Origin of the sequence: Jezberella montanilacus (assembly GCF_003003055.1) — a bacterium.
GTDB classification, from domain to species: Bacteria; Pseudomonadota; Gammaproteobacteria; order Burkholderiales; family Burkholderiaceae_B; genus Zwartia; species Zwartia montanilacus.
Window position 1 is genome coordinate 1 of the sequence record NZ_PVTV01000013.1, and the last position, 229,507, is coordinate 229,507.

Genomic DNA, 229,507 nt, shown 5'->3' on the forward strand with positions numbered 1-229,507 from the left:
AAGGAAGTGAGGTTGTTTGTCTATCCAGGTTCATCACAAACCTGAACAGCTTTACTTCCAAACTTCTTTGTGAGCACTTGATTTCGTTAAGCAGCTCAAGAACCTGTTACGGCCCTCGCGCCTGCGCACTCATTCCAAGCGCCCACACTTATCGGTTGTCTAGTTTTTAAAGAACAAGGTATTCGGGACTTATTTACTACCAAAACATCGCACTGAGTGCGTTTGCTTTGTTAAGAGAATTTTAACATACTTCTTTAATCTTCGCTTAACTTGCTTTTATCGTCTGGCAAAACCGCTTTATCAGCTTGTTTCGCAACTGGACTTTCGTTGCAACCGGCTGTTGTTTCATCAGCACAGAAACGAGATTATGAACGGATTTATTTGTCCTGTCAAATCAAACACAAAAATATCGTCAAAAATATGTAAATTTGATGACAGATCCGTGAATTGTTCAGCGCTATTTCAATTTCGCCGCAAATTGCTGCTTAAATTTGGCGACCTTGGGTGCAATCACGAACTCGCAGTAGCCTTGTTTTGGATGCAAGGCAAAATAATTATCATGCATCGCTTCGGCGGGCCAGAACTTGGCGCTGGCGCGAAGCTCAGTGCAAACCTTAGCTGCGTATTTACCCGAGGCGTCGACAGTCGCGATAGCTTCTTGGGCCAATCGGTGCTGCTCATCGTCTTGAACAAAAACAGCGGATTGGTATTGCGGCCCGATATCATTGCCTTGCTGACCGGGGGTAGTAGGGTTGTGGGTTGCAAAGAAAACTTCTAATAAGACACGATAAGTAACGACGTTCGGATCGTACTTTATCTCAATGACTTCTATGTGGCCGGTGGTTTTTGTACAGACCTGTTCATAGGTCGGATTATCAACGGTGCCCCCGCAATAGCCCGACTTGACTGAATGCACCCCCTCAAGCGCAGCAAAAACAGCCTCGGTACACCAGAAGCAACCGCCTCCAAAGACTGCGACCTCGACCGACTGAGTATCTGAACTCATCTTTAACCTCTTGTAAGTTTTCAAGTAATTATTGTTTAGGCAGCGACAAGATCCACGCCGCAATTTGCCGTGCATCTGCATCGCTGACGTGAGGCTGGGCAGGCATGGGTACCGCCCCCCATCGCCCTGCCCCGCCTCGCTGCAAAGATCCAGAAAGGTAATCAAGCGGTGCGTCTACTGACGAATACCGCTTAGCGACGGCTACAAAACCTGGACCAACTCGTTTGGCATCAATCTGATGGCAGCCCAAACAGTTTTTACTTTTGGCCAATGCGGCCCCTTCTTCGACGGATTCGTGAACCGATAACTTAGTATTGGTTGCCACACTTTTGGTGTGATCTTGAGCCTGAACGAGACTCACCCAACCTAGGCTAATCAAACCAGTCAGCAAGCTCGAGAAGACGAGCAAGCCAGCCGCCCCGCAATGCTTAACGATCAAATGCATCAGTAACAGCCCCGCGGCTTGCTGTACTCGCAAGGGCTCCAAACTTAGCCAGGACGCCTCGCGTATAGCGAGGCTTACGTGGTTTCCAGGCGGCACGACGGCGTTCGATTTCGGTTTCAGCGACATTCAGTTGCAGCAACAGTTGTTTCGAATCAATCGTGACTGAATCACCCTCTTCGATCAAGCCGATTAAGCCGCCCACAAAAGCCTCAGGTGAAACGTGACCAACAACCATGCCCCAGGTACCGCCCGAAAAACGTCCATCAGTGATTAATCCAACCGATTCGCCGAGACCTTGACCAATCAGCGCAGCGGTAGGCGCCAGCATTTCGCGCATACCAGGACCGCCTTGTGGACCCTCATAGCGAATCACAACCACGTCACCGTGGGTGATTTTTCGATCCATGATGGCTTTCATTGCGTCATCTTCAGAATCAAAGACGCGTGCTGGCCCAGTCATGACCGGGTTTTTCAAACCGGTGATTTTGGCTACACAACCTTCTGGCGACAAATTACCTTTCAAAATCGCCAGGTGACCTTCAGCGTACATCGGACTTTCCATGCGATGAATGATACTTTGTCCAACAGGAGGTTGATCAGGGACATCTTTCAAATTCTCGGCAATGGTCTTGCCGGTAATCGTGAGGCAATCACCGTGAAGTAAGCCGGCATTCAGCAACATCTTCATGACCTGGGGGATGCCGCCAACGCGATGAAATTCAACAATCAAATGCTTCCCGGACGGCTTCAGGTCACACAAGACCGGCACGCGCTTACGCACAGCCTCGAAATCGTCGATCGTCCATGGCACCTCTGCGGCATGAGCAATCGCTAAGAAATGGAGCACTGCATTCGTCGAACCGCCCGTTGCCATAATGACCGCGACTGCATTCTCGATCGATTTGCGTGTGATGATGTCACGCGGGCGCAGATTTTTGCGTACAGCCTCGACCACTGTTCGTGCGGCAGCCGCTGCGTTTTCGATGGCTTCGCCATCTTCATTGGCAATGGTGCTTGAATACGGCATCGCCATGCCCATGGCTTCAAAGGCAGAACTCATCGTGTTAGCAGAATACATACCGCCACATGAACCGGTACCAGGGATTGCATTCTGTTCAATCCCCTTGAAATCCTCGGTACTCATACGCCCCATCGTGTACTCGCCTACCGCTTCAAAAACGGACACGATGTTCAGATCTTTGCCTTTATAAGATCCTGGCTTAATAGTCCCGCCATATACATAGATGCCGGGTACGTTCATCCGTGCAAGCGCGATCATGCCACCTGGCATATTTTTGTCGCAACCGCCGATGACGACAACGCCGTCCATCCATTGACCCTGAACACAGGTCTCGACGCAATCGGCAATCACCTCGCGTGAGACAAGCGAATACTTCATGCCTTCAGTACCCATCGACATACCGTCTGAAATAGTCGGGGTACCAAATACCTGCGGATTGGCGTTGGACTCGCGAATTGCTTTGATCGCGGCATCGGTCAACGGCTGCAGCCCACTGTTGCAGGGTGTGATGGTTGAGAAACCGTTAGCCACGCCAATCATTGGGTTGGCAAAATCGCTTTCCTTGTATCCCATACCGTAATACATCGAGCGATTCGGTGCGCGTGTCACGCCTTCGGTAACGTGTTTGGAACGTTCGTTATTTGCCATGATTAATTATCCATAAATGAACTGTCAACGTAGAGTGCAGACAATCCTGAAGATTACACCGCCCCTACAGTTTAATTTGATGCAGACGGTTATTATCGGACATCTTTCAGATGAGGGTATCCGATGCTTGCATTTCCCCAAATTGATCCGGTTGCGGTACGTATCGGCCCACTCGCTGTCCATTGGTACGGCTTGATGTACCTGCTTGGTTTTGCCTCAGTATGGTTTTTAGGCAACTGGCGAATCAAAATGGGGAAAACTCGATTGAACCAAAAGGATCTCGAGGATTTAATTTTCTATGCAGTACTTGGGGTCGTGCTAGGCGGGCGCCTGGGGTATGTGCTGTTTTACAAACCTGCTTACTACTTTAGTCATCCCCAGGAGATCTTCTTTCTGTGGCAAGGCGGGATGTCTTTTCACGGTGGGCTGCTCGGTGTCATAGCAGTGATTTTATTGCTCGCCCGGCTACGTAAATACCGCTGGATGGAGGTCAGCGATTTTGTAGCGCCTCTTTGCCCACTGGCGCTGGCGGCTGGCAGGCTGGGTAACTTTATCAACGGCGAACTTTGGGGCCGTATCACTGATGTCCCTTGGGCGATGGTTTTCCCCGGCAGTGGTGATGGACTGCCGCGCCACCCGTCACAGCTTTACAACCTCAGTCTTGAAGGTATTTGCCTCTTCGTGTTGCTTTGGTGGTTCTCAAATAAGCCTCGGCCACTTGGTCAGACCAGTGCGGTATTTCTGATCGGCTACGGCTGCCTGAGATTCATTGAAGAGTTTGCACGTGAACCGGATGATTTTCTTGGATTTCTCGTGGCTGGCTCTACCATGGGACAATTGCTTTCTTTACCAATGGTTGCGACGGGCATCATCATGTTTATTGTTTGCGGGCGGCAAGCGAGCAAAGCCTCTTGACCGCTCTGTCGTACCCCAAAACCAGCAACTGCGAATTAAAAAAGAGCCCGACTTCTTTTGAAATCAGGCTCTTTCAATAAATGCCCCGCTCGTGCCGTCCAGACCGGCATCTCGAACCGTTGGTTCAAGGTGGTCACCTCTGACCTGACTTTGAGCGCATCTAACTAGAGATGTGCACACCCATCAGGACATTCGGCAACGCGGTATGCCATAAGCATGGGTAAGAGAATATATGGTCTATTCGCGGACACAGCAGGGACAAAACTTCGGCGCTACTGTTGTTGCAAGGCGCCGTCAATCAATCCATTCATGTAATCTATTTTACGCTTAAATTCGCCAACCGCCATTCCACCGGTTCCACCTGCCCCGTGGTCAGCTACTTTCATGCCCAATAGCTCGCTGGCTAGCTGAATAGCTACCATCACGGCGATTCGTTCATTACCCGAAATTTTGCTCGAACCTTGAATTCGACCTGCTAACTGTGCGACATGGGCAGTCGCTGCCACCAAATCAGCTTTTTCTTCTGGCTCACAGGCTAAAGAGTAATCCCGACCCAATATAGAGATATCGACGCGTTCCATTATTCAATGTCCTCGATCAGCACACCAGGCAGTCGCTCAAGCACCGAATCAATTCGGTCCCGCGCTGATTCAGTTGCTTGTCTTAGCGCAGAAACTTCTTGGCTGCGACTAATTAATTGAGCTTGCATGGTTGTGTGCTCTTGCTTAAATAAATCAAGCGAGCCTTGCAAAGCAGCCTGTTTTTCATGTGATTGAACGCGTAAGCCCTCAATTTCAGCCTGGCAGGCTGAGACCTCGGCGCTGAGCGCCTTGGTTTGCTCGCCCTGCCCGGCCAACTTGGCAGCCAAATCATCTCGCTCTCTTTCTACCTTAGCTAGTCGCGCCTGCAGAAACAGACGCTCGGCGTCAAGCGTCTGGGCATGTTTAGCAAGCAGGGAAATGCGAGTGCTGAGGTGAACAAGGTCTTCTAACATACCCATATCGTAAAAGAAAAACGCGGCCAAGGGTTCAAACCATGGCACTGGCTCGCCATTTTAAACGCAACTCTAGGGAAAACCCCAACCGCCTAAACACAAATCTAGGGTTACACAAGCTTGTTCGTCCATTACCATGCTGAACTGACAATAATTATTTGCTCACTTTCTTTAAGCAAATAGAGATTCTGTTTCAAAAATTCACTTTTTATTTAAAAGTTAGCAGCGCAGTAAAGGAGCTTCAAACCATGCAGCTAAGAAATAAGCAGGACTTCTGGTCCGGTGTCATGTTTGTTACTTTGGGAGCGGGTTTTGCTCTTAAAGCAACCTCATACTCAATGGGGACCGCTGCACGCATGGGCCCCGGCTACTTCCCTTTTTGGCTCGGCATTTTGATGGCTATTTTGGGCGCGGTTATTTTGCTGACAGCGTTACGCCCTAAGGCAGACGAAACCGAAGTGGCCAGTTTCAGTTTTAGAATTCTGGCCATCATCATCGGCGCAGTCGTGATTTTCGGCTTCTGCCTGAAACCACTGGGCTTGATTATCTCGCTGTTTCTGCTTGTCATCATCAGCAGTCTAGCTAGCCACGAGCATAGCTGGAAAGTCTCGCTAATTAATGCAGCCTTCTTGGTCTTGCTTTGCTGGCTGTCTTTTGTAAAAGGTCTTGGGTTGATTTTCCCCATTTGGCCCGCCTTCCTCGGTTTGAATTAAGGGGTCTATGCAAATGGAATTACTACATAATCTGTACATCGGTTTTGGCGTGGCATTCACGCCTGAGAACCTGTTTTATGCGTTTCTGGGCTGTTTGCTCGGCACTCTGGTTGGCGTCTTGCCTGGCTTGGGGCCCGTACCGACGATCGCGATGCTGTTACCCATTACGTACGTGCTGCCACCGATTGCCGGCCTGATCATGCTGGCTGGTATTTACTACGGCGCGCAATACGGTGGTTCAACGACCGCTATTCTGGTCAATTTACCGGGCGAGACGTCCTCTGTGGTGACCACCCTCGATGGCCATGCGATGGCCAAAAATGGTCGAGCGGGGGCCGCTTTAGCAATTGCTGCTCTGGCGTCATTTTTTGCCGGTAGCGTTGCGACCCTCCTGCTTGCTGCGTTTGCGGCACCATTGGCAGAGGTTGCTTTTAAATTTGGCCCAGCAGAGTACTTTTCGCTCATGGTTCTGGGCCTGGTCGGCGCGGTGGTCCTGGCATCAGGCTCGTTGATCAAAGCCATTTGCATGATCTTGCTCGGTCTGCTGCTCGGTATGGTTGGTACCGACGTGAACTCAGGTGTTGCGCGTTTTGATTTTGGCGTCCCTGAACTGCAAGACGGCATTGACTTTGCCATCGTGGCAATGGGTGTGTTCGGTTTCGCTGAAATCATGAGCAATCTTGAAGACAGCGGTGAGCAAGGTGACGTCGCAGTCGCTGTGGGTTCACTTTATCCAAACAAACAAGAGTTCAAAGAAGCGTGGCCCGCAGCTGTCCGTGGCACTGCACTGGGATCTCTGTTGGGTATCTTGCCGGGTGGTGGTGCCGTGTTGTCCTCGTTTGCGTCTTACACGCTCGAAAAGAAAATATCCAAACACCCTGAACGTTTCGGCAAAGGTCATCCAGCTGGGGTGGCAGGCCCCGAAGCCGCGAACAATGCAGGTGCTCAGACCTCATTCATCCCGTTGCTGACTCTGGGTATCCCCGGTAATGCGGTGATGGCGCTGATGGTCGGTGCAATGACCATTCACAACATTCAGCCAGGCCCTCAGGTGATGGCAAGCCACCCTGATTTATTCTGGGGTCTGATTGCGTCGATGTGGATCGGTAATTTGATGCTCGTGGTCCTGAACCTGCCTCTGATCGGTATTTGGGTGAAGTTACTCAAAGTACCGTACCGCATTTTGTTTCCCGCAATTTTGGTGTTTTGTACCATTGGCGTGTATTCACTGAATTACAACTCCTTTGATATCTTTACGACGGCCTGCTTTGGCATCGTGGGGTACATCTGGAGCAAGCTCAAGTGCGAAGGTGCGCCGCTGCTGTTGGGTCTTGTGCTGGGGCCAATGATGGAAGAAAATTTCCGTCGCGCCTTGTTGCTTTCTCGCGGTAGCTACTTCACTTTCCTGGAGCGACCACTGTCCGCCTCGTTACTAGGTGCCGCCCTGATCTTGGTCTTGATTGTGGCTTCACCATCAATTCGCAAAAAACGCGAAGAAACCTTCGTAGAGGAATAATTCATGGCCAGCAGCATCAATGCCAGAAGTTACGAGCCAACTACGCCTGTCAAGGTGGCGTTTATCGGTCTTGGTGTTATGGGACTGCCAATGGCGGGCCATCTTGCCCAGGCTGGTCATGACGTGACGGTCTACAACCGGAGTGCGCAAAAGGCGCAAGCGTGGGTTGCCGAGTTCGGTGGCCGTTCGGTCGCAACGCCGCGCGAAGCGGCAGCAGGCGCGCAAATCATCCTCGCATGTGTAGGTAACGATGAGGATCTGCGCAGTATCGTTTTGGGTGACGACGGTGCCTTCGCGGGCATGACTGCGGGTGCAACGTTTATCGATCACACGACTGCATCAGCGTCGGTTGCTCGTGAACTCAATGCAATCGCAAAGAGCAAAGGCCTGAAGTTTATTGACGCCCCAGTATCGGGGGGTCAAGCCGGCGCAGTGAACGGCATGCTAACCGTCATGTGCGGCGGTGACTCAGCTGATTTCGCGGCGGTCAAAGATGTTATGGCTGTTTTTGCACGCGCTGTAACCTTGGTTGGTGAAAGCGGTGCCGGCCAGTTGGCAAAAATGGTCAACCAGATTTGTATTGCCGGACTTGTGCAAGGGCTCTCTGAAGGCGTTGCTTTCGGTCAAGCCGCCGGTTTAGATATGAAGCTAGTCTTGGATGTGATTAGCAAGGGCGCTGCACAAAGCTGGCAAATGGAAAATCGCGGACACACCATGGTTGACGATAAGTTCGACTTTGGGTTTGCGGTTGACTGGATGCGCAAAGACCTGAGCTTGGTGATGGATGAGTCGCGCCGTAATGGTGCCCGAGTCCCCGTTACCGCGCTGGTAGATCAGTTCTATGCTGACGTTCAGAAAATGGGCGGGTCACGCTGGGACACATCGAGTCTGATTAAGCGCCTGAGATAAGCCGCAGGCGTCCAATGACGCGCAGCCAGCTCAACCAGCCGAGCAGCTGCGCGTTGATTAGCTCAATCCCCTGTCATCTGCGACGTATCAACTACCGGTCGCTCTTCACCGGTTTTTTTAAAAATCAAACCTGATAACTCGTTGAGCGCCAATGAATACACTTCGCGCTTAAATTCGATAACGGTATCAAGGGGAATCCAATATTCGCACCAACGCCAGGCGTCAAACTCAGGCGAGTCGGTCGCTCGGAGACAAACATCGTTGTCGCGGCCAAGCATACGCAACAGAAACCAGATCTGTTTTTGTCCTTTGTAATGGCCTCGCGACTCGCGTCGGATGAACACATCCGGCACGTCGTAACGCAACCAATCTCTCGTACGGCCCAAGATACGAACGTGATCCGGCATCAACCCGACTTCTTCGTGAAGCTCGCGAAACATAGCCTGCACCGGGCTTTCGCCGTATTTGATGCCACCCTGCGGGAACTGCCAGGCATGTTCCCTTATCCGCTTACCCCAGAAGACCTCGTTTTTTTGGTTGACGAGGATAATGCCCACATTTGGACGGTAGCCCTCGCGATCAAGCATGGCCAGTCCCTGCGAATTCAATACAATTGCACCTGATTATACGTATCCGTCGACTTTTTGCATTTTCATTTTTCGCACACTCTTCTTACTAGCCAACTCATGCGCGCATCCGCCTTTCACATCACCACTCTCAAAGAAGCCCCTAACGACGCTGAGATCGCCAGTCATCGCTTGATGATGCGTTCGGGCATGATCCGCAAGCTTGCTGGCGGTATCTACAACTATATGCCGCTGGGATTGCGAGTCATCCGAAAAATCGAAAACATTATCAGACAAGAAATGGACGCGGCCGGTGCCCTCGAATTATTGATGCCCGTGGTTCAACCTGCCGAGCTCTGGATCGAGTCGGGTCGCTGGGAACAATACGGCCCCGAACTACTGCGCATGAAAGATAGGCACGGGCGCGACTTCGTGTTGCAGCCCACATCCGAAGAGGTCATCACCGATATCGCACGCAACGAAATCCAGAGCTGGCGTCAGTTGCCAGTCAATTTTTATCATATCCAAACCAAGTTTCGCGATGAAAGGCGCCCCCGTTTTGGTGTGATGCGCGGTCGCGAATTCACCATGAAAGACGCCTACTCGTTTGATCGCGATGTTGCTGGTGCACAGAAAAGCTATCAGGTGATGTTCGATGCCTATATGAAGATTTTCAATCGCCTGGGCTTGAAATTCAGAGCAGTATCCGCCGACACGGGTTCGATCGGTGGCTCACAAAGCCACGAGTTTCAAGTTATCGCAGATATCGGCGAAGACCTGATTGTGTATGACCCAGCGACGGACTTTGCAGCCAATATTGAACTGGCTGCTGCACCGTGCCTGATCGCGCAGCGTGCGGCACCGAGCGAACATGTCGCAGAAGTCTCTACCCCCGGGGCATCAAAGTGTAGTGCTGTGGCTGAAATGCTGAAAGTCCCCCTGTCATCAACTATCAAGTCGATTGTTCTGACAACCGAGCCAAAGGATAAGCCTGCCGTTATCTGGTTGTTGTTGCTTCGTGGTGATCACGACATGAACGAGATCAAGGTAGGCAAAATCCCCGGCCTGAAAGATGGTTTCAGAATGGCAACAGACGAAGAGATCATCGAACACTTTGGCTGCAAGCCCGGATATCTCGGGCCTGTAAAAACCATCAAACCAGTAAAAGTGATTGCCGACCTGACGGTGGCCAACATGAGCGACTTTGTTTGTGGCGCCAACCGCGAAGATTTCCATATTCAGGGTGTGAACTGGGGCCGTGATTTGCCCGAGCCCGAGCTCGTTACTGATCTTCGCAATGTTGTTGAAGGCGACCCCGCACCCTCCGGCGTGGGCTCCCTCGCTATACAGCGGGGCATCGAGGTCGGCCACGTGTTTTATCTCGGCACCAAGTACTCTGAGGCACTAAAAGCCACTTTTCTCGACGAAGGTGGTCGTCCAGCGCTCATGGAAATGGGTTGTTACGGCATTGGCGTGACCCGAATTGTGGGGGCAGCGATCGAGCAGAATCACGACGACAAGGGCATCATCTGGACCAAAACGATTGCGCCGTTTGAGGTGGTGGTCTGCGGGTTGGGCTGGGGCAAGAGCGAAGCAGTCCGGGAGCAGGCGGAAACGATCTACACAGCGCTCAAACAGCGTGGAATTGACGTCATCCTAGATGATCGAGACCTTCGCCCAGGTATCATGTTTGCTGAATGGGAGCTAATCGGCGTGCCATTGCGGGTGACCGTTGGGGATCGAGGCCTCGCCGAGGGCATCGTCGAGTTGCTCTCTCGCAAAAATCCGGATCCCACTAAAATTCCGGTGCAAGATTGCGTCGATCAAATCATTGACGCACTCAAGCAATATTGAGCCGTCAAATTGACCGTGGCGACCAACTAATGAACCGAGCAACCAGCCCAGCTTATTGCCATGCAATTGATATCCGCGTCTATTACGAAGATACGGATGCTGGTGGCGTCGTTTTTTACGCAAATTACCTTAAGTTTATGGAACGAGGTCGAACCGAATGGCTTAGGGCACTCGGGGTTGACCAATTCGATATGGCTCGTGACCTTCAAAGGTGCTTCATGGTCACAGAGCTGGACGTTAAGTACCAAAAACCCGCACGTTTGGATGATTTACTGCATGTAGAGAGCAGAATCACGCGACTGGGGCGAGCTTCGCTTAATTTTGACCAGAAAATTTTTCGCCAGACGGAACTGCTTGTCCAAAGCGCGATCCAAATATGCTGCGTAGATACCGTTAATATGCGACCTGCGGCTTTGCCGACGCTTGTCAGCAAGAAACTTCAGGCAATTACTCAGGATTAATCCATGCAACCAACCTCAGACATGTCAATGATCACGCTCGTTACCAACGCGAGCATCCCCGTACAGCTCATCATGCTGCTGTTAGTGGTGATCTCTGTTTTGTCGTGGACATTCATTTTCTCAAAGCGCTCAGCCATCCAGACTGCCCTGAAACAAACCAAGCGTTTTGAAAATGATTTCTGGAGCAGCGATGACTTGGTTCGGTTGGCTAAATCAGTGTCGAATGCCGAGGGTGCTCAAGGGGCTCTGGCGCGAATCTTTGAAGCCGGCACAATCGAATTTCAGAAAGTTCGTCGCACCAGCCCAACGGCTGACACGAATGTGACGCTCGACGGGGCTCGGCGTGCAATGAGAGCAGCATATCAACGCGAGATGGATGACTTGGATTCACATCTGAACTTCCTCGCATCAGCTGGTTCCGTCAGTCCTTATATCGGTTTGTTGGGGACGGTGTGGGGCATTATGCATGCCTTCGTTGGTTTAGCCAACGTTCAACAAGCTACCCTTGCTTCCGTGGCACCAGGGATTGCAGAGGCATTGATTGCTACTGCCATTGGCCTGTTCGCGGCGATCCCAGCTGTCGTTGCCTACAACCGCTTCACTCATGACATTGATCGTCTGTCTATTCGGTTCGAGACGTTTGTGGATGAATTCCTCAACGTGCTGCAGCGGCAGGTTCGCTGATGTCATCCGTCAGATCAAACTATGGTCGTGGTGGCCGCAAACTCAAGAATGAGATCAATGTAGTCCCCTACATTGATGTCATGCTGGTGCTGCTCGTGATTTTTATGGTTACTGCCCCACTCATCACACCTGGTGTCATTGAACTACCGTCAGTTGGGCAAGCATCCAACATCCCGACAACGCCGATTGAAATTGAGATTGATGAAAAAGGCGCGATTAAGTGGCGTAAGCGCGACCCCGGTGCAGTGGGTCAAGCGGTTGAGCGTAGCGCTTTGGCTCAAACGCTGCTGAATCAATTAAAACCTGATCAGGCAGTCGTCATCGCCGCGGATGGCAAAGTGTCTTATGACACTGTCATGAAAGTCATGGACGATCTGAGAGCAAATGGCATTACCAAGCTGGGCCTGCTCGTCGATCAAAAAGGTAAAACTGATAGCAAAACATCCAAATCGTCGAAACGATAACGCCGTGTCGATCAATTACCTTGAATGTTGAAGCAAGATAACAAACTTATGCCTGAACGCGCAGCTACCACTCGCCGCACGCCCAGACGACTCAGGCGACGCCAGCGGGACTGGAAGTCGCTGTGGTTTGCAATAGGGATGCACAGCCTTCTGGTGTTGGTACTGGTGCTTGAGCTGAACTGGAAAACCGAAAAGGCGGGTCCTTTGCAAGTTGAGCTGATCATGCTCGGCAATAACGGCACGCCGCCACCCATACCGAAAGTCGAACCGACAGCAGAGCCGAAGCCGGAGCCAAAACCCGAGCCTGAGCCCGAAGTGACACCTCCTCCGCCACCACCGCCACCACCGCCCCCTCCGCCTCCACCCGCACCGCCGGAGGTAGCGCCCAAGCAAGAGGTGGATCCTCAGATTGCGATCGAAGAGGAGCGCAAACGGAAACTCGAAAAAGAAAAGCTCGAGAGTGAGTTGGCTGAAAAGAAAGCCAAAGAAGAAGCTCGCAAAGAAGAGCTGCGACTCAAACACGAGCGCGAGTTAGCCGAGAAAAAAGAACGCGACAAAATAGAGCAAGAACGTAAAGAGAAAGAAAAGAAAGAGCAGGAGAAAAAAGCAAAAGAAGACGCCGATAAAAAAGCGGCAGAAGAGAAAAAGTTGAAGGAAGCTGCAGAGAAAAAAGCTGAAGCGGACAAAAAGGCTAAAGAAGAGGCGGACAAAAAAGCCAAAGCCGAGGCAGCCAAGAAAGCAGCAGCCGACAAGGCCTTGAAAGACGCGATGCGTAGCGATATCCTCGGTGATCCCGGTGTGGCGAGCGGCACAGCCGATAAAAATCAGGCTGGCGGCGGTAATAGCAATGGCTATGCAGCAGCTATCCTCGCCTGCGTCAAACCAGGCGTGAATTATCCGACGCCACCACAGTCAGGTAGTACAAACCCGACAGCAGTTTTCCGAGTACAGGTAAAATCAGACAATACGGTCGGAACGATCAAATTAGTGTCGTCCTCTGGTAATAGCCGCTTTGACGATGCGGTTGAGACTGGGATCTCGAGATGCTCACCCTTGCCGAAACGTCCAACAGGCCTGATCTTGCAGTATTTAGACTTGAAGTACCAAATGTACGACTAACAGGAGATTTCTATCCATGAAGTTTGGCCAACACAGTACTGCGTCAGACCCTGGTCAAGGCTTTTGGCAACGGTTGCCCGCCAGCTTGGCGGCAGTGTTGCTCGTCCTGATGGCAATGATTTCACCCTCGCGCAGTGACGCGCAGCTCAAGGTTGATATTTCGGGCGTCGGTGCGCGGCAATACCCCATTGCTATTGCTGACTTCAATGGCGACCCAGCAGGTGCACTGATTGCGGACGTCATTCGGGCAGATTTGACCCGTTCGGGCCAGTTTCGTCTCGTGAACGCCACCGGTGCCGGGCTGGGCGTTGAATCAGTGATCGCTTCGGAAGAATGGCGCGCGAAAGGTGCCGATTACATCGCTTACGGATCGGTCGGGCGACTTGCCGATGGACGTTATGACGTCAAATATCGTTTAGGGGACACAGTCAAAAAGACCAACCTGGACGGGATAGCGTTCTCGGGAACAGAAAAAGAACTGCGTCGCATTGCTCACCAGATCGCTGATCGCATTTACGAAAAAATCACAGGGATACCTGGCGTGTTTGCAACCCGCATCGCCTATGTTTTAAAACAGGGCAGCACTTATGAGCTACAGATCGCAGATGCTGATGGCCAAAATCCACAAGTCGCTCTCAGATCAAGAGAACCTGTCATTTCACCGGCTTGGTCGCCCGACGGCTCTCGCCTGGCTTATGTCAGCTTCGAATCAGGCAAGCCTGTGGTTTATGTGCATACCCTCGCTACAAGCAAACGGGTACCCGTTGCCAATTACAAAGGTAATAACTCTGCCCCAGCTTGGTCACCAGACGGTAATACGCTTGCTGTAGTATTGACGCGTGATGGACTCTCTCAGATATATGTTGTGAACGCTAGCGATGGTGGTGGTTTGCGTAGGATCACTCGATCGCCTTTGATCGACACCGAACCATTTTTTAGCCCTGATGGTCGTTCACTTTTCTTCACCAGTGACCGTAGTGGCAGCCCCCAAGTCTATCAAGTCGGACTGGACGGCGGAGAACCAAAACGGGTGTCTTTTAACGGTGGGTATAATATATCTCCAAGAGTTTCTCCAGATGGGAAAACCCTACTCACTGTAACAAGACGTGACGGCGCGTATCGAATTGCATCGCTGAATCTGGCGACTGGCTCTGAAACCCTTCTAACAGAGGGATCTGACGATCAATCGCCAAGTTTTGCGCCAAACGGGATGCAAGTCCTGTATGCCGCAGTGCAAGGGGGTCGCAGTGTGTTGGCTGGTGTTTCAAGTGATGGTCGGGTTCGCCAAACACTTTCAGTTTTGAATGGTGAAATACGTGAGCCTACCTGGGGTCCGTTTTTGCATTAAGTATTTAATCTCCTAAGAAAGGAAAAGTAATGTCGCGTATCGCTAAAAGTCTCACTATCGTCGCTTTGGCTGCCAGTTTGGCTGCTTGTAGCTCTGTTGACCTGAACAAGGACGCCAACGGCGCAAATTCAGCTGATGCCAATGGCATCATGGATCCGTTTAACCCAAATAGCCCACTGGCTCAACGCAAGTCGGTCTACTTCGAGTTCAACGACTATAGCGTGAGCGAGCAATATCGCGGCGTCGTTGAGATGCATGGCAAATACCTTGTGTCCAAGCCAGCGCAACGTGTCGTCATCGAAGGCAATACTGATGCTCGTGGCGGCGCAGAATATAACTTGGCACTCGGCCAACGTCGTGCAGACGCTGTCCGTCGTATGCTTACCTTGATTGGCGTGCCTGATACACAGGTTGAAACCATCAGCTTAGGTAAAGAGAAGCCAAAGGCAATGGGTAATACCGACGCCGACTTCGCTGAAAACCGTCGTGCCGATTTCGCTTACAAGCGTTAATCCACTGGGTCTAGTGTAGGTATGTCAAAATAGGGCGGCTTTATGCCGCTCTATTGCTTTTTATAAGGATGTTTCATGCGATCTTTTGCACTAGTTGCTCGATCACTCAGCGCGACCGCTGTCGTGCTCGGTGCAGTCTGCTTGCCTGTCGTCGCGCACGCGTTTGCCGATGATGACGCTCGCAAGGCCATCCTCGAGTTACGCCAACAAATTCAAGCCATGACTGATGCCAATCAACGAGCCCGACTCCAGTTGGCGGACCAAGTTGATACGCTACAACAAGAAGTTATCAGCCTGCGCGCTCAAATTGAGCAAATGGGTCGCCCCTCGGGTTCGACGGGTCCGGCCACTGAACCCACCGCCAATAGCCAGGCTGCTGGCGTACAAGATCCAGCTGAACAATCAGCCTACGATGGTGCTATTGATCTGTTTCGTAAAGCTCAGTACAAGGATTCAGCCGAGTCGCTTGCAGCGTTTCTTGCCCTGTTCCCAGAAAGTGCTTTGGCACCATCAGCGAGCTTCTATCTGGGTAGCAGCCGTTATGGCATGAAGGACTATAAAGGGGCAATCGACCAATTAACCACAACGGTTCAAAAGTACCCGAGTCTGCCTCGCGTACCCGATGCATTGTTGGTGATAGCTGGTTGCCAGATTGAGTTGAACAATCGCGCGGCAGCTAAGGCGACTTTCCAGAAAATCGTCAAAGAGTACAAAGGGACCCCTGCGGCCGAGACAGCAGCAAAACGTTTGCAGTTATTGCAGTAACTGGTTAGCTTGATGGCGGTGATCGGTCAGCGCAATAAAAGCGCGACGCCGATCACCACTAATATCATCCCTATCGTTTCGTTTCGGCTACTTTTAGTCAGAAACACTCGCCACGTGAATAGCTGTGCGAACAGGACTTCTACCAGACCAAGCGTTCTGACGTTGGCTGCCGCAGTTAAAGCAAAACCAAGAAACCATCCTTGCGACGCCGATGCACCGAGCAGGCCACCCCAAATGGATACCCGCCAAGCCTTCAAGCATCTCTGCCATCCGGCTTGATCAAACAAGCTCATCCATCCAGCAAGCAGAAGGGTCTGAACGCCAAGGCCACAAGCCAGCGACCAAGAGGCGTGAGCCAGGAAGTGCCCATCACCTAAAGACAAAATTGCCCCACGAAATGAAACAGCCGCGACCGCAAACGCCCCACCCGCCAACAAACCCATTGCCACAGGTTGCCACCCGCCTTTCGAATCGTCAGCCGTTTTGTTTGGCTTGCGTGCCATGAGGACCACCCCAGCTGTCGCGACGGCGATCGCAATCATTGCCATCCAGGTCAAGTGATCGCCCAGAACGAAGAGGCCAAATAGAGCCACCTGAATCGGTTCAGTTTTGGTCCAGGCTGTCACTACAACAAAAGCCCGTTTGCGCATCGCACCCAGCATCAGCGCAGTCGCAGCAATCTGCGACACGGCACCGGCGATAATGAAGCCAGCAAAGCCCCAACTCATGAGGGGGATCTGAGAGCCTGTCACCCACAAGGCCAGGGCGGCAAAAAGCACAGCAAAAGGAAAACCATATAAAAAGCGAACTTGCGTCGCACCGATGGTACCGAGCTGCTCTGTCAAACCCCGTTGAATCGCATTGCGGCCCACTTGAAAAGCCGCGGCCGTGATAGTGGCTGGTATCCAAATCCAAGCCCATTCTGTCGTCATTTTTTTTCTGCCCTGTTTCTATTTGAAGGCGCTGATGCCGACCAAGATAATAACGGCTAAGAGTAACGCCAGAGAAACTGACTTCCAGAAGGCGACCGGGTTTCGATCAATGAGTGGCTGCATGCGTTGCGTTTGAAACGACGGATTAGGACGATGGAGGTCTTGAACAAACTCTGAAATCTCCTGGTATCGATCAAAAGGGTCGATTGCCAGCGCTTTGCGAACAGCTTCGTCTACCCAGACGGGGATTTTGCTTGAATGAAATAATAATGACCGGTATTGAAGCTTCTTCTGCGCCTTTTTAGTCGTTGTTTTAGCTACTGCAATGCCATACGGTAGTTCACCTGACAACATTTGATAAACGATCACGCCAAGAGAAAACAGGTCAGAGCGAGATGAGCCTGTCGCCCCGAGGAAATACTCAGGGGCTGCATATTGAGCCGAACCGAGTAAGGTGATTTGCTCGATCGGTGTGTCGACTTCCGCGATGCCGGCTACCCGGGTCGCACCGAAGTCGATAATTTTCACTGTGCCGCTTTTATCGATCATGATGTTGTCAGGTTTGATATCCTGATGCAGCATTTCAAGCCGATGAAACGCGCGCAGTCCTTTGGCAATCTGCTCAATGATATTGCGAACGCTGGTGAGATCAGGATTAGGATGGTCGACCATCCACTGAGCCAGACTTTGTCCTTCGATATATTCTGTCGCGACGTAGAGGTAGCTTCGCTTACGATTCATCGCACAAGGTTTGAGCACATGTGGATTGTTGATGCGACGGGCGATCCACTCTTCCATTAAGAATCGTTCGAGATACGCAGGATCATCGCGCATGCCGAGCGACGGCAACTTAAGCACAATTTGCTGGTTCGTCTCTTCATCAACAGCCAAATAAATGTGACTGCGGCTACTGATCTTGAGCTCACGCTGGATCGCATAACCGTCGAAACGGGTCCGCGCATCAGGAGCAGGGGCAAAGGGTAAGGTACAGATTTGCCGAAACATCTCGTTTGACTCGGGTGCAGGCAGCTCATCAATCCGAATAATTTGCAGCGTCAAATTATCAGTACTGCCACGCTCGTACGCCATTTCAACAAGAGATTGAGCGACTGCATCCCAATCACAAACAAGATCCTGAGACGCTGTAGCGATCTGAGTTGATATTGTTTTGGCGTCAACATATTCGTAGACCCCATCTGTTGCCAAGATGAAGATATCACCTGAACTTAAGGGTACAGAGCAGTAGTCGATACTCAAACGACTATCGATACCCAGTGCGCGTGCGAGATAGCTTTGCTCAGAAGATATCCAAACACGGTGATCGTCAGTGAGCTGCTCGAGCTGATCACCACTGACCCGATACACACGCGTATCGCCAACATGAAAAACATGTGCAGTCGTTGATTTGAATATGACCGAGCTTAATGTGCAAACGTAGCCACGGTCTTTTTCGTAACGATGAGCACCCTGTTGAGTTTGCGCAAACAACCACGAATTGATCGCGCCCAGGACTCGCTCTGCAGAGGTCTTGACCGACCAGGTTTCAGACGTTGAGTAATAGTCTTCTAGAAAGCCTGTCACCGCGGCTTCGCTGGCGACGTGACTGACGTCGCTTGAACTGATCCCATCGGCCAGAGCGATGGCGATGCCTTTGGCGCTTAACTGAGGCTCTTGTGGTGCACAAAAGCCGTAAAAATCCTGATTGATCTCCTTGCGGCCTGGGCTTGAATACTGACCGACGGATACCTTCAGTGTTTGGATCATCTAGTAGCTCAACTCGCCTGCAGGCCCAATCGCCTGCGGCGAGCCGAACCTGCAAAGATTATTTGAAAGAACGCTTGGCACCTGTCATGACGTGCGTCGTATAGAGCGTCAAGCCAGTGAACAAGAGTCCACCGACCAGGTTACCCAGCACGGTGGGGATTTCGTTCCAGAGGAAATAATCGGCGATCGAGAACTTACCGCCCATCATCAAGCCCGCTGGGAACAAAAACATGTTAACGACAGAGTGCTCGAATGTCATGTAAAAGAACACCATAATTGGCATCCACATTGCCATGACTTTGCCGCTGACTGTTGTAGAAATCATTGCACCGACGACACCGGTAGACACCATCCAATTGCACAGCATGCCGCGGATAAAGATGGTAATCCAGCCCATCAGGCCATATTGTGCGTAACCAACCGTTCTGGCGGCGCCAATACCACCGAGTCTCACACCGATATCGTTCGGTGCGGTTGTGAAACCGTAGGTGAAGATAAAAGAAATGAGAAAAGCGACGGTGAGTGCACCTAGAAAATTGCCGATGAAGACCACACCCCAGTTTTTTAAAACAGCCCCGACCGTGACACCTGGGCGCTTATTTAGTAACGCCAAGGGTGTCAAGACGAACACACCGGTCAATAAATCAAAGCCCAACAAATAAAGCATGCAAAATCCAACTGGGAACAACACGGCGCCAGCCAGTGGGGAACCCGTTTGAACCGTAATCGACACAGCAAAAGCTGCAGCCAGCGCGAGGATCGCCCCGGCCATGTAAGCGCGAATAAGAGAATCGCGCGTTGCCATATAGATTTTTGATTCGCCAGCATCAACCATTTTGACGACGAATTCTGAAGGTAAGAGATAGGACATCAAGGACTCCTGGGGTTAAAAATAAGTTGTTATGGGTAAGCGCTTCAAGCCGCGTCGGTAAGCAGATTCGAATTGGGCTGACTGAGCGCCTGCAACCCAGCCGTTACATTGCCAACAATCATGATCGCTGGACTCGTCAGGCCCTCGCTCGCAAACGCCGTAGAGAGGTCTTTGAGTTTGCACACCACGTCGCGTTGAGTCGGCAAACTTGCGTTTTGAATGACGGCTACAGGGGTATCTGAGGGCAGGCCTTGCAGCAGACCTTTTGTGATGAAGCCGACATTTGATACACCCATGTATATAACCAGCGTCAATTTGCTGCTATGGCAGGTCGCAGCGATCTGCTGCCAGTTGACAGCCTGATCGCCCGGTTTACTGTGACCAGTCATGAAGAGTACGCCGTGCGCCACATCACGATGCGTGAGCGAAATATTCAGTGACGTCGCCCCAGCAAGGCCAGCGGTAATCCCATTGACCGCCGTAACGGCGACACCAGCCGCCTCAAGATAGGCAAGCTCTTCGCCGCCTCGACCAAAGATAAAGGGGTCACCTCCTTTGAGGCGCACGACTGACTCACCATTACTGGCCTCTTGTACCAGCATTTTTAAAATCAGACGCTGGGGCGTTGATGCACACCCACCCCGTTTACCCACGTGAATCACTCTGGCAGCTCGAGACGCGTATTGCAAAACCTCATCGTTTACCAAATCGTCAACCATGATGACACTAGCCTGCTGGATCGCGCGAACCGCTTTCAGTGTCAACAGTTCTGGATCGCCTGGACCTGCGCCAACCAGCGTGACGAAACCGACCTGTTTGGTCGGCTCGCATACGGAATTCGACTTGGTAAAAATGTTCATACTCAGCAAACAGCAAGTTATGTGCCAGAGTCTGCCATATGCCTCGCGACGATTTGGTTTCTTTCTCTTGCTTGCTAGCGCGCCTTATTTTGGTGCATGGTCGCGAAGTACTATTGAAATCATGCACTTTTACCGCTGTCAGATCATTTTGCAATCGAAAGCAAAGCTAGGATTTTCGTCATGAAGCAGGTCATTGATTTCAAGCGTTTACCTGACCGGTTCCGGTCTTTTGCCGCCCGAGTGATCCCCGTATTAATCCTGTTGCACACCTACATCGGCTGGCAGCTTTTACCGGTCATGCCCTTGCCGTCCTACAGTATGCCGCTCGGCATTATTCTGCTCGCCAGCTCCTGTTTTTTAACGCCTTTAGGGCTTTTCGCGCGCTTTGTCGTGGTGGATGAGGATCTGGCCGATCGCACGAGTCTGGTTGGCTACATCGCGATGGGTTTGTTCTCAAGCTTATTAAGCCTGACGGCGTTGCGCAATCTGCTCTTGCTATTTGTAAGTGATACTTCAACGCAAAGTACCTCTGCCTTAATGGTTGTGGCAATCACACTTTTCGTTAGCTTAATTGGGTTTGTTAACGCTCGAAAAATCGCTCGCGTCAAACACGTCACGATTAGGCTGGACAATCTGCCTGCCGCGCTTCACGGATTCAGGATCGTGCAGCTCAGCGATATTCATGTGGGATCGACAATTAAGTCAGCCTATGTCAAAGCCATCGTCGAGCGTGTCAACTTACTCACCCCGGACCAGATTGCGATCACGGGCGATATCGTGGATGGTTCGGTAGCAAGACTTGGCATCCACACTGCTCATTTGGGACAACTCCAATCCCGCCACGGTACCTACCTGGTCACCGGGAACCACGAGTATTACTCGGGTGCTGAAGAATGGATCACGGAGTTCAACCGCCTTGGGATCAAATGTCTGATCAATGAGCACGCAGTAATTAACCACGAGGGAGCGCGACTGCTTGTTGCCGGAGTGACCGATTTCACTGCGCATCAATTCATACCTGCACATCGAAGCGATCCTGAGCAAGCCATTGCAAATAGCCCTTCAGGTTTGGTGAGTATTTTACTGGCGCATCAGCCTAGATCAGCTGCTGCTGCCGAGAAAGCAGGCTTTCATCTCCAACTCTCAGGCCACACCCACGGGGGTCAGTTCTGGCCTTGGAATCTATTTGTGCCGATGCAACAACCCTTTGTCGCTGGCCTGAACCGTCTCGGCAAAATGTGGGTCTACACTAGCCGGGGAACAGGCTACTGGGGGCCACCTAAACGCTTTGGGGCGCAATCCGAAATCACACTGATTACCCTAGTGGGAAAGCTAGGCAGTTAATTTAAAATTCAGCGACACGGTCAAAGAACCGTCGGCAAAAAGAAGAACAAGGCGGGGACATCGAATGAAGGGACCACTCAAGGGTATCAAAGTACTCGAAATGGCTGGCATAGGACCTGGGCCCTTCTGCGCCATGATGCTGGCAGATATGGGCGCAGACGTAATCCGTGTTGATCGACTTCATCCTGGTTTTCTCGGCGGTGGCGGCACGACGATCGACCGAGGACGACGCAGCATCGCGCTAGACATCAAAAAGCCCGGCGCCGTAGAAATCATCCTTCGTCTGGTACAAGACGTTGATGCCTTAATCGAAGGATTTAGACCAGGTGTGATGGAGCGCCTGGGCTTGGGTCCCGAGGTTTGTCTCAACAAAAACCCGCGCCTGATCTATGGCCGCATGACAGGGTGGGGGCAGACTGGCCCCCTGTCGCAAGCGGCTGGACATGATGTCAACTATCTTTCGATTACAGGTGCTTTGCATGCGATGGGATATGCCGATCGCCCGCCAACGCCTCCGCTTCATCTAGTGGGAGATTTGGGTGGAGGTGGCATGATGCTGGCCTATGGCATCGTTTGCGGTTTGCTCGAGGCTAGCCGCAGCGGCAAAGGCCAGGTAATAGATGCCGCGGTTGTTGACGGGGTCGCCACCCTTGCATCGGCGTACTTTGGCATGATTGCCCACGGCAAGTGGACTACTCAACGTGAAGCCAATACGCTCGATGGTGGCGCGCCGTTTTACGGCTGCTACACATGTTCAGACGGTCGGTTCGTGTCGATCGGTCCAATTGAACCTCAGTTTTACGAGCGCTTGTTGGGCCTGTGCCAAATTGAGGATCCCGCTTTCAAGGATCAGTGGAACAAGCAGCAATGGCCGATCCTGAAACAAGCCTTGGCCAAGATATTCGCTTCTAAAACACGCGATGAATGGTGTCAGTTGCTCGAAGGCACTGACGCCTGTTTTGCACCTGTGTTGGATTTTGATGAAGCACTGACCTATCCCCACAATGTTGAACGCCAATCTTTCGTGACGACCGACGGTTTGACTCACCCCGCACCAACACCCCGTTTGAGCAGAACGCCAGGAGTCGCCGGAGCGATTCCTGAAACAGGCAGCGATACGGTCTCGTTGTTGCGAGCTCTCGGGTATTCGGCAGATGACATTACTCGGCTGCGCGCGGCAGGCACGATCGGGTAATCAGGGGCATAGCTAGCAGACTATTCAACTAACCGAAAAATAAAGGAACAACATGTCGATAAAAGGTAAAGCATATATTGTCGGTGCCTTCGAGCATCCAACCCGTAACGCGCCAGACAAATCGGTTACTCAATTGCATGCTGAGTGTGCTCTGGGTGCTCTGCGTGATGCGGGCTTGAGCATCAAAGACGTTGATGGCTATTTTTGCGCGGGCGACGCACCGGGTGCCACAGCGCTATCTATGGTTGAATATCTGAATCTGAACCTGAAGTGGGTGGATGGCTCAGACCTCGGTGGTTGCTCGTATATGGTTCACGTCCGCCATGCAGCCCACGCAATCGCCGCAGGTAAATGCTCGATCGCACTTATCACGCTGGCGGGCAAACCAAAGAGCAGCGGCATGGCAACAGGCACCGTACCAAGAGCCCTTGGCCCTGAACGTCCAGAAACACCCTGGGATCTTCCCTACCGTTCAACCATCACTGGCGTCTACGGCATGCTTGCCAATCGCCATATGCATGAATACGGCACGACCTCAGCACAACTCGCTGCAATCAAAGTCGCCGCTTCAACCCATGCGCAGTACAACGAGCATGCGGCGCTGAGAAAAGTCGTCACGGTGGATGATGTCTTGAACTCGCCGATGATCGCTAGCCCCCTACGCCGGCTTGATTGCTGTGTCATTACGGACGGCGGCGGTGCAATCGTCGTGACCACACCCGAGATCGCAAAGTCCTTGAATCGACCGCGCGTCAAAATAATTGGAACCGGTGAGACAATCAATACCAGTAGAGGCGGATATCTGGATGCCACGACGACTGGCGCAGCGGTGAGCGGAAAGCAGGCTTTTTCAGAGGCAGGCGTCGGCATCGAGGCAATTAAGTATGCCTCGCTCTACGACAACTTCACCATCATGGTTTTAATGCAAATTGAAGACTTGGGCTTTTGTAAAAAAGGCCAGGGCGGTGCCTTCGTGGCTGAGGGAAATTTGATTTCTGGCAAAGGCAAGCTGCCCTTCAATACTGACGGTGGCGGACTTTGCAACAACCACCCAGCCAACCGGGGCGGTATGACTAAACTGATTGAAGCGGTTAGGCAGTTGCGCGGTGAAGCACACCCTGCTGTGCAGGTAAAGCATTGTGACGTGGCGTTAGCGACCGGCCCTGGTTACGTACTGGGGGTTGGGCACGCTCATTCAACCATCATTCTGGAAAGAGAATAATCATGAGCGAGACAAGCATGCAAAAAAACTACCAAGACGACCCTTACGCGCTGACCTATCCCGAGACAATGCCGTTTTGGCAAGCAGCAGAAGCTAACCAGTTTTTGGTCAAAGGTTGTAACAACTGCAATAAAGCGCATTGGTATCCGAGAGTAGTCTGCCCTTTCTGTGGCAGTGATCAAACCAATTGGACTGAGGCCTCAGGTCAAGGAACGATCTATTCCTTCAGCCTGATCGAACGTGCTGATCCGCCCTACGTACTCGCTTGGGTGACGCTAGATGAAGGCCCTGTCATCACCACCAATATCGTTGATTGTGAACTAGCTTCAGTCAAAATCGGAGATAAAGTAAAAGTAAAGTTTAGACCGACGACAGAAGGCAGGCTGATGCCGGTGTTTGTGCCGATTTAATTGAGGTCAGTTGAAGCCCTAGAGATAACTTGTTCACGCAATCGAAAACCCATCGGAGACAAATAACATGGCCTACTTAACGCGAGCAGTTGTTGCCGCAAGTGCTTTACTACTAATGTTTTCGGGCAACTTTGCTTTTTCACAGCAATATCCCAGCAAACCAATTGAATGGGTCGTGCCCTACCCAGCAGGCGGCGGCACAGACACAGTCGCTAGAACTTTTGCCCAAGTCATGGGCGAAGCACTTGGCCAGCCCATCATCATTTTTAACAAACCCGGGGCAGCAACCAATATTGCAGCTGACTACGTTGCTAAAGCCAAGAACGACGGGTACGTGATCATGTCGGCAGATACGGGTACCCTAGCTGCCAATCCATTTCTGTACAACAACCTTACGTTCAATGTCGAGCGAGATTTCACGACGATTGGATTGACTGTCAGATTCCCCATGATTCTGGTAGTAAATCCCAATGTGCCTGCTCACGACCTGAGAGAACTGCTCGACTGGATAAAGAAGCAAGCTAACCCAGTGGCTTACGCCACGCCTGGCGCGGGTACCCCCCACCACCTGACCAGCGAGCTATTTAGAGAGGTCACCCAGGTGAAACTCACACACATCCCTTACAAGGGCGCCGCCCCTGCGGTGCAGGATGTGGTCAGCGGTCAGGTGCCGATGATGTTCGTCGATACAGCGGCAGGCTATCAGTTCATCACCTCAGGCAAGCTCCGACCTATTGGAGTAGCCAGCCTTAACCGGGTAAAGGGGTTCGAGCAAATCCCTACACTTGAAGAACAAGGCCTCAAGAATTTCGAGGCCTATGCGTGGCAGGGATTGATTGCGCCAGCAGGAACAGCTGCTGAGACCATCAATACGCTGAATAAAGCTCTCTTAAAAGCAATCGATTCAGATCCTGTCAAAGCTCAACTAAAAGCGTTGGGCTTGGAGGCCACGCCGAGCTCACCCGCAGCCATGACTGAATTTGCTGCGAAGGAAAGAAGCAAATGGAGCGCCGTGATTAAAGAGGCAGGGATTAAAGCAGACTAAAAAAGAAGCACAGCCGTCTGTTTTATTACTCGCTTTACTTAACGTACAGGGCCGGAAACTGCTGTTTCAAAGCCTCTATTTTGGGTAAGTCGTTGTAAACGATGTAGGGTTGTGACAGATGGCCAGCCAGATAATTCTGGTGGTAATCCTCGGCCTCGTAAAACTTGCTCAATGGTGCGACTTCAGTCACGATCGGTTTGGCAAAAGTGTGGGCTTTAGTTAATACTTGGATTTCGTCCTCGATCACTTTCTTTTGCGCAGCGTCTCGATAAAAAACGGCAGAGCGGTACTGAGTACCTGTGTCAGGTCCTTGACGGTTCAACTCGGTGGGATTGTGTGCCACCTTAAAAAAGACCTCAAGCAACGTGCTGTAAGACACCTGCTCGGGATTGAACTTCACCATTACGCTTTCAGCATGGCCTGTTGTGCCACTGTTCACTGCCCTGTAACTTGGGTTCTCGGTCTTGCCACCTGCGTAACCAGAAACCACTGCTTCAACGCCTTTAACGTGTTTGAACACCGCGTCGACCCCCCAAAAACAGCCACCAGCGAAGACAGCGGTTTCGGTTGCAGCTTGAGCCATACTCGTTGCGCCTAAAAGCGCGGCAATGACAAGCAGTTTGCGGGTATTTTTCATGACAATCCTTTGCGTTGTTACTTGTCTGTTCGTATGACACTTTATTTTGGTTACAACCGATCAAACTATTTTTGAACGTAACGATTACGAACCATCATGCAGAGGCAAATCAATCACTTGAAAAATCTCACGGCCATCTTGGCTTTGTACAAAGGCAACTAGGCCAAGCTTTTTATTCTTATGACTTTGAGGAACGTTGAACTCAATACTGGTTCGATTGGGCCACCCTTCAATCTGTCGTTCATCCCATTTTCTAACCACGTGATCGTGCCGCAGGACATCCCCTTTTTGTCGAGTCCAGTTACACTCATATTCGCGAATTTTCGGGGTTTGGTTACAAATAGAAAATTTATGTAACCGAATGACTTCTTCAGACGAAGTAACAATAGTTAGAACTGCGCTGTGGTGAATGGACAATCCAAATCACGAAAAATTTAGTGCATTTCAGATGCAACTGAGAGACTGGTTTATCAGCGCGTTAGGCGGTGATAGTCAGGCCTATTCTAAGTTTCTGGTTAGCTTGACCCCCTATTTACGAGGATTTTTTAGAAAACGTATGCAGATGTATCCGGATCTTGTCGAGGATCTAACGCAAGAGGTGCTGCTTGCGATTCACGCTAAGCGGCACACCTACGACGTGAGTTTGCCCATCTCGGCTTGGATACACGCAATCGCTAAATATAAATTCGTTGATCTGGTCAGAGCGCAAAAGCATTTAGCGCAGCATGATAGCCTTGACGAAGATTCGGATGTTTTTGCAACGAGTGATGAGGTGGCACAAGATTCACGGCGAGACTTGGATAAATTACTACAGAGTCTGCCTGAATCTTCTCGCGTTGCGATTCAGTTAACCAAACTGGATGGACACTCTGTTAAAGAGGCATCAGAGATAACAGGCATGACTGAGTCCGCTATCAAAATAGGTGTGCACCGTGGGCTTAAGAAGCTAGCAGCAGCACTGGGGTACAAATATGAACACTGACACACTTATCCAATTACTTGCTCGCGAGCCAGCGCAGGCGCGTGGAATGCCGTTTGGTTTGAGGTTGGCGGGCTCGGTATTGCTTGCCACCTTGATATCGTTGTCCTATGTCGTTTTCAAAATGGGGGTTCAGCCTGATCTTCTGACCAAAATAACTGGCTTTGCTTTCTGGGTGAAGCTTGGCTTTGCGATGTCTTTATTGTTTGTTGGATTGGCTATCACAGTCAAATTAGCCAAGCCCGGCAAGGCCAGGTCAAATTTCGTCCTCGCAATGGCTGCGCCAGTTGTTGCCATTTGGACAGTCGCTCTCTGGACCATCAGTCAGCCCTCGACAAGCTCACTGAATGAGATGATCGAGGGTAGCTCGTGGCAGGTCTGCTCGATGCGGATTGCATCACTATCGGTGCCTTTATTTATTGCGGTATTCTGGTCGTTGAGACACATGGCGCCGACTCGGCCACGATTTGCAGGCTTCACAGCTGGCTTGTTTGCGGGGGGACTGGCGGCATGTATTTATGCCCTGTTCTGCGGAGAGTACTCACCTGTCTTTATCGGTATCTGGTATTTGCTGGGGATACTGGCGCCGGCTGTCGTGGGCGCAGTGCTTGGGAAATGGCTATTGAAGTGGTAAAGGCACCTGGGCTTAGTGATATAGCGACCGCTCAAACTCGCACAATCTTTTATAGATCGACCTGAGCTCTGTGATGTCCGTCCATCGATCAATCAGATATGAGAACGACTCGTTGACCTTGCCGAAGGCATTACCCACCTGTTGTATTACCCCGAGCGTAATCAAGCCTGAAAATAGCGATGGCGCCATCAGCAGATACGGAAAGATAATCATCGCTTGCTGGTACAAATTAGCCCAGAGATTAAAGTAAGCGTAGTGATTGAATAATCTGAAATTATTAGCCTTGACGGCTCTGAATAAAGACATGACATCACTTAACACCAAGCAATCGCGCTGATCCTCTGCGTACACGAGCTTCTTGCGGAACGCCGCTTCGACTTTTTGGTTGTTGTATTCAAGTTCGGGCAGTAACCTGCCCACAACCCAGGAAATCACCGTGCCGCCAATGGCAGCCAGCAAGGCAAGCCACAGAAGCGACCCATCAAAATGCAACCATGTGATGGTCATGTCTGTCGATAATCCCCAAAGGATAGGTATAAAAGACAAAAGCGTGATGACAGCACGGATTAAACCCAAGCCTAAGCTTTCCGTCTGTCTGGCAAACCTCATACAGTCTTCTTGAATACGCTGCGACGCACCCTCAATTTCAGTTGGGGTGTTTTTCCAACGCGGTAGATATTCAGTAGTCAGCGCTTGACGCCAGCGAAACACATAATGTGAAGCCAAGAGGTTCTCGAGACTTCGTAAAAAAATGTAGGGGAACGCAATCCATGCAAAAGTCTGCGCGAACCCCCAAAACTGTCGCAAGCCATCCTGCTGCGCGGGTTTTTGCAACAGGTCAAAAAATCCGCGAAACCATTCATTGAGCCGAACCGTCTGCCAGACCGTGAGTAAAACGAGGCCCACCATGAAGGACAAACCTCCCCAGGCCCATATCAGCCACTCGCGTTTCATAAAAAAACAGCTGAACATGCGATCTTCCTCTTGAAATGATGGGAAGACTGCTTCATCGACCACACTTTGAGACTAGCTCAAATCGACGGCAATGTCTGTTTGCTGCAGCACATTTCTGGCCACAGTGTGTTTATCATACGCCAGCGTCGCTGAAAATTTTTTTAGAATAATTGCGATTTTTTAGTTGTAGACAACTTCCAGCACCTGACTCAGTGTTGTGCCTTCGAAATTTGGTTTTTCACCAATTTCTTCATAGGGATGCCCAAGCCTGTTAACCCAGAACACATCAAAGCCGAACCATTTGGCTCCCACAGCGTCCCAGGCATTGCTTGAAACAAAGAGGATTTCATCCTTTCTGAGGCCAAACGCATCCAAGAGCAACTGATAGGATTGAGGGGCGGTCTTAAATAATCGAACCTCTTCGACGGTAACGACTTTATCCAAGTAGGGTTTGAGTCCATTACTTTCAACTACTGTGGCTAGCATCTCTCGACTACCGTTGGATAAAATCGCAGTGGCCCGCCCTTGTTCTTTTAAGCTTTTTAAAACACTTAAGCTGTCGGCAAAACCAGTGAGCTTGGCGTACTGATCCATCAGACGTTTTTCGTTTTCTGAAGACCACTGCAAGCCCAATCGCTTGCAGACATAGCGCTGCGACAGCACAGTAAGATCCCAGAAAGGTAAGTAGTATTTGCTTCCCTGGGTATCAGGATCACTCATCGTGACTAAGCGTGTGTATTCTATTTGTCGGTCACGCCACATCAAGGCAAAAGCCTGACCATTACCTGGGTAAAGCTCTTCAGCCAGTTGCCCCATTGAATAGACGTCAAAAAGCGTACCGTAGGCATCGAACGCCACTAGCTTGTACATATTGACTCCTTTTTTATCGTCGATTTTTTTTGTTATCCGTTGCGATCAAAAGGTTTCGTTTTTACTTCTGATCTCGAGTTCCCATGTCCAGGCGGCTTTGGGTTGATTCAGAATTGCCATATACGTTTGGGCAATCGCGTCGGCCGTCATCGCGTCATGCGCCGGATCGGACTTAACGGAACCATCAATGACAAAATGGGCAACGTGAATACCCTGTGGCGATAATTCACGTGCCAAGCTTTGAGCTAAACCGCGAACAGCAAACTTGCCCATAGCAAAAGCAGCCGACCCCGCAAACCCCTTCACACTGGCAGTCGCGCCTGTGAAGAAAATTGCGCCATGGTTTTTTGGGATCATGCGCTTGCTTGCCGCTTGCGCAGTGGCAAACGCTCCGATCGCAGTAATGTGAACCGCATCAGACACTTTTTGTGGGTCGAGTGACAGGATGTCGCCTTTCACCCGTGCACTGGGATTAAAGAGGACAACCTCTGGTTCACCCAGTGCTTGATCCACACGAGTGAACAATGTTTGGATGTCATCAACTGCGCTTGCGTCCACGCTAAACGCATGAGCGCCGATGCTGTCCGCCAGGGGCTTAAGTTTTGTGACATCACGTGAAGCAACGGCAACTGCATAGCCTGCAGCGATCAATGCTTTGGCGAAACTCAAACTAATACCGGGCCCTGTGCCAATTATTAATGCGACTTTGATTGTCATCGTTGATATCCGATCAAAAATTGCAAAGTTATTTCAAAATCCTGCATGGTCAATGAATAGTATCCGAAAGACGTTATGTTTTATTTTTGGCCTGTTCCACCTACGTAATTTGCAATTAGTCTGAATGCGTACTAATATAGTTTGAATACGTACTAATTTCACGTACAGGCTTAACAACTAGGGCTGAGTCGATATGAACTACTTGTCATTGATCAGAGAACTGGTCACTACCTACCAAGCTTTTGAGCATTACTCAACAAGCCACATCAAGACGATGGGACTAACCATGACCCAATTCGACATCTTGGCAACCTTGGGCAATCAGCCCCCCATGACTTGTAAAGAACTGGGCGAGAAGACACTCATCTTGAAAGGCACGATGACAGGCGTTCTAGAGAGGCTTGAGTTAAAAAAATTGATAAAAAAAATACCCAACGAGTGCGACGGTCGCAGTTACAAAATTGGTTTGACACCAGCAGGCGACAAGATGTTTCAGCAGGCTTTCCCGACTCATCTCAAATACCTTGAAGAAGCATTCAGCAAATTAGGCGAAAAAAACTTACAGCAAACCGTTGACGGACTAAAAGAAGTAAAGGCACTTTTTAACTAACCAATCGATCTTTACACCACAAACTGGACTCATCAAATGAAAAACTACCAAAATACCTTGAACCTTGTTGGCCGTTTACTTATCGCGGCGATGTTTCTGCCTGCTGGGTTGTCCAAACTGAACGCATTTGACGGAACCGCCGGCTATTTTGCCTCTTTAGGTTTACCGGTGCCAACCCTTGCCCTGGTAATTGCGATTGCAGTTGAAGTATTGGGCTCAATTGCTCTCATTGTGGGCTACCAGACACGCGTTATTGCAATTGTTATGGCAATCTTCACTTTGGCAGCCTCTTTTGCTGGCCACGCATTCTGGAACGTTCCGGCGGATCAAATGCGTGTCATGCAATTGATGTTTTTTAAGAACCTCGCTGTTATCGGTGGTTTCCTGATTTTGGCATCTAACGGTGCTGGCAAATTCAGTATTGATGGCCGTAAAGAAGCCAACTAGTCAGCTAAGTCCTTAAAGGCCTTCCGTCCTTTCACAGAAGTATTCGACTCATCGTTTTTATCAAAGGTATACATCATGTTGAACACAATCGACGCAATTAAACAAAGAACTTCTGCTAATAATTTTGATCCGACCCATGTCATGAGCAAGGCTGAGATCGAAGATCTGGTGAGTCTCGCTATCGAGTCACCCACTTCTTTCAATATGCAAAACTGGCGTGTGATCGCTATCACTAGCCCCGAAGCAAAAGAGCAATTCAAGGCGTTAGCGTACGGTCAAGCAAAAGTCAAAGACGCAGCCGTAACCTTTGTTTTTGTGGGCAAAATGAAAGGTCACGAGGCCCTACCGGCTCTTGTTAAACCGTTACTGGACGCAAAAGTGATCGATCAAGCGGCCTACGACGGTTGGATCAACATGGCTAACGGCATGTATGCTGGCAAAGATCAGATCCAGCGCGACGAGGCCATCCGCTCAGCTTCATTTGCAGCTATGACATTAATGTATGCCGCGCAAGCTAAAGGGTTGGTATCTGGCGCAATGATTGGTTTCGATCCAGTCGGTGTTGCAGCAGCGTGCAGCTTGAGTGATCAGGAATTTCCGGTCATGATGCTTGCTGTGGGTAAAGCAGCACCAGGTAACTGGCCGCGTAAGCCACGTCTGACAGTGGATAAAGTTTTGTCCGTAAAGTAATTTAACCAACAACTAAGAGAGATAGCATGACTGATTCCAACGCATACATGCCGCCCAAAGTCTGGACATGGTCCCAACCGAGCGGCGGCACTTTTGCCAATATCAACCGCCCAGTAGCAGGCGCGACCCACGATAAAGCCCTACCCGTCGGCCGCCATCCGTTGCAGTTGTATTCGTTGGGCACTCCGAACGGCGTAAAAATCACCATCATGCTCGAAGAGTTGCTTGCGCTTGGTCACACTGGCGCCGAATATGACGCTTGGTTGGTCAATATCCGCGAGGGCGATCAATTTGGCTCTGGCTTTGTTGATGTCAATCCAAACTCAAAGATCCCCGCATTGATGGATCATAGCGGGGCTCAACCACAGCGAGTTTTTGAGTCTGGTTCAATCTTGCTGTATCTTGCAGAGAAGTTCGACGCCTTCTTGCCAAAAGAGCCAGGTGCACGCACAGAGGCCCTGAGCTGGTTGTTCTGGCAAATGGGTAGCGCACCTTATCTAGGCGGCGGTTTTGGTCACTTCTATGCCTATGCACCCACTAAGATTGAATACGCGATCGATCGCTTTGCAATGGAAGTCAAACGAGAGCTTGACGTTCTTGATCGACGCCTGGCGAGTAATGAATACCTTGCCGGCAGCGAATACTCCATCGCCGACATCGCGGTGTTCCCTTGGTACGGTGGGCTGGTCAAAGGCTGGTCGTATGGTGCCGCAGAGTTTCTGAGTGTTCAGGACTACAAACATGTTCAGCGCTGGGCAGAACTCATCTATAGCCGTCCAGCGGTCAAACGCGGCCGTATGGTCAATCGCATGACTGGTGAGCCGCACGAGCAATTGCTTGAGCGTCATGACGCCAGCGATTTCGAAACCAAAACTCAAGATAAGATCGGCACGACGAAATAGCAATTCGATTTAAGTGGGCTAGACAGTCGACCAATCGGCTCTCTAGCCCTTAGCTAATCGGGATAAGTTTACTGACCCCTTCGCGAAATATTGGTTGCAAATTAGGCAGACTCTGGTCTGCGCAGCTTCACGAGCTGCTCTTTACCGACCGTGAAGTAATCTGCTGGGCCACCAGCCCTGAGAACATGACCGGCCTCTGCGGTTTCATAAACACCATCTTTTAGTAACGACTTACTGATGTGTACCTCGACCACTTCACCCAGCACCAACCAAGTGGGCACTCTTTCGCCCGAAATCCTTTTAAGTTGAATGATCTCGGTGCATTTACATTCAAAGGCAACTTTGGCCTCTGCCACTCTGGGTGGTGTCACCAGCGATGACTGCGCTTTTGTCAGGCCTGCCGCATCGAACTCGCTCACTTCTGGTGGGTACGAAAAACAAGACTGATTCATCTGCCCGAGCAAATCAAAGGTGACTAAGTTCCAGACAAACTCGCCAGTTTCTTCAACGTTTTTAATGGTGTCCTTATAGCCGACACTTGAGAAACCAATGATGGGTGGCACATAATTAAACGCGTTGAAAAAGCTATAAGGAGCCAAATTGACAACGCCTGTCTTGCTCTGCGTTGAAATCCAACCAATAGGTCGAGGACCTACTATTGCGTTGAAGGGATCATGCGGCAAACCATGGCCGTTTTTCGGCTCGTAAGAATAGAAATCAGTCATCAAAAAACCCTTAAAAAGTTGGCTGCGGATGCCGCTTGATTTGAACGACAAGAACAGCTGCCACGATACAGGCCAGCCCCGCAGCAAACAAGGCCGGGTTATAGGTCAGCATGAGTGTGCGGGTCAGACCAGCACCGTATGCTGCGGTGGCCGCACCCAGCTGATGTGCAGCAAACACCCAGCCAAAAATTGCGCCAGCACGCTCTTTACCGAAGGTTTGGGCAGCGAGCTTGACGGTGGGGGGCACGGTCGCAATCCAGTCAAGGCCGTAGAACATGGCAAACACTGACAAACCGTAAAGCGAGAAGGTCGAGAACGGCAACCAGAACAGAGACAAACCGCGTAGTCCGTAATACCAGAAGAGAAGTTTACGATTGTCGTAGCGATCCGACAGATAGCCCGACCAAGTCGTACCGACAAGGTCAAAGGCGCCCATCAGAGCCAAAACCGACGCTGCAGGCACTGCCTCGAGACCATTGTCGGCGCACAGCGAGATGAAATGCGTTTGCAGCAAACCATTTGTACTCAAACCGCAAATAAAAAAGCTTCCAGCAAGAATCCAGAAAACCTTGTTGCGCGAGACTTCAGCAAGTAAGGTGAAAGGTCCCCAGAAATTCAGCGGCACTTTAACGGGAGACGGTTCTTCAGACTGACCTTCAGGCTCACCAAAGGCGCGCAAGCCCACATCTTGGGGATGATCACGCATAAACATGATTGCCAATAAACCTACGCATGCACAGGCGAACACCACAGGTAGAACGGCATAGCGCCAACCGAGGTGCTCAATGATCCAGGCCGCAGCGGGCAGAAATAAAAGCTGGCCTGTAGCGGTGCTCGCAGCAAACAACCCCACCACCAGTCCACGATTAGTCGTGAACCACCTATTTGCCACGATGGCGCCAAGGACGAGCGCTGTCAACCCGGTTCCGCAGCCCAAGACGAGGCCCCAGAGCAAAAACAATTGCCATAATTGCGTCACAGTTGGGGCCAATGCCATAGCGATCGATATAAAACAAGCTGCCGTCACCATGATCCTGCGCAAGCCGAATCTTGCAATAAAAATTGCAGCAAAAGGCCCAAGCAAACCAAACAGTGCGAAGCGCACAGCGAATACGGACGACAACTGATCTGTGGTCCATCCGAACTCTTTGCTCAGTGGCTGCAACATTGCACCCGGCAGTCCTAGCGCCGCTGACGTCGTCAGCATGGCAAGAAACGTCACTAAAGCAATCACCCATGCGTAATGAATGTCGCGGCGTTGAAGAAACATACTAGTGAACCGAGCAAGCATTAGCGCTATCCTTGACTTCACGGCATCGCCGTGCCATTGAACCGACAGGTCATTAATCGACAACTTTGTACCAAAATATTAACCTTTGTTAGCGCTTGTGGCGCATCAACGCCGAAGTAAAAGATGGATAAACTAATGATGCGCGGATATGACCATCACCAACTAGGACAATGCCTCATGCTGAAACTCTACTTCCATCCTTCTCCAAATCCCATCAAGGTAGCGCTATACCTCGAAGAAACAAATACTCCGTATGAGATTGTCGTGACGGACACGCGCAAAGGGGACCAGCACAAGCCTGAGTTTCGCCTGATCAATCCAAATGGCAAAACACCCGCACTCGTTGATGGTGATATTCAAGTTTTCGACAGTACTGCCATCATGCTCTACCTGGGCGAAAAAATTGGCAAGTTCATGCCTCCCAAGCATCCAGCAGCACATGCTGAGTTCTACTCTTGGTTAATGTTTCTGGCGACAGGCATCGGCCCTTACTGTGGTCAGCTTGTTCACTTTAAACACTTCGCGCCCGAGAAGCTCGAATACGCGCTCAATCGTTATGACTTTGAAGCTTGGCGTCATTGGGATATTTTAGAAGCTCGTCTTGCCAAACAGCCTTATATGCTTGACGAATACGGCATTTTAGATATGTCAGTCTGGGCGTGGGCAAGAATGATTCCGTTTTTCTTTGGTACCGATGCTTGGGAAAAACTCCCAAGTGTTAAGCGGCTCTTGGATGAAATCAATGCAAAGCCAACTGCTCAAGCTGTAGAAGCCATCAAAACTCAATACACCTTTAAAATGGAAGTCGACGAGGATTCGAGAAAAAATCTGTTTCCCAGTAACGAACGTTTAAAAAAATGAAACCGTTCTAGGAGCCTGTCTGGTCAATGTGCTTTACCAGACAGAGTAAATATCCCAGCAGATCTACGCTCTAGTGACCAACTTCCATTTTCGGATTTCGGTACTGGAGCCAATATGAAGATCATCAGAGTACTTCTCATTAATTTAGGATTATTAGTTGCCTTGGGCGGTTGCTCAGGGATGTCACGCCAAGGTCAGGATACGGCAGTTGGCGCAGGTGTCGGGGCGATCGGCGGAGCGGTCTTGACGGGCGGTAGCGTTCTTGGCACGCTCGGTGGAGCAGCAGTTGGGGGTGTCGTTGGTCATGAAGCGGGTCGATAACGATTACCTGTTTAATGTTCTGGGCAGTTCAGCAAGAAACTAACCCAAACTCATCCTTACATTGCGAAACTGTCGTTTTTACGTCGGCAAGTTCTGCGCATACGTGATTTTCAAATCTGATTAGCCTTGCCTCGACTTGGTTTACCTTTTCATCGACTCGCATAACCTTGGATTCGACATACAGGACTTTAGATTCGACTTGGTTGCATATTTATCGTGCTCTTCGTCATAGACACTCTGAAGCACTTGAGCGTGAGCTTCAGCCTGATCGCCATGGTTTTAAATAATCAGATAGATTGCCTTCCAGATGCTTGCCGTGGCATAGAATGGCTTACCTGATCCTCTGAGCTATCATCTCTCAAAAGCAATCGCTAAATTGTGGTTCAAAGAGCAATGCAAGCGCCACAGATCGCGCATCTAAACCGGAAATCCAAATGACGTTAATTGAGCATTTACAGTGGCGCTACGCAACCAAAAAGTTTGATTCAACACGAGTGGTTGCAGCAGACAAAATTGACAGGATCCTTGAGGCTGTGCGTTTGTCTGCCAGTTCAAGCGGTTTGCAGCCTTATGAATTATTTGTCATCACGAACAAAGACCTTCGCGAACAAATCAAGCCCATTGCGATGAATCAGACACAAGTGACGGACTGTTCTCATTTGATCGTATTTGCGGCTTGGGATAATTACACAGCTGAGCGCATTAATGAAAACTTCGACAGAACTGAGACGATCCGCAATGTAAGAAGTGAATCGGGAACCGCCTATCGCCAAATGTTGCTGAATCTCTATCCCGCAAGAGACCCTGAAGTGAATTTCACCCATGCAGCAAAACAGGCTTATATTGCCTTGGGTACCGCCTTGATTGCCGCGGCAGATGAAGGTGTCGACGCGACCCCAATGGAAGGCTTCAATCCTCAAGGTCTAGACGAACTCTTAAATCTGAAGGAAAAAGGATTGCGTAGCGTCGTCATTTTACCGTTGGGATATAGAAAAGCTGACGAAGATTGGTTGGCGAGCCTGCAAAAGGTTCGCACACCGAGCGAGCGCTTCATTAACTGGCTGCGGTAGAAGGAGTCGAATCCATCATGTCAAAAGAAAACCGATTGTTAGAAATCCGCATTCTTTTTGTGGATGACATGGGCATCATGCGCCGCGCCATGGAAAATTCGCTTAAAGAGATCGGTTATGTCCGGTTAACAGAGGCGAGAGACGGACAGGCCGCCCTAGCTTTGCTTAACCAGCAAGCGTTTGATTTAGTCATTACAGATCTGGACATGCCTGTGCTTGACGGCATAGGGCTGTTGAAGGCCATAAAAGCAAACGAACGTCTGGCCAAGATACCTGTCTTAATCGTTTCTGCTGAAACCGAACGGCACAAGATTGTCAGCGCAATCACGAACGGAGCTCACGGCTATATTATTAAGCCCTTCGCCATCGCCAAGTTAAAGGGCAAAATAGACGAGATTTTGGACAAAGCTGAACTTCAAGCCACGCCGCCTAAGACCAACAAGTAATAAGCAACAAGCGTTTAACAACCAAGTCAAAATCAGGTCGAAGTTCGATGACCGGGTATTGTGCAACCGGCTAAGCACATCCTTTTGATTCTGAGGATACGCTTGTCTGTGGAACGGCCCGCTTACTTTCGGTTCAACCTAGCAGCACCATAAAACCTCGCGGCGTTGCGATGCGGGCCTGAAAACCTGGCTTCGGTGCTGCCACGACTGGGATATCGATTTCCAATTGCTTATAGATATCCTGTAAGGCCTCAGCCTGGGGATGCAACACCTCAAAACTAACCCACTCGCAGCCCGAGGGCGAACTGACAGAGGGGTGCGGGGCATGCCGCCAATCAATGAAGAATGGGATCTGAGGTCCAAAAGAGCTGTCGATCAGCAAGCTTGTCCATTCCAATTTAGTCCCATCTGGTTTTTTGCGACTACCAGGGTCAAGCTTGCTGCGAAGGTCTGCGAGGCCTTGCGTTGCGTCCAGTTTTTTCTGGATAGTATCGGTCTGCATGGCATAGGTAAGAATGGTTGGACCAGACAGTGACCTGATACGATCGGTTCTTGCATTATGAAGATCCATTCTGGCTGGATCAAGCGCCAAGATTTCGAGATAACTATTGCTGCCTAAAGAAATCAAGGCATTACTCGTACCGTAGATTGGATGTACGCCACCAAATACCGCATCCAAACCGGTCAGCTTCTGGATTAAGGCTACACCCTCATTGAGATCGGCGATACCGAGCTGGATGTGATCAGGTCTCATACGCATTTCACTGGATTCCTAGGTTTGTTTTGGTTTTGTCGGTTTGATTCTACCGTGCGCTTGGTCGCTGAGCGTTGAAAGTTGAAAGCAATTGTTTCCGTAATATTGCTGATGGATAAACACCCGCGGTAACGTGTTAGTGAAGGGGGCAGCGTCGCTATCATCACCGCCACTTTCAGGCCCTTGGAACCCTGCATGGAAACCAGAATGACAGCACTTGAAAACCGCTTCGATACTATCCTACCAACTTTAGCCACCAAAGCAGATGTCAAAGCCCTTGAGCTCAAACTTGCTGAGTCGTCAGCTCAACTTGAGCTCAAACTGGCAGAGTCGTCGGCTCAACTTGAACTCAAACTGGCAGAGTCGTCAGCTCAACATCAGACGAGTCTCAATAGGTTAGAGATAAAGTTACTCGATATCATTCATCGAGAAATCAAGACCGTTAAACAAGAGTTGCAGCAAGAGATAAAGGCCGTTTGTCAGAAGATAGATTCGAACAACTGGCGGATGATCGTCTGGATGACGACCGTCGTGATGACTGGGTTTGCTGGTGTGTTCTACATCGCGCGGTACGTGCCGGCGGGCTGAGCGACCGAGTTGGATCAGCAACTTGCAAAACCACAAGGCCAATGATTTCGTCCTAGACAATATTTGCGAGATACGTTGTACGCTGTACGCTGTTTACCGCAGCTCTCGGCATTTTTCGTCAATTGACTGCCGCATCCCTTTATATCGCTATGGCTCAAGCGATGCAGCATAGGCAACAACTGCTGTCATATCATCCAAAGACAGATTGGCGACGACGTCACGCATCGCCACCGCGCCAGCCCCCGAGCGACTGCCGTTTCGCATGTCATACAGTTGACGAAACAGGTACTGTGTTGAACGCCCTGCCAAGGGCGGGATGGCATCGGTGCCCCTTAAATCAGCACCGTGACAAGCGATACAGGCATTTGTCTTGCCGTTGCCTATCGTTGCAATTTTTTGTCCGCGATTAATACTGCCTATCGGTACATAGGCGGTAAAACCAGAACGGGGATCGCGCAATTCAGTTAGCGAATAATCATTGGGTACTTCAACAATTCTGTTGCCGATGGGCTCCTTTGCATCACCGGGGATTGCTGCCCACATCGAACCCGTCGCGACGCGAGTCAACGGCACTTGATCAGTCTCAATCACCTTAATCCATGGCTTGTATTTCTGCGATGAAAAATATTCTGCCGCAGCTTTCAGCTCATCTTCTGAAAGATTTACCGCTGCAGCGAGCATTCTTAAATGCGGACCAGTTTGTGCCTCAGAGCTTCTTCGATGTCCCGCTTGGTAATCATGTACCTGCTGCACAATGTAGCTAGCTGGCAAGCCGGCGAGCGCAGCGTTTTCTGGCCTCCCTTGTCCATTTGGATAGTGGCACATCCCGCAAGCTCTCACCTCTGGCTTGCGCCCGTGCACAACGACTTCTGGCATCTCAGGATGTGCGCCGGGGAACCAATCGTGCGCGGTGAACAAATCGATTAGCTCAGTCCTGGTGAACGAATATTTGCTGCCATCAAGCTGATGCTTAATACCGTCATCAACGAAAGCAGGTGGCGCCGTAGAAGGCAGCACGGGATAAGCCCACGGTGTCGTCTTTTGTAAGGGTGCACCTTCAGACGCCCCATTTCTACCTTGCTGACCGCTCGCAGGCCCAAATATCAAAGCCAACAGTAAGACTAACAATAAGCGATAAGCACTCGACTTCGCTGGTGTAGCAAGGCCAAACCATGAATCAAACTGATACCTCGTCGTTGCGGCGATTGTTATATTCATTGGCAGGATGGAAACCCAAAAAATGCACTTAAGGACAATCAGGCCCTTAGAATACCGAAAAAAGCCTAAGCCCGCGGCACAACCGTTAATTTTCGAGATGCCTATGATCCGCACAAACGACAGCCAACAGGAAAGGCATATGCGCCCCGACCGTTAAAAGTTGAAAGCAATTGTTTCCGTAATATTGCTGATGGATAAACACCTGCGGTAATGTGTTAGTGAGGTGGGCGTCGTCGCTATCATCAACGCCACCTTCAGACCCTTGGAACCCTGCATGGAAAACAGAATGACAGCACTTGAAGACCGCTTCGATACTATCCTACCAACTTTAGCCACCAAAGCAGATGTCAAAGCCCTTGAGCTCAAACTTGCTGAGTCGTCAGCTCAACTTGAGCTCAAACTGGCAGAATCGTCAGCTCAACTTGAACTCAAACTGGCAGAGTCGTCGGCTCAACAGCAGAACAGTCTCAATAAGTTAGAGATTAAGTTGCTCGACATCATTCATCAAGAGATAAAGGCCGTTTGTCAGAAAATTGATTCGAACAACTGGCGGATGATCGTCTGGATGACAAGCGTCGTGATGACGGGGTTTGCAGGTGTGTTCTATATCGCTAGGTACGTACCACTAGCCTAAGTGTGACCGCATCGCTCTGCTTCTGACTGGCCTGTCGAACGTCGGATAGCGAGGAAATTCAACTGTGAGCTGAATTACCAGGGGGCGATGAATCCCCTGAAATGTGGGATGTCGGAATTAAACATTTCCGACTAAATTTCATAATTGGATTCAAAAAATAGGACTGGTCGCCTTGATTACTATTACGAGTTTCAATTATCTGAGCAATGGTAAAGAGTATTCAGCAAAACTTGCGACCGCTGAACAACTGGCAAATTTTTTAGCAGCGGATCCTAAGCGTGGTATCAATGGGAACTGCAAATGTGGAACAGAACCGCAATGCTTTGAAGGAAATGTCTGGCGTTGCGAAGCAAGCGGTCAAGTGGGTTGTTTTTGGTATGTCACAAACGAGCTATGTTGAAATGGCGACCATTTGACAGGAACATAACTAAAGCACCTGCTCAAGAAAGTCTCGGGTGCGTTGAGCCTGCGGTTGATCAAACAGTTGGTCCGTATTCAACCGGCGCGCACAAATATGGTCATCAAACAGCGCATGATTCGATTCCCGTTGGCGAACTCAAACCCGCGTCCGCAATCTTGGTGTGCGGAGATTAGTTGCCTTAAACGCCGCACATATTGCGGTGATTGATTTGCGCTCACGGCGAATAAGTCTCGTAATCGCCGCATGAAACGCAGAGATTACCTCTACATCTGGCAAGCCCCTAACTGGCCGAACTGGCGCTACGACCTGTCGACCTTGGCACTCAAGGGCTGATGGGCTTTACTTGTGACTTCTTCATCTGTAGAACACCTCATAATGAGAAAATTCTACCTCTAACCTCGGTTAACCTAGGGGACGATTACCTCTGGAGTTTCCGATTTTCTGGCAAACGATGTCTGGAGTTTCAGAAAAACCGCTGAGCCGATGCGTGATTAAGTCCTGGTTAACCGCGAACACATCGAATAAGATAAGAAAAAAGTTTGAGGTATTACTGAAGGTGTTCATGGCTCGATTCAAGCCGCCCTTTCACCGAAATGGCGTACCGTCGCCTAAACAACATGCGCCGTAGACCTAGTCCTGGAATGTTCCACGAATTATCGGATATTGTGGCTCCTAACATTGATGAAACGGCTATTTAGTAGTCAGCCTGTCTTTAGTGGGCGCCACGAACATCTAAGCTGGCTGCCCATCAAACGGTGGTTTTCTAGACAACCGGCGATGTCCTTTTTTTGGGGGGCATCCAAGCCGCCGTGGGTGTCCACACCACGTAACGCGGCGTCAGATTGAAACGTCTTGAAAATTCGCCACGACGCTCCATGTCGTAGATCTGCGTATCGGCAAGCGGGATCAACTGGTGCAGTTCGGGGCAGCGGATGATGCGTCGGAAGGTAAGGGGCGCGCAACGACAAGTTGGTGGCGTTCTTCGTATCCGTCGACGTCGCGAGGCGGTTTGGCCGATGTGCAGCGAACGTCGATGCGGTCGAGTGGGCTGGAATCCTGGTTATTCATCTTTTGCTCCTCGAAGGGGCAATGCTTGATCAGTCATCGTTCGGAATTGGCCATGTAGAGCAATGGTGACTATCGGCAGTCTTATAGGCAACTGGCTACGGCGTACGTGGGCGGGGCTCTGCTAAGTCATTCGTCAGCCAACTTGACAAGTGTCAGAAGTTTTTGCATAATTCTACCAAATAGGGGCGTTTCGTTATGCAAACCATTGCCAAACAAGTACTGGAATACGCATCTGGGTTGCCGGAAGGCACCCCTTTGGTCGCGAAGGAGCTTCTGCATTTGGGGGGCAGGGCTGCTGTAGATCAAGTGCTCTCTCGCCTGGTGAAGCGCGGTGCCTTGTTGCGGGCTGGGCGAGGTATTTACGTCTTGCCCGTGGAGAGTCGTTTCGGGATGCATGCACCGTCCACCAGTAAAATGGTCGAAGGACTGGCTAGTCAGCGTGGGGAAGCGATCGTGCTCCATGGGGCAGCTGCGGCCAATGCGCTTGGCCTCACCACCCAAGTGCCAATGAAGGCCATCTATCTGACATCCGGGCGAAATCGGCGTCTGAAGGTCGGCGCGCAAACGGTCGAATTCCGGCACGCGCCCATCTGGCAACTGATCTTTCCTGGCCGTCCAGCGGGAGAGGTAGTGCGGGCGCTCGCTTGGCTGGGACCTGAGAAGGCTGGCGAAGCACTGCGCAAGCTTCGGTCCAAACTGCAACCGTCCGAACTCGAAGAAGTCGCATCGGCGCGTGCGCGCCTGCCGACCTGGATGGCGCAAGAAGTTAGTGCTTTGCTGGCGCATGGCTGAGTTTTTCGAACTCTCTAATGTTGAGCGCCTGGAGGCGCTCAACGCGGCTGCCAGCAGTTCCGGCCGCCTACCTCATCTGCTTGAAAAAGATATCTGGGTCGTCTGGTCGCTACGACACCTGTTCGATGGCCCCCATGCCGGTCATCTGGTCTTCAAGGGTGGAACATCTTTGTCCAAGGCTTATGGTGTCATCCGCCGGTTTTCGGAGGATGTCGATCTGACCTACGATATCCGCGCGATCGCAGGTGATTTAGTCGGAGAAGCCGACGCACCGCTGCCAGCCAGCAAGAGCCAAGAAAAGAAATGGAGCAAAGAGATCCGGGCGCGCTTGGCTGAATGGGTTTCCAGCGAAATCGCGCCAAGGCTCAAGCAGGACCTTGAGCGGCAATCTCTACCTGCATCGGTACGCGCCGAAGATGACAAGGTTTTTATCGACTACGTTCCGTTGGCAGCAGGTACGGGCTACGTTGCCCCGGCTGTCATGCTGGAATTCGGTGCCCGCTCTACCGGCGAGCCCAGCGAACCACGCCTTATTCAGTGCGATGCGGCTGCATACCTGCCGATGCTCCTATTCCCGACGGCCACGCCCCAGGTGATGCGCGCCGAGCGCACCTTTTGGGAGAAGGCCACGGCGATCCATGTCTTCTGTGCCCAGGGGACTTTCCGTGGGGGTGAACGTTTTGCCCGTCATTGGCATGACGTGGCTCGGCTGGATGCGGCCGGTTTCGTGGATGCGGCTATCGCAGACACGGCGCTCGGTAAAGCAGTTGCCGATCATAAGAGCATGTTCTTCGCCGAGAAATCCCCGCAGGGCGAACTGATCGACTACCACGCGGCAGTTTCTGGCGGCCTGCAACTTGTACCAGATGACGGTGCGCTGGTCACGCTTGCTTCTGACTATCAGCACATGGTCGAGGACGGCTTGTTCCTTGATGATGCCGAGCCTTTTGACGTTCTGCTGGAACGATGCCGAATTATTCAGCAAAAGGCAAATACAAAACCGTCTCAGGACGCGATTTTTCTAGGCGTAGCCGTGTAGGCATCTATCCTCACTTAACCGGAACTGGCGATGTACCTCTCAGAAATCCAGATCAAGAATTTTCGCCAGTTCGGGGCAGAAGAACCGATTTTCTGTGTGCAGTTCCACGAGGGCGTGACCGCGCTTGTCGGTGAAAATGATGCCGGAAAGACTGCTGTCGTCGATGCGATTCGCCACGTGCTTTTGACCCGTGATATGGAGTTCATGCGGCTGCAGCCTGATGATTTTCATATTCGTCTGGATGGGCAGCAAGCTGCAGATATCACCATCTGCTGCAAGTTCTCGAAGCTACGCTAACGGATCTAACAGTTTAATCACAGATCACATCCTAAAACTGATTCAGCTGCGACTGCGCCTTTTCAATTAACTGTATTGCCTGGGGCATACAAACTTTTTCCACCACTTTGTGGCTCGGCATACTATCTATTGCATGTCGCGTATGCTGGCACATTTCACGAGAGTGTGGATGTATCCAATATTTTTTTTATTAATATCGACACTTTATCATTTACATCGAGTCATGTACACGGCATGACAAATGTGAGATTACCCGTTGCGGCCTAGCTAAAAAAACTACTACTCGACTTCGGTCTTCGTATGAGTACATGAACCACCTTCAAGTAGTCCAACTTTTCCGCCGCACCCCCTTTGGGGGTGCGGCGGAAAAGTTGGACTGGTTTATGCCGTAAGTCCTCGTCGCAGGAATTATTGGAAATGATTAAGAGTAATCGTAAGTTTCCTATCGCTGTGTCAAACGCTTTTAAGGCCGCTGGCGTGTCGTGCGCAACTACGCTGATGGTCGCATTCTTGTTTGGGTAGCTGCGAAATGAAGCTAACCTGGAGCAGCATCGCTGTTATTTGTTATGTTGGTTTTTCAGTTAGCACGCAAAGCTTTGATATATTTGAAAAAAATCGATACTTTTTTGAAAAAAGATTAACGTTTTAGCAATAGAAGTCTGGACTATGAAATCTAACAAAAAACAATAACTTATACAGAATCTGGCAACCGATTTTTCGGGGCAACATAATTCTCAAATTACGAAACTCTTTTGCGTTGGCGAAGTTCAACAATAGTGATCTTAAGCCCTTTGAGAGTAAGTGCTTCCCCTAAAAGTGTTGCCAGCTATAAATATTGACTTTGAACTTGGACGGCCAACGACACAAGGACGCATAAGGATTTGCAAGTTAAGTGTAGTTGGCAATCCAAGTCTGGAGTCCATTGTTGAATAAAAACGATGAGTTACTACAACTCTGGCAAAGTCGCATTTTTTTGAACTGGCAATCGTTCTCTGGAGTTTCCGATTTTCTGGCAAACGATGTCTGGAGTTTTAGAAAAACCCAAGAGCAGAAGCCTTGAGCACGACAAACTGGTCACCGAAGTCAACGGTTTAATGCTCAGCAACTTCTATTGTGATCGGGTAATCATGTCCTTGCGACAATATCATTACTATCTTTAAAGGCAACCCATCTGCGCCTCTAAGAATACGTCTTTCATAGATTCTTTTCATTGTGTCCAGTTGACCAAAAAAATCGTCGATCTGTAGCTTATTTCCTGCAATATCCAACCAATAACTCTTATGGATGCGTTCGTCACTATTGCACTTGGCAAATACAGCGATCGCGACCAATCCCCAAAACACCTGAAATGGTAGCTCCAAGTATTCACGGCCCACGTTTTTCACATGCACGCTTTCAACCCATTTAATATTTGTAGCGATCCCATCACCGTGTGACAGTTCGCATCGTATAGCGTGATAAATAATTTCCGAAAAACTCGGTGTATGGTACGTCTTATGCTTCCCGTTAATCGGATAGTTTCCAAATTTCGACTCTAACAAATCCCATCCTGGGAAGGCCATCAATTCGACAATCCAAATGTGTTCATCAAGGAATTGTTTATATGCGTTCCCCTCACCAAATTCTTTTCCTAAATGTTTTTTTGCACTTTGGTCAATAGCGGTGCAAAGATCTCGAAAACCAAGTTCGAAGTTTCCTCGTCCAGCATCATCTATTGCACCAGCTATATTTTGAGCAATCGAAAGTGTCATAAAGCACCCACAGAAAACGCAGTAACCCTCAAACGAAAAACCCCAGGGCGAACGCTAGTTGATGGCCTCTCGCAATAACAAGATATCAGTATCTTTAGTGGCAACACCAAACTGAGTAAGTAAGCAATGAACTTGCCCGCGATGATGAGTTTGATGGTTAAAGATATGAGCAACCAGTAGGTCGACAGGTTTTGTAACCTCTATGCCACGGGCGGTTGTGTAAGTGAGCGTTTCATTTAACCAATCGTCCGTAACTGTTTTAGCCCAGCAAATAAACTTTTGATCCATTCCTTTGCGGGCGATCTTGTATTCTTCCCAATTCGCCCAAGCTGAGCCAGATTCATCGATAGGAGATGCTTTGTATTGAGTATGAGTCAATCGGTCAAGCCAGATCGAATCACCCCAAAGCAGATGGCTTAACGTCCCCTGTATTGAGCCAAAAAACGCACCCACATCTTGCTTTCGTTGTTCTTCATTCAGTTCATCTGCTGCTTCAATGGTATTGATGTTTTGCCATTGGTTGTAGTTGGCAAATGAAATGACATATTTTGCTGAGATCATTGCGTTCTCCCACTAGATGATCCGTAGAACTGGTTTCGAACTGTCGAAACTGGTCACGATAAGGCAGAATCGGCGGTCACGTTAGCCAGAATACGCAGTGTCACACACGGAATCAGTCAACCCTTGGACGTCTGCTGGAGTCCGAGTTCTTGGAACTTCAGTCGTTGCGAAAGGCATTTGTAGATCTCTAATCTAGATTACTAATCAACTTGTGGGCATTCACCACCTTCAGGCCCATAAAAAAACACCCAAGTGGCAAAGTCATCAGAAAACTGACTGAAACGATGTTCAATACCCGCCGCCACAAATAGGACATCGCCAACAACAGCGTCATATTCTTTAGCACCCACGGTGAAATGGGACGAACCCGATGCCACGACGTAAATTTCATCACGATCATGCGGTTTTTGAAGGTCGACCCCCTCGGGTTTGTATAGCTCTATCTCTAGTAATCCGTGCGAAAAGAATTTACGGAATAGTGAGTGGTCGTCAGAAAGACTTTTGAGTGAATCCACCAAACTTATCTTTGACACTTAGGCACCATCGTTTTAGACCGCAGGTCGTTTTAAAAAGAGTGAAAAAATATCAAACTATTGTGATGATTTTCCGACGCACTGCGATTAAATGTCAATCCCCTAAACATAGGATTGTAAAAATTGCACTATCTAAATAAAGTTGGCATGCACATGCGGTAGTCCCTTTTCAACTGAGGTCTGAGGTATAGCTATGCGACGCACGAATACCCCCTAAAATTGAGAGATTGATTCATCAAAATTACTTGTGATACACCTCTGGTGAAAATCATCAATCATCACAGTTAATGTCGAAAAAGGGGTATGGTGAACCAAAAGTGATGATCAAGGAACCTCGGTATATCCAGCTACCTCGCATAACAGCTAGAAAGTCTCGGACTAAGACATAAATCAGCCCGCGTGTTTATCGCGTAACCCTGCTAAAAATCAATATTAATCCCGTGCAACTGAGTGATCTCTTTTCAAAATAAGAAAATAACATCATGTTAAAAAAATCAATACTGGCATTACCTTTTCTGCTGCCCATTTTATGTAACGCAGCACCCAATCCCTACGACGGGGAGTGGGATATGAGCATTGTCTGCGAAACTGTCCGTCCTCATCCTTCTGGCCACCACGAAGTTGCTTTTCATCAAGCAAAAATCGTGGATGGCAAAGGTGAGTTCACTGAAAGAGGCAATATTGGCCCCAATCAATTATCTGTTGAGTTTGAAGGCGGTGAGGTTCATCTCAAAATATTTGCTTATAAATACGATAAGCCAGCCTGGTTTTCACAACTCAATGAGCGGGGTCAGGTGGCTGAGCATGAATCATTCCATTTCTTTGGTAAGCTCTGGCCTGGTGGTCGCGATACAGGCGTGGTGTCAAACTGCGTGATCGATGGCGTTAATTTGAGCCGTCGTAATTGATTTACTGGACGCGGAGAGATTATCGCAGTCATAGACTAAATGCTCTCGCGTTTTTTTACTGGTGCTTACATACCTTTGCGTGTTGTGACCTCGTGCGTAGAAGCGATAAGCGTCGAACTTTTCGACCGCATCTCCGAACAGCTTACTTTGCATCTCTTTAGACAATCAAGCTACCTCATAAAACAAGATGAAAAAACTCATACTTGCCCTACTTTTACTCGTCTCAAGTAATGCTATGGGAACGCCTAAGGATGACGTCTTAATGTCGGCTGATCGGGGCGACTATGCGACGGCGTTAACAATTGCAAAGTCCGAGGCGGATAAAGGCGAATCATGGGCGCAGTACACCCTTGGCGTGATGTATTACAACGGGCAAGGTGTAGCCCAAAACTACGCTGAAGCTATGAAATGGTTCAAGCTCGCTGCTGCGCAGGGGGATGCAAGCGCGCAGTACTCCCTTGGCGTGATGTATGAATCCGGGCAAGGTGTAGCCCAAAACTACGCTGAAGCTATGAAATGGTACAAGCTCGCTGCTGCGCTAGGGTCTGCACAAGCGCAGTCAAACCTTGGCGTGATGTATGACTTCGGGCACGGTGTAGCCCAAAACTACGCTGAAGCTATGAAATGGTACAAGCTCGCTGCTGCGCAAGGGTCTGCGCAAGGGTCTGCACAAGCGCAGTTAAAAATTGGCGGGATGTATTACTTCGGGCGCGGTGTAACCCAAAACTACGCTGAAGCTATGAAATGGTTCAAGCTCGCTGCTGCGCAGGGGGATGCAAGCGCGCAGTACTCCCTTGGCGTGATGTATGAATCCGGGCAAGGTGTAGCCCAAAACTACGCTGAAGCTGTGAAATGGTACAAACTCGCCGCTAAGCAAGGGTATGCAGAAGCGCAGCACAACCTTGGCGTGATGTATGACTTCGGGCACGGTGTAACCCAAAACTACGCTGAAGCTATGAAATGGTACAAGCTCGCTGCTGAGCAAGGGGAAGCACGAGCGCAGCACAACCTTGGCGTGATGTATGACTTCGGGCACGGTGTAACCCAAAACTACGCTGAAGCTATGAAATGGTACAAGCTCGCTGCTGCGCAAGGGTCTGCGCAAGGGTCTGCACAAGCGCAGTTAAAAATTGGCGGGATGTATTACTTCGGGCGCGGTGTAACCCAAAACTACGCTGAAGCTATGAAATGGTACAAGCTCGCTGCTGCGCAGGGGGATGCACAAGCGCAGTCAAACCTTGGCATGATGTATGACTTCGGGCACGGTGTAGCCCAAAACTACGCTGAAGCTATGAAATGGTACAGGCTCGCTGCTGAGCAAGGGGATGCACAAGCGCAGTCAAACCTTGGCCTGATGTATGACTTCGGGCACGGTGTAGCCCAAAACTACGCTGAAGCTATGAAATGGTACAGGCTCGCTGCTGAGCAAGGGGATGCAAAAGCGCAAGGCAACCTTGGCTTGATGTATTACAAGGGGCAAGGTGTCCCTCAAGACTTTGTACTAGCCCACATGTGGACAAATCTAGCTGCGGCTCAAGCACTTAAAGGCGCGGAAGAAATTCGCAATATAGCTGCCAAACGAATGACGACTGCACAAATTGAAAAGGCTCAACAGATGGCGCGAGATTGCCTCGGCAAACACTATAAAAATTGTCGATGACCTTTTCGCGTCGAAGTTTATCGTGCCTATAAGCTGTCTGATAACAAGGGTCGGCATTGGTAAAATATGCACGCCGGAATGACTTTAATTGCGTGACTCGTCAAAGCAATTTCAATCACAACACGACAAATAAGAAAAGATCATGCATATTCTTAAAATTACATTAGTTGTCACCCTGCTGGGAGTGGTGACGGCCTGCGCCAGACCGCCGCAACCGGAGCCTCAGTTGATCCGATATAGCGGCGGTTGCGCGACCGTTCTGAGCGCTGAGGACGTTTCTGAAGCTCCCGATTTCATCGATCCAACGAAGCGGAAGTCCTACGTCGAGTCCGGGCAGATTGGACAGGTGCTTGGCGCAACGGTTCCTGGACTTGGGCTTGTTGCGAATGCGGTAATATCAGTTGGAGCAGCCATGACGGCCGGAGCTGTTGTTGATGAAGCAACGAAAAAAGGCAATGTCGGCGACGCGAACAACCCTCAGTGGAAGGGCGTCAAAAAACTCACCATCAAACCTGATTACGGCGACCCTTTCACCATCAAATTTCTTGGGTTATCGGTCGACAAAGGTGATCACATTGCAATGAGCGCAGACTACGATCCAGATTCAAAACATTTGTATGTTTTCAATTCTGTTTATTTGTCAAAAGAAGTTCCAACTGATGCGCCCAGTTCATTTTACGTGGGAGCCTGTTATGGGCATGGCGCGTCTGGCTATCATCAGGCGGTTTATAAAGATGGCAAATTTGTTGAAGGCCCCTTGCCTGCGCCAATCCGGTCTTATATTGAATCGCAAGCTAAAAAATAACGCTCGTCTGGAGTGAAGTATGAAAAAAATCGGCACTACTTTTCTTTGTGCGAGTGCCTTGAGCTTGCCGTTGACCGCTTTTGCAATTGAGCCTAGAGTGAGATGCGGCGGAAAAGTTGGACGAGGATATTCCGCGCCTCTCTCATGCCCCCCAAACGGTTTCAGACACGAGCCGAGATGCGCGATATGAGCTTCGAGTATATCGAGGTGTTTTACAATCGGAAGAGACAATATTCAACTCTCGGATATGTATCACCGTACAACTTCCTGCACAGCTGGCTCAGTCAGCAAGATAAGGAAAAACTGGTAGCATGAAACGAACCCTTTGGTAGACGAAATACAGAGGGAACCTCATACTAACTGCTTTTTGACTGGCAAGCTACCCAGTCCAGCCAGCAAATTTTTACGCTGCTTGTAGGGCTGATTTGACCCGTTTGCACGTTAGCAAGTTGCTAGCTTGTTGAGGGTTTGTGCGATGGGCAGCTGGCGTACTTCAGATAACGTGATTTAACTCAGCACTGTAAGATTTCACCAGCCAAATTATTTAAGCCCAAACGACAGGAAAGCCATGTCAGACGTTAAATCAGAAAAATTTATTGATCACTTGAAGCTGAAATGGCGTAGTCAAAAGTGCCCTATGTGCGGTACTGGTAATTGGAACGTTTCCGACAAAGTATTTGAGCTACGAGAGTTTCATGATGGGAACCTCGTTATTGGTAGCGGCCCAATCGTGCCAATAGTGCCTGTAACTTGTGACAACTGCGGAAACACTGTCCTAGTTAACGCAATCGTTTCAGGCGCAGTAGATAGGGAGACCAAAAATGGGTGAAGAAAGCAACTTCAAGGTCTCCCAAGATTACGAGATCATCCCACCGCAAAAAAAGAGGGCGTACGTGATACTGGTTGAAGAGTGGGACCACATCAAAGGGCAAGTGTCAGCTTTGAAAGACGACACCAATTTTTGGCACACACTGGGTTCTGTGCTGCTAGGCATAGCTGGCTCAGGGCTTCTATCGGCAATCACATTAGATATTCCGGTTCCTGAAGGTGACAAACGGATGCCAATGCCAATCCTGATTTCATGGGGTGCATTTGTAGCTACAGGATTAACTGGTTGTCTTTGCATGTACTTCGCCAAGGCGCAGCGAAAGGTGGATGCACAAACAGCAGGAAATGCAGTGGCGCAGATGGAATTAATCGAAAAAAAATTTCAAGCAGAAGATCATAACGTTTAATAAGCAGAAACGAATGTACATGGAATCCACCAAGCAAGTTAGATCTCGCTTGGTGTCGGATGCCTTAAATTTCAACCCGCGTAATTACTTCCAACTTCTGTTCAAGCGTATAGCCCACAGTTCCGTAACTGTTGAACTCTGAGCTGGCCATTCGGTGTTGGTGTGGCGTCTAACTACACTATCGAGGGCATTAAACGAGATACACAGCCTTAGTTAGATTTTTAAAAACGGATTTTTATGCAAAACAAACTTATCTTAAAACTTTTAATCACCGTTCTATCATTTCATTTCATTGATGCTCATGGTTATAAAAGCAAAATGGTTGAAATACCTGATGAATTTGTACGCCAAAGAGGAAATATTGTTTTTTTTAACTGGGCGAAATTTTTGATATATCCAGGCAATATCAATTTTGAGAGTAAAACCAAAGGCCCCGATGGCCGCATCATTTTCAGTCTGACCGAACCAGCAAAACACACTTGGGGGCTTGCGGACCCGCCGCTGGGTAATGTTAAGCCCTGGACAAGTGCGGAGGCGATAAAGAGGGGAGCTAATATTAAGGCTACCATTGATTGCAAAACTAGGTCTGTTGGAAAAATCGATTTAGATTTTCCAGAATTGTCAGTCAGCGACATAGTTATACTTAATTCGCATGGCAATTTGCCAGGTGAAATTAATTTTAATGAACTAAAACAATTATCCGATCGTCTGATATCGCGGGTATGTAACAAATAGAGCTGGTCTGGCCAAACTAGACAGCCCGGCAAGTGATAAAAAGTCATTGGTCTTTTTGGCAGCTTGAGGTGAAACACCAACTAGCGGGACGCAGCGAATGCTGGACTTGGTTTTGCGGTCAGATAGTGCGTTCTTGAGAACCCATACGTGCGGGATCTCGTGATCAAGTACGCAGTCCTCAAGCCTTACAAAGATAGGCTCTGACAAGCGTAGTCCAGTGTTGAGTTGAATCAAGCCCACAAGTCTGTATGACGCATCGTGGCTAAGCAAGCGACGTTTGACTGATTGAAGAAGCTCAGGTGTGATGGTTACCCGAGCGGTTAATGTTTGTGTTGACGCCGGATGAAAATTAACCGTGCGACACGATTATGATCAAAGGTCAGTAAGTCGGGGATTTATTCAGCGCGACATTGTCAGAGTCCTTGCAATTCGACAGTTGAATACCAAACCATCAGGCGATAAGTTTTTATTAGTGTCAAATTGAGTGACTTAAAAGCAGGAAAGATCAGTTCAACAAATATTAAGAATATTCGCCATAAAATCGCCCAAATCTGGTGAAAGCGCTTGGAAACCCTTGTGGGTTATGCCTCTCTGTTTTTCCGACGAGTGCCAACTTCGTGACTTGAGTGCCACATTCGCTGATTTTCGTGTCGAAAATCAGCGAATATGGCACTCGGCACTATATAAAAATCAAGCACTTACAAAAAAATAAATCAACGAATTTGACATCTTTGCTTCAGCGAATTTGACACTTTCGAGGTTTTGGGTCAACGAATTTGACACCAATAAAGCCTTACCCAAATCGCTATAAGCTCCATCATTGATCTGCCTCTACTTCTCACCCCTATTAAAACGGTGAGGATTACCAGTCAAAGTTTTCAGCCGCACCCCCATCGGCAGGCAGAAACGCCTCTGCTCAACAGAAGCTAGCAAAAGCACATCGGAAGCTTGCAAAAGCGAGCAGTACCGAGCCGACAACAGCGTCACCGACAGCTTAGATTCGACGAGGGACAACAACATATTGTTTTCTCCTGATCGCAGATTAGTTCATTCAATTTAGTTTGAATCGCGATCGGTGTCTTCGGTCGATTTAGCGCCAAAGTAATAGCCAGTAACGACGAAAATAATATTACTTAAAGTAGGCGCAACATCTTTATTACCGGTAAAAGCAAGCCAGCTCTGACTATTGAATGGCTGGCTTCATGCCCGTCATGTAAATCCCTCAACAAAAAAATTTGACTGATCTGTCGATTCTAATAGCCGCCTCTATTGCTATCTGGACGTACCTTTTCTTTAAAACTGAGCCATTAAGCCTACGTTCACGACGCCAAGGCTTTGACCGGTTCGTGTTTCACCCGTGATACCCGCATACGCGTATGCACTGTTTGCAACTTTCGCGGTACCCCTCAGGCCTGCTTGCACAAAGACACTGCCCACATTTGCTGTATAGATGTTGGTACCAAAGCCTGCAAGGTTTGCTGTCAAGGTCGGATTGATGAGCGTGTTGGTATCAGCACCCACAGCAAGGTTTACGCTGTAGGTGTAATCATCGACCATTGGATCTTTGTTTAGAGATCCAGCCGAGAGACCAATAACGCCCCTGACGCCATTACCCGAGTAGCCGTTCACGCTCAGGGCCGCTACACTCGCCGTGCCCTCATCAAACGGGGATTGGTTGACCATCTGCCAAGTTACCCGTGCATAGGGCGTAAAAATCAGGTTGTAGTCGCTAACCTCAACCGGTCTGCTGATGCCAAGGCTTAACAAGGTATCGTTACCTAGTATATTTTTCCCTTTGAGACTTGCACTGGACGTGGGATCGTTGCGGGTGACGCTCGTGTTGCTCATACCGAAGCTTGCCATGCCATCAAGCACATAGTTCTCGAACACGGGTAGCTTGCCGTAGACAAAGATAGACTCTTGCCCAACCGTGCCGCTCCCGTTGTTATTGGTTAATCCTGTGGTCGATAGCGTAAAGCCCACACCCGCTTTGATGCCATTCTCTTGGTAGAGATCTGTCCCAAACACGGCCTGATAAAGACTGCTGTTATAGCCACTGGCGTTTGAGTCTGAGGATCTGCTTCCGTACTGGTAAGCAATCTCCCCCCAGACGTTCGGACGATAGGGAATGGCCAAGTCCTCTGTCGGGTTCACGGTGGGATTAGTGCTCACGCTCGCGTTAGGCTCGCCCATTGGGTTCTGGGCAGTAACCCCAGTTGGATTGATAATTGGGGAATTCATCCCAGGTGCTGCACCAAGCGACTTGTCACCGAGCCTTGCCATGACGGCACTTTGCGCACGCAAGGTTGCTTGAGGCACAGTCACCAACGCGGCGCCATAGACTTCACCAGCCAGAGCTTGACTAAAGCTCGGCAGTGACGACAAGGTTTGGGTGGCTGTTGCGTACATTAGATTGCTCTGAGTCGTCGTGGCTGTTCCTGCAAACTGCGCTGCACTGAGTCGATCAAGTGCGGATGCCACAGACAGGCTATTGCGGCTGGAATTGGCCAAGGTAGACGAGTAAGACGTTGGGATCACCGCCAAATCTATACTGTTACTCCCCGCATAGTTATAGAACGGGATGAACTGTGTGCCAGACGCCAACCCAGCCGGTTGAGAAACAGATGTGAAAGCGCCAGAAATACCACCCAGCGCCGTGACGATCCGAAATGTATCACCCAAGTTGGGCACATACGATGCACTTCCATAGCCTGATTCTGTTGTCTGGAATAGGCTCTGCAATGTGGGGGTGAGCGTGGCACCAGAGTTGATGGTGAGCTGACCACCAACATTCATAAATGAGTAATACCCTGTGGCTCCAACGGGCGAGGTGCTAGAAGCCTGCGTCGTGCCCGCAATGTCTTGCTGGTAAACAGACCCCGAGTTAAGTGTCAGATTGTTGGTCGCTGCTAGGTAACCCGGTGAGTTACCGGGCTTGAGTAAACCGTAGACGAGGACGTTACCGGGAATCGTACCAGTCCCCATTAAGCCTGCCGCAGACGCCACAACAACATCACCGGTGCCAGTAGGCGATGATCCGGCCACCGACAAGGTTCCGCTCGAAACGGTCGTGCCACCAGTGTAAGTATTTACCGCGGTCAGACTCAGGGTGCCAGAGCCAGTGACCGTTAAAGGACCAACCCCTGTCAGTGGCCCTGAGAGGGTTGCTTTACCAGAAGTCGGGGCAGCGATCGTGCCGCCGACGTTTGCCAGCACGATGGACTGGGTAGCACGATCTTCCGCATCCAGCGCTAAGACGCCTCCAGAGAGTGAAATGCTTAAGAGGGACTTCACGCTACTGAGGCTGACCCTTGCGCCCTTTGAAACACTGGTAGGGACGCTACTAGCGCTGCTGCTTTGAATGTTGCCACTACTGCTACTACTGCTGCTACTACTGCTGCTGCTACTACTGCTGCTACTACTACCACTGCTGCTGCCACTGCTGGTGTCACATCCAGAACAAGCAGCGATGAGCAAGTTCCAAATGTTCGTACTCGATCCCGTTTCACTCAGGGTATAGGTGTAACCGTTGGAAATAGCACTCGTGCTCGTTGCTGTCCCCGAGAGGCCCAGTTGTGTGGGCGTAATGCCACTCAGCACCGAAGTAAGTGGCGTATTTAAAATAGCACCAGGTGTCGACAGCGATGAAATACCAAATAACGTTGAACCTGTCACAGCTGTCACCGCGAGTCGTCCGAAGTTCGTCGCGCTGTTGATAATAATGTTGTAGTTCGTTGGCAACTTACCCGAATAGGTCAGCGCACCATTCGCGTTACCAGCACCCTGACTATTGTTCAGCGTGCCAATAGTCCCCAGGTTATAAATCCCGTATCTGCTGCTACCCGTTGCAGCAATACTGCCTGTATTGGTGAGTGTTGTAATATTTCCTGGCGTATCGTTATAGATCCCATAGCCAACAGCAGTTGAGATCGTGCCTGAGTTGGAAACAGTCGTCGCAGCAAAGCCAGTGTAAATACCGGATCCGTTGTCGGCTCCGCTATTAAGTGCATTGTCGTGCCCACCAGCGGTAGCGATTGAGAGAATACTTCCGCTGTTGGTGACAGAAGAAATTGTTCCGAGCTTCGTCGCTGACGCACTGTATAAAGCTATCCCGTCACCAGAAGCTTTGATTAGACCAGTGTTAGTGACGCTACCATACGTCAAACTTTTGGATGCGGTATGGGCATTAATTCCGTCTGCAGTATTTAAGGACGATGTTAAGGTACCACTATTAGAGACCGTGCCAAAGTAGCCGTCGCTAACAAATTTAATTGAACTACCGGTGGTCGATATGGTGCCACTGTTATTAACCGTACCAATATAGCCACCGTAACTGCCCATACCTGCGACAAACTTCGACGAGATGCTATTGATCGTTCCATAGTTAGTGGCCGAAGCGACTGTGCCGGTTCCGCCAAATACGGAAAACGCATCCCCTCCGCTATAGTTAAAGGTAATGGTGCCGTAGTTTGTAAATGCGTAGGGTACATTGTTACTGCCAAAGTTAATTAAGTTACCGCCATTCGCAACTGTTGAACTAAAGTTGGTGTAGCTACCAAAAGTTAAATTTCCTCCTGTCCAGAGGTAACAATTGTTTGACCCAGGGTTTGAACTGGCGGTACCGCCATAGGTTGTGGTTGTGGCGACCGTCGTGATGGCCGTCGTACTGGTCAAGCATGTTTGCGCCAAAACGGCCTGATTAAAAGCAGCACCGCAAAATGCGATGGCAATGCTTAAACTAATTAAGAGTCGCTTACTTATGTTCTGCGCAGATAAAGCACTAAACAATCGCACCTTGAAATTTAAATTAATGCTTGAGTTCATGTCGTTATTTACTTTGGTTGATAGTTTTTAATTGCCAGTGGCAATCAATTGCCCTCGCCAAGGCGATCAAACGCCTTAGACATTACGTATTCATTTACGTATCTAAAATGTCTGATTTACTCAATATGAAATACGGTTTGTTGCGCAGCCGCTTCAAGCAACCAAATCGATAATTGATTGTGACTGATGCTTATGCTCATTGAGTAAAGTATCGACAACGAAATCACACATGACTTCTACGAATAAATATGACATGCCATATTTATGACGCAATTAGAAGGATTTAGAATTATTGTTGGTCTCATGCTTGAAGCGTCTGAGGCCTATTGACGGTTGTGAAATTTGACCTATTCATGTCAAAAAAATTAAGAGCGAGAGTAAAAAAAGTATGTCAGATAAAGTGCAGGTCCATAAAATAGAATGGCTCCTTGATTCATCAGAGGTTGAAGATGCTGCTAGTGAAGTCGGTGCAGTAATTGAAACAAAAGAAGTAAGTTATCCATACCCCGAAGGGTGGGCTGAGGGATATTCGTCGCACACACAAACATCCGATGGCATGGAGCTCGTGAGAAGCTCACACCGATTTTTTCGTAACGTATGTCCACCAGAAATAAATGTGGGCAAATTCAGTGTCAAGCTCGCTGAACCTGTTTTTGCCGTAACTATCGTTCACCGTGGATCGCTTGCGATCTCGGATCCTTCACTCTTGCCTAAAAAGACTCTAAGAATGCCAGGTTTGGATCTGTTTGCGCACATCGAACAATACTCACTGGAACAATCTTTTAATACAAAAACCGATCTTGAACTGAGTGCGTTGATGATCCCGATGAGTCAATTAAATATTTTGATGGGAGAAGAGCTCGCCTCCTCAATGCTGAACACGATTGGGATCGAAAAATTTAATTCCTTCAATCCATCACTAAAGGTACCCCCATCCATTTCAAATATTCTTGATGACTGTCTCGATAACAGACTCACCGATAAATTGAAAGCATTACGATTGCATTCGGGCGTGTTGGAATACCTGTGCAGCCTATCTCTGTACCTGGATTCAAAAGTAGTGACACTGCACAACAAACCGTCACGATCGCGAGCTAAGGCAGTGCACGACCATCTGATCACGATTGACGGCAAGACTCCAACACTTGCAGGTCTAAGTAAACGTTTTGGTGCATCACCAAATCAACTCAACAAAGAGTTCATGGATGAATATCATGAGTCCATTTTTTCGTTCCTAACCAATCATCGCCTTGAACAAGCTAAGTACGCACTTGAGCTGGGACATCAACCGATAAAGGTTATTTCGCATACGATCGGGTACTCGCACGTAAATCACTTTATTACTGCGTTTAAGCGTAAATTTGGCCTACCCCCTGGCGCATTTCGATCCGGTTTGAGCATCGACAAAACCGATCAAGAGATAGATGCATGGGTAGTCCGCGGAAAATGGACTCTCGTTCCACAGCAAACCGATCAGTGATTCGTCCTGAGCGTTTTGAATTCCAGGCAGTAGTATTCAACCGGCGTCGGCAATTAAAATCTATATCGGACTGGACCGGATATTTTTTGGTTGCAAAGTGTTGGATTGCCGACTACAACTTACAACTAGGAGAGAGGTAATCCTCCCCTTTTTAACTGAGGTCAGAGGTAGAGCTGTGCGGCCGTTGCCTGCCGCTGTTTTGGTGTGAAACCACCCAATGCCATGTTTGAGCGTTCGTTATTGTAAAACCAAGACCATTTCGCTGCGAAGTCTCGCACCTCATCCAGATCAACCTAGTAGTATTGGCTTACCAGTCCATGTGCTGCCTCATGTGAAATCCAAACGTCCAGCGACTGCTCAACACCATATTGACTGGTGGTTTGATCGGCTGTTCGCGCAACTCCCAACGGACAAAAGCACAGGTCACGACGATCTGGCATAACGATCCTCAATTTAAATAGTCTAGGGCAAGATTTCAATGAGGAAAGCGACTTTGTTCATACGGTTTGCAACGTATTTAGCCATAACTTATTGATAAATAATATAAATTTATAATTCCTATAGATATTTTTTGAATTTCTGGCAACTTTTGTCTGGACTATCTTAGTCAATCAAAACAATCACTTACATAAACTCTGGCAACTGTTATTTTCGTAGTACCGTAACCCGCAGGTTATGAAACTATTTTAAGTTGCGCGAACTTCAAAAACCTCTTTTCTAGGTCATTGCTAGTGATCACTTACTGAGAATGTACGGCCAGCTATAGATATCGACTCCAGACTTAGTTTGCAAAACTCTGGACATGGATTGCCAACGACATTCGCTGATTTTCGACAAGAAAATCGACAACCGGTCTCAACACCCCCCTTGCAATCCTCAAAACCGACCTTATAATTAGCACTCGTGGTAGATGAGTGCTAGCAATCTAAGTACGGCTCTCGACACTAACTTTACCTTTAACTTTTAACAGGAGTTCAATATGGCCCTGCGTCCCCTGCACGATCGCGTGATCGTCAAACGCCTGGATAACGAGCGTAAGACTGCGTCCGGCATCGTCATCCCAGAAAGCGCTGCTGAAAAGCCTGATCAAGGCGAAATTCTCGCTGTCGGTCCTGGCAAACAAACCGAAGATGGCAAAGTTTTGCCAATGGACGTCAAAGTTGGCGACAAAGTATTGTTCGGTAAATATGCTGGTCAGACTGTAAAAGTCGACGGCGAAGAAGTACTCGTGATCCGCGAAGAAGAAATTCTCGCCGTGGTCCTGTAATACACCTCAGACACGAAGGAAATTAAATGGCTGCTAAACAAGTCTTATTCGGTGATGACGCACGCGTGCGTATCGTCCGTGGCGTAAACATCCTCGCCAACGCAGTAAAAACAACTCTTGGCCCAAAAGGCCGTAACGTTGTGCTTGAGCGTTCTTTTGGCGCCCCAACCGTCACCAAAGACGGCGTATCGGTTGCTAAAGAAATCGAACTCAAAGACAAATTCGAAAACATCGGTGCACAGTTGGTCAAAGAAGTTGCTTCCAAGACTTCTGACAACGCTGGTGACGGTACAACGACAGCAACAGTTTTGGCACAATCGATCGTTGTCGAAGGTCTGAAATACGTTGCCGCTGGTATCAATCCAATGGATCTTAAGCGCGGTATCGACAAAGCTGTCATCTGCGCAGTTGAAGAGCTCAAGAAGCTTTCAAAGCCTTGCACAACCAGCAAAGAAATCGCTCAAGTCGGTTCGATCTCGGCAAACAGCGACGCGTCAATCGGCCAGATCATTGCTGACGCAATGGAAAAAGTCGGTAAAGAAGGCGTCATCACTGTTGAAGACGGCAAGTCGCTCGAAAACGAGCTCGACGTCGTTGAAGGCATGCAGTTTGACCGTGGCTACCTGTCACCTTACTTCATCAACAATCCTGACAAGCAAGTGTCAGCGATGGAAGATCCTTTCATCCTGATTTACGACAAAAAGATCAGCAACATTCGCGATCTGCTGCCCGTACTCGAGCAAGTTGCTAAGTCAAGCCGTCCTTTGTTGATCGTTGCTGAAGATGTCGAAGGCGAAGCACTGGCAACTTTGGTTGTGAACAACATCCGTGGCATTCTCAAGACCACCGCTGTTAAAGCGCCTGGTTTTGGTGATCGCCGCAAAGCAATGCTCGAAGACATCGCTATCCTGACTGGTGGTACCGTGATCTCTGAAGAGACCGGTATGTCGCTCGAAAAAGCAACCTTGGCTGAACTTGGTCAAGCCAAGCGCATCGAAGTGGGTAAAGAAAACACCACTATCATCGACGGCGCAGGCGACGCAAAATCAATCGAAGCACGCGTCAAGCAAGTTCGTGTCCAGATCGAAGAAGCAAGCTCAGACTACGATCGTGAAAAACTGCAAGAACGCGTGGCTAAATTAGCTGGTGGTGTTGCCGTGATTCGCGTCGGCGCTGCGACCGAAGTCGAGATGAAAGAAAAGAAAGCACGTGTCGAAGATGCCCTGCACGCGACTCGCGCTGCTGTGGAAGAAGGCATTGTTCCTGGCGGTGGCGTTGCATTGATCCGTACACGCGCTGCCGTGTCACAAGTCAAAGGCGACAACGCCGACCAGGACGCTGGTATCAAACTGGTTCTGCGCGCAATCGAAGAGCCACTGCGCACCATCGTTGCTAACGCTGGTGACGAGCCAAGCGTTGTGGTTAACAACGTTGCAAACGGCAAAGGAAACTACGGCTTTAACGCAGCCACCGGTGAGTACGGTGATCTGGTTGAGCAAGGCGTTCTGGATCCAACTAAAGTGACCCGCACAGCACTGCAAAACGCAGCATCAGTCGCCAGCTTGTTGCTGACAACAGAAGCCGCTGTTTGCGAAGCGCCTGAAGACAAGCCAGCTGGTGGCGGTATGCCTGGTGGTGATATGGGCGGCATGGGTGGTATGGGTGGCATGGGCGGTATGGGCTTCTAAGAACTCACCACTGCTCGAGATCCCGGCTCGCCGGGGTTGTCAGCCCAGCATTAAAAAAGACCTCGGACAGTGTTCGAGGTCTTTTTATTGTTTGCAGTCGCCGTGATGCAGTAGCATCAGGTTAAGACCACCCGAAGGATACAACCATGCACTTATCCGACTTGAAGTTCCTGGCTTGGATGCCAATGGATGGTATTCAGATCTTTGCAGTCTTGTTTCTGACGTTTTTGATTGGTCTGCAACGAGAAGGTCACAAAGGTAGTGCCCAGCCTTTTTCATTTGGCGGCGTGAGAACTTATCCCATCATCGGCTTGGTTGGCTTTGCTGCATCGGTACTGGCGGGACAGAACTTGGCGCTCGTATTCATCGGCTTTGGGATTGTCGCTGCGTTTCTACTCATGGCTTACTGGCGCAAGGTGTCGGCCTCTGAGTACACGGGTGCAACGTCTGAGCTGATTGGCTTGGCTACCTATTTGATTGGGCCGCTTGTATATCACGATCAACTCTGGATCGCCACTGCCATCACAGTAGCCAGCGTGCTGCTACTCGAACTCAAAGAGTTTCTCGAAGGCCTGGCAAAGAAAATAGAAGCCGCCGATATTCTGGCTTTCACAAAGTTCCTGCTCCTATCCGCCGTCATTCTTCCGGTCCTACCCAATCATGCCTATACCGATTTTCAGATCAATCCGTTTGCGACCTGGCTAGTTGTTGTGGCGGTCAGTGGCGTGTCTTACGCGAGTTACGTGCTGCAGCGAGTCGCCAAAGGCCATGGGGGCATCTTGCTGACCGCGCTTCTGGGTGGCGCCTACTCATCCACCATTACCACCGTCGTGCTTGCCAGACGATCCCGCACCACCATGCAAGACAGAGTTTTCTCTGGGGGTGTGCTGATGGCCTCAGGGATGATGTATGGGCGAGTGGCGATTTTACTCGCCATCTTCAATCACGATTTGATGATGCGTCTGGCTGGCCCATTTGTCGCCTTGGCTGGTATTGCGATTGCAGGTGGCTTTATCTGGGCACGCACCGATTCAAGCCAAAACATCGAAACCCCCGAGACCAGCTCTGTCAAGAATCCGCTTGAAACACAAACAGCTTTTATTTTTGCCGGTCTTTTTATTGTCATGATCGTCGCCACCTACTTCGCAGTGCGCTATCTGGGAGCAGCCGGGATGTATGCGCTTGCTGCGGTCATGGGGGTAACCGATGTGGATCCTTTCATCATGAGCCTGACTCAAACTGCCTCAAATCTCGCCCCGACAGTGGTCACAGCCAATGCCATTTTGATCGCCACCGCCAGTAACAATTTAGTCAAAGGGGTCTATGCCTACACACTTGCGTCGCGTAAAACGGCTAGCCAGAGCCTCATATTTTTAATCGCACTTGCACTCTTGGGTCTGTTACCCTTGCTATTTAGCTAAGCAAACGATACGCTATGCTTTGCGCCGAGCGGGTGATGATATTTACAAACCTCCCTCAACAGAATTTAAGTTAGGGGCATCACGATGAACACGATACTAGTTATTGAAGATAACGAGCTCAACCTCAAGCTGATGGTTGATATTTTGACGATCAATGGATATCAGACCTTGGTTGCTCGGTCAGGTGAAGAGGGCATGAGTTTGCTCGCTACACAAACTCCCGACCTGATTCTGATGGATATCCGAATGCCAAGTATTAGCGGTATCGAAGCGCTTAGGCGGATTAAGGCAAACACGAACCTCAACAGCATACCGGTCATTGCCGTCACGGCATCAGTCATGAATCACGATAAACAGTTGATCTTTGCAGCAGGATTTAACGATTTTTTGCAAAAGCCAATCGAAATCCCTGTGTTTCTTGAGACCATTCGCAAGCACCTAGCTGCTTAGCAGAGCCCTATATCTGAGGTTCAAAAACAGGGATTGAGAAGTAAAACCGCGATCCGTAACCTACCTCGGATTCCACTTTAAGCTGGCCGCCGTGCAGTTCAACCAGGCGTCTCGAAATCGATAGGCCCAGACCTGTGCCTTGATTAATTCGGTTGTGGAAATTGTCGATTTGCTTGAACTGCTCGAATACTTCTTCCAGCTCGGCTTCACTCATCCCGATACCGGTATCAATCACCGCGAACTCCATCCATAAATCCGTCGCGGTGACCTCAACGGTCACTCGTCCGCCTGCTGGGGTGTATTTGATTGCATTCGCCAAAAGATTGATTAAGACCTGTCGTAACTTTGTTTTATCTGCGTGACACAAGATCTCGGTTTGGATATTGACCGTTAGTTCAACCTGCTCTTTCTCAGCTCTATCTTGCACCATCACCATGGTGTTCGCGATGAAATCATCCAACTCGAAATCAGTCACGACCAACTCGAGTTGGCCCGATTCAATTTTCGCTAAATCGAGGATATCGTTAATCAAAGTGAGCAAATGTTTGCCAGACAGATGGATATCACCAATGTATTCAGCCTGTTTCTCATTGAGACTACCAAATACTTTTTGTTGCAAGAGCTCTGAAAACCCGATGATGGCATTGAGTGGTGTGCGCAATTCATGCGACATGTTGGCCAGAAACTCAGACTTCGATCGATTGGCTAGCTCGAGTTGTTGGTGGCTCCAGAGCAACTGCTCGTGCTTGACGGCAATCTCACTTGTCCTTTTGGCTACCTTTATCTCAAGATCTTTATTTTGTTTTTCGATTTGCTCTTTTGTCTGTAGCAATTCATATTGAATTAAAGCCCGGTGGTAATAGTTATTCGTGATTTGAGCGTCTTTTTTCAGAAAGACCTTAATTGTAAAAAACAACAGGCAGTTCGCAAAGAACGCAATCGCAAAAATGGGCGTAAGTAATCGGTAGTAAGCATCCAAATAGATATCACTGCCAAACGACACTTCAATATAAAAGGGGTAATCGCTGACTTTAGATAGGGCAATCATCCTTCTCTTGGTAGCGCTAGAACGTATTGAGTCATCAGGAGAGGTAATAAATACCGAGGAGTCGCTGAAACCTCGAATACTGGCGTCATTGTCCGTTTCGCTGGCTTTGAATCTGCCAGTGAGTGCTTCACTTTCTGGCCAGGCTGCGACAATTAACCCGTTGCGTCTGTACAAAATAATTGAGGCAGACCTGCCAATATTTGAAAAGATTGTTTTGTAAAATTTTGAGAAATTATCAATCGACATACCGATCAACACCACACCTAAAAATCGACCGGATGTGTCGTTGATACGCTGGCTCATGTAGAAAGACCATTTGCCAAAGTTATTAAACACTGGTTCACCGTAAAACACAGAGTCATCGTTGTGCGACTTCCACCAATCGTATTGAAGTTTACCGTCAAGATTTATCTTGATCGGTGGATAGAATCTCGAAAAATTAATGACCTCACCATTTTTGTCTGTCACGATTGCAACATCAATCAGCGGGTTACTGTTGATTTTTTTTTGTAGATTTTCGTGAAAACTACGCTCAGCCATAGACGCTTTAAAACCAGCCTCGTCGGCGAAACGATTGCCATTAATTTCGTCTGTTATCGATTGCAGCAGCACAGTTGACGAAAAGAATGACTGGTTCGCGTGCGCAGAGATCGACAGAGATAAATTCTTGATGTTTTTCTTCCACTCGTTCTCTGCTTGAGTGTGTTCAAAATAAGCGAGCGTAAACGCCAGCAGCACGATAAACACAGCAAACACGACACCGCCGGTCAGAATCATGCCTCGATTACTAATCGATATCGGCTTTTCTTCCAAGGCGGTGGTCTGCATGGATTATTTCCTGTCAGCTTGCCGTGCCGCTTTCTTTGCCATGAAGTCATTTACAATCGCGGCGTGCTCTTCAGTTTTGTGGACAATGGCTTGATAGGCGGCAGACAACTCAAGCAAATTAGCCAGCGAGCTGGTTTGACCTTCGCGCAACAAGCGCTTAGTCATGCGTACAGCGTGAGGTGAGTTCACCGCCATCTTTCTGGCCAAGGTCTGCGCAGTCACAAGCAAATCTTCAGGTGCAACGACCCGAGACACCATGCCCCAATCAAGCGCAGTTTGGGCATCAATGGGTTCACCGGTAAATGACATCTCTGCTGCACGTGCCATACCAATGACTCTAGGCAAAAACCACGCCCCGCCATCACCTGGCACAATCCCCACTTTGACAAAACTTTCAGCAAAAGTGGCTTTATCTGAAGCAACCCGCACATCGCACATGCAAGCCAAATCACAACCCGCGCCAACGGCCGGGCCGTTGACAGCCGCGATCACTGGCACCTCGATTTGATGAACAGCCAGTGGCAAACGCTGGATTCCGTGTCGGTACTCCTGACGCAAGACGGCGCTACTGAAACCATCACCGATTTGACGCTTCATTTCATCGATCTTACCGCCCGACGAAAACACAGTACCTGTTGCAGTAATAATGACGGCGCGCACAGTTGGATCATGCTCTATACGGTCGCAGGCCGCCAAAATACCTTCTGTGATGCCAGTACCAGTGAGTGCATTGCGGGTTTCAGGATGATTCAAAGTCAAGGTCACAACACCTAATTCATCCTGCTCATACTTAACCACTTCGTTCATCTTTTGTCATCCTAAGAAATTATTGTTTTGTCCGTCAGTGCTCATTCAATACAAGCTTGCCACGTCGACGTTTACAATACCGATCATATGGTAGCTTGCAGGTGCGTTGTGGTCATTTAACCCTGTTAATGCTCAGAATCCAAGTTCTATCTGGTGTCAAACTAAATACTCATGTCATTCATTCAAAAACTCAATCGTGCGTGGTGCGAATCGAACTCTCTGTTAATGGTGGGTTTGGATCCTGATACGACGCGACTACCTGTCGAGCTGAAGGACAGACCTGACGCCATCTTCGAATTCTGCCGGCGAATCGTTGATGCGACGGCGCCTTACGTCTGCGGGTTCAAGCCCCAGATCGCCTACTTTGCCGCCGCAAGAGCCGAAGGTCAGCTCGAAGATATCTGCGCTTATATCCGTGAAAATCACCCAGAATTGCCAGTTGTACTGGATGCCAAGCGAGGCGATATTGGTGCAACGGCTGTGCAATATGCAAAAGAGGTGTTTGGTCGCTACGGTGCCGACGCAGTGACGGTCAGCCCCTACTTGGGATCAGACTCGGTCGAACCTTATTTAGACTGGGAAGGCAAAGGGGTAATCGTGCTGTGCAGAACCTCTAACGCTGGGGGTTCGGATCTTCAGTTTCTTGAAACGGACGGGATTCCGCTTTATATGCGGGTGGCTGACTTGGTGGCAAACAAATGGAACCGTAACGGCCAATGCGGCTTAGTCGTGGGTGCAACTTACCCAAATGAATTGGCTGCCGTGCGCAAAGCGATTGGTGACGACGTGCCGCTCTTGGTGCCGGGCATTGGTGCGCAGGGTGGTGATGTCGCAGCGACTTGCGCCGCAGGCTGTAACTCGAAAAAACAAGGGATGATGATTAATTCGTCACGCGCCATTCTCTATGCACAAGGGCCTGGTGACTGGACAGAAGCCGCGGGCCAGGCCGCGCTTGAAACACGTGATTCAATCAACGCACATCGATGATCCAAGGGGCATTCTTAACCGGGATGCTGTTGGGTTGCTTCACTAAAACAGTCGTATGCGGTGTCAAGTGCAAACTTTACTGAGGCTTCACGAACGGCGGACCGATCACCGTCAAAGACCTTTGAAACAGTTCTGATGCTCAGTGCGCCGTCAGTCTTTCGTAAGCCAAAACCGAAGCAGACAAACCCCACTGGCTTACCGGGTGAGCCGCCGCCGGGCCCAGCTATCCCTGTAATCGCAATGGCCAAACTGGCTTTTGGTGCTTTAGTGAGAACACCTGTTGCCATCTCGCCGGCAGTTTGCTCGCTCACCGCACCATAGGCTTTTAAGGTTTCGGTCGTTACACCCAGCTGTGCTTGTTTGGCCGCATTACTATAAGTGATCCATCCTTGATCAAACCAGCTACTTGATCCCGCAATGGCTGTGGCAGAGCCAGCTACCAGGCCGCCTGTGCAGGATTCTGCTGTGGCGAGCAAGCTTTTTCGGGCAATTAACGCTTGGCTTAAGCGAATCACTGACTGCTCGATCATTTCATTCACATTCGTTCTCCAAGCGCTACCAAGATAGCTATCACCACCAAGGTATAAGCTGCGGCCGCGATATCGTCAAGCATGACTCCCAGGCCGCCTTTGATCTTGGCATCAATTTTTTTAATACCGCCAGGCTTCACAATATCAAAGAAACGAAACAAGCCGAGCGCAATTAACTGCCAGAACCAGTGTGAAGGCGTCAGCCACAACACCAACCAGAAAGCGACGATTTCATCCCAGACTATGCCCACATGGTCATGTACACCTAAGGATCTGCACACTCGGCCACAAGCCCAACTACCGTAAGCAAAACCAACCACCAGAACAATCGCGATGCGTAAATCAGTCTGGTAGCTGGCAGTCACGATCCAAAGCAACCAAGCAACCAAGCTACCCCAAGTGCCCGCGCCAGGGCGAAGCAAACCAGAGCCAAAACCAAATGCCAACAATCGATTAGGTGAACTAAGCACCCATTTCAAGCTAGGCCAGACAGTACGATGTCGTGCTGACACCTTGAGAGGCGAATGCTCGTTCGAGTCAGGATTCATGCAGGCTCTTTAAAATGATCGTAACTGTCGGGCAATGCCTTGATTTCGTTCCGTGCGGCATCCAGCACAGTTAGACCAGAACGCTCAACGATCTGACCGATGCGAGTTAGACGAACATTAAGCGTGCGCCCAATGTGCTCAATAGCCATACGCTTCGATACCGCAGCAGTGAAGCACAGCTCATATAAATCCCCGCCCCCCAAAGTCGTTTGACGGCGAGTTTCTATCGGTAGCTTTTGGATCACAGCATGCATTGGCAGCAAGGTCTCTTCAATCACTGCGCCAACCTGACTTTGGGTCAAAATATGCCCCAGATCTTGCAGCAATCCATCTGACACGTCGATAGCACTGTGCGCATGGCCTAGCAGTGCGAGGCCGAGATCCAGTCGAGGGATGGGTTGCTCAAGGGCGCCTCGAGTGGCTGCCAACCAATCAGCTTGTAGCGCCAACTCACCACTGAGCATACGACAAGCTAGATCTGCTGCGCCCAATTCACCTGATATCCATATATCGTCGTCAACCGTTGCAGCGTTTCGTTTCAGGGCAAGCGCATCGTCGACTTCGCCAAATACCGTCACACTGAGCACAATATCTCGTTGGCTACGAGTCGTGTCGCCGCCGATTAAGGGGCACTGATAACGATCCACCAGACTATAAAATCCATCTGCAAAGGCTCGGATCCAAACATCCGACCAGGTTGGCAGACCCAAGCCAAGCATGCATGCGACTGGCCTGGCACCCATCGCCGCCAGATCGGACAGGTTGACTGCAAGCGCCTTGTGACCCAACAGATAAGGATCAACATCAGAGAAGAAATGTCTGCCCTCGAGAAGCAAATCTTTGCTGACGGCCAAGCGTTTACCGGGTGAGACGGATAGCAGGGCACAGTCATCCCCACCCCCTAATAACGAGGGGTCGACTGGACGCTTGAAATACCGCTCAATGAGATCGAATTCTGAGGCCATCTCGAAGCCGCTCTGCAGCTATCGGCGCGCCGCGTAGGCCGCCACCTCAACTGCGCGAACCTGTGCCGCCAACTTATCAAGCACACCGTTGACAAATTTGAAGCCGTCGGTGCCACCGAAGGATTTTGCCAGTTCGACGGCCTCATTGATCGCAACCTTATAGGGCACATCAATCTGATGAACGAGCTCAAAGCTGCCAATCAGCAAAATGCCGTGCTCAATGGGCGAGAGTTCATCAAGCGGTCTGTCAATAAACGGGACAAATTGCTCGCGCAGGGCTGTCGCGTCTTTCATGACACCCATCAACAGCGTTCGAAACCATTTGGCATCCGCCTGATCGAACTCTTCTTCGTCGCGCATGTGGGCTTCGATTTCACCTGCGTTGCTGAGGCTATCTGTCTTACTTAGTAACCAAGCGTAAACACCCTGCAGGGCAAGCTCACGCGAGCGCCGGCGGGCGCTGCGGGGCGGCGTGCTGGCTGATTGCTCTTCACTCATTCTTCGTCTTCTTCGTCTTCGTCTGCCTCAGGCTCAAGTGCAGATATTAAATTCGCCATCTCAACCGCGCAGCGGGCACAATCGCGACCTTTGTCAGATGCACGCTCTTCAGCCTGCTCGTCTGTGTCAGTGGTCAATACACCGTTCGCAATCGGGATGCTGGTCTCAAGCGCAATACGGCTAATTGCAGCGGCGCTTTCGTTACTGACGATTTCAAAATGATAGGTCTCACCACGGATCACGGCGCCAAGGGCAATCAATGCGTCGAACTCGAGTGTTTCGGCCATTCTTGCCAAGGTAACGCCGAGCTCAAGCGCGCCGGGCACGCTAATGACCATAATGTCGCGCTCGTCAACACCGAGGTCTGCGAGTTCTTGGAGGCAAGCGTCTAGCTCCATCATGCCGATGTCTTCGTTAAAACGGGCACGAACGATGCCGATGTGCAGACCTTCGCCGTTCATGTCGATAGGAAGCGTAAATGGGCTCATGAGGCTTGTCCTTTGGGATGTTGGATGAATGTGTATTGGTTAATACTGATCGGGTGAAGCGTAACCGTTAATCGTCAGGCCAAAGCCTGGCAAAATGCTGGGGATCTTGCGTGGACGGGCTAGCAAGCGCATCTGCCCAACATTGAGATCCCTAAGTATCTGTGCGCCAATGCCGTATGTGCGCAAATCCATGCGTCCCGGTTGCTTGCGTCCTTGGGGCATATTACTCGCATCCCAGGCGCTGATCTGATCTAGCAGGCGATCAGCAGGGCTATTGCAGTTCAGAAAAACCATGACGCCTGAGGGTGCAGCTTTGATCGTCGTGAGCGCACGTCCTACTCCCCAGGTGTGACCAGGGCCTTCAAGATCAAACAAATCAAGAACAGTGGTGGGCTCGTGAACCCTAACCAAGGTCTCGTGTTGAGGGTCTATTTGGCCAGAGATTAACGCCAAGTGGGGATGCCCCGTGACGGTATCCTGATAGGCGATCATCTCGAATTCGCCCCAAGCGGTTTGGATAGAGCGCTGACCCAAGCGGGTCAGGATCGATTCGTGCTGACTACGGTAATGGATCAGATCGGCAATGGTACCGATCTTGAGTTGGTGAGTTTTGGCGTATTCGACAAGATCCGGCAGACGGGCCATGGTGCCGTCGGCTTTGAGAATCTCGCAAATCACTGCTGCTGGGGTAAGGCCCGCCATAGCGGTGAGATCGCAACCCGCCTCAGTATGCCCTGCCCTAACCAGCACCCCGCCAGGTACCGCACGTAACGGGAAGATATGGCCAGGTTGCACTAAATCGCTCGGCTTGGCATTTTTAGCCACAGCTACTTGAATGGTGCGCGCCCGGTCAGCGACTGAAATGCCCGTTTCGACCCCTTCTGCAGCTTCGATCGTGACGGTAAAGTTAGTGCCGAATTGGGTGCCATTTCGCTCTGCCATCAAAGGCAAATTCAGTTGACGGCAACGGTCTTCGGTCAAGGTCAGGCAAACCAAGCCACGACCGTGGGTAACCATAAAATTGATTGCTTCCGGTGTGACGAACTCAGCCGCCATGACCAAATCGCCCTCATTTTCGCGATCCTCTTCGTCGACCAGCACAACCATTCGACCGGCCTTGAGTTCTTCGACGATCTCGGCGACAGGGGATATAGCAGAAATTGCTTGACCAGCGTTATCAACAGGCATGGGAATGTTGTTTTCGGTTCTTAAAAACCTATTATAGGTTCGAAGCTACTGCGCTCACAGACTGAGCCTCTCGCCTTGCAATCAGGCTGTCACTCGTGAATTGTTAACGATTTATGACATGTCATCAAATTTCCTTAGGAAAGCCACTACACTGAGCTCTGGTTAGTTAAATAGTCAGGAGGGATGATGGCAGAACAAGAGCTAAAACTCGCCGTGCCCAAACATTGTCGACGCGCCGTTGCAAAAGAGCTCGCTCGCGGCACGGTTACTCAGATCGCGCTTCGCGCGATGTATTTCGACACGATAAACCGCTCTTTGGTCAGCAAAAAAATTAGCTTGCGACTCAGACAAGAGGGACGGCAGTGGGTACAAACGCTTAAGATGCTTGGCGAACACGTACTATCGCGCCTTGAACTTAATCACGACAGGCCTGGCCCCATTCTGGATTTGAGCGTTTACGTGGGGACGCCTGCCGAGCCTGCCTTAGCCAGCCTGACGGAGCCTTTACAGGTTTGCTACGAGACCGTTGTCAAACGCGCCTTACGAAAAATCCGCACAAAACAGGGCACGGTTGAGGTCGCGTATGACTTGGGTTATCTCAACGCGGGTCAGTTAAGTCTGCCAATATCAGAGGTTGAGTTCGAGTTAGTGTCCGGCGACTTATCCGCAATTTTTCACTTGGGTAAAAAGTGGCAGCGGTCATTCGGTCTCATCTATGATGCCCGCAGCAAGGCAGAACGCGGTGATCGACTCATGACGCTAGCGACCAAACTGAGTGTGGCAAACAGTGGCACTGTGGCTTCTGACTCGATCGATTCAAGCAAAGACATCGCCTGGTTCTGGGCGCAGCGCGGCATCGGTCCCGTGCTGCTTAAGCCCGAAATGGATATTGCGGCGGCCCTTTCGCGAGTCACAGCAGAGTGCCTGGATCAAATTGCGCGCAACGCAGCGATACTGGCTGAAGTCGATACGGCTAACATTTGTCGCGCCGGCACGCCAGATCACGTCCATCAATTGCGCGTGGGGATCAGAAGGCTTCGCTCTGCCTGGTCAATGTTTAACGGGTTGACTGCCCTGCCACCAATGGCTTTACGCGAAGAAATCAAAACGCATTTCTCGCAATTGGGGGGCACTCGCGACGACGATGTTCTGCGCGAGACTTGGCTACCCGTGCTTGAAGCCAGTGGTCAACCGCCCATTAAACTCGAGAGCGAAATGACGGCCGATAACGCGGGCGAACTGTGCGCAGGCCGAGAATTTCAAAGTTGGCTGCTTGATATGCTGGCTTGGTCAATCGGGGTGGACTTGTCGCCACCATCGCCACCAGTCAGCATCGCACTTGAAGCCGCGCCATTAAACGAGTCTGCTCCTGGCGCTGCGGATCCTGCTGTTGGGTCTGCGAGCTCGCAGAACACCCCTTTCGATGACAGGGCGACCGGCAACCTGCAGGCTCAGATTATCCCGCTGACACCCAAGGCAATCGTCGAGTTGACGCTGACGCAGACGCTATCGACCAAACTAAAAAAATGGCACAAAAGAGTAATCAGCGAGGGTTTGCATTTTGACAAGCTTGACATCGAAGCGCGTCACGAATTACGCAAACGAGCCAAGCGACTTCGTTACTGCTTGCAGTTCTGCGAGCCTCTCTTACCCGAAAACCGCCTGAAACAATACCGCAAGAGTCTGGCCGTGGTTCAAGATGTGTTGGGCGAAATGAATGATCTATCGGTAGCAAGCGAGCGTTTTGAGGGCTTGAAAACCACTCAGCCGCATGCCTGGTTTGCTGTGGGCTGGATTGCGTCCCGACTTGAGGTGTTGACTCAGGATGCAATGAAGGCGTTTAAAGACTTGTCCGGAGCTGAGCGATTCTGGCGCTAGCGACTCAGTCCGCAACCAGCGCCCGGGCAAATTCATCAGCAACAAAAGGCTGCAAGTCTTCAATGCCTTCGCCCACCCCTATCCAGTAAACAGGGATAGGGCGGACGCCCCGGCTCGCTGCGGCCACTGCTGCCAATGTGCCGCCTTTAGCTGTCCCATCCAGTTTGGTGACAATCAGTCCGGTTAGCCCGATTGCTTCGTCAAAAGCCTTGATCTGCGACAGCACGTTTTGGCCAGTATTGCCATCCACTACCAGCAACACTTCGTGTGGCGCTTGCGGATCCGCCTTGGCGATCACTCTGCGGATTTTTTTTAGTTCATCCATCAGATGCAACTGAGTAGGCAGACGTCCCGCGGTATCCACCATTACGACGTCCATACCCCGTGCGCGACCCGCATTGACTGCATCAAACGCTACTGCAGCAGAGTCACCACCGTCTTGGGCGATGACGGTCACGTTATTTCGATCGCCCCACTCAACCAGCTGTTGCCTGGCGGCCGCCCGAAACGTATCACCCGCAGCCAATAGCACTTTGGCACCCTGTTTTTGCAAGGTGAAGGCCAATTTGCCAATTGAAGTCGTTTTACCGGCGCCGTTAACCCCTGCGATCATCACGACCAAAGGCGTGACTTGACCCACTACAAAGGGTTTTTCAAGCACGCGCAGGTGATCACCAAGAATTTGCACCAATGCCTGCCTGACTGCTTCGGCATCTTCTATTTTGTCTTGTTTGACCCGGGTGCGCAGGGCGTCAAGCAACATACTCGTTGCAGCCACACCAGTGTCGGCCACTATCAGCGCGCTTTCAAGCTCTTCGAACAGGGCCTCATCAACACGCACCCCGACAAATAGACCGCCAATCGTCTGACCAGTTCGGGACAAGCCCTTGCGTAAACGACCGAGCCAGGACGAGGGTGATACAGAAGCGGCAGGCTCTGGTGGAGCTTCGAGCGGCAAAGGGCTATCATCCAACCGTTCTTGAGTTGGTTGATCGACGCTGGTTTGAGATTTTTTCTTAAAGAAACTAAACATGGGTAAGAAGTATATTCGCATCGTGGCGGGACAATATCGACGCGCACAGATTGAAGTGATCGAAGCAACCGGATTGCGCCCCACCCCTGATCGTGTACGGGAGACACTCTTTAATTGGCTGACCCATTTTTGGGGAGGTGAGTTTGACGATAAGCAGGTGCTGGACTTATTTGCAGGCAGCGGTGCACTGGGCTTTGAGGCAGCCTCCCGAGGGGTAAGGCAGGTGCAAATCGTCGAGCAAGACCGTCAGGCTCTGGCAGCACTGCGCACGTTAAAAACCAAATTAAATGCAACTCAGGTAGACATCTATGCTGGCGATGCGCTTGCGTATGTCCAGAAAGCGACTCATCCAGACTTTGATCTGGTGCTGTTGGATCCCCCTTTTTCGGGAGAATGGCTAGAAAAACTGTGGCCCCAGTTGCCAAAGTTGCTTGCAACAGACGCTTTGGTCTATGTTGAATCGGGAAAACCCTTGGAAATCCCTGACAACTTCAAGATATTGCGCCAAGACCGCGCCGGAGTCGTACACTACTCACTCATCCAGTTTGTTGCACTGCAAAAATGATCACTGCTATTTACCCTGGTACGTTTGACCCTCTCACCCGCGGCCACGAAGATCTTGTTCGGCGAGCGGCTGGTTTATTCGACCAAGTCGTCGTGGGGATTGCCCACAGTCGCAACAAAAAACCCTTCTTCTCGGTTGATGAACGCGTCGAAATCGCGTCAGAGGTCCTCGGCCACTACCCCAATGTTCGGGTAGCCAGCTTTGCCGGATTACTGAAAGATTTTGTCCGTGAGCAGGACGGCCGAGTCATTGTTCGCGGTTTGCGCGCTGTGTCAGATTTTGAGTTCGAATTTCAAATGGCTGGCATGAATCGTCACTTGTTGCCTGAAGTCGAAACCCTATTTATGACTCCGTCCGATCAGTATCAATTTATCTCGGGCACCATCGTGCGTGAGATAGCAATGCTGGGTGGGGACGTTGGCAAGTTCGTGTTTCCATCGGTAGAGCGTTGGTTGCAAGAAAAAGCCAAAGAACGCAAAGAGCAAAGCTGGCCGCAATAGCGCTGTCACAGCTTAAACAGAGGCACTCATGGCCTTACGCATCACCGACGAATGCATCAACTGCGACGTCTGCGAACCGCCTTGTCCCAATCAGGCAATTTCAATGGGTGAATCAATCTATGTGATCGATCCACTCAAGTGCACGGAATGCGTTGGGCACTTTGACGAACCGCAATGCAAAGTTGTGTGTCCAGTTGATTGCATCGAAATTCATCCTGACTGGAAGGAAGGCCAAGATGTGCTCATGGCCCGCTATAAGCAACTGACTGGCAAAACTTAAACAGCGACATCCAGGCGTTTGACAAAACGGCAGGGTTCCCCGATGACGTTTTCAAACCAGGTCGCAGCCAAGTCGCCTTCGTCGACGACTTTGATGGCAGAGCCATCAAGATAAGCGGTGCTTTGCACGCTCTCGTCGTCCTCGATCACATCGAGCACGATATCGAGGCGCAACATACCGGTCGCCGTCAATGCAAGATAGCCAAACTTAACGTCGGCAACAACCTGCTGCAACGAAGGATAATCCTTGGCAGACAGGGAGTTACCCTCAAGATCCGTCAAAAACCAGCGACCCTGATAGTCACTGGCTGCTTCGCGAGTCGTGCCCTGGCACTCAAGAACGGGGTAATAGGTTGCAGTGGTCATAATCGAGATGGTTTGGGTGTTGCGATAAACATGATGACAAGCTGCTCAGGATAACGCACAATCAGGCTCGTTGACTTATTGTTGGGTGCAACGATAAGATTCTGCAAGAAAAAACTAAATAACTATAAAGTTATCAACACAGGAGACATCGCATGACCCTCAATAGAAAAAGTACGCCTGCACTACCCACTCGTCGAAAAATCATCCAAAGTGCAGGCGCGGCAGCAGGTTTGTCAGCCATCGGATTGCCAGCGATTTCGTTTGCTGACGACAAGCCAATCAAAATCGGTATGCCCACTATCTTGTCAGGTCGCGTTGCCACACTCGGTATTTCGTCACGAAACGCTGTCATGATGGAAATTGAAAAGTTCAATGCCGCTGGCGGTTTTGGCGGTCGCAAAATCGAGGTGATTGTGCGCGACTCAAAAGGTGCTCCACAAGAGTCAGCGCGTATTGCGCGTGAACTCGTTAACAGCGAAGGTTGCGAACTGCTCATCGATGGTGAAGCGTCAACAGGCTCATTTGCGGTGCAAGAAGTTGCTCGAGATCTAGGTGTGTTCTGTATCCATACATGCTCAGAGACCTCGTCACTGAGTGCTGACCCTAAATTGCGCTCACCTTATAGCTTCAGATGCGCTCGCCAGGGGATTCATGACGCCATCATTGGTGGCTCTTATGCCGCTACGGTTGCTAAAGAGAAAGGCTTGAAGCGCTGGATGACGATTTCGCCTGATTACGCGTATGGCCGCGACACCACGGCTGAGTTCATGGAATACCTCAAACACTTCAATAAAGACATTGAAGTCATTGGTGAAGTCTGGCCCAAGATTTTTCAGCCCGACTACACCGAGTCGATCACCCGTCTGCAGCAAGGCAAACCTCAAGCCGTCTATTCGGCTTTGTGGGGTGGAGACTTGAGCTCTTTCATCGACCAGGCAAGTATTTATGCTTTGTTTAAAGATATGCCCTTCTTTGCAGTAAGCATGGCTGACTACACGGTACTGACAGCAATTAAAGCAGTCCCGCCCAATCTGTATTCATGCAATCGTTACCTGAAGAGTTTCCCTAACACGGCAGCCAATACTGCCTGGGGCGACGCGTATTTTGCTAAATTCAAAGAGTACCCAACCAACTGGGCCTGGCAAAACGCGGCTGCAGTCAGCTTCATCACCACCGCCATGAAAAAGACCAACAGCATCGACAGCAAAAAACTATCCGAGGCCTTGCGGGGCATGACGATCGACTCCCCTTTCGGTGCAAACGGCAAAATCACCATGCGTGCTGAGGATCAAACCATTGTTGAATACGCTGATGGTTGGGGTGCCCTGATCAACAAAGAGCCCTACATGCCAACTCCGCAGGCTGGTGACTGGAAGGTTGTCTACGAACTCGAAGCCGAATGGAAAAAGCGCAAGGGCTATCTCTGATCGCTTTTGATTTTTCTTGATGTCTGCTTGAACAGAATGCCGGATCGAAAAGATCCGGCACGGAGATTTGCTTGGAACCAAACGCTTTATTTGAATGCTTCAGTGCGATGTCGTGCATCGTCACTCAAACCAGCGCGGGCCTTATCGTGGGTGCGCTACTATTTTTGGTTGCTGGCGGTTTGACCTTGATTTTTGGGGTGCTGAAGATAGTCAATTTTGCCCATGGCTCGCTTTATATGCTGGGCGCCTACCTGGCATTAAGCGCGTTTAGACTGACCGATAATTTTTTTATAGCCGTGATCATCGCTGGCTTAGGGGTTGCACTGTTCGGCGTGCTATTCGAGCGGTTTCTCATGCGCCGCGTATATAACGCAGATGTGTTGATGCAATTACTGGTTTGCTACGCCGTCGTCTTAATTATGGATGATGCCGTCAAAATCATCTGGGGTGCTGAGTTTCAGTCAATGGGCATGCCTACCGAGTTTCAGCTTGCACCGCTCTTTATCGCAGGTGGAGTAGTACCCGTTTTTTACCTGTTCTTGATTTCTGCCGCAGGGGTCATTGCCGTTGCGCTTTGGTATGTGCTGACCCGTACCCGCATGGGTAAGATTGTCCGTGCCGCCGCACACAATCCGTCGATGACCTCAGTGCTTGGATTGAACACCAGCTTAATTTACGCCGGCGTCTTCGCGATTGGTGGTTTGTTGGCTGGACTGGCTGGTGGGTTGGCGGCGCCTGTGCGATCCATGTCTTCTGGCATGGGATTCTCGATTCTGATCGAATCTTTTATCGTCACCGTCATTGGTGGCATGGGCTCTGTCATGGGTGCGCTGGTCGGTGCGCTGTTGATCGGGCTGGTGCGGTCTTTCGGCTCAATTGGGTTTCCGCTCTTTGTCGAAGGGCTCATGTTTTTGGCGATGGTGTTGATTCTGGTATTTAAACCAAGCGGACTGCTTGGCAAGGAGACTCGGATATGACATCGCCAGCTTTTTTCAAGCGAGAATGGCTTTGGGCTGTCGCGATCATCCTGCTCTTGTTCGCACTACCGTCGCTCACGTCGTCCCGGACAGCTCAGGACTTTGTGGTTCGACTGGCCGCCTACGGCATCTTCGCTTCATCCTTAAACATCCTGGTAGGTTACGGTGGCATGGTGTCTTTTGGTCACGCCATGTTTTTTGGCGGTGGATCTTACGCCTTTGCACTGTTAATGCAAAAGGCTGGCACCTCAATCCCTGTCGGGATAGTGGGTGGCATAGTGTTCTGTGCGGCTCTGGGTTTCGTGATCGGGGCTATCTGTGTGCGTTTAAAAGAAATCTATTTTTCTTTCATCACGTTGGCTTTTCAAATGCTGGTGCACAGCGTGATCCTGACGTGGACTTCACTGACAGGTGGTGACCAGGGCTTGATGGGCGGTATCCCTCGTCGAGAGTTTTGGGGTATCAATCTCGCCAATAACACCACGTTGTATTTTTTTGCAGTGACTGTGGCTGTGATCTGTCTGTTGCTCATGCGATACATTCTTCAATCGCCTTATGGCTATACCTTGCGTATGGTGCGTGATAACGCCGATCGGGCAAGATTTCTGGGCATAGATGTCTGGCGAGTCAAGTTATACGCCTTCATCCTGGCTGCTTGTTTCGCGGGGATAGGGGGCATCATCATGGCTTTGTTTGTCTCTGGCGCCTATCCTGAGTTCAGTTACTGGACCACCTCAGGTGAAGCGGTCTTCATGATCATGATGGGTGGCTTGCATGTGTTTATCGGGCCTGTCGTCGGGGCCGCACTATTACTGATGTTCAATGATGTGATCTCGCGCAACACGGAGTTTCACGGCTTAGCGCTTGGCATCATCGTGCTGGTGTTTGCACTCGGTTTTAAACGTGGCATCACTGATTTTGTCTTGCAAGCTTTTGCCAAACTTAAACATAAACGGACAACATCACATGCTAAGGGTTGAGAATCTCTGCAAATCCTTCGGTGGCGTTGTCGCCACATCAGACGTGACGATTGAATTCCCCACGGGATCCTTAAGCGCAGTTATCGGGCCAAACGGTGCTGGCAAGACGACTTTTTTCAATTTGATCTCGGGTGCGCTGCCTCCAAGCTCAGGACGCATTCTGCTGGATGGTGTGAACATCGTCGGTCAATCCAGTAGTGACATTGTGCGTTTAGGTATCGGTCGGGCGTTTCAAGTTGCCAAACTGTTTAAGACTTTGACGGTTGAGCAATCACTGCGAGGCGCCTTGATGTCGCCGCTTGGTAAATCGCTGCAATTACACGGCAGTTTTCCGTTGAGCGCCACCAGAGACCGCGCCCATCAAGTGATGGAGCAGCTTGGCCTGCAATCGAAAGCAGATGTAGTCAGCGGCAATCTATCCCATGGGGACCAAAAATTATTGGATATTGCGCTGGCCTTGGTGCTGGATCCTAAAGTGCTCCTCCTGGACGAACCCGTAGCTGGGATGGGACCTGAGGAACGCGAGCAGATGATTGAGACCGTCTATGACCTCTGGCAAAAAGGCGGTTTGACGGTTGTACTGATCGAGCATGATATGGAGATCGTTTTCAGAATATCGCAACACATACATGTGTTGTCCTACGGCAAAGTGCTGGCGCAAGGTAGTGCCGAAGAGATACGCAATAACCCAGCGGTCATTGAGGCTTACCTCGGCACACCTCAGGAGACGCACGCATGACGGCAACTATTCTCAACATCGACAAAATAAATGTCTTCTATGGCAGTAGTCAGGTGCTGTTTGATCTGTCGTTTGAGGTTCAGGCTGGTGAGACGCTGGCGTTGCTTGGGCGAAATGGTGCGGGAAAAAGCACCACCATGAAAACCATCGCTGGTGTTTTGAAAGCCAAAAGTGGCAACATCACCCTACACGACCAGTCGATCGTGCAACGCCCTGCGCATTTGATCGCACGTGCAGGGATTGGTTTTGTGCCTGAAGACAGGCAGATATTCCCCGATCTGACGGTAGAAGATAATCTCGATATCGCCATCAAACGCGGGGCCAACGGGGAGGACGACTGGAGCATTGATCGCGTCTACAGCATGCTTCCCTTGCTCGAACCCCTCAAAGATCGGCTGGGTGGACAACTCTCAGGCGGCGAGCAACAGATGCTCACGGTAGGACGTGCCCTGATGGGTAACCCGGATGTGCTGTTGCTTGACGAGCCAAGCGAAGGACTGGCACCGATTATGGTTCAGAAGATCGGTGATTTGATCCATGCGCTTAAACAGCTGGGCAAAACCATCGTTTTAGCTGAACAAAATTTACACTTTTGTCTCGGGCTCGCTGATCGCGCAGTCGTCATTGATAAGGGCAGAGACGTCTTTTGCGGCACCATTGCAGAGCTGAACACCAGCGCTGACATCAAACAGAGATATCTGTCTGTGTAAGATCGCTTCGCTAAAGGGGCGGGCGCTGAATACCAGCCAGTTGCCCCCCCCGTTATCCGCCGAAGCCATTGGCCACGATAACCTCGACCAGATTGGGACGACCACTTTCAACCGCACGTTTAAGCACTGCCGACAGTTGCGTGGGATCAGTGACTCGCTGAGCAGTCAGTCCCAGTCCCTTGGCAACGCCGACAAAATCGATCGGGGGATCAGTCATATCCATTGCCGTGAAGTGGTCAGTGCCTCGCATGGCGAGCAGGCGTTCTTTAATGATGCGATAGCTGCGATTATTAATAATCACGTAAGTGATGGGCAGCTTGAAATGCGCTGCGGTCCAGAGCGCTTGGATGCCATACATCGCACTACCGTCACCAATGGTTGCAACCACCGGACGCTCGGGCTGAGCCATACTGACCCCGACAGCACCCGGCATCCCAAAGCCTAAACCACCGCTGGCCAAGCTGTAGAACGACCGTCTGTCGTCGGCTGGGAACATAATGGCAATCCCCGCAGAAGCAGTCAGCGTTTCATCAACCAAGATGACGTTTTTAGGCAAGACGTCGATCAGTTCAGCAGACAAGTAGCCCTGATCGATCGGTGTGGTGTGCGCGGCCGCTGAAACCGCTTTTTTAGCTACGTCTCGTTTAGCAGACCAATTAATCTCTGACAGCGCTTGCACGCGTTGCAAAGCCTCTTGAGCATAGCCTTCGGCTCGCAGGCTTTTGATAACGGGCAACAAAGCCTTAATCGTTTCAGCGACATCGGCCCGAACGGCGTGGTGGGTTGGATAGTTTTTGCCAAGCTCCCAGTCACGTTCACTGATGTGCATCACTGGCATACCCTCAGGCAGGGGCTCTACATCGTTGCGCGGGGACATACGCAGTAAGTCAGCCCCCAGACAAAGGAGGTGATCATATTGCGATAGCGTCTGGCGGATTCTGACCTGATTACGAGTCAAGTCGCCCATGTTGCAAACGTGGCTGGCGGGATAGCGCGCGTTATAGGGCACCGACTCGAGGTATACCGCTGCGCCCAGCAATTCGGCCAACTCGGATGCTTCGGCAAACACATCCCCATCGGCGATCTCTTTACCAGCGATGATGACGGGGCGTTTGGCAGCGAGCAAAGTCTCAGCGAGCTGTTTAAGTTTGCTATCGTTGGGGCGATTGCCTGTGTCTACCCGGGTGGGGAAGCCAAAATCAATTTCAGCTTCTTCGTCCAGCACCGAGCCGGGCAAGCTCAAAAATACCGGTCCCATTGGTGGTGTCATCGCAATTTTGGCTGCACGTCGAACAATACGTGGCAGATCCTCAATGCGCTGCACCTCGTATGACCACTTGACTAGCGGTGCAGCGATTTCAACTAATCGGTCATAGAGTAAAGGCTCTTGCAGGCCATAGCCCACCTCGTACTGACCGGCGGTGATTAGCAATGGGGATCCAGAGAACTTGGCGCTATAGATCGCCCCCATGGCATGACCCAAGCCCGGTGCGCAGTGCAAATTACAGGCAACCAATTTATTCGATGCGCGGGCGAAGCCGTCAGCCATTGCAACAACAATCGACTCTTGCAGGCCAAGCACATAGGTCAGTTCGGGAAACTTCGGCACGGCTTCCATGATGGCAAGCTCGGTCGTACCGGGATTACCGAACAAGTGAGTGACCCCTTCATCCAGCAGTAGACGGATAAATAAGTCGCGACCAGTGATTTTTTCTGTTGCCATGATTAAAGTCCTGCCAATTGATTCATCTTGTTGGGATCAAGCCCCAGTTTGCTTGCTGCAGCCAACATATCGCGCCAAGTATTTTCATCAACAGGGATGCCCTCTGCAAGACGTTTTGTGCGTGAGACACGTTCTGGCTCACCAGCAAGCTTGACCCCGTCGGATCCCGGCATTGCTGGCGAGGCTTTGACCCATTGAACAAATTGCTGCATCTCTTCTTGAAACAAAGGGCCTTGACCGAACTTCTCTGGATCAAAAATAATCGTAAACATCCCGTTCAGGATTTCTTTACGGCCGTCTGCGGGTGTACGGCAAGTCATGCCCGCTGCCAGCGCGCCGCCCAGCAGTTCGCAGATCAAGGCCATGCCGAAACCTTTGTGCTCACCGAAGGTTCTCAATGCCCCGTAGGGTTCGATCACGCCATAACGGGGATCGGTAGTTGGATTCCCTTTATCATCCAGCATCTGGCCAGGTGGCAGTTGCTCGCCCTTGTTGTGCGCAACCCTTGTCTTCCCCTGCGCAACAACGCTAGTCGCAAAATCCAGCAAGATGGGCTCGCCCCCTCTGACCGGGATACCAACGGTAAATGGATTGGTGCCAAATCTGGCATCCGCACCACCCCAAGGCGCAACGATAGGGCGCGAGACAACATTAACGAAATGCAGCGAAATCAGATTATGGGCAACGGCCATCTCGGCCCAGGCACCAATGCGGCACAAATGATGTGAGTTACCTAAGGCGACCATGCAGCTACCGTGCTGTTTAGCCCGTGCGATGCCAAGCTCCATTGCTTCGTGACCGATGACCTGACCGAAGCCATGTTGTCCATCAAGTGCCAACATGGCGCCGCCATCCATCCGCATCTCAATGTGGGCATTGGCCTTTAAACCACCACTCAAGAATGCTTCGGTGTAGCGCGGAAGCATACCCACGCCATGCGAGTCGTGGCCAGTCAAATTAGCCTGTACCAGGTTCTCTGTCACGAGTTCGATTTCACGGGCTTCACTGCCGTAACCAGCCACTAAATACCGCACAGCTGCGCTCAGTTTGTCGGCGGGTATCAAATGCATCACTGCCATGGTGTCTCCAGTTGTCGGTCTACTTTTGTTTTTTGTTGATAGGAGCATAGCGCAAGGCGGGACATTCACTCAATTGAAACATTAGCTGTCTAAGCTTCGCTGGCTTTATCAACCGTGTTTAGATTTCTTGCCAGCCTGTCAATGGATGTCCACCATGCACTCTTTCGATTCAAAAACTAAATTTTTACTAGCTGCCGCGCTGAGCTTTGCCCTGAGTCAGTCAGTATTTGGGCAGCAGGCAGACCACCGCCCAGTCCTTAGAGTAGCGGTACAGCAAATTTTGACGAGCGGGGCGCTTGATCCGCTACGTGAGCAGAGTAATGTCGGGACACGCATCCTGCCGATGATATACGCCCCGCTCATTCAGCTCGACACCACCGGCGACCTCTCTGCACAACCCGCGCTGGCCGAATCCTGGAAGCGGATCGATGACAGGACTGTCGAATTCAAACTTCGCAAAGGGGTGAAGTTCAGCAACGGTGATCTCGTTACCGCTGAAGATGTGGCGTTCAGCTTTGGACCAGAGCGCATGTTTGGGGTATCCAAACCACGCGAGCTGAATCAGGACTCCAAAACCATTGCGGTAGATACCGGCAAAAAGAGCATCACGCTTGATCCCAATGGGATGGGCACACCTCCGCCAGAGGTCGTCGCGATCGCGAGAAACTTATGGCCTTCTCTGATCAGCGTCAAAGTCATTGACGCACAGACTGTGCAGCTGATCAATGCAGTGCCCGACGTGACACTCGAGGGTAGAGTTGCCCGTTTAGGTTCAGAGATCATCTCTAAGAAAGCGTATCTGGCCTCTAAGGACTGGAACGCTTGGTCGCAAGCCCCAATTAGTGCAGGACCCTACAAAGTCAAAGACTTTAAGCTTGATCGCCATGTCATTTTGACTGCCAATGATGACTACTGGGGCGGTAAACCACCTGTCAAAGAAATTCAGTACATCGTCGTGCCCGAAGTTTCTTCTCGCATCAATGGATTGTTGTCGGGCGAGTATGACTTTGCAACGGACATCCCACCTGATCAGTTCAAAACAGTTGAAGCTAATCCCAAGTTTGAAATCTCGGGCGGCCCGATTCTTAACCATCGTCTCGTTGTTTTCGATAAAAACACGGGCGCGTTGCAAAACCCGAAAGTTAGGCTGGCTATGGCACATGCTATCGACCGCGACGCCATCGTAGAAACGATTTGGGCCGGACGCACCAGCGTGCCAGCGGGCTTGCAATGGGAATACTACGGAGACATGTTTATCAAAGACTGGCATGTACCCAAGTACGATCCCGTGCTAGCCAAAAAACTCTTGCAAGAGGCTGGCTACAAAGGCGAACCCATCCCCATGCGTACGCTCAATAACTATTACACCAATCAAGTGCAGACCGATCAGATCATGCTTGAAATGTGGCGCGCTGTCGGTTTGAACGTACAAATGACCATGAAAGAAAACTGGCAACAGATCTTTGAGCAAGGTCCTACCCGAGGCGTGCGAAATTGGTCAAATTCATCGCCTTTCAACGATCCAGTTAGTTCTTTGGTTAACCAGCATGGCCCCAATGGTCAGCAGCAGCAAACAAAAGAATGGACGAACGTTGAATTCAACAAACTGTCAGACGTACTTGAAACCTCTGTCAATTTGGCTGAGCGCAAGAAAGTATTTGCTCGCATGCTTGAAATCGCCGAGTACGAAGATCCGGCTTACACCGTCTTGCATCGCAACGCTGTGTTCTATGCGAAGCGCAAAGACATTAGCTGGAAGCCTTCGCAATCTTTCATGATGGATTTTCGGGCGACTAATCTCAAACTTCCCCAGAAATGACATGGACTGATCCGACGGCGCAACCGTTACTCTGTGTTCGAGATTTAAAACTGGGTTTTCAGTATGACGATGGTCTGATCCCGATATTGCACGGGATAGACTTTGAGATCGACAGAGGCCAAGCGCTTGGTATTGTGGGCGAGTCGGGTTGCGGCAAAAGCATAACCTGGCTAGCAGCGCTTGGTTTGGCGGGTTCGCGCGCACGGTCCACTGGATCGATCACGCTTGATGGTAAAGAATTGCTGCACGCCGACGAACGTGTCATGACGACAGTGCGTGGACGTCGAATTGCCATGATTTTTCAGGACCCTTCTTCGTCTTTGAATCCAGCCCATCGAATCGGTTCTCAAATCGGCGAAGCGTTAACGCTTCACCAAGGCTTACGGGGTGAGGCCTTGACCAGAGAAACTGTTCGACTGCTGGACCGAGTTCGAATCCCTCACGCTGCACAACGGGCGAAAGCTTATCCTCATGAGTTGTCGGGTGGTATGAATCAGCGCGTCATGATCGCCATGGCGCTCGCTGGCAAACCTGATTTGCTTGTAGCTGACGAGCCGACTACTGCCCTGGATGCCACAGTCCAAGCGCAAATACTTGAGTTGCTTAATGAGCTCAGACGCGAAACCGGGATGGCGCTGGTGATGATCTCTCACGATCTGGGCGTGATCGCGCAAGTAACGGAGCGCGTGATGGTCATGTATGCAGGGCTCATTGTAGAGTCGACTGAGACCGCAAACCTTTTTAGCAATGCCAGTCATCCCTATACCCGCGGCCTGTTATCTGCGCTGCCCGACATGGGTGAAACAAAACATCGGTTGACGACGATTGGCGGCACTGTGCCGGAAGCTGGCCGGCTGCCAAGCGGATGCAGCTTCCATCCTCGTTGCCAATACAAAGTTGAGCGATGTTCGATCGAAAGGCCTCTGCTAACCATGACAACGAGCCGCCACGCAGTCGCCTGCCATCGAAGCGGAGAGGTGGTGACATGACTTCGTTATTGCGCGTCAACCAGCTTTGTAAAGCATATCTGATCAACAAGTCATCAGGATGGTTTGGTCACAAGCAGACTTTGCATGCGGTTGACGGTGTCAGTTTTGAATTATCGGCGGGCGAGACGCTCGGCCTCGTGGGTGAATCGGGCTGCGGCAAGTCGACTACAGCCAATTTAGTGCTGGGACTACTCGCGCCCAGTTCGGGTGAGGTAGTTTTTGACGATCAACCTGTCCATGCACAAAAAAACGCAACGTGGCGCGCAGCTCGCAAGCAAATGCAAATGGTCTATCAGGATCCTTTGGGTGCACTTGATCGCCGCCTGCGGGTTATCGATCAAGTCATCGAGCCACTTGACATCCAAAATATTCTGGATCGCGCCAGCCGTCGCGAGGCTGCGCTAGCGATCATGACCGCAGTCGGATTAAGTCAAAATTTATTTGAGCGCTACCCGCATGAGTTATCAGGAGGCCAAAGGCAAAGAGTGGTGCTCGCGCGCGCACTCATTCTTAAGCCCAAACTAATCGTTTGTGATGAGCCTATCTCTGCGCTTGATGTATCGATCCAGGCGCAAGTCATCAATCTTTTGCAAGATATTCAAAAACAGATGAACCTTGCCATGCTGTTTATCAGCCATGATCTCAAGGTAGTCAATCACATCTGCGATCGGGTCGCAGTGATGTATCTGGGCAAAATTGTTGAGCAAGGGCCTGTTACTAAGGTCTTTACACGTCCTGCACATCCTTACACCCAGGCTCTCTTGTCTGCTGTTGCCTCACCCTTTAAACCTGACGCGACTGACAGGATCATCCTGGAAGGTGAGCCGCCGAATCCTGTCAATCGTCCCTCTGGCTGCGCGTTCCATCCTCGCTGCTCGAAGGCCAGTGAAATTTGCAAACAAGCGTCGCCCCGTCTGGGTCAGATCACTGATGCTCATCAGGTGAGTTGTCATCTCTATCCGCTAACAACAGTGGAAGCATCGCCATGCTGAGCTATCTGAGGGCGCGTCTTCTTCGCTCGCTGTTGACACTATTTTTGGTGATCAGTTTTACTTTTATCATTCTTAGATTGACCGGCGACCCCGCAATGATGATCTTGTCCCCCGACGCACCACCCGAAGCGATTGCGGCGTTTAGAGCAACGTGGGGTTTGGACACGCCATTGTGGCAACAGTTTCTGGGATATCTATGGAACATCGCTCAGGGCAATTTTGGGGTGTCAATGCGTAACGGGAACTCCGCGATGGGGCTTGTCCTCGAGGCGGTGCCCGCGACACTGGCCATTACCATCCCCGCGTTCCTTCTCAAGATTTTGCTTGGGATTCCGGCTGGTGTTTTAGCCGCTTTGTATCGAAACAGCTGGATTGATCGTCTATTGATGAGTTTGGCGGTAGCGGGGCATACCTTACCCAGCTTCGTCTTGGGGCTCTTGCTGGTTTTAATGTTTGCGGTGCGGCTCGGATGGCTACCGAGTGGAGGCTTTAATTCACCATGGCACGCACTCTTACCGATCGTGACATTAACGATCAGCGGGGCCGCCGTGTTGGCGCGTTACACCCGCTCGTCCATGCTTGAGGTGTTGGGACAACCCTATGTGAGGGCAGCGATCGCAAAAGGACTTACCTATCGCCAAGTGATTTTGCGCCATGCCTTACCCAATGCCGGTATGCCCATCGTGACAATCGCTGGCCTGATGATGGGCGGCCTAATCGCTGGCGCCGTGGTCGTTGAAAACGTTTTCTCCTGGCCTGGTGTTGGCCGTTTGATGGTGTCTGCAGTGGGTAACCGAGACCTGGCAGTCGTTCAGGCAGCTTTACTGCTAATCACGGTGGCGATGATATCGGCCAATCTGCTGGTCGATGCGGCCTACGGCCTGATCGATCCCAGAGTGCGCAGCGGGTCAAGTGGGCGCAAATCATGATCAACCAATGCCTGAAAGAGTGGAGGCGTTACCCCTGGCTAGTGAGAGTCGGTATCGTCTGGATATTGATGATCTTAGTCGTGGCTATCCTTGCAGATTCGTTGGCTCCTTATACTTTCACGTCGCTTGACCTGAAAGCGCGACTTTCGCCACCCGCGTGGATATCTGGCAATCTGAAGCACCTACTGGGTACCGATGAGTTAGGTCGCGATGTTCTTTCGCGGCTGATCGTATCAATCCGTGTGAGCTTACTGATCGCCGCTGCGAGCACGGTGATCTCTGCGGTCATTGGTGTTTCGTTAGGATTACTTTCAGCACACTTTCGCGGTTGGGTAGAACAAGGAATTTTGATCTTGGTGGATTTTCAAGCCTCCATTCCTTTCATGATTATTGCGCTTGCCGTCTTGGCTTTCTTTGGTAATTCACTGCCCTTGTTCATCGGCCTGATGGGGTTTTACGGCTGGGAGCGCATGGCCAGAATTACCCGGGGACTAACGCTCGCAGCTAACGAGCAAGGTTACGCCAGTGCGGTTTATGCTCTGGGTGCCGCGCCGATGCGCGTATACCTGAGACATATCCTGCCGAACATCGCCAGCAGCATCATCGTCAGCATGACGTTGACTTTCCCAGAGGTCATTCTGCTCGAATCCGGCTTGTCGTTTTTGGGTCTTGGCGTGCAACCACCGATGACCAGTCTGGGCAACATGGTTGGCTATGGTCGTGAATACGTGCAATCTGCGCCGTGGGTCTTACTCGCGCCAAGCTCTATTATTGTTTTCACTACTTTCTCGATCAGTATCGTTGGCGACTGGCTCAGGGATCGTCTGGATCCAACGTTAAGATAACCTCTCTTTAAGGTAAGACAGCATGAACGCATCCAAGAAAAATGTTTTGATGATTGTGGTCGATCAATGGCGTGGCGATACGTTGGCGAAACTCGGCCACCCTGTGATCAAGACACCGAACATTGATGCACTGTCGGCTGAAGGTGTCACCTTTGCTAAGCACTACACGCAGGCCGTACCGTGCGGCCCTGGTCGAGCTTCTTTATTGACAGGTCTGTACATGATGACGCATCGAGCGGTGCAAAACACCATCCCGCTCGACGCCCGTCACACCAATCTAGCACTGGAAGTACGCAAAGCGGGCTACGAGCCGGCCTTGGTCGGTTACACGACCACGACCCCTGATCCGCGTGAAACCGCCGCACAAGATCCGCGCTTTACCGTGCTGGGGGCTGATATGGAAGGCTGGCGTCCGGTTGGCTCCTGGGGCTTAAAAAACGAAGCTTATTTTGCCTGGGTTGCTGCCAACGGCTTTAACGTGCCAGCCAATCCTTATGAGATTTGGGCACCTATGGGTGCGACCGAAGATGATATTGGTGCCACCAACAAACCCAGTGTTGTCCCCGCAGAACTTTCAGACACGAATTGGTTCACCGAAAGAGCCCTTGAGTTTTTACAAGGTACACAGCATAAGCCCTGGTTCTTGCATCTTGGTTATTACCGTCCGCATCCGCCGTTTACCGCGTGTGCGCCCTATCACGCCATGTACAACCCTGACGATTGTCCGTCACCTGTGCGCGCTGAATCGCCGGCGGTTGAGGCTGGGCAACACCCGCTGCTCGATTTTTATATTCAAGCGGGCGAGCGCAAAAAGTTTTTTGAAAATGGTCAAGGCAAATCCGCAGATATGGCTGAGGCTGAAGTGCGCCAGATGCGCGCCAGCTATTACGGCATGATGAGCCATGTCGATGATCAACTGGGCCGTGTGTTTGAATTTCTCAAGAAAACAGGCCAATGGGAAGACACCCTGATCGTCTTTACGAGTGATCACGGTGAGCAACTGGGCGACCATCATCTGCTGGGCAAGATTGGCTATTTTGATCAGAGTTTTCACATTCCGATGATCGTGCGCGATCCGCGCCCGGTAGCAGACGCAACGCGTGGCAGCCTTGTCAATTCCTTTACTGAGACGATCGATACGATGCCAACGATCCTGGACTGGTTGGGACTTGACACACCCAGAGCCTGTGACGGTCAATCACTGATGCCCTTTGTTGAAACTGGCAGTGCGCCGGCGGACTGGCGGACCGAGGTTCATTATGAGTTTGATTTCAGGAACATTTTTTATTCAAAGCCTGAGGAATTTCTTGGGATTGGCATGGACGAGTCTTCATTATCTGTGATTCAGAACGAAGACTATAAGTACGTACATTTTGCCGCCCTACCACCGCTATTCTTTGACCTCAAGAAAGACCCAGGCCAATTTAATAACGTTGTTAATGATCCCGCATATACCTTGCAGGTGCTGAAAATGGCACAAAAGATGATTAACTGGAAAATGATCCACGCAGACCGTACACTAACAGGATACGCAGCCTCACCAGAAGGGCTTACCTCGAGACTATGAGTCAAGCAAAAACAATACTGGGCGAATATCAGTCCCTGATCTTCGACTTGGATGGCACCTTGATGCACACTGAGCCCGACATCCGTAAAGCCATCAATGGCGCCTTGCGCGATTGCGGCTATCGTGAACTGCCCGTTGATCTGGTTTTACCGAATCTCTACAGCACGCTGACGGACATCATTGCGGAGGCGACAGCATTGATCGACGTGCCGCCCTCAGCGATACCGGCTTTGCACGACGCTTACCGTATCCACTACGTTGAGCAGGCGCATGGCGATTCAGTGCTGTATCCCGGTGTACTGGATTTCTTACAGGCCAGCGCCGCACGTGGCTGCGTCATGGCAGTCTGTACCAACAAGAACGAAGCTTTTGCGCATCAGGCGCTTGAGCGAACAGGTGTTCACGATTTCTTTGTTTGTGTGACAGGTGGCAACACCACAGCGTATTCAAAGCCCCACCCAATGCCACTCGAGCACACGCTGGCACAAATGGGCACTCGAGCCAATGAATCGATTATGCTCGGTGATACGCACGTCGATGCGGCCACAGCACAGAATGCGGGTGTGGCTTTCGCCCTGCATAAAAACGGTTACGGCGGGATAAGATTAGACGGATATCCGACACGAGCAAGTTTCAATAGCTACACAGAGCTTTGAACTAGTTTAGAAATCAATCGGCACTGAAAAGATAGCTTTGACTGTCCATGAGTCAGTGGATGAGTTCAAGCCACGCCCAATACCAAACTGAAACGGTACGGGCCCTGCGTCAACGTAGGCGACTGCAAAGAGCGTCTGGCCCGTCGTCTGCAAGTTGACAGGGTAGTTCAGCGACCCCAGGTTTGAATAGTATTCAACGCCCAGCGAAAACCCTTCCGTGATCTCGCGCGAAACGCGACTGGCGAGATTGAACATTGGATTCTGGTTCGTGTAAGGCTGACTAAACGAAAAATCAAAAATCGGATTGACCACGACTAGCCATTCGTCAAAGTGCTTACCGATAATGAATCTCGCCTCGCCCGAATATTGTGACTGCTCGTATTGATACAGTGTGTTCGACAACTCAAAATTAACGCCCGCGAAGAAGCCATCCCCTTTCTTCTCTTGGATCGGCAGCCATTTGAGTCGGCCTTTAAAGCCAGCGTAATTCCATTGCGTGCCAACCATTACACTATTGACGTATAACCCCAACTCTAAATCATGCCCGAGCCCGTAGGCAAACTCAGGCGTGATACGCGTATTACCGTGATTCATCACCTCACCCGGGTAACTTTGTGAGGTCAGGCCTGAAGGTGTCGAATTAACATGCAATTCAAGGCTGTACTCGCCTTTAGCGTTGATCTCGTCGTCGTAGACCTGAATCTCGTCTTGCAGAACAGCATAGCTCGTGCTCAGCCACAAGGCCAAAAAAACCGTTGTAAGGCCTTGGAAAAATGACTGGAGCGAGACACTGATGGTCTTTTGATTTGCTTGATAGGGGCGCTGCATGAGTAGATGCTTTGAGCAAATTAAGGGATAACCCTAGTTATAACCGATTAACCCACTGCCAAATTGTCATACAGGGTTCAGGTCAGATTTAAGTTTGCGTGTCGCGAGTGGCAGGCGCGCGTCCAAATAGTTACTTTTGCTTACCAAATAGTGTCCCGAAAGCAACTAAATTGCCATGTTTACGTATTGTGCGGGCTGGTACCAACCTCTATCATTTGACGCCATTGAAACAATACAGTCCATACAGAAAGAAATGATGGAAAAAAGAGTGACCACCCTCGAAGTTCGCATGGATCAAACAGCTCAATCGATTGATCGGCTCGATCGATCAATTACCGATTTACGCGTCGATATGGATAAAAGATTTATTCACGCTGAAGAAAAAATAGATAAACGATTTATTCATTTTGAAGAAAAAATAGACAAAAGGTTCATACATTTTGAAGAAAGGATAGACAAGCGGTTTATTCATTTTGAAGAAAAAATAGATAAGAAATTTGCGCGAATCGAAGACATCATTGATCGCAAGTTTTCGTGGTCAATCGGCATACAAATTACCACCCTGCTCGCCATGATGGCGTTTATGGGCAAGATGGCGCAGTTCTATTAAGCACGCCATGGAGAAAAGAGTCACCACCCTAGAAGTTCGTATGGATCAAACAGCTCAATCGATTGATCGTCTGGATCGATCAATTACTGATTTACGCGTAGATATGGATAAAAAATTTATCCATGCCGAAGAGAAAATAGACAGAAAATTTGCGCGAATCGAAGACATCATCGATCGCAAGTTCTCGTGGTCAATCGGCATACAAATTACCACCCTGCTCGCCATGATGGCGTTTATGGGCAAGATGGCGCAGTTCTATTAAGCACGCCATGGACAAAAGAGTCACCACCCTTGAGGTTCGTATGGATCAAACAGCAAAATCCATCGATCGTCTGGATCGATCCATTACTGATCTACGTATCGACATGGATAAAAAGTTTATTCACGTCGAAGACATCATCGATCGAAAATTTTGCTGGACGATCGGCATACAAATTACCACCCTGCTCGCCATGATGGCGTTTATGGGCAAGATGGCGCAGATTTACTAGGCGTTAGGTGCCTTCAGTTAATATTTACTTCAAGTCTGACGCCCGTCAACCAACGGCGTCAATATCTGAGGGATCTTAACGTGCGCAGCGCTGTCCTTAAACGATTCGGAGCCTTACTCATCACATCACTTGGTCTGTGTGACTGCTCCCGTGCGCAAACAGCTGATTTAATTGTTTCGGCCGCAGCCAGTCTCACTAATGCTTTCACCGCATTGAGCCAATCCTTTGAAACGACTCATCCTGGCACAAAAGTCATCATGAATTTTGGTGCTTCCGATTCACTCATGATGCAGATCATCAATGGCGCGCCAGCGGATGTTTTTGCCTCCGCCGACCAAGTAGCGATGGACAAGGCGGTCACATTAAAAGGGGTGAACAGGGATAGCCGCCAGGATTTTGCTTCGAATCAAGTCGTTGTCATCGTGCCCGCGGAGAGCAAACTACGCTTGGCCGACCTCAAAGCGCTTGCTAGTCCAAACATTAAAAGGGTGACCTACGGCAATCCTGCCTCGGTTCCCATTGGACGTTATGCGCAGGCTGCCCTAGAAGCTGTAGGTCAATGGGATGTTGTGGCCGCAAAGGCGGTTCTCGCCCAGAATGTTCGGCAAAGCCTCGATTACGTTGTGCGCGGCGAGGTGGATGCGGGCTTTGTCTTCGCGACCGATGCCGCACTCGTTGGCGATAAGGTTCGCGTCGCCTATCGAGTTTCCTCCGCTATGCCCGTGACCTATCCGATCGCGGTCACTTCTACGACCAGACAGCCCAGGGCTGCGCACGAGTTTGTTGACTATGTTCTGTCTGCTCCAGGTCAAACGATTCTTGCCAAGTATGGATTTCTCAAACCCTGAGCGCTACATTTAGGTTCAACTCAGGCCGTGAATTCGGATACTATCGAAGTGATTAATTGAATACCAAAGTGAATACAAAAGGAGACGAGTGATGAGTCAAAATCACCCTATTGCAACTGAGCAGGCATCGGTAATAAAAAGAATCGAAGCAATCGAGTCTGTGATGAACGCTCAGGGCATGGAACCGGCCGCCGCTATTGAAAAAGCGCGGCACACAGCCGATGAGGCGTGGGTACCAGCAAATGGTGCACGAATGGTCGCTAAGGCGTGGACAGATTCTGCTTACCGCACACGTTTGCTTGCAGATGGCAAAGCGGCGGCAGCCGAGTTAGGTTTTGAAATGCCACCGCATCACCGTTATCTCGTCGCGCTCGAAAACACGCCTAACCTGCACAATGTCATCGTCTGTACCCTTTGCTCTTGCACGGCGTTCACAATTATCGGGCTACCGCCTGACTGGTACAAGGATCTCGAATACCGGGCGCGTGCGGTTCGAGAGTCTCGAACGGTCTTGAAAGAGATGGGGCTTGAACTACCCGCGACAACTGAAATCAAGGTTTGGGACACAACGACCGACACTCGATATATGGTCATCCCGCAACAACCAGCCGAAACCATAGGATGGCCTGAAGACAAACTGGCAGGCATTGTTACGAAAGAGTCCATGATTGGCGTTGAACGCCTGATGGGGAGCTGAACTGATGGATGGCATACATGATTTAGGTGGCCGGCAGGGCTTTGGTACCGTCCAGTATGGTCGAGACGCAGCGGTTTTTCATGAAGAGTGGGAAAGAAAAGCCAACGCCCTATACGGATTGGCGGTTCGTCATGGGGTGTTCAATATGGACGAATACCGTCACGCAATCGAACGGATGTCGCCCCGCCATTACATGTCAGCAAGTTATTACGAACGCACACTGACAAGTTTGGCAACTCTACTCGTCGAAAAAGGTTTAGTGACGCGAGAAGAACTCGAACACCTTGCAGGCGGCGCTTTCCCGCTTTCTGGGCCCAGCACACCAGGTCGCAGTAATGCGGCTGATCGTCATCAGTTCAAGAAAGGTGATAGGGTTCGCGTGCGAAACGATTTCTTTGGTGGACACATCCGTCTGCCCGCGTATATCCGCGGCAAGCAAGGTGTTGTGGTTCATGAGACGCCAGCCTATCCATTCCCCGATGCGCATGCGCACGGCGTTCACGCTGCTGATGAGCCCACTTTTGATGTCGCCTTTCGCACTGAGGATCTGTGGCCAAACGCATCAGACTCAGCCATCGTACATGTGGGCGTATTTCAAAGCTACTTGCTACCGGCTTAGCTCCCACGACAGACGAAGCCCAACACCTGTTTGAAACTTAACTTCAAGCAGGTGTTGAGTGTTAGACGTTAAACAAGAAGTTCATCACATCGCCGTCTTGGACGATGTATTCTTTGCCTTCAGCACGCATTTTTCCGGCTTCTTTGGCGCCTTGCTCACCTTTGAAGGCAACAAAGTCCTCATAGGCAATCGTCTGGGCACGGATAAAACCGCGCTCGAAATCTGTATGGATAACACCCGCAGCCTGGGGGCCCGTAGCACCGATCGGAACTGTCCAGGCACGCACCTCTTTCACGCCCGCAGTGAAATATGTCTGCAAACCAAGCAACTTAAACGCGCCCTGGATTAAGCGGTTTAGGCCAGGCTCGGTCATGCCCATATCAGCTAAGAAAACCCCCTTGTCTTCGTCAGGCAGATCTGCGATCTCGGCTTCGATGGCCGCGCAGATAGCGACGACCGGTGCATTGCGCTCAGCCGCGTAGGCGGTTAATTTATCGAGCAAGGGATTATCGATAAAGCCGCTATCGCTCACATTACCCACGTACATAGCTGGTTTGGCAGTGATAAAACATAAGGGTGCCAACAAGGCTAAGTCATCAGCATCCATACCGAGAGCACGTATGGGTTTGGCCAAGTCCAACTGGGTGATACATTTTTCGATCAAACCAACCATTCGCTGGGCGTCTTTATCACCAGACCTCGCCGTCTTTTGAAAACGATGCAAGGCTTTTTCGGCTGTTTGCATGTCAGCGAGCGCGAGTTCGGTCTCGATGACTTCAATATCTGAGATCGGATCGACACGACCAGCAACGTGAATGACATTGTCGTCTTCAAAGCAGCGCACCACGTTCACAATGGCATTGGTCTCGCGGATATGGGAAAGAAACTGATTGCCCAACCCCTCACCCTGACTGGCCCCTGCAACGAGACCTGCAATATCGACAAACTCGACGGTGGCATGAAGAATGCGCTCGGGATTGACGATTTCTGCTAGCTTATGCAACCGAGCATCGGGCACCTCGACCACGCCCACATTGGGTTCAATGGTGCAGAAAGGGTAGTTTTCAGCCGCGATACCCGCTTTGGTCAGCGCGTTAAATAAGGTTGATTTACCGACGTTGGGCAAACCAACGATGCCGCATTGCAGAGCCATGAGAATCCCGAATATTTTTTAAATGAATAACTGAACAATGACGCCAAAATTGATTTTGGCCATAGATAACCGAAGAGTTTAACCGCTATGGCCGACCATCCCCAAGACTGACGTTGTCAGGGGTTAATCAAGGGAGTGCGGCAGCTTTGCGCAAAGCATCAATCTGCCCCTCGAGATTGCCCCACGCAGCCTTATCTGGCGCATATCTGGCGCGCATATAACGGACAAGCTCAGCAATCTCCTGTGTCCGAAGGTACTCGCCAAACGCGGGCATAAAACCAATATCTTTTGAGGCAGGATCGCGCACACCCTCAAGAATCACCCGAATCACATTATCCGGCCTGTCACTATGTAAGTTCGTATTGAGTGCTAAGGGCACATTCATACCAAGCAGCTTGGGCCCCTGGCCATCATGGTGACAGGCACCGCAGGCCATCATGAACATCCGTTGAGCAGAGCCGGTCAGCGCAGGTGCGCTCTCCGCTGCTTGTGCAACAACAGCCTTCGCAAGCGCGGGGGTAGCCTGTTGAGCCTGAGTGTCTGACTGGTAGGACGCTAAATAATGTGACATGGCCCGTAAATCCTCTTGTGGCACCGTACTCAATTGCTGCACAACTGTCGACATGGGGCCTGAAGCACTGCCATGGTTCGGGCTAAAACCAGACTGCAGGTAAGTGAAAAAGTCTTGCTCTGTCCAGGGTACGGGCGCTCTGGACAGTGCAGTGAGTGCAGGGGCTTCCCATCCTTTTACCAGTGCCCCAGACAAAAAGGATTGACCGACTTGCTCAGCACCAAGCGCATTACGAGGGGTATGACAGGCGGTGCAATGCCCAGGGCCATTGACCAGATACTCGCCCCGCAACCATTGCGCAGAAAGCTGCGGCTGCTCGGTCGCTAGCGGCTGAGGGTTGAGAAACGCTACGTTCCACAGCGCCATTAAGGGACGCAGACTAAAGGGGAAAGAAAGCTGAGCTTCCTGAACAACATTTTTCACAGGCTCCTGCGTCATTAGGTAGGCATAGAGCGCGGTGATGTCATCGCTTGTCATCCTGGAAAACGAGGTGTACGGAAATGCAGGATACAAGTGCTGACCATCTCTGGATATACCTTGGCGCATCGCACGTTCAAACGCAGCAAGCGACCAATTACCAATACCCGTTTGAGCGTCGGGAGTAAGGTTAGATCCATAAACGACTCCAAAAGGAGTCTGCATCGCCAGGCCACCTGCGAAAGGTTTACCACCCAGAGTCGTGTGACAGGACACACAGTTACCCAAATCTGCCAGCACCTTGCCCCGCGCGATGGTGTCGTCAGAATAGGTTGCGAGAGCGGGACGCGCAACCGGAGCGATTACTGAGCGCCAACCGAGCATTGCAGCGCCCGCCGTCAACATCCCCATCGCCAACAGACCAGCCCTCACCCAGACCTTGCGTCGACGAGGCCAGGCGGCATCGGAAGGCAGCTGGGCAGCTGGGGTCGCTGAAGCTTGGGTCGAACTGGTTTTGAAAGTGTCATCGGGCAAAGGATTTAACGCGGCGCGAATGATCTCTGCCGTAAATGGGGGCTGCCTGAACCGCACACCCGTCGCATCAAAAATCGCATTCGCAATCGCAGCCGTTCCCGGCACAGACGCCGACTCACCTGCCCCAAGCGCAGGTTCGTTTTGCCTGGGCATCTGCATCACTTCAATCACAGGCACTTCGCGGAAAGACAAGATCGGGTAGCTGCCAAAGTCACGTGACTGGATCGCATGCGTCTTAGCATCTGTGCGCACAGATTCATGCAAGGCGCGGCTGGTTGTCTGCACGACGTTGCCATGCACTTGTTGCTCAACCCCTTTGGGATTGATCGTCATCCCGGCATCGTGTCCTACCACCACGCGCTTGACATGCACTTCACCCGTTTTACGGTTGACATCGACATCCGCCACCCAGGCCGACCAGGCAGCACCAAAGCCTGGCCACTTGCTATGGATATAACGCGCATAGGCCAGACCCTGACCACTCAGGATGTCTCCCTGCGCCTGTTGCTGTTGTGGCGAAGCGTGCGCCTGCCAACTAGCTTTGTCAGCGGTCGCCTGCAATAACTCTCTGGCACGGGGATCATCGAGATAACGTAGTCTGAACTCGAGCGGATCCACCCCTGCAGCAGTTGCCAGTTCATCAATATAGGACTCATGCGCAAAAGAGTTGGGCAGCGCTGAGACGCCGCGCAACCATGAGGCACGCAAGATCGCAGGCATGTCATTGACAGTGACACGCAAATTGTCGATGCTGTATGGCGGACGGGCAGTTCTGTCACCCATCTCATAGGTCACAGCTTGTGGCTCAATCGTTCTGGTGAGCAACAAGGCCAGCGTCGGCGCACCATTCGACGGATACGAAGTCGAAAAATCGTAAGCAGCGATCGCTCCGTCAGGAGTCAGACCACCCCGCACATCCATTAATTGCGCAGCGCCTTTCGGCTCCCACAGATTTTCTTGCTCACGCGTGAGCTGCACGCGCACCGAAGCACCCACTGCACGCGACAACAGCAAAGCATCGGCTGCGACATCATCGGCGCCATTTCGTCCATAACACCCCGCAGCTTCCATGCGTACAATTTCAATTTCATAGTCTGCCAGGCCCGAGAGACGCGCAAGGTCTGCGCGCAGGACATGGGGGTTTTGTGTCCCCGCCCAGACTGTCAAACGATAAGGATGCTCGGCAGTCACACGATCACCGTGCCAGGCAGCCACCGCACAGGAAGGCCCCATCGAGGCGTGCATCTGGTAGGGCCAGATGTATGTGCGGGCCATCTGTTGATCCGCTTGGCTCAACGCCTGATCGACATCGCCTTCTTCGACCAGACGTCTGGGTGTAACAGGATTATTACGCAGCGCATTTTCTAAATTTGAGACATCGGGCAAACCTGGCCAGGATTTCCATTCAACGCTCAAGGCAGCGGCAGCAAGCTCGGCCTGCTCTTCGCGCTCGGCTACCACACCGATAAAATCACGAATCACCACGACGGCACGTATCCCGGGGATATGCGCAATAGAGGACTCATCGACAGACTCTAGAAGATTGCCAATAAACTCGCCGTGATCAACCCCTGCGTAGGGAGGCCGGATCACACGACCATGCAACATTCCAGGCAGGCGCATGTCGTGAACGAAAGTCAGTTCTCCAGTGGCCTTGCCAGGGATATCCACACGCGGCAAGGACTGCCCGACTACTGTGTAATGTTCGGAAGACTTGACCTGCGCCGCCAGATCAAGCGTCAATCGGACCTGTTGCTGCCCGATTAACTGTGCATAAGATACTGAAGCGCCTGACAACCCCTCACGTAAAGAAACGACGCCTGCACGCACTGTTAACTGTTCTATCTCTTTTGTATCGAAGTGCTGAGCGGCGAGCGTGAGCAAATACACCCGCGCCTGGGCCGCAGCGCGCCTGAGCGGTTCGCTATGTAACTGGATCGAAGCACTTGCAATCGTCGGCCCCTGGTTAGGAGTAAGACCCGTATCACCCAGCACGACTTCTACGCTGGAGATGTCTACAGCGAGTTCTTCGGCGACGATTTGACCTAAGGCGGTACGAAGACCGGTACCCAGATCGACGTGACCATTTAACGCGACTACGCGGCCATCATTCCAGACCGACAACAACACCTCAACGCCCTCGGCCGGGTTCGCCGCCACCATTGCAGGCTGCCCTTTAACAGGAGCGGGAGCAGGCAGAGGCTCACGCACAACTAACAGCACTCCTGCAGACTCTAAAAAGTCTTTACGGGTTCTTAGTTGGCGCGGCATCGTCGTCATCGCTCAGCGCTCGCGTTGCGCATTCAACACAAGCCGGCTTGAGGCCTTTTTCACGGCCTCAATAATTTCAACATGAGTGCCGCAACGACAAAGATTTCCAGACAAGGCATCACGGATCTGCTGCTCTGTCGGCTCGGGCTGATCTTTTAAAAATGATACTGTCATCATGATCATTCCATTCAAACAATACCCACATTGCGCAGCCTGCGCATCAATGAAGGCCTGCTGCACGGGATGCAAAACCCCGTCTTTTGTTAATCCTTCCAGTGTGACAATCTCTCGATCCCGCATCTTACCCACAGGGATCACGCAGGATCTGGCCGCCACACCATCGACCAACACCGTGCAAGCTCCGCACTGCCCGAGCCCACAGCCATATTTCGGACCATTCAAGTTCAGATCATTGCGCAAGACCGTCATCAAGGAAGTGTCAGGGTCGGCTAACAACTCGTGGGCGACACCATTGACACGCAAACTAACGGTTAGGGGGGAGATGTCAGCCTCACGCATCTTCAGACACTCAGGTACGCACGGCGAACATCTTCGTTTGCTTCGAGCTCTGCCATGCTGCCGTTAAATTGAATCTGGCCTTTTTCGAGAACATACGCACGGTCGCAAACCAACTGGGCGAAATGCAGATTTTGTTCTGAGAGCAAAATACTGACTCCCCGCTGTTTGAGTTCGACGATCATATTGGCCATTTGCTCCACAATGACAGGCGCGACCCCTTCAGAGGGCTCATCGAGCAATACAAGATAAGGATTCCCCATCAGCGTCCTGGCGACCGTGAGCATCTGCTGTTCTCCACCGCTCATTCTGCCACCGCGGCGCCGAGGCATTTCACCTAAGTTAGGGAACAATTTAAATAATTTATCACTCGTCCATACCGGTGCTGCAGTGCCATCTGGCCAAGCGCGTGCAGACTGTCTGCCCACCTCTAAATTTTCCATCACAGTCAGATCGGTAAAAATCCTCCGATCTTCGGGCACGAATCCCAACCCCAGAGAGGCGATCTGATGCGAAGGACGATTTGAAATATCTACCCCCATGAAATTAAGCTCGCCCCGCTTTTTCTCCATCAGGCCCATGATCGCTTTCATCGTGGTGGATTTTCCTGCCCCATTGCGTCCCATCAAGGCTACAACCTCGCCTCGCTTAACATGCAAACCCACGTCATCTAACACTTGTGCCGCGCCATACCAGGCGCAGAGACCTACAACATTGAGTAAGCGTTGTTCTTGATTCGTCTCGATAGGCTCAACCTGCATGCGCACGCTCCGCAGTCTTGTCGAGCTTAAAGGTTTTACCTGTTCCGAAATAGACTTCCTGCACTTTGGGATGATGACGGATTTCATCGGGCTGACCCTGCGCAATCAGCCTGCCTCGCGCCAATACAATCATTCTGTCGGCGTACGCGAACACCACATCCATGCTGTGTTCGGTAAACAGCACTGCCATATTGCGCTCAAGCACGAGTTTTTTGGTCAGTGCCATCAAATCATTTCTCTCTTTGGGCGCCATGCCTGCAGTCGGCTCATCCATCAACAACAAACGTGGCTCATTGGCCAGAGCAATGGCAAGCTCAACGCGCTTAATATCACTGTAAGCCAGAGCGGTGCACGGCCTGTCGGCCTGTTCCAACATACCCACCTGCTCGAGTAGTCGCATAGCCTGTTCACGCCCATGCTTGTTCGCAGGCGACCAGAAAGTAAAGATTTTTTTCTGATGCGACAATAAGGCCATCTGTATATTTTCAACGACAGTCAGAGAGGAAAATGTTTCAGCAATCTGAAACGTTCGTCCCACGCCCTGCCGCCAGATCTGACGAGGAGGCAGACCAACTAATTCAGTTCCATCAAGACTGACTGAGCCACGATCAGCACGGATCTGGCCATTGATCATATTAAAGGTTGTGGACTTGCCCGCGCCATTTGGACCAATCAGCGCGAGCAACTGACCCGCCTGCAACTCGAAATCGATCCCATCGACAGCTTTGACACCACCAAACGATTTACCTAGTCCCACCACTTTCAACAGGCTCATGGTTTGGCTCCAGATTGAGCGCGATCAAAGTCTGGAGTCTTAACTTGTTTTTTAGTTGTCAGTCGCTCAGCGATCAGCTTCGCGTAGCCCGCAACCCCTTGAGGAAAGAGCAAGACAAGCAGAAGAATGATGCCGCCCAGCGTCGCTCGCCAATATTCGGTATTTCGAGCCACGGCATCATGAAGCCATGTAAACAGTACCGAACCAAAGATCGAACCCGATAAGGTTTGAATCCCACCAAGCAGCACCATCACTAGGCCATCTACAGACCTGCCAACACTCACTGCATCAGGCGAAATGCTACCTTTTGAAAAAGTGAATATCGCCCCGGCCAAGCCCGCAAATCCTCCAGCGAATATGAACGCTAGCCACTGCACACACGGTACATTGATACCGATTGCATCAGCCCGCAAGGCTGAGTCACGGCTCGCTCGCATGGCAAAACCAAAGGGTGAAAACAGAATACGCCTGAGCATCCAGATGCTGATGACCACTAACCCGAGTGTCAGCAGAAAATAGTTCTTCTTATCGGCCAACCATGGTTCAGGCCAGACGCCAGTCAGACCGTTACTGCCGCCGGTTAAAGCGTCCCACTGAAAAATAACTGCCCACGTAATTTGTGCGAAGGCAAGCGTTAACATCGCCAGATAAACCCCTGACAACCGCACGCAAAACCAGCCAAAAACAACCGCGCCTAATGCTGCGATCAGTGGTGCAATAAGCAGAGAGGCTTCCATCGGCAAACCTGCTGCACGCACCAACAAGGCAGCGGCGTAGGCTCCCAGTCCAAAATATGCCGCATGCCCAAATGAATGCATGCCAGCAGGACCCATGATGAAATGTAGACTCACAGCAAACAGGGCAGCGATCAGCAAGTCTACCCCCAGCACCACAAAGTAGGGGGATTGCGCAGTTAAAAACGGTGCTAACACCAGCAGCGCCACCAAGCCCCAAACAGCTAACTGTGCACCGCGCGAGCTACGCCGCAAGGGTGCTTCGATTTCTGCAGCGTGACGTGAACGGGATTGCGCACGCCCCATCAGCCCCCAGGGTCGGAAGATCAGTACAACCGCCATCACGAGAAATTCAACGACTAGCGTTAGCTTTGAGAAAGAAATGTGGATGCCAAACAAATCCACAACACCCAGCCAGATACAGATTGCTTTCATTTCTGCAATCAACAGCGCTGCAACATAAGCGCCCGGAATCGAGCCCATCCCACCGACCACGACCACCACAAAGGCGGCCCCAATCGTATTCAGATCCATCTCAAGATTAGCGGGTTCTCTGGGTAACTGCAACGCGCCACCCAAGCCAGCCAGCAGCGCGCCCAACGCAAACACCGCCGTAAATAACCAAGCCTGATTGACGCCGAGGGCGGCCACCATTTCACGGTCTTGCGTCGCGGCACGGATCAGTGTTCCCCAGCGTGTTCGCGTTAATAACAACCATAACGCGCATAACAATACGGGTCCCACAACGATTAAAAACAAATCATAAGAAGGAAATTGTCGGCTGAGAATTTCTACCGAACCCTTCAGTCCCGGCGCTCGAGGCCCAAGAAGTTCTTCCGCCCCCCAGAACCACAACACCGCGTCTTTAATCACAAGAACAAGTGCGAAGGTTGCGAGCAATTGAAATAATTCTGGGGCACGATAGATGCGTCGCATCAGCGATATTTCGATCACGGCGCCAAGCAAGCCCACAATAAGCGGCGACAAAATCAAGGCTGGCCAGAAACCAATTGTCGAAGACAAGATATTGACAAAAGAATAGGCAATATAAATGCCCACCATGAAAAAAGAACCATGGGCAAAATTCACAATTCTGGTGACGCCAAAAATCAGCGACAGACCTGCCGCCACCAGAAAAAGTGAAGAGGCACTCGCTAAACCGTTGAGTAGCTGAACGACGAAACTCGAAAAGTCCATCAGATATTCATACCATCCGGATCAATCGGCGGGACGTAATTTCTTGACGATTTCGGCTGAAGGTAAGACAGCCGCTCCATTTACGTAGCGATAGCCCACCATGACGCCTTTACCGTTATCGTTTTTAGTACGACCCACATAACCACCCATCGTGGACTGATGATCTTCTGCACGATAAACGATCGGACCAAAAGGTGTCGCAACACTCAGCCCTTCAAAGGCAGCGATTAACTTGTCAGTATCTGTGCTTTGCGCTTTTTTGATACCGGCGGCTAAAGAGATAATTGACGAATACCCTACGATCGAACCGAGTCTTGGGTAATCTTTAAATCTATCCTGATAGGCTTTCAAAAAGGCCTGATGCTCAGCTGTCTCGATTCCGTACCACGGATAACCCGTTACCAGCCAGCCATTCGGTGCTTCGTCCTTGAGAGGATCCAGATACTCCGGCTCTCCGGTCAGCAAGCTCACCATATCGCGATCCTTAAACAAGCCACGCGTATTGCCCTCCCGAACAAAGCGAGACAAATCCGCACCGAACAAGACGTTAAAAATAGCGTCTGGTTTTGCGTCGGCTAAGGCCTGCACAACGCTGCCCGCATCAACCTTACCTAATGGAGGCGCTTGTTCGGCCACAAACTCAACATCTGGCTGGGCTTGCTTGAGGAGTTCTTTGAACGTTGCTGCCGCGGATTGACCGTACTCATAATTGGGAAATACAACCGCCCAGCGTTTTCTTTTCATCGCAGCGGCTTCAGGTACCAGCATGGCGACTTGCATATAGGTTGACGGACGTAACCGGAACGTATAGCGATTACCGTTTTGCCACACGATCTTATCGGTTAAGGGCTCACTGGCCAGAAAAAACATTTTTTTCTGCTTTGCGAAATCCGTTAATGCCAAACCAATATGCGAAAGAAATGAACCCGTTAACACATCAACCTTGTCGCGCGACACTAACTCCTCAGCCACCCTCACGGCGTCACCTGGGCTGGCATTGTCATCCCGCGTGATGAGCTCAACTTTTTTACCGTTGAGCCCTCCCGCCGCGTTGATCTGTTCGACCGCGAGCTCCATGCCCTTTTTATAGGATTCAGTAAATGCGGGTTGAGCTTTATAACTATTGATCTCGCCGATTTTGATCACGTCTTCGGCGCAAGCGAACAATGCAGTCGATGCAAGCACGGCTGCGACCAAGCTTTGTCCAACGATCCGGCAGGCAGTACGATGCTTCATGATGTAGTCCTCTAAAAAGGGGTCGAATTCAATGATGTCTACTACTTAACGTAAGCCATCTTTACCGACGATTTCGTGGGCTTGCAGTCCACCGATTCGAGGTAAGGGTCGTCCACTATCCGTTACTGCAACTGCCACTACTATTTCGTTTGCAAACGGCGCGTCAGTTACGCGTGCTTCGATCGCATCAAAATGACTACGTACAAACGCTGCATCTTTATGGCCGAGCGGCACATCGATGGCAGCACCCGGCGCGCCACGCTTTTTGCTCGAGGGGACCAGGGCAGCACCGTGCGAAACCGCTAAGCGCAACGGCGCGCCGAGTTTAGGATGCAAGATCGCCGCCGCGTGTTCGAGTTCACCCGCCTCACCTACGATTGCGGCTTTTCCATAACTTTCAGCTTGCTCAGGTGTAATTCGAAGTGCCGATACACAACGCTCTCCTAGTAACTTACCTAGTTCTTCGCCGACATCCATCAGTTCGCTTAAGTCCTCAACGTACTGACCAGCAAAGGGATTTTGAATCACAGCAATCGCCACGGCCCGACGTGTCGGCTGCGTAAGCGCGCGTCCCATTTCTGTATGCACTTCTTCCACCTGAACAATTATTTTTCGTATCTTCGCTTTCATGTATTCGCCATCCTTGAACAAGTCGACATCTCGGTGCTCGTGACCCAACCTTGGCAGGTTATCACTGCTGAAATAATCAGGCCTTTATTTTTTAACTCCCTTGCCCGCGTCAAGCCTTGCTGCAAAGCAGCATGAATATCGTCTTCACTCAGCGCAGGCACCTCAACCGTGACCAGTATTTCACCCAGATCAGAATCATCTTTAAGCGTGTTGGCTGGAAGACGGACGATGCGCGGATCATCCACATTGACTTCATTGGCAATCACCGTCGCCGCGGCATCGGCGCGGGCAGCCGTACTCGCCAGTACCGTCACACTATCTGCCAGTCCAAGCGAATGACTGCGTCCACGCCAGCCGCTCGTCGCCACGCCCTGAACACCTGAATCCTGCGTGAGCTCAAACACCCCATCTACTGGAATGCCTGCTTGAACCATGCTTTCACTGAGTCGCGACAAATCTGCAAACAGACCGATTTTCAGGCTATGTCCCGGCGCCATATGAACGGCTATATCACCACCATTATTGATCCACGCCCGACTGATGCCCGGCAACCTGTAATCCTCTATCAATGTTTGTGCCACGGCACCCGCTACGGCCGCCATCGGCGTAATGAAGTCGTCTGTGCAGTCATGGCACGCTTGCCACATTGTTTTCGCAATCGGTCCCAGCACAAGACAATCTACTCCAACGGGTTGACGTAACGAAGTCAGCTCGCTCGTCAATTCGTTTAAGACACTTTGGAATCTTTTCCAGGCCGCTGCATGGGCACGCTCCACCGCCGCGTACTCACCCTCAGCGTAAGCGATGATATCGATTGGCCCATGCTGAAAGTGTCGTCGTCCATCCTGCAAAACTGCGGAGATCGGTTCCTGCATCGTTTAGCCCAACATGGGTGGTTGACCGAGAGGCCATGGACTCGCCTCAACTGGCCCGATCCACTTGACTGCCTGAGGAGCACCGTCGTGGTGCCAAGCGCCCTGGCCGACAGACTGCTCAAGCGTGCGCACATAGTCCATATGCCCGCCTAAGCGTTGATAGTCCGAGAGCTTCATACTGAACTCGATCGGTGCCACGATCGCTGGCGTGGGAACGGTGCCAAAGCTGTTATCCGGCATCCGCATCACATCGACCATCACCGTGATCCCCCCTCCCGGCCATACATAAGCCGGCGCGCCACCACACGTCACATTCACCAGTGATTTTTTAATCGCCTGAGTCAACAACACAGGGTTTTCAGTCACACCCGCCCTGAGACTCCCCCCCGCACCAGCCAGGAACATGACACTGGTGAGCGAGGGCTCACAGTTTTCGCCAATTCGATCAACGACCTCCTGCACCTTCGCAGGGATTACTGCTTCCACCGGACGTAGCTGGTCATCCAGTACGTACCAGCTCGCATGCTCACCGGTTGTCGAGGTCATTAATAAACGCAATCCTGGCCAAGCCACTTTTTCGTCCCACCCTTCTATGATGGCTAAAGGGTCAGCAAGATCTGTGCCGCCCCAGCCGGTACCGGGATTCGCAACTTGAAAATACCTGCCCGGTGTGGATCTCCGCCCTCGCATCACGATTCCAGATGCACGCATATCCAGGCATTTGCCCGCCTGATGCTCGGTCAGTACACCGGTGATGTGGTCGTCCACTACCACCACCTCATCCGCCAAGCCTGAAAACTGCAGCGCGAAAATTCCGATCGTTGCCGAGCCACAGCCCACACGCATACGCCGTTCAGTTACGCCGTTCACAATCGGGGCCTGTCCTGCTTGAACAACCAGTTGCGCACCACCGTCGATAGAGAGTTCTACCGAGCCTTTGTTGCCTAGCGCAAGCATGGCTTCCATCGTCACGCGGCCTTCTTTTTTACTGCCGCCGGTCAAGTGATGCACACCACCTAATGAAAGCATTTGAGAGCCGTACTCTGCCGTCGTGACATGGCCAATCACCTCACCTTTGACCCGCACATGCGCCTGTTCAGGCCCCAGGTATCTGTCAGTATCAATTTTGACCTTGAGGCTGCAATAACTAAAAATACCCTCCGTCACGACGGTCACCAGATCCACACCAGATACTTTTGAGGCAACAATGAATGGAGCAGGCTTATAGTCAGGGTATGTCGTAGAGGCACCGACCCCTGTTACGAACACATTCTGATCAAGCAACGGACTCCTCTGAGCAGATGCATGCCCCGCCTTCAGGCTCGAAGCAGCCGACACAAAGTTAACGGGTTCTGACGCAGCCTGTGTGAGTCCTTTCTGTAGGAACACGACCGGGTCCACACGCACTAATATCCCGGCCTGATTGGCGTAGCGATCACAGGCACCGCTTCGCCCCTCGCTGATCTGGCACAGCACTGGACAGGCATTGCAGGCAATTTTTACCTCACTGACTTTCGCATTCCTGAGAACGGCGCGATCTGGAGCTACAGCCGGTGTTTGCACATTCATGTCCGGGAGCCCATCCGTTTTTGTGTGTTCCGTCATATTCCAGGTCGACATTTAGTCAAAAGATTGCGGGAGGCATCGCTTTTTATATTTTTTTAATGTAGCATTCACTAAACATAAAATGTTGCACTTACTACATATTTTTTATTAAATTTAAACCAAATCCCCTTGCCTTGCAACGGTTGAGCAGGTCCTGGCTGACCAAGCCTGAAAGCTTAGTGCTAGAAACTTTGTTCGCGTTCGAGCATTTATGGAACAATACCTCCAGACCGGCGTGACCACTCTCTCATAATTTCAAAGATGACTGTTAAAAAACAGACGGTAACCAACTCTCCACGCAAGACCGGCGCACGCGAGCGAGCAGCAAAAACCACGCGTGACACGATCCTGCGTGCGGCGATAAAGGTTTTTTCAAAATACGGTCTCAGCGGCGGCAGCCTGGAAAAGATTTCTCGGGCAGCTAAATCCCATGACAGAATGATCTATTACTACTTTGGGAATAAGGACGGATTGTTTGTCGCCGCGCTCGAGGAAATTTACCGCAGATTTAATGAAGCAGAAGCCGCCCTAGAGCTCGACCTGAACGATCCCATCGCTTCGATGCGCCTGATTATCGCGTTTATCCTGCACTATTATCGCGATCACCCTGAATTCATCGCCATTCTCAATAGCGAAAATTTGCTGCGAGGACAGCACATATCAAAATCTAGTACTGCAAAAGAATTTTCCATTGCAGCGATCGGTGTCATAGACAGAACCTTGCAGGTTGGCACGCAAAAGGGTTTGTTCCGCCCCGGTCTTCGCTCGCGCGATATCTATTTGATGATCGCCTCACTCGGTTATTTTTATCAATCCAATCGTTTTACGCTCACTGCTTTTCTGGGCGAAAACCTTGAATCGCCAAAGATCTTCTCTGAATGGGAAGACTTTGTTACCCACTCGGTATTGCGCACTTTATTGATTGCAAACTAAAAACAATGTCTCAGGGAGCAGGTTAAATGGCAGAAGTACAAAGTTCAGAGAGCGCCGGCAAAGTCGTGATTAGAAATATTGGCTTGCTTTTGTCTGGCGATATTGACCAGCCTATTCTTGATGCGGACACGATCGTCTCGGTTGATGGCATCATCACCGCAGTTGGAAAAGAAAAAGACTGCGATATCAGCCATGCGAAAACAGTGATCGATGCGCGCAAGACTTGTATCGCGCCAGGATTAATTGACAGCCATGTTCACCCCGTCTTTGGCGACTGGACGCCCAGGCAAAACCAGCTGGGCTGGATTGAATCCACCATGCACGGTGGCGTCACAACAATGATCTCTGCCGGAGAAGTCCATCTGCCCGGCAGACCAAAAGACATTGTCGGCTTAAAAGCGCTGGCGATTACTGCACAGCGTGCCTTTGACAATTTTCGTCCTGGCGGTGTGAAGGTTCTGGCGGGTGCACCTGTGATTGAAAAGGGTATGGTTGAACAGGACTTTAAAGAGCTGGCTGAGGCTGGTGTCACGCTTCTGGGTGAAGTAGGACTAGGTTCCGTGAAGGCGGGCGAAGAAGCGCAACGCATGGTCGCATGGGCGCGTAAATACGGAATCCAGAGCACCATCCATACGGGAGGCCCCTCCATTCCGGGCTCGGGACTGATTGACAAGGATGTCGTCCTCGAAGCCGACGCAGATATCATCGGCCATATCAATGGCGGCCATACCTCACTTTCCGAACAACACGTCTGCGAGCTATGCGAAAAATCCTCACGCGGGATCGAGATTGTTCACAACGGTAATGAGAAAATTGCCATCGCAGCCGCACAAGCAGCCATTGCACTCAAATGCCCTCACCGCGTGATACTCGGAACAGATGGCCCTGCGGGCTCAGGTGTTCAGCCCTTAGGTATGTTGCGTATGATTGCCTTGCTCTCGAGTCTGGGCAACATTGCACCTGAGCTTGTGCTGTGTTTTGCGACCGGTAACACGGCGAAAATGCGCCAGCTGAACTGTGGTCTGATCGAACCCGGGCGCAGCGCTGATTTCGTCATCATGGATCGCGCGCAACACACGGCAGGTCGGGATCTGCTCGAAAGCTTAAGCCTGGGCGACATACCTGGCATTGGTATGGTCATCATTGATGGGATTGTGCGTTGTTGCCGCAGTCGCAATACGCCGCCAGCGACTGAAATACCGCATGTCATTAATTAATTCTGTAGCCGCTGTCTTGTTGCGCTGCCTGCACGGCGAGCGCCAATCTGGCTGGGTCGCTCGCTTGTACGAGATACAAACTTTCACCCGCTTGAACCTGCTCGCCAGCTGATTTCAATAAATCAACCCCTGCGAGGTGATCGGTGGGAGCACCCGCGGTACGTGCAATGCCGGAGATTACAAAGCCATCTATTCGCCTGATCGTGCCCGCAGCCCTAGCCTGGATTGCCTCACGCTTAACGTTTGAAAAATCGTAATCAGTCTGACGGCCCTGCTTGTCTATTATCCTGTCGAGCGCTTGTCGTGCTGCCCCACTGGCGAGCAACTCATACGCTCTTTTTCGTCCCGCCTGAACAGAGCCTACGCTTTCGTCCAAAGCCAATATCTGACTGGCGTAAAAAAGTGATTTTTCTAACAGATCACTGGGTGCCTCAGGGGAGTGATCGAGCACTTGCAAGACATCCCTGACCTCCAGGGCAGGACCGATACCTCGACCAATAGGTGAGTCCCCATCCGTCGCAAAGGCTTTCACCACCAGCCCTAGCTGCTGTCCCACTCTTTCAAACAGCTGAGCCAGACTCTCCGCATCTTCTTTTGATTTAACCTTACCTGACGACGTGTAGGGAATATCAATCACCACATGGGTTGAACCTGCCGTATATTTTTTTGACAAAATTGATGCAACAGACCAGGATCTCGTGTCCAGCCCAAGTGGTCTCGTGAGGGCGTTCATGACCTCATCGAGTATCGAATGGTTGAGTTTGCCGTTCCAGGCGATACAAGCGTTTGTTTCAAGCACACAAGCCCTGAGCTCAGCGGGCGTGAGATCGACTTTTGCAAGGACCTCCATTGCGTCTGCCGTACCTGCCGCAGAAGTGATTGCTCTGGAAGACGTCTTTGGAATAAGTAACCCATGCGCCGCGATAATAGGGATGACCACCATCGTGACTCGGCTGCCTGGAATCCCACCCATTGAGTGTTTATCGACAACCATTCCGCTTGGCCAGCTAATGCGGGGCACGGTTTGCGAACGTGCTTTGGCAATCGAAATAATCTCTTCTAACTGCAAATCGTGAGTGCAAGCAATCAGGAAAGCGTGCAGAGCAGATTCTGTATGCTCGTGGTTGACAATTGCTTTGATCAACTCCTGATACTCTGAGTCGGTCGGCACACCACCAGCAATTTTTTTATACACCGCGCGCAACGATGGTGGTGCAAGATTGACTCGCGTCAATAATGCTGCCACAAAACGCTCGATCCCCACTTCAAGTGTTAGGTCATTCGTGACACGGATAACCTCTACCTGCGAGGGAAATTCTTGCGTTTTTCTTGCGAGTCGCTTTGCAACATCATCGGGCTTCTCGCGCCCCCTTGCAACTAATCGATTCATTAGCACCTCTGCAGGCGCAGTGATTTCAACGACAATCAGAGAAGGAATTTGTTGCGCAAGTTGCGCAATCATTGCACGCGATCCATTTGCAATCACGTGTCTACCCGAAGCAAGCTCTTGCTTGAGCTGTGCGGACAGGCCGTAATGTAAACCATGTGCTTGCCAGGCAATCAAAAACTCTTGATTAGCCTGCCTGGCCAGAAACTGCTCGGTCGTACACGCCTCATGATCCTCGCCGGGTGAACCCGCCGGTCGCGTGATGACACGCCGCGCATAAATAAAATTTTCAGCAGGCAACAGCTTCCGGGCACCATCAATCAAACTATCTTTACCAGCCCCACTCGGGCCGACAATAAAGAAAAAGCAACCCGGCAAGGCGTTGCGCATCATTCATCTAGTCCAATATCGACGATGGGTGCGGCCTGCGTGATCTTGCTGGTTGAAATGTAGTCTACGCCAGTCAGTGCTATCTCGCGAATCGTGTCGATCCTGATACCGCCAGAGGCTTCAATCTTTGCGCGACCATCAATTATTTTGACGGCAGTTGTCATGTCAGCAATCGACATGTTGTCGAGCATAATCACGTCGACCCCGGCTTCAAGCGCCTCAGCCACTTGATCTAACCGATCACACTCGACTTCTATCTTCGTCAGCACAGGTAGATTTTTACGTGCCCGTTCGACCGCTTTTACGATGCTGCCGGCAATGGCGATGTGATTATCTTTCAACATTACGCCATTATCCAGACCAAGACGATGATTCAAGCCACCACCACAAGTTACCGCATGTTTTTCGAGCATCCGCAGACCCGGTGTTGTTTTTCTTGTATCAATCAGACGGGTTTGTGTACCCTCAAGTGCTTGCTTGTAACGCGCTGTTTCGGTCGCAATCCCGCATAACAACTGCAGGATATTTAAGGCGGGGCGCTCTGCCGTCAAGATACTGCGAGCAGGCCCAGACACCGTGAGGATGCGCTTACCCTTTTCGACTTTATCACTGTCTTTCACCAGACACGTGACCTGCAGTCTCGCGTCATAACGCGTCAAAAGTCGGGCCGCGACCTGTATGCCAGCAATGATCATCGGCTCACGCGCGTTCATATGGAAGGTACCGACAGCATCTTCATCAATCATGAGTTGCGCAGTCAAATCGCAACAACCAATGTCTTCGGTCAACCACAGATCGATCAATCGGTCTGTTTGAAAAATGTCATACATAAAACGACCCCTTTGACTGTAGGTGCTGCATGATTTCTGCTGCTAAAGAATATTAATGTAGCAAACGCTACATTTTTTTCTATATTAAATTAATTTCATTTTTTCTGCAATCTGCAGTAAAACTAGATTGTTATTGCAATTGAGAAATCGCTTATTGATATTTTTCTAATATCCTCTAAGCGAAAGACACACACAGGAATCCTTGATTATGCGTCATGCTCTTGCCTTCAAAGCGATACAAGCTCTTGCAATACTGACATATGGACTCGGTGCCATTTCCCAGGCTGCCGCACAAGAAAAGGCAGAGCAATTCCCCAGCAAACCCATCAACATTACTGTCACCTTTCCTCCCGGAGGCGGGACTGATGTGTTAGCGCGACTGATTGGCAATTACTTGCAAGACAGCACCGGACATTCCGCAATTGTTGAAAATCGTCCTGGCGCCAGCGGAAACTTAGGCGCTCGATATGTAGCGGGGCGTGCGCCCGACGGCTACTCGTTACTGATGGTAAACAGTTCTTTTGCTGTAAACCCCGGCGTGTTCAGCAACTTAGCTTTCGATCCAAAAAAGGATTTTGTTCCCATCATCAATGTAGCGTTTGTTCCATCCGTACTGATTGTGCCAAGCGACTCACCGTATCAATCTTTATCTGACATGCTCAATGCGGCAAAACCTGAAAAGAATTCGGTTTCCTACGGATCCTGCGGTAACGGGACTCCCCAGCATCTTGCTGGAGAAATGTTGAATATCAGCGCCAAAACGCATATCACCCACATCCCATACACGGGATGTGGACCAGCACTGAAAGACGTGCTGGGAGGTCAAGTTCCGATGGCGATTATTACTGCGTCCAGTGCGAGCGCACAAATACAGGCTGGACAGGTACGTGCGCTTGCCGTCACGTCGCAAGAGCGCTCACCACTGATGCCAAACATCCCAACGGTTGCAGAACAAGGCTATCCCGGCTATCAGTTGAACCAATGGCATGGTTTGCTCGCACCAGCGGGTACGCCTGTGGCTATTCAGAAAAAGCTCTATGACGACCTGGTTAAAGTGCTGGAGCGTCAAGAGATCAAAGACAAACTTGCCTCGCTCGGATACACCCCTGCAAAAGATGGTCCGTCTGCATTTCAGCTCATTCTGAATTCAGATATCGACCGCTTTGCTATGTTGACGAAAGAGATTGGATTGAGGGCAGATTGAATTTTTTACTCTGCATACTGTAAGGCTACCCAGGCCACACAAAGCGGCCCCGCATTAAACAGACCGTGCAGCAGGATTGAGGCTCCAACCCCTCGCTGCACTCGTATCCAGCCAAGTACCAGACCAGTCAGCCATTGGGGCGTCACCAAAATCATCATCACCCACCACTGCACATCGCCGAATACATAATTACGAAGGTGGACAGCTGCAAAAGCCAAGGCGACGAGATGAAAAACCCACGGAAATACCTTGTGATAACGTCGCCCCCACCTAAACACCCAAGCCCGAGGCTCGGCAGAGAAGTAACTGATAAAGAGAAGCAAAGCAACTGTCAGTGCCAAGAGCACGGAGGCCCAACTTTGAAGACCATAGACCAGAACAACCCCCATAGAGGGAGTAACCCAAAACAGGCTTAGCGGTCTTCGCAGGCAGTACCTGAACAGTAGCTCCTCCACTAGGGGAGCCCATAAAATTGCCTGCAACCAAGGCAGATCATTGACATTGATCCGATGCGTCGCACCACTCGCTTCAAAAGCTTCGAGAACAAGCGGGCCCAACACAAAAATATTCAGTATCCATAACGTGGCAGCCCAAGCGAATAATCGACCCATGCCAAGACCGGGAAACCAATCGCGCAGACGCCCTGCTAAGGGTGGCGCGACGCGAAGCGTACGTTTCAAATGGGGACTGAGGATAAACCGGAAGCAAGCACGCCACTCCGCTCGCAAGCGCTGTGTCGTCATGCGGGGTTGTCGCGATGAAGTTGCTCAGTCGCTTTGACAAAATCTCCCGCCAGCAATAAAGGCATCACAGCGCGACAGCGTGTGATTGCACCATCAATCATCGTCTGATCTTCGCGGCGAGGGGGATGCAAGACAAAATCTACAACTTGTTGCTGCAGGTTCAAGGTTCTGGGATGCCCGATACCGATTCGCATCCGCCAGAAGCCCAGATCCCCCAGCGCGGCAGCGATATCCTTTAAGCCATTATGACCAGCGTGACCGCCACCAAGTTTGACTTTGACTTGACCAGGTAACAAATCCAGCTCGTCGTGGAGGACCAAGATAGCCTCGGGTTTGAGCTTGTAAAAACGGGCTAAAGCACCCACACATTGCCCCGAGCGATTCATATACGTTTGGGGCTTAGCGAGAAATATTTGCTCCCCGTGAACTCGCGCCTTGGCGACTGAGCCGGCAAAGGATTTTTCTAAGGTGAACGAGCAACTGAGATCACGCGCAACTTCGTCGGCCAACCAGAAACCCGCGTTGTGCCGGGTTCGTTCGTAATCTGTACCCGGGTTACCGAGTCCGACGATCAATTTGATTGGTGTTGACATGAGCGGGCTTGAAACCAAGCGATGAGTCAAACGAAAAATGAAGCGCTGCAAACAAAAACCTCATCCAAGCTAAGCAGGGATGAGGCTTTAATCACTGCAGTGATCGACGCTTTAAGCAGCTGTATCAGCAGCAGCTTCGTCTTTACCACCACCTTTCACAACGGCTGTAACGAGTACAGGATTGGTATCGGTACCGTGGGGGACGTAGCTTACGCCCTTGGGTAACGTGATCTCAGCCAGATGGATTGAGGCGCCCCCAATCAGCTTGGACAAGTCGACCTCGATGAAAGCAGGCAAATTCGCAGGCAAACAAGCGATATCGATCTCATTAAAGATATGAGAAATGATGGCAGCACTGAGTTTCACGGCAGGTGAGGTTTCGGCGTTGATAAAGTGCAGTGGCACTTTAGTATGCAAAATCTGATCCGCAGAAACGCGCTGGAAATCAACGTGCATGACCAATTGCTTATATGGATGCCATTGAACAGCACGCAGCAGCACTTGCTGATCGTGACCTTCAATTTTCATATCCAAAATGGATGAGTGAAACGTCTCTTTGCGCAGAGCGTGATAGATTTCATTGTGATCGAGTTCAACGTTCAGCGGTTGGTCTTTACCACCGTACACGATGGCCGGAACACGACCCGCGTGGCGCAGGCGGCGGCTCGCACTCGATCCCTGTACGCTACGTAATGTTGCATTGAATTGCATGGTAGATACTCCAAAATAAGCGCAATCGCGCCGGTTGTTTAGACAACGACCGAAAACCAGTCGCTGTTATGTTGGCTCGCCGCGACCAGCGAACCAAGCATTCTTTTAATCGACGAACAGTGAGCTAACTGACTCTGCGTTCGAGATTCTCAAAATAGTTTCACCTAACAAAGCCGCACAAGATAATGCGCGAATTTTAGGGCAGGCTTTCGCCTCATCCGACAAGGGGATGGTGTCGGTTACAACCAATTCATTTAGCTCTGAGGCGGCAATGCGTTCAACTGCACCGCCTGACAAAACTGAGTGCGTGCAGTAGGCATAAACCGCCCCTGCGCCGCGCTCTTTCAAAGCTTGTGCTGCTTTACACAGGGTGCCTGCCGTATCGACCATATCATCCATGATCAAACAGGTGCGACCGTCTACCTCGCCAATGATATTCATGACTTCGGATACGTTTGCCCGCGGACGGCGTTTATCAATAATCGCCAGATCAGCTTCAAGCTGCTTGGCCAGCGCCCGAGCCCGGACCACGCCCCCAATGTCAGGCGATACCACTACCAGGTTCGACAGGTTGCGGCGCCAGATGTCACCCAATAAAATCGGACCCGCATAAATATTATCAACCGGTATATCAAAAAAACCTTGGATCTGATCTGCATGCAAGTCCATGGTCAGCACGCGATCAACGCCAACTACTTGCAACATATTTGCGACGACTTTAGCCGAAATCGCAACACGCGCTGAACGAGGACGACGGTCTTGACGGGCATAACCAAAATACGGGATCGCGGCGGTAATGCGGCGGGCAGAAGCACGTCTTAGCGCATCGACCATGACCATGACTTCCATGAGGTTGTCGTTGGTGGGCGCACAAGTTGGCTGCAACACAAACACGTCTTTGCCGCGAACGTTCTCGTTGATCTCAACCATCACCTCGCCATCAGAGAAACGTCCCACGGACATTTTACCGAGTGACATATCAAGATGGTTAACGACATCAACAGCCAGCCTAGTATTGGCTGTGCCGGTGAAAATCATGAAACTATCAGTACCCATGGCTAAGGCAATCGCAGACAAAGAAACAGCATCAAATGAAAAAGCTGCTGAACCTACTAACGCAGATCAAGCTTTTTATATGCTTGACGGGCCAAGTTCAACAGCTTCGCAGTGTGGGCTGGGGAAGAAGGATTCGAACCTTCGCATGCCGGAATCAAAATCCGGTGCCTTAACCAGCTTGGCGACTCCCCAACTAACTTTCTAACCAGTGCCGCAGTGGGTGTTCAGTTAACCCGCTACAAGCAAATATAGCCTGTATCGGTACTTGCTGACTACCGCCTGCAACAGCGGTAACTTCTTTATGCAATTCATTCAGTATTTTCTGACGAACCAACTGAGCCTCGTCTGGATCAGTGGACTGTGTAAAAAAACAAGCCCCAGACCCTGTCATCCGAGCATGACAACCGGCTTTAACAAGCCATTTGTACACGTCTTGCATAACGGGGTACATACTCAGAACAACCGGCTGTAGGTCATTGTGACCAAAACCAACTGGATTGCCAGAAAAGTCCGTTATTTTGACCTGTGGCGTGTTTCTTGTCAAATCACTAGACTGGAAAACACCTACGGTGGGGACATTTTGCACGGGTTGAATCACAACGTAGGCCTGAGGGGGCAGGTCAACCGCTGTCAAGCGCTCGCCGATGCCTTCCGCAAACGCATTTTGCCCAAAAATAAATACGGGGACATCCGCACCGAGCTCAAGACCAATCTGCATGAGCGCCTGGCGGCTTAAACCAGTTTGCCAGAGTCGGTTAAGCGCAATTAAGACCGTCGCCGCATCGCTTGATCCACCACCTAAACCACCTCCGGTGGGGATTCTTTTATCCACTCGAATCGCTGCGCCTCGTTTCACACCCGTGACACGCTGCAATGCTTTGGCAGCCCTCACCACGAGGTCATCATGCGGCGCAACCCCAGGCATGTCGCTCTCTCGGATAATTTCAGAGGAGTCCGTTGCATCGATGTGAATGGTATCTGCCAAATCAATGAACCGGAAGACCGTTTGAAGCAAATGGTATCCATCAGCGCGACGGCCCACGACATGCAGAAACAAATTCAGCTTAGCGGGTGCAATCAGATCGTAAAGCATGATGTGTCAGTGAACAGTGATGAATAATTGACAATCAATCAACGATCAAACGGATCGAGAGCTGTTGACCGGCGAGATCCCGCCTGAGTGCAATTGCCCGTGGCCCGAGACCATCGTACTTTGACAGATTGACCTGCCAGCCATCTTGCGTAAATCCCGTCAGATGCCCCAATTCATCCCGGCTCAAGTCTCGAACAGTACTGGCAGCGTGTTTACTTAACCGTCCCCTTAACCAATCGCGCAAATCCGATACCGGCATGTTCTGACCAATCGCGATCTGTATCAGTTCATCCGGACTGGTTGCGCTGATCGTCTCCCCGTTAGATCGAGTCAATACCGCCTCGCGAGAATTAACGCTAACCCGGGCGAGCGTGCCCCCCATGGGTGAAATCAAATCCAATAACAACGTGTTACCCCGATCTTGCCAGGCAAAGCCACCCTGACTGTTCTCGGGATTTTGGTTAAATCTTTGAGACTGAACGGCAAACCGACCTGATCGAGCAAAGTCAGCAGTTGACACTGGTGCGGGTATTTCTGTGACTGCACAACCTGCTAAAAGCATGAGCCCTAAAGCAATGGCCAACACCCAACGAATCAAGGTGCGACCCCGAATCGCTTCATCGTCTCGACCAAAGTCGCGTTGCCGGCCTCTTTGGCAAGCCCTTCTCGCCACAGCGCACGCGCTTTGTCTTGGTCCCCTTGAGCCCAGTAAACCTCGCCCAGATGAGCAGCGATATCCGCCTCTGGGCGTTTTACATACGCGCGCATTAAGATTTGCACCGCAGCGGGATAGTCGCCCATTCTGAACTTGACCCAACCCAGGCTATCCATAATGAAAGGATCGTTCGGCGCAAGTTCACTCGCCTTATTGAGCAAGATCAATGCCTCATCGAGACGGATATTGCGATCGGCCAGTGCGTAACCCAAGGCGTTGTAGGCGTGAGCATGACGTGAATCAAGAACAATGACTTGCCTGAGCAGTCGTTCCGCCTCAGGTAAGTTGTTTTGCTGCTCGTACAACATAGCTAGATCGTATTTGACGCTTTTCGAGCTGCCTCTTTCTTTGTCAGCTGCTTGCAAGCGTTTGATTGCTTCGTCGATTCTCTTTGCGTTTCGAAGCACTTGACTGGTTGTCACCAGAACCACGTCAGCAGACTCGTCGTCCTCAGGCTGAGCCGCATCAAGAATGGCTACCGCCTCATCGATACGGCCTTGTTTGCCACGAATAACGGCCTGACGCATTTGCGCGGCAAAGACCGCATTCGATGGATCTTTGATCAACGACAAATCAGCATAGGCTTCGTCGAACTTGCCGATCTCTTCTAAGACACCCGCACGAAACTGATAGGCATCCGATAAAGCAACCCCTGCATCAGACGCACCATCTGGGCCGGCACTTTTGCGCTGAGTTTGCACGTTAATGAACTGATCGATGAATTTTTTTGCGTCCTGCCATTGCTTGGCACGCGCAGCCAACTGCGCTTGCACAAACAACAGTTCAAAATCTTCAGGAGCGTTACGCAACATGCTTTGCACTTCAGCCATTGCCTCACTGTAGCGGCCGCGCTCGGACAGTTGACCTGCGAGCAAGAGCCGCACTCGGCGCGCCTTGGGCTGTCTTTTTGTAAACGCGGCAACCTCAGCCATGGCACCATCTGCATCGACGGACATCCCGTACTCAAGAACTCGAGCCGCTGCGTCTTCAGAGTTAGGGTTGGCTCCCAGCGCAATACGCGCCTCAGCAAGTGCTTGCTTTGAATCGCCAGACGATTGCGCCATGTCAGCCAGAGCAAGCCGAGCAGCCGGTAGATTTTTGACTGAACTCTGATTGATCGCTTCAGACAAGATGCTGAAGGCTTCTTGCTTATTTTGCATTCGAGCAAGCGTTGTCACAGCCTGAGTGATTGCAGCTGGTTTGTCAGTGGATTTATCGATGCGCTTGCGCAAAGCTTGCGCCAAACCAGTTGTTTGACCAGCAGCCGCACCCAGCGCCAATTCAGTTGAGACGGCCTCATCGTCGTTCGGGGCAATTCGCAGCCAAGTGCGGCTCGCGTCGAGCGCACCTGTCAAATTGCCGCCAGCCAGATAAAACTCGAGGGAGCGTCTTGCCAAGCGCGGATCGGCGGTCTCGCGAGCCAAGTCGGCCAGCGTATTGCCGGCGGCAAGGTAATTGCCCCGCTGAGCCGCGATTTCTGCGGCCAGAATTTTGAACAAGATGGTGCCAGTTAACGTAACATCTGGCAATTGATTGGCGTGCAGCCGAATCACCTCGGTTTCAGATTTCGCCCGCCCGCCGTTGGGGCCAGTCGCTTGCGCTAAAGCCCCCGCAGATGCCTGAACGGCGACTGTACAGCCAGCGCTCAGCAGAAGGCGAGCGCCCAACTGCCTTGAAAAAAACTGAGTAACGCCAAGGGATTTAGGGGTGAACTTCACGCGAGACGACCGGTTGATGGCACAATGATTTGACATAGTCTTTGGATGTTAGCACTTACCCATGCCCGAACTACCAGAAGTTGAGACAACCAGAAGGGGAATAGATTCCATCGCGACCGGCCGCCGCCTGCTGGAAATGGTGGTTCATGAGCACCGCATGCGATGGCCTATACCCAAAGAATTGCCGGGATACGTTCAAAACCAGACCGTGCGGGCCTGCCGCCGTCGTGGCAAATATCTGCTGATCGATTTCGATGCCGGGACAATGATTATCCATCTGGGCATGTCAGGATCCCTGCGAAGCGTCCAAAAAGGTTCACTGCTTCGCACCCACGATCATGTCGAACTGCACTTCGGCCATCAAACGTTAAGGCTGCACGATCCGCGCCGTTTCGGCTCAGTGCTTTGGCATCCCTTTGAGAACGGCCCTGTTGAGACGCATCCCCTGTTAGCCAAGCTGGGCATAGAACCGTTCGATCCGCAATTTGACGCAAGCTTATTGCACCGAGGCCTCGCCAATCGTCAAATGCCCATCAAACAGGCTTTGCTCGCCGGTGACGTCGTTGTCGGGGTAGGCAATATTTACGCCTCCGAGAGTCTGTTTCAAGCCCGTATCAATCCTAAAACTAAGGCGGGCCGGATATCGCTGGCCAGATGCGAAAAATTAGTCGTCGCCATTAAAAACACGCTCGACGCTGCGCTCACTTCGGGCGGCAGCACCTTGCGTGACTATGTCAATGCGACGGGTGAGCCCGGCGCCTATTTCACGCTGCATGGCGCAGTCTACGAACGCGCCGGCCAGCCCTGTAAGGTTTGTGAAACGCCGATCAAGAAGATCGTTCAAGGACAGCGTGCCACGTACTACTGTGCTAATTGTCAAAAAGCCTGAGGTCGCTGCAAACCAGACCTCCTCGCTTCAACTTTGCAATATCTTGCCGGGATTCATTAGATTATCCGGGTCAAGCGCGCGCTTGATTCGTTTCATGAGTGTCAACTCGAGCTCGCTCTTGTAGCGCGGTAATTCGTCCCGTTTGAGCTGACCGACACCATGCTCGGCGCTGATCGAACCCTGGTGAGCGTGCACACTATCGTGAACAATTTGATACACCTCATATTGACGGTTCATGAGATCTTCTTCAGTTTGATCTGGCGCATTCGCAACGTTGTAGTGCAGATTACCGTCACCCAGATGACCAAAGATGATGTGTTTAATCCCTGGAAACGAGGCTTGCAAAGCTGCGTTGGTGGTTCGGACAAACGCTGCGATCACTGAAATCGGAATCGACACATCATGTTTGATGCTTTTACCCAGCTCAGCCTCTGACAGCGGAATACTCTCGCGCAGGTGCCACATTGCTTTGCTTTGCGCAATGTTTTCGGCAATTGCGGCGTCGGTAATCAAGCCGTCTTCAATCGCAGCACCCAACACGGTCTCAAAGCGTTCTTGCGCGTGCTCAGCGCTTTCACTATCCGACAGTTCAAGCAAGGCAAACCAGGGCGATTTAGCTGAAGGGCCATCAAACGGAATACGTTGCTGGGGGTACAACTTCACTACCCCTTCCAGCACATGGCCTTCCATCACTTCAAAGCCAGTGAGCGACGCGCCAAAACCAGCGCGTGCTCGTGACAAGAATGCGACCGCATCCTCCAGCGTGTTCAAAGCCAGCATAGCGGTTCGTTGCGCAACGGGCAACGGGTAGAGCTTCATTGCGGCCGCGGTGATGATACCAAGCGTCCCTTCGCTACCAATGTACAAATCACGTAAGTCATATCCAGTATTGTCTTTACGCAAGCCGCGCAACCCGTGCCAGATTTCCCCTTCGGCGGTTACCACTTCAAGGCCCAGAGTGAGTTCACGTGCGTTGCCGTAGCGCAAGACCTGAGTGCCACCAGCGTTGGTGGCCAGATTACCGCCAATGGTGCAACTGCCTTCAGCTGCCAGACTGAGCGGAAACAATCGTCCCGCACCACGCGCAGCCTCCTGTAGCGATTGCAAAATACAGCCAGCCTCGACAACCATCGTGTCATTATCCGTGTCGATTGACCGCACCTGATTCATTCTGGCGAGCGAAATCACCACTGCCTGACCCGACTGATCGGGTGTGGCGGCCCCGCAAAGACTGGTATTGCCGCCCGAGGGGACGACCGGAGCACGATGCAAGGCGCACAACTTGACGACCTTAGCCACCTCTTCAGCACTGGCCGGTCTGACCACCGCCTGAGCTTGGCCTTGAAACCGTCCACGCCAATCCGTCAAGTAAGGCGCAGCAAGCTCGCCCGTCAAAACCTGCTCTGATCCAAGCAAATCTTGCAATGACTCAACTAAATTCATTTCTACTCCCAAAATCTTAGGTCCGTCCTTGGCTCAAGGGGGATGTATGGCAAAATTGACAAATTGCCAAGCCCGCACACCTTTGGAGCATGCACGTGCCAGTTGAAAAGTCGTTTCCTGTAGCCGCGTTTAAAGCCTATGATATACGAGGCATTGTCCCAGATGACTTGAATCCCTCTTTTGCACGAGAACTTGGCCGAGGGCTTGCTGCCCGCGCCCATCAAGTGGGCGTCGCCACCTTAGTAGTCGGTCGCGATGGCCGCTTAAGCAGCCCCGAGCTGGCTGAAGCCTTGCAACAAGGCATACGAGACGGCGGAATCAACACTATTGACGTGGGTCAAGTACCCACCCCGCTGGTTTATTTTGCTGCCTATACATTGAAGACCGGCTCAGGTGTCGCGGTAACCGGCAGTCACAATCCACCTCAATACAACGGCTTCAAGATGATGATGGGTGGTGGCTCGCTGCACGGCCAAGCCATTATCGAGCTACGCGACGAGGTTCGTGCCGGGGCAGCAATGGCCAGCTCACCAGGCACAGCCGAGCAGGTCGACATCGTCACGCCCTATCTGGCACGCGTGTTAGGCGACATCAAACTCAGCCGTCCCATGAAAGTGGCGATTGACTGCGGCAATGGCGTAGCGGGTGCCATCGCCCCCAGATTATTCCGTGAAATGGGTTGCGAAGTCACTGAACTGTTTTGCGAAGTCGACGGCACCTTCCCGAATCATCATCCCGATCCCGCTGATCCCCACAACCTTGAAGATTTGATTCATTGCTTGAAAACCACGGATTGTGAAATCGGCCTGGCGTTCGACGGTGACGGTGACCGCCTCGGTGTCGTCACCAAACAAGGCGAGATTATCTGGCCCGACCGTCAGCTGATTTTGTATGCAAGGGATGTGTTGGATCGGGTGCCGGGCGCCACCATTATTTACGACGTCAAGTGCAGCCGGCACGTGGCGGTTGAAATCCGACGTGCTGGTGGAACACCGCTGATGTGGCAAACCGGTCATTCATTGATCAAAGCCAAACTCGCTGAAAGCGGCGCCCCCCTCGCAGGTGAAATGAGCGGTCACGTTTTCTTTAAAGAACGCTGGTTCGGTTTTGATGATGGCCTGTACACCGCCGCCCGCCTGCTTGAAATTCTGTCCCGCTCGGACGATCCCTCAGCCGTGCTGTCCGCCTTGCCGCAAGGGGTATCGACCCCTGAGCTCAAGCTTGAAATGAAAGAAGGTGAACCCCATGCGTTGATTAAACGCCTTCAAAGCGAAGCGACGTTCCAAGGCACCACCGCTATCGTGACAATCGATGGCCTAAGGGCTGAGTTCGCCGACGGTTTTGGCTTAGCACGTGCCTCGAACACCACACCCGTAGTGGTACTGCGCTTCGAGGGGGATACGCCTGAAGCGCTTGAACGCATCAAACAGGCCTTCCGTGAACAGCTTTTGGCACTGGCGCCTGACGCCAAATTACCTTTCTAATAAGGGTTACCAATCGTGACTTCCCTGGCGAACAGTCCTGCATGGAAAGATTTTTGCGGTGCAGTCAAGACTAGTGAGATCGGCGCACACGCCCTTCGCATCCTTGACGCTGCTGGCTTATCTGTTGACTTAAGTACGCAGCGGCATTCGGCAGACGTGGAAACCGCCGGCAAGCAATTGCTCAAGGCTCAGGGGTTTGAGTCAGCTCGCACGCAGCTATTTAACGGCAGCCCAATTAACTGGACCGAAAATCGTGCAGCCTGGCACACTGCGCTGCGCGCCACCGAACCGCCTGTCGCAGTTGCAGAGCTCATCAAGCACGAACGTGAGCGTATGCTTAGCTTCGTTGATCAAGCCAACGCAAAAAACCAATATCGTAATGTCGTGCACTTAGGTATTGGCGGTAGCGACTGGGGCCCTCGCCTCGTCGTCGAGTCGCTGACTGGCTTAACTGGGCGTCGGACGATGCGCTTCGCTTCAAACGTCGATGCGCATGCGATCACAGCCGCACTAGATGGTCTTGATCCCCACGACACGCTAATCATCATCGCCTCGAAATCATTTACCACGACCGAATCACTTGCGAACGCAGCCTGCGCCACTGACTGGCTCCGTGCAGGCGGTGTTAAACGACCTCTTGACCAATTTGTTGCCATTACGGCAAACGTCAAAGCTGCTCGCGATTACGGCATCGATAACGATCACATCTTTCAGTTTTGGGATTGGGTTGGTGGGCGGTATTCGCTCTGGTCTTCTATTGGTTTACCGATAGCTTTAGGACTGGGTGCGGACGTGTTTGCAGCACTGCTTGCTGGTGCCGCAGAAATGGATGAGCATTTTCTGACGGCGCCCATCGAAAGCAACGTACCGGTTCAGATGGCCTTGAGTGGCGTCGCTAATCGAAGCGTCCTTGGTTACGCCTCATTTGCGCTGTGCCCCTATGACGCGCGCCTGAAACACCTTATCCCATGGTTGCAACAACTCGAGATGGAGTCACTCGGCAAGTCAACAACTCGAGACGGTGACACGCTCGATGTCCCGAGCAGCCCCGCAGTGTGGGGCATGCCCGGCACGGATAGTCAACACACCTTCTTTCAATGGTTACACCAAGACAATATAGGCGCACCCGTTGATTTTATTTTATGTGCAACCCCTGATCATCGATACAATCGCCACCATCGCTTATTAGTCGCAAACTGTCTGGCGCAGCGCGCCGCGCTGTGGCAAGGCAAATCGTATGAGAGAGCACTTGAAGAGGTGCAGCGCACCGAGAAAGATCCTGTCAAAGCCTCAATTCTGGCTCAACACAGAGTGCACCCTGGTGGTCGGCCCTCGACACTGATCGTGATGCCCCGTCTCGACGCTAAATCGCTTGGCGCCTTACTCGCACTGTATGAGCACAAGGTGTTCACACAAGGGGTGATATGGGGTATCAATCCCTTCGACCAGTGGGGCGTCGAATTTGGCAAACAACTGGCTGGTGATATTGAACGGCGCTTGGATGCCTTGGGCAGCGACCCTGAAGTCAGTCCTTATGATCCGTCAACCGCATACTGGGTAAAAAAACTAGCGGGCAGTTGATAGCAGCGCTTCATAGACCATGATGTGGGCGCCCATCACATCGCCGACATCAAAGACACGCTCCGCGAGCGACCTTCCCGCTGCACCCATCTTCAAGCGCTTCACCGGATCGCTGGCCAGATCTCTGACCGCATCAGCCAAGGCTTGCGCATCACCAACCGGGACAAGCAATCCCGTTACGTTGGGTTCGATTGCATCGCGACAGCCGGGGACATCTGTCGTAACCACTGGACGTCCGCAAGCGGCGGCTTCAATCAACGCGCGTGGTAGGCCCTCTCGATAAGACGGTAGCACGGCAATATGGGTCGACGCGTAGAGTGCCGCAATATCCGTTCGTTCACCCAAAATATGCAGACCTTGCTGCTCGCGCCATGTTTCGAGTTCGGCAGCCGAAATCGAAGCCGGGTTCGCCGCATCCGGGCTCCCCACGAGCCACCACTGCGTTCTATCTCCTCGCTGCGCGGCAATACGGGCTGCTTCAACAAATTCGAGTACGCCCTTATCCCGCAATAGCCGACCCACCATTAGCGCGATGATTTCCCCTTGTGGCTCAGGCACGTGACTGTAATGGTCAAGGTCAACCCCCGAGCCTCGAATCAATACCGTATTTTTAGCTTTGACCGCTTTGATCTCTTGCAAGACCTCCGCGTCGTTGGGATTCTGAACAATGACCATACTGTGATCATGGCCCAAAGCCAAACGATACAGAAGGGTCACAATCCACCTTAATGGATCAATCAACCGTGGGGTGCGCATAAAAACATAGCCGAGGCCCGATATTGCTGCCACCACGCTGGGCACACGAGTCAATCGAGCGGCTAAGCCGCCATAAAGAACCGACTTGATGGTCACCACGTGTACCAAGTCAGGTTTCAACTCGAGCATCAAACGGCAGAGCGCCCAGACACTGGCTAGTTCTTTGACAGGGTTTCGTCCGGTACGGGTAATGGGCAGCGGATGGTGTGCAATGCCGTTCGCAAGCAACTCGGCAACACCGGGTGCAGCCATTGTCGCGGCATGTACTTTGTAGCCTGCCAATTGAGCGCCCAAGGCGACAGGCAATCGATGAGAAACAAGAAAAGCCGGATTAGTCACAACAAACAATAACTTCGGGGCGAGCAGATCGCGCCAAGCATCGACGTAGGCACTAACCATGGCATCGAGGTCGAAGTTGTTTTCGATTCGAGCGCGAACAGCGCGACGTCGCTGCTGCGAGCGACTCTCGGCTTGCCCATCACCATGCAACGAATCTTGAACGACGTTTTGCCACGCTTGGCACGCCAGAGCGATCGCTTCACTTAAAGCCTGCGGTTTTTGAGGCTCAACCACCCAGCCTGTGTCGCCGATAATAAATGAAGCATCGCCTACTTGTGTGGATACGCAAGGTGTGCCGCAGGCCATTGCCTCGCCCAATACATTCGGAAACCCCTCTGCCCGGCTCGGCAACACATGTAAGTCAATTGCGTTCATGATCGCAGGCACGTCCTGGCGCTCACCCAACAACAGTGTGTGCTCGACCAAACCATTTTGCGCCAGCATGGCCATCAGCGCCGTGTTCTGTTCATCGATACCTGGCCCGACTAGCAGTAAGCGCCAGGATAAGTCCTTGTGCGTCTGTGCAAACAGTCCCATCGCTTCGCACAGATTGGCGTGGTCTTTTAAGGGATTCCAACGGGCAACACACCCGATTAGCCAAGTCTGCGGTGTGATCCCCCATTGATTTCTTAATCGCTCGCGTGCCGCGGTATCCGGTTGCCACACCGATAAATCGTAGCCGTTGGTAATCACCTGCATGCGCCGCTCGTCATATCCCAAGTCCACATGTCGCGCTTGCGAGCTATGCGAGCAAACCAGAATCGTCTCGGGTAGCCATCTGGATAAACGAGCGCACACTATTCGTGCGATACGGGCGAAACCACTGGCCCGTTTCAAGTCCTCACCCGCATTGCGGATTCCCCAGCTTATCCGTCGAATCCTCGCGAGTTTTGCGGCCAACGACCCAAACAGGTCCGCGTTGTACATCCATGTCTGCACCACATCCGGTTGCGTACGCTGCATCAGACGGCTAAGCGCCCATAACCCACTGATACTTAACTTACGAGACCCCATGTTGAGCGTATAAACGTCTATACCGGCGTCGCGAAGTCGTTGCCCGTGAACACCGAGATCCGTCATTGACACGACAGTGTGATGCACTCGGTCAAGCGATCCCAAGATCAAGCGTGTCAAAACGCCTTCGGCACCGCCTTGACCCAAACCGCTAATCACGTGCATCACATGAAATGGGGCTGGTTGCATTCTCATGAACGGTACTCCGAGGAGTCGTCTCGTTGAATCCGATCAAACACCGCATCCCAATCGTCGATGACTTTAGCAATCGCGTAACGACGTTTGACGGATTCAGCACCACGCTGCCCCAACTCGGATCGGGACTGAGCATCATCCATCAGTTGTTTTAACGCCTGCACAAAACCTTCCTTGTCGTTCATGCCGATCAAATATCCACTGATACCAGACTCGGTCAATTCAGCTGGCCCGCTGGGGCAATCATAAGTGATACAGGGCAAACCAAGCGCCATCGCCTCGAGCAGTACATTGGGAAACCCCTCTACCCGGGATGTCATCCCAAAAATCTGCCCGCTCGCCAAAGACTGCCACGCCTGCTTGGTGCGCCCAGGCAGCTTAACTCTGGCCTGAAGGCCAAGCTGCAGAACCTGCGCCTCAAGCGCCAGGCGTTCAGGTCCATCACCCCAGATGGTCAGTTGCCAATCAGGATACGCTTGCGCGACTCTGCTGAAAACCTCAATCAACACATCAAACTGCTTGTCGGCCGACAAACGCCCCATTGCCACCACTTGCTTGATCTTCAACTCACTGGCGACCACATCCGCAAAGGTCGAGTGATTGATCAATTCAGCCGGCAAAGGATTTGGAATCACGTCGACACAACGCATAGCGGGAACCATTGATCGCAAACCAAAAACAGTCGGTACAGCCTGGACGTTCACACGGGTGGCGAAACGATAGGTTAACTGCCGCAACTTAGTCAGCAGCCAGCCAACATTGTTGACAATTGAGGGATTGGTTCTTTCACAAACGATCAAGGGCAAGTTAAGGCCTCGTGTCGCCACAATTGAGGCAACATTGACATTTGTTAAAAAGGAAATAGCAAGGTTTGCACCTGACTTTTTAATTATTCGGCGCAAGGTAATTAAACGGCTAAGCGGCGCCAGGATGGAGTGGTTGCGGGCAAGGTGATCTGCCAACCAAACGACGCGCACCCGCTCATCAAGAGGATAAACACACTCACCGCGTCCAGAGTAGGTAATCAAAAGGGTGACTTCATCGCCTCTTGCTGCCCATGCATTCACCAGCGTCGAGGCGACGCGCTCGGCACCCCCAGCATGCATTGAGCTGACAATCAGCAATAACTTCAAGTGGCTACCCCAGGCGTTTGGCCGTTGTGATAGGTGTCCAGCCAGGCCTGCACCATCAGTACACCCCAAAGTTGCGAGCTCCAGTCACGTTGACCACTGGCATGCTGTTGCCACTTAAGCGCGATCGGCTCGACGACAAACAGACCCTGTTGCCGCAACCGAGCCGGATCCAGCAAGGTATCGGCCCAGTCTTTAAGTGGGCCACGCAACCAGGCAGCTAAAGGGACGGCAAACCCTTTCTTGGGACGATCGACCAAATTGGCAGGGACGTGCTTGTAAAGAACCTGGCGCAGCAGCCATTTACTTTGCTGATCTCTTAGCTTGTACGACCGGGGCAATTGCCAGGCGAATTCATAGACCGCATGATCGAGCATAGGTACTCTGGTCTCTAGACCAACTGCCATGGCTGCCCGGTCAACCTTGACCAGAATATCGTCAGGTAAATAGGTGATCGCGTCGAGCTCCATCATGGCCTCGATGGGCTGTCCGGCAAAGCTTGCCCCAAAAGCGGTTTCGGGCTCATGACCACCGATCACCATACTGGCAGGGTCCAACCAATAAGACACAAACTGTCGGTAAAAATCCCCCTGATTCGTCGCCCGCAGCATATCACCCAGTTTCGCGAGCTTGCCGCGCCAGGCGCCTGATCCCGGCAAATAATTGCTGGCCAAGAGCAACTCACCTAAGGGCTTGCGGATCGCTGCCGGTAAGCGTTGACATTGTTGCCACCAACGTTCTACTCGCTGGTACCGGGTATAGCCCGCGAACAACTCGTCTCCTGCATCCCCGGATAAGGCGACAGTGACATGTTGTTTTGCCATTTTTGCAACCAAAGCGGTCGGGATCTGAGACGAATCGGCAAATGGTTCGTCATACATGTCGGGCAACGACGGAATGACATTGAGCGCATCCTGAGCCGATACGTACATAGACGTATGGCGGGTACCAAGGTATTGAGCAATCGCCTCGGCATAGGGAGCCTCATCGTAGGCGGGGTTATCGAAGCCGATCGCGAAACTACGAATAGGCCGATCACTTTGCTGCTGCATCAAGGCCACGATCGTCGATGAGTCAATCCCACCCGATAGAAATGCACCCAGTGGAACATCGGACATCATTTGACCGTGAACCGCCCGCGAGAGAATCGACTCTAGGCTATCGACCGCCTGGGCATCGCTGTCGAACGACAGAGGATGATTGCGCCCATATTCAGCACGATCCCGGGCAGACCAATAAACAACCGGTTCAGGCATTTGCAAGCCTGTAGCCTTTGCTTGACCCAGCGTCAGGTAAGTCCCAGGCGTCAGTTTCTTGATCCCTTCGTAGATTGACCATGGCGCGGGGATGTAGTTATGTCGCATAAACAAGGTCAGCGCCTGCCGGTCGATGCTTGCGCCAAAACCCGGTATCGGCATCATGGCTTTGAGTTCAGAACCAAAGGCGAAACTGCGATTAACGTAACCGTAGTAAAGCGGTTTTTCACCGAAGCGGTCGCGTGCGATTGTGAGTAACTTGTCAGTCTTATCCCAAAGCGCCAGAGCGAACATGCCGGTCATCGCTTTGAGGGTCGGTTCGACACCCCACGCTGCCAGCGCTGCAATCACGGTTTCGGTATCGGAGTGTCCTCGCCAGTTCGGCGCGAGGCCTGCAAGCTCGAGCTTTGATCTGACCTCAAGATGGTTATAAATTTCACCATTAAGCACCAGAGCGTAACGCCCGCATGCTGACAACATCGGCTGGGCACCGGCTTCTGATAAATCGACAATGGCGAGACGGACATGACCCAAGGTGATTGCAGACTCCTGGTCTTGCCAAATGCCTCGACTGTCTGGGCCTCGGTTACGCATACGCTCGCAAGCCGCTTTCATTAAACCAACTTGGTCGGGCTGCGGGCCCCAGATACCTGCAATACCGCACATATCTATTCGACCTCTTCCAAGAGTTGATCCCAGCGGGCAATCACACTTGCCAATGAAAAACGCTCGCGTACACGTGGGGCGTCTGTGCGTAGTTTTTGTTGAAGGGGCTCATCATCAATCAAACCCAGTAAAGCTTGTGCCAGTGCCATGCTATCGCCATCAGGCCTTACCAGAATTCCATCGACACCATGGGTAATAATTGCGCGTGGGCCGGTATCGCAATCAAACGAGACAACCGGCAAACCCATCGCCATCGACTCAAGCAAAGTATTGGATAAACCTTCGACTCGTGAACTCAGGACATACATGTCTGCGCTCGCATACCAGTCGGCCATATTACCCACGCGCCCTGGCATGTCGATACGGCGTACCAAGTCTGCCTGCTCGATCTGTGCTTGCAAAGTGGATCGTGCGCTACCATCACCCAAAATAACCAAATCCCACTCGGACTTCTGCGCCGCAATCAGTCTGAACGCCTCAATCAACAAATCAAACCCTTTTTCTGGATGCAGCCTACCAACCGCCAATAGACGTTTACGCTGAGCTATTTTAGACGGCGGTTGAAGCACCGGCTCACCATTGGCCACAGGCCATACCACCGGGTTGGGGATCACGCGCAAATGAACACCAGGCATATTTGCCTTAATCCACAGGGCTGTCCCCTCAGTTAAGGTCACGACCGCGCGAGCAAGCGGGTAGGCAACTTTGCGCAAAACTCGCCATAATGGTGAAAGCGACTGATGCGTCGGATGAGTATGCTCAGATGCAATGACGCGGATAGGCAAACCGAGGGCAGCAAAAACAGCCAGAACCGATGAGGTTGTCATAAAACCGAGCGCGACGTCCGGTGCAATTGCCTTAAATTCTTTACGTAGGGCCAAGACTCGCCCTAGGTTTGCTAGCAGGCCCTGCAACAGCCCAGTGCTTGCACCTGCCACATCGAGCACAACTCGGTTGATGTCAGGGTGTAACGGATAGGCGTCGTCTCTCGCGTGGCTCAGCGTAATAATGGTGACACGATCGCCGCGAGCAGCCCAACAGGCAGTCAAATCGACAAGCGTGCGTTCAGCGCCACCGCCGCCTAAAGAATGAATCACCACTGCAATCGTTTTTGGTGTTGCCATGAATTGATAAGTCAGAGGCTTCTTGTCACATTTGGCTAGTTGAGGCGCGAAGCGCGGGACGTCGCGCTGCTAACAAATAGCAAATATAGGACAAAGCATACATGCATGCCGTCGCAAGCATTATCCCCTGCAAGCCAAGTCGAGGTGCAAGGACAAAGTTCAAAACGGCCTTCAACGTAAAATTGAACACAGCAATCAGGGCAATCAAGCTATAACGTTGTTGGCTGGCAAGCAATTGAACTAAAACCAGCACACCAAAATAGAAAGGGACTTGAAGCAAACCCCACCGCAGCACGCTGGCGACAATCTCTGTGTCTGCCGCTGTAAACGCACCACGTTCGAACAATAAAGCAACGCCGATGGGGGTGAGTACCCATGCGGCCAGTGCAGCAGCAAAACCTGCTGCAAGCATCAGCACTGACCACTTCAAAGCCATAGTCCGGGCTCTCATGCTATCGCCGCTGCTTTGGATATCAGCCAAAACAGGGAGTGCCGCACGACCGACTGAAGCCGCCCCAATACCCAACAACAATGACAAGAGCCGCGACGCATAACCCATTGTCGAATTTGCATGATTACCGATCGTCGCGGCAGCATATTGATCGAGTGGCCCGACAAAGCTCATTGCAATTTGCCCGATCAGCATAATACCCATGGCATTAAACAGCGTCGGCCATTCGTCGGATCGAAACGATAGCTTTGGGATCCCCCAACCTGCTTCATCTGCCTTCGCCGCAAGGGAGACAATCCAAACCGTTTGAACAATAAAACCGACCAAGCTACCCCATAGCAGTGGGGGAAGGCCACTCGCAGGTCCGGCGAGCAATAGCCAGACCAGCAACACCAATGCTGGCACACTATCAAGCAAGGTATTGATGTGGCGTTCTTGAGCTCTGAGCCGAGCCGCACTAAAACCGACGAACAGAGTTAGCAGGGCGCCAGGCGCAAAAGCCCATAGCAACGAGGTGGTCATCCCTTGCACCTCAGCGCTCAGACTTGCACCGAGTTGTTTAAGGATTTCAGGCCAGGCGCAAATCGTTAATACAACGAGCGCGACACCTAAAAGCAACAACCATCCTTGAAACTCTCTGACGAAGCTAGTCTTCTCTTTGGGCGTCTTTTTATTGAGCGCAACCAGCACGGGTATCAAAACAACTGACAGAACCCCCACCACTGTGACAGGCAGCCAGGTTGTCAGGGTCATGGTGAATTGGTAAGCATCGACCTCGGGGCTCATGCCGTACCGATAAGCAATCGCCATTTCTTTTAAGGCGCCTGCCATTTTGCCTATCACCAGAAAAAATGCGACACGGCCAGCTGCTCGCGCTATCCGATGGTGATCCTGGTGGATAGCTGAGAATCGCGCACGCAGGTTCATCAAGGCAGGCTATATGAGGGGTCAGCGCAAAAATTGTGTGTACCAGGGCATTGCCACTTCAATCCCTTGCAACACGTCGTATAAAGGCTGGTAACCAAGCAAGTTTGTTGCTTTACTGATGTCTGCCTGAGAATGCCGCACATCGCCGGCACGAAAGTCCCGATACACCGGTTGCTTGTCAACAGCCACGCCATGAGTGGCCAGCGCCTGCACCAGGTAACGGTGTAGTTCATTCAAACTCGTTCGGGCATTAACCGCGACGTTATAAATCTGATTAGCACCTTCGCCGTGCGCCACAGCAGCAAGGATGTTGGCTTGGACTGCATTGTCAACAAAACAAAAATCTCGGCTGGTTTCACCGTCGCCATTAATCAGCACATCTTCGTTGCGCACCATTGAAGCGATCCATTTCGGGATCACCGCAGCGTAAGCACCATTTGGATCTTGCCGTTTACCAAAGACGTTGAAGTAGCGCAGACCAACACTGTTGAAATCATAGGATCGGCTAAAAACATCGGCATACAACTCATTGACATACTTTGTCACCGCGTAAGGCGACAAGGGCTTGCCAATTCGATCCTCTACTTTGGGCAACCCAGGGTGGTCACCATAGGTAGAGCTCGAGGCAGCATAAACAAAGCCGCTAACCTTAGCATCACGAGCCGCAACCAGCATGTTCAGAAAGCCGTTGATGTTTACATCGTTGGTCAGGATCGGATCGGCCAAGGATCTGGGTACCGAACCCAACGCAGCCTGATGCAAGACATAGTCGACGTCTAGCACTGCCTTTTGACAGGTATCGAGGTGACGGATATCACCTTCTATAAAGGTAAAACGCCCCCATTGCCCAGAGCCGACAGTATTCTTTACTTCGTCAAGATTGTGTTGATACCCAGTGGCAAAGTTATCCAGGCCGACAACGTACTGATCCAGCCCAAGCAGGGTTTCAAGCAGGTTTGAACCGATAAAGCCCGCGCAACCTGTAACCAACCAAGTTTTGGGATTTTTAACTAGTTCTGCCTTAGCCTGCTCGTATTTTGTTGTCATCAAAAATCCTTGGAATACTGATTACTTTTCTGGTTGACACGGTCATGTCAACGCTATCAAATCAATCCTAAGACCATTACAGCCTGAGATCCGTGCAATCTGCCGGGAACACATACTTTAGATCGTATAAAACGTGAGTAGCTTTCCCCAGCTTGCGGATGGCTTCCGAGCCCATCTCAGCAAACTGATGGTGAGCGACAGCAAGAATGACAGCGTCGTATGTGTTGGGTACTAAATCCTGGACTGGGGTAATGTCATATTCTTCAACCGCTTCTTTACTGCTGACCCAAGGATCATAGACATCAACCCTTACGTTATAAGCCTGAAGTTCGCGGACAATATCCACAACCCGCGTGTTGCGCAGATCAGGGCAGTTTTCTTTAAAAGCCAGGCCCATCACAAGCACTCTTGCGTTCAGTACACCCACATTTTTGCGTGTCATGGCTTTCAGCAATTGCGACACGACGTAATTACCCATGGCGTCGTTCAGCCTGCGCCCTGCCAAAATGATCTCTGGCTTATACCCCAGCGCTTGAGCCTTGTGGGTCAGGTAATAAGGATCGACACCAATGCAGTGGCCACCGACGAGGCCTGGCCTGAAGGGGAGGAAGTTCCATTTAGTCCCCGCGGCCTGCAGGACAGCCTCGGTATCAATGCCCATAATGTTGAAAATTAAAGCGAGCTCATTGATCAGCGCAATGTTGACGTCTCGCTGCGTGTTTTCAATGACTTTGGCGGCCTCTGCAACCCTAATACTGGGGGCCAGGTGTGTGCCAACCACGACGATTTGCCTATAGAGCTCATCGACTAGCTGCGCGATTTCAGGGGTTGACCCTGACGTCACTTTTTTAATCGTGCTCACTCGATGAGCTTTGTCGCCGGGGTTAATACGCTCGGGGCTATAGCCAGCAAAAAAATCGTCGTTGAACTTTAACCCTGAAACGCGTTCTAGGACCGGCACGCATACTTCTTCGGTCGCACCTGGATAAACGGTTGATTCGTAGATAACCAAATCACCTTTTTTCAGCACCGCAGCAATCGTTTCGCTGGCCTTAATCAGAGGCTCGAGATCGGGGTTTTTATACTGATCGATAGGGGTCGGAACAGTGACGATAAATACGTTGGCATTGCCAAGTGTCGACCGATCCAATGTATACGTTAAATGCTTCGCGCTGGCGAGCTCTTCATCGTCTACCTCTAGGGTGTGATCCCGGCCTGACTTAAGCTCCGCAATTCTCTCAGCATTGATATCAAACCCAACGACTGGTATTTTTTTACCGAACTCGACCGCGAGCGGCAATCCTACATAACCCAACCCAACTACTGCAAGCCTAACATCCTGAATCTGCAAAGTACTCTCCACGCAAAAATGCGCCCTTGTTTTATTAAGCCCTATTTTAGAGCTTTAGTGCTCGGAGAGGGATTTGAGACTGAGTTTTATGAAATTGTAGATAAAAAAAAGCCCAAGACTTTGCAGTCTTGGGCTAAATCCACCAAAGGAGGAGGGTGGAGGAGACAATCTTGGCAAGCAAAGGAGCAATAGCTCTGGCGCGTTAGCACTATCGTAACCAAGTCAACAGGTAACTTAACTACAAACTTCACATCCACAACTGAATATTAACCTAGATTTTTGTGCATTGCAAGAAATGACAGGTTGTCTATAGAATTCCTTGAAAATCGTTGTTTTTGTGCGACGCAACAAAATCTGTGGCTAGGGTTAAACCTTATAGGCAGTAAATGTCATGAGGCGTGACGTAAATTGCATCAATAGCTTGACCGGCAATGGCAGCTTTGCCGCGCCCTGCTCTTCTGCAGTCACTCGATGATCGGCTTCATCTTTTTTCATTTGCGACACGATGGCTCTTGACCGATAGTCGTCTGCTGGCAAGCGAGTGAGGTGATTGTCGAGATGCGCTTCAACTTGCCTTTCAGTCTCGGCCATAAAGCCGAGATTACGGGCGACACCGGCCTTACCGGCTAGCAAACCCATGGCAAAAGAACCCGCATACCAAACTGGATTGAGCAGACTGGGGCGGCTTGACAGCTCGGACAAGCGCTCGCCGCACCACGCCAAATGATCGACCTCTTCTCTGGCCGCTTGCTGCAGAACCGCCCGAACCGCTTCATCGCGGCAAACCAGCGCTTGGCCTCGGTACAGCGCTTGCGCGCAGACTTCACCCACGTGATTAACTCTCATCAGACCAGCGGCATGGGCGCGTTGCTGCGGGCTCATTGGCTCTGAGGGTTGATCCGCTGTCAATCGGGCTGGATTCGGTCGTGTCGCTCGGGCGCCACCTGTCAATAAATCCAGAGCAACATCAATCTCGACAATGACTGTATCTAACCAATGTGCCCGGCGTGTAAAAGTCACTCGCTTTTCAGACCAGGTGCTAGGGTCAGACATAATCGCTTCCAGTGGGTCAAAGAGGTGCACGAATCGTGCGAGCAGCTAGTGTAAACCCGTATGCCGTATCGTGGGAGAGCTTGGTCACAATCACCCCGTTTGCATGATTGGTATTCTCAACGACTTAAGGTTTATCATTCTCGCTTTACCAAAGGATTCGGGATCAGGGATGGAATGCACAATTAACTGGGGTGGCCCGCAGGGTATGCTGTTTGTGGCTCAAACTGGCAGTGGACACATCGCGGCCATGGATGGTGCACCTGAGGGAGGGGGCAACAACTTGGCGCCCCGGCCAATGGAGCTTCTGCTGGCAGGCACAGGCGGGTGCACTGCTTACGATGTCGTGCTGATTCTTAAGCGGGGGCGCCATGCCGTCACAGGCTGTTCGGTCAAGCTGCAAGCGGAGCGCGCGGACACTGATCCCAAAGTTTTTACGAGTATCCATTTCACGTTTACGGTGACTGGCAAAAATCTCTCGCGCACAGTGGTTGAGCGGGCAATTGCGCTGTCGCATGATAAGTACTGCTCGGCATCGGCGATGCTCGCTCATACCGCAAAGATTACGTGGTCGGCCGACATCATCGACGAAGCCCCGGCAGCCGCTGACAACGCTTAATAGAGACCTGGACTGATGAACCAATACGAAAACTTCATGCGGCATGTCTATACCAAGGGGACTGACAAGTCAGACCGCACAGGAACCGGCACGCGTTCGATATTTGGTCATCAGATGCGCTTTGATTTGCAAGAAGGCTTCCCGCTGATCACGACTAAAAAGCTTCACACGCGCAGCATTTTTGTCGAGCTGCTCTGGTTCTTGCGTGGTGATTCAAACGTGCGATGGCTGCAAGAGAGAGGCGTCAGTATCTGGGATGAATGGGCAGGGGCCGATGGCGAATTAGGCCCCGTCTATGGTGTGCAGTGGCGCTCATGGCCAACGCCTGACGGACGGCATATCGATCAAATCAGCCAAGTACTGGATCAAATTCGCCAAACACCAGATTCGCGCAGACTGATCGTGTCTGCCTGGAATGTTGCAGAAATCAAAAACATGGCATTACCGCCATGCCACGCATTTTTTCAATTTTACGTGGCCGACGGCAAACTATCGTGCCAGCTGTATCAACGCAGTGCGGATATTTTTCTAGGCGTGCCATTCAATATTGCGAGCTACGCCCTGCTCACCCACATGGTTGCTCAGCAATGCAATTTAGCGGTCGGCGATTTTATCTGGACAGGTGGTGACTGCCACATCTACAGCAATCATTTTGAGCAAGTAGCGCTGCAGCTATCGCGCGAAGCCTTCCCGTACCCCAAACTCGTTATTCAGCGCAAACCAGACTCCCTGTTCGATTATCAGTTCGAGGATTTTGTCATCGAAAACTACGAACATCATCCCCATATCAAAGCACCTGTTGCGGTCTGATCCCATGCGCCTATCCTTAATCGTCGCGTACGCCAAAAACAGAGTCATTGGGCGCAACAACACATTACCTTGGTCATTGCCAGGGGATTTGGCTCACTTTAAGCGGACAACACTTGGCTGCCCCATCATCATGGGCCGCAAAACCTGGGAGTCACTTGGACGACCGCTTCCGGGCCGTCGCAACATCGTTATTAGCCGTAACGCGAACTACGTAGCGAATGGCGCGGAAGTGGTCAGCGACTTGGCGACGGCTCAAGCATTAGTGAGCGAAGCGATTGAAGCATTTGTAATTGGTGGCGAGCAGATATACGACGCAGCCTTGCCGTGTGCCGACCGTATCGTCGCAACCGAAATCAGCGCCTCAATCGAAGGCGATGCGCACTTCAGCGATCTGGATCCGAAAGCTTGGCAAGAAGCGTCTCGGGTTTCACAAACGCCTGAAAATGGAATCGAATATGACATTGTTGAATATCTGAGACGCCATTGATCGTGAACAAACTCATCCTTCCGGGCTCCACTTGAAAAAAACACTCCTTTCTAGCTTAGGCGGCGTCCTGTTATTGATTGTCGTCGTCTACTCGATCATCACTTGGTGGTCAGGGGATCACATTGAGCAAGATACCCGCAATGGGATTGAGGTGCTAAACGAACGCCTGGCCGATAGCGGCTTGGGGCCCTTTACGATCAAAGAGATTGACTATAAAAGAGGTGTGTTTTCCAGTGAGGCTGTTTATGTCGTATCGCTTGCGTCTGCCACCCCTGATGCCCAACCCATCGACCTCAAGATTCGCAGCAAGATAGACCACGGACCATTACCGTTACGTTCTCTGCTGAACGCTCAGTTCGCGCCTCATCTTGCCGTTATTCACAGTTCACTAGAACCGACGCCATACACAGAGAAACTATTTGAGTACACAAAAGGTCGTCCTTTCATCGAAGGACAGACTTTGTTAGATCTGAATGGCGACGCACACAGTGACTGGACTCTGTTGCCCCTCGATGTTGCTCAGAACGGCGTACACACTGTCTTTAGCGGTGCAAAAATCAAAGTCAATGTTGGGGCCAACCTGAAGACTTGGCAGACCGAGGCTGAACTTGCGTCCTTGGATTTGACAGGTACCGCGCTGACCGTCTCCTTGCGTGGCGTGCGGTCTTACAACAACAGTCAGGATAATCCGACAGGGGTGAGCGTTGGCACACGTGGCGTCGCCATTAACGACCTGCAGATCAAACGAGCTGGGCTACCGAACCTGAAACTAACGGATTTGCAGAGCCGCTTCATTTTGAACGAAAACGAAAAGTTACTCGATGGTGTGTTCAGTTACGACGCAGGTTCACTCATAATCGGCACCAAGGATCTGGGCAAATTAAATCTACTGGCATCTTTTGACCATCTGGACGCAGAGACGGTGAAATCTCTGGCTAATTTTTTCGGCAGTATTTGGCTACGATCGCTGAGCAATGCCCCTGACCAAGAACTCATTACCAGCTCTGACGTCAAAGCTTTTTGGCAACAAATGCAGGTTTTACTAAAAGACAAACCATCGTTCCACCTCAACCCGGTCTCATTAAAAAGCAGCACTGGTGAAAGTAAACTAGAACTGCATCTTGCAATGGCTCCCGCAGAAGTCAAACCAAGTGGTGTTGGTTTAACCAGCAATCCGCTCGGGGCTTTTCATGCGAGCCTAAATGTATCGCGACAGCTCGCGCTTACGATTTGGTCCGAAATCAAACGTGCGGACGGTATGCCAGAAAATAAGGCGCAGCAAGCGGCAGAGAAAGAAATCAACACTGCACTTTTCTTGGCCAGTATTGCGAAGCTAGTCAGGGTTTCTGGCGATAGTTTAAGTGCCAGTCTGACTCTGGATCAAAATGTTTTCAAACTCAACGGCAACAGCACGTCTGCCAGTGGGTTTTTGGCCTGGCTAGAGGCGACAACGCCGCAAGGTTGGCTATCAAGCAATGCGCCGACAGCACAAGAAGACCCTGACGATGCGATATCCAAGCGCAACTTTGATCCGCAATCCTTGATTGAGATTCTGACGTCTCAGGGACGCAAGTTTGAGCAACGAAAGGATGACCAGAGTGATCCTGTTATTCAGATTGCGCCAGAAGATACGGGAGCCACCAGACTTGAGTTTGTTTTTGTCGGGTGCGGCAGTGACCCGACTTGCGAAGATGTAGTGCTAAGGGCCATCTACGAACCGAAAAAGCCCCTGGCTACCAAGCGAGTTAGTGACTGGAATCAAGACCACAGTTTGGCAAAAGCACGAATCAATACAAGTCAAGAGCCAGTGCTTGAAATGGATATTAGTACTTATGGCGGTCTCAGCAAAGATTCAATGCAGTCGATGGTGAGTGATTTTTTTGGCTTAGTTAAGGACTTTAACAAAGCACTGAACCAAAAGGTCGGCGACTAGTCTTGCGCAATGGCCTCATAAGACGAAGCGTCAAGAAGCTTGTCTGCGTCTGACATCTGATCTGGTTTGATCTTAAAAATCCAGGTTCCATAAGGATCTTCATTGATAAGATCGGGGGTGTCATTCAGGGCATCATTGAAAGCAAGGATTTCACCCGAGACTGGTGCATGGATATCCGATGCTGCTTTAACCGATTCAACCACGCCAGCCACTGCGCCAGCTGTCAATTTGCCACCCACTTTGACATCACCGACGAACACCAGATCGCCTAATTGTTCTTGGGCAGGATCCGAGATGCCAACCAGCATCAAATCACCCTCTGCTTTGATCCATTCGTGAGTGCTTGCATATCGACGATCGTTTGGTATGTTCATGACAGCCCCGCTAGTTTGCGCTGATCCTCATTGTATCTAAAGACCTTTGGCACACGCGACGGCGGATGCCCAAGCCCACTGAAAGTTATAACCACCCAACCAACCGGTGACATCCACGACTTCTCCGATGAAATGCAAGCCTGGACGCGCCTTAGCTTGCATCGTGCGCTGATCCAGATCTCTCGTGTCTACCCCACCTCGCATGACTTCTGCTTTTTTGTAGCCAGCAGTGCCTGAGGGCGTAAGTGTCCAGCCATGGATACGGGTCGCCAACTCGCGTATCCACTTGTCGCCGGCATCCGCCAGTTTACTGGCCGAACTTTCGCCTAACCATTGCTCGGTTAAGCGTCGGGGCCAGAGATTCGCCAGCACCGTCCCAAGTTGTTGTTTGTTGCCAGCTTTACTTGCGATCAGTTCATCGCCCAAGTGTCGACCAGGGGCAAGGTTTAAGCGTATGGCCTGACCTGGCTGCCAATAGCTCGATATCTGCAAAATACCAGGGCCAGACAAGCCGCGATGCGTGAATAAAACATCTTCTAAGAACGAAGTAACGGGACGATCAGTGCCTGTGGTCACTTCGGCCTCTAGCGCTAGTCCCGACAGTTCGCCAAATGGGGCCCAATCATCACCATTGAAAACCAGCGGCACCAGCGCTGGTCTGGGATCGATGACCTTCAGGCCGAACTGACGGGCGACTTTCAAACCCCAGTCTGTAGCGCCTAATTGCGGAATAGCCAAACCACCTGTAGCGATCACCAACGAAGTGACTTCGATCAGGCCTTGATCTGTCAACACCCGAAACCGAGCGGGTTTGCCAGTCGTTGCCCGTTCGACTGACGAATCAGCCGCCGCCAACTCTATCGCTTGAATCGCATCCACCTTACATGGCATGCGCCACTGCACCTGGCCATGCTCACATTCAGTCCGCAACATGGAGATGATGTCTTCGCTACTGTCATCACAGAACAGTTGGCCTTTGTGCTTCTCGTGCCAGGGGATTCCATGTTGATTAACCAACTCGAGGAAATCCTGAGGTGTGTACGCCGCCAGCGCTGATTTGCAAAAATGAGGGTTAGCCGAAATGAAATTCGCAGGAAGCACGTCGCGATTGGTGAAATTGCAGCGACCCCCGCCAGAGATCCGGATTTTTTCAGCCAACTTGCTTGCATGATCAATCAACACGACTTTCAAACCGCGTTGACCCGCTTGTGCTGCACACATCATGCCAGCGGCACCTGCCCCAATCACTGCTACATCAAAGCGTTGAGTGCTCATCCTGAAGGCGCCCCCAACGCACGCAGATCAACATTACTCTTCAATGATGCAATCAACGTAATAACGCTTGTCGCCGTTTGGCAACGTATCTTCAGCCAAACCATGGATGTAGGTCTCAAACCCTGGGAACTGGGCATTGAACTCGCGAGCGAATTGCAGATACTGGACGATACGCTGGTTAAACCGTTCGCCTGGTATCAGCAATGGGATGCCGGGTGGATATGGCGTCAACAGAACACCAGTCACCCGACCCTCTAGATCATCGATGGATACCCGCTCAACTTCACGGTGAGCCATCTTGGCGAAAGCATCTGAAGGTTTGAGCGCGGGGACCATATCGCTCAGGTACATTTCAGTCGTTAACCGAGCCACGTCGTGCTTGCGGTAAGCCGCGTGAATCAACTGGCACAAATCCTTCAGACCCATGCGTTCGTACTTGCGGTGCACCTTACAGAAGTCGGGCAGGATTTTCCAGAGCGGGTGATTGCGATCGTAATCATCCTTGAACTGTTGCAACGCCGTCAGTAAGGTGTTCCAGCGACCCTTGGTAATGCCGATGGTGAACATGATGAAGAAAGAATACAGACCGGTCTTCTCAACCACCACGCCGTGCTCGGTCAAAAACTTCGACACGAGGGCAGCAGGGATGCCCGTCTCACCAAAGCTGCCCGACATATCCAGACCCGGCGTCACGACGGTCGCTTTGATGGGATCAAGCATATTGAAATCTTTGGCGAGATCACCGAAGCCATGCCAGTGGGCATTGGATTCAAGCATCCAGTCTTGCTGCGTACCAATGCCATCCGCCACCAGCTGATCGGGTTCCCACAAGGTAAACCACCAATCATCGGCACCGTATTCAAGATCCACCTTGCGCATCGCGCGCCTGAAGTCGAGTGCTTCGCGAATACTTTCCTCCACCAAGGCAGTGCCGCCTGGCGCTTCCATCATCGCTGCAGCGACGTCGCACGACGCGATAATCGCGTATTGCGGCGAGGTCGACGTATGCATCAAATAGGCTTCATTGAAGATATTTCGGTCAAGCTTGCGCGACTCGGACTCTTGCACAATGATTTGAGATGCTTGCGAAATACCAGCCAGCAATTTGTGTGTGGAGTGAGTCGCAAACACCATTGCTTTGGGGCTACGTGGCCGATTTGGGCCGATGGCATGCATGTCTTCATAGAACTCATGGAACGCAGCATGCGGCAACCAGGCCTCATCAAAATGCAGGGTATCGATCATATTGCCAAGCTTCTGCTTGATCATTTCAACGTTATAGATCACCCCGTCGTAGGTACTTTGCGTCAACGTCAGGATGCGTGGCTCTTTATCCTTAACCTTACGTGCGAATGGATTAGCTTCAATCTTTTTAAGAATGTTTTCTGGTTCGAATTCGCTCAGAGGGATGGGGCCGATAATCCCTAAATGATTGCGGGTCGGACGCAAAAAGACGGGGATTGCGCCGGTCATCGTGATTGCGTGCAAAATCGACTTGTGACAGTTGCGATCAACCACGACGATGTCATCTGCAGCAACGTTGGCATGCCAGACAACCTTGTTGGAGGTCGATGTGCCATTTGTGATGAAGTAGCAGTGATCGGCATGAAAAATACGCGCCGCATTGATTTCAGATTCAGCAATCGGGCCTGTATGGTCGAGCAACTGACCTAACTCGTCGACTGCATTACAAACGTCTGCGCGCAGCATGTTTTCACCGAAGAACTGGTGAAACATCTGCCCAACGGGACTTTTTAAGAAAGCCACACCGCCCGAATGCCCAGGGCAGTGCCAGGAATACGAACCATCTTGGGCGTATTTAACCAACTCTCGGAAAAACGGTGGCGGCAGGCTATCAATATAGGCCCGCGCTTCGCGGATGATATGCCTGGCTACAAACTCGGGCGTATCCTCGAACATATGAATAAAACCGTGCAGTTCGCGCAGAATGTCATTCGGGATATGAGCTGAAGTGCGGGTTTCGCCGTAAAGATAAATCGGTATGTCTTCGTTACGAAAGCGAAGTTCGCCAATGAAAGCGCGCAAGTTCTTGATCGCTCCCGCCACATCCTCAGGCGAGTCGACATCAAATTCTTCGTCATCGATCGACAGAATGAACGCACTCGCACGACTTTGCTGTTGAGCAAAAGAGCTCAAATCACCATAGCTGGTGACGCCAATGACTTCCATGCCTTCTTCTTCAATCGCTGCGGCTAGCGCGCGCACACCCAGACCAGAAGCGTTCTCTGAGCGGTAGTCTTCGTCAATGATAAAAATGGGGAAACGAAACTTCATGGCGTTGACTCCGCAGAGGGTCTAAATAAATAAGGGTCTAATGACGGCGTTTTAATAAAACGGGTCGTAGTGTAATACCCACAGACGGCTTTTTAATGACAGCCGTCGCACTCAAGTTCGAGGCAATGTAACGCCCAACTGACCTTGATATTTACCGCCCCGGTCTTTATAAGAAGTTGAACAGATTTCGTCACTTTCGAAGAAAAGCATCTGCGCGCAACCCTCGCCCGCATAAATTTTTGCTGGCAATGGGGTGGTGTTAGAGAATTCTAGCGTCACGTGGCCTTCCCACTCAGGCTCAAGCGGGGTGACGTTGACGATGATGCCGCAACGAGCATAGGTGCTTTTGCCCAGGCATATGGTCAAGACACTGCGCGGGATCCGGAAGTACTCGACGGTTCGCGCCAAAGCGAAGGAGTTGGGGGGAATGATGCAGATATCACCCTTGAAATCGACAAAAGACTTTTCGTCGAAGTTCTTAGGATCAACAATCGTCGAGTTGATATTGGTGAATATCTTGAACTCATCGGCGCAACGTACATCGTAACCATAGCTACTGGTGCCATAGCTGACAATGCGGCCGGACGCGTTTTCACGTACCTGGCCAGGCTCGAAGGGTTCAATCATGCCCTGACTCATCGCGGTTCGACGAATCCAGTGGTCGCTTTTAATACTCATGCCAACGTCCCAGTTAAAAGGATCAAGACCGCGGATTTTACTCTTGTCGCGTGCAGTTTTTTCGTTTAAACGCGCTTGACCGCTATCGTGCCGAATTTCTCACTCATATCGCGTGGCAAGTGAGCGACCCGGGCCGCCACCTGCAGGGCGATATCTTGGTATATCGCTGCCGCCTGACTATGGGGATCAGAAATCACTGTGGGCATGCCTTGGTCTGACTGACTACGAATGGACATGGATAATGGCAGGCTACCCAAGCAATGCGTGTGAAACTCTGTCGCCATGCGTTTACCGCCATCCTCACCGAAAATGTGCTCAGTATGGCCGCAATTTGAGCAGATATGCACAGCCATATTCTCGATAATCCCCAGGATAGGGACTTCGACTTTCTCGAACATGCGCAGGCCTTTGCGGGCGTCGAGCAGGGCGATATCCTGGGGGGTGGTGACAATCACAGCGGCAACGACAGGCACTTTTTGTGCAAGGGTCAAGGCAATATCGCCAGTACCTGGTGGCATATCGACGATCAGGTAATCCAGATCGACCCAGTCCGTTTGCCGCAATAATTGCTCTAAAGCCTGCGTCACCATGGGACCACGCCAGATTGCTGGTGAGTCTGGACTGATCAGAAAACCGATCGAATTGCACTGCAAGCCATGGCCAATCAGGGGCTCCATTGTCTTGCCGTTACTGGCAGGCTTATCGTCCACACCCAATAGCGTGGGCACGCTTGGCCCGTAAATATCGGCGTCCAGCAAGCCCACGCGCGCACCTTGCGCCTGCAGGGCCAAAGCCAAGTTGACGGCGGTTGTGCTTTTTCCAACGCCACCTTTACCGGACGCGACGGCAATGATGTTTTTAACGTTAGGTACCCGGTCAACACCGGGTCGAATCGCATGCGACAACACCTTGATTGAGATCTCTACCTTGACTACCGCGGCACCGACTGACTGCAGACGCTCAATTAAGTGAGCTCGCAACGCGGCACCTTGATCAGGACAGTGATAGCCCAGATTAAATTTCAGGCTGACCTGATCCCCATTGATCTCAATTTGATTATCCTTGACGAGTGCGGACACGCTGGCATGACTATGAGGGTCAATGGTTTCATCAAGCGCCAGGCGCACGTCAGTCAGCGTTACACTCATTTCAGTTTTCCATTCGATTCAGTTATTGCGATTCGGTTAAAACGCTTTTGTTAGTACACTTATTTCACGCATTGGGGTCTTATGCCAGCATTGATACCGAAGATTTTTCGCTTGCTAGCGATTGTTATTGCTACCGTGATTGGTTTATGCATGGCGCTCATTTTTATCTGCTCAAGCGTCATTGCAATCACTGTATTGCTGATCACTGGCAAGATCGCTGGACGCCCCTCTGCAATCAAAGAATACTTCAAGCGGGCGCAAGCGGCTCGCAAACCCGTATACCGGGAAGGTGCTTTTCAAGCTCGTTCGTTCAAACCACACGCTGACATCATTGATGTCGAGGCCAAAGAAATCAAGTAAACCGTCATGCATTCACCTAAGTACGATTCACCTCGTCACGCATCGCCTGAACACGATCAGACGCTTCAAGTGTCTGGCTCGTCAGCCAACCTGACGGGCGAGAAACCAGTGCCAAATCGAGTCATTGGACTGAGCGAGTTGTTTCGTGGTTTCGCAACGATTGGTTTACTGGGCTTTGGAGGGGTAGCCGCCGCGGCGCACCACGTGATTGTTGAGCGTTATCAGTGGCTGACAGACAAAGAGTACGCCACGGTCTTGGGCATTGGGCAAGTCTTGCCCGGGGCAAACACCGTTAATGCCGCTGTCATGATCGGTGACCGCTATCAAGGGGTAAAAGGTTCAGTAGTCTGCGTACTAGGGATCATGCTGCTGCCGATCATTATTTTGGTGGGGCTTGCAACGCTTTACAACCAGTTCGCTCAGATCCCCGCTGTTAACGATGCGCTGACTGGCGCAGCGGCCGCCGCAGCGGGCTTGGTGATCGGTACGGGCTTAAAAATGGCCAGGCGCCTCAAACCCGGGTTGGTAGCTGGTCTGATTATTCTGCTCGTTCTTGCGGGCGTAGCGGGCATGCATTGGCCAATGATTCAGGTAATACCCGTTTTGGTGCCGCTTGCCTTGTTGTTGACTTTCGCGTGGGATAAAAAATGATTGATCCCCTCATCCTCTGGCAGATGGTACGCAGCTTTGTCATGATCTCGTTGATGGCGATTGGGGGCATGAACGCCACCGTTTCAGCCGTTTTGCATGAGGTCGTCGATAAACTGCACTGGATGAACTCAGCTGAATTCATGCATCTGTTCACCGTCGCACAAATCACGCCTGGCCCGAATGTCGTCTTTATCAGCCTGCTTGGGTGGCAGCTTGCCGGCTGGAAAGGGTTACTGGTTGCTACCCTGTCGATTTTGGCCCTGCCCTGTCTTTTAGCTTTCGGGGTGGGCCGCATGGCAAACCGGGTCGGTGGCTCGCGCGGCTTTCGCTTGCTTCAGAATGCGCTGGTGCCGATCGCAGTCGGACTGGTGATCGCCAGTGGGCTCGACCTTGCTCAAGCTGCTCATCGCGGCTGGTTAACAGCCCTCATCACCGCCGTAAACCTCGTGGTGACCTTTTACACCAAAGCAAATCCGATCTGGGGTTTGGCTGCGAGCGCCCTCGTTACGGTGGTTGCTGGTCACACAGGATTGATCCATTTCTCGTAAATAGCCGGCTTGCCTTAAAATGAGCGGCTTGATCTCTACTTGCCGGCTCGATTCATGTCACGCACCATCTTTGTCACGACCGCATTGCCCTACGCCAATGGTTCTTTTCACATTGGCCACATCATGGAATACATTCAGGCTGATATCTGGGTGCGCGCCATGCGTATGGCAGGTCACACCGTGCATTTTGTCGGCGCTGATGACACCCACGGCGCGCCAATCATGCTTAAAGCCGAAGCAGAAGGGATCACGCCACAAGAGCTCGTGGCCCGCATTGCGGCCGAGCGCCCCCAATACTTGAAAGGCTTTGAGATCGAATTTGATCACTGGCACTCGACCGACTCACCTGAAAACGTTGAACTCTCGCAATCGATTTATCGTCAGTTGCGGGCTGCCGGGTTAATCGAAACCAAACAGATCGAACAATTTTTTGACCCTATTAAGGGCATGTTTCTGCCCGATCGTTACATCAAAGGCGAATGCCCTAAATGCCATGCCAAAGATCAGTACGGCGACTCGTGTGAAGTTTGCGGTGCAGTGTATGCCCCCACCGATCTCATTGATCCTTACTCTACCTTGACTAACGCAAGGCCGGTGCTTAAGACGTCAGAACATTTTTTCTTTAGACTCTCTGATCCGAAGTGTGTCGCCTTTTTGCAGGATTGGACAACCGGTAGTAATGGCCAAGGCAACAAGCGCCTTCAATCCGAGGTGCTCGCCAAAACCCGCGAGTGGCTGGGTAGCGGCGCAGCAGACGCAGAGGCCAACTTAGGCGACTGGGATATCTCGCGTGATGCGCCCTACTTTGGCATTGAAATCCCCGATGCACCGGGCAAGTATTTTTACGTCTGGCTGGATGCCCCAGTCGGCTACTTGGCGTCTTTGAAAGCTTATTGCCAGAAGATAGGCATTGAATTTGACGTGTTGCTTGATCCTGAAGGCTCAACTGAGCAAGTGCATTTCATCGGCAAAGATATCGTTTATTTTCACGCCTTGTTCTGGCCTGCGATGCTGAAGTTTGCAGGTCGCAAAACACCCGACCAGCTGAATGTGCACGGGTTTATTACCGTGAGCGGTGAAAAAATGTCCAAGAGTCGTGGCACTGGCATTTCGCCCTTACGCTACCTCGACATCGGTATGAACCCCGAATGGATGCGTTATTACATTGCAGCCAAACTCAACGCACGGGTCGAAGATATTGACTTCAATCCTGACGATTTCATTGCGCGCGTCAACAGCGACCTGGTCGGCAAATACATCAATATCGCCAGTCGTGCTGCCAACTTTATCAGCAAATACTTTGACGGGGCGCTTGATTACACTTGCGACACTCAGCAACTATCGAACAGTTGGGTTGAGGCTACGAATAAAGTATGCGCGGATCTCGAGGCCAGAGAATACGGTCGCGCAATACGCGACGTCATGGCACACGCCGATCTGATTAATCAGGCTTTTGATACGGCTCAACCATGGCTGGTGGCTAAGGCACTCACCCCGGAAGACACGGCCAAGCGCGCCGAGTTGCAAGATATCTGCTCGCAGGCCTTAGCGGGCTTCAAGGCGCTGTCAGTCATGTTGGCTCCTATCCTTCCAGCGCTGAGCCATCGCGTGGCAACAGAGCTCTTTGGTCTGGATCGAGGCTTTGTCTGGGCCGATGCGGGCATCTTACCCACACAAATCAATGCCTTTAAGCACCTGATGCAACGCGTCGAGCCCACCATGCTTGACGCTTTGTTCGAACCACCCGCTGAGACGGTCGCAGCAGAGACACCCGTGTTGCCGGGTGGCGAAGAAATTGGCCCGACGATTTCGATTGACGACTTCACCAAGATTGATCTGCGGGTGGCTCGCATCGTCAACTGCGAGCACGTTGAGGGCGCGGCTAAACTGTTGCGCCTGACGCTCGATGTGGGCGAAGGTCGTCACCGCAATGTATTTTCAGGTATCAAATCCGCTTACAGCCCAGAGCAGCTGATCGGTCGGCTAACCGTGATGGTGGCCAACTTAGCGCCACGCAAAATGAAGTTCGGGATCTCTGAGGGCATGGTGTTAGCTGGCAGTCATGCCGATGACTCAGTCGATACGGGGATTTATTTGCTTGATCCGGCTTCGGGATCACAGCCCGGGATGAGAATCAGGTAAGACAAACAAGGGCTGGGAGCCGAGTCGGCGTTGACGCAAGACTGTTTCGCCGAACGCTCTAAGAAAGAGGATTGGGTTTAAGGTCTGGGTCTAGGGTTTCGCGCTCGTCAAAGACGAAACAATTGCCCTCGTAACCAATCCCGCCTGTCTCTTCGAAATATTTCAAAATACCGCCATCCAGCTGATAGACATCTTTTAAGCCAAGCTCTGCCATATAGATTGCCGCTTTCTCACAGCGGATACCGCCCGTACAAAAGCTGATCACGGTCTTGCCTTCAAGCTCAGCTTGATGGGTTTTGACCGCCTCTGGGAACTCAGTGAATTTAGTCAAATGCCAGTTAATGGCGTTTTTAAAAGTGCCTGCTTGCACTTCAAAGTCATTGCGTGTGTCGAGTAACACTACTTTTTGACCTGCATCATCATGGCCATTGGTAATCCATCTTGCCGCGGTCTGGGCGTCGACTGCCGGTGCCCGACCCTTGAGCGGGCGAATCGTCGGCTGATCCATACGGATAATCTCTGCCTTAATTTTGACCTTGAGTCGCTTGAAAGGTAAACCGTTAGATTCGCTATATTTGACTTCCAGCTCGGTGAACGCAGGGTCTTGCTGTAACCAGGCAAGAAACCCTGTAATGTGCGGCTGTATGCCTGCCAAAAATATATTGATACCTTCGTGGCTGAGCAACACAGTGCCTTTGAGCTCAAAGGCTGATGCCTGTTCAAACACGGCAAGCCGTCGTTGTTCTAGCTGATCGAGCTCAACGAATTTATAAGCTGCGATATTGAGGACTGCACTCATGATGTCTGCATAAACCTGGAGCGGGTGATGGGAATCGAACCCACGCTTGAGGCTTGGGAAGCCGCCGTTCTACCATTGAACTACACCCGCGAAGTGTTCGAGATTATACGGCAGACGCTCGCTTATTTATTTTAAGGACCGAGGTCACCAAGCTTAGCCTTTTGCCAGATTACAATGCGGCTCATGGAAATCTTGCTTAATGGCGCTGCAAAAACGCTCGCACAACCCACCACGATTGCCGAGTTAATTGAGCAACTCGGTTACACCGGCAAACGCATCGCGATCGAGCGAAACGGCGATATCGTGCCTAAAAGCTCGCACGCAACCACGACGCTTTGCGACGGCGACCGCCTTGAAATCGTTGTGGCTGTGGGGGGTGGTTGATGTTTACCACCCATATCCGCAGCTTTGTACATCGTCGCAGTCACATCACCCAGGGTCAGCAACAAGCACTGGATACATTACTCGCTAAGTGGGGCGTCAGCTACCAAACATCTCTGCTTGACTTAGAGGGCACGTTTGGTCGCCGTGCCGACACGATTCTTGAGATCGGCTTTGGCATGGGTGAAACAACCGAGCAGATTGCTTTGTCGCGGCCTCAGGACAATTTTCTGGGCGTTGAAGTGTTCAATGCAGGGGTGGGCTCATTGCTCAAACGGATAGAGGCCTCATCCGTTGGCAATGTTCGGATTATTCAGCACGATGCGGTCGAGGTGCTGCGCGACATGATTGCGCCCGATTCACTGGCGGGCGTTCATATTTACTTCCCTGACCCCTGGCCAAAATTACGTCATCACAAACGTCGCTTGGTTCAATCGCCGTTTATTCAGCTGCTAGCGAGTAGATTGAAACCCGGGGGCTACATCCACTGCGCAACCGACTGGGAACATTACGCGATGCAGATGCTTGCTGTGCTTGGGCAAGAACCGGCACTTGAGAATACCTGCGAGGGGTTTGCGCCCAGGCCTGAATATCGGCCACTTACCAAATTTGAAAGCCGCGGCCTGAGGCTCGGACATGGGGTTTGGGATGTGATCTTTAAACGCAAAGTTGACTGATAGGTCTGACAGTTAGCTTTCAGACCAATATGACTTTTTGTTAAATAAAAGCGTGCTAGCTTATTTCTATTCGTTCTCAACGTTATAGATACATCGGATCATGCGAACTTTAATCAGATTTACCTTGGTGTTGTTGGTTCTGGTGTTTTCTCACGCAAACGCCCAGAAGGCGGTCAACCAAACTGCTTCAACAGCTAGCCCAAAGAAGAATCTCGTTTTACTTATCAGTATTGATGGCTTCAGAAACGATTACTTCAATCGCGGCATTACCCCAAATCTGTTAGCGCTTGCGAACCAAGGCGCGCACGCGAAGAACTTTGAGCCGGTGTTCCCTTCAATTACTTTCCCCAATCATTATTCGCAAGTGACGGGGCTTTACCCCGACCATAACGGCATGGTGAATAACACCATGTACGACCCTGCCAAAACTGAGCAGGTTTTCAAGCTGTCAGATCGCAATGCCATTGAAAATCCTCTCTGGTGGGAAGAAGGCACCCCACTTTGGGTAACCATCCAGAAGCAAGGCAAAATTTCTTCGACGCTGTTTTGGGTTGGCTCTGAGGCTGTGAACCACGGCATGCAGCCCACTGACTGGCTCAGATACGACAACAACCTAAACTCATCAGGTAGGGCACAACAGTTGCTACGCTGGCTCGATCGGCCAGATCAGACTCGGGCTGATTTTGCGACGCTGTATTTTTCTGAGGTGGATTCTAAGGGCCATGAGTTTGGGCCAGATAGCGCTGAAGTCAATGCATCTATTGCCAATGTTGATCAAGTGATTGGCGAGGTCTTGAAAGGGCTGGATACGCTTGGCTTGAAGGATAAAACGACGCTAGTGATCACATCGGATCACGGCATGGCCAAGGTTGAGCCGGACCGTGGCATCGATCTATCGGTTTATACCCAGGGTGTGGCCAGTGCAAAGATTCAATGGACTGGGCCGCTGGCTGGATATGACGTCAGCGCAGCCGATAAGCCGGTATTGTTGAACAACTTGAAACAAGACAGCCACCTGACTTGCTGGGCAAAAGAAGCAATGCCTGCCAAATATCATTTCGGCACGCATCGCCGAATCCCTCAAGTCGTTTGCCTGGCGCAAGCCGGCTGGTCGACCATTGCGAAAGCAGGTCAAAAAGTCATCCCCGGTCAGCATGGCTACGATCCAGTCCAGCCAGACATGCAAGGGCTGTTTATCGCGCAAGGTCCCCAGATCAACAAGATACAACTCGATACTGTCAAAAATATCGATATCTACAACCTGTTAGTACATTTATTGAATGTGACTGGCGAGAAGAACGACGGGGACGATAAGCTCTACGAGCAAATCAAAAAATGAAATAGCCAATTTTTGGCATGACCAGTCAAGCAAAGCTGACCAACTCCTCGCCACTACTTACCGCCCAAACCCACCCATCTTGCCGAGCGCTTTCATCCCACCCATAGCGCGCATCATCTTGGCCATGCCGCCCTTTTTCATCTGCTTCATCATGCCCTGCATTTGCTCAAACTGATTGAGCATGCGATTGACTTCTTGTACGGGCACACCTGCCCCCGCAGCGATACGGCGTTTGCGTGAGGCCTTGAGGATCTCTGGTTTACTGCGCTCAGCCGGCGTCATTGAGTTGATGATGCCCTCGGTGCGACGCATTTGTTTTTCGGCTTGGCCACTTTGCATCTGACCTGCAGCCTGGGCAAATTGTGCTGGCAGCTTCTCAAGCAACGACCCCATATCGCCCATTTTTTTGACCTGTTGCAGCTGCTCTTTAAAATCATTCAGATCGAATTTATCGCCTGACTTGATCTTGGTCGCTAGCCTTTGGGCCTCGGCTACGTCAATGTTTTGATGTGCTTGTTCGACCAGCGACAGGATATCGCCCATGCCCAAAATCCGTTGCGCCATGCGCTCTGGATGAAAAGGCTCTAGCCCGGTCAACTTCTCTGATACACCAACAAATTTGAGTGGTTTGCCAGTCATGTGGCGCACTGACAAGGCCGCACCGCCGCGTGAATCACCATCGACTTTGGTCAACACTACACCGGTCAAAGGCAGGGCATCACCAAAGGCTTTGGCAGTGTTGATTGCATCCTGGCCCTGCATGGCATCAACCACAAACAAGGTTTCGATCGGATTAAGCAAGGTGTGCAAGGCTTTGATCTCAAGCATCATGGCTTCGTCGATGCCAAGGCGACCTGCGGTATCAACGATCAATACATCAAAGTGATGCCTCTTGGCGTAATCGACGGCCGCGCGGGCAATGTCTTCTGGCTTTTGGCTAGGGTCAGAGGGGATCCATTCAACACCGACTTGAGCGGCCACTGTTTTGAGCTGTTCAATCGCAGCTGGGCGATACACGTCAGCGCTGACCACAGCGACTTTCTTCTTGCCGGTTTTACGACCGTACTGAACATGACTGCCTTCTGATAACCACTTCGCTAACTTGCCGGTTGTGGTGGTTTTACCGGCGCCTTGCAAACCAGCCATCAAAATAATTGCTGGGGGCTGCATCGCCAGAGACAACTCACTGGCATCTGCCCCCAAATCGCCACCCATTAAGGCAGTCAGTTCCTGGTGCACCACTCCAACGAGCGCCTGACCCGGTGACAGGCTACCCACCACTGCTTCGCCGAGCGCTTTCTCTTTGACTTTGGCAATGAAATCCCTGACGACCGGCAAGGCCACGTCGGCCTCTAGCATCGCAAGGCGAACTTCGCGCAACATCTCTTGCATGTTGCTTTCAGTGAGTCTTGCCTCACCTCGCATCGTTTTGACGACACGGGCGAAGCGATCAGTCAGATTTTCAAGCATGGTTTTGCTGGTGCACCGAGGTAATAGAGCTAAGGGCAGATGTACCGCCGCACAACAATCGCGCAGTACAATAGTGGAATGTCTGCTGCTATTGTATTTCACACTCTTGCCGCCTTGTCGTATGCTGGTCTGGCGCTAGCCCTTTGGCGGGCGTTGTCGTCTGGGCAGGGGGTGGTGCTGGCGGGTCAGTGGGGCAGACTGGGCGTACTGGCCGGGCTGATATTCCAAGGCATCGCCTTGTATGACGGCATTGCTCGCGATGGGCAACTGCTGATTAGTTGGTCGCTCGCGCTGTCAGCGGCCGTTTGGCTTGGGATTATCGTATTCTGGGTCGAGAGCCTGCTGGTTAGGATCGACGGTTTACTGCTGTTGCTGTTGCCTCTGGGCGCCCTCGTGTGCGCACTAGTCGTGCTCTCTCCTGCTGCACAACTCATCGCGCGCTCGGACAATGCCGCGCTTCGTAGCCATCTTTTATTATCTTTATGTGCTTACGGCCTCATCACGATCTCGGCTGCGCAAGCCATCCTGATGTCTGCGCTAGATCGTCGCCTGCACTTTCCGCGGGGATCAACAATAGCGACTGCCAAGGGAATCAGATCGGCGCTCGGCCGCATACTCGATGCCCAACCACCACTACTTGCCCAAGAGCAGCTTCTGTTCAGGGTCATCTCTGCGGCGTTTATTGCACTGACTCTGGCGATTATCACCGGGTCACTGATTTCAATTTCAATCAGCGGTCATTGGTTACCGTTTGATCACAAGACCGTATTCACCCTTTTGTCTTGGGTGACTTTTGGTGTTTTACTGGCCGGCAGGCGACTCAAGGGTTGGCGTGGTCGGCTTGCCTTGCGCTACACCCTGGTGGGGTTTGCCTTCATTCTTCTGTCCTATACCGGTAGCCGGTTCGTGTTGGGCGTGATTTTGCACAGGATCTGACATGGCAAAACTCATGATGTGGATCGCCATCTTGCTCGGACTGATGTTCGTTGCACGCTTGATTGCTCACAAGCAAGCCAACGACCGCATCAATGCACGTAAGCAGAAAGCAAGTAGCAACAACGACCCAGGCGCAAAGGCGAACACGCAAACCAAAAAACGTCCTGCGCAACAATCAAACGCCCCAGAGACGATGGTGCAATGCGGGCATTGCGGGCTTCACTTGCCAGAATCCGAATCGATTGCCACTTCAGCTGGCACGTGGTGCAGCGACAAGCATGCTCGCCTTGGTTTTCGCAAATAGAAAGGCCTGGTCATGCAACTCATGAATGGCGGCTGGCTGGCTCTTTCTTCAAAAGTCGCCATACGACCCTCGCCGAACTTCAATGATCGCCCAGCCGATACCAAGATATCCCTGCTGGTCATCCATAACATCAGCCTACCGCCGGGCGAGTTCAACACACCCTATGTCGCTGATTTATTTTTAAACCGAATCGATATCAACGCAGATCCTTGGTTCGTCAACCTGAAAGATCTGAAAGTTTCCGCGCATTTTTTCATTAACCGTCAAGGTCATGTCACACAGTTTGTGTCCTGCGATCGACGCGCCTGGCATGCTGGGGTGTCCGCCCTGAACGGCCGTGAGCAATGCAATGATTTCTCGATTGGCATTGAGCTTGAAGGTACCGACACGCTGGCCTATGAGGATGCTCAGTACGCGTCGCTCGCAGAACTGACTGAGTGTTTGCGCCAGCAGTATCCCCTCACTGACGTCAGGGGGCATTGCGACATTGCCCCAGAGCGCAAAACAGACCCTGGGCAATCTTTTGATTGGCAACGCTACGCCACGCTAGCGAACTGGCCAGCAACAGCCCTCAAGCCGCGCTGACCAATGCAAGTCAATCAATTCAATAGCAACTGATTGATTCGCTTAACAAAAGCGGTGGGATCCGGCAATTGACTGCCATCGGCAAGCAAGGCTTGATCAAGCAAGATACTTGCCCAATCCTTAAAGCTGTCGTCCGACACACCATTAAGCTTTTGCACGAGTGCATGATCAGGATTGATCTCGAGTACTGGCAACACGTTTGGCGCATCCTGACCTGCCGCCTTAAGCATACGTTGCAGATGAGGACTAAGTTCATTTTGCCCGACGACCACGCAAGAAGGCGAATCGACCAAACGTGAGCTAACCCGAACTTCTTTAACTCGATCTTTCAAGGACTCTTGCAAGCGCTCGACCAGCGGCTTGAATTGCTCAGCAACTTCAGTCTGGTGCTTCTTCTCGTTGTCGTCAGCCATGGCTTCAAGATCAAGGCCACCCTTAGCAACGGACGCCAGTTCTTTATAATCGAACTTACGCAAATGAGACAACATCCACTCATCCACGCGATCCCAGAGCACTAAAACCTCAATACCTTTTTTACGGAAGATCTCTAGCTGCGGGCTGTTATAGCCGCCCATATAACTGTCTGCGGTCACGTAATAAATTTTGTCCTGGCCTTCTTTCATCCGAGAGACATAATCCGCAAGTGTGACCACTTGCGCATCTGATTCTTCGTTCGTTGAGGCAAAGCGCAGTAGTTTCGATAGGCGTTCAATATTGGCGGCGTCTTCACCTGTACCTTCTTTCAGCACCTGGCCAAACTCAGCCCAAAAGGTCGCATAATCCTCTTTTTTATTCTCAGCCATATCTTCAAGCATGCTGAGAACGCGCTTGGTGGATCCCTCACGGATGGCTTTGACATCGCGGCTTTCTTGCAGCAATTCACGAGAAACGTTCAAAGGCAAGTCAGCTGAATCGATCACCCCGCGCACGAAGCGCAGGTAGGATGGCAGGAGTTGTTCGGCATCGTCCATGATGAAGACGCGCTTTACATAAAGGTTAACGCCTCGGCGCGCGTCCCTGTCATAAAGGTCAAACGGAGCACGCTTGGGGATGAATAACAATTGCGTGTATTCGTTACGACCCTCTACCCGATTATGGGTCCAGGCAAGTGGGTCATCAAAATCGTGCGAGACGTGCTTGTAGAACTCACGGTACTGCTCGTCGGTTACTTCTGATTTACTGCGAGTCCAGAGTGCGCTTGCTTGATTAACTGACTCCCATTCGTCTTGTTTGACTTGCTCACCCTTATCTTTATCCCATTCTTCTTTGAGCATCTGCACAGGCAAGGAGATGTGATCAGAGTAACGGCGCAAGACTTCACGAAGCTTCCAGTTGCTCAAGAAATCATCTTCGTCTTCGCGCAGATGCAACGTGACCTCAGTCCCACGGTCTGCCTTATCGATTTGCGAAACAGTGAATTCGCCCTGACCATCCGAGATCCACTCAACGCCATCAGCAGAAGGCAAACCAGCACGACGGCTGCGAACCGTCACTTTGTCGGCAACGATAAAAGACGAATAAAATCCGACGCCGAACTGACCGATCAATTGCGCGTCTTTCTGTTTATCGCCTGTCAGCTTTGAAAAGAATTCTTTAGTCCCTGAGCGGGCGATGGTGCCAAGGTTGGCAATTGCCTCGTCGCGCGACAGGCCAACGCCGTTATCGCTGATCGTAATCGTACGATTCTCTTTGTTGTAATCCACCCGCACGTGCAAATCGGTATCACCAGCCAGCAAATCAGGCTGATCAATTGCTTCGAATCGCAGTTTGTCGCAGGCATCCGACGCGTTAGAAACCAGCTCGCGCAAAAAAATCTCTTTGTTGCTGTAGAGCGAATGAATCATCAGGTGCAGAAGTTGCTTAACTTCAGCTTGAAAACCCAGTGTTTGGGCAGCGTCTGCTGAGGGAGTGGCTTGAGTCATAGGAGTCTACCGATTAGTGTTGAGTGCAAAAAATTGGCAAGCCGGTTCTAGAAAGGCCTTCGCCATTCGAACCAACTTGCCAACTTAAATGGGGATCAAGAGACGGATTTCAAGTGTCTGAGGTGGCCTAAACCTGCAGAACAGGTTTAGCGATGCCAGCTGTTACGGGGCCGGCCATGAACCCATCCGTCCGAGCGAACCCCGCCAACATAACCGTAGCGACCAACAAAACTATTGTAGCCACCTCGGTTGACCACCACTACCCCCGTTCGCCAGCGCGGCGTCGCCCAGATTACGGCCCCAGCGGCGATACCTGCCCCAAAAACGACAGGACCCCACCCCGGGTTGTACATCGGGTAAGGCGGATAGCTCGGATACATCCAGCGACCGTAAACCACCGTCGGATTGTATTGAGGCACATAGATGAGTTGCTGGTTCGCTGGGTTGATCAATACCTGACCCTGACTATCCACAACGACCTGCATTTGCGGGCCAGACTTCAGGGCACCGTGTTGCAAAGCCTGCTTACGTAAGGCCTGTACAGCCTGCATCAACTCAACGGGCCGAAACCGGTAGAGATCGCCAATCTGGCGTGTCCAATCGGGCTGAGTCGCCATCATGGTCAAAACTCCCGGGAAAGACAGCAACGCTTTGACCGATGGATCCCAGTTCTGCATCTGAATGGTCGCCGCAGCTTGATCGGGACTGACCGAAGCCAAGGTTGGCAATAACAACTGTGCTTGCTCTAGCTCGGCAGGATATGCCGACGCGAGAAACATCATCGATAGCAAGCCATCTTGATAAAGTGCAATACCAGCCACTAACGACTGGATTTGTGGCGATGTTAACTGCGTCACGGGCACCAGTTGGCGCGGTGACGGGGTAGTGCCCGGAATAGCTTGCGGCAACACAGCTGGCGGCGCGCTAGGTACCGGCACAGCCTGGCCTTGTGCCCCCGACTCAGCGGGGGTTAAACAAATAACCAGCACGGCCAGCGCGGCACCCATCACAAGTGGGTCACGACTCCGTTTTCGCTCAATGCTCAATCGCATAGTTTTTATTTAGCCTTGTTTATGCTGAGGTTGATGTTTTGCCATGTATTCGTCCAGCTTAACGCGTTGTTCGGGTGTCAACACAGCGTGAATGTCGGCTCGAGCCTGCGTCATATTTTTATCCCGGATGGCTCTTCGCGTCAGTTTCGCCTCTTTAGGGATCGCTGCAAGCTCAACGGCCATCGCATGGCGAGCGTTTTCTGCAATCAATAGAATCTGATGACGCTGATCCTCAGTTGCATGAAGCACTTTCATCATATGGTGAAGGCGTTTTGCCATCTGGTGTGGATGAGATTGCTGCTGCCAGGCCTCTTTACCCTCATGATGGGGCGGATGATCTTGGGCTTGCTCGGAAGGTGTTTGCGCAAAAGCCAAAGACGTCGAAAGCGCCAGTAAGGTGGCCGCCAAATAAGAAACGCTTCGTTGAAATGACATCGGTAGCTCCGTGTAGGCAAGGTAAGAAGTTTGAGTTTACGTAGCTGAGATGACTGATTTGAGAGATGGTTCAGGCCGTTGGTGTTACAACAATTTCAGTTGGTTACAACATGCGGCTACATGTCCTGCAAGCTGACGTTGCCGTGAACACCTTCAAGAACGCTTTTTTGTAAGCACGGGCGATTTGTGCCATAATTATCGACTTACGTGCGCCCGGGTGATGAAATTGGTAGACGTAGGGGACTCAAAATCCCCCGCCGCAAGGCGTGCCGGTTCGAGTCCGGCCCCGGGCACCAGTAAAAATAGGCTCTACCCCATTATCGGGGGATGAGCAGTATTAAATAAATAGCAGTACTCATCAAACTGGTTCGAGTAGCTTCCATTTCATATCCGAATCTTTCAGCCGTTGACAAACACCCCGAAAATCCTCATTCTTGCCGGCCCTAATGGAGCAGGCAAAACAACATTTGCCAGAGAGTTTGTTCGCCAAGAGCTAGGCTTTAAGCACTTTGTGAATGCGGATCTTATCGCAGCGGGTATGTCGCCCTTTGAGCCTGAACTCGCGGCAATTGTTGCCGGTCGTGTGATGCTGAACCAGATCAAACATCTAGTTAAAGCTCGTGAAAGCTTTGTGATTGAAACTACCCTCTCAGGGTTAGGATATGCTCGACACATCAACCATTGGCGCTCATCTGGGTATCATGTCTCACTGATATTTTTATCGCTCAGATCATCGAACATAGCACTTGAACGCGTACGGAATAGAGTAAAACAAGGTGGCCACAACATCCCTCCTAATGTAATTAAGCGGCGTTTTATTGCAGGGCTCGAAAATTTCAATACAATCTATAAAGATATAGTCGATGAATGGCAAGTCTTGGACAACACTGATTCGCACCCAACGCCTATTGACTGGAAAGGTAAAAAATAATGCCCAAAGTTGCCCCTGAATATCCAGAGCACGTGCAGATTGTTATTCGAGCATTAAAACGCGCACGAAAATTAGCTCGAAAAGTCTCACAAGAAACTGGCACACCTTTTATCTATATGAAAGGTGACAAGATTATTAAAGAGATGATCACCAAGCCATAAGGCTGAATCTGAGTTTTGACATTTGTAATGGCGACATTACAAAATGGATTTCAGTATAGAACCCTATGCGGTACTTGCAGGTGACTCAAAATCCCTCGCTCGCCGTGCGTGCCGGTTCGAGTCCGGCCCCGGGCACCAGTAAAAATAAAGAGCTTACGACTCTGAGGATGCTCGCCCCTCAAAATACTGCTCGAAACAGTCGTGAGAATGCCCTTACAAGGCTGGGTATTGATTAACCCATTCATGACTCTTCTCGTAAGCATTTGCAATCTGCAAAACGACTGATTCCTCAAACGGCCGACCAGCGATCTGCAAACCAATAGGAAGCCCTTGTCTGTCAAAACCGCAGGGGATTGAGATGGCTGGCAATCCAGTGAGGTTGTAGGGAAACGTATAACGCCACGACGCCGACAAGACACTGGTATCCTGATCACCAATCGGTACTCGCCAGGTGCCTGAGCGCCAGGCGGTAATAGGCGTCGTGGGCCCAACAATCGCATCACATGTTTTGAAAACGTCAGCAAAGTCCTGCATCAGCAAGGTACGCAATTGCTCGGCCTTCAGATAATCAGCCGCTGAGACTAAACGACCGACTTCAACGAGCGTTCGTACATCCGGGGTGAAATTGGCGACCAGACCCTTGCGCAACGATACGTCGTGGTATGCAGTCGAGGAGGCAAGCTCGATGGCAAAGATGGCGCCAAGTCCAAACTCAAGTCTGGGGATCTCAAACTCGATAATTTTGACACCTGCTTTGGCAAAAGCATCAATCGCCAACTCGACCGCGCGATCAACATCGGGTTGGTTGTCATCAAAAAAATGGTTTCTGCAAATGCCAATCGTCATCCCGGCGATAGGCTTATTTAATTTCTTAAGATAGTCAGGTTTTGGACGATCCTGGCAGGCCGGGTCTGCCGCATCGTAGCCCGCAATAACATTCAACATCAGCGCTGAATCCTTGACAGTTCTGGTGAGTGGGCCAGCATGATCAAGCGACCACGAATGCGGCACAATCCCTGCCCGACTAACTCTGCCAAACGTTGGCTTGAGCCCCACTAACCCGCAAGCGGCAGCAGGCATGCGGATTGACCCGCCTGTATCAGACCCGGTCGCGGCAGCACACAAGCCAGCAGCGACCGCAGCGGCTGAACCGCCTGATGAACCAGAGGGGACAAAATCCAGATTCCAGGGGTTTCTGGTCGGCGGCGTGACATTACCCCAGGCAAATTCATGCGTGCGCGTTTTACCGATCAGTATTGCACCGGCCTCACGCAAACGCGCGCTCACAAAGGAGTCTGTCTGGGGAAACGAAATGCCCGGCGCTTCGGTTCCCGCCGTGGTGGGCATGTCTTGGGTTAAGTAATTATCTTTGATCGCAATGGGTACACCCTGCAGAGCGCCAAGTGATTTACCGGCAGCGATCCTCTTATCGGCTTGTTTAGCTTGCTTTAGTGCGGTCTCTGACAAATATACAAAACTTTTTAGCTTGTCATCCAACGCCGAGATTCGATCAAGATAGTATTCAACGACTTCTGTACTAGATATTTTTCGGTTGTGGATATGAGCGGTTAGCGTACTGAGATCTAAGGCGCGAAAGTCGATCATGATTGAGGCTCAGCTTTTACGATAAGGCGCGGTTGGCTCGAAAATGACCGCTGGATGAACATCGGTAAGATCCAAGTCGCGCAGCTTGCGGATTTCATGCAAAATTTCAGCGTAGGACTCAAGATTTTGACTTAACCGATCAGGCGATACTTGTACATCAAGGATATCGAGCCAAACGTCTGGGGTCTTGGATGTAGGCATCACATATGGTCCTTTGCGGATATATCAATTATTGAGCTGTTCGGTCATTTACCGAGACGGCCACGAGGCCTCAGCTCAGGGGCTAAAGCCAGCATGCTCAATACCTCGTCAGGGGCAGGCAGCCCGGCGCCATGACGGGTGGGCATACCTTGTACAAATGGTATTAGTTGAACCCGTGCAACCTCAAAGACCCGCCTCAATTCAGCGACAGGGTCATGGTGCTCATCGACTCGCAAATCCCAGGCAGGGTAGTCTTCTTTTTCATAAACCTTGAGGCAGGCAGATTGTCGTCCGCGCTTATCCCCACCGGCAAGTTGACCTGCCTCAAGCGCCAGCAATAATCGCTCTGCCAGCTCAAGTTGAGTCGACTCGATAAACGACCTTTGCATCGCCTCAAGCGTTTCGTCACTGACCAGCATATTGCCCTGAATGCTGAAACTGGGGCCCTGCAGATCGCCAGCCCACCCTGTGCAATCATCACCAGTCCAAACTGCTGATTGACCGCTGGCATCGACAATACCAATCTGCCGCAATTGTTTTGCATCATCCGACAGCAGGACACAATCCAAAGTAACGGCAGCACTTAAGCCAGACGCCATCAGATCAAGCGCGCGAATCGCCAAGTAAGGATTCACCCACGACTGTGTCGAAATTGCCCCGATCCCAGCGCGTCCGAAAGGACACATTGCTCCCACTGCAGGCACAGCAGTGCTCACTGCAACACCAACCTGGCCACTAAGCGGGCAATGGGCGACGATTGAAAATGTCATTTCGCAATTTTGTCTGGATAATCGTTGCCTTCTATTCTGCCCTGTGTTCGACTTGATCGCAACGGTTAAAGGAAGCTTGATCCGACTTGTAAAGGAGCTAAAAAAAAGCGCTCAATTTTTTTATTGTAAATTTAGTTTTAATAATGCTTGACAATCGCTAGCTTCGATTCTTATCATCAAGGTGAAGGTAGTCCAAACATCATCAAGTAGTTTTTTGACTACTTGCATCGGCAACAACGCCGATTTACCACTGGCAATAGAGCCCCCTATCAAACGCATACGCGTGATGGGGGGCTTTTTTTTTGGAGTTTTAGATGGACAGCTTATCGTCTGCCCGAGAGGTCAAAATTGCATGCGTTCAGTTCGACCCGCAGATTGGCCAAAAGGCTGCGAATGTCGACAACTCTATTGAGTTGATCAAGGAAGCGGCGGCCAAGGGTGCGCATATCGTTGTGTTACCCGAACTATGTAACTCAGGGTATGTCTTCGAAAGCCGCGCTGAAGCCTTTGCACTAGCAGAGGCGGTCCCCCAAGGTCAGACTAGCCAGGCGTGGATAAAAGTGGCACAGGAACTTGGCATAACACTCATCGCTGGTATCGCCGAGCGAGACAGCAACGTTTTGTACAACTCGGCTGTTGTTATTGGCCCAGAAGGCTACATCGGCACTTTTCGCAAGGTACACCTTTGGGATTCAGAAAATCTGTACTTTGAACCTGGCAACCTTGGCTTCCCAATTTTCAACACGCCTTATGGCCGTATCGGCGTAGCAATTTGCTATGACATCTGGTTTCCAGAGACCTTCCGGACTCAAGCTCTTAACGGAGCGGACCTCGTCTGCGTGCCCACCAACTGGGTTCCAATCCCTGGACAGGCTCAAGACAAAGATGCCATGGCGACGATCCTTGCCATGGCTGCCGCCCACACCAATTCGATATTTATCGCCTGCGCAGATAGAGTTGGCACCGAGCGCAAGCAACCGTTCATCGGTCAAAGCGTCATTGTGAGCTGCACGGGATGGCCGATCGCTGGCCCAGCCTCTGCTGATCGATCAGAAATTATCTATGCGGATATTGACCTCGGCCAAGCAAGGCGTGCGCGCAATTGGAACACCTTTAATCAAGTGCTGCGCGACAGACGACCAGACATGTATCACGGAGCACTTGAGGGCGGTGGGCCCACAAGTAGATCCTCTTAAGTCCCAGTCCCACCTCTTCCTTTCTTCAAATTTTAGGAGTGCTTCATGTTCAAACCTCGCATTAGCGCCTTATCTCTGGCTTTGGCGCTCACCTCTGTTTCACTTGGCTCCATCGCAGCTGATGACAAACCTATCGTCATCGGCGTCCCTGTTGGCCTGTCAGGCGCTAACAGCGTCGTTGCCCCCTCAGTCGTGCAATCTGCTCAGTTAGCAGCTGAAGAAATTAATGCTGCAGGCGGCATACTGGGTCGAAAAGTTATCGTTGAAGTTGCTGATGACGGCTCAGGCGCGGTCGGTGCGCAAAAAGCATTTGACTCGCTTATTTTTCAGAAAAAAGTCGACGTCCTGATCTCAATGGAAACCAGCGCAGCACGCAATGCGGGTTTGCCTATCGTCGCCAAGGGCAAGACACCTTATATCTACACTTCATTTTACGAGGGCCGTTCTTGCAGCCCCTGGATGTATGTCAACGCGTGGGTGCCTGAGCAGCAAGTTCCACCCATCGTTGATTACTTCATCAAAGAAAAATCAGCTAAAACGATTTTTTTGATCGGCAGTGATTATGCCTTTGGTCGTGGCATGCTTGATTTCACCAAAAAATACGCTGAATCCAAAGGTGTCAAAATCGCTGGTGAGGAATACTTACCAATGGACGGCAGCGACTGGACCGCGGTAATTAGTAAGTTGAAAGCAGCTAAACCAGATGCGATCATCACATCCACCGCAGGCGGTGCACCTAACGTAACCCTGACCAAGCAGTTGCGCGCAGCGGGCATTAACCTGCCTTACGGCAACTTGGCCGTTGACGAGGGGACCGCCAAAGGGATGGGCGCTGATGCGGAAGGCATCTACATTTCGGCCTCATACGTAACAGGTATCGATTCGCCTGCCAATAAAACATATCTCGCCGCAATGTCGAAAAAATTCGGCGCAGATCTGAAAACACCAAATGACTTGTCCGTCCCCGAGTACGAAGCAGTCTACGCTTACAAACTAGCAGCAGAAAAAGTCAAGAGCACAGATCCGGCAAAGATAGTGGCGGCGCTGGGCGACGTCAAGTTTGATGGTCCACGTGGCAGCATCGTCATGAACAAGCAGCATCATGCGCCACTGACCATGTATCTGGCTCAAGTTCAGGCGGACGGCAGTGTCAAGGTCATTTCGACATTTAAAGATGTTGATCCGGGCCTGCAATGCCCTAACCTGAAGTAAGCGCTAGAAAGGCACCATGAACTTAATTTTTGATATCCTCACGACGGCCGCAATTCTTTATATTGTTGCGGCGGGGCTCTTGCTCGTTTACGGTGTGATGAAAATCATTAATTTTGCTCATGGTGCATTCTTAACTATCGGTGCCTACGCAAGTTTGGTGGCGTCGCAAGTTGGTTTATCCCCTATCGCTGGTTTTTTCTTTGCATTAGTGGCTGGCGCCTTGTTTGGCTTGCTCATTGAGCGTTTGGTACTGAGACCTCTTTACTCTCGCCCGTTAGATGCAATTCTTGCCACGTGGGGACTCGCTATCGTTATTGGTCAAGTCATCACACTCGTGTTTGGCCGAGAGGTGCAATTTGTGCCAAGCCCTGTTCATGGCACGATCGTTTTACTTGGTACAGAATATTCAGCTTACCGCTTGGTCTTGATCCTGGTTGCGCTAATCGTGGGTGGCGCCTTGGCGGTTCTATTGACACGCACGCGCGTTGGACTCGTCACCCGTGCGGTAATCCTAAACGAGCAGCTGGCACAGGGATTGGGCATTCATGCGCAATTCGTTCGTTTTTTAACCTTTGCGCTCGGGGCAGGCATTGCCAGCTTAGCAGGCGCCCTCATTACGCCATTATCTGCAGTCGATCCAAATATGGGCGTCCCTTGGTTGATCAATGCCTTTATGTTAGTAATGGTCTCGGGCGTATCAATGACTAGTCTGTTAGTCGCAACACTCGTTTTCGGGTCAGCTCAAGTGATTATCAGTTCCTACTTCAGTCCAATATTAGGTGGCATGGCGATTGCAGTTTTAGCCGCAATCACTTTGCGGATTTGGCCTAAAGGATTTTCCCGTGATTAAGGATCCAGCTATTCGCCGCCAACTGATGTGGTTGATCCTGCCAGCGTTGTTGCTAGTGCTCGTCGCACCCCTCGTTCTCGATACTTATACGATCAATATTTTGATCCGAGCATTGTTTTTTGCAATGCTGGCCCTCACGGTGGATGTGCTTTGGGGTTATACCGGTTACTTGACGTTTGGCCAGTCAGCCTTTTTCGGGGCCGGCGCTTACGCCGCTGGCCTGGTGTTTACTCACTTAGGCTTTGGGCCTGGCTATGTTCTGCTTGCTGCCTTCCTGGCGGTGGTCGCAGCCTTACTCATCGGCTTGATCACAGGTTGGCTATCCTTCTATCACGGCTCTACCCCACTGTACGCGTCGGTTATTTCCCTCGTATTGCCAATCGTACTCACTCAGGTGCTGTTTTCTGGCGGCACGTTCACCGGCTCAAGTTCAGGCTTAACAGGATACGAAGCACCCGATCTGGAGCTGGAAACCTGGTTTCGCTTGGTGGGTTCTGCACTGGTCGTTTTAACGGCCTTCACATGTTTATTTTTGCGTAGTGACGGTGGTCGGATTTTGTCTGCCATTCGAGATAATGAGACGCGCTGTTCCTATCTGGGAATCGACATTTCACGCTACAAAATCTATTTACTAATTGCCACCGGCATCATTGCGTCGCTCGCTGGATTTGGTTATGCAAGCTTTAGCGGAGTCGTTGCACCCGAGCTGGCTGGTTTTGTGTTTGGTACCGAAGTCATTATCTGGGTCGCACTGGGCGGACGCGGTACGATCATGGGACCAGTCTTAGGTGCTGTTTTAATTGACTGGAGCAGCGCCTACTTAAGCGGGAATCTACCTTATGTCTGGAAACTTTTTTTGGGTATCGCTTTTGTTCTGGTGATTGTACTTCTACCCAAAGGGCTACTACCTGCGATATTGAAATGGTTCCGGAAAATTAACGACGCAACTCAGCAGCCCAAGACCGTGCGCTTGGTTCTGGCTGATACCACTCAACCTGCGGGGCTCTATACCGGTCTGGCAATAGAGCTCAAGGGTGTCGCGAAAAGTTTTGGTAGTCTTAACGTCTTGTCAGACATTACCTTCTCGGCGAGAGCTGGCGAGCTAGTCAGCTTGATAGGCCCTAACGGGGCAGGCAAGACAACGTTAATGCGCTGTATCAGCGATGGGGCTGAGCGGGGTGGTGGCACGATCTATATTCAAGGGCACGACATTAAACTAGCCCCCCCTCATCAGTGCGTGCAATTTGGCCTCGGTCGCAAATTTCAGACTGCAACCGTTTTCGATAGTCTGACCGTTGCGGAATGTCTACGGATTGCTCGAACCCGAATTGAGACGCCCTCTTTCTCGACCCGAAGCACTGAGTTACACCTGCCCTCTTATGCGCTCGAAGTACTGCGTGCAACAGAACTGGATCAAAAACTGGACGTTGTGACCAATACGCTATCACACGGCGAAAAGCAGGCGCTAGAGTTGGCCATGGTTCTGGCGCTTGAGCCTCGTGTGGTCTTACTTGATGAGCCAACTGCTGGCTTGTCGCAAAGCGAACGCAGTCTGATTGGTCGTATCTTGGTTGATCTGACCAGCCGCTTTGGCTTGTGTTTATTGCTGGTTGAGCATGATCTTGATTTTGTCAGAGAGATTTCCAGCCGTATCGTCGTCCTGCATCAGGGCCGTTTGGTGATGGAAGGTACAGTGCGCGAAGTAGTTGATTCGGATCTCGTCAAAACGATCTATTCAGGAAGTCTCGGCCATGCGTGAACCTACTGCGTTAAAGGCCCACCCCGCCCACGCTCTCCAACTCGTCGATGTAACGAGCGGCTACGGCGCTTTGATGGTTTTACGTGACGTTAACCTTTCTGTTCCCGCGGGATCGATTGTCGCTCTGCTGGGAAAAAATGGCGTCGGCAAAACCACGCTGTTGAAATCAATTTTGGGCTTCTTGCCAAAACAGCGGGGAGCTGTGTTGTTAAACGATCGTGATGTGACGACACTACCTGCTTATCAGGTCGCTCGCCAAAACGTCTCTTACACCCCGCAAGAACAAGCTCTATTTGCCGATTTAAGTATCAGAGATAACCTGCGGCTGGGGTTATCACGCGATACTCTGCTTGAAGAGCGGATAGAGGCAATCTATGATTTATTTCCCTTTTTGCGCGAGCGATTACGCCAGCTTGCGGGCACATTATCTGGGGGTGAACAAAAAATGTTACTGGTTGCCAGAGCCTTACTTAGCCGCCCCAAACTGATGTTGATCGATGAGATTACTGAGGGGCTTCAACCATCTGTTATCGAGCGCGTAGCCAACGCTTTGCGCACAGAGCGCCAGCAGCACGGTACTGCTATGCTGCTTGTTGAACAGAATGTCGAATTCGCACTCAATCTTGCAGACTATTTCGTCGTACTTAAACGCGGTGAAGTTGTCGCTTCAGGCTCTGCCAACGACACAGGGGCACGAGCAACGATAGAAGCTCAGCTCAATATCTAGACGATGCACCGATCAATTAACATCCATACATGTCTAGCGTCTTATCCTCCTTACAAAGTGATTTTCAAACAACCGACACGTGGCGGGTAGGCGTATTGTTTTCACGCTCTGGGGTCACCGCTATCTCAGAGAGCGAGCATTTTTTCGGAACTGTCCTCGCGATTGAAGAGATCAATGAAGCAGGCGGCATACTAGGCCGTATGATCGAACCGATTGCGCTCGATCCCAAATCTGAACCAGCCCAATACCGCTCCTGTGCGGAGCAACTGCTTTTAGACGAGGGTATAAGCGTGCTCTTTGGCTGCTCGACGTCATCGTCGCGCAAGGCCGTGCTGCCAGTGATTGAGCGCTGCAATGGTTTGCTTTGGTATTGTTCTTTATACGAAGGGTTTGAGTTTTCTCCCAATGTCATCTACACGGGTGCTGCGCCTAACCAAAATAGCCTGCAGCTTGCCGCATACCTGCTAAAACACGGTTATCGAAAATGGCATCTTATCGGCTCTGACTATATCTACCCGCGGGAATCCAATCGAATCATGCGGGATGTTGTCGAGCAGCAAGACGGTGAAATCACTGCTGAAATGTACTTCCCAACTAACGCGAACACAGGCGAATTGGCTCGGGCAGTAGAGGCAATCAAAATTGCCCAGCCGGACGTTGTCTTTTCAACCTTAGTCGGAAGACCGGGACGGGAATTTTATCGACTCTATCGAGAGCTTGGTATCGACCCGAACAAGACTCCAATAGCGAGTTTGACTATGGCTGAAGGCGAGCTTGAACTGATCGACACAAAACTTTGTGAAGGACACATTACGTCTGCAACTTACTTCAGTTCGATCCAGAGCCCAGCCAATCAAAAGTTCGTTGATGCATTTCGGCGCAGGTTCGGTTTGGCCAGTCCAGTAAGCCTGTGGGCAGAGGGTGCCTACAGTCAGGTTCACCTCTTTGCACGGGCATTGCAACGCGCTGGTTCGCTAGACACGCAGAAACTAGTGCAGGCGGCCCTTGAAGTCGATTTTGAAGCGCCCTCGGGATATCTCAAGCTGGATCCTGACAATCAGCACGCGTGGTTGCGGCCACGTATCGGTAAAGTCAGCAGTAAAGGTGGCTTTGAAATTATTTGGGAGGCACCGGCAACCATCAAGCCAGACCCCTACTTGACCCTATATGGCATGACAGATCTCTTTGTGCCATAGTCTGACCATGAACATTGGAATCAAGCGACTTTTTGAGGATTTACGTGGCACGCGGGTGATCGTGATTCATCCTGAGGGTGCCGAATGTAGTGTGCTTGTCAACCAATTAAAAAGGTTTGGCTGTCGAGTGAGCACTGTTTGGCCCTGCCCTCCCGAGCCACCCAGAGACAGTGAGGTCATTTTTGTTTTGATACCTGCCGAAGCTGGCACGACGCATTTCTGGAGTGTCGTTGATTGCGACGCGGTGATCGTTGCCCTAGTGGAATACGAAAATCCTACGATACTCAAAGGCATCATCGATATCAACGCACAAGCAGTGATTAACAAGCCGTTCAGACCAACCGGCATTCTTAGCACGTTGATCCTGGCGAGGGCCAACAAGGGCTATCAAGACCGCTTGCTGGTGAAGATCAAAAAACTAGAAGAAAATTTAAGGTCTCGGAGAGAGATCGAAAGAGCCGTCAAAATACTGGCTGAACGGCATGGGCTCACGGATATTCAGGCTTACGAGCAGATCCGTCGTCAAGCGACACACAAGAGGATTTCAATCTCGGAACTATGTGCGGTCATTAACAGCGCGAGTTCAGTTTTAGACGGTCTTTGGCCAATCGACAGTTAAGTCAACAACCTAAACGCAACCCCAGCGCCAACTCACGTCAAGTCATTGCCTTTGACCGCTTTTTTTGGCCGCTCGCGCGTGAACAGCAGTTCGTACTCGGCTTCTAAAATTGCGTAATCAGCTTTTAAGACTTTAAGCCTTCGATTGAGCTCATCCGCCAGATCCATTTTCTCTTCGCTCAAAGACTCGTATTGAGATTTAACGTAGACGAGCTCGTGATCGAGCTCTCTCAATTGTGCGCCCAAGTCGACTTCATCAACATCCGAGTCTTCATCCAAGCTTAAGGACCAGAATACTTGGTAGAGAAAACATGCAGTCACTAACAAAACAAACGTAACCGCCAAGCCTTTCTTCTGGTCACCCGCAATTAATACTGCAACCAGCGACACAATCCACACGAACAAGAATGTCAATCTTGCCGACCAGAGTAGCCAGTTAAGCCCGCTGTCATAACGGCCCTTACCCCTGCGCCGTTTAGGTTGTCGTGCCATCGCCCAATTCGCTCCTCTTTTTTAACAGGTCAACCAAACGAACGCGAGGGTAATTCCTTAATGACTTCTAAAAGCAAGCCATGCAATCCACCCCATACAATCTGGACACCAATCGCCAGCAGGATAAAGGCAAACAGGCGAGTTAGCACATTGGTGCCGTTTTCACCCAAAAGTCGCTCGACGTCAGCTGCTTTCCAATACGCAATATAAACCGCGACTGACACGGCGAGAACCCCAAGCAGCGCCCCAATAATCGAGGATAGCTCTCTTTCAAGGTTGAAAACAGAATCAACGCTGAAGATAGAGGATTGCGTTCGACTGGCAACCAGGGCAATCGCAGTTGCAATGGAGCCGGGTCCGACCGTCAAGGGCAGCGTTAACGGGTAAAAAGTATGTCTGAGTGCTGTGGCATCATTGATACGAACAACGCCACCTGGCTCATCAGCTGATTTCGGTGCCTGATTAAGCAAATTCCAACCCATGGTCGCGACAACGGCTCCGCCAGCGATTTGAAGGATGGGTAAGGACACGCCAAAAAAGAGCAACAGCTTGGGGCCAATCATCATGCTTGCAAGCATCAAAATGCAGCTGTTGATCCCGACTGTTTTGGCAAGCTTTCTTTTAACGTCGGGGCTGCAATCGCTCACCAGACTTAAAAAGATCGGGGCACCCCCCAAAGGATTAACAATGGGGAACATCGTCGCGAAAACCGTGACGAAAACAGTAAGTGAATCGTTGATAAATTCCAAGAGCAAGCACCTGAGATAGTTAAGTTAATTGGGCACAACTATACCGCTAGAAAGATGGATGCCCCTGAAGGCGTTAGGCTTAAGCGCTTTCGACTCGTCCCTGCTGTTATAAATCCATTGGTTTGAATAATTTGCTGTGATGGACCACAAAAAAGGTTGATTGCGATGAGTAACAAATTGATGGATTGACGGGTCATGAAGATTTGGCGAACCAAGCGTAATTGCTCTCTCACCCCAAAGCAGTTAAGCGTTTTCTACGCGCTTCTGGTGGGCGTTTCACTGTCAGTGGGAATTGGCTTTTTTATCGCTGGCATTTGGGTCGTGCCTATCTTCAGCACGATTGAAGTGACTGCCGTCACAATCGGCTTTTTGGTTTATTCGCGCCATGCACTGGACTTTGAAGAGATCCAGATCGACGGCACCAAGCTGATCGTCAAAAAATTCATTGGCTATCAAGAACGTATTTACGAGTTCAATACACTGTGGACGGAACTAACGATTCCCCCAAGAAACAGTAAGGTGTTTCGACTGTCTGAAGCAGCACAAACAGTCGAAGTCGGCCAATTTGTGCCGCGCGAGCAATTACGGTTTTTTATCGCCGAGTTACGCAGACACTTGAAGTAACGCTTACTTCGGCGCCAATCTGATCGCACCATCCAGCCGGATAGTCTCACCGTTGATCATCTCATTGGTCATGATCGACAGCACAAGTTTCGCATAATCCTCTGGACGACCCAACCGTGAAGGGAAAGGGATATTCGAAGCAAGAGAATCCTGCACCTCTTGCGACATACCAAAAATCATAGGGGTACCAAAAATGCCTGGGGCAATCGTGACACAGCGCACGCCAAAGCCTGCAAGGTCACGCGCGATAGGCAGCGTCATCCCGACAACGCCACCTTTGGATGCAGAGTAGGCTGCTTGCCCGATCTGACCCTCATAGGCGGCAACCGAAGCAGTGTTGATTAGCACACCGCGTTCGCCAGTCGACTCGGGATCGTTTTTGCACATCGCCTCAGCAGCAAGTCTGGCCATGTTGAAGGATCCAATCAAATTGATCGTCACAACCTTTTTGAACAAATCCAGATCATGAGCGCCTTGCTTGCCCACGATCCGCGACGCGGGGGCAATACCAGCGCAGTTGACCAGGCCCATGAGCTTGCCCATTTCAACGGCGCTAGCCACAACGGCTTGACCGTCCGCCTGGCTGGTGACGTCGCAGTGGACATAGCGCTGCTTTAACTCAGCGGCGAGCGCTTGCCCTGCCTCATCCTGCAAATCAGCAATCACCACATGAGCACCGTTAGCGGTCAACATGCGGGCGGTACCAGCACCCAAACCAGAAGCACCGCCGGTGACAATGAAAACCTTATTTGCAATATCCATGATTAATCCAACTAAAGTGAAGGTAAGACGGGATAGTAATCAATTCGTTTGGCTGAGTTTTTGACCAAGCCCGTAGCTTGCGATGAGAACGCCCATCACGACGGCACCAAACCAGAGCTCTTTCCCTGTGCGCCAGGTTTCAAAATCGGGCAAGGTAGCCCCAGCGATATTCAGAACCGCGACAAGAATGCTGACGCTTGCGACAGACAATGCCATCACGCGTGAAGCAATCCGGGCAGTTTGGTCTGATCGCGTGATCAGGTTCGCAATAAACAGCCCGTTAATGCCGTCGGTGATTAACATACCGACTACAAAAACGAGAGCAAAGACCAGGGCGAGTTGCCATCGCTGGTATTCAAGCGCGATGACGGCAAAGAGTGACGCCTGACTCAGGGTATCAAAAGACAGAGCGAATAACGCACCCACCGCGAGCATGGCATAAGGGCTACGCACATTAAGTAGCTTGGCAAACCACCGGTAGCGCCAGCCGCGCAAGCTGACTAGCTCAGTATTTGGGGTATGCAAAACGCCATGGATGTTCGCAATTGCGAGGGCGAGCAAGATGGATACTGATGTCCATGTGCCGAAGCCATCCAACCAATCGGGTAATTTAATGTCTCGGGTAAGCGTCGCGGCACTAACAGAGATCGGGACGATAATTAAGCCATGCCCTAACGAGAAAAGGAAACCGGCATATTTTGCTAGTTTCGGGCTATCTTTGTGGTTGTACCGCGTCAAACCGTCGATTGCAGCCAAATGGTCTGCATCAAAACCATGGCGCATCCCAAGCAATAAGACCAAGATGGCAACACTTAACAGATCTGCAGGGTGCGCAAGACTATTCATGAACCCGCTCAATGGCAATTTTTGGATCAAGCGATACAGTAAATAATAGTGCTGAATAAGTCTAGCTAATTTGATGAAAAGCCCTACTCGAACCTTACAAAGTTAATGCTCAAAAACACCAATATGATGCAGATAAAACCTTTTTCTCAAGCGAATACCGATACAGTCATTGAGCTGTGGAACCTCTGCGGGCTAACACGATCGTGGAACAATCCACGACTGGATATTGAACGCAAATTAACTGTCAAGCCAGAGTGGTTTCTGGTCGGTGAAGTCAATCAAGCAATCGTCGCCAGCGTGATGTTTGGCTATGAAGGCCACCGGGGCTGGGTGAATTACTTGGCTGTCCACCCTTCGCATCAACGAAAAGGCTACGCCAGGCAACTGATGGCCTATGGCGAACAGTTACTTGAGGCCTCGGGCTGCCCCAAACTAAGCTTGCAAATTCGGGCGACCAATAGTCAGGTCGTCGCCTTTTATGAAAGCCTGGGCTACAAACAGGACGAAGTCATCAGCATGGGTAAGCGTTTGATTACAGACGAATAAAGACCAACGTATCGACAGCGCGTTTTTATACTTTCATTTGGTCTTTTGCGTTACGCTTGTCACCACAATGACAACCATAACGGAGACTTCAACATGAAATCATTGCTCGTCACAGCCTTAATGGCCGTCAGTACGACGACTTTCGCCCAAGCGGGTGTACCAGAGATCCCTTTTGACTCAGTGCCCAACCCTCTCGTCATGCCCAAAGATATGCATCTGGGCGAGGTGAGCGGTGTTGCAGTCAATTCAAAGGGTCACATTTTTGTACTACACCGCGGGGCAACGAGTGGGCCAGCCTTCTCAGCAGCAGCGTCGCAACTGCTCGAATTCGATGGTAAGGGTCAATTTATCAGAGAGGTCGGTAAGGGCCTTTACGCCTGGTCTTATGCCCATATGGTTCGAATCGACAAGGATGACAATATCTGGGTAACTGACAAAGGCTCAGACATGGTGATCAGTTTTGATCCTGCTGGTCGCGTGCGCATGGTGTTCGGTCGCAAACAAGAGGCTTCAGACAAAGAAACAGGGCCACTTGAACATCCCAACCCACCACTTAAGGCAGAGGTCGGCAAGTTCAGGCAAGTCACTGACGTGGCTTGGGATCCACAAGGCGATTTGTTTATCAGTGACGGCTACGTTAACTCACGTGTGGCCAAGGCCGACAAAAACGGCAATTGGTTGATGTCTTGGGGTGATCGCGGGCAAAAGCAGGGTGAGTTTCATACGCCTCACAGCATCGCAGCTGATGCAAATGGCAATATCTACGTTGCCGACCGAGGCAACAGACGTATTCAGGTATTCGACAGCAACGGCAAGTTCCAGCGTGAAATGAAAATCGATGTGCCGTTCGATCCAAAAATCCAACCTGCCATTGGCGATGTGCCAGACATCTCGAAAAAAGATGATCCCGCGATGATCAATAAGGTTCAGATGCCGGGTTCGCCTTGGTCGCTTTGCATTACAACTGGGCCGAAACCAGTGATGTTCGTCTCCGATGCTTACCCAGGACGTATCTACAAGATGACGTTAGACGGCACTGTGTTGGGTGTTCTCGGGCAGTCTGGCAAACAGCTGAAGCAATTTGGCTGGATCCATGCGATTGCATGTCCCAATGAAAACACACTATATGTCGGTGAACTTTTAAATTGGCGAGTGCAGAAACTGCTTTTGCACCCGACCAAAAAATAAGCAATCGAGATCAGGCAGTCACGTTGATCAGACTGCCTGTCGTTGAGGGGCTTGCCTGACCCAGCGCACTAATCGTGTACTGAAGGTTTTGCAAAAACGAATCAAAGCTTGGGCTGGTGGGTGAGGTTGTCGCCCCGCCAGACGCTGCAACAATTTGCTGAAAATCAGTCTGCAAGGTTGACAGCAACGAATTGGGCGAGACACCACCGTCTTGATTAGTTATTGATGGCGCAGACAACTGGGCGATCAGCCCGCTTAAAACACTAGACATATTGGTGTAACCCGTCGCGCTGACGCTCGACGCAATACCGGGAGATGAAACGGACGAAGTAGCTGCACTTTGTTGAGCACTAACCGCCGTCATCAAATCATGCATAAACTGATGGATAGCATCTCTGATGGGAAGCACATCAGCTGACTGAGTTGTGGTGGAACTGCTTGCAGCGCTCGCAGTCGGCGTAGTCGACTGAGTAGTCGGTTGTGCAGTCTGAACAAGGGCTGAAGCGGTGGTTGAAGCGGTGCTTGAAGCGCTTGTCGTGGCGCCTTTAGGGGCAGGCCCAAAAAGACTGACGCCGGACTGCAAGAGAGCGGTGCCAAATGCCTGAAGCAGGTAACCGCTAGGCCCATTACCGTTCTGTTGCCCACCTGAATTGGAGGTGCTCGGGCTTTGCGAGCCTTGATTGACACCTGTGAGGCCAACCGCAGTCACTGCGGTGTTAATCGTTGTCGCGTTTGCCGCAGACGAAGCGGATCCCGTTGCAGGCGTTGCCGGTGCAATCGTGGTGGGCAGCGACTGCCCTAGCGCAATTGGATTAGTAGCCATTGTATTTCTCGCTCGAAATAGAATGAATTAATACTGCTTACAATGTGTTTTTTAATACAAAAGTCCTTAAATATCAAGCACTACCCAACAAAATAGACGTAAAACATTAAAGTTTTTGAAAATATTGCCGTAAGACTGTTAAGCCTTAACTCATGCAATAACTTTGATTACCACTTTGTAATGACATGGCCGAACAAAATCTGGCAAATTGAGGGAACTTAGCCCCTCGTTCACAATCTCACTGTGCATACCTAACAACATAACTTGAACTCGGTGACGTCATGAAAAAAATACTTCTTTCCGCAGGCTTCGCCGCTGCCTTGCTGATGAGCGTGAACGCCAACGCTTGGCACGGTCACGGTGGCTATTATCGTGGCGGTTGGGTGGGTCCAGCCATAGTCGGAGGCGTTGTCGCTGGCGCGCTAGTCGGCGGAGCGTTCGCCTCGCCTTACTATTATGGATCGCCCTATTACTACCCGCCAGCCCCGGTTATTGTGCAGCAACCCGTTGTCGTGCAGCAACCTGTGGTCGTACAGCAGCAGCCCGTGTACGTGCAAACTCCTGGTGCTAACAAGCCAGCTCCCGCTGGTTATCACTGGCAGGTCATGACCAATCCTCAAACCAATATCGCACAAGAAGTCCTAGTGCCAAATTGACCGGCTGAGGGACGCGTTAATCCCGCTTGCCTGCTCCGGCGTCGCTAGATTCTCGCGTCCAACCACCACCTAAGGATTGATACAAAGCGACCGTGTCGCCCATATAGGTTGCTTGCGCCTGGAGACGGGCTGTCTTAGCGCTCAAATAACTCTGCTGAACAAGTTGAAAAGCGGGCTCTGCCGCGTAGCCTTTATCAAATTGTTGTTTCGTTGCAGTTGCAATCGCCAACAGGGCCTTTTCATTTTCAAGCGCGGCATCTAAAGCCTGCCTGTCCATCTCAAGCGCATACAGTGTGTCTGCTACGTTCTGATATGCCACCAGGACAGTTGCCTTATATTGGGCAAGGGCTTGGGCTGTTGCTGCTTCTGCCGCCTCTTTACGGAAATAAAGCGTACCCGCGTCGAACACCGTTTGAGACAGGTTTCCGGTGACACCCCAGAAGGGGTTGCCCGCAGCAAATAATGTATTGATTGCGTTAGAGGCACCACCCATCGCCGCAACGATCGAGAATTGAGGAAGCATGTTGGCAACAGCCACGCCAATTTGCGCATTCGCTGCCTTGACCAGCTCTTCAGCGGCCATCACATCAGGGCGCTGATCAACCAACTGAGAGGGTACGGCTCTCGGTAAGTGAGCGGGGATTTTCATTGCACTGAGTTCAACGAGTTTCAGTGCCTCGCTGGGGTACTGGCCGCACAACACTGCGATTAAGTCGCGTGTCTGATCGAGCGCTTTTTTGACTGCGAAGCCAGCTTGCTGAGTGGCCGCATAGGCAGATTCTTGATTAGCAAGATCAACCCGGCTGAAGTAGCCAGTCGAGAAAAGCTTTCGCGCTGTGACCAGTTGTGCCAGACCCAGTTTGACCGATTCTTGTTGAGCAGTGAACTGCTCGGATAGTGTCGCTTCTTGCATGATCGCGGCGATCACATTACTGGCCACCGTGATTTTCAAGGCGTCCAATTGATACTGCGCACTGTTTGCTTGTGCCTTGAGCGACTCGACTTGCCGGCGATTTAGTCCAAAAATATCTGGGGTGAAACCCACGCTCAACTGAGCGGTTTGAAGCGAGTAGCTGCTATCGCCGTTAACGACAGAAGTTGGGGCTGACACATAATTACCGACATTGCCGCGCGAACCTGAATACCCTGCCCCGACACTCGGAAAAAAGAAACCCTGCTGCGCTCTGACGTTGGCCTTCGCTACTTTCAAATTAGCGAGTGCCGCTTCGATAGTGGGGTTATTTTTAAGCGCCAGGTCAACCACTTGATTGAGTGCCTCGGATTGATAGGCCTTCCACCAATCTGTTTCAACTCGAGTCGCTATTGGCTCACCCGCTTGAATCGCCGCAGAATCAACGTCACGCGTAAAACTTGACACGGCGTTTGTCTGAGTACGCACGTAATCTGGCCCAACCGAGCAAGCGGTCAGTCCGAGTGCCAACGTACTCAGGATCATGATTCGGGTTGATTTCAGCTTAAGTTTTTTCACGTTGTTCATTTCTTTCATATCGGTCAAGCAAGCTTCATTTCAGAGTCAGAGACATCGCGACGACCCAGCGGGTATAAGCCACCTGCAGCCCAAAGCGTAGCGATTAACGAATAAACGCCATGGCCAAGCAGGCTCGACAACAGAGGCGATTTCATTTGTATGGCCAGGTACGTGACGACACGGGTCCAGACTAGTGCGTAAAACAAAATCAAAACCAGGCACGAGATAGGTGAAAAGAAAAGATCCCGCATAGCCTTAGCTAAAAGTACGAAGACATCACTATCATCCATCGCCAACCGCGCTGAGCAGGAGGCCATAAAAAGTATCACCAGCGCTTCCGAAAATGCATAGGGAAAAACAGCGATGAGGGGAAGATTCAGGCGGGCGGCAAACGCAGACAATTGCAATAGCCTGATCAGGTCGCTCAGGCCGGTGAACATGATAAAACCAAGCACCCCGTAGAGCAATAAACTGATCAGGACGGTTGGTCGGGCGCGCAGAGTGGCTAATTCATTCAGCCACAGCAACGGGATACGAGATGGCCGCAAAGTCGGCACGCACAACAAAGCGCTCGTGACATAAACCAAAAACGGCCAGCTTAACCAGGTCAAAAAAGGAACACCCTGCGCAAGGGTTTGCAAACATACCGTGAGACACACTAACGCCCAAAGACCACCACCGTGCTGACGATGCAGTTGTCTGATCGCAGAGCTCCTGGCAAAGAGGTCGATGGTCAGGGTTAGTCTCACCGTGCGTCCTTCGCTTTGTCGCTAAAGGCCATATCTTTAAGCAGCATCAGTGCTGGCACCACTATCAGCAGCATGATTGGCCCAATTAACAACCCGCCCACGACTACGGTAGCGAGGGGCTTTTGAACCTGACTACCAATACCGTGAGAAATTGCAGCAGGAAACAAGCCGATACAAGCGGACCAGGCAGTCATCAACATCGGTCGCATCCGCTGACTCGCCGCATGAAACATGGCATCGATCAAACTTAAATCCGTTGATTCACGCGTGTGATTGAAGTAACTCGTCATCAAGATACCGTTCATCACCGTAATCCCGAATAAAGAGATGAATCCAATTGCGGCTGAAATACTGAAGTCCAAACCTGCAACATACAAACCAATCACGCCCCCACCAATCGCGAAAGGAAGTCCGGCCAGAACCAGTAAGCTATCCATCCATGAATTAAACAAGCAATAAAGCAAGATCAAAATCAGGATCAACGTAATGGGCACAATCGTCGTTAAGCGCTCTTTTGCTTTTTGCAGATCCTCGAATTCACCTGCAAAGATAATCTGATAGCCACGCGGTAGCGCAACATTTTTTGTAATCTTGTCCTGCGCTTCAGCGACAGTGCTGCCCAAGTCACGGCCTCGAACACTAAATTTAATCGGGATAAATCGTGCTGTGGATTCGTGATAAATGTAGGTCGCCCCCGTGTCAACGGTGATGTCGGCAACTGAGGATAAAGGGATATAAGCAGTCGCACCACTTGGTGTCTGATAACCGATTCTCAAAGCCTTCACTTTTTCGATATCGTCACGCCCTTCTTTCGCCATGCGCACAGATAAACTGAACTGCCGCGGGCCTTCAAGCACGGTGGTGACCACGAGATCCGCAAGCGATGCTTGAATAAAGGTGTTGACGTCGCCTGTATTCAATCCATAGCGAGCCGCCTTTTCGCGATCAACTTTTATATTCAAGTTGGGTTGCCCACGCAAATAGAAGATACCAAGATCTTCTACCCCTTTCACCGTCCTCATTTGAGCCCGCACCTGCTCGGCGAGTTCTTCAAGTTTGGCCAAATTAGGCCCCAGGATTTTGACTGAATTCGCGCCTTTCACCCCTGAAAGGGCTTCCTCAACGTTATCTTGAATGTACTGTGAGAAATTAAACACAATACCTGGCAGCTCGTCGTCGAACTCTTTTTGAATATCGGCAGTCAGCATCTCTTTGGTTCGACCGCCCTTCCATTCATCATAGGGCCTTAGTGGGACGAATAACTCTACATTTGAGAACGCGGCCGCATCGCTGCCGTTATCAGGACGGCCGTGTTGCGACACGACAGTCAGAACCTCAGGATGACGCAACAAGATTGCGCGCATCTTAGCTGTGGGTTCCTCACCCGCGTCTAAGGCCATGGTCATTGGCATTGCGGCACGAATCCACAGGTTGCCTTCTTCTAACGCAGGTAAGAATTCAGAGCCAAGGCGGGTAGCCAGAAAAAACGTCAGCGCCAAAAAGACAACGCCAAAACCCACCATTTTTTTGCAATGAATCAACGACCAGCGCAGAACCGGCTCATACTTGTGACGTAAAAATCTCACCAGAAAAGTTTCGACCTCTTCAATGTGAGCCGGCAGTAACAACGAGGCTAAAACGGGAGTGACAACAAAAGTTGCGATCAAAGCACCGCTAAGTGCATAAGCGTAGGTCTTGGCCATCGGGCCGAAGATCTGCCCTTCAACGCCTTGCATCGTGAACAGCGGGATAAACGCCGCGACCGTGATGACTGAAGAGAACAACACAGAGCTGTCTACCTGTTTTGAGCTGATCAGAATCATGCTTAGACGTTCAGTCCATTTCGGGTACCGTTTGATTTGAGCCTGTTCGTCAAAACCGGTGCCTTCAACATTCTCTATCAGTCGCCGCCTCGCGGCGCCTGTCTGCTGGAAGTTCCTGAAAATGTTTTCTACGAGAATCACCGCAGAATCAACAATAATCCCGAAATCTACGGCACCAATTGAAAGCAGGTTAGCGTCCTCGCCTCTTGCGACGAGAATAATGATGCTGAAAAGTAAGGCGAACGGGATATTGACGCCAACAATGATCGCACTGCGCAAGTCACCCAAGAATATCCACTGGATAAAGAATACCAAGAGACAACCAAAGACCAGATTTTCGATCACAGTGTGCGTGGTGACAGCTACTAGCCCCGAGCGATCGTAATACGGGACGATTTTGACACCTGCTGGCAAGCTGCCATCGGTGTTCATCGCATCAATCATCGCTTTCACTTTTGGAATCATGTCATTGGTGTGCTGACTGCGTCCCATCACAACAATACCCGCGACAACATCAGGCTGATTGTCTTTGCCTGCGATGCCCAAACGGGGGACAAAACCTATTTCAACCTTCGCCACGTCCTTGACCAGAACGGGAACGCCATTGGTTTGGCCCAAGACAACGTTTTCGATATCAGTAATGCGATCGCCTTTGGTCAGATCATCCTCGCCGCCGTCATCTATCAGGCCGACACCTCTGATGTTTATTGACTGCTGACCGAAGGCTAACTCCCTGCCGCCAACGTTAATGTTCGCGTTACCCAATGCGGTCACGACCTGCGGCAGCGTGACGTTTCGCGCCTGTAGCTTGGCAATGTCCAGCTGTACTTGAAACTCCTTGGTTGTGCCACCCCAAGTATTGGTTTGTACGACCCCTGGGATTGTCTTTAACCTGCGCTCGACCACCCAGTCGTTGACGGTACGAAGGTTGGTCAAACCAAAGCTAGCTGGGCCGACCACTTGGTAACGAAGAATTTCACCCACAAGACTCGACTGTTGAATCTGGGGGATCTGATTAGCGGGCAAGTTCACGTTTTGTTGCAAACTAATACCAGCCTGCGCATAAGCGAAGTAGAAGTCAACGTCGTATCTAAACGTCACGCGCACAAACGAAAGACCATAAAACGAAGTGGATCGAATATTCGTGATCCCGGGGGTTGGATATAGGCCGATCTCCATCGGGACCGTGTAGTACTTCTCCATTTCTTCTGCCGACAGACCGGGCGCCTGGGCAGTGATTTCAAGAATGACTGGGGCTGGGTTCGGATAGGCCTCGATATTCAGTTTGCTGAAGGCCATCAACCCCGCTGCGATAAAGACCAGCAGGCCCAGCAAAATGATCGGGCGACGGGTAAGACCGAAGGAAATGATTGACGCTATCACGAAAAATCTCTCTGTTTCAAAACTGAGGGGCGCACATTAAGTTCGATTAAATGACCTAACCGATGGATCAGTTACTCGCCAACCAATAATATGTTGCTCAAAAATATGGACCCGGTCGAGGCAATCAGTTCACCCTCTTTCAAACCTTGAGTAATTTGCACCAGGCCGTTCGTGCGCAGGCCGGTTGTCACAGTGCGTTTTTTCATTCTTTTATTGGCTTCGGCAATCCAGACTGACATAGTGCCATCACCCTCACGAACCAGAGCCTCGTCTGGCACCGCAACGCTCTTTGTGACCTGATCGGATCGAACGGTAAAGGTGGCATACATACCCGAGCGGAGTATGTTTGCGGCATCAGCGATTTCTGAGCGAACCACGACAGTTCTTGTGACAGGGTCGACGACAGAGCCTACAACTTTAATCCGACCCTTAAAAATTTCAGTCGGAAAAGCAGTCACTTTCACGTCAACTTCCTGACCGACTTTAAAGCGTGGGCTCTCTGCTTCAGTGGCGTTAATTATCAGCCACTTGGTTGAAACGTCGGCCACAACAAAGGGCGCCGGGGCCGAACCAGGCTGCACAAGCAGGCCAGGCTGAACATTGCGCGTAATGACAGAACCCGATAACGGGCTTAATACCTTGAGCGTCGAATCGATCTTTCTCTTGAGTTCGATTTGCGCGATCTCTGCATCCGATTTACCGAACAGCGCCACGGTCAGCCGGGCTGCTTTCAACGCAGCTTCGGCAGTATTTTGATCGGCAACATTTTGTTGATATTCTTTTAATGAAATCGCTTTTGTTTCATATAGCTCAGTCGCCCTGGCCAGCGTTGCAGTTGTCTGGGCGTAAACCCCTTTCGCTGCCAGTAGCGTCGACTCGGCCTGCGCCAGATCAGCGCTATCTACGCTAAATAAAACCTGGCCTTTTTTAACGGTATCGCCAACGTCGGCGAACGTCTGAATCACTCGCCCCTGATAGTTAGTGAAAACTTGTACGGCCGAGTTTTCATTGAAACCAACGTTACCGTAGGCACTATAAGTTGCCAAGAAATCTGCTGTTTTGGCGGGCGCTATTTTCACACTCGCCAACTGTTTTTCGTTCAGATCGACATAGTCCTTGTCTACAGCTTGTGTCGTATCAACTCGCGCCTCAGGTGCTTCGGCGTGGAACAACCGGCTTCCAACAAAGAGGGCAAGGCCAACAATCAGAGCTGCCAGCGCCCATAACCACAGCTTGGGGGATTTTTTGTTTGCAAGAAGGTCAAATGATTTCATTTTGATCGAATCAAAGTTCAAAGGTAACGAGCTCGGGAACAGGACAACCCAAGACCCGCTTTTCAGAAGGCTGAAGTGTACGGATAAATATGTGACGGATCACACCCGTTCTTATTACAGTTTCGTAATAAAGCTGAAAAGGCTACTTTTGAACCTTCAGACCATCCCATCTGGAAACCAGATTTGTTTCAATTTGAAACAAATCCAACACCCGACCGACACTGTGATTAATGATGTCATCAACGCTTTGAGGACGCGTATAAAGGGCGGGCACGGGAGGCATCACAATCGCGCCGTTTTCGGTGACTTGCGTCATAGCCTTTAAGTGCCCCGCATGAAACGGGGTTTCTCGTACAAGTAAAACCACCCGGCGGCGTTCTTTTAAAGCCACATCAGCCGCTCGAGAGATCAAATTACCCGTAATGCCCCAGGCAATCTCAGATAGCGTATTGATCGAGCAAGGCGCAACCACCATACCAAGTGTCTTGAATGAACCTGAAGCGATCGAGGCGCCGATATTCTTTGCCGCATGCACAACATCCGCCAGCGCCTCGACTTCGGCAAGCTTAAAGTCTGTCTCAGCCGTCATCGTAATTTTGGCTGAATCACTCATGACTAAATGAGTCTCGATGTCAGTTGCTTTTAATGTTTGAAGCAGCCTGATCCCGTAAAGGGTTCCTGAGGCGCCAGTCAACGCAACGATTAAGCGTTTGGTGTTTTCCATCTTGGGATTATAGGATGCGAAGTCCTGTCGTAACAAAGAGTTACTATTCATAATCAGTTATTCATACGCTCAGCCTGCAGCCATGCTCGGTTGGCACCAGCTTATTCTTTAAAGTCATGCACCGATGAACAACATCATTACCATCTCTTCGTTATCGAAGACGTACGCAACTGGTTTCATTGCGTTAAAGAATATCAATCTTGAAGTACATCAAGGCGAGATTTTTGCTTTGCTTGGCCCAAATGGCGCAGGCAAAACGACGTTGATCGGCATCATCTGTGGCACGATCAATCCATCGGCGGGCCATGTCGTGATTGACGGTTTTGATCACATCACCCACTACCGCGAAGCGCGCTCGCGGGTGGGTCTCGTCCCGCAAGAGATATCAACGGATATGTTTGAAACCGTCTGGAACACCGTCTCGTTTAGCAGGGGCCTGTTTGGTAAACCTGCTAATCCAGCCTTGATCGAAAAGATCCTCAAAGATCTGTCACTGTGGGATAAAAAAGATACAAGAATCATGCGCCTCTCTGGCGGTATGAAGCGGCGGGTGATGATTGCCAAGGCCTTGTCTCACGAACCGCAAGTGCTCTTCTTAGACGAACCCACCGCCGGCGTTGACGTCAGTTTACGACGCGATATGTGGGAGTTAGTCAGACAACTGCAGCAAACTGGCGTCACGATCATTTTGACCACGCACTACATCGAAGAAGCTGAAGAAATGGCAGATCGCATCGGCATCATCACCAAGGGTGAGCTACAACTGGTTGATACGACTGCATCGTTGATGAAAAAGCTTGGCAAAAAACAATTGATTTTGCAACTAACCACACCCTTAAACGAGCTACCAGGGTCGCTAGCGATTGAGGGTCTCACACTCTCGAAAATGAAAGATGAAATCACTTACACCTACGACTCAGAGAGCAAAGGCCCAACAATCACTGAAGTGCTGAATCTCGTTGCTAATGCAAATATCCATTTCAAGGATTTGCGAACAACCGAGAGTTCACTTGAGGATATTTTTGTCGATCTCGTCGACGGCGAGGTTCAATAATCATGCAGCTCAACTTTCACGCCATTAGCGCCATCTTTAATTTCGAGATGGCAAGAACACGTCGCACCGTGATGCAAAGCATCATCGCCCCGGTGATTTCGACCTCACTTTACTTTGTGGTTTTCGGGGCAGCAATCGGGTCACGCATGCCGTCACTCGATGGGGTCAGCTACGGGGCATTCATTGTGCCTGGCTTGATCATGCTGTCCTTATTAACCCAAAGCCTCTCGAATGCTTCCTTCGGCATTTATTTTCCGAAATTCAGTGGGACGATATATGAGATTTTATCGGCACCGGTTTCGCACCTTGAAATCGTCTTAAGCTACGTTGGCGCGGCGGCGACCAAGTCAATCATTCTTGGTCTCATCATTCTGGCTACCGCAACATTTTTTGTGCCCTTGCATATCGCCCATCCTTTCTGGATGGTGTTCTTTCTTTTGTTGACCTCGATCACCTTTAGCTTGCTCGGTTTTATTATCGGTGTGTGGGCAGATAGCTTTGAGAAGCTTCAGGTTGTCCCTTTACTGGTCATAACACCTTTGACCTTTCTCGGCGGCAGCTTCTACTCGATCGCTGTGTTGCCCCCCTTCTGGCAGAAAGTCGCGCTGCTTAACCCTGTGGTCTATTTGATCAGCGGATTTCGCTGGAGCTTTTATGACGCGGGTGATGTCAGCTTGGGCCTGAGCGTTGGCATGACCTTCTTCTTCTTAATCGTTTGCCTGCTCGTTGTTCAGTGGATTTTCAAAACGGGCTACAAGCTAAAGAACTAACGCGTGCAACAAGCGGCCTGTCTGATAAAGCACGGGTTGAGGCGCACCTCTTTTCAAGGCGCAACAGATAAGCCCTCGACCCCATGCTTTTCTATCAGTCTCGCAACACGCTCATGCGCTTTTGCATCGTCGACAAACTGTTGCAGAAATTTAGCTGCGGCTGGCCGACCTTTGGGCACACCGATCGCCTGTTGAACCGCTGTAAAACGCCCATCAAGAATGCGAGAGCCCGGTAGTCGGGCGGCATCTGAGATCAGGCCTGCACGTAAACCAGCCAAGGCGTCTAGCTTTTCGTTCACGAATAAATTGAAGGTCGCCTCGAAGCCTTCTGCATGGACCAGCGTCGCATGTTTGATATTGCGCGTCAGCCAGAGATCATAGGCACTGCGGGCCGACACAGCGATGCGGTTACCTGGCCGATCAACCCCTTCGATAGTGGTGAGCACTGAGCCCGCCGGCACCAAATAGGTCGCTTCAATTTCAACGTAGGCCGTGGTGAAGTCTATCGTCTCTGCCCGGGCAGGTTCAGCGCCTATCAAACCAATATCCCAAACGTCTTGCGTGGCGGCGTCAGCCAGTTCGCCAGGCGATGCAAACGGAATCAGCACTAGCGGAACACCCAGTATATTAGCGATCGCCCCAGCCATATCAGGCGCAATCCCTTCGGGCTCACCTTCAGGTGATTGACCGGTAATCAATAAGAAATTGATCATATTGAGCGCCGCACGAAGGACGCCAGTGGGAGCTAGTTGGTGAACTGCTTCTAAATCAACCATTTTTTTATCCCGCAGAAGGCATTAAGTCGCAACAGCATTACTTTACTGCCAAATATTCTACCCTCGTCCAGTGGCTCCTTCGTTGACAAACGGTGGGTCGATGCCTACATTACCAAGACTATTCCAAGAAATCGGTTGCATCATGACAAGCTCAGAGACAAAATCAGCCCCGGCAGAGGCCGTATCATCATTTTTAACGCTGCACGAAATCGTTCAAAAAGCCCGACAGAAACTCAATCATGACAACTGGGATTACATTGTCGGGGGCACTGAGACTGAGACGACTGTAAAACGCAATCGCGCCGCGCTAGACAAGTTAGCCTTTAAACCGAGAATATTACGCGACGTACGCAAGGTAAATCCCGGAACCACGTTTTTGGGACGAGACCTTCGACTACCCGTTTTGCTGGCGCCTGTCGGTAGTCTTGAGCTCTTTGCACCCGACTCTGCGGTGGCGGCTGCAACGGCTGCGCGCGACTTCGGCATTGGTCATATGCTGAGCTCGGTGTGCAAGGTTAATTTTGAAGCAGTTGCAGAAGCAGTGCCGGATGCCTTGCGGCTTTTTCAGTTGTATGTGCATGGCGATGCTGCTTGGGTGGATGATATTGCAACACGCACCATGGCTGCAGGTTGCAGCGCATTCTGCTTGACGGTGGATAGTGCGTATTACAGCCGCCGCGAACGCGACATTGCTCAACGCAACATTCGTCGCAGCAACGTCCCTGGGCGGGAGTTTCAGCCCCAGATTACCTGGAAAGACGTGGACCGCTTGAAATCGAAGCTCTCTATTCCGCTGATTTTAAAAGGCATCAGCACCGCTGAAGATGCCGAAATGGCTGTCGAACATGGCGTGGATATGATTTACGTCTCCAACCACGGTGGCAGACAACTTGACCATGACCGCGGCAGCATGGATGCACTGCCCGAGGTCGTGCAAGCAGTAAACGGGCGTGCACAAATCATCGTCGATGGCGGCTTCAACCGCGGCACAGATATCGTCAAAGCGATCGCCATGGGCGCCGACATGGTGGGCATGGGACGTATGCAGTGTTATGGCCTGGCCGCTGACGGCGTTGCTGGTGTTGTGCGGATTCTTGAGCTACTCGAGACTGAGGTCCGCACGTGCATGGGCTTGCTTGGAGTGACCTCATTAGCAGAGCTTAATCCAAGCTATTTGCAGACACTACCATCAGTCACGGATAGTCACGTTTTGAGCGCATTTCCCCATCTGTCTTTAGATGAGAAAGCGTTTTATTAAGCCCGTGCAAGCCGCTCGTTCGAGAACATGAAATGACCAGTGATCTGGATATTCTGAAGTCCTTTTGGCATGCCGCCCGAGGGGATCCAGCAAAAGTCGATCAAGTTTCCTTCGTCGGACTGGGTGAATTACCCTCTACTTTTGCTGTCACGTCGTTCGCCTCAGCGACCGTTGGCACCTGCGGCCTTGCCTTGGCTAGCCTAATCGGCGCGACGGGGTTTGATGATAGCCACGAGACGCCCGTCATGATCGACAGGCGGTTAACATCTTTTTGGTTTCACGATTCGCTACGTCCCGTTGGTTGGAAAACACCGCCGAACAGCGACCCGACTGCCGGCGACTACCTGGCACGAGACGGCTGGATTCGCCTGCACACCAATGCGCCCCATCATCGACAGGCGGCGCTTGCTGTGCTGAGCGCGGATAATAATCGCGAGTCGGTCGCAAAGGCCGTCGCGACCTGGCACTGTGACGAACTAGAGTCAGCGGTGGTTGCAAACAAAGGTTGCGCTGCCACCATGCGCACTTGGGAAGCCTGGCAACAGCATCCCCAAGGTCAGGCGGTCATGGCCGAGCCACTGATCGCCTGGGAAAACGGCGACAGGGCACATCAACCTACTTGGGCATTTAACCGTGCTAGGCCCTTAGAGGGCTTAAAAGTGCTGGATCTGACGCGGGTTCTGGCAGGGCCGACTTGCACGAGGATGCTTGGCGCGTTTGGGGCGGATGTGCTGCGGGTCGACCCACCGTGGTGGACAGAACCCGGCAATGAACCTGAAATGACAGTAGGTAAACGTTGTGCCCGCGTCGACTTGCGAGCACCCGGCAACCTCGATCTTTTCAAAGCGCTGATTCAACAAGCAGACGTTATGGTGCATGGCTATCGAAGCGACGCGCTCGAAGCGATGGGACTAGGTGCAACTGAGCGTCAAAAGCTAAGGCCAGGGCTGATCGACGTCTCTTTGGATGCTTACGGCCATACCGGACCTTGGCGGCATCGACGTGGCTTCGACAGCCTGGTACAGATGAGCATGGGGATAGCTGAGATGGGGCAGCGGGTTCAACAAAAAGACAGGCCTACTCCCCTGCCGGTGCAAGCACTGGATTTTGGCACGGGATACTTGCTGGCTGCGGCGGCCTTACGAGGGTTAGAGACGCGCGTTCGGACCAGTCTCGGGTCTATTGCCCGTTTATCCCTCGCAAGGACAGGTATCGAGGTGATGAGGCTTCAACATCCGCACAACTATGTTTGTGAGACATTACGGCCCGAGTCGGCTGAGGATATTGACGAACGACCTGAACAGACGCACTGGGGCCTGGCACATCGACTTAAACCGCCTTTATCAGTCTTTGGCGTCGAGCAGTATTGGCGATCGGCCGCTACTCCGCTAGGTAGTAACCCTTGTGGCTGGTGATTAAACAGAAAGAAGCCGTCGATCGCTCGTAATATGTAGAGACTACACTTTTTTGTAACAATCTTTGTTTTGAGGGATCCAACATGGCCACCAATCATGATCAGGTTGCAGGTCGGCGAAAGCTACTTGCGCTGGGACTAGCAGGCGCTGCTTCGGCATCACTCTCGTCATTAACCGCGGCAGCAGATAACAAAGCGGTTTTGCCGTTTGCCTATGGCGAACGGGATCTGATTGCGTTTCCTGAAAAAAAGCCGATGATCGTGCTGACGGTCAGACCGCCACAACTTGAGACCCCCTTCAGCAATTTTGATAACAAAGTCATCACGCCGAACGATGAGTTTTTTGTGCGCTATCACTGGAACGGTTTGCCCACTTCGATTGACCCGCAAACGTATCGATTAAAAATTGGTGGCAACGTTGCCAAACCGCTTGAATTGTCGCTAAACGATCTAAAAACAAAGTTCACAGCCAAAAAGATCGTTGCAGTGAATCAATGCTCGGGCAATAGCCGCGGCTTTTTTGAGCCGCGGGTCAACGGCGGTCAGTTAAGCAACGGCGCGATGGGCAATGCAGCTTGGGTCGGTGTCCCGCTTAAAGATATTTTGAAAGCGGCAAACCCTGGGCAGGGTGCCAAGCAGGTTAGCTTCGATGGCCTGGATAAACCACCACTTGGCGATGGCCCGGACTTTGTCAAAGCGTTGGATATCGATCACGCGTTGGACGGTGAAGTGATGGTCGCCTATCAAATGAACGGCGCTGACATCCCGTTCTTGAACGGCTATCCGATCAAATTGATCGTGCCTGGATATTTCGGTACGTATTGGATCAAGCATCTGAGCCAGATCAACGTTATCAATGACGTATTCACTGGTTTTTGGATGGCCTCAGCTTATCGCATCCCGGATACCGATTGTCAGTGTGTCGAGCCAGGCACGCCGATGACTAAAACCATCCCAATCAATAAATTCGGCGTGAGATCATTCATCACCAACCTAAATGACAAAAGTGTCGTGCCTGTCGGCAAAGCGACGTTAGTCAGGGGGATCGCGTTCGATAGCGGTGCTGGCATCAAGCAGGTTCGGTTTTCGCAAGATGGCGGTAAAAATTGGGTTGCAGCAAAACTGGGGCAGGACTTGGGTAAATACTCTTTCCGTCCCTGGAGCCTTGAGTTCAAACCCGCGCAGAAAGGTGCATTGGATTTGCGCACACAAGCCTTCAATGCTGCGGGTGAAACCCAGCCGACGAATGCGCGCTGGAACCCACCCGGTTACATGCGAAATGTAATCGAATCCATTGTTGTCACTGCTGTTTGAAGGATGCATCAATGAAAACCAAACTTGTCTGTTTAGCTATCGTTTTGTTTCCTGCGGCCTTGTTAGCCAAAGAAATCACGTTGCCTGAAGATGGCATCCTGTGGCGAACGTCGTCGTTGCCCGGTTATCAAACAACCCTGGCCAACTGTTCAACTTGCCACTCTGCCCACTACGCTGAGTACCAGCCACCGAACAGTGGCAAAGGCTACTGGCAAGCAACTGTGCTGAAAATGAAAAATGTTTTCAAAGCACCGCTTGCTGAAGAAGACGTACCTTCAATTGTGGAATACCTGACCGACACTTACGGCTCAAACAGAAAATAGAGGTTCAGTTTGTCTTGTGCCTAATGGCTAATTATTAACCACTCACCGGAGATAGAAATGAGTAAAGTTGTTCAATTGAAGGCCGCCGATGGTCACGAGTTCGATGCATACGTCGCGGAGCCCACTGGTGCGCCTCGCGGTTTAATCGTCGTCGTTCCTGAGATATTTGGTGTTAATAGCCATATCAAATCAGTCGCTGACGGTTACGCCGCAGACGGCTATCTGGCAGTGGCAGGGTCTTACTTTGACCGTGCTCAGCGTCACTTTGAGGTTGGTTACTCTCAGCCTGATATTGCTGCTGGTATCGAAATCATGAAAAAAGTGAGCTTTAACGACGTCATGCTCGACGTAGCCGCAGTGCTTGCCTACGGCAAATCTGCTGGCAAAGCAGGGATCGTGGGTTACTGCTGGGGCGGTGTCGTCACCTTCCTGGCTGCCGCCCGAGTGGCCGGCTTGTCTGCTGCATCGTCCTACTATGGTGGCGCATTACCGAACTTCCTGTCAGAGACGCTGCAATGTCCTGTCGCGTTTCATTTCGCCGAAAAGGATCACTCAATTACTTTAGAGCAAGCCAAGACCGTCGCTGCAGCCTATCCCGCTGCGGAAGCGTTTTACTACCCTGCAGATCATGGCTTCAATTGCGATCAACGGGGTTCGTATGATGCAGCCTCTGCCAAGCTTGCCCGAGAGCGCACGCTAGCTATGTTTCGCCAAAATGTAGGCTAATCCCTTCGTGACACGGGTACAGACCGTTTAAGCATTGATCATCGCCCGGCGCAGCTAAAAAAAGTCGGGGGACTTTTTTAGAGGAAGACAACATGGAATTCAGTATCCAGCACGCCAAAGATGCAAGCTTCAAGCACGACGGCTTGCGTGAGTATTTCGACTATCGTGATTTGGGCATACACAGTGCAACAAAAGGCAAAGCAGTGATGCATGTCATTAAGGCTGTCAAAGGGACGAATGCCCACGGTGAATGGCATAAACATGAAATCGATATGCAATTGGTTTATGTCTTGAAAGGCTGGGCGATCTTCGAATACGAAGGGCATGGACAGCACAAACTCGAAGCGGGCACTTGCGTGCATCAACCTCCGGGCATCCGCCATCGTGAGATTGCACACTCGGACGACGTTGAAATCCTCGAGTTAGTCGTGCCGGGCGACTTCAAAACTGTAGTGCTCGATTGATAAGTATCTAAAGACACGAAACCATTAGTTACAAAATAAACTCGGTCTACGTATTGAAGTCTGCGATCGGAACTATCTAAAATCCCAAAATGGAAATCAGACTTGCCCGATTAGAAGCCATTATCCCCTCACTCGCAACGCGTGAGGATTTGGCATGCCTCGAAACCCGCATGAACGCATCGATTAATCGGGTTGAATCAACCCTGCATAGTGAATTGACCAAGCAAACATGGCGCATCGTCGCACTATTGGCTGGCTTATTGCCATCACTGTTTGCCGCGGCAGTTTATGTCACCAGATACGCCAACTAATTTAAAGCGCCCGCCCACGTACAAGCGGCGATTTTGGTGAAGCTATTTCTGCTCAACACCCGCCTGTTTAACCAGCTCGCCCCAGACTTTGTAGTTGTTCTGAATCAGCGTTGAAAATGCTTGGGGACTTGCGCTGGTGACGACCTCGGCACCGAGTGCTTCAAGCTTTTCGGTGACGTCGGGGTCTTTCAAAATAATATTGATCTGATCGTGTAGTTTTTGCACGATTACGGGATCAGTCCCTTTCGGTGCAACAAAGCCAAGCCAGGCTCCCATATTAAAGTCGCTGACGCCTTGCTCTTCAAGTGTCGGTATTGAGGGGTCTAATCTGGCACGCTGGTGCGTGCTCACCCCAACCGCATTCAACCGGCCCGACTTAACATGAGGCAAAGTCGAAACCAAAGTGTCAAAGGTCATATCGACGTTACCGCCAATGACATCCTGTTGTGATTGACTGCTACCGGTATAGGGGACATGGGTGATCTTGGTTTGTGTTTTGACCATCAACATCGCCATCAGCAAATGGCTGGTTGTCCCCACCCCGATCGACGAATAGTTGAGCTTATCGGGGTTAGCCTTCGCAAAGTCTGTCAGCTTCTGCAAGGTATCGAGCCCCTTGGTTTTGTTTGTTACCAACAAAAAGGGCAGCCAAGACGTCTGACCGATCGGGTCAAAGTCATTTAAAGCGTCGTAATTAGTGACTTTGTAAATATGTGGGTTGATGCCTAAAGGGCCTGACGCTGACAGTGCTAGCGTATAGCCATCGGCCTTGGACTTGGCAAGCTCGGCTAAGGCTAAGCCGCCACCAGCCCCAGGTTTGTTTTTGATGATGACAGGCTGGCCCAGATCCCGATTAAGTTTTTCACCAATAATTCGTGCAATGGAATCTGTTGACGTGCCTGGAGGAAACCCGACAAGAATAGAAATGGGCTTGTCCGGATAAACCTGTGACAATGCCGTGCTGGCAAGCATCACCGACAGCAGGGCCAGCGCGGCTGTTGAGACAAACTTTCTTGTGAGCTTAATGATCATGATTTATTTAAAGTTTTTCATCATTTGAGCACTATTATCCTGACCGTCAGTGTCATCTTCACTATCGTTGCTCAGGTCCTTGGGCACTTCGATCTGCACGGAGTTCAGGTCAATTACTTTGGGTTTATCCACAAAAATCGTTACCGTCTGTGGGACGAAAATCACGATAACAACCAGTACAAGCTGTAACAGGACGAAGGGGATGGAGCCAAGATAAATGTCTTTGGATAAAACCTTTCTGGGCAGTGTCCCGTCTTTGAAGATCTGATCTGCGGCACCACGCAGATAGAACAGCGCAAAACCAAACGGCGGATGCATGAAACTCGTTTGCATATTGACGCATAACAGCACACCAAACCAGATCATATCGATGCCGAGCTTATTTGCGACCGGCGCCAACATGGGCAGAATGATGAATGCGATTTCAAAGAAATCCAGAAAAAATGCCAGAAAGAACACGAAAAGATTGACCGCCACCAGGAACCCTATCTGACCACCTGGCAAACCAGAGAGCATGTGTTCAATCCAGATTGCGCCATCAACGCCTTGAAACACCAGCGAGAAAACACGCGAACCGATCAGAATGAAAACCACCATGGCTGTAATGCGCATGGTGCCTGTAATCCCGTTTTTGATGATGTCCCAGTTCAAGCGACGATGAAAGGCGGCCAACAAGATGGCACCTACAGCGCCCATTGCGCCAGCTTCAGTTGGTGTCGCAACGGCAGTGTCCATCCCAGGCAATCCACCCATACTGCCCAAGACCGCGAAAATAAGTAGCGCAGAGGGGATAATCCCACGCAGGCATTTTTTCCACAGTAGCCATCCTCGCAACTCAATTGCCTCTCTCGGGATGCCGGGCAAATAAGACGGTTTCACGCGGCTCAAGATAAAGGTATAGAGCATGAAAATGCCGACCTGAAGGATCGATGGCCCCCAGGCGCCTTTGTACATATCCCCAACTGAGCGCCCAAGTTGATCGGCCATCACCACCAACACTAAGGATGGCGGAACGAGCTGAGTGATGGTGCCCGAGGCCGCCAACACCCCGGTGGCATAACGCATGTTGTAGCCATAACGCATCATGACAGGCAGCGAAATCATGGCCATCGCAATCACCTGCCCGGCAACCGTACCCGTGATCGCGCCGAGAATAAAGCCCACAATAATGACCGAGTAGCCGAGGCCGCCACGAACCGGGCCAAACAGCTGTCCCATCGAATCCAGCATATCCTCAGCAAGACCACACTTCTCCAGGACTGCCCCCATCAGCGTAAAGAAAGGGATAGCCAGCAGAAGGTCGTTCGTCAGAATACTAAAGACATTCAAGGGCAAGTTGTACATAAAGCTAGCGGGAAACCAGCCCATGTAAATGGCGATAGCTGCCGAGATCAATCCCAGGGCAGATAGTGAAAACGCCACCGGAAAGCCGATCAACATGATGAAAACTAAACCCGCAAACATAAGCGGGGCAAAGGTCTGCATGCTCATCATTGCAAGGGCCTCTCGTAGGTCAAATCCATCTCATATTGACCAAGTAGCCAGCCAATCCGCTTGATCAGCTCTGACCACCCTTGCAGCCAAACCAGAGTAAACCCCAGAGGCAACATCAAAACAACGGGCCAGCGGATCAAACCACCTGTGTTACTCGACATTTCACCCGACAGGTACATGCCCCAAAACATCGGCCACGACAGGTAGGCAAAAATCGCCATAGCAGGGAGCAAAAACAGCACTAATCCAAAAATGTCGATCCATATCCGCTTTGTGCTTGATAAGGTTCCATAGATCACATCAACGCGAACGTGCTCGTTGACCCGAAAAACCTGAGCTGCACCCAGCATGACGCAAGCAGTAAACAAATACCACTGGATCTCAATCCATGCATTAGAGCTGTAACTAAATGTGTACCGAACGATGGCATTCAGTGCGCTGATAAAAACGCACAGGATGACTGACCACTTGGCGATCATGGCAAAAAAATTATTCACTGCATCAATGAAGTGCGCGAAGGTAAAAAAAGGTTTCATGGCAATCCATAAAAAACAACCGTCTGGCGAATTGCCAAAACGGCTATTTACACTTGCAAGATGAGAATGATACCTAAAAGCTCATAGACCCATCATTCAATGGGTTCTACGCCAGCCTTTTTAACCATTTCCGCAACTTGAACATCAGACTTTTTAAGCACTTCAGCAAACTCAGCGTTGCTAAGGATTTTGACTTCAACCCCTTGTTTAGCCAGTCGCTCTTGTACCGCAGGATTTTGCATTGCCTTAACTGTTGCAGCTTGAATTTTGTCTAAAACAGGGGCTGGTGTACCAGCGGGCGCGAGCAAACCGAACCAGGAACTCACCGCGTACCCGGGCAAGCCTGACTCTGCAATGGTTAGTACCTCGGGCAAGAATCGTGACCGCTCCGCAGCGGTCACAGCAATCAATTTAACTCGCTTATCGTCCTTAAAGCCCAAGGCGACAATGTTGGCCGAGATGGTTGCCAGTGAGCGTCCAGTGATGACTTCCATTACGGCTTCACCAGTAGATTTGGTCGGGATGTGTTCCATTTTCAACCCAGCCAGTCCTGCAAAATAAGCCATGGAGAGATGGGTAATGCTGCCATTGCCAGCTGAGGAGTAGTTGTACTTGCCTGGATCCGCTTTGACCATTTTGATCAAGTCAGCCACTGTGTTGACAGGCGAGTTACCAGGGACAATCAAAACATAACCAACTTCACCCGTATACGCGGCAGGCACTAAGGCAGTCAGCGGATCGTAGGGCAGATTTTTGTAAACATACTTGGCAATTAAGTGACCAGCCGCCGCCATATCCAAGGTCTGCCCGTCCGGTGCCGCGCGAGCGACCAGCGTTGTACCGATCACACCGCCCGCACCGGCTTTGTTCTCAACAACCACCGTTTGACCCAGCGCCTGACCCAGTTCGCTGCTGATGCTTCTGGCCATCAAATCTTGTGCCGCGCCTGCAGCAAAAGGCACAATCAAACGTGTCACTTTATCTTGGGCTTGTGCACCCGACAGACCAAACAACATCAGCCATACAGAAAAAAAATACCGGCTACTGCTTGACACATAACGCATGAAAGACCTCGGTTGTTTGGGGTTGCACTGTTGAGCGCTTAAAAAGTGTTGGCTTAGTTCGATGAAGGCTAGAAAGCCACGTTATTGCCACCCTTCAGTGCGAGAATGTTGCGGGCCTCGTCTGGTGTTGCAACTTCAAAGTTCAGCGCTTCAAGAATCGTTCTAATCCGCGAAACCTGCTCTGCGCTGGAGACTGCCAGTTGGCCTGGTCCCATCCACAAGGAATCTTCCAGACCCACGCGAACATGCGAACCCATTGCTGCACCGATGGTCGCCAAAGGAATCTGATTACGCCCTGCGCCGAGGATAGACCATTGGTAGCTATCACCAAAAAGGCGGTCTGCCGTGCGACGCATATGCATCAGATCTTCGGGATGAGGACCAATACCGCCCAGAATCCCGTAGACGGTCTGCACAAAGATGGGGCCTGTCACCAACCCCCGCTCAGCAAAATGTGCGAGGTTATATAAATGACTAACGTCGTAGCATTCAAATTCAAAGCGAGTGCCGTTTTCAGTCCCTTTGCGAAGAATCGTCTCGATGTCTTTATAAGTATTTTTAAACACCAGATCACGACTGTTTTCCAGATGCTGCCTTTCCCACTCATGCTTGAACTCTTTAAACCTGCCGAGCATAGGAAAAAGACCAAAGTTCATCGAACCCATGTTCAAAGAGGCGACCTCTGGCATAAACGTCATCGCCGGACGCATGCGCTCTTCAACCGTCATGTGCGGGCTGCCACCAGTCGTCAGATTGATTACTGCATTGGTTGCTGCTTTGATTTGCTTCAAAAACGGCAAGAAAAAGGCGGGGTCCTGGGTTGGTTTTCCATCTTTCGGATCGCGCGCGTGCAAATGCAAGATCGCTGCACCAGCATTCGCTGCATCAATCGCCGCGGTGGCGATTTCATCTGCTGTGCAGGGTAAGTAGGGCGACATGGAGGGGGTATGAATCGCGCCTGTCGGGGCGCAAGTGATGATAACTTTACGAGCTGATGCCATGGTGTCTCTCTCTTATTGTGATGTCTTTTAAAAAATACTTACCCCGTCCTTATTTACCAATATCCCGATCTGCTGCTTTTTTATGGGCCGCAAGTGCCATGAGCCTGCGATCACGCCACATTCGCCGATCCAGCAATTTGTCTGCGTCGAGATATTGACGCCGCTCAGCCTCTAGCTTCGCGACCACTTCATCCGACCAAGGCTCAGTCGAAGTTTGTTCTTTGGAGATCGACTCGAACATAGGGCCATAGCGCTTGGCGTAATCGGCAATACCGCCAGGTGCATTCAAATCTATGGTCTCAAACGGGCCCATAAATGCCCATCTCAAGCCTAACCCATCTTTGATGGTCACATCAAGACCTTCTGCATCCACGTACCCCTGTTCAACTAGCCTCACCGCTTCGCGCAATAAGGCGCCTTGCAGTCGGTTCAAAATGAAACCCTCCAACTCTTTATGAATTTTGACGGGCTTCTGGCCTGTGCTTTCCATGACATCCCAGGTTTTTTGCACGGTCTGCGCATCGGTCCAGGGTGCACCACAAATTTCAACGACGGGTACAAAACAGGGAGGGTTAACAGGATGGGCGATCACGCAACGCGCCCGACCAGGTAAATCTTCGGTGAAAGCGGAGGCAGGGATGCTTGAGGTCGAACTTGCCAGAACAGTCGTTGCCGAGACGAGCTTATCCATCCTGGCAAAGATCTCTTTCTTGATCTCGAGCTTTTCGGGCAAACTCTCTTGCACGTACTCAGCGCCTTCGAGCGCGTCTTCAAGTTTGTCGAATCCTTTTATTCTTGCAAGCAAGGCAGCAGCAGGTTCATCGATCAAACCGGCCTGATGCAAATCATTGAGTTGCTCAGCGATTAGCGGCATGGCCTTTGCTGTTGCTTCGGCGAAACCATCCCACAGCCTCACCTCATGCTTACCGCGGGCAAACACGATCGCCCAAGCTTGTCCGATTAATCCTGTGCCTATTACCGCAATTCTCATGTTTGTCTCTTAACTTAGTTTTTGGGTGTAACCGTCTACAACGAGCTCTTGGCCATTAATGTATCGGGCAGCGTCGGTTGCTGCAAATAAGGCCATGTTGGCGATATCAGTCACTGTCACCAGGCACCCCATTGCAGCCTGAGTTTCGTAGATCTTCGCGATCTCCTCAACGGGCGCGCCAAGCGTGTGCGCCTTCGCCTCAATCACGGCTCGAATTCGAGGGCCGTCGACAGCGCCGGGCAGGATGGCGTTGACTCGAATCCCAAAAGGACCAAGCTCAAGGGCTAATGATTTGGTAAAGCCGATAACGCCCCATTTTGAGGCGGCGTAGGCGCTTCGCCCCGGAAAACCGAGATGGCCAGCCGCCGAGGACAGATTAATCATACTGGCTCGCTGCGCCTGCTTTAGTCGCGGCACGGCCTGCCTGGCGCACAAGAACTGCCCAGTCAGGTTAATCGCGAGGGTTTTGTTCCAGTCGGCCAGCGCGAGGTCTTCGACCATGCCAGTCGGGCCTGCAATACCCGCATTATTGATCATCACATCCAAGCCGCCAAGATGGGTATCAACAGCCTGAAATAAGCTCGCCACGCTGGCTTCATCAGACACATCTGCTTGCAAGCCTGTCAGGCCTGGCAAGTCTGAAAGCATTTGGCTCAAAGCAACCTGATCGACATCACAAATTAATACCTTTGCGCCATTTTGAGCAAAACCTTCAGCGATCGCGCGACCGATACCGTTTGCACCCGCAGTCACGACCACGCGTTTACCAGCTAAAGATTGGTCTTTTAAAAACATGTCTGCCCCCTTTATTTTTTATCTTGTATTCGAGAATCATAACAATATCCTCTGTTGGCTTTTGCTACGCCTCGTCGGTTAGCCCATGTAGAATTCAATACATACCTGACTCAAATCGCGGCCCTGACCAAACGGCTTACAACGCTTGAAGGACTCGGCCTCACCGGAGCCTTTACAAAATGACCGGCACTGATCGCGAAGAAATTAGACTTTTAGGACGAATACTCGGTGACGTCATTAGAGAAACCGAAGGCAAGCAAACCTTTGAATCTATCGAGACACTCAGACGGGTGGCAGTTCGTCTCAGGCGCGAGACGCGCGAGGAAGACGATCGCACGCTCTCCTTGCAAATCAGAAAACTAAAAGGCGATCAAGTTAACTTGGTCGCCCGAGCCTTCAGTTATTTTCTCCATCTCGCCAACATTGCGGAAGACTTTAGACAAAAACAGGGGCAGCGGGCGTCAGCCTTGCGCGATGAAATCCCGGCGATCGGGACGCTCGCTCGGTCAATTCAAATGCTGCAACGAAAAGGGGTTAGCCGCTCTCGTGTGCAGGCTTTACTTGAGCAAGCGACCATCGTGCCAGTGCTCACGGCACATCCAACCGAAGTCCAGCGCAAAAGCACGCTCGATCTGCATCACAAAATCGCACAGTCGCTTGATCGGCGAGATGGTCGAATCACAGAAAGTGAACAGGCCGAGATCGATGTTGAGCTCGTGGGCCTGATCTCAACCCTGTGGCAAACGCGCATGCTTCGCTTAAACAGACTGACGGTGCAAGATGAGATTGAAAACGCCCTGTCGTATTACCGCAGCACCTTTCTGACGGCGATCCCAAAACTTTACGCCGATCTGTCTCAATTACTTGGTCCTGAGACTTACTCGGCTTTCTCGCCAGCCCCCCAGCCGCTGCGACCGTTTTTGCGAATGGGTAGCTGGATTGGTGGCGATCGCGATGGGAATCCGAACGTTGATGCGCAGACACTGGGCCATGCGTTAACGAAAGGGGCAAATGTCATATTCGACTTCTACTTATCCGAGGTAGAGGCTTTAGCTGCTGAATTATCACAAAGCACCTTGTTGACGGGCGTATCGAAAGAATTGCTCGACTTAGCGAACCAGGGTCCTGACCGCTCCACGCATCGCGAGGACGAGCCCTATCGTCGAGCGCTCATTGGTGTTTACGCGAAGCTTGCCTCCACTGCTCTGGAGCGAGTCGGAGCCGACATCGCGCGACCCGGGACGGCTCGGATGGAGGCTTATCCTCTGCCACAAGCGTTTTTCGATGAATTGCAAGTGATTGCCACGTCACTGGATGCAAATCGTGCAGGTCCCGTTGTTCGGCTTCGCCTGCAATCGCTCTTGCAATCTGTCTTGGTTTTCGGATTTCATCTTGCTGCCCTTGACCTCAGGCAGAGCTCAGACGTACATGAAAGAGCACTGACAGAACTCTTTATGAAAGCGGGGGTCTCCCTTACGGAGGGTTGCTCTACTTACGCCGAGCTAACAGAACCCGCCAAAATTGAACTGCTCCGCAAAGAACTAGCTCAGGGTCGCCCGCTTACGTCCACGTGGACAAACTATTCGGACGAAACTGCCCGTGAACTTGGGATCATTCGCGCGACGGCGTATGGTCGCCAACACTTTGGCACTGCCGCGATCACACAATATATCGTGTCGCACACCGAAACATTAAGTGATCTGCTCGAAGTATTGGTTTTGTTCAAAGAAGCAGGCCTCTTGCATGCAACGCAAGCTAGCAACCGTGATGACGGGTTGATGGTTGTACCGCTCTTCGAGACCATCCCGGATTTGCAGAACGGGCCAAAGATCATGGCAGAGTTTCTTGATCTACCAGAAATCAGAGACCGGATTCTCAGCCAACAGGGTGCTGTTCAAGAGGTTATGCTTGGTTATTCGGATAGCAACAAAGATGGGGGCTATCTCACCTCCAATTGGTCGCTGTACACAGCCGAGCGAGCACTTGTCGAGGTCTTTCAAAGTCGCGGCATCAAACTTCGTCTCTTTCATGGTCGAGGCGGTAGTGTGGGACGGGGCGGCGGCTCAACCTTTGACGCGATTCTCGCACAGCCTCCCGGCACAGTCGCTGGTCAATTAAGGTTAACCGAACAGGGCGAGGTGATACAGAGCAAATACAAAGACGCCAAGGTAGGGCGCTGGCATCTTGAAAATCTCGTGTCGGCCTGCCTGCAGGCAAGCCTGACACAAGGCGATAGCCTGGATACAGAAGACGCCCATATTGCCAAGTATGGGGATGTGCTCGAATTTCTCTCGAATTGCGCACAGAAGACGTATCGAGATTTGGTCTACGGCACAGCAGACTTTGCAAAATATTTTTTTGCTTCAACGCCCATCGCCGAAATCAGCGGGCTAAATATCGGCTCGCGTCCGACGTCCCGCAAGGGTGGTCAGAACATCGAAGATCTTCGGGCGATTCCTTGGGGCTTCTCATGGGCGCAATGCAGACTGATGCTACCTGGCTGGTACGGGGTTGGGACAGCACTCCACACCTTCATCGAAGAAGGATTTGAGGGGGTCGCGAAAAGCCGGAAGGCTCGTTTGCACTTGCTCCAGGACATGCTTCAGGATTGGCCATTTTTTAGTACGCTCATGTCAAATATGGAGATGGTCCTCGCCAAGACAGATCTCAAAATCGCCTCACGCTATGCAGAGTTAGTCTCCGGCAAGCGCCTAAGAGACAAGATCTTTAGCCGTATCAGCCAAGAGCATGCCACGACCTTATCAGCGCTGAAAATGATTTCTCGTCGAGAACTGTTAGCAAATGATCCTGCCCTCGCTATGTCGTTGCGCGAGCGGTTCGCATACGTCGATCCGCTGAATTACTTGCAGGCCGATTTGCTTAGACAACACCGCGCCAACACGGCGCGCGCCACAACCGATCACGACGATGACCGGCTGATCCGCGCTATTTATCTCACGATTAACGGGGTTGCTGCTGGTTTGCGTAACTCAGGCTAGAAACAGGCTAGGCTTGGCACGAGGCCATGGTCACCTCGCAGTTTGCTTGCATGATGCGACGCCATTCCGCAAGCTCTGGTTGCCCCGGCTTGCGTGCGCCAAAAAACTGCACAATCAGACGCTCGTCAGTATCGTAGAGCTCAAGCGATGTTACCCAGCCATCAACAGTTGGTTTACGCACCACCCAGGCTGACTCGATCGCCGCCGTTTTCAGATGCAGATTGAAGTCGGGATCGATGATGTTGTACCAGGGTCCCTTACGGTAAAGCGTGTGCACGGGTCCGCTGTAAATTTGAATAGTGCCTGCGCTTGCAACAAAGCACATGATAGGCAGTTGGCAGTTAGCAACGTCCTGCAAAATCTCTTCTACAGATAATGGATCGATCCGCTGAGCCAAGTCGTTCCCGACTGCTTTAAATGCCGTGACCCGTGTGACCTTAAACCGCTTAATCAAGCCGTAAAATTCATGCGTATCCTGCATGGCTAGCCAAGCTTCTCGCAATACCTGGGGTTGCTCAACGCGTGTCGAAAGCGGCTCCTGCGGGCTATCGAGCTTGCCTGGCCAAGTCACCTGCTCTGCGGCGTAATCGTCAACGAGCTGCTGGTAGGCGGCAATATCCGTTGACTCTGTGCAATATATTTTATGTATTGCTGTGCCTGTTTGATCGAAGCATTGCAGGCTGCTGCGTCCGAGTTCGGTTACCGACCAGATCGTCTTGATTGTCGAAATAAACACGCGCAAATCGATGGGGTTGCCTTGCACCAGCAAGACACCCCGATCCAACAGCGGTTTTGGGTAAACGCCCTTGAGTTCATGCAGGCATATGTCGTTACGTGTAATCGCAATGACTTCGCCTAACTCGCTGACACGATTGAAGATATCGAAAGGCGCGCAACGCAATTGACGACTGGATACGCGCTCTTGTGCGGCCGCTATCCACTGCGCCTCAGTCAACCCCAGATGCCTTGCGATGTCTCTTGCACGCGCGGATCGTTGCTCGGCTGAGAGTTTTTTCAGTCGATGCTGTACGTCGGCGACGTGGAAACTGTAGTCAGTTTGCTGTGCTGCGTTTTGCAGCGTGATTTCTGCTGTGTTCATAGGATTAGTCCTGACGTTAGTATTGATAGGTCACTGATAGGCGATAGTGGCGGCCTGGCTCGCTGTACCAATCAATGGGACGTTGCGTCAGTTGCGCCAGCGCCGCCGGTTTGGCACCCGCTGAAGGCATATTCGAGGCCTGCCAATACTGCTTATCAAATACGTTGTAGACGCCTAAATGCACGGTCATGCCATCAAAGGTTGGCGGGCGCCAGTAGGCGGCAAGGTCCACCACACCGTATCCCGGCGTCTGGTAATCCGCTAACGGTAGGGACGCAGTTGGCTGAGGGTACTTAACATGCGTGCGGGCTGCGGCTGCTGAGAGAACCGCGTGGGCGCCCCATTGTTGGTGCCGATAGCCAAGACCCCATGTCGTCGTGAGCGGCGCGACCGAGTTCAGGTATTGCTGCGTTTGTTGATCACGACCCTCCGCCCAAGCAACACTGGCCCACGTGCGCCAGCCGTGACCCAACTCTAAATGGCCTCGAGCTTCTAGGCCAAAAATCCTCGCCTCTTCAATGTTCGCTGCGGTGGTGATGCCTAACGGGTACAGCGAGGGGATATGTGAACCCCAGATTGGCTGCTTGGGGCCAACCGGAACGTTGCTTTCGATGAGGTTTTGATACTGGTTATCGAAATAGGTCAGGCTGGCACCACGCTGGTAATTGCCAAGCTGAAGCCCAACCTCGTAACCTTGACTGGTCTCGGGCTTGAGCGCAGGATTGCCAACATTCAGGTAACTGCCGTAACTACCGTAGTGGCTATAGAGCTGAGTGGCACTTGGGGCGTTGAAGCCCGTCGCATATTGAGCATAGAGCGTTGCTTCAGGATGTAGTGACCAAGCCGTCAGTAGTTTTGGAGAAAACCGCTGACCACTTGAGGCCAGGCCATCGGCGGCGCCCGAAACATGGCCTTTCAAGGCAGCGGCTTGCGTGAACGCTTGAGCCGGTGATTGCTGGAAGTTGTCATAGCGTAACGAGGGAGAGACCGTCAAACCTAATTCGCTGATTGTCATTTCATCCTGTAGCCAGGCGGCCCACTGAGTGCCGACTACCTTGGGGACATCGGCGCGGTTGCTGTGCAGAATGTTGCATGGCCTGGGGCCAAAGGGCTGTCGCAAACGAGTCGATATGGCGGGGCAGTTGTCTTCGCCAGAGGAATATTGATTGACTCCTGTTTTGAACCACTCGCCGCCAAAAGTAAGGTTGTGAGCGACCGCGCCTTCAATGCGCTTCGAGACTTCAGCATCGGCACCGTACATTGATTCGCTCATGCTGTTGTGGCGGACGAACGAACCAAATGGGTAGCCGTACTTAAAGGGATCACCACGCACGATGCGAGACCGCGGATCTGGTCTGCGCATTGCAGTCAAATCACTATCGAGGCTAACTTGTTGCCAATAAACCTTCGCCACGGCACTCTCGATCAGGCTGTTGTGATCCACACCGCGATATTGATAGTCGATCGATAGGCGATCGCGCTGGCTTTCATCTTTGGTCTGGTGGTGACGTCCGATATAAAGCGTGGTGGGGCCTTGAGCAGAAAAATTTTGGATCTCGTTCGCTTTTTCGAAGTGCTCGCCTGTCACACCGACGCGATGCGCCGAATTAATACGTTGTTGCACTTTCAGCAAATAGGCTTGTTGAACATAGTTCGCAGGGTCAGGCTGGCTTCTGCCCAGACCATAACCGCCAACTTGTCCCATGTTTGACACTTGCTGCCCCTGCCGCACACCAGCCTGGATCAGCCACTCGGTGCTGTGCTGACGACCAGCAATCGCAGCGTGAATACCAGTGCTTTGATCCAAGGTGTTGAGGTCGGTTTTAACCAGAGCCGCAAAATCTTTGCTGGCGGACAATAAATCACCTGGACTCAGTGTCTGGAGTTTCACTGCAGCGCCCAAGCCACCTGAACCCACTGCGTTTGAGTCAACACCGCGCACGATTTCAAGTGCCCACAACGTATTGAAGTCAAAGGCACTCAGACCACCTCTGACCCCGCGAGCACCGTCGTTCAGCCAGGGCTGTCGGATGCCATCGATGCGAGTATTGATACGACTCTCGTCCAACCCCCTGATGTTGAGGCTTTGGCTTTGTTTATTGAACCGGAGGCCCGACTCTGCGCTGCGAGCAAGATCATCCCAACCTTGAACCTGTAAATCATCGAGCTTCTCGCGATCAGTTCGGGTGGTCCAGGGGGTTACGGCCGAGTGATAGGGCGCTTGCACCAGAATTGGCTCAAGCTGCCTGAGATCGGTCGCGGTGTTTGCAGACGCACTGAGCGTGATGCCCAAGGGCAAAAGTACGACTGAGGTTTTGAGAATGGATCGAACCAGCATGGAGCTCCCTTGTTAACGAAACAGAGGAACTACCACGCCCCTCTAAATGCAAATGAGAATTGTATGCATTTAGAATTTGAAATATCACCAAAAGCGCGTAACGTTTGGTAATACTTTGTAAGCAAATATGACGCCGGTTTTACAAAACCCCTCCAGCTGCTAGAGCAGACAAATCCTGCTCGGTATACCCAAACCATTGCGAGTAGATTTCTGCATTATGCTGCCCCAGCGAAGGGCTCGCGATGGTTTCAACACGACCGGTACCATGCAACAGTAGCGACGTATGCGGTAATACCACGCGCCCGAGTTCTGGGTCATCAAACCACTCAAGCGTGCGGCGCTCATGCATATGAGGATCATTCATTACTTCGATCAAGTCACGAACAGGTGCGGCTGGGAAGCCATGTTTTTTGCTGAGATCGAAAATATCCTGACGCTTAAGCGTCTTGGTCCATGCCTCAATGGTCGCGTCGGTATATTCGATATTCTCAACGCGTGCCTTATTGGTCGATAACCGCTCATCACCTTGCAAATCGAGACGATTCATCGCGGTCAAAATGTTGTTCCAGTGCGGTTCGGTCACACACACAAACGCAATATGACCATCGGCAGCTTCGTACACGTTGTAGGGCGCAAGCGCTAATCCCCCATGACGATTACCTACCCGGGGCGGGACCGTGCCTTTTGCACGATAAGCCAGACCGAGATTCGACGCGAGTGTCGGGTAGGCAGTCTCTTGCATTGATACCTCGACCAGGCGTCCGATACCGGTACGCGACCTTTCGAACAAAGCGGTCATCAGCCCTGCATAGAGGTGTACACCGCTCAGGAAATCAACAACCGAGGCACCCGATCTCATGGGTGGTCCATCCGCTACGCCCGTCACGCTCATCAACCCCGCAGCGGCCTGAATGGTGACATCCATCGCCAGGTTATCCCGATCAGGACCAGACAAACCGAAACCGGTGCCAGTGCCGTAAATAAGTTTGGGATTGATCTCATGCAGGATCGACCAGCCAACGCCCAGGCGGTCCATCACACCAGGGGCGAAGTTTTCGACCACGATGTCGGCTTTTTTAACCATCTCTTTAAACAAGGCGACACCACGGGGTGATTTCAAATTAAGTGTCACGCCCTTTTTGTTGGTGTTCAGCATGGCCATGGGGAAAGATGCACCCCCGCCTACCTTCGCCCTGGTTCTGGTCGGTTCGCCATTCACTGGCTCGATTTTGATCACCTCTGCACCGGCTTTAGCCATCAAAAACGTGCAGTAAGGTCCTTGGTAAATTTGCGTAAGATCCAACACCGTCACACCAGCCAAAGGGGTATTGGCTAGTGGTTGCTCAACCCCGGCGCTCATTTCGTATCCTTCAATATTTTCTTGGCCATGGACATCAGATGCACTTCTGTGGGTCCTTCGTAAACCCGCATCACCCGAACTCGCTGGGCCATCAAATGCAAAGGTAGTTCTTTGGTCACACCCATGGCACCAAAAGTCTGCATCGCGTGATCAATCACCTCGGTGGCCATTTCAGTGGCATAAACCTTGATCATTGAAGCTTCAAAGCGCACATCTTTGCCAGCATCTTGTTTTTGTGCTGCATCCAACACCATCAGGCGGCAAGCGTGGATTTTTGTAGCCGCATCAGCTATCCACCATTGAATAGCCTGGCGGTTTGCCAGCGGCTCGCCAAAAGTCACTCGCTGTTTGGCATGCGAACACATCATCTCAAGGGCTCGCCTTGCCATGCCGACGCACCAAGCGCCCATTTGTAAGCGTCGAACAATCAGCCTCAATTGCATGGGCCCGAAGCCGCCGCCAATGGTGCCCAGCAGATTGCCCGCTGGCACTCTGCAGTTCTCAAAGGCAAGTTCGTATGTCCGATGACCTGACAGCATCGGGATTTCGCGCAAGATTTCGTACCCCGGCGTCCCTTTATCAACGATGAAGGCCGTCACGCCATCATGGCGTTTGCCTTCGCCCGTACGGGCCATGACAATGGCGAAATCAGCATAGGATGCCCGACTGACCCAGATTTTGCGACCGTTGATTACCCAGTGATCGCCGTCGAGTTCTGCGCGGGTCAACATGCCCGAGGGATCCCCTCCTGCACCAGGTTCAGAGATTGCAATCGCCCCTTTCAGCTTACCCTCGGCATAGGGCAAGAGATACTTCTGCCGCTGCTCGTCGTTTGCGACAGCCATCAACATGTGCAGATTGGGTGAATCAGGCGGGAAGGTAAATGGAACCACCGTGCGACCCAGTTCTTCGTTGATGGCAACTAAGGTCTTTGAATCTAAATTGGCCCCGCCAAATTCTTCCGGGGCATCCAACGCCCAAAGCCCCAGCTCTTTGCACTTAGCCAAAAGTGATGCTTCTTCGTCAGGCAGCAATTTACAAGCCTCACCCTTAATCTCTCTTTGCAAAATAGCTGGCTCGAGCGGCATGAGCTCTTGATCAACAAACTTGGTCACCAAGTCAATGATCATTTGACGCTCTTCATTTTGCTCGTTTTGTAAATCGTTCATCCTGACTCCTCTGGACTGCACTGTTTTGTTATTCTCAATCAATATTACTGTTTGTTTTTACTGTAATTAAGCTTGCAACGCCTGAAAAGTCATTTTTTAAATTACCCCTTAAGCAAACAAGGATAATCCCATGCGCTGGATACGTTATTCGATCAACCATCAAAAGCATTACGGCATCCTGGAGGGAGATCGCGTTCAACAGGTTAAGGGCGACCCGTTTGATGGCTATGAGGTCGAGCAGATTTTTCACCCACTGAGCGCTGTAAAGATTGAGATACCTGTCATCCCCAAGACTTTCTATTGCGCGGGCTTGAACTATGCCGAGCATGTTTTGGAGGCCGCCAAGAAACTGGGTACCTCGCCTAACCTGCCCACTCAAGCGGATATTGGCTATCGTGCCAATAATGCCCTGATTGCTCATGAAGAGACCGTCATCATCCCCGCAGATGCGACCGAGAAAATTCACTATGAAGGCGAACTAGTCGTTGTGATTGGCAAAACAGCCAAGCACCTGACCATGGACAATGCCCTGGATTGCGTCCTCGGCTACACCATCGGAAACGATGTAAGTGAACGAACCTGGCAGAAATCAGACCGGACGCTATGGCGGGCAAAAAACAGCGACACCTTCAAGCCAATGGGGCCCTGGATCGATACTAACTTTGACCCTCGCGGCGCGACCACGACGGTCAAAGTTAACGGTGTTGTCAAGACAGTCTACAAAACCAATGACATGATTTTTGATGTGGCGACTTTTTTGGTAGCGATGACGCGCTATATGACACTCGTACCGGGTGACGTCGTCTGGATGGGTACAGACGGACACTCACCCGACCTTGTTTCAGGTGATGTCGTGGATATTGAAATCAGTGGCCTGGGGGTGTTGACCAATCCTTTCAAGCGCGCGACCGAGTAACACTTCATTACAAAATGATCAGCAAACTTGCCGGCGCGCTCTACATCGCAAGGTACGTACACTGATCGGCAAAACACCGTCAACTGTTGTAGGTGCCGGGCCTACCTGATCAAGCGGGACTTGTTAATCTACGCTTAATCTATGAAATTAAGCACAAACCAATGCACCGCTATCGTCGCAGGTTTATTCAATCGGGACTCGCGCTTGTCACAAGCGGTGCTGGGGCGTGGGATATGAATCGTCACAGTGCCATGGCGCAGACAAGCTTGACCAACCCACTAGACAAGCTCTTGCAGGCAGCTGTGACCAACCGAGATTTGCCCGGCGTAGTCGCCCTGATTACAGATAGCAGCCACGTGCTTTATGAAGGGGCGTTTGGTGAACGCGCTTTTGGGCAAGGCACGGCTGGCCAAAACGCAAACATGACAATGGATACAGTCATGTGGCTCGCCTCAATGACCAAGCCAGTTGTCGCGGTTGCGGCGATGCAACTCGTCGAAGCTGGCAAACTCGAGCTCGATGCGCCCGTATCCAACTGGCTACCTCAATTGGCCAGAGCACAAGTTTTAACTGGATTTGATCACCACAACCATCCAATCTTGAGAGATGCGAAAACGAAGATCACCTTGCGTCATTTATTGACCCACACGGCTGGGTTTACATATGACCTTTGGGATGCCAACCTCGTTAAGTACCATCAAGTCACGGGCAAGCCTAGATCGGCTTCAGGCAAGAAGCTCGGGCTAGAACTGCCACTCGCCTTCGACCCCGGTTCTCAGTGGGAATACGGTATTAACTACGATTGGGTCGGCCTGTTAATCGAAGCCGTCAGCAACAGGACGCTGGGCGAATATATCCGCCAGCACATCACCGAGCCGCTCAGCATGACGAGCACTAGCTTCACGATCAGCACCGATATGCGCAAGCGGCTGGCGAAAATCCACCAGCGCGATGCCGTGCAACATTTTAAAGTCACACCCATTGAGATTGGCGCTCACGCCGAGTTCGAGTCTGGTGGTGCGGGCTTGTACTCAACTGCGAGGGACTATGCGGCATTCATGCGGATGATTTTGAACAAAGGCTCACTCAACGGACAGCAAATACTGAAACCTGAAACCGTTGCTCTGATGACGAAAAACTCGACTGGTGATTTAAAGGTGACAAAGCTCCACTCGCAAAACCAAACCTGGTCCCGCGATATTGATTTTTTTCCGGGTGTGAAAAAAAGCTGGGGCTTAGGTTTTATGATTAACCAAGAGCGAGCCCCAACTGGACGATCAGCAAATAGTCTTGCCTGGGCGGGGATTGGTAACACTTTCTTCTGGCTTGACCCTGAGAACGAGATCGGCGGATTGATGATGACGCAGTTGCTGCCTTTTCTCGATCAAAGCGTGACCCGAGTTTTTACTGACTTCGAGCGCAATGCTTATCAGACACTAAGATAAAAATAATTGGAGACAAAATGAAAGCAATAATCGACACCATTCTTAAAAACGCGGTTGATGCGGGGCATATACCCGGCGCCATTGCGGCGATTACGAATTCTGACGGGCTGCTGTATGCGGGTGCTTATGGTGAAGGTGCGTTGGGACAAGGCGATCAGGTCGGTATGGACACCGTCGTTTGGCTGGCCTCGATGACCAAGCCCATTGTTGGCGCTGCCGTTATGCAACTGGTTGATCAAGGAAAATTAACCAGTAGTCTGGATGAAGAGGCCTCGCGGTGGTTACCACAACTGGGACAAGTCAAAGTATTGACCGGCTGGGATGCTGCAGGCCAGCCGATGTTCAGAGATCCGAAAAGCTCTATCACTGTGCGCCAGCTGCTGACACATACTTGTGGTTTTGCCAATGACATTTGGTCACCCGATCTTGCACGCTATCATCAAGTGACTGGCAAACCTCGTGCTGGTTCAGGCAAAAAAGCCGGGCTCGATGTGCCATTGATGTTTGATCCTGGCACACAATGGGATTACGGTATTGGCATCGACTGGGCAGGCCAGCTGGTTGAAGCAATCTCTGGCATGAGTCTGGGTGCTTTTATTAAGCAGCACATCACTGATCCGCTTGACATGAACAGTACGGCCTTCAAACTCAGCCCTGATATGCGCGCGCGTATGGCCAAAGTCCATCAACGCGACGTCACGGGCAAGCTAACGGCAAGCCCGTTTGAAACCAATCAAAACCCAGAATTCGAACCTGGCGGTGGCGGTTTGTATTCAACCGCCAATGATTACATCAAGTTCATGCGCATGATGTTGAACAAAGGTGCCGGCAATGGCCATCAGATATTGAAGTCTGATACTGTCTCGCTCATGTCCCGGAATGCCATTGGGCTGTTGCGGGTGAAGATGCTTCACACCAACGACGAGCGACGTTCGCTCGACGCAGAGTTCTTCCCTGGTTTGCCTAAAACCTGGGGCTTGAGTTTCATGATTAATGAAGAGACGGCACCAACGGGCCGATCAAAAGGCAGCTTGGCTTGGGCGGGCTTGCCGAATACTTATTTCTGGATTGATCCAATCAAAAACGTCGCTGGCGTAATCCTGATGCAGATCCTGCCTTTTGCTGATACGAAAGCCCTGGCACTCTTTACTGATTTCGAGACAGCGGCCTACGACTGCTTGTCATAGGCCGGCTCAAAGTGCTGATTAGGCAAAAGGCATGGTTTGAGCCATGGCTGGTAATTTAACAACTGATTCATACCAGGCGGTGAGCTTAGGATGACCTGGGCGCCAGGGCTCGTTCTCAAATCTGAAATCAAGGTAACCCAAGGCGCAGGCGACGGCGACTTCTCCGATGGTGCTCAGTTGATGAAGGCTGCCTGCCTCTTTTTCTAGATCATCCAGTGCTCGGCTAACTTTGCCTTGCTGTAACGTGATGTACCCGATGCGGCCTTCGTCTTGGGGCAACGCGATCTCGCGACGGCGAGGTTGGCTGGCATCCAGAATGCCATCACCAATTGCGTGCAAACGAAGCGCTGTCCAGCGGGCTGGTCCCTCTGCCGGAAACAACGGGGCGGCGCTTCCAATGCTATCCAAGTATTCACAGATTACTGGGCTATCAAAAAGCCCCTGACCGTCGTCAGTAACCAAGGTTGGTATCTTTGCAAGCGGATTTGACTGTGCCAAGACGGGGTCTGTCGTAGCAATGACCCATTTCTCAATTTGAGCATCGATCCCACGCAAGATTGCGCAGACCATCGCTTTACGCACGTAAGGACTAGCACCAGAAGCAGTTAATTTCATTCCTATCCCCATCAATTCGTTATTGTCGTTCCGGGATTCTACCGAATAAACCTCACAGCTCAGGATGCAAGCATCCCCACCCTATTTGCTGGGGCATTTTTCCTTGGACGTTACGCCCCCTGATTCGGGCAGTATTACGTTGACGTCACAAGGCGCTCGTGTATAGTGCTGTGGGTGTTAATAAGCGCAGTCTAACCGTCCCCAAGGTGCTGAAAGTGAAATTTGAGGTGTCCAACGATCAAATCGCGATCATTAAGCTCGTTCACGATAAGCTCTCGAAAAGTTATGAACCTGACTTGCTCAGCCTATCTCTTAAGCTGGCCGGCGTGGTCAAGGCGCTGGACGCCCAAGTGCTGTCAACAGAAGACAGTCACGCTGCCATCATGGCCGCCATTCGCAAGAAAAAGACTTAACAATCTCAAGTCAGCGACTCAGGCCTAGCGATCCCGATCGACCGCGAAGGCGCAAAGCGCAAGCAAAGCGTCTTTGCACGTAGACTCGGGGAACACATTCAACGCTTGTCGCGCCAGTTCGGCCTCAGCCTGCGCGGTTTGCATTGCATAATTTAGCGCGTCGTTCGCCTGAATCGCTTGAGCAACCGCCTCGAAATCTGCCTCACCCTGCTCAATCGCAACGCGAACTAAAGCTCTTTGGTCAGGTGTTCCAACCTCTAGTACACGAATCAGCGGCAAAGTGGGTTTGCCCTCTTTTAAATCGTCACCGACGTTTTTACCCAGCGCGGTGGCCTCACCGCTGTAGTCAAGCACGTCATCCACTAATTGAAACGCAGTGCCAATATGCCGACCAAACGCCGCGGCGGCCTCGATTTGCTCAAGCGTCGCATCGCTTATCACTGCGCCAGCTTCGGCAGCCGCCTCAAACAGCTTAGCCGTTTTGAAACGTACAACCTGCAAATAACGAGCCTCTGACACATCAGGGTCATGGATATTCAGCAACTGCAAGACCTCGCCCTCGGCAATCACGGTCGTCGCCGAGGACATGATCTGCATAATCCGCATGCGATCGACATCAACCATCATCTCGAAGGCGCGTGAATACAGATAATCACCGACCAGCACGCTGGCGGCGTTGCCAAAGACGGCGTTGGCAGTACTGCGGCCACGTCTGAGATCTGACTCATCGACCACATCGTCGTGCAACAGCGTGGCCGTATGTATGAATTCGACAATAGCCGCCAATAAATGATGCCGCTGTCCTTGATAGCCCAACGCCTTCGCAACCATCAACAAGATGGCTGGACGCATCCGTTTACCCCCCGCACCGATGATGTAATCGCCTATCGTGCGGATCAAAACAACCTCAGAATTCAGGCGAGTTCTGATCACCGCGTCAACTGCGGTCATATCCTGAACAACAGGATTGAGTAAATCGTTAAGGTTCTGCACGCGACTTTCTTTTGACTTTCAATTAGTTACACGCTATTATCTATGGCTCGGCTACGTGAACGCACGGCGTTCTCGTCTCTGAACACATTTAATTGCAACAAAACACGAGGTTAACCCATGTACGCGGTCATAAAAACTGGTGGCAAGCAGTATCGCATTGCTACTGGCGAAAAATTGAAAATAGAACAGATACCGGCTGACATTGGGCAAGAAATCACGCTGGATCAAGTGCTTTCCGTAGGCGAAGGTGACCAACTTAAAGTTGGCACGCCGCTTGTGGCAGGCGCAGTGGTCAAAGCAACGGTTCTTGCACAAGGACGCCATGATAAGGTCACGATCTTCAAAATGCGTCGTCGCAAGCATTATCAGAAGCATCAAGGCCACCGTCAAAACTACACCGAGATCTTGATTGGTGACATCGCGGCGTAAGGCCACGGTCATCGGATCCCGGCTCGCAACAGGAACAAATCATGGCACAGAAAAAAGGCGGCGGCTCGACGCGTAACGGTCGTGACTCAGAATCGAAACGGTTAGGCGTAAAAGCCTACGGTGGCGAACTGATCCCGGCTGGTTCAATCATTATTCGCCAGCGTGGCACCAAGTTTCACCCCGGCACAAACGTAGGTATTGGTAAAGACCATACTTTGTTTGCGCTGGTGGATGGCAAGGTCAAATTCGCTGTTAAAGGTAAGCTCAACAAATCGACGGTTTCTATCGTCGCAGCTGAGTAAGCCATCAGGCAGTACTAAAGGCCCTGTCGCAAGCGGCAGGGCTTTTTTATTTTTAAGTGTAAAAAATCATGAAATTCGTCGACGAAGCCACCATTGAAGTTATCGCCGGTAAAGGCGGTAACGGCGCGCACAGCTTTCGTCGCGAAAAATTCATCCCCAAGGGCGGCCCAGACGGTGGGGATGGTGGTCGCGGCGGCAGCGTGCTTGCCATAGCAGACCGCAACATCAATACCCTGATCGATTATCGCTATGCACGCAAACACGTTGCACGCAATGGCGAGCACGGTCGTGGCTCTGATCAATACGGTGCAGGGGCTGAGAACATTACCTTGCGCATGCCAGTTGGCACCATCATTTATGACGCAGAGACTGGCGAAGAGCTCTTCGATATGAACCGGCACGGTCAAGAGGTCATACTGGCTGCCGGTGGTGAAGGTGGTTTAGGCAACATACACTTTAAATCCAGTGTGAACCGCGCACCTAAGCAATGGACTCCAGGCAAAGAGGGCGAGCAACGTCGTCTCAGGTTTGAACTCAAAGTGCTCGCGGACGTTGGCTTGCTGGGCATGCCCAATGCAGGTAAGTCCACCTTAATTAGCCGCATATCCAATGCTCGCCCCAAAATCGCGGATTATCCTTTCACGACCTTGCATCCCAACTTGGGTGTCGTGCGTACGTCTGAGTCGCGCAGTTTTGTGGTGGCCGATATCCCTGGCTTGATCGAAGGGGCGTCTGAAGGCGCTGGTTTAGGTCACTTGTTTTTACGCCACTTAGCGCGCACTCGCATCCTGTTGCATCTTGTGGATGTGTCATCACTTGACCCTGATGAAGATACGATTGCACGCGCCGTGGGCGAAGCTCGCGCCATCATTGAAGAATTGCGCAAGTATGACGAAACACTCTACGAGAAACCTCGTTGGCTGGTGCTCAACAAATTAGATATGGTGTCTGATCCCGAGACAGTTAAAACGAGATTTTGTAAAGAATTCGGCTGGGATGGCAAGGTCTTTGCAATCTCGGCGCTGTCTGGCGATGGCACGCAGCAATTAATCTGGGATCTGCAAGATGCCATTGATGCCTATCGTCAAGTCGACAACATCGCTGAGGACAAGGCCGCAGGTACCTTCGTCGCCGAAGACCCGCGCTTTGATGATGCCAGGGGCGATAACTTAGCTCCCCGTTAAACTAGCGTTATGGCGAAACCTGCATCCACTGTTTCAGTTGTCGCAACGGCCAAGCGAGTCGTTGCCAAGGTCGGCTCCTCCTTGGTTACCAATGATGGTCGAGGGCTTGACCGCGAGGCAGTGGCCCAATGGGCGGCGCAAATCGCAGCCCTGCATGCACAAGGTAAAGAGGTTGTGCTGGTCTCAAGTGGTGCCATTGCTGAAGGTATGGCCAGGCTTGGCTGGCAAAAACGTCCCACATCAATGAATGAACTTCAAGCGGCGGCGGCCGTCGGTCAAATGGGGCTTGCGCAAGCCTATGAAGTTGCGTTTGGTGTTCATCACATTAAAGCTGCACAAATTCTGCTTACCCATGAGGATCTGGCCGACCGGCAACGCTACCTCAACGCCCGATCCACTATCTTTGCCCTGCTCCGTTTGGGCGTTGTGCCCATCGTCAACGAGAACGACACGGTATCAACTGAAGAGATTGCCGTGGGTGACAACGACACCTTGGGTGCTCTGGTCACCAATCTGATCGAAGCAGACGCTTTGATTATTTTGACGGATCAACGCGGGTTGTACGAATCTGATCCCCGCAAAAATCCTGAGGCCAAATTCGTCTCACATGCGCAGGCAGGTGATGTCAGCCTAGAGGCCATGGCAGGTGGTGCTGGATCAGGTATCGGCAAAGGTGGCATGCTCACCAAAATTCTCGCTGCCAAGCGCGCAGCAAAAAGCGGCGCTCATACCGTCATTGCCTCGGGTCGCGAGCCCGACGTGATGGTCAGGCTCGCTGCTGGCGAATGCATCGGTACAGAACTCAGAGCTAGTGTTCAAGTCTTGTCTGCCCGTAAGCAATGGATGGCTGACCACTTGCGCGTGCGTGGTCGCCTGGTGCTTGACGACGGTGCGGTCAAAGCCTTGCGCGATGAAGGCAAAAGCCTTTTACCGATTGGCGTTCGAGCTGTACAGGGTCGTTTTGAGCCTGGCGATGTCGTCGCGTGCTTAGACAAAAACGGCACCGAGCTCGCAAGGGGTCTGGTCAATTACTCGTCGGCGGATGCTCGCCGCATCATGGGCAAACCCTCTGGCGACATCGCATCTATTCTCGGTATGATGAATGAAGCGGAACTGATGCACAGGGATAATCTAATCCTTATTTAGTCAGTCAAATCCTCTCTCGAGATACGCTATGATTAGGCAGTTTTGCGGGGGTACTTGGCGAGGTCGTCAGGTTGAGAGATACCCTTCGTACCAGTACGGATAATGCCGATGCTGGGAGCGCTTTCCGGCTTAGCCGGAATCCATCCCGAGTCGGCTCCAATCATTGGAGCTCGTCACAAATGAATGCAAACCCAAAGTTTTTAGCAGCCACGGCTGAAGTCGATGCAGCGGCTGTCGCACCTTTGCCCATGTCACGCAAGGTTTACGAAATCGGTTCGCGGCCTGACATCAAAGTCCCGTTTCGCGAAATCACTCAAGGTGATACCCCGACATCGTTTGGTGGCGAGAAGAACCCGCCGCTGACTGTCTATGATTGCAGCGGCCCTTACACCGACCCTGACGCCACAATCGATATTCGCCATGGCTTGCCAGAACTGCGCCGCGCCTGGATAGAAGAGCGCCACGACACTGAGTTGCTCGCCGGGCCAAGCAGTGAGTATGGCCAGGAGCGACTCAACGATCCGAAATTAACCGCCATGCGTTTCAATTTGCGTCGCCATCCCCGTCGAGCAAAAGCCGGGGCTAATGTTTCGCAAATGCATTATGCGCGTCGTGGGATCATCACCCCGGAGATGGAGTTCGTCGCCATCCGCGAAAATCTGCGGATCGAGCAATACATCGACAATCTGGTTGCCAGTGGCCCGGATGGTGAAAAGCTTGCCCGCCGCATGTTGCGTCAGCATCCCGGACAATCGTTTGGCGCATCCATCCCCAACAAAATCACACCTGAGTTCGTCCGTGAAGAAATTGCACGCGGTCGCGCGATTATCCCAGCCAATATTAACCACCCTGAACTTGAGCCCATGGCCATTGGCCGTAATTTTCTGGTCAAGATCAACGCCAATATCGGCAACTCGGCGGTCAGTTCGGGCATCGGTGAAGAAGTCGAAAAAATGACCTGGGCTATCCGCTGGGGTGGTGACACGATCATGGATCTGTCCACCGGTAAGGATATTCACGAGACGCGTGAATGGATCGTACGTAATTCACCTGTGCCGATTGGTACCGTGCCAATTTATCAGGCACTAGAAAAAGTCAACGGCAAAGCCGAAGACCTGACTTGGGAGATCTTCCGCGACACGTTAATCGAGCAAGCCGAGCAAGGTGTGGATTACTTCACGATCCATGCAGGGGTTCGTCTGCCTTTTATCCCCATGACGGCAGATCGCATGACCGGTATTGTTTCGCGTGGCGGTTCGATCATGGCTAAGTGGTGTCTGGCTCATCACAAGGAAAGCTTCTTGTATGAGCGCTTTGAAGAGATCTGCGAGATCATGAAAGCCTACGACGTCAGCTTCTCGCTCGGTGACGGTTTGCGCCCAGGCTCAGGCTACGACGCCAATGACGAGGCTCAATTGGCTGAACTCAAGACTTTGGGCGAACTCACCCAAGTCGCCTGGAAGCACGATGTCCAGGTCATGATCGAAGGCCCCGGTCACGTCCCTATGCACATGATCAAAGAAAACATGGATTTGCAGCTTGAGCAATGTGGCGAGGCGCCTTTCTATACCTTAGGGCCACTGACGACCGATATCGCACCTGGCTACGACCACATCACCTCTGGCATTGGTGCCGCGCTGATTGGTTGGTACGGCACCGCGATGCTTTGTTATGTCACGCCTAAAGAGCATTTGGGCCTGCCTAACAAAAAGGATGTCAAAGACGGCATCATCACCTATAAGATTGCTGCGCACGCGGCAGACTTGGCCAAGGGTCATCCTGGCTCAGCGATTCGTGATAATGCGTTATCAAAAGCCCGTTTCGAATTCAGGTGGGACGATCAGTTCAATCTGGGCCTTGATCCTGATACCGCCAAAGATTTTCATGATGAGACCTTGCCCAAGGACTCAATGAAAGTCGCGCACTTCTGTTCAATGTGCGGACCGCATTTTTGCAGCATGAAGATCACACAGGATGTGCGTGATTATGCTGCCAAGCAAGGCCTTGAAAATGACAAAGCCTTGAAGGCCGGTATGCAAGAGAAGGCCATAGAGTTCGTCAAGAAAGGCGCTGAGATTTATCACAAGACGTAAGGCTAACTGACTTACTTTGTCGGTCGCAAACAAACCATCCACCCTATCTCGGCTCCCTCTCATCGACGCGATGAAGGGGGTCGGATGCGTGGCAATCGTTTTGCATCATTTGGCTTTTTATGGCCCGATGGCCAATGTTGTTGCCCAAGCAGCGCCCGACACCATTGCTTGGCTGTTTGATTACGCAAGACTGGCTGTGCAAATGTTTTTTGTACTGGCCGGTTATTTGGTTGCAGCACGTGTCGCGCCAGACGCCAAACCAGCCGAGTTAAAGCCTTTGCAGCTCGTTTGGGGTCGCTATAAAAGGTTAGTGACGCCCTTTATCTTTGCGGTCGCCTCAGCTACGCTGATCACAGCGCTGGTGCGTCCGTGGTTCGAGCACGACTCCTTATCCGCTGCGCCGTCTCTCTGGCAACTCGTTGCACATGGTTTACTTATCCATGATGTGCTGGGCTATGAGGCGCTATCGGCAGGCGTCTGGTATGTTGCGATTGATTTTCAATTATTTGTCGCAACAGTCTTGATCACGCTTTTGATGCGTTCAATGCCAGCTCGCTTATTGGCCCTGTTTCCCCTCGTGGTGATTGCCTTGGCCGCTAGCTCACTGTGGATCCTCAATCGCCATACTGAGCTCGATATTTACGCGCCCTATTTTTTTGGTGCATACGGATTGGGCATGCTCGCTTATTGGTCGAATCGCTCGGCGCTCGGCGAGGTGGCTATCTTCGTTATTCTTGCGCTTGGCGGGATGGCCTTGTGGATTGATTTTCGTTACCCGATTGCTGTGGCGCTTGGTTCAGCGATGCTGGTGAGTTTGGCTGCGCATCGGGGTTGGCTCGAGAGCTGGCCAAAGCCAGGCCTGCTGACCGCCTTGGGGCAACGGTCGTATTCGATCTTTTTAATTCACTATGGCATCTGTGTTGGCGTCAATGCAGTCTGGCACCGGTATTTTCCCGAGGGCGTGTTAATCAACACGATTGGTATGCTCATCGCCACCTTGGCATCAATTAGCGCAGGGGCGTCGCTCTATCGCTTTGTTGAATCCAGAGCCAAAGTGTTTGGTCGTAACGGGCTCACGCTGCTGTTGGCGATCGTGCTTGGCGCTGCCCTGCTCATTGAAAGCCTGAGCTGGTGACCTAAAAAATTAAAGTTAACCCAAACTTGGCGCGAGCGTTCGACGAACATCCTGCTCGGTTCGGCCACTACGTTTAACGTAATCGCTCACTTGATCGTCCCCGATCATCCCGACATTAAAGTACTGAGATTGTGGATGACTGAAGTAGAAACCCGAGACGCTTGCCGCAGGATGCATGGCATAACTATCGGTGAGCATCATGCCAATAGCAGCGCCATCGAGAACCTCGAACATTTCACGCTTGATGACGTGCTCCGGGCACGCTGGGTAACCTGGCGCTGGGCGAATACCCTGATACTTCTCAGCGATCATCTCCTCGTTTGAGAGCGCCTCGTTAGCAACATAGCCCCAAATATCGGTGCGCACCCGTGCATGCAAGGCCTCTGCAAACGCCTCGGCGCAACGATCTGCCAGGGACTTGAACATGATGGATGAGTAATCATCCTGAGCCTTCTCAAACTCTTGCTCTTTCTTATCAACGCCTATGCCGGCAGTGACTGCGAAGAGGCCAATGTAATCCATCACGCCCGATGATTTCGGTGCGATGAAATCGGCCAGGCACTTGTTATCGACGCCTTGACGCTTAACACCCTGTTGACGAAGGCCGCGCCAAGTGAAAAGAACCTTTTCACGAGTCTCGTCCTGATAAACCTCAATGTCATCATCATTCACGGTGTTGGCGGGATAGAAGCCCACTACGCCATTTGCGGTTAACCAGCGACCATCGATCATTTTTTTGAGCATGGCCTGCCCATCTGCGTAGACTTTCTTGGCTTGCTCGCCCACGACCTTGTCTTCAAGGATGGCGGGGAACTGACCAAACAGACTCCAGGTCTGAAAGAAAGGTGTCCAGTCGATAAATTTGGCAAGCTCAGACAAATCGAAATTTTTAAACGTGCGGCGACCGATAAATTTTGGTCGTGGTGGTTGATACGTGGACCAATCGATTTTAGGTTTACCCGCTCTGGCATCAGCCATGGATACAAGAGGCGTCACCTTGCGATTAGCGTAGCGACGTCTCACATCCTCGTACTCTTGTGCCAACTCATCAAGATAGCTGTTTGCAGTCTCGGATACCAGATTGGTCGCAACGCCGACCGAGCGGCTTGCATCCGGCACGTAAATCACTGGCCCTTCATAATGCGGCGCAATCTTGACAGCGGTATGGACGCGGCTCGTGGTCGCACCACCAATCATGAGCGGCATCTTGCGGCTACGGAAATACTCGTCACGCTGCATCTCGCTGGCGACGTAGGCCATCTCTTCGAGACTCGGCGTAATCAAACCGGATAGACCAATGATGTCTACGCCCTCGGCCTTAGCCCGTGCCAGAATTTCAGCAGCTGGCACCATCACGCCCATGTTGATGACGTCGAAGTTATTACACTGAAGCACCACCGTGACGATGTTCTTGCCGATGTCATGCACATCACCCTTGACAGTCGCAATCAGGATCTTGCCCTTCGCGCGCACATCACCGCCGGCCGCCTCAATCTGCCGCTTTTCTTCTTCGATATAAGGTACAAGGTGGCTGACCGCTTGTTTCATCACACGAGCAGACTTCACCACTTGTGGCAGAAACATTTTGCCTTCGCCGAAGAGATCGCCGACGATGTTCATGCCATCCATCAGCGGCCCTTCAATGACCTCGATTGGGCGACCGCCGCGACTGGCAATTTGCTGCCTCACCTCTTCGGTATCTTCAACAATAAAGTTGGTAATGCCATGCACGAGAGAATGCGCTAGGCGCTTTTCCACCTCCTGAGCACGCCAGGCAAGGTCTTCCTCTTTTTTAGCGCCGGTGCCTTTAATGGCATCGGCGGCGATCACTAAGCGTTCAGTGGGTGTTCTCGTGTCGTCAGCTTCTTTCTTACCGATTGGCAACGGACGATCAAGGACGACATCCTCAACCAGATCACGCAAGTCAGCAGGGATATCCGCGTACACACCCAATTGACCGGCATTGACAATGCCCATGGTCATGCCTTCGCGGATGGCGTAGTACAGAAAGACCGTGTGAATGGCCTCTCGCATCGGTTCATTGCCGCGGAAGGAAAAGCTTACGTTTGAGACACCGCCTGAGATACGAGCATGCGGTAAGTGCTCACGAATCCATCTGGTGGCTTCGATAAAGTCCACTGCGTAGTGATTGTGTTCGTCGATACCGGTTGCTATCGCGAACACGTTTGGATCAAAAATAATGTCTTCGGGCGGGAACCCTACGACATCAACCAGCAGTCGATAGGCGCGCGTGCATATCTCTTTGCGGCGTTCAAGTGTATCGGCCTGCCCTTTTTCGTCAAAGGCCATGACGACTGCGGCGGCACCATAGCGTCGGCATAAATGCGCTTGCTTGAGAAAAGGCGCTTCGCCTTCTTTGAGCGAAATCGAATTAACGATGGCCTTACCCTGTACACATTTCAGGCCAGTTTCGATAACAGCCCATTTCGAGCTATCGATCATCACAGGCACGCGCGCAATATCGGGCTCTGAGGCAATCAAATTCATGAACCGGTGCATACACGCCGCTGAATCCAGCATGGCCTCATCCATATTGATATCGATGATCTGCGCGCCGTTTTCAACTTGTTGTCGAGCAACTGCGACGGCTTCGTCGTACTTCTCTTCTTTAATCAGGCGAGCAAACATTTTGCTGCCTGTCACGTTGGTGCGCTCGCCCACGTTAATAAAAAGCGATTCAGCATCAAAATTTAACGCTTCAAGACCAGAGAGCCGTGTTTTGACGTCGATCTCGGGCACCACCCGTGCAGGCAACGCTTGCACTTGCTGGACAATTGCCTGAATATGATCTGGCGTGGTCCCGCAACAGCCACCCACCATGTTCACCAGACCAGACCGTGCAAACTCTTCTAACAGGGCAGACGTATCGCTCGGTAACTCATCAAAGCCAGTGTCGCTCATTGGATTGGGCAAACCCGCATTGGGATAGACGCACACATAGGTGTCACAAATTTTCGAGAGCTCAGCTACATAAGGGCGCATGAGCGCAGCCCCCAAGGCGCAATTCAGACCAATGGTGACGGGCTTGGCGTGACGCACGGAGTTCCAGAACGCTTCGACGGTTTGGCCCGACAGAATGCGACCTGATGCATCCGTGACGGTGCCAGAGATCATGACGGGTAAACGCACAGCACGCGCAACGAACACTTCTTCAACGGCAAAAATTGCCGCTTTGGCGTTAAGCGTATCGAAAATCGTTTCAATCAAGACAAGGTCGATACCACCATCGAGCAAGCCATTCAATTGTTCTGAGTAGGCAATACGAAGTTCGTCAAACGTAACATTTCGGGCTCCTGGGTCGTTAACATCCGGAGATATCGAGGCGGTTTTAGGCTGAGGCCCCAAGGCACCCGCCACAAATCTTGGCCGCTCAGGGGTAGTGAATTTGTCACACGCGAGTCTGGCGAGCTTGGCAGACGCTAGGTTGAGCTCGTAAGCCAGCTCTGGCAAATCGTAATCACCTTGAGCAACCGTTGTCGCGCCAAAGGTATTGGTCTCAATCACATCTGCGCCAGCCGCAAGATATTGCTCGTGGATCTCTTGGATGACATCGGGTCGGATCAGCGACAGCAATTCGTTATTGCCTTTGACATCTTTATGATGGTCGGCAAAGCGCGTACCGCGAAAATCAGCTTCAGACAGTTTGTAGCGCTGAATCATCGTCCCCATCGCGCCATCCAGAATCAAGATTCGCTGACCCAACTGGCGCACGAATTCTGCACCACGGGTATAGCTGTCGATCGGATAGGGCAATTTGGGATAGGGCATGGCAGACAGTCATCAAGAGAAAACACCTGACCCGCGACACAGGCTGGTCAAGCAACCCTACATCGTACCAAAAACAGGGGGGTTTCCCCAATTAGCGGGGTAATTGCCAGGGACTTAGTTTGAAACGCGTAGCCCCCGGCACTAAAGGATCTAACGAGGACAAAAAGCAATTTGGGCGGCTCAACGCCGCCCAAATCTAAAAAGTACCGCCGTTAGCGCTAGGCGTACCTCAGTTCATCCAATCTTAGAAATCGGATCGTAGAGTGACCGACACGAAGGTGGGAGCACCAATGTAATAGGCCGGTGCATTGGCAGCGATACCCGGCAAGGCAACTGCATTCGTCGTAAAGCTGCTACCGCTAGGTGAGCTGATCCGCTGGAAGTTCTGATTGAAGATGTTGTAAACGTTCAACTGAACCGAGGGATTCTTAAAGTAGCCGATATCATCGAAGTGATAGCCGATCGTGCCGTTAAACAACGTATAGCCGGGCATTGATTCGTCGTTAACCAGCGTTGAATACGCCATGCCGGTGTACTTCATGTCGAGATTACCGTACCAGCCGCTGCTGTTATAGGCAAGACGAAGGCCAGCCAACCAATAAGGGGTATCAGGCATTTGCATGCCAGAAGTTGGCAGGTTGGCTGTTGCGCTATACGCAATATCGTCTTTCATTGTGCTTTGCGTATAGGCAGCTGAGCCGTACAAAGACCAGTTACTGTTAACTTTGTAACCGAGCTCCATCTCTACGCCCTTGGTTGTCACGCCGCCAACGTTGGCATCAACAGTAAGATTCGTATTAGGATCATAGGCAGAGGCAATGCGGTTCTTGAAGTCGATATAGAACAACGAACCAGAGAAGGTCCAGCGATCTGACGCCCACCGGTAGCCCAAATCGAAGTTGGTCGAGCTTTCCATCCCGACGGTCGGGTCACGCAGCGTTGCGCCAGTCAACACGCCATTGCTGACCGTGCCGCCCGTTAACAGACCAGTCAACACAGAGTTACTGGGGGCACGCATGTTTTGCGCAACGTTGGCAAACACATGCTGTTGCTCGTCTAAGCGATAACGCACGCCGAGACTGGGCAGCAATTTTGAGTAAGTCGCGCTCGTGTCGTAATCAGCCCCACCGCCTGATTGTGAACTCGCGTAGTTGTTGAGCGTGCGTTGAATGACTGACTCGCGCAAACCAACTTGCACCAGCAATTTGTCATCCATCAAATGGATGCTGTCCTGTGCAAAGAGTGAACCTGCCGTACTAACGGTCAAGGTATTGCGTGACATGTAGTAGTCACCGTTGTTGTACTTCAGCCAGTTGGTGCTACTGAACAGAAAAGGGTCAGCAACCCCGCCACCCGCATCAAACGCCTGTGCTGGGCCTGTTTGGTAGTGACGAGCCTGTTCGAACCAAGTACCGAACAGCAGGTCATGGTTATCCATCCGGATATTGGACTTTAAGGTAATACCTGGGCGATACGTTTCAGTGACGCTACCGTTATAGACGTAAAGCTTATCGAGCGTGTCGCCATCTTTGTTGATATCGGCGATGCCGTACTTCAGGTTAGAGCCCAAGTTAGCAGATTCTTGCAGCGTTTTCTGCAAGGTGCCGCCTGTACCGTGGCCGTACCAGAAATAAGGTTCGGCAGAAAATGACACGTCTTTACTTGCCTTGTACTCGACTTTGCCCGACCAGATCACGTCGACAAAAGGGTTAACCGAGTTCTGGTAGTAGGTGTTGGCAAACGAGGTGTTTGCGACCGTTTGCGCAACGCCCTTGATCCCAACTGGATTAATCGCTGGCGTCGAACTATAAGTCTGGTTACGACCACCACTGTCGATTTGAGCTTGCGTCAATGTCGGGAAGTTGTTGTTCAACATTTTGTTCACTGACAAATTGCTGGTCAACTTCCACTGCGTATCTGGCCGAACTTCAGCACCGATATCAATATGTTCACGCTGAGCGTTACCCGGACCTTGAAACTGATTTGCGTAAGTGTTCGAGTAGGAGATGAACATTTTCGCTTTGTCGTCTGCAAACAGACCAGTATCGACACGCACATACGTGCGACGCATACTCAGTTGACCGACAGTTTGAGCCACACGAAAGCGATATTTGTCTTCTGGTGCGCAGTAACTGATGCCGACGTTACCACCTGAAGCACCGGTATGCGGCGCTTCGGTATCAGTCGAACCTTGTGTCAAGAAAACCTCACAGATGTTTTCTGCGTCGACGTATTCCATTGGATAGACAGCATAGTTACCCGAGTCGTTGACCGGCACGCCGTTAACCGTAAACCCCATTTGGTCACTGTTGGCACCCCGCACACGCAAACCACCACCGAATAGACCCGTTGCGTCCTGGCTAAAGGTGTTGACGCCAGGTAGCAAGTCCAACATTTGGTAAGGATTGGATACTGGATTGAGCTTGTCAATCGCTTCTTTGTTAACCGAGCTGCGTGCCTTCGGTGATTCTTCTTGTGAGATCAAGCCGGTTGCGGTGCCACCTGGCAGGCCTTCAACCGAAATCCGACCG

At 51.3% G+C, this 229,507-nt stretch carries 223 protein-coding genes, 3 tRNA genes, 1 other RNA gene and 4 pseudogenes (1 of these 231 cut by a window edge); 122 read left to right on the forward strand and 109 right to left on the reverse strand.

All coding sequences use genetic code 11. The features are described 5' to 3' along the window. Positions 1–457: 457 nt before the first annotated feature. From msrA (BCM14_RS07635) to ilvD, 3 genes are all read right to left on the reverse strand, one after another. On the reverse strand, positions 458–1,006 hold the full coding sequence (gene msrA, locus BCM14_RS07635; RefSeq protein ID WP_106227431.1) for a peptide-methionine (S)-S-oxide reductase MsrA: 549 nt from the start codon (positions 1,004–1,006) through the stop codon (positions 458–460). 28 nt (positions 1,007–1,034) lie between these two features. Further along, on the reverse strand, positions 1,035–1,331 hold the full coding sequence (locus tag BCM14_RS07640; protein WP_375318476.1) for a c-type cytochrome: 297 nt from the start codon (positions 1,329–1,331) through the stop codon (positions 1,035–1,037). Between the two features lie 103 nt (positions 1,332–1,434). Beyond that, on the reverse strand, positions 1,435–3,120 hold the full coding sequence (gene ilvD / locus BCM14_RS07645; protein WP_106227433.1) for a dihydroxy-acid dehydratase: 1,686 nt from the start codon (positions 3,118–3,120) through the stop codon (positions 1,435–1,437). Between the two features lie 123 nt (positions 3,121–3,243). Here ilvD and lgt point away from each other — a divergent pair, with 123 nt between their 5' ends. After that, positions 3,244–4,035, forward strand: coding sequence for a prolipoprotein diacylglyceryl transferase (gene lgt, locus BCM14_RS07650; RefSeq protein WP_106227434.1), 792 nt, complete (start codon positions 3,244–3,246; stop codon positions 4,033–4,035). Between the two features lie 78 nt (positions 4,036–4,113). On the opposite strand, the gene ssrS is transcribed toward lgt, so the two are convergent. The 3 genes from ssrS to BCM14_RS07665 form a co-directional block, all read right to left on the reverse strand. After that, positions 4,114–4,297: non-coding RNA, 6S RNA (ssrS, locus tag BCM14_RS07655), on the reverse strand. Between the two features lie 10 nt (positions 4,298–4,307). After that, positions 4,308–4,616: a cell division protein ZapA gene (locus BCM14_RS07660; protein ID WP_106227435.1), complete on the reverse strand. Its 309-nt coding sequence runs from the start codon at positions 4,614–4,616 to the stop codon at positions 4,308–4,310. Beyond that, positions 4,616–5,077 (reverse strand): hypothetical protein, encoded by a 462-nt coding sequence (locus tag BCM14_RS07665; protein ID WP_106227436.1) that lies wholly within the window; start codon positions 5,075–5,077, stop codon positions 4,616–4,618. Before BCM14_RS07665 ends, BCM14_RS07660 begins: the two co-directional genes overlap by 1 nt. Before the next feature lie 200 nt (positions 5,078–5,277). Between BCM14_RS07665 and BCM14_RS07670 the strand changes: the two genes are divergently transcribed. Genes BCM14_RS07670 through BCM14_RS07680 form a run of 3 tightly spaced genes read left to right on the forward strand, consistent with a single transcriptional unit; the run spans position 5,278 to position 8,167 of the window. Beyond that, positions 5,278–5,742 (forward strand): tripartite tricarboxylate transporter TctB family protein, encoded by a 465-nt coding sequence (locus BCM14_RS07670; RefSeq protein WP_106227732.1) that lies wholly within the window; start codon positions 5,278–5,280, stop codon positions 5,740–5,742. 13 nt (positions 5,743–5,755) lie between these two features. Next, positions 5,756–7,258, forward strand: a complete 1,503-nt coding sequence (locus BCM14_RS07675; RefSeq protein WP_106227437.1) for a tripartite tricarboxylate transporter permease — start codon at positions 5,756–5,758, stop codon at positions 7,256–7,258. Between the two features lie 3 nt (positions 7,259–7,261). After that, on the forward strand, positions 7,262–8,167 hold the full coding sequence (locus BCM14_RS07680) for an NAD(P)-dependent oxidoreductase (RefSeq protein ID WP_106227438.1): 906 nt from the start codon (positions 7,262–7,264) through the stop codon (positions 8,165–8,167). Between the two features lie 62 nt (positions 8,168–8,229). Here BCM14_RS07680 and BCM14_RS07685 read toward each other — a convergent pair whose 3' ends face one another. After that, positions 8,230–8,754 (reverse strand): RNA pyrophosphohydrolase, encoded by a 525-nt coding sequence (locus tag BCM14_RS07685; protein WP_106227439.1) that lies wholly within the window; start codon positions 8,752–8,754, stop codon positions 8,230–8,232. A gap of 99 nt (positions 8,755–8,853) precedes the next feature. Between BCM14_RS07685 and BCM14_RS07690 the strand changes: the two genes are divergently transcribed. The 8 genes from BCM14_RS07690 (at position 8,854) to ybgF (ending at position 15,940) form a co-directional block, all read left to right on the forward strand. Beyond that, positions 8,854–10,587: a proline--tRNA ligase gene (locus BCM14_RS07690; RefSeq protein WP_106227440.1), complete on the forward strand. Its 1,734-nt coding sequence runs from the start codon at positions 8,854–8,856 to the stop codon at positions 10,585–10,587. Positions 10,588–10,616: 29 nt separating this feature from the next. Further along, positions 10,617–11,048, forward strand: coding sequence for a tol-pal system-associated acyl-CoA thioesterase (gene ybgC / locus BCM14_RS07695; protein ID WP_106227441.1), 432 nt, complete (start codon positions 10,617–10,619; stop codon positions 11,046–11,048). Between the two features lie 3 nt (positions 11,049–11,051). Further along, on the forward strand, positions 11,052–11,732 hold the full coding sequence (gene tolQ, locus BCM14_RS07700; RefSeq protein ID WP_106227442.1) for a protein TolQ: 681 nt from the start codon (positions 11,052–11,054) through the stop codon (positions 11,730–11,732). Continuing rightward, entirely contained in the window at positions 11,732–12,196 is a 465-nt protein-coding gene (gene tolR / locus BCM14_RS07705) for a protein TolR (protein ID WP_106227443.1), read from the forward strand. The genes tolQ and tolR overlap by 1 nt, the downstream gene beginning before the upstream one ends. 48 nt (positions 12,197–12,244) lie before the next feature. Continuing rightward, positions 12,245–13,315 carry a cell envelope integrity protein TolA gene (tolA, locus tag BCM14_RS07710; protein WP_106227733.1) on the forward strand — a complete coding sequence of 357 codons (1,071 nt, stop codon included), beginning with the start codon at positions 12,245–12,247 and terminating at the stop codon, positions 13,313–13,315. A gap of 109 nt (positions 13,316–13,424) precedes the next feature. After that, on the forward strand, positions 13,425–14,663 hold the full coding sequence (gene tolB, locus BCM14_RS07715) for a Tol-Pal system beta propeller repeat protein TolB (RefSeq protein WP_259673522.1): 1,239 nt from the start codon (positions 13,425–13,427) through the stop codon (positions 14,661–14,663). A gap of 29 nt (positions 14,664–14,692) precedes the next feature. Next, positions 14,693–15,175, forward strand: coding sequence for an OmpA family protein (locus BCM14_RS07720; protein WP_106227445.1), 483 nt, complete (start codon positions 14,693–14,695; stop codon positions 15,173–15,175). Between the two features lie 75 nt (positions 15,176–15,250). Next, positions 15,251–15,940 (forward strand): tol-pal system protein YbgF, encoded by a 690-nt coding sequence (ybgF, locus tag BCM14_RS07725; protein ID WP_106227446.1) that lies wholly within the window; start codon positions 15,251–15,253, stop codon positions 15,938–15,940. Between the two features lie 26 nt (positions 15,941–15,966). On the opposite strand, the gene BCM14_RS07730 is transcribed toward ybgF, so the two are convergent. Genes BCM14_RS07730 through cobA form a run of 4 tightly spaced genes read right to left on the reverse strand, consistent with a single transcriptional unit; the run spans position 15,967 to position 20,367 of the window. Next, positions 15,967–16,872: an EamA family transporter gene (locus tag BCM14_RS07730; protein ID WP_106227447.1), complete on the reverse strand. Its 906-nt coding sequence runs from the start codon at positions 16,870–16,872 to the stop codon at positions 15,967–15,969. Positions 16,873–16,890: 18 nt separating this feature from the next. Further along, complete coding sequence (locus BCM14_RS07735) at positions 16,891–18,636, reverse strand: bifunctional protein-serine/threonine kinase/phosphatase (RefSeq protein WP_106227448.1); 1,746 nt, start codon at positions 18,634–18,636, stop codon at positions 16,891–16,893. 58 nt (positions 18,637–18,694) lie between these two features. After that, entirely contained in the window at positions 18,695–19,507 is an 813-nt protein-coding gene (locus BCM14_RS07740) for a formate/nitrite transporter family protein (RefSeq protein ID WP_106227449.1), read from the reverse strand. Between the two features lie 44 nt (positions 19,508–19,551). Continuing rightward, positions 19,552–20,367: a uroporphyrinogen-III C-methyltransferase gene (gene cobA / locus BCM14_RS07745; RefSeq protein ID WP_106227450.1), complete on the reverse strand. Its 816-nt coding sequence runs from the start codon at positions 20,365–20,367 to the stop codon at positions 19,552–19,554. Positions 20,368–20,547: 180 nt separating this feature from the next. Between cobA and BCM14_RS07750 the strand changes: the two genes are divergently transcribed. From BCM14_RS07750 to BCM14_RS07770, 5 genes are all read left to right on the forward strand, one after another. After that, positions 20,548–21,711 (forward strand): metallophosphoesterase, encoded by a 1,164-nt coding sequence (locus BCM14_RS07750; RefSeq protein WP_106227451.1) that lies wholly within the window; start codon positions 20,548–20,550, stop codon positions 21,709–21,711. A gap of 64 nt (positions 21,712–21,775) precedes the next feature. Next, on the forward strand, positions 21,776–22,906 hold the full coding sequence (locus BCM14_RS07755; protein ID WP_106227452.1) for a CaiB/BaiF CoA transferase family protein: 1,131 nt from the start codon (positions 21,776–21,778) through the stop codon (positions 22,904–22,906). Positions 22,907–22,958: 52 nt separating this feature from the next. Beyond that, a complete protein-coding gene (locus BCM14_RS07760; RefSeq protein ID WP_106227453.1) occupies positions 22,959–24,128 on the forward strand; it encodes a thiolase family protein in 1,170 nt (389 codons plus the stop codon). Positions 24,129–24,130: 2 nt separating this feature from the next. Continuing rightward, complete coding sequence (locus tag BCM14_RS07765; RefSeq protein WP_106227454.1) at positions 24,131–24,538, forward strand: Zn-ribbon domain-containing OB-fold protein; 408 nt, start codon at positions 24,131–24,133, stop codon at positions 24,536–24,538. Between the two features lie 67 nt (positions 24,539–24,605). Next, positions 24,606–25,583 (forward strand): Bug family tripartite tricarboxylate transporter substrate binding protein, encoded by a 978-nt coding sequence (locus BCM14_RS07770; RefSeq protein WP_106227455.1) that lies wholly within the window; start codon positions 24,606–24,608, stop codon positions 25,581–25,583. Positions 25,584–25,617: 34 nt separating this feature from the next. On the opposite strand, the gene msrA (BCM14_RS07775) is transcribed toward BCM14_RS07770, so the two are convergent. Both msrA (BCM14_RS07775) and BCM14_RS07780 read right to left on the reverse strand, forming a co-directional pair. Next, the gene (msrA, locus tag BCM14_RS07775; protein WP_106227456.1) at positions 25,618–26,220 is read right to left on the reverse strand and encodes a peptide-methionine (S)-S-oxide reductase MsrA; all 603 of its coding nucleotides are present in this window, start codon (positions 26,218–26,220) and stop codon (positions 25,618–25,620) included. Between the two features lie 84 nt (positions 26,221–26,304). Continuing rightward, positions 26,305–26,637 carry a hypothetical protein gene (locus BCM14_RS07780; RefSeq protein WP_106227457.1) on the reverse strand — a complete coding sequence of 111 codons (333 nt, stop codon included), beginning with the start codon at positions 26,635–26,637 and terminating at the stop codon, positions 26,305–26,307. Between the two features lie 31 nt (positions 26,638–26,668). Between BCM14_RS07780 and BCM14_RS07785 the strand changes: the two genes are divergently transcribed. Next, positions 26,669–27,202 (forward strand): sigma-70 family RNA polymerase sigma factor, encoded by a 534-nt coding sequence (locus BCM14_RS07785; protein ID WP_259673499.1) that lies wholly within the window; start codon positions 26,669–26,671, stop codon positions 27,200–27,202. Beyond that, entirely contained in the window at positions 27,192–27,833 is a 642-nt protein-coding gene (locus tag BCM14_RS07790; RefSeq protein ID WP_106227459.1) for a DUF1109 domain-containing protein, read from the forward strand. Before BCM14_RS07785 ends, BCM14_RS07790 begins: the two co-directional genes overlap by 11 nt. A 12-nt stretch (positions 27,834–27,845) precedes the next feature. On the opposite strand, the gene BCM14_RS07795 is transcribed toward BCM14_RS07790, so the two are convergent. The 3 genes from BCM14_RS07795 to BCM14_RS07805 form a co-directional block, all read right to left on the reverse strand. Further along, on the reverse strand, positions 27,846–28,805 hold the full coding sequence (locus tag BCM14_RS07795; RefSeq protein WP_106227734.1) for a putative transporter: 960 nt from the start codon (positions 28,803–28,805) through the stop codon (positions 27,846–27,848). A 162-nt stretch (positions 28,806–28,967) separates the two neighbouring features. Beyond that, a complete protein-coding gene (locus BCM14_RS07800; RefSeq protein ID WP_106227460.1) occupies positions 28,968–29,657 on the reverse strand; it encodes a haloacid dehalogenase type II in 690 nt (229 codons plus the stop codon). Positions 29,658–29,702: 45 nt separating this feature from the next. Then, on the reverse strand, positions 29,703–30,374 hold the full coding sequence (locus BCM14_RS07805) for an SDR family NAD(P)-dependent oxidoreductase (RefSeq protein ID WP_106227461.1): 672 nt from the start codon (positions 30,372–30,374) through the stop codon (positions 29,703–29,705). Between the two features lie 193 nt (positions 30,375–30,567). Here BCM14_RS07805 and BCM14_RS07810 point away from each other — a divergent pair, with 193 nt between their 5' ends. From BCM14_RS07810 to yghU, 4 genes are all read left to right on the forward strand, one after another. Next, entirely contained in the window at positions 30,568–30,984 is a 417-nt protein-coding gene (locus BCM14_RS07810) for a MarR family winged helix-turn-helix transcriptional regulator (RefSeq protein ID WP_106227462.1), read from the forward strand. Positions 30,985–31,020: 36 nt separating this feature from the next. After that, entirely contained in the window at positions 31,021–31,431 is a 411-nt protein-coding gene (locus BCM14_RS07815) for a DoxX family protein (RefSeq protein WP_106227463.1), read from the forward strand. 75 nt (positions 31,432–31,506) lie between these two features. Further along, entirely contained in the window at positions 31,507–32,121 is a 615-nt protein-coding gene (locus tag BCM14_RS07820; protein ID WP_106227464.1) for a nitroreductase family protein, read from the forward strand. Positions 32,122–32,147: 26 nt separating this feature from the next. Beyond that, positions 32,148–33,023: a glutathione-dependent disulfide-bond oxidoreductase gene (gene yghU, locus BCM14_RS07825; protein WP_106227465.1), complete on the forward strand. Its 876-nt coding sequence runs from the start codon at positions 32,148–32,150 to the stop codon at positions 33,021–33,023. 101 nt (positions 33,024–33,124) lie between these two features. Here the strand turns inward: yghU and BCM14_RS07830 are convergent, their stop codons facing one another. Then, on the reverse strand, positions 33,125–33,748 hold the full coding sequence (locus BCM14_RS07830) for a flavin reductase family protein (protein WP_106227466.1): 624 nt from the start codon (positions 33,746–33,748) through the stop codon (positions 33,125–33,127). A 10-nt stretch (positions 33,749–33,758) separates the two neighbouring features. After that, positions 33,759–35,039, reverse strand: a complete 1,281-nt coding sequence (locus tag BCM14_RS07835; protein WP_106227467.1) for an MFS transporter — start codon at positions 35,037–35,039, stop codon at positions 33,759–33,761. Between the two features lie 177 nt (positions 35,040–35,216). Between BCM14_RS07835 and BCM14_RS07840 the strand changes: the two genes are divergently transcribed. The 4 genes from BCM14_RS07840 to BCM14_RS07855 all read left to right on the forward strand — a co-directional run bounded on the left by BCM14_RS07840 (position 35,217) and on the right by BCM14_RS07855 (position 37,737). Next, a complete protein-coding gene (locus BCM14_RS07840; protein WP_106227735.1) occupies positions 35,217–35,900 on the forward strand; it encodes a glutathione S-transferase family protein in 684 nt (227 codons plus the stop codon). A gap of 114 nt (positions 35,901–36,014) precedes the next feature. Then, on the forward strand, positions 36,015–36,221 hold the full coding sequence (locus BCM14_RS07845; protein ID WP_106227468.1) for a YMGG-like glycine zipper-containing protein: 207 nt from the start codon (positions 36,015–36,017) through the stop codon (positions 36,219–36,221). A 434-nt stretch (positions 36,222–36,655) separates the two neighbouring features. After that, positions 36,656–37,291 (forward strand): NAD(P)H-dependent oxidoreductase, encoded by a 636-nt coding sequence (locus tag BCM14_RS07850; protein WP_106227469.1) that lies wholly within the window; start codon positions 36,656–36,658, stop codon positions 37,289–37,291. 17 nt (positions 37,292–37,308) lie between these two features. Beyond that, on the forward strand, positions 37,309–37,737 hold the full coding sequence (locus tag BCM14_RS07855; protein WP_106227470.1) for a response regulator: 429 nt from the start codon (positions 37,309–37,311) through the stop codon (positions 37,735–37,737). Between the two features lie 133 nt (positions 37,738–37,870). Here BCM14_RS07855 and BCM14_RS07860 read toward each other — a convergent pair whose 3' ends face one another. Continuing rightward, the gene (locus tag BCM14_RS07860) at positions 37,871–38,497 is read right to left on the reverse strand and encodes a VOC family protein (RefSeq protein WP_106227471.1); all 627 of its coding nucleotides are present in this window, start codon (positions 38,495–38,497) and stop codon (positions 37,871–37,873) included. A 189-nt stretch (positions 38,498–38,686) separates the two neighbouring features. Between BCM14_RS07860 and BCM14_RS07865 the strand changes: the two genes are divergently transcribed. Then, on the forward strand, positions 38,687–39,079 hold the full coding sequence (locus BCM14_RS07865; RefSeq protein WP_106227472.1) for a hypothetical protein: 393 nt from the start codon (positions 38,687–38,689) through the stop codon (positions 39,077–39,079). A gap of 147 nt (positions 39,080–39,226) precedes the next feature. Here BCM14_RS07865 and BCM14_RS07870 read toward each other — a convergent pair whose 3' ends face one another. Further along, on the reverse strand, positions 39,227–40,297 hold the full coding sequence (locus tag BCM14_RS07870; protein WP_106227473.1) for a c-type cytochrome: 1,071 nt from the start codon (positions 40,295–40,297) through the stop codon (positions 39,227–39,229). Positions 40,298–40,571: 274 nt separating this feature from the next. On the opposite strand from BCM14_RS07870, the gene BCM14_RS07875 reads away from it, so the two are divergent. The 3 genes from BCM14_RS07875 (at position 40,572) to BCM14_RS15285 (ending at position 41,685) form a co-directional block, all read left to right on the forward strand. Beyond that, the gene (locus BCM14_RS07875) at positions 40,572–40,931 is read left to right on the forward strand and encodes a hypothetical protein (protein WP_146129745.1); all 360 of its coding nucleotides are present in this window, start codon (positions 40,572–40,574) and stop codon (positions 40,929–40,931) included. A 287-nt stretch (positions 40,932–41,218) separates the two neighbouring features. Further along, entirely contained in the window at positions 41,219–41,347 is a 129-nt protein-coding gene (locus tag BCM14_RS15280) for a hypothetical protein (RefSeq protein ID WP_259673500.1), read from the forward strand. A 248-nt stretch (positions 41,348–41,595) separates the two neighbouring features. Beyond that, positions 41,596–41,685 carry a DUF4172 domain-containing protein gene (locus tag BCM14_RS15285; protein ID WP_259673501.1) on the forward strand — a complete coding sequence of 30 codons (90 nt, stop codon included), beginning with the start codon at positions 41,596–41,598 and terminating at the stop codon, positions 41,683–41,685. Positions 41,686–42,115: 430 nt separating this feature from the next. Here the strand turns inward: BCM14_RS15285 and BCM14_RS15410 are convergent, their stop codons facing one another. Then, positions 42,116–42,376 (reverse strand): AlpA family phage regulatory protein, encoded by a 261-nt coding sequence (locus BCM14_RS15410; RefSeq protein WP_106227475.1) that lies wholly within the window; start codon positions 42,374–42,376, stop codon positions 42,116–42,118. Between the two features lie 239 nt (positions 42,377–42,615). On the opposite strand from BCM14_RS15410, the gene BCM14_RS07885 reads away from it, so the two are divergent. The 3 genes from BCM14_RS07885 to BCM14_RS07895 are packed head-to-tail and all read left to right on the forward strand — an operon-like array spanning position 42,616 to position 44,548. Continuing rightward, the gene (locus BCM14_RS07885) at positions 42,616–43,212 is read left to right on the forward strand and encodes a DUF6088 family protein (RefSeq protein WP_106227476.1); all 597 of its coding nucleotides are present in this window, start codon (positions 42,616–42,618) and stop codon (positions 43,210–43,212) included. After that, positions 43,205–44,251 carry a nucleotidyl transferase AbiEii/AbiGii toxin family protein gene (locus BCM14_RS07890; RefSeq protein ID WP_106227477.1) on the forward strand — a complete coding sequence of 349 codons (1,047 nt, stop codon included), beginning with the start codon at positions 43,205–43,207 and terminating at the stop codon, positions 44,249–44,251. The genes BCM14_RS07885 and BCM14_RS07890 overlap by 8 nt, the downstream gene beginning before the upstream one ends. 30 nt (positions 44,252–44,281) lie before the next feature. Then, a complete protein-coding gene (locus tag BCM14_RS07895; protein ID WP_106227478.1) occupies positions 44,282–44,548 on the forward strand; it encodes an AAA family ATPase in 267 nt (88 codons plus the stop codon). 1,091 nt (positions 44,549–45,639) lie between these two features. On the opposite strand, the gene BCM14_RS07900 is transcribed toward BCM14_RS07895, so the two are convergent. The 3 genes from BCM14_RS07900 to BCM14_RS07910 all read right to left on the reverse strand — a co-directional run bounded on the left by BCM14_RS07900 (position 45,640) and on the right by BCM14_RS07910 (position 47,375). Continuing rightward, positions 45,640–46,299, reverse strand: coding sequence for an Rv1289 family protein (locus BCM14_RS07900; RefSeq protein WP_106227479.1), 660 nt, complete (start codon positions 46,297–46,299; stop codon positions 45,640–45,642). Between the two features lie 54 nt (positions 46,300–46,353). Then, positions 46,354–46,860, reverse strand: a complete 507-nt coding sequence (locus BCM14_RS07905) for a DinB family protein (protein WP_106227480.1) — start codon at positions 46,858–46,860, stop codon at positions 46,354–46,356. 200 nt (positions 46,861–47,060) lie between these two features. Beyond that, positions 47,061–47,375 (reverse strand): cupin domain-containing protein, encoded by a 315-nt coding sequence (locus BCM14_RS07910; protein ID WP_259673502.1) that lies wholly within the window; start codon positions 47,373–47,375, stop codon positions 47,061–47,063. Positions 47,376–47,875: 500 nt separating this feature from the next. On the opposite strand from BCM14_RS07910, the gene BCM14_RS07915 reads away from it, so the two are divergent. From BCM14_RS07915 to BCM14_RS07945, 6 genes and pseudogenes are all read left to right on the forward strand, one after another. Beyond that, positions 47,876–48,301 (forward strand): hypothetical protein, encoded by a 426-nt coding sequence (locus tag BCM14_RS07915; RefSeq protein ID WP_106227482.1) that lies wholly within the window; start codon positions 47,876–47,878, stop codon positions 48,299–48,301. Between the two features lie 187 nt (positions 48,302–48,488). Beyond that, the gene (locus BCM14_RS07920) at positions 48,489–49,961 is read left to right on the forward strand and encodes a tetratricopeptide repeat protein (protein ID WP_106227483.1); all 1,473 of its coding nucleotides are present in this window, start codon (positions 48,489–48,491) and stop codon (positions 49,959–49,961) included. 142 nt (positions 49,962–50,103) lie between these two features. Further along, positions 50,104–50,766, forward strand: coding sequence for a hypothetical protein (locus tag BCM14_RS07925; protein ID WP_106227484.1), 663 nt, complete (start codon positions 50,104–50,106; stop codon positions 50,764–50,766). Positions 50,767–50,922: 156 nt separating this feature from the next. Next, positions 50,923–51,081: pseudogene (locus tag BCM14_RS07930) on the forward strand (IS3 family transposase); the annotation flags it as partial. A gap of 506 nt (positions 51,082–51,587) precedes the next feature. Then, positions 51,588–52,001, forward strand: a complete 414-nt coding sequence (locus BCM14_RS07940; protein ID WP_106227486.1) for a hypothetical protein — start codon at positions 51,588–51,590, stop codon at positions 51,999–52,001. A gap of 237 nt (positions 52,002–52,238) precedes the next feature. Further along, positions 52,239–52,736: a hypothetical protein gene (locus tag BCM14_RS07945; RefSeq protein ID WP_106227487.1), complete on the forward strand. Its 498-nt coding sequence runs from the start codon at positions 52,239–52,241 to the stop codon at positions 52,734–52,736. Positions 52,737–54,029: 1,293 nt separating this feature from the next. Here the strand turns inward: BCM14_RS07945 and BCM14_RS07950 are convergent. Continuing rightward, positions 54,030–57,410 carry a beta strand repeat-containing protein gene (locus tag BCM14_RS07950; protein ID WP_146129746.1) on the reverse strand — a complete coding sequence of 1,127 codons (3,381 nt, stop codon included), beginning with the start codon at positions 57,408–57,410 and terminating at the stop codon, positions 54,030–54,032. A gap of 538 nt (positions 57,411–57,948) precedes the next feature. On the opposite strand from BCM14_RS07950, the gene BCM14_RS07955 reads away from it, so the two are divergent. Further along, positions 57,949–59,040, forward strand: a complete 1,092-nt coding sequence (locus BCM14_RS07955; protein ID WP_106227489.1) for a helix-turn-helix transcriptional regulator — start codon at positions 57,949–57,951, stop codon at positions 59,038–59,040. A 161-nt stretch (positions 59,041–59,201) separates the two neighbouring features. Here BCM14_RS07955 and BCM14_RS15295 read toward each other — a convergent pair. Next, positions 59,202–59,327 (reverse strand): annotated as a pseudogene (locus BCM14_RS15295) (IS3 family transposase); the annotation flags it as partial. A gap of 692 nt (positions 59,328–60,019) precedes the next feature. On the opposite strand from BCM14_RS15295, the gene groES reads away from it, so the two are divergent. From groES to BCM14_RS07980, 4 genes are all read left to right on the forward strand, one after another. Beyond that, positions 60,020–60,307, forward strand: a complete 288-nt coding sequence (groES, locus tag BCM14_RS07965) for a co-chaperone GroES (RefSeq protein ID WP_106227491.1) — start codon at positions 60,020–60,022, stop codon at positions 60,305–60,307. A gap of 26 nt (positions 60,308–60,333) precedes the next feature. Beyond that, the gene (gene groL / locus BCM14_RS07970; protein WP_106227492.1) at positions 60,334–61,995 is read left to right on the forward strand and encodes a chaperonin GroEL; all 1,662 of its coding nucleotides are present in this window, start codon (positions 60,334–60,336) and stop codon (positions 61,993–61,995) included. 146 nt (positions 61,996–62,141) lie between these two features. After that, a complete protein-coding gene (locus BCM14_RS07975) occupies positions 62,142–63,416 on the forward strand; it encodes an MgtC/SapB family protein (protein ID WP_106227493.1) in 1,275 nt (424 codons plus the stop codon). An 84-nt stretch (positions 63,417–63,500) separates the two neighbouring features. After that, positions 63,501–63,866, forward strand: a complete 366-nt coding sequence (locus tag BCM14_RS07980; RefSeq protein WP_106227494.1) for a response regulator — start codon at positions 63,501–63,503, stop codon at positions 63,864–63,866. A 7-nt stretch (positions 63,867–63,873) separates the two neighbouring features. On the opposite strand, the gene BCM14_RS07985 is transcribed toward BCM14_RS07980, so the two are convergent. After that, on the reverse strand, positions 63,874–65,742 hold the full coding sequence (locus tag BCM14_RS07985) for a sensor histidine kinase (RefSeq protein ID WP_106227495.1): 1,869 nt from the start codon (positions 65,740–65,742) through the stop codon (positions 63,874–63,876). Positions 65,743–65,745: 3 nt separating this feature from the next. Beyond that, on the reverse strand, positions 65,746–66,549 hold the full coding sequence (locus BCM14_RS07990; RefSeq protein WP_106227496.1) for a crotonase/enoyl-CoA hydratase family protein: 804 nt from the start codon (positions 66,547–66,549) through the stop codon (positions 65,746–65,748). 171 nt (positions 66,550–66,720) lie between these two features. On the opposite strand from BCM14_RS07990, the gene pyrF reads away from it, so the two are divergent. Continuing rightward, a complete protein-coding gene (pyrF, locus tag BCM14_RS07995) occupies positions 66,721–67,536 on the forward strand; it encodes an orotidine-5'-phosphate decarboxylase (protein ID WP_106227497.1) in 816 nt (271 codons plus the stop codon). A 14-nt stretch (positions 67,537–67,550) separates the two neighbouring features. On the opposite strand, the gene BCM14_RS08000 is transcribed toward pyrF, so the two are convergent. From BCM14_RS08000 to ribBA, 6 genes are read right to left on the reverse strand one after another with little or no spacing between them, the layout of a single operon-like run. After that, a complete protein-coding gene (locus BCM14_RS08000; RefSeq protein WP_106227736.1) occupies positions 67,551–68,066 on the reverse strand; it encodes a CinA family protein in 516 nt (171 codons plus the stop codon). Positions 68,067–68,071: 5 nt separating this feature from the next. Then, positions 68,072–68,614, reverse strand: a complete 543-nt coding sequence (locus BCM14_RS08005; RefSeq protein WP_106227498.1) for a phosphatidylglycerophosphatase A family protein — start codon at positions 68,612–68,614, stop codon at positions 68,072–68,074. Continuing rightward, positions 68,611–69,579, reverse strand: a complete 969-nt coding sequence (gene thiL, locus BCM14_RS08010) for a thiamine-phosphate kinase (RefSeq protein ID WP_106227499.1) — start codon at positions 69,577–69,579, stop codon at positions 68,611–68,613. The genes BCM14_RS08005 and thiL overlap by 4 nt, the downstream gene beginning before the upstream one ends. Positions 69,580–69,597: 18 nt before the next feature. Continuing rightward, the gene (nusB, locus tag BCM14_RS08015) at positions 69,598–70,077 is read right to left on the reverse strand and encodes a transcription antitermination factor NusB (protein ID WP_106227500.1); all 480 of its coding nucleotides are present in this window, start codon (positions 70,075–70,077) and stop codon (positions 69,598–69,600) included. After that, positions 70,074–70,565, reverse strand: coding sequence for a 6,7-dimethyl-8-ribityllumazine synthase (gene ribH, locus BCM14_RS08020; protein WP_106227501.1), 492 nt, complete (start codon positions 70,563–70,565; stop codon positions 70,074–70,076). Before ribH ends, nusB begins: the two co-directional genes overlap by 4 nt. Positions 70,566–70,604: 39 nt before the next feature. After that, positions 70,605–71,753, reverse strand: coding sequence for a bifunctional 3,4-dihydroxy-2-butanone-4-phosphate synthase/GTP cyclohydrolase II (gene ribBA, locus BCM14_RS08025; RefSeq protein WP_106227502.1), 1,149 nt, complete (start codon positions 71,751–71,753; stop codon positions 70,605–70,607). A 183-nt stretch (positions 71,754–71,936) separates the two neighbouring features. Between ribBA and BCM14_RS08030 the strand changes: the two genes are divergently transcribed. After that, the gene (locus BCM14_RS08030) at positions 71,937–73,631 is read left to right on the forward strand and encodes a CYTH and CHAD domain-containing protein (RefSeq protein WP_259673503.1); all 1,695 of its coding nucleotides are present in this window, start codon (positions 71,937–71,939) and stop codon (positions 73,629–73,631) included. Between the two features lie 4 nt (positions 73,632–73,635). On the opposite strand, the gene ftsY is transcribed toward BCM14_RS08030, so the two are convergent. Beyond that, on the reverse strand, positions 73,636–74,664 hold the full coding sequence (gene ftsY / locus BCM14_RS08035) for a signal recognition particle-docking protein FtsY (protein WP_106227503.1): 1,029 nt from the start codon (positions 74,662–74,664) through the stop codon (positions 73,636–73,638). On the opposite strand from ftsY, the gene rsmD reads away from it, so the two are divergent. Genes rsmD through BCM14_RS08050 form a run of 3 tightly spaced genes read left to right on the forward strand, consistent with a single transcriptional unit; the run spans position 74,663 to position 76,009 of the window. Further along, positions 74,663–75,229, forward strand: a complete 567-nt coding sequence (gene rsmD / locus BCM14_RS08040; RefSeq protein WP_106227504.1) for a 16S rRNA (guanine(966)-N(2))-methyltransferase RsmD — start codon at positions 74,663–74,665, stop codon at positions 75,227–75,229. The two genes, ftsY and rsmD, sit on opposite strands and share 2 nt — an antisense overlap. Beyond that, positions 75,226–75,729 (forward strand): pantetheine-phosphate adenylyltransferase, encoded by a 504-nt coding sequence (gene coaD / locus BCM14_RS08045; RefSeq protein ID WP_106227505.1) that lies wholly within the window; start codon positions 75,226–75,228, stop codon positions 75,727–75,729. The genes rsmD and coaD overlap by 4 nt, the downstream gene beginning before the upstream one ends. Positions 75,730–75,757: 28 nt before the next feature. Further along, positions 75,758–76,009, forward strand: coding sequence for a YfhL family 4Fe-4S dicluster ferredoxin (locus BCM14_RS08050; protein ID WP_106227506.1), 252 nt, complete (start codon positions 75,758–75,760; stop codon positions 76,007–76,009). Here BCM14_RS08050 and BCM14_RS08055 read toward each other — a convergent pair. Then, positions 76,006–76,374, reverse strand: coding sequence for an MOSC N-terminal beta barrel domain-containing protein (locus BCM14_RS08055; RefSeq protein WP_106227507.1), 369 nt, complete (start codon positions 76,372–76,374; stop codon positions 76,006–76,008). The genes BCM14_RS08050 and BCM14_RS08055 overlap by 4 nt on opposite strands. 152 nt (positions 76,375–76,526) lie before the next feature. Here BCM14_RS08055 and BCM14_RS08060 point away from each other — a divergent pair, with 152 nt between their 5' ends. The 5 genes from BCM14_RS08060 to BCM14_RS08080 all read left to right on the forward strand — a co-directional run bounded on the left by BCM14_RS08060 (position 76,527) and on the right by BCM14_RS08080 (position 81,207). Continuing rightward, positions 76,527–77,801, forward strand: a complete 1,275-nt coding sequence (locus BCM14_RS08060) for an ABC transporter substrate-binding protein (protein WP_106227508.1) — start codon at positions 76,527–76,529, stop codon at positions 77,799–77,801. A 71-nt stretch (positions 77,802–77,872) separates the two neighbouring features. Continuing rightward, complete coding sequence (locus BCM14_RS08065; protein ID WP_106227509.1) at positions 77,873–78,778, forward strand: branched-chain amino acid ABC transporter permease; 906 nt, start codon at positions 77,873–77,875, stop codon at positions 78,776–78,778. Beyond that, a complete protein-coding gene (locus BCM14_RS08070) occupies positions 78,775–79,758 on the forward strand; it encodes a branched-chain amino acid ABC transporter permease (RefSeq protein ID WP_106227510.1) in 984 nt (327 codons plus the stop codon). The genes BCM14_RS08065 and BCM14_RS08070 overlap by 4 nt, the downstream gene beginning before the upstream one ends. Further along, positions 79,745–80,497: an ABC transporter ATP-binding protein gene (locus tag BCM14_RS08075; protein WP_106227511.1), complete on the forward strand. Its 753-nt coding sequence runs from the start codon at positions 79,745–79,747 to the stop codon at positions 80,495–80,497. Before BCM14_RS08070 ends, BCM14_RS08075 begins: the two co-directional genes overlap by 14 nt. Next, the gene (locus BCM14_RS08080; RefSeq protein ID WP_106227512.1) at positions 80,494–81,207 is read left to right on the forward strand and encodes an ABC transporter ATP-binding protein; all 714 of its coding nucleotides are present in this window, start codon (positions 80,494–80,496) and stop codon (positions 81,205–81,207) included. The genes BCM14_RS08075 and BCM14_RS08080 overlap by 4 nt, the downstream gene beginning before the upstream one ends. A gap of 52 nt (positions 81,208–81,259) precedes the next feature. Here BCM14_RS08080 and BCM14_RS08085 read toward each other — a convergent pair whose 3' ends face one another. Both BCM14_RS08085 and BCM14_RS08090 read right to left on the reverse strand, forming a co-directional pair. After that, a complete protein-coding gene (locus tag BCM14_RS08085) occupies positions 81,260–82,930 on the reverse strand; it encodes a thiamine pyrophosphate-binding protein (protein ID WP_106227513.1) in 1,671 nt (556 codons plus the stop codon). Between the two features lie 2 nt (positions 82,931–82,932). Further along, positions 82,933–84,009, reverse strand: a complete 1,077-nt coding sequence (locus BCM14_RS08090; RefSeq protein WP_106227738.1) for a malate/lactate/ureidoglycolate dehydrogenase — start codon at positions 84,007–84,009, stop codon at positions 82,933–82,935. A gap of 154 nt (positions 84,010–84,163) precedes the next feature. On the opposite strand from BCM14_RS08090, the gene BCM14_RS08095 reads away from it, so the two are divergent. Genes BCM14_RS08095 through BCM14_RS08125 form a run of 7 tightly spaced genes read left to right on the forward strand, consistent with a single transcriptional unit; the run spans position 84,164 to position 91,806 of the window. Further along, complete coding sequence (locus tag BCM14_RS08095; protein WP_106227739.1) at positions 84,164–85,828, forward strand: ABC transporter substrate-binding protein; 1,665 nt, start codon at positions 84,164–84,166, stop codon at positions 85,826–85,828. Continuing rightward, positions 85,825–86,817, forward strand: coding sequence for an ABC transporter ATP-binding protein (locus tag BCM14_RS08100; RefSeq protein ID WP_106227514.1), 993 nt, complete (start codon positions 85,825–85,827; stop codon positions 86,815–86,817). The genes BCM14_RS08095 and BCM14_RS08100 overlap by 4 nt, the downstream gene beginning before the upstream one ends. Then, a complete protein-coding gene (locus BCM14_RS08105; RefSeq protein WP_106227515.1) occupies positions 86,814–87,809 on the forward strand; it encodes an ABC transporter ATP-binding protein in 996 nt (331 codons plus the stop codon). Before BCM14_RS08100 ends, BCM14_RS08105 begins: the two co-directional genes overlap by 4 nt. Continuing rightward, the gene (locus tag BCM14_RS08110; protein ID WP_106227516.1) at positions 87,803–88,738 is read left to right on the forward strand and encodes an ABC transporter permease; all 936 of its coding nucleotides are present in this window, start codon (positions 87,803–87,805) and stop codon (positions 88,736–88,738) included. Before BCM14_RS08105 ends, BCM14_RS08110 begins: the two co-directional genes overlap by 7 nt. Continuing rightward, on the forward strand, positions 88,735–89,583 hold the full coding sequence (locus tag BCM14_RS08115; protein ID WP_106227517.1) for an ABC transporter permease: 849 nt from the start codon (positions 88,735–88,737) through the stop codon (positions 89,581–89,583). The genes BCM14_RS08110 and BCM14_RS08115 overlap by 4 nt, the downstream gene beginning before the upstream one ends. 22 nt (positions 89,584–89,605) lie before the next feature. Continuing rightward, on the forward strand, positions 89,606–91,150 hold the full coding sequence (gene pehA / locus BCM14_RS08120; protein WP_106227518.1) for a phosphoric/sulfuric ester hydrolase PehA: 1,545 nt from the start codon (positions 89,606–89,608) through the stop codon (positions 91,148–91,150). Next, positions 91,147–91,806 (forward strand): HAD family hydrolase, encoded by a 660-nt coding sequence (locus tag BCM14_RS08125; RefSeq protein ID WP_106227519.1) that lies wholly within the window; start codon positions 91,147–91,149, stop codon positions 91,804–91,806. The genes pehA and BCM14_RS08125 overlap by 4 nt, the downstream gene beginning before the upstream one ends. A 6-nt stretch (positions 91,807–91,812) precedes the next feature. Here BCM14_RS08125 and BCM14_RS08130 read toward each other — a convergent pair whose 3' ends face one another. Beyond that, entirely contained in the window at positions 91,813–92,634 is an 822-nt protein-coding gene (locus BCM14_RS08130; protein ID WP_106227520.1) for a hypothetical protein, read from the reverse strand. Positions 92,635–92,887: 253 nt separating this feature from the next. Here BCM14_RS08130 and BCM14_RS08135 point away from each other — a divergent pair, with 253 nt between their 5' ends. The 6 genes from BCM14_RS08135 (at position 92,888) to nthB (ending at position 95,899) form a co-directional block, all read left to right on the forward strand. After that, a complete protein-coding gene (locus tag BCM14_RS08135) occupies positions 92,888–93,244 on the forward strand; it encodes a hypothetical protein (protein ID WP_146129747.1) in 357 nt (118 codons plus the stop codon). A 7-nt stretch (positions 93,245–93,251) separates the two neighbouring features. Next, complete coding sequence (locus tag BCM14_RS08140; protein ID WP_106227522.1) at positions 93,252–93,506, forward strand: hypothetical protein; 255 nt, start codon at positions 93,252–93,254, stop codon at positions 93,504–93,506. Positions 93,507–93,513: 7 nt separating this feature from the next. Continuing rightward, a complete protein-coding gene (locus BCM14_RS15160; RefSeq protein WP_146129748.1) occupies positions 93,514–93,735 on the forward strand; it encodes a hypothetical protein in 222 nt (73 codons plus the stop codon). 80 nt (positions 93,736–93,815) lie between these two features. Further along, the gene (gene modA / locus BCM14_RS08145) at positions 93,816–94,583 is read left to right on the forward strand and encodes a molybdate ABC transporter substrate-binding protein (protein WP_375318474.1); all 768 of its coding nucleotides are present in this window, start codon (positions 93,816–93,818) and stop codon (positions 94,581–94,583) included. A gap of 91 nt (positions 94,584–94,674) precedes the next feature. Then, the gene (locus BCM14_RS08150) at positions 94,675–95,280 is read left to right on the forward strand and encodes a nitrile hydratase subunit alpha (RefSeq protein WP_106227523.1); all 606 of its coding nucleotides are present in this window, start codon (positions 94,675–94,677) and stop codon (positions 95,278–95,280) included. Between the two features lie 4 nt (positions 95,281–95,284). Continuing rightward, positions 95,285–95,899: a nitrile hydratase subunit beta gene (nthB, locus tag BCM14_RS08155; protein WP_106227524.1), complete on the forward strand. Its 615-nt coding sequence runs from the start codon at positions 95,285–95,287 to the stop codon at positions 95,897–95,899. Positions 95,900–95,960: 61 nt separating this feature from the next. On the opposite strand, the gene ychF is transcribed toward nthB, so the two are convergent. The 10 genes from ychF to BCM14_RS08205 form a co-directional block, all read right to left on the reverse strand. Beyond that, positions 95,961–97,052: a redox-regulated ATPase YchF gene (gene ychF / locus BCM14_RS08160; protein WP_106227525.1), complete on the reverse strand. Its 1,092-nt coding sequence runs from the start codon at positions 97,050–97,052 to the stop codon at positions 95,961–95,963. A 127-nt stretch (positions 97,053–97,179) separates the two neighbouring features. Further along, positions 97,180–100,854 carry a molybdopterin cofactor-binding domain-containing protein gene (locus BCM14_RS08165; protein ID WP_375318475.1) on the reverse strand — a complete coding sequence of 1,225 codons (3,675 nt, stop codon included), beginning with the start codon at positions 100,852–100,854 and terminating at the stop codon, positions 97,180–97,182. A gap of 3 nt (positions 100,855–100,857) precedes the next feature. Then, the gene (locus tag BCM14_RS08170; RefSeq protein WP_106227526.1) at positions 100,858–101,364 is read right to left on the reverse strand and encodes a (2Fe-2S)-binding protein; all 507 of its coding nucleotides are present in this window, start codon (positions 101,362–101,364) and stop codon (positions 100,858–100,860) included. Between the two features lie 2 nt (positions 101,365–101,366). Continuing rightward, on the reverse strand, positions 101,367–102,122 hold the full coding sequence (locus BCM14_RS08175; protein ID WP_106227527.1) for an ABC transporter ATP-binding protein: 756 nt from the start codon (positions 102,120–102,122) through the stop codon (positions 101,367–101,369). Beyond that, a complete protein-coding gene (locus BCM14_RS08180) occupies positions 102,112–102,897 on the reverse strand; it encodes an ABC transporter ATP-binding protein (protein ID WP_106227528.1) in 786 nt (261 codons plus the stop codon). The genes BCM14_RS08175 and BCM14_RS08180 overlap by 11 nt, the downstream gene beginning before the upstream one ends. After that, positions 102,894–104,828, reverse strand: a complete 1,935-nt coding sequence (locus BCM14_RS08185; RefSeq protein WP_106227529.1) for an ABC transporter permease — start codon at positions 104,826–104,828, stop codon at positions 102,894–102,896. The genes BCM14_RS08180 and BCM14_RS08185 overlap by 4 nt, the downstream gene beginning before the upstream one ends. A gap of 21 nt (positions 104,829–104,849) precedes the next feature. Next, positions 104,850–106,064 carry an ABC transporter substrate-binding protein gene (locus tag BCM14_RS08190; protein ID WP_106227530.1) on the reverse strand — a complete coding sequence of 405 codons (1,215 nt, stop codon included), beginning with the start codon at positions 106,062–106,064 and terminating at the stop codon, positions 104,850–104,852. A gap of 45 nt (positions 106,065–106,109) precedes the next feature. Continuing rightward, a complete protein-coding gene (locus tag BCM14_RS08195; protein ID WP_106227531.1) occupies positions 106,110–106,694 on the reverse strand; it encodes an amino acid synthesis family protein in 585 nt (194 codons plus the stop codon). Continuing rightward, on the reverse strand, positions 106,691–107,569 hold the full coding sequence (locus BCM14_RS08200; RefSeq protein ID WP_106227532.1) for a UPF0280 family protein: 879 nt from the start codon (positions 107,567–107,569) through the stop codon (positions 106,691–106,693). The genes BCM14_RS08195 and BCM14_RS08200 overlap by 4 nt, the downstream gene beginning before the upstream one ends. Before the next feature lie 3 nt (positions 107,570–107,572). Then, a complete protein-coding gene (locus BCM14_RS08205) occupies positions 107,573–109,174 on the reverse strand; it encodes a 6-hydroxynicotinate reductase (protein ID WP_106227533.1) in 1,602 nt (533 codons plus the stop codon). Positions 109,175–109,435: 261 nt separating this feature from the next. On the opposite strand from BCM14_RS08205, the gene BCM14_RS08210 reads away from it, so the two are divergent. Both BCM14_RS08210 and BCM14_RS08215 read left to right on the forward strand, forming a co-directional pair. Continuing rightward, positions 109,436–110,107, forward strand: a complete 672-nt coding sequence (locus BCM14_RS08210) for a TetR/AcrR family transcriptional regulator (RefSeq protein WP_106227534.1) — start codon at positions 109,436–109,438, stop codon at positions 110,105–110,107. Positions 110,108–110,133: 26 nt separating this feature from the next. Continuing rightward, entirely contained in the window at positions 110,134–111,324 is a 1,191-nt protein-coding gene (locus BCM14_RS08215) for an amidohydrolase family protein (protein ID WP_106227535.1), read from the forward strand. Here the strand turns inward: BCM14_RS08215 and phnN are convergent. Together phnN and nadC are read right to left on the reverse strand one after the other, a co-directional pair. Then, a complete protein-coding gene (phnN, locus tag BCM14_RS08220) occupies positions 111,317–113,104 on the reverse strand; it encodes a phosphonate metabolism protein/1,5-bisphosphokinase (PRPP-forming) PhnN (RefSeq protein WP_259673504.1) in 1,788 nt (595 codons plus the stop codon). The genes BCM14_RS08215 and phnN overlap by 8 nt on opposite strands. Continuing rightward, entirely contained in the window at positions 113,101–113,931 is an 831-nt protein-coding gene (gene nadC, locus BCM14_RS08225) for a carboxylating nicotinate-nucleotide diphosphorylase (RefSeq protein ID WP_106227536.1), read from the reverse strand. Before nadC ends, phnN begins: the two co-directional genes overlap by 4 nt. Positions 113,932–114,139: 208 nt before the next feature. Here nadC and BCM14_RS08230 point away from each other — a divergent pair, with 208 nt between their 5' ends. Further along, positions 114,140–115,135, forward strand: a complete 996-nt coding sequence (locus BCM14_RS08230; protein WP_106227537.1) for a tripartite tricarboxylate transporter substrate binding protein — start codon at positions 114,140–114,142, stop codon at positions 115,133–115,135. Positions 115,136–115,140: 5 nt separating this feature from the next. On the opposite strand, the gene BCM14_RS08235 is transcribed toward BCM14_RS08230, so the two are convergent. From BCM14_RS08235 to BCM14_RS08270, 8 genes are all read right to left on the reverse strand, one after another. Then, a complete protein-coding gene (locus BCM14_RS08235; RefSeq protein ID WP_106227538.1) occupies positions 115,141–115,878 on the reverse strand; it encodes a CPBP family glutamic-type intramembrane protease in 738 nt (245 codons plus the stop codon). Next, positions 115,875–116,471 carry an aminoacyl-tRNA hydrolase gene (pth, locus tag BCM14_RS08240; protein WP_106227539.1) on the reverse strand — a complete coding sequence of 199 codons (597 nt, stop codon included), beginning with the start codon at positions 116,469–116,471 and terminating at the stop codon, positions 115,875–115,877. Before pth ends, BCM14_RS08235 begins: the two co-directional genes overlap by 4 nt. A gap of 111 nt (positions 116,472–116,582) precedes the next feature. Further along, positions 116,583–117,182, reverse strand: a complete 600-nt coding sequence (locus tag BCM14_RS08245; RefSeq protein ID WP_106227540.1) for a 50S ribosomal protein L25/general stress protein Ctc — start codon at positions 117,180–117,182, stop codon at positions 116,583–116,585. A 105-nt stretch (positions 117,183–117,287) separates the two neighbouring features. Beyond that, positions 117,288–118,238 (reverse strand): ribose-phosphate pyrophosphokinase, encoded by a 951-nt coding sequence (locus BCM14_RS08250; RefSeq protein ID WP_259673524.1) that lies wholly within the window; start codon positions 118,236–118,238, stop codon positions 117,288–117,290. 118 nt (positions 118,239–118,356) lie between these two features. After that, positions 118,357–118,430: transfer RNA gene (locus tag BCM14_RS08255), tRNA-Gln, on the reverse strand. Between the two features lies 1 nt (position 118,431). After that, on the reverse strand, positions 118,432–119,334 hold the full coding sequence (ispE, locus tag BCM14_RS08260) for a 4-(cytidine 5'-diphospho)-2-C-methyl-D-erythritol kinase (protein WP_106227541.1): 903 nt from the start codon (positions 119,332–119,334) through the stop codon (positions 118,432–118,434). Positions 119,335–119,365: 31 nt separating this feature from the next. Further along, entirely contained in the window at positions 119,366–119,929 is a 564-nt protein-coding gene (locus BCM14_RS08265; RefSeq protein WP_106227542.1) for an outer membrane lipoprotein LolB, read from the reverse strand. Beyond that, positions 119,926–121,800: a tetratricopeptide repeat protein gene (locus tag BCM14_RS08270; protein ID WP_106227543.1), complete on the reverse strand. Its 1,875-nt coding sequence runs from the start codon at positions 121,798–121,800 to the stop codon at positions 119,926–119,928. The genes BCM14_RS08265 and BCM14_RS08270 overlap by 4 nt, the downstream gene beginning before the upstream one ends. 25 nt (positions 121,801–121,825) lie before the next feature. Between BCM14_RS08270 and mutM the strand changes: the two genes are divergently transcribed. Continuing rightward, positions 121,826–122,653 carry a bifunctional DNA-formamidopyrimidine glycosylase/DNA-(apurinic or apyrimidinic site) lyase gene (gene mutM, locus BCM14_RS08275; protein ID WP_106227544.1) on the forward strand — a complete coding sequence of 276 codons (828 nt, stop codon included), beginning with the start codon at positions 121,826–121,828 and terminating at the stop codon, positions 122,651–122,653. A 27-nt stretch (positions 122,654–122,680) separates the two neighbouring features. Here the strand turns inward: mutM and BCM14_RS08280 are convergent, their stop codons facing one another. Next, complete coding sequence (locus BCM14_RS08280) at positions 122,681–124,096, reverse strand: FAD-binding oxidoreductase (protein ID WP_106227545.1); 1,416 nt, start codon at positions 124,094–124,096, stop codon at positions 122,681–122,683. Between the two features lie 89 nt (positions 124,097–124,185). Between BCM14_RS08280 and BCM14_RS08285 the strand changes: the two genes are divergently transcribed. Together BCM14_RS08285 and pgi are read left to right on the forward strand one after the other, a co-directional pair. After that, the gene (locus tag BCM14_RS08285; protein ID WP_106227546.1) at positions 124,186–125,580 is read left to right on the forward strand and encodes a phosphomannomutase/phosphoglucomutase; all 1,395 of its coding nucleotides are present in this window, start codon (positions 124,186–124,188) and stop codon (positions 125,578–125,580) included. A gap of 12 nt (positions 125,581–125,592) precedes the next feature. Then, positions 125,593–127,161 (forward strand): glucose-6-phosphate isomerase, encoded by a 1,569-nt coding sequence (gene pgi, locus BCM14_RS08290; RefSeq protein ID WP_106227547.1) that lies wholly within the window; start codon positions 125,593–125,595, stop codon positions 127,159–127,161. On the opposite strand, the gene BCM14_RS15385 is transcribed toward pgi, so the two are convergent. The 9 genes and pseudogenes from BCM14_RS15385 to coq7 all read right to left on the reverse strand — a co-directional run bounded on the left by BCM14_RS15385 (position 127,147) and on the right by coq7 (position 138,470). Further along, the gene (locus tag BCM14_RS15385) at positions 127,147–128,316 is read right to left on the reverse strand and encodes a glycosyltransferase family 4 protein (RefSeq protein ID WP_375318477.1); all 1,170 of its coding nucleotides are present in this window, start codon (positions 128,314–128,316) and stop codon (positions 127,147–127,149) included. The two genes, pgi and BCM14_RS15385, sit on opposite strands and share 15 nt — an antisense overlap. A gap of 51 nt (positions 128,317–128,367) precedes the next feature. Beyond that, a pseudogene (locus BCM14_RS15390) lies at positions 128,368–129,465 on the reverse strand (glycosyltransferase family 4 protein); the annotation flags it as partial. Next, complete coding sequence (locus BCM14_RS08300) at positions 129,462–130,598, reverse strand: glycosyltransferase family 4 protein (protein ID WP_106227549.1); 1,137 nt, start codon at positions 130,596–130,598, stop codon at positions 129,462–129,464. The pseudogene BCM14_RS15390 and the gene BCM14_RS08300, both read right to left, overlap by 4 nt. After that, positions 130,595–132,517, reverse strand: coding sequence for an asparagine synthase (glutamine-hydrolyzing) (gene asnB / locus BCM14_RS08305; RefSeq protein ID WP_106227550.1), 1,923 nt, complete (start codon positions 132,515–132,517; stop codon positions 130,595–130,597). Before asnB ends, BCM14_RS08300 begins: the two co-directional genes overlap by 4 nt. Positions 132,518–132,519: 2 nt before the next feature. After that, positions 132,520–133,641, reverse strand: coding sequence for a glycosyltransferase family 4 protein (locus BCM14_RS08310; protein ID WP_106227551.1), 1,122 nt, complete (start codon positions 133,639–133,641; stop codon positions 132,520–132,522). Positions 133,642–133,666: 25 nt separating this feature from the next. After that, positions 133,667–135,022, reverse strand: a complete 1,356-nt coding sequence (gene murJ, locus BCM14_RS08315; RefSeq protein ID WP_106227552.1) for a murein biosynthesis integral membrane protein MurJ — start codon at positions 135,020–135,022, stop codon at positions 133,667–133,669. Positions 135,023–135,040: 18 nt separating this feature from the next. Next, entirely contained in the window at positions 135,041–136,066 is a 1,026-nt protein-coding gene (locus BCM14_RS08320) for an NAD-dependent epimerase/dehydratase family protein (RefSeq protein WP_106227553.1), read from the reverse strand. 76 nt (positions 136,067–136,142) lie between these two features. Next, positions 136,143–137,417: a Vi polysaccharide biosynthesis UDP-N-acetylglucosamine C-6 dehydrogenase TviB gene (gene tviB, locus BCM14_RS08325; protein ID WP_106227744.1), complete on the reverse strand. Its 1,275-nt coding sequence runs from the start codon at positions 137,415–137,417 to the stop codon at positions 136,143–136,145. 366 nt (positions 137,418–137,783) lie between these two features. Further along, entirely contained in the window at positions 137,784–138,470 is a 687-nt protein-coding gene (gene coq7, locus BCM14_RS08330) for a 2-polyprenyl-3-methyl-6-methoxy-1,4-benzoquinone monooxygenase (protein WP_106227554.1), read from the reverse strand. 169 nt (positions 138,471–138,639) lie between these two features. Between coq7 and BCM14_RS08335 the strand changes: the two genes are divergently transcribed. From BCM14_RS08335 to BCM14_RS08350, 4 genes are read left to right on the forward strand one after another with little or no spacing between them, the layout of a single operon-like run. Beyond that, the gene (locus BCM14_RS08335) at positions 138,640–139,086 is read left to right on the forward strand and encodes an OsmC family protein (RefSeq protein ID WP_106227745.1); all 447 of its coding nucleotides are present in this window, start codon (positions 138,640–138,642) and stop codon (positions 139,084–139,086) included. A 15-nt stretch (positions 139,087–139,101) separates the two neighbouring features. Further along, complete coding sequence (locus BCM14_RS08340; RefSeq protein WP_106227555.1) at positions 139,102–139,896, forward strand: thymidylate synthase; 795 nt, start codon at positions 139,102–139,104, stop codon at positions 139,894–139,896. A gap of 4 nt (positions 139,897–139,900) precedes the next feature. Continuing rightward, the gene (locus BCM14_RS08345) at positions 139,901–140,383 is read left to right on the forward strand and encodes a dihydrofolate reductase (RefSeq protein WP_106227556.1); all 483 of its coding nucleotides are present in this window, start codon (positions 139,901–139,903) and stop codon (positions 140,381–140,383) included. 31 nt (positions 140,384–140,414) lie between these two features. Beyond that, entirely contained in the window at positions 140,415–142,316 is a 1,902-nt protein-coding gene (locus tag BCM14_RS08350) for a DUF945 family protein (RefSeq protein WP_106227557.1), read from the forward strand. Here the strand turns inward: BCM14_RS08350 and gcvH are convergent. From gcvH to apbC, 5 genes are all read right to left on the reverse strand, one after another. Continuing rightward, entirely contained in the window at positions 142,313–142,690 is a 378-nt protein-coding gene (gene gcvH, locus BCM14_RS08355; protein ID WP_106227558.1) for a glycine cleavage system protein GcvH, read from the reverse strand. The two genes, BCM14_RS08350 and gcvH, sit on opposite strands and share 4 nt — an antisense overlap. Positions 142,691–142,726: 36 nt before the next feature. Further along, complete coding sequence (locus BCM14_RS08360; RefSeq protein ID WP_106227559.1) at positions 142,727–143,965, reverse strand: BaiN/RdsA family NAD(P)/FAD-dependent oxidoreductase; 1,239 nt, start codon at positions 143,963–143,965, stop codon at positions 142,727–142,729. Positions 143,966–143,998: 33 nt separating this feature from the next. Continuing rightward, the gene (locus tag BCM14_RS08365) at positions 143,999–146,260 is read right to left on the reverse strand and encodes an arginine/lysine/ornithine decarboxylase (protein ID WP_106227560.1); all 2,262 of its coding nucleotides are present in this window, start codon (positions 146,258–146,260) and stop codon (positions 143,999–144,001) included. A 111-nt stretch (positions 146,261–146,371) separates the two neighbouring features. After that, positions 146,372–146,938: a dCTP deaminase gene (gene dcd, locus BCM14_RS08370; RefSeq protein ID WP_106227561.1), complete on the reverse strand. Its 567-nt coding sequence runs from the start codon at positions 146,936–146,938 to the stop codon at positions 146,372–146,374. Positions 146,939–147,003: 65 nt separating this feature from the next. After that, positions 147,004–148,086 (reverse strand): iron-sulfur cluster carrier protein ApbC, encoded by a 1,083-nt coding sequence (gene apbC, locus BCM14_RS08375; RefSeq protein WP_106227562.1) that lies wholly within the window; start codon positions 148,084–148,086, stop codon positions 147,004–147,006. Positions 148,087–148,167: 81 nt separating this feature from the next. On the opposite strand from apbC, the gene BCM14_RS08380 reads away from it, so the two are divergent. From BCM14_RS08380 to metG, 4 genes are read left to right on the forward strand one after another with little or no spacing between them, the layout of a single operon-like run. After that, on the forward strand, positions 148,168–148,446 hold the full coding sequence (locus BCM14_RS08380) for a hypothetical protein (RefSeq protein ID WP_106227563.1): 279 nt from the start codon (positions 148,168–148,170) through the stop codon (positions 148,444–148,446). Positions 148,447–148,452: 6 nt separating this feature from the next. Next, positions 148,453–149,097: a chromate transporter gene (locus tag BCM14_RS08385; RefSeq protein WP_106227564.1), complete on the forward strand. Its 645-nt coding sequence runs from the start codon at positions 148,453–148,455 to the stop codon at positions 149,095–149,097. After that, positions 149,094–149,645 carry a chromate transporter gene (locus tag BCM14_RS08390; protein WP_106227565.1) on the forward strand — a complete coding sequence of 184 codons (552 nt, stop codon included), beginning with the start codon at positions 149,094–149,096 and terminating at the stop codon, positions 149,643–149,645. The genes BCM14_RS08385 and BCM14_RS08390 overlap by 4 nt, the downstream gene beginning before the upstream one ends. Positions 149,646–149,699: 54 nt before the next feature. Then, a complete protein-coding gene (gene metG / locus BCM14_RS08395) occupies positions 149,700–151,787 on the forward strand; it encodes a methionine--tRNA ligase (protein WP_106227566.1) in 2,088 nt (695 codons plus the stop codon). Between the two features lie 58 nt (positions 151,788–151,845). Here the strand turns inward: metG and BCM14_RS08400 are convergent, their stop codons facing one another. Both BCM14_RS08400 and BCM14_RS08405 read right to left on the reverse strand, forming a co-directional pair. Continuing rightward, the gene (locus BCM14_RS08400; RefSeq protein WP_106227567.1) at positions 151,846–152,586 is read right to left on the reverse strand and encodes a sulfurtransferase; all 741 of its coding nucleotides are present in this window, start codon (positions 152,584–152,586) and stop codon (positions 151,846–151,848) included. A gap of 16 nt (positions 152,587–152,602) precedes the next feature. Continuing rightward, positions 152,603–152,676 (reverse strand) — tRNA-Gly (locus BCM14_RS08405). A 93-nt stretch (positions 152,677–152,769) separates the two neighbouring features. Between BCM14_RS08405 and thiS the strand changes: the two genes are divergently transcribed. The 3 genes and pseudogenes from thiS to BCM14_RS08420 all read left to right on the forward strand — a co-directional run bounded on the left by thiS (position 152,770) and on the right by BCM14_RS08420 (position 154,983). Further along, the gene (gene thiS / locus BCM14_RS08410; RefSeq protein ID WP_106227568.1) at positions 152,770–152,970 is read left to right on the forward strand and encodes a sulfur carrier protein ThiS; all 201 of its coding nucleotides are present in this window, start codon (positions 152,770–152,772) and stop codon (positions 152,968–152,970) included. An 8-nt stretch (positions 152,971–152,978) separates the two neighbouring features. After that, positions 152,979–153,644: pseudogene (trmB, locus tag BCM14_RS08415) on the forward strand (tRNA (guanosine(46)-N7)-methyltransferase TrmB); the annotation flags it as partial. A gap of 100 nt (positions 153,645–153,744) precedes the next feature. Next, on the forward strand, positions 153,745–154,983 hold the full coding sequence (locus BCM14_RS08420; protein ID WP_106227570.1) for an alkaline phosphatase family protein: 1,239 nt from the start codon (positions 153,745–153,747) through the stop codon (positions 154,981–154,983). Between the two features lie 57 nt (positions 154,984–155,040). Here the strand turns inward: BCM14_RS08420 and ffh are convergent, their stop codons facing one another. Next, positions 155,041–156,453 (reverse strand): signal recognition particle protein, encoded by a 1,413-nt coding sequence (gene ffh / locus BCM14_RS08425; protein ID WP_106227571.1) that lies wholly within the window; start codon positions 156,451–156,453, stop codon positions 155,041–155,043. A gap of 78 nt (positions 156,454–156,531) precedes the next feature. Here ffh and BCM14_RS08430 point away from each other — a divergent pair, with 78 nt between their 5' ends. From BCM14_RS08430 to ampD, 3 genes are read left to right on the forward strand one after another with little or no spacing between them, the layout of a single operon-like run. Next, a complete protein-coding gene (locus BCM14_RS08430) occupies positions 156,532–157,389 on the forward strand; it encodes a cytochrome C assembly family protein (RefSeq protein WP_106227746.1) in 858 nt (285 codons plus the stop codon). Between the two features lies 1 nt (position 157,390). Next, the gene (locus BCM14_RS08435) at positions 157,391–157,693 is read left to right on the forward strand and encodes a PP0621 family protein (protein ID WP_106227572.1); all 303 of its coding nucleotides are present in this window, start codon (positions 157,391–157,393) and stop codon (positions 157,691–157,693) included. A 12-nt stretch (positions 157,694–157,705) separates the two neighbouring features. Beyond that, positions 157,706–158,278 (forward strand): 1,6-anhydro-N-acetylmuramyl-L-alanine amidase AmpD, encoded by a 573-nt coding sequence (gene ampD / locus BCM14_RS08440; RefSeq protein ID WP_106227573.1) that lies wholly within the window; start codon positions 157,706–157,708, stop codon positions 158,276–158,278. 14 nt (positions 158,279–158,292) lie between these two features. Here the strand turns inward: ampD and htpG are convergent, their stop codons facing one another. The 3 genes from htpG to BCM14_RS08455 all read right to left on the reverse strand — a co-directional run bounded on the left by htpG (position 158,293) and on the right by BCM14_RS08455 (position 161,687). Continuing rightward, on the reverse strand, positions 158,293–160,200 hold the full coding sequence (htpG, locus tag BCM14_RS08445) for a molecular chaperone HtpG (RefSeq protein WP_106227574.1): 1,908 nt from the start codon (positions 160,198–160,200) through the stop codon (positions 158,293–158,295). Positions 160,201–160,346: 146 nt separating this feature from the next. Further along, positions 160,347–161,252 carry a DUF3300 domain-containing protein gene (locus tag BCM14_RS08450; RefSeq protein ID WP_106227575.1) on the reverse strand — a complete coding sequence of 302 codons (906 nt, stop codon included), beginning with the start codon at positions 161,250–161,252 and terminating at the stop codon, positions 160,347–160,349. A 9-nt stretch (positions 161,253–161,261) separates the two neighbouring features. Next, a complete protein-coding gene (locus BCM14_RS08455; protein ID WP_106227576.1) occupies positions 161,262–161,687 on the reverse strand; it encodes a hypothetical protein in 426 nt (141 codons plus the stop codon). Between the two features lie 211 nt (positions 161,688–161,898). Between BCM14_RS08455 and BCM14_RS08460 the strand changes: the two genes are divergently transcribed. From BCM14_RS08460 to BCM14_RS15300, 3 genes are all read left to right on the forward strand, one after another. Next, positions 161,899–161,983 (forward strand) — tRNA-Leu (locus tag BCM14_RS08460). Between the two features lie 110 nt (positions 161,984–162,093). Then, a complete protein-coding gene (locus BCM14_RS08465) occupies positions 162,094–162,618 on the forward strand; it encodes an ATPase (protein WP_106227577.1) in 525 nt (174 codons plus the stop codon). Next, complete coding sequence (locus BCM14_RS15300; RefSeq protein WP_259673506.1) at positions 162,618–162,779, forward strand: hypothetical protein; 162 nt, start codon at positions 162,618–162,620, stop codon at positions 162,777–162,779. Before BCM14_RS08465 ends, BCM14_RS15300 begins: the two co-directional genes overlap by 1 nt. A gap of 213 nt (positions 162,780–162,992) precedes the next feature. Here the strand turns inward: BCM14_RS15300 and BCM14_RS08470 are convergent, their stop codons facing one another. Genes BCM14_RS08470 through BCM14_RS08475 form a run of 3 tightly spaced genes read right to left on the reverse strand, consistent with a single transcriptional unit; the run spans position 162,993 to position 165,355 of the window. Next, positions 162,993–164,384, reverse strand: a complete 1,392-nt coding sequence (locus BCM14_RS08470) for an amidase (protein ID WP_106227578.1) — start codon at positions 164,382–164,384, stop codon at positions 162,993–162,995. Between the two features lie 9 nt (positions 164,385–164,393). Next, positions 164,394–164,585: a hypothetical protein gene (locus tag BCM14_RS15305; RefSeq protein WP_259673507.1), complete on the reverse strand. Its 192-nt coding sequence runs from the start codon at positions 164,583–164,585 to the stop codon at positions 164,394–164,396. Between the two features lie 44 nt (positions 164,586–164,629). Beyond that, positions 164,630–165,355, reverse strand: coding sequence for a DUF1028 domain-containing protein (locus BCM14_RS08475; RefSeq protein WP_259673508.1), 726 nt, complete (start codon positions 165,353–165,355; stop codon positions 164,630–164,632). A gap of 314 nt (positions 165,356–165,669) precedes the next feature. Here BCM14_RS08475 and BCM14_RS08480 point away from each other — a divergent pair, with 314 nt between their 5' ends. From BCM14_RS08480 to BCM14_RS08510, 7 genes are read left to right on the forward strand one after another with little or no spacing between them, the layout of a single operon-like run. Then, positions 165,670–166,551 carry a nitrilase family protein gene (locus BCM14_RS08480; protein WP_106227579.1) on the forward strand — a complete coding sequence of 294 codons (882 nt, stop codon included), beginning with the start codon at positions 165,670–165,672 and terminating at the stop codon, positions 166,549–166,551. Between the two features lie 45 nt (positions 166,552–166,596). Next, entirely contained in the window at positions 166,597–167,763 is a 1,167-nt protein-coding gene (locus BCM14_RS08485; protein ID WP_106227580.1) for a substrate-binding protein, read from the forward strand. Positions 167,764–167,779: 16 nt separating this feature from the next. After that, complete coding sequence (locus BCM14_RS08490) at positions 167,780–168,613, forward strand: branched-chain amino acid ABC transporter permease (RefSeq protein WP_106227581.1); 834 nt, start codon at positions 167,780–167,782, stop codon at positions 168,611–168,613. Positions 168,614–168,638: 25 nt separating this feature from the next. After that, positions 168,639–170,372 carry an ABC transporter permease subunit gene (locus BCM14_RS08495; RefSeq protein ID WP_106227582.1) on the forward strand — a complete coding sequence of 578 codons (1,734 nt, stop codon included), beginning with the start codon at positions 168,639–168,641 and terminating at the stop codon, positions 170,370–170,372. Beyond that, a complete protein-coding gene (locus BCM14_RS08500) occupies positions 170,365–171,099 on the forward strand; it encodes an ABC transporter ATP-binding protein (protein WP_106227583.1) in 735 nt (244 codons plus the stop codon). The genes BCM14_RS08495 and BCM14_RS08500 overlap by 8 nt, the downstream gene beginning before the upstream one ends. 29 nt (positions 171,100–171,128) lie before the next feature. Continuing rightward, entirely contained in the window at positions 171,129–172,295 is a 1,167-nt protein-coding gene (locus BCM14_RS08505; protein ID WP_106227584.1) for a transporter substrate-binding domain-containing protein, read from the forward strand. A gap of 7 nt (positions 172,296–172,302) precedes the next feature. Next, positions 172,303–172,914, forward strand: coding sequence for an ANTAR domain-containing response regulator (locus BCM14_RS08510; RefSeq protein WP_106227585.1), 612 nt, complete (start codon positions 172,303–172,305; stop codon positions 172,912–172,914). 32 nt (positions 172,915–172,946) lie between these two features. Here BCM14_RS08510 and BCM14_RS08515 read toward each other — a convergent pair whose 3' ends face one another. Beyond that, entirely contained in the window at positions 172,947–173,405 is a 459-nt protein-coding gene (locus tag BCM14_RS08515; RefSeq protein ID WP_106227586.1) for a hypothetical protein, read from the reverse strand. A 29-nt stretch (positions 173,406–173,434) separates the two neighbouring features. Then, positions 173,435–174,154: a MarC family protein gene (locus BCM14_RS08520; RefSeq protein ID WP_259673509.1), complete on the reverse strand. Its 720-nt coding sequence runs from the start codon at positions 174,152–174,154 to the stop codon at positions 173,435–173,437. Positions 174,155–174,349: 195 nt separating this feature from the next. Between BCM14_RS08520 and BCM14_RS08525 the strand changes: the two genes are divergently transcribed. After that, positions 174,350–174,778, forward strand: a complete 429-nt coding sequence (locus tag BCM14_RS08525; RefSeq protein WP_106227588.1) for a DUF2244 domain-containing protein — start codon at positions 174,350–174,352, stop codon at positions 174,776–174,778. Between the two features lie 3 nt (positions 174,779–174,781). Here BCM14_RS08525 and BCM14_RS08530 read toward each other — a convergent pair whose 3' ends face one another. After that, complete coding sequence (locus BCM14_RS08530) at positions 174,782–175,540, reverse strand: 3-hydroxyacyl-CoA dehydrogenase (protein ID WP_106227589.1); 759 nt, start codon at positions 175,538–175,540, stop codon at positions 174,782–174,784. Between the two features lie 39 nt (positions 175,541–175,579). Next, a complete protein-coding gene (locus BCM14_RS08535; protein WP_106227590.1) occupies positions 175,580–176,386 on the reverse strand; it encodes a HoxN/HupN/NixA family nickel/cobalt transporter in 807 nt (268 codons plus the stop codon). Positions 176,387–176,512: 126 nt separating this feature from the next. Between BCM14_RS08535 and BCM14_RS08540 the strand changes: the two genes are divergently transcribed. Both BCM14_RS08540 and BCM14_RS08545 read left to right on the forward strand, forming a co-directional pair. Then, positions 176,513–176,932 carry a GNAT family acetyltransferase gene (locus BCM14_RS08540; RefSeq protein ID WP_106227747.1) on the forward strand — a complete coding sequence of 140 codons (420 nt, stop codon included), beginning with the start codon at positions 176,513–176,515 and terminating at the stop codon, positions 176,930–176,932. Positions 176,933–177,025: 93 nt separating this feature from the next. Continuing rightward, positions 177,026–178,120: a peptidyl-alpha-hydroxyglycine alpha-amidating lyase family protein gene (locus BCM14_RS08545; protein ID WP_106227591.1), complete on the forward strand. Its 1,095-nt coding sequence runs from the start codon at positions 177,026–177,028 to the stop codon at positions 178,118–178,120. A gap of 10 nt (positions 178,121–178,130) precedes the next feature. Here BCM14_RS08545 and BCM14_RS08550 read toward each other — a convergent pair whose 3' ends face one another. Further along, positions 178,131–178,943, reverse strand: coding sequence for a hypothetical protein (locus tag BCM14_RS08550; protein WP_106227592.1), 813 nt, complete (start codon positions 178,941–178,943; stop codon positions 178,131–178,133). A gap of 281 nt (positions 178,944–179,224) precedes the next feature. Between BCM14_RS08550 and BCM14_RS08555 the strand changes: the two genes are divergently transcribed. Next, positions 179,225–179,599 (forward strand): hypothetical protein, encoded by a 375-nt coding sequence (locus BCM14_RS08555; RefSeq protein ID WP_106227593.1) that lies wholly within the window; start codon positions 179,225–179,227, stop codon positions 179,597–179,599. A 16-nt stretch (positions 179,600–179,615) separates the two neighbouring features. Here BCM14_RS08555 and BCM14_RS08560 read toward each other — a convergent pair whose 3' ends face one another. The 5 genes from BCM14_RS08560 to BCM14_RS08580 form a co-directional block, all read right to left on the reverse strand. Further along, positions 179,616–181,097: an efflux transporter outer membrane subunit gene (locus BCM14_RS08560; protein WP_259673510.1), complete on the reverse strand. Its 1,482-nt coding sequence runs from the start codon at positions 181,095–181,097 to the stop codon at positions 179,616–179,618. 14 nt (positions 181,098–181,111) lie between these two features. Next, a complete protein-coding gene (locus BCM14_RS08565) occupies positions 181,112–181,837 on the reverse strand; it encodes a hypothetical protein (RefSeq protein WP_106227595.1) in 726 nt (241 codons plus the stop codon). After that, entirely contained in the window at positions 181,834–185,043 is a 3,210-nt protein-coding gene (locus BCM14_RS08570) for an efflux RND transporter permease subunit (protein WP_106227596.1), read from the reverse strand. The genes BCM14_RS08565 and BCM14_RS08570 overlap by 4 nt, the downstream gene beginning before the upstream one ends. 71 nt (positions 185,044–185,114) lie before the next feature. Next, entirely contained in the window at positions 185,115–186,317 is a 1,203-nt protein-coding gene (locus tag BCM14_RS08575; protein WP_106227597.1) for an efflux RND transporter periplasmic adaptor subunit, read from the reverse strand. Positions 186,318–186,459: 142 nt separating this feature from the next. Next, positions 186,460–187,041: a UbiX family flavin prenyltransferase gene (locus tag BCM14_RS08580; protein WP_106227598.1), complete on the reverse strand. Its 582-nt coding sequence runs from the start codon at positions 187,039–187,041 to the stop codon at positions 186,460–186,462. A 124-nt stretch (positions 187,042–187,165) separates the two neighbouring features. On the opposite strand from BCM14_RS08580, the gene BCM14_RS08585 reads away from it, so the two are divergent. Beyond that, positions 187,166–188,095, forward strand: a complete 930-nt coding sequence (locus BCM14_RS08585; RefSeq protein ID WP_106227599.1) for an ABC transporter ATP-binding protein — start codon at positions 187,166–187,168, stop codon at positions 188,093–188,095. Between the two features lie 2 nt (positions 188,096–188,097). Next, entirely contained in the window at positions 188,098–188,865 is a 768-nt protein-coding gene (locus BCM14_RS08590) for an ABC transporter permease (protein ID WP_106227600.1), read from the forward strand. Positions 188,866–188,918: 53 nt separating this feature from the next. Here the strand turns inward: BCM14_RS08590 and BCM14_RS08595 are convergent, their stop codons facing one another. Beyond that, on the reverse strand, positions 188,919–189,641 hold the full coding sequence (locus tag BCM14_RS08595; RefSeq protein WP_106227601.1) for a transporter substrate-binding domain-containing protein: 723 nt from the start codon (positions 189,639–189,641) through the stop codon (positions 188,919–188,921). A gap of 142 nt (positions 189,642–189,783) precedes the next feature. Between BCM14_RS08595 and BCM14_RS08600 the strand changes: the two genes are divergently transcribed. From BCM14_RS08600 to BCM14_RS08630, 7 genes are all read left to right on the forward strand, one after another. Then, positions 189,784–190,899, forward strand: a complete 1,116-nt coding sequence (locus BCM14_RS08600) for an alpha-hydroxy acid oxidase (protein WP_106227748.1) — start codon at positions 189,784–189,786, stop codon at positions 190,897–190,899. A 32-nt stretch (positions 190,900–190,931) separates the two neighbouring features. Next, positions 190,932–192,314: a CoA transferase gene (locus tag BCM14_RS08605; RefSeq protein WP_106227602.1), complete on the forward strand. Its 1,383-nt coding sequence runs from the start codon at positions 190,932–190,934 to the stop codon at positions 192,312–192,314. An 83-nt stretch (positions 192,315–192,397) separates the two neighbouring features. Then, the gene (sorA, locus tag BCM14_RS08610) at positions 192,398–193,627 is read left to right on the forward strand and encodes a SorA family sulfite dehydrogenase catalytic subunit (protein ID WP_106227603.1); all 1,230 of its coding nucleotides are present in this window, start codon (positions 192,398–192,400) and stop codon (positions 193,625–193,627) included. Between the two features lie 11 nt (positions 193,628–193,638). After that, a complete protein-coding gene (sorB, locus tag BCM14_RS08615) occupies positions 193,639–193,950 on the forward strand; it encodes a SorB family sulfite dehydrogenase c-type cytochrome subunit (protein WP_106227604.1) in 312 nt (103 codons plus the stop codon). A gap of 57 nt (positions 193,951–194,007) precedes the next feature. Beyond that, positions 194,008–194,676 carry a dienelactone hydrolase family protein gene (locus BCM14_RS08620; protein WP_106227605.1) on the forward strand — a complete coding sequence of 223 codons (669 nt, stop codon included), beginning with the start codon at positions 194,008–194,010 and terminating at the stop codon, positions 194,674–194,676. A 92-nt stretch (positions 194,677–194,768) separates the two neighbouring features. Next, positions 194,769–195,140, forward strand: coding sequence for a cupin domain-containing protein (locus BCM14_RS08625; protein WP_106227606.1), 372 nt, complete (start codon positions 194,769–194,771; stop codon positions 195,138–195,140). 89 nt (positions 195,141–195,229) lie between these two features. Then, positions 195,230–195,451: a hypothetical protein gene (locus tag BCM14_RS08630; protein WP_106227607.1), complete on the forward strand. Its 222-nt coding sequence runs from the start codon at positions 195,230–195,232 to the stop codon at positions 195,449–195,451. A gap of 42 nt (positions 195,452–195,493) precedes the next feature. Here the strand turns inward: BCM14_RS08630 and BCM14_RS08635 are convergent, their stop codons facing one another. From BCM14_RS08635 to BCM14_RS08665, 7 genes are all read right to left on the reverse strand, one after another. Further along, positions 195,494–196,483, reverse strand: coding sequence for a Bug family tripartite tricarboxylate transporter substrate binding protein (locus BCM14_RS08635; protein WP_259673511.1), 990 nt, complete (start codon positions 196,481–196,483; stop codon positions 195,494–195,496). 3 nt (positions 196,484–196,486) lie between these two features. After that, on the reverse strand, positions 196,487–197,974 hold the full coding sequence (locus BCM14_RS08640) for a TRAP transporter large permease (protein WP_106227750.1): 1,488 nt from the start codon (positions 197,972–197,974) through the stop codon (positions 196,487–196,489). Continuing rightward, a complete protein-coding gene (locus BCM14_RS08645; RefSeq protein WP_106227608.1) occupies positions 197,974–198,513 on the reverse strand; it encodes a TRAP transporter small permease subunit in 540 nt (179 codons plus the stop codon). Before BCM14_RS08645 ends, BCM14_RS08640 begins: the two co-directional genes overlap by 1 nt. Positions 198,514–198,605: 92 nt before the next feature. Beyond that, a complete protein-coding gene (locus BCM14_RS08650; protein WP_106227609.1) occupies positions 198,606–199,577 on the reverse strand; it encodes a tripartite tricarboxylate transporter substrate-binding protein in 972 nt (323 codons plus the stop codon). A 68-nt stretch (positions 199,578–199,645) separates the two neighbouring features. Further along, entirely contained in the window at positions 199,646–200,578 is a 933-nt protein-coding gene (kce, locus tag BCM14_RS08655) for a 3,5-dioxohexanoate:acetyl-CoA acetone transferase (protein ID WP_106227610.1), read from the reverse strand. A gap of 49 nt (positions 200,579–200,627) precedes the next feature. Continuing rightward, positions 200,628–201,569 carry a 3-hydroxyacyl-CoA dehydrogenase gene (locus tag BCM14_RS08660; protein WP_106227611.1) on the reverse strand — a complete coding sequence of 314 codons (942 nt, stop codon included), beginning with the start codon at positions 201,567–201,569 and terminating at the stop codon, positions 200,628–200,630. Positions 201,570–201,578: 9 nt separating this feature from the next. Continuing rightward, positions 201,579–202,364, reverse strand: coding sequence for an SDR family oxidoreductase (locus tag BCM14_RS08665; RefSeq protein ID WP_106227612.1), 786 nt, complete (start codon positions 202,362–202,364; stop codon positions 201,579–201,581). A 179-nt stretch (positions 202,365–202,543) separates the two neighbouring features. Between BCM14_RS08665 and ppc the strand changes: the two genes are divergently transcribed. Next, positions 202,544–205,363: a phosphoenolpyruvate carboxylase gene (ppc, locus tag BCM14_RS08670; protein ID WP_106227613.1), complete on the forward strand. Its 2,820-nt coding sequence runs from the start codon at positions 202,544–202,546 to the stop codon at positions 205,361–205,363. A 7-nt stretch (positions 205,364–205,370) separates the two neighbouring features. Here the strand turns inward: ppc and BCM14_RS08675 are convergent, their stop codons facing one another. The 4 genes from BCM14_RS08675 to BCM14_RS08690 form a co-directional block, all read right to left on the reverse strand. Further along, positions 205,371–206,462, reverse strand: coding sequence for a hemin-degrading factor (locus BCM14_RS08675; RefSeq protein WP_106227614.1), 1,092 nt, complete (start codon positions 206,460–206,462; stop codon positions 205,371–205,373). 16 nt (positions 206,463–206,478) lie between these two features. Next, complete coding sequence (locus BCM14_RS08680; RefSeq protein WP_106227615.1) at positions 206,479–208,800, reverse strand: TonB-dependent hemoglobin/transferrin/lactoferrin family receptor; 2,322 nt, start codon at positions 208,798–208,800, stop codon at positions 206,479–206,481. A gap of 139 nt (positions 208,801–208,939) precedes the next feature. After that, the gene (locus BCM14_RS08685; RefSeq protein WP_106227616.1) at positions 208,940–210,160 is read right to left on the reverse strand and encodes a CaiB/BaiF CoA transferase family protein; all 1,221 of its coding nucleotides are present in this window, start codon (positions 210,158–210,160) and stop codon (positions 208,940–208,942) included. Next, positions 210,157–211,329 carry an acyl-CoA dehydrogenase family protein gene (locus BCM14_RS08690; RefSeq protein ID WP_106227617.1) on the reverse strand — a complete coding sequence of 391 codons (1,173 nt, stop codon included), beginning with the start codon at positions 211,327–211,329 and terminating at the stop codon, positions 210,157–210,159. Before BCM14_RS08690 ends, BCM14_RS08685 begins: the two co-directional genes overlap by 4 nt. A gap of 130 nt (positions 211,330–211,459) precedes the next feature. Between BCM14_RS08690 and BCM14_RS08695 the strand changes: the two genes are divergently transcribed. The 3 genes from BCM14_RS08695 to BCM14_RS08705 all read left to right on the forward strand — a co-directional run bounded on the left by BCM14_RS08695 (position 211,460) and on the right by BCM14_RS08705 (position 214,877). Next, complete coding sequence (locus BCM14_RS08695; RefSeq protein WP_106227618.1) at positions 211,460–212,245, forward strand: fumarylacetoacetate hydrolase family protein; 786 nt, start codon at positions 211,460–211,462, stop codon at positions 212,243–212,245. Positions 212,246–212,478: 233 nt separating this feature from the next. Then, a complete protein-coding gene (locus tag BCM14_RS08700; RefSeq protein WP_259673512.1) occupies positions 212,479–213,690 on the forward strand; it encodes a serine hydrolase domain-containing protein in 1,212 nt (403 codons plus the stop codon). A gap of 17 nt (positions 213,691–213,707) precedes the next feature. After that, entirely contained in the window at positions 213,708–214,877 is a 1,170-nt protein-coding gene (locus BCM14_RS08705) for a serine hydrolase domain-containing protein (RefSeq protein WP_106227620.1), read from the forward strand. Between the two features lie 18 nt (positions 214,878–214,895). On the opposite strand, the gene BCM14_RS08710 is transcribed toward BCM14_RS08705, so the two are convergent. Next, a complete protein-coding gene (locus BCM14_RS08710) occupies positions 214,896–215,492 on the reverse strand; it encodes a glutathione S-transferase N-terminal domain-containing protein (RefSeq protein ID WP_106227621.1) in 597 nt (198 codons plus the stop codon). A gap of 215 nt (positions 215,493–215,707) precedes the next feature. Here BCM14_RS08710 and BCM14_RS08715 point away from each other — a divergent pair, with 215 nt between their 5' ends. Next, positions 215,708–215,905, forward strand: coding sequence for a hypothetical protein (locus BCM14_RS08715; RefSeq protein ID WP_146129749.1), 198 nt, complete (start codon positions 215,708–215,710; stop codon positions 215,903–215,905). A gap of 24 nt (positions 215,906–215,929) precedes the next feature. Here the strand turns inward: BCM14_RS08715 and BCM14_RS08720 are convergent, their stop codons facing one another. After that, positions 215,930–216,856 (reverse strand): polyprenyl synthetase family protein, encoded by a 927-nt coding sequence (locus tag BCM14_RS08720; RefSeq protein WP_106227623.1) that lies wholly within the window; start codon positions 216,854–216,856, stop codon positions 215,930–215,932. A 159-nt stretch (positions 216,857–217,015) separates the two neighbouring features. Between BCM14_RS08720 and rplU the strand changes: the two genes are divergently transcribed. The 6 genes from rplU to BCM14_RS08750 all read left to right on the forward strand — a co-directional run bounded on the left by rplU (position 217,016) and on the right by BCM14_RS08750 (position 223,187). Continuing rightward, complete coding sequence (gene rplU, locus BCM14_RS08725) at positions 217,016–217,327, forward strand: 50S ribosomal protein L21 (protein WP_106227624.1); 312 nt, start codon at positions 217,016–217,018, stop codon at positions 217,325–217,327. A 41-nt stretch (positions 217,328–217,368) separates the two neighbouring features. Next, a complete protein-coding gene (gene rpmA / locus BCM14_RS08730) occupies positions 217,369–217,629 on the forward strand; it encodes a 50S ribosomal protein L27 (RefSeq protein ID WP_106227625.1) in 261 nt (86 codons plus the stop codon). A gap of 68 nt (positions 217,630–217,697) precedes the next feature. Then, positions 217,698–218,813 (forward strand): GTPase ObgE, encoded by a 1,116-nt coding sequence (obgE, locus tag BCM14_RS08735; protein ID WP_106227626.1) that lies wholly within the window; start codon positions 217,698–217,700, stop codon positions 218,811–218,813. Positions 218,814–218,822: 9 nt separating this feature from the next. Further along, positions 218,823–219,959 (forward strand): glutamate 5-kinase, encoded by a 1,137-nt coding sequence (gene proB / locus BCM14_RS08740; protein ID WP_106227627.1) that lies wholly within the window; start codon positions 218,823–218,825, stop codon positions 219,957–219,959. A gap of 179 nt (positions 219,960–220,138) precedes the next feature. Then, complete coding sequence (gene thiC / locus BCM14_RS08745) at positions 220,139–222,052, forward strand: phosphomethylpyrimidine synthase ThiC (RefSeq protein WP_106227628.1); 1,914 nt, start codon at positions 220,139–220,141, stop codon at positions 222,050–222,052. Positions 222,053–222,122: 70 nt separating this feature from the next. Continuing rightward, positions 222,123–223,187: an acyltransferase family protein gene (locus BCM14_RS08750; protein WP_106227629.1), complete on the forward strand. Its 1,065-nt coding sequence runs from the start codon at positions 222,123–222,125 to the stop codon at positions 223,185–223,187. A gap of 15 nt (positions 223,188–223,202) precedes the next feature. On the opposite strand, the gene metH is transcribed toward BCM14_RS08750, so the two are convergent. Both metH and BCM14_RS08760 read right to left on the reverse strand, forming a co-directional pair. Beyond that, the gene (gene metH, locus BCM14_RS08755; protein ID WP_106227630.1) at positions 223,203–226,976 is read right to left on the reverse strand and encodes a methionine synthase; all 3,774 of its coding nucleotides are present in this window, start codon (positions 226,974–226,976) and stop codon (positions 223,203–223,205) included. 244 nt (positions 226,977–227,220) lie between these two features. Next, on the reverse strand, positions 227,221–229,507 hold the 3' portion of the coding sequence (locus BCM14_RS08760) for a TonB-dependent receptor (RefSeq protein WP_106227631.1). Its footprint extends 101 nt past the window's final position; 2,287 of the gene's 2,388 nt are visible here — the last part of the coding sequence; its start codon lies beyond the right edge, outside the window; the stop codon is at positions 227,221–227,223.

Excerpts from the sequence above, each read along its gene's own strand:
- groL (WP_106227492.1), top strand. The coding sequence starts at position 60,334 with ATGGCTGCTAAACAAGTCTTATTCGGTGATGACGCACGCGTGCGTATC.
- rsmD (WP_106227504.1), top strand. The coding sequence starts at position 74,663 with ATGGGTAAGAAGTATATTCGCATCGTGGCGGGACAATATCGACGCGCA.
- BCM14_RS08075 (WP_106227511.1), top strand. The coding sequence starts at position 79,745 with ATGCTAAGGGTTGAGAATCTCTGCAAATCCTTCGGTGGCGTTGTCGCC.
- coq7 (WP_106227554.1), bottom strand. The coding sequence starts at position 138,470 with ATGTCTGACCCTAGCACCTGGTCTGAAAAGCGAGTGACTTTTACACGC.
- BCM14_RS08700 (WP_259673512.1), top strand. The coding sequence starts at position 212,479 with ATGAATCGTCACAGTGCCATGGCGCAGACAAGCTTGACCAACCCACTA.
- BCM14_RS08600 (WP_106227748.1), top strand. The coding sequence starts at position 189,784 with ATGACAAGCTCAGAGACAAAATCAGCCCCGGCAGAGGCCGTATCATCA.
- BCM14_RS15280 (WP_259673500.1), top strand. The coding sequence starts at position 41,219 with ATGGGAACTGCAAATGTGGAACAGAACCGCAATGCTTTGAAGGAAATG.
- pehA (WP_106227518.1), top strand. The coding sequence starts at position 89,606 with ATGAACGCATCCAAGAAAAATGTTTTGATGATTGTGGTCGATCAATGG.
- sorB (WP_106227604.1), top strand. The coding sequence starts at position 193,639 with ATGAAAACCAAACTTGTCTGTTTAGCTATCGTTTTGTTTCCTGCGGCC.
- BCM14_RS08650 (WP_106227609.1), bottom strand. The coding sequence starts at position 199,577 with ATGCGTTATGTGTCAAGCAGTAGCCGGTATTTTTTTTCTGTATGGCTG.
- BCM14_RS07835 (WP_106227467.1), bottom strand. The coding sequence starts at position 35,039 with ATGCTTGCTCGGTTCACTAGTATGTTTCTTCAACGCCGCGACATTCAT.
- htpG (WP_106227574.1), bottom strand. The coding sequence starts at position 160,200 with ATGACTCAAGCCACTCCCTCAGCAGACGCTGCCCAAACACTGGGTTTT.
- cobA (WP_106227450.1), bottom strand. The coding sequence starts at position 20,367 with ATGAACATTTTTACCAAGTCGAATTCCGTATGCGAGCCGACCAAACAG.
- BCM14_RS08070 (WP_106227510.1), top strand. The coding sequence starts at position 78,775 with ATGACATCGCCAGCTTTTTTCAAGCGAGAATGGCTTTGGGCTGTCGCG.
- BCM14_RS08180 (WP_106227528.1), bottom strand. The coding sequence starts at position 102,897 with ATGAGCCTGTTGAAAGTGGTGGGACTAGGTAAATCGTTTGGTGGTGTC.
- BCM14_RS08005 (WP_106227498.1), bottom strand. The coding sequence starts at position 68,614 with ATGAATCCTGACTCGAACGAGCATTCGCCTCTCAAGGTGTCAGCACGA.
- BCM14_RS07865 (WP_106227472.1), top strand. The coding sequence starts at position 38,687 with ATGGAAACCAGAATGACAGCACTTGAAAACCGCTTCGATACTATCCTA.
- BCM14_RS07795 (WP_106227734.1), bottom strand. The coding sequence starts at position 28,805 with ATGTTCAGCTGTTTTTTTATGAAACGCGAGTGGCTGATATGGGCCTGG.
- BCM14_RS08110 (WP_106227516.1), top strand. The coding sequence starts at position 87,803 with ATGCTGAGCTATCTGAGGGCGCGTCTTCTTCGCTCGCTGTTGACACTA.
- tolQ (WP_106227442.1), top strand. The coding sequence starts at position 11,052 with ATGCAACCAACCTCAGACATGTCAATGATCACGCTCGTTACCAACGCG.
- BCM14_RS08385 (WP_106227564.1), top strand. The coding sequence starts at position 148,453 with ATGCATTCACCTAAGTACGATTCACCTCGTCACGCATCGCCTGAACAC.
- BCM14_RS08215 (WP_106227535.1), top strand. The coding sequence starts at position 110,134 with ATGGCAGAAGTACAAAGTTCAGAGAGCGCCGGCAAAGTCGTGATTAGA.
- tolA (WP_106227733.1), top strand. The coding sequence starts at position 12,245 with ATGCCTGAACGCGCAGCTACCACTCGCCGCACGCCCAGACGACTCAGG.
- ampD (WP_106227573.1), top strand. The coding sequence starts at position 157,706 with ATGCAACTCATGAATGGCGGCTGGCTGGCTCTTTCTTCAAAAGTCGCC.
- BCM14_RS08100 (WP_106227514.1), top strand. The coding sequence starts at position 85,825 with ATGACATGGACTGATCCGACGGCGCAACCGTTACTCTGTGTTCGAGAT.
- BCM14_RS08625 (WP_106227606.1), top strand. The coding sequence starts at position 194,769 with ATGGAATTCAGTATCCAGCACGCCAAAGATGCAAGCTTCAAGCACGAC.
- BCM14_RS08085 (WP_106227513.1), bottom strand. The coding sequence starts at position 82,930 with ATGGCAACAGAAAAAATCACTGGTCGCGACTTATTTATCCGTCTACTG.
- pyrF (WP_106227497.1), top strand. The coding sequence starts at position 66,721 with ATGTCATTCATTCAAAAACTCAATCGTGCGTGGTGCGAATCGAACTCT.
- BCM14_RS08660 (WP_106227611.1), bottom strand. The coding sequence starts at position 201,569 with ATGAGAATTGCGGTAATAGGCACAGGATTAATCGGACAAGCTTGGGCG.
- BCM14_RS08165 (WP_375318475.1), bottom strand. The coding sequence starts at position 100,854 with ATGACGACGATGCCGCGCCAACTAAGAACCCGTAAAGACTTTTTAGAG.
- BCM14_RS08360 (WP_106227559.1), bottom strand. The coding sequence starts at position 143,965 with ATGAGCACTCAACGCTTTGATGTAGCAGTGATTGGGGCAGGTGCCGCT.
- BCM14_RS07940 (WP_106227486.1), top strand. The coding sequence starts at position 51,588 with ATGGGTGAAGAAAGCAACTTCAAGGTCTCCCAAGATTACGAGATCATC.
- BCM14_RS07720 (WP_106227445.1), top strand. The coding sequence starts at position 14,693 with ATGTCGCGTATCGCTAAAAGTCTCACTATCGTCGCTTTGGCTGCCAGT.
- BCM14_RS07840 (WP_106227735.1), top strand. The coding sequence starts at position 35,217 with ATGCTGAAACTCTACTTCCATCCTTCTCCAAATCCCATCAAGGTAGCG.
- BCM14_RS08200 (WP_106227532.1), bottom strand. The coding sequence starts at position 107,569 with ATGCAGGAACCGATCTCCGCAGTTTTGCAGGATGGACGACGACACTTT.
- BCM14_RS08560 (WP_259673510.1), bottom strand. The coding sequence starts at position 181,097 with ATGAACAACGTGAAAAAACTTAAGCTGAAATCAACCCGAATCATGATC.
- BCM14_RS08310 (WP_106227551.1), bottom strand. The coding sequence starts at position 133,641 with ATGGCAACACCAAAAACGATTGCAGTGGTGATTCATTCTTTAGGCGGC.
- tolB (WP_259673522.1), top strand. The coding sequence starts at position 13,425 with ATGGCAATGATTTCACCCTCGCGCAGTGACGCGCAGCTCAAGGTTGAT.
- BCM14_RS07860 (WP_106227471.1), bottom strand. The coding sequence starts at position 38,497 with ATGCGTATGAGACCTGATCACATCCAGCTCGGTATCGCCGATCTCAAT.
- BCM14_RS08705 (WP_106227620.1), top strand. The coding sequence starts at position 213,708 with ATGAAAGCAATAATCGACACCATTCTTAAAAACGCGGTTGATGCGGGG.
- ribBA (WP_106227502.1), bottom strand. The coding sequence starts at position 71,753 with ATGCCTGTTGATAACGCTGGTCAAGCAATTTCTGCTATATCCCCTGTC.
- BCM14_RS08495 (WP_106227582.1), top strand. The coding sequence starts at position 168,639 with ATGTGGTTGATCCTGCCAGCGTTGTTGCTAGTGCTCGTCGCACCCCTC.
- BCM14_RS08150 (WP_106227523.1), top strand. The coding sequence starts at position 94,675 with ATGAGTCAAAATCACCCTATTGCAACTGAGCAGGCATCGGTAATAAAA.
- nthB (WP_106227524.1), top strand. The coding sequence starts at position 95,285 with ATGGATGGCATACATGATTTAGGTGGCCGGCAGGGCTTTGGTACCGTC.
- BCM14_RS08665 (WP_106227612.1), bottom strand. The coding sequence starts at position 202,364 with ATGTTTTTAAAAGACCAATCTTTAGCTGGTAAACGCGTGGTCGTGACT.
- ybgC (WP_106227441.1), top strand. The coding sequence starts at position 10,617 with ATGAACCGAGCAACCAGCCCAGCTTATTGCCATGCAATTGATATCCGC.
- lgt (WP_106227434.1), top strand. The coding sequence starts at position 3,244 with ATGCTTGCATTTCCCCAAATTGATCCGGTTGCGGTACGTATCGGCCCA.
- mutM (WP_106227544.1), top strand. The coding sequence starts at position 121,826 with ATGCCCGAACTACCAGAAGTTGAGACAACCAGAAGGGGAATAGATTCC.
- BCM14_RS08515 (WP_106227586.1), bottom strand. The coding sequence starts at position 173,405 with ATGGCACGACAACCTAAACGGCGCAGGGGTAAGGGCCGTTATGACAGC.
- BCM14_RS07945 (WP_106227487.1), top strand. The coding sequence starts at position 52,239 with ATGCAAAACAAACTTATCTTAAAACTTTTAATCACCGTTCTATCATTT.
- BCM14_RS08450 (WP_106227575.1), bottom strand. The coding sequence starts at position 161,252 with ATGCGATTGAGCATTGAGCGAAAACGGAGTCGTGACCCACTTGTGATG.
- yghU (WP_106227465.1), top strand. The coding sequence starts at position 32,148 with ATGACTGATTCCAACGCATACATGCCGCCCAAAGTCTGGACATGGTCC.
- BCM14_RS07955 (WP_106227489.1), top strand. The coding sequence starts at position 57,949 with ATGTCAGATAAAGTGCAGGTCCATAAAATAGAATGGCTCCTTGATTCA.
- BCM14_RS07905 (WP_106227480.1), bottom strand. The coding sequence starts at position 46,860 with ATGATCTCAGCAAAATATGTCATTTCATTTGCCAACTACAACCAATGG.
- BCM14_RS08455 (WP_106227576.1), bottom strand. The coding sequence starts at position 161,687 with ATGTCATTTCAACGAAGCGTTTCTTATTTGGCGGCCACCTTACTGGCG.
- BCM14_RS07765 (WP_106227454.1), top strand. The coding sequence starts at position 24,131 with ATGAGCGAGACAAGCATGCAAAAAAACTACCAAGACGACCCTTACGCG.
- BCM14_RS08555 (WP_106227593.1), top strand. The coding sequence starts at position 179,225 with ATGAAAAAAATACTTCTTTCCGCAGGCTTCGCCGCTGCCTTGCTGATG.
- BCM14_RS07920 (WP_106227483.1), top strand. The coding sequence starts at position 48,489 with ATGAAAAAACTCATACTTGCCCTACTTTTACTCGTCTCAAGTAATGCT.
- BCM14_RS07770 (WP_106227455.1), top strand. The coding sequence starts at position 24,606 with ATGGCCTACTTAACGCGAGCAGTTGTTGCCGCAAGTGCTTTACTACTA.
- BCM14_RS15285 (WP_259673501.1), top strand. The coding sequence starts at position 41,596 with ATGAAACGCAGAGATTACCTCTACATCTGGCAAGCCCCTAACTGGCCG.
- BCM14_RS08195 (WP_106227531.1), bottom strand. The coding sequence starts at position 106,694 with ATGAAAGCGAAGATACGAAAAATAATTGTTCAGGTGGAAGAAGTGCAT.
- BCM14_RS08690 (WP_106227617.1), bottom strand. The coding sequence starts at position 211,329 with ATGAACGATTTACAAAACGAGCAAAATGAAGAGCGTCAAATGATCATT.
- BCM14_RS08605 (WP_106227602.1), top strand. The coding sequence starts at position 190,932 with ATGACCAGTGATCTGGATATTCTGAAGTCCTTTTGGCATGCCGCCCGA.
- BCM14_RS08060 (WP_106227508.1), top strand. The coding sequence starts at position 76,527 with ATGACCCTCAATAGAAAAAGTACGCCTGCACTACCCACTCGTCGAAAA.
- BCM14_RS08645 (WP_106227608.1), bottom strand. The coding sequence starts at position 198,513 with ATGAAACCTTTTTTTACCTTCGCGCACTTCATTGATGCAGTGAATAAT.
- BCM14_RS08575 (WP_106227597.1), bottom strand. The coding sequence starts at position 186,317 with ATGAAATCATTTGACCTTCTTGCAAACAAAAAATCCCCCAAGCTGTGG.
- BCM14_RS08675 (WP_106227614.1), bottom strand. The coding sequence starts at position 206,462 with ATGAACACAGCAGAAATCACGCTGCAAAACGCAGCACAGCAAACTGAC.
- BCM14_RS07980 (WP_106227494.1), top strand. The coding sequence starts at position 63,501 with ATGAACACGATACTAGTTATTGAAGATAACGAGCTCAACCTCAAGCTG.
- BCM14_RS08420 (WP_106227570.1), top strand. The coding sequence starts at position 153,745 with ATGCGAACTTTAATCAGATTTACCTTGGTGTTGTTGGTTCTGGTGTTT.
- phnN (WP_259673504.1), bottom strand. The coding sequence starts at position 113,104 with ATGATGCGCAACGCCTTGCCGGGTTGCTTTTTCTTTATTGTCGGCCCG.
- BCM14_RS08080 (WP_106227512.1), top strand. The coding sequence starts at position 80,494 with ATGACGGCAACTATTCTCAACATCGACAAAATAAATGTCTTCTATGGC.
- msrA (WP_106227456.1), bottom strand. The coding sequence starts at position 26,220 with ATGAAAAATACCCGCAAACTGCTTGTCATTGCCGCGCTTTTAGGCGCA.
- BCM14_RS08270 (WP_106227543.1), bottom strand. The coding sequence starts at position 121,800 with ATGTCAAATCATTGTGCCATCAACCGGTCGTCTCGCGTGAAGTTCACC.
- BCM14_RS08095 (WP_106227739.1), top strand. The coding sequence starts at position 84,164 with ATGCACTCTTTCGATTCAAAAACTAAATTTTTACTAGCTGCCGCGCTG.
- groES (WP_106227491.1), top strand. The coding sequence starts at position 60,020 with ATGGCCCTGCGTCCCCTGCACGATCGCGTGATCGTCAAACGCCTGGAT.
- BCM14_RS07915 (WP_106227482.1), top strand. The coding sequence starts at position 47,876 with ATGTTAAAAAAATCAATACTGGCATTACCTTTTCTGCTGCCCATTTTA.
- BCM14_RS08750 (WP_106227629.1), top strand. The coding sequence starts at position 222,123 with ATGAAGGGGGTCGGATGCGTGGCAATCGTTTTGCATCATTTGGCTTTT.
- BCM14_RS07890 (WP_106227477.1), top strand. The coding sequence starts at position 43,205 with ATGGCTGAGTTTTTCGAACTCTCTAATGTTGAGCGCCTGGAGGCGCTC.
- BCM14_RS08105 (WP_106227515.1), top strand. The coding sequence starts at position 86,814 with ATGACTTCGTTATTGCGCGTCAACCAGCTTTGTAAAGCATATCTGATC.
- thiS (WP_106227568.1), top strand. The coding sequence starts at position 152,770 with ATGGAAATCTTGCTTAATGGCGCTGCAAAAACGCTCGCACAACCCACC.
- BCM14_RS07885 (WP_106227476.1), top strand. The coding sequence starts at position 42,616 with ATGCAAACCATTGCCAAACAAGTACTGGAATACGCATCTGGGTTGCCG.
- apbC (WP_106227562.1), bottom strand. The coding sequence starts at position 148,086 with ATGAGTGTAACGCTGACTGACGTGCGCCTGGCGCTTGATGAAACCATT.
- BCM14_RS08695 (WP_106227618.1), top strand. The coding sequence starts at position 211,460 with ATGCGCTGGATACGTTATTCGATCAACCATCAAAAGCATTACGGCATC.
- ribH (WP_106227501.1), bottom strand. The coding sequence starts at position 70,565 with ATGAGCCCATTTACGCTTCCTATCGACATGAACGGCGAAGGTCTGCAC.
- BCM14_RS07680 (WP_106227438.1), top strand. The coding sequence starts at position 7,262 with ATGGCCAGCAGCATCAATGCCAGAAGTTACGAGCCAACTACGCCTGTC.
- ffh (WP_106227571.1), bottom strand. The coding sequence starts at position 156,453 with ATGCTTGAAAATCTGACTGATCGCTTCGCCCGTGTCGTCAAAACGATG.
- BCM14_RS08320 (WP_106227553.1), bottom strand. The coding sequence starts at position 136,066 with ATGACAACAAAATACGAGCAGGCTAAGGCAGAACTAGTTAAAAATCCC.
- BCM14_RS08475 (WP_259673508.1), bottom strand. The coding sequence starts at position 165,355 with ATGACATTTTCAATCGTCGCCCATTGCCCGCTTAGTGGCCAGGTTGGT.
- ilvD (WP_106227433.1), bottom strand. The coding sequence starts at position 3,120 with ATGGCAAATAACGAACGTTCCAAACACGTTACCGAAGGCGTGACACGC.
- msrA (WP_106227431.1), bottom strand. The coding sequence starts at position 1,006 with ATGAGTTCAGATACTCAGTCGGTCGAGGTCGCAGTCTTTGGAGGCGGT.
- BCM14_RS08480 (WP_106227579.1), top strand. The coding sequence starts at position 165,670 with ATGGACAGCTTATCGTCTGCCCGAGAGGTCAAAATTGCATGCGTTCAG.
- BCM14_RS08470 (WP_106227578.1), bottom strand. The coding sequence starts at position 164,384 with ATGATCGACTTTCGCGCCTTAGATCTCAGTACGCTAACCGCTCATATC.
- metG (WP_106227566.1), top strand. The coding sequence starts at position 149,700 with ATGTCACGCACCATCTTTGTCACGACCGCATTGCCCTACGCCAATGGT.
- BCM14_RS07800 (WP_106227460.1), bottom strand. The coding sequence starts at position 29,657 with ATGTACAAGCTAGTGGCGTTCGATGCCTACGGTACGCTTTTTGACGTC.
- ychF (WP_106227525.1), bottom strand. The coding sequence starts at position 97,052 with ATGGCTCTGCAATGCGGCATCGTTGGTTTGCCCAACGTCGGTAAATCA.
- BCM14_RS08245 (WP_106227540.1), bottom strand. The coding sequence starts at position 117,182 with ATGCAATTCAATGCAACATTACGTAGCGTACAGGGATCGAGTGCGAGC.
- BCM14_RS07810 (WP_106227462.1), top strand. The coding sequence starts at position 30,568 with ATGAACTACTTGTCATTGATCAGAGAACTGGTCACTACCTACCAAGCT.
- rpmA (WP_106227625.1), top strand. The coding sequence starts at position 217,369 with ATGGCACAGAAAAAAGGCGGCGGCTCGACGCGTAACGGTCGTGACTCA.
- BCM14_RS08090 (WP_106227738.1), bottom strand. The coding sequence starts at position 84,009 with ATGGCAGTGATGCATTTGATACCCGCCGACAAACTGAGCGCAGCTGTG.
- BCM14_RS08115 (WP_106227517.1), top strand. The coding sequence starts at position 88,735 with ATGATCAACCAATGCCTGAAAGAGTGGAGGCGTTACCCCTGGCTAGTG.
- BCM14_RS07660 (WP_106227435.1), bottom strand. The coding sequence starts at position 4,616 with ATGGAACGCGTCGATATCTCTATATTGGGTCGGGATTACTCTTTAGCC.
- BCM14_RS07755 (WP_106227452.1), top strand. The coding sequence starts at position 21,776 with ATGAAGGGACCACTCAAGGGTATCAAAGTACTCGAAATGGCTGGCATA.
- BCM14_RS15300 (WP_259673506.1), top strand. The coding sequence starts at position 162,618 with ATGCCCAAAGTTGCCCCTGAATATCCAGAGCACGTGCAGATTGTTATT.
- BCM14_RS08235 (WP_106227538.1), bottom strand. The coding sequence starts at position 115,878 with ATGACGACACAGCGCTTGCGAGCGGAGTGGCGTGCTTGCTTCCGGTTT.
- BCM14_RS08030 (WP_259673503.1), top strand. The coding sequence starts at position 71,937 with ATGATGGCAGAACAAGAGCTAAAACTCGCCGTGCCCAAACATTGTCGA.
- BCM14_RS07735 (WP_106227448.1), bottom strand. The coding sequence starts at position 18,636 with ATGATCCAAACACTGAAGGTATCCGTCGGTCAGTATTCAAGCCCAGGC.
- BCM14_RS08280 (WP_106227545.1), bottom strand. The coding sequence starts at position 124,096 with ATGAATTTAGTTGAGTCATTGCAAGATTTGCTTGGATCAGAGCAGGTT.
- BCM14_RS07740 (WP_106227449.1), bottom strand. The coding sequence starts at position 19,507 with ATGTCCTATCTCTTACCTTCAGAATTCGTCGTCAAAATGGTTGATGCT.
- BCM14_RS07785 (WP_259673499.1), top strand. The coding sequence starts at position 26,669 with ATGCAACTGAGAGACTGGTTTATCAGCGCGTTAGGCGGTGATAGTCAG.
- BCM14_RS08630 (WP_106227607.1), top strand. The coding sequence starts at position 195,230 with ATGGAAATCAGACTTGCCCGATTAGAAGCCATTATCCCCTCACTCGCA.
- BCM14_RS08340 (WP_106227555.1), top strand. The coding sequence starts at position 139,102 with ATGAACCAATACGAAAACTTCATGCGGCATGTCTATACCAAGGGGACT.
- nusB (WP_106227500.1), bottom strand. The coding sequence starts at position 70,077 with ATGAGTGAAGAGCAATCAGCCAGCACGCCGCCCCGCAGCGCCCGCCGG.
- BCM14_RS08170 (WP_106227526.1), bottom strand. The coding sequence starts at position 101,364 with ATGCGTGAGGCTGACATCTCCCCCCTAACCGTTAGTTTGCGTGTCAAT.
- BCM14_RS08250 (WP_259673524.1), bottom strand. The coding sequence starts at position 118,238 with ATGGGTACTGATAGTTTCATGATTTTCACCGGCACAGCCAATACTAGG.
- BCM14_RS08130 (WP_106227520.1), bottom strand. The coding sequence starts at position 92,634 with ATGCAGCGCCCCTATCAAGCAAATCAAAAGACCATCAGTGTCTCGCTC.
- BCM14_RS07895 (WP_106227478.1), top strand. The coding sequence starts at position 44,282 with ATGTACCTCTCAGAAATCCAGATCAAGAATTTTCGCCAGTTCGGGGCA.
- BCM14_RS08500 (WP_106227583.1), top strand. The coding sequence starts at position 170,365 with ATGCGTGAACCTACTGCGTTAAAGGCCCACCCCGCCCACGCTCTCCAA.
- proB (WP_106227627.1), top strand. The coding sequence starts at position 218,823 with ATGGCGAAACCTGCATCCACTGTTTCAGTTGTCGCAACGGCCAAGCGA.
- BCM14_RS08335 (WP_106227745.1), top strand. The coding sequence starts at position 138,640 with ATGGAATGCACAATTAACTGGGGTGGCCCGCAGGGTATGCTGTTTGTG.
- BCM14_RS08140 (WP_106227522.1), top strand. The coding sequence starts at position 93,252 with ATGGAGAAAAGAGTCACCACCCTAGAAGTTCGTATGGATCAAACAGCT.
- BCM14_RS15305 (WP_259673507.1), bottom strand. The coding sequence starts at position 164,585 with ATGCCTACATCCAAGACCCCAGACGTTTGGCTCGATATCCTTGATGTA.
- BCM14_RS07670 (WP_106227732.1), top strand. The coding sequence starts at position 5,278 with ATGCAGCTAAGAAATAAGCAGGACTTCTGGTCCGGTGTCATGTTTGTT.
- BCM14_RS08640 (WP_106227750.1), bottom strand. The coding sequence starts at position 197,974 with ATGAGCATGCAGACCTTTGCCCCGCTTATGTTTGCGGGTTTAGTTTTC.
- BCM14_RS08580 (WP_106227598.1), bottom strand. The coding sequence starts at position 187,041 with ATGGAAAACACCAAACGCTTAATCGTTGCGTTGACTGGCGCCTCAGGA.
- BCM14_RS08365 (WP_106227560.1), bottom strand. The coding sequence starts at position 146,260 with ATGAAGTTTCGTTTCCCCATTTTTATCATTGACGAAGACTACCGCTCA.
- BCM14_RS08540 (WP_106227747.1), top strand. The coding sequence starts at position 176,513 with ATGCAGATAAAACCTTTTTCTCAAGCGAATACCGATACAGTCATTGAG.
- BCM14_RS07685 (WP_106227439.1), bottom strand. The coding sequence starts at position 8,754 with ATGCTTGATCGCGAGGGCTACCGTCCAAATGTGGGCATTATCCTCGTC.
- BCM14_RS08185 (WP_106227529.1), bottom strand. The coding sequence starts at position 104,828 with ATGGACTTTTCGAGTTTCGTCGTTCAGCTACTCAACGGTTTAGCGAGT.
- BCM14_RS07805 (WP_106227461.1), bottom strand. The coding sequence starts at position 30,374 with ATGACAATCAAAGTCGCATTAATAATTGGCACAGGGCCCGGTATTAGT.
- BCM14_RS08435 (WP_106227572.1), top strand. The coding sequence starts at position 157,391 with ATGGCAAAACTCATGATGTGGATCGCCATCTTGCTCGGACTGATGTTC.
- BCM14_RS07925 (WP_106227484.1), top strand. The coding sequence starts at position 50,104 with ATGCATATTCTTAAAATTACATTAGTTGTCACCCTGCTGGGAGTGGTG.
- BCM14_RS08585 (WP_106227599.1), top strand. The coding sequence starts at position 187,166 with ATGAACAACATCATTACCATCTCTTCGTTATCGAAGACGTACGCAACT.
- thiL (WP_106227499.1), bottom strand. The coding sequence starts at position 69,579 with ATGGCCTCAGAATTCGATCTCATTGAGCGGTATTTCAAGCGTCCAGTC.
- BCM14_RS08595 (WP_106227601.1), bottom strand. The coding sequence starts at position 189,641 with ATGGTTGATTTAGAAGCAGTTCACCAACTAGCTCCCACTGGCGTCCTT.
- BCM14_RS08485 (WP_106227580.1), top strand. The coding sequence starts at position 166,597 with ATGTTCAAACCTCGCATTAGCGCCTTATCTCTGGCTTTGGCGCTCACC.
- BCM14_RS08505 (WP_106227584.1), top strand. The coding sequence starts at position 171,129 with ATGTCTAGCGTCTTATCCTCCTTACAAAGTGATTTTCAAACAACCGAC.
- BCM14_RS08635 (WP_259673511.1), bottom strand. The coding sequence starts at position 196,483 with ATGATCATTAAGCTCACAAGAAAGTTTGTCTCAACAGCCGCGCTGGCC.
- BCM14_RS07870 (WP_106227473.1), bottom strand. The coding sequence starts at position 40,297 with ATGAATATAACAATCGCCGCAACGACGAGGTATCAGTTTGATTCATGG.
- BCM14_RS07975 (WP_106227493.1), top strand. The coding sequence starts at position 62,142 with ATGCACTTATCCGACTTGAAGTTCCTGGCTTGGATGCCAATGGATGGT.
- BCM14_RS08000 (WP_106227736.1), bottom strand. The coding sequence starts at position 68,066 with ATGATCGAGCAGTCAGTGATTCGCTTAAGCCAAGCGTTAATTGCCCGA.
- sorA (WP_106227603.1), top strand. The coding sequence starts at position 192,398 with ATGGCCACCAATCATGATCAGGTTGCAGGTCGGCGAAAGCTACTTGCG.
- BCM14_RS07675 (WP_106227437.1), top strand. The coding sequence starts at position 5,756 with ATGGAATTACTACATAATCTGTACATCGGTTTTGGCGTGGCATTCACG.
- BCM14_RS08135 (WP_146129747.1), top strand. The coding sequence starts at position 92,888 with ATGATGGAAAAAAGAGTGACCACCCTCGAAGTTCGCATGGATCAAACA.
- rplU (WP_106227624.1), top strand. The coding sequence starts at position 217,016 with ATGTACGCGGTCATAAAAACTGGTGGCAAGCAGTATCGCATTGCTACT.
- BCM14_RS08400 (WP_106227567.1), bottom strand. The coding sequence starts at position 152,586 with ATGAGTGCAGTCCTCAATATCGCAGCTTATAAATTCGTTGAGCTCGAT.
- ftsY (WP_106227503.1), bottom strand. The coding sequence starts at position 74,664 with ATGTTTAGTTTCTTTAAGAAAAAATCTCAAACCAGCGTCGATCAACCA.
- BCM14_RS07815 (WP_106227463.1), top strand. The coding sequence starts at position 31,021 with ATGAAAAACTACCAAAATACCTTGAACCTTGTTGGCCGTTTACTTATC.
- BCM14_RS08550 (WP_106227592.1), bottom strand. The coding sequence starts at position 178,943 with ATGGCTACTAATCCAATTGCGCTAGGGCAGTCGCTGCCCACCACGATT.
- BCM14_RS08590 (WP_106227600.1), top strand. The coding sequence starts at position 188,098 with ATGCAGCTCAACTTTCACGCCATTAGCGCCATCTTTAATTTCGAGATG.
- metH (WP_106227630.1), bottom strand. The coding sequence starts at position 226,976 with ATGCCCTATCCCAAATTGCCCTATCCGATCGACAGCTATACCCGTGGT.
- BCM14_RS08050 (WP_106227506.1), top strand. The coding sequence starts at position 75,758 with ATGGCCTTACGCATCACCGACGAATGCATCAACTGCGACGTCTGCGAA.
- BCM14_RS08230 (WP_106227537.1), top strand. The coding sequence starts at position 114,140 with ATGCGTCATGCTCTTGCCTTCAAAGCGATACAAGCTCTTGCAATACTG.
- BCM14_RS08545 (WP_106227591.1), top strand. The coding sequence starts at position 177,026 with ATGAAATCATTGCTCGTCACAGCCTTAATGGCCGTCAGTACGACGACT.
- BCM14_RS08175 (WP_106227527.1), bottom strand. The coding sequence starts at position 102,122 with ATGCAGGTTGAGCCTATCGAGACGAATCAAGAACAACGCTTACTCAAT.
- BCM14_RS07750 (WP_106227451.1), top strand. The coding sequence starts at position 20,548 with ATGAAGCAGGTCATTGATTTCAAGCGTTTACCTGACCGGTTCCGGTCT.
- thiC (WP_106227628.1), top strand. The coding sequence starts at position 220,139 with ATGAATGCAAACCCAAAGTTTTTAGCAGCCACGGCTGAAGTCGATGCA.
- BCM14_RS07830 (WP_106227466.1), bottom strand. The coding sequence starts at position 33,748 with ATGACTGATTTCTATTCTTACGAGCCGAAAAACGGCCATGGTTTGCCG.
- BCM14_RS08055 (WP_106227507.1), bottom strand. The coding sequence starts at position 76,374 with ATGACCACTGCAACCTATTACCCCGTTCTTGAGTGCCAGGGCACGACT.
- BCM14_RS07855 (WP_106227470.1), top strand. The coding sequence starts at position 37,309 with ATGTCAAAAGAAAACCGATTGTTAGAAATCCGCATTCTTTTTGTGGAT.
- BCM14_RS08720 (WP_106227623.1), bottom strand. The coding sequence starts at position 216,856 with ATGACCGCAGTTGACGCGGTGATCAGAACTCGCCTGAATTCTGAGGTT.
- gcvH (WP_106227558.1), bottom strand. The coding sequence starts at position 142,690 with ATGAACATACCAAACGATCGTCGATATGCAAGCACTCACGAATGGATC.
- pth (WP_106227539.1), bottom strand. The coding sequence starts at position 116,471 with ATGTCAACACCAATCAAATTGATCGTCGGACTCGGTAACCCGGGTACA.
- BCM14_RS08530 (WP_106227589.1), bottom strand. The coding sequence starts at position 175,540 with ATGGATATTGCAAATAAGGTTTTCATTGTCACCGGCGGTGCTTCTGGT.
- BCM14_RS08535 (WP_106227590.1), bottom strand. The coding sequence starts at position 176,386 with ATGAATAGTCTTGCGCACCCTGCAGATCTGTTAAGTGTTGCCATCTTG.
- BCM14_RS08345 (WP_106227556.1), top strand. The coding sequence starts at position 139,901 with ATGCGCCTATCCTTAATCGTCGCGTACGCCAAAAACAGAGTCATTGGG.
- BCM14_RS08490 (WP_106227581.1), top strand. The coding sequence starts at position 167,780 with ATGAACTTAATTTTTGATATCCTCACGACGGCCGCAATTCTTTATATT.
- BCM14_RS08525 (WP_106227588.1), top strand. The coding sequence starts at position 174,350 with ATGAAGATTTGGCGAACCAAGCGTAATTGCTCTCTCACCCCAAAGCAG.
- BCM14_RS08125 (WP_106227519.1), top strand. The coding sequence starts at position 91,147 with ATGAGTCAAGCAAAAACAATACTGGGCGAATATCAGTCCCTGATCTTC.
- BCM14_RS07875 (WP_146129745.1), top strand. The coding sequence starts at position 40,572 with ATGGAAAACAGAATGACAGCACTTGAAGACCGCTTCGATACTATCCTA.
- BCM14_RS08210 (WP_106227534.1), top strand. The coding sequence starts at position 109,436 with ATGACTGTTAAAAAACAGACGGTAACCAACTCTCCACGCAAGACCGGC.
- BCM14_RS07990 (WP_106227496.1), bottom strand. The coding sequence starts at position 66,549 with ATGAACGAAGTGGTTAAGTATGAGCAGGATGAATTAGGTGTTGTGACC.
- BCM14_RS07845 (WP_106227468.1), top strand. The coding sequence starts at position 36,015 with ATGAAGATCATCAGAGTACTTCTCATTAATTTAGGATTATTAGTTGCC.
- BCM14_RS07900 (WP_106227479.1), bottom strand. The coding sequence starts at position 46,299 with ATGACACTTTCGATTGCTCAAAATATAGCTGGTGCAATAGATGATGCT.
- BCM14_RS07850 (WP_106227469.1), top strand. The coding sequence starts at position 36,656 with ATGACGTTAATTGAGCATTTACAGTGGCGCTACGCAACCAAAAAGTTT.
- ppc (WP_106227613.1), top strand. The coding sequence starts at position 202,544 with ATGACCGGCACTGATCGCGAAGAAATTAGACTTTTAGGACGAATACTC.
- BCM14_RS08680 (WP_106227615.1), bottom strand. The coding sequence starts at position 208,800 with ATGCTGGTTCGATCCATTCTCAAAACCTCAGTCGTACTTTTGCCCTTG.
- BCM14_RS08390 (WP_106227565.1), top strand. The coding sequence starts at position 149,094 with ATGATTGATCCCCTCATCCTCTGGCAGATGGTACGCAGCTTTGTCATG.
- asnB (WP_106227550.1), bottom strand. The coding sequence starts at position 132,517 with ATGTGCGGTATTGCAGGTATCTGGGGCCCGCAGCCCGACCAAGTTGGT.
- ybgF (WP_106227446.1), top strand. The coding sequence starts at position 15,251 with ATGCGATCTTTTGCACTAGTTGCTCGATCACTCAGCGCGACCGCTGTC.
- BCM14_RS07985 (WP_106227495.1), bottom strand. The coding sequence starts at position 65,742 with ATGCAGACCACCGCCTTGGAAGAAAAGCCGATATCGATTAGTAATCGA.
- BCM14_RS08510 (WP_106227585.1), top strand. The coding sequence starts at position 172,303 with ATGAACATTGGAATCAAGCGACTTTTTGAGGATTTACGTGGCACGCGG.
- kce (WP_106227610.1), bottom strand. The coding sequence starts at position 200,578 with ATGGCATCAGCTCGTAAAGTTATCATCACTTGCGCCCCGACAGGCGCG.
- BCM14_RS08205 (WP_106227533.1), bottom strand. The coding sequence starts at position 109,174 with ATGACGGAACACACAAAAACGGATGGGCTCCCGGACATGAATGTGCAA.
- obgE (WP_106227626.1), top strand. The coding sequence starts at position 217,698 with ATGAAATTCGTCGACGAAGCCACCATTGAAGTTATCGCCGGTAAAGGC.
- BCM14_RS07690 (WP_106227440.1), top strand. The coding sequence starts at position 8,854 with ATGCGCGCATCCGCCTTTCACATCACCACTCTCAAAGAAGCCCCTAAC.
- BCM14_RS07760 (WP_106227453.1), top strand. The coding sequence starts at position 22,959 with ATGTCGATAAAAGGTAAAGCATATATTGTCGGTGCCTTCGAGCATCCA.
- BCM14_RS08380 (WP_106227563.1), top strand. The coding sequence starts at position 148,168 with ATGCCAGCATTGATACCGAAGATTTTTCGCTTGCTAGCGATTGTTATT.
- BCM14_RS08190 (WP_106227530.1), bottom strand. The coding sequence starts at position 106,064 with ATGAAGCATCGTACTGCCTGCCGGATCGTTGGACAAAGCTTGGTCGCA.
- BCM14_RS07730 (WP_106227447.1), bottom strand. The coding sequence starts at position 16,872 with ATGACGACAGAATGGGCTTGGATTTGGATACCAGCCACTATCACGGCC.
- dcd (WP_106227561.1), bottom strand. The coding sequence starts at position 146,938 with ATGAGTATTAAAAGCGACCACTGGATTCGTCGAACCGCGATGAGTCAG.
- BCM14_RS08285 (WP_106227546.1), top strand. The coding sequence starts at position 124,186 with ATGCACGTGCCAGTTGAAAAGTCGTTTCCTGTAGCCGCGTTTAAAGCC.
- BCM14_RS15160 (WP_146129748.1), top strand. The coding sequence starts at position 93,514 with ATGGACAAAAGAGTCACCACCCTTGAGGTTCGTATGGATCAAACAGCA.
- BCM14_RS07820 (WP_106227464.1), top strand. The coding sequence starts at position 31,507 with ATGTTGAACACAATCGACGCAATTAAACAAAGAACTTCTGCTAATAAT.
- tolR (WP_106227443.1), top strand. The coding sequence starts at position 11,732 with ATGTCATCCGTCAGATCAAACTATGGTCGTGGTGGCCGCAAACTCAAG.
- BCM14_RS08685 (WP_106227616.1), bottom strand. The coding sequence starts at position 210,160 with ATGAGCGCCGGGGTTGAGCAACCACTAGCCAATACCCCTTTGGCTGGT.
- BCM14_RS15385 (WP_375318477.1), bottom strand. The coding sequence starts at position 128,316 with ATGGTTAGTGCCTACGTCGATGCTTGGCGCGATCTGCTCGCCCCGAAG.
- BCM14_RS08620 (WP_106227605.1), top strand. The coding sequence starts at position 194,008 with ATGAGTAAAGTTGTTCAATTGAAGGCCGCCGATGGTCACGAGTTCGAT.
- coaD (WP_106227505.1), top strand. The coding sequence starts at position 75,226 with ATGATCACTGCTATTTACCCTGGTACGTTTGACCCTCTCACCCGCGGC.
- nadC (WP_106227536.1), bottom strand. The coding sequence starts at position 113,931 with ATGTATGACATTTTTCAAACAGACCGATTGATCGATCTGTGGTTGACC.
- BCM14_RS07790 (WP_106227459.1), top strand. The coding sequence starts at position 27,192 with ATGAACACTGACACACTTATCCAATTACTTGCTCGCGAGCCAGCGCAG.
- BCM14_RS08710 (WP_106227621.1), bottom strand. The coding sequence starts at position 215,492 with ATGAAATTAACTGCTTCTGGTGCTAGTCCTTACGTGCGTAAAGCGATG.
- BCM14_RS08430 (WP_106227746.1), top strand. The coding sequence starts at position 156,532 with ATGTCTGCTGCTATTGTATTTCACACTCTTGCCGCCTTGTCGTATGCT.